This is a genomic window from Devosia ureilytica (genome assembly GCF_024273195.1).
Taxonomy (GTDB): Bacteria; Pseudomonadota; Alphaproteobacteria; order Rhizobiales; family Devosiaceae; genus Devosia; species Devosia ureilytica.
Genome location: NZ_JAMZCU010000002.1, coordinates 165,657 through 385,595, shown reverse-complemented (window position 1 = coordinate 385,595; position 219,939 = coordinate 165,657). Strand labels below are relative to the sequence as shown.

At 62.4% G+C, this 219,939-nt stretch carries 237 protein-coding genes, 3 tRNA genes and 1 pseudogene (2 of these 241 running past the window's edge); 105 read left to right on the top strand and 136 right to left on the bottom strand.

What is annotated here, in order from left to right; translation table 11 throughout:
- From NIM87_RS05905 to NIM87_RS05890, 4 genes and pseudogenes are all read left to right on the top strand, one after another.
- Nucleotides 1-966, top strand: the 3' portion of a protein-coding gene (locus tag NIM87_RS05905; RefSeq protein WP_254673710.1) for a putative bifunctional diguanylate cyclase/phosphodiesterase. The gene continues 882 nt to the left of window position 1, outside the view; only the last 966 of its 1,848 coding nucleotides appear in the window; its start codon lies off the left edge, out of view; the stop codon is at nt 964-966.
- A gap of 125 nt (nt 967-1,091) precedes the next feature.
- Nucleotides 1,092-1,361 (top strand): hypothetical protein, encoded by a 270-nt coding sequence (locus NIM87_RS05900; protein WP_254673709.1) that lies wholly within the window; start codon nt 1,092-1,094, stop codon nt 1,359-1,361.
- A gap of 103 nt (nt 1,362-1,464) precedes the next feature.
- Complete coding sequence (locus NIM87_RS05895; protein ID WP_254673708.1) at nt 1,465-1,932, top strand: hypothetical protein; 468 nt, start codon at nt 1,465-1,467, stop codon at nt 1,930-1,932.
- Between the two features lie 99 nt (nt 1,933-2,031).
- Nucleotides 2,032-2,196, top strand: a pseudogene (locus NIM87_RS05890) (sunset domain-containing protein); the annotation flags it as partial.
- A 250-nt stretch (nt 2,197-2,446) separates the two neighbouring features.
- On the opposite strand, the gene NIM87_RS05885 reads toward NIM87_RS05890, so the two are convergent.
- The 11 genes from NIM87_RS05885 to NIM87_RS05835 all read right to left on the bottom strand — a co-directional run bounded on the left by NIM87_RS05885 (nt 2,447) and on the right by NIM87_RS05835 (nt 11,111).
- On the bottom strand, nt 2,447-3,013 hold the full coding sequence (locus NIM87_RS05885; protein WP_254673707.1) for a hypothetical protein: 567 nt from the start codon (nt 3,011-3,013) through the stop codon (nt 2,447-2,449).
- Nucleotide 3,014: 1 nt separating this feature from the next.
- Nucleotides 3,015-3,509: a hypothetical protein gene (locus NIM87_RS05880; protein ID WP_254673706.1), complete on the bottom strand. Its 495-nt coding sequence runs from the start codon at nt 3,507-3,509 to the stop codon at nt 3,015-3,017.
- A gap of 80 nt (nt 3,510-3,589) precedes the next feature.
- On the bottom strand, nt 3,590-4,339 hold the full coding sequence (locus NIM87_RS05875) for a hypothetical protein (RefSeq protein WP_254673705.1): 750 nt from the start codon (nt 4,337-4,339) through the stop codon (nt 3,590-3,592).
- Between the two features lie 92 nt (nt 4,340-4,431).
- Nucleotides 4,432-6,171 (bottom strand): cell wall hydrolase, encoded by a 1,740-nt coding sequence (locus tag NIM87_RS05870; RefSeq protein ID WP_254673704.1) that lies wholly within the window; start codon nt 6,169-6,171, stop codon nt 4,432-4,434.
- A 179-nt stretch (nt 6,172-6,350) separates the two neighbouring features.
- Entirely contained in the window at nt 6,351-6,725 is a 375-nt protein-coding gene (locus tag NIM87_RS05865) for a hypothetical protein (protein WP_254673703.1), read from the bottom strand.
- 44 nt (nt 6,726-6,769) lie between these two features.
- Complete coding sequence (locus tag NIM87_RS05860; protein WP_254673702.1) at nt 6,770-7,063, bottom strand: hypothetical protein; 294 nt, start codon at nt 7,061-7,063, stop codon at nt 6,770-6,772.
- Nucleotides 7,060-7,359 (bottom strand): hypothetical protein, encoded by a 300-nt coding sequence (locus NIM87_RS05855; protein WP_254673701.1) that lies wholly within the window; start codon nt 7,357-7,359, stop codon nt 7,060-7,062. Before NIM87_RS05855 ends, NIM87_RS05860 begins: the two co-directional genes overlap by 4 nt.
- Nucleotides 7,343-7,636, bottom strand: a complete 294-nt coding sequence (locus tag NIM87_RS05850; protein WP_254673700.1) for a hypothetical protein — start codon at nt 7,634-7,636, stop codon at nt 7,343-7,345. The genes NIM87_RS05855 and NIM87_RS05850 overlap by 17 nt, the downstream gene beginning before the upstream one ends.
- Before the next feature lie 9 nt (nt 7,637-7,645).
- Nucleotides 7,646-8,215, bottom strand: coding sequence for a hypothetical protein (locus NIM87_RS05845; protein WP_254673699.1), 570 nt, complete (start codon nt 8,213-8,215; stop codon nt 7,646-7,648).
- Nucleotides 8,212-10,932, bottom strand: a complete 2,721-nt coding sequence (locus NIM87_RS05840; protein ID WP_254673698.1) for a hypothetical protein — start codon at nt 10,930-10,932, stop codon at nt 8,212-8,214. Before NIM87_RS05840 ends, NIM87_RS05845 begins: the two co-directional genes overlap by 4 nt.
- 11 nt (nt 10,933-10,943) lie before the next feature.
- Complete coding sequence (locus NIM87_RS05835; protein WP_254673697.1) at nt 10,944-11,111, bottom strand: ribbon-helix-helix domain-containing protein; 168 nt, start codon at nt 11,109-11,111, stop codon at nt 10,944-10,946.
- Between the two features lie 231 nt (nt 11,112-11,342).
- Between NIM87_RS05835 and rhuM the strand changes: the two genes are divergently transcribed.
- Complete coding sequence (gene rhuM / locus NIM87_RS05830; protein WP_254673696.1) at nt 11,343-12,386, top strand: RhuM family protein; 1,044 nt, start codon at nt 11,343-11,345, stop codon at nt 12,384-12,386.
- Between the two features lie 12 nt (nt 12,387-12,398).
- Here rhuM and NIM87_RS05825 read toward each other — a convergent pair whose 3' ends face one another.
- The 13 genes from NIM87_RS05825 to NIM87_RS05765 form a co-directional block, all read right to left on the bottom strand.
- Nucleotides 12,399-13,376 carry a toprim domain-containing protein gene (locus NIM87_RS05825; protein WP_254673695.1) on the bottom strand — a complete coding sequence of 326 codons (978 nt, stop codon included), beginning with the start codon at nt 13,374-13,376 and terminating at the stop codon, nt 12,399-12,401.
- Nucleotides 13,369-14,844, bottom strand: a complete 1,476-nt coding sequence (locus NIM87_RS05820) for a DEAD/DEAH box helicase (protein WP_254673694.1) — start codon at nt 14,842-14,844, stop codon at nt 13,369-13,371. The genes NIM87_RS05825 and NIM87_RS05820 overlap by 8 nt, the downstream gene beginning before the upstream one ends.
- Nucleotides 14,841-15,368 (bottom strand): helix-turn-helix domain-containing protein, encoded by a 528-nt coding sequence (locus tag NIM87_RS05815; RefSeq protein WP_254673693.1) that lies wholly within the window; start codon nt 15,366-15,368, stop codon nt 14,841-14,843. The genes NIM87_RS05820 and NIM87_RS05815 overlap by 4 nt, the downstream gene beginning before the upstream one ends.
- Nucleotides 15,365-15,658 (bottom strand): hypothetical protein, encoded by a 294-nt coding sequence (locus NIM87_RS05810; protein WP_254673692.1) that lies wholly within the window; start codon nt 15,656-15,658, stop codon nt 15,365-15,367. Before NIM87_RS05810 ends, NIM87_RS05815 begins: the two co-directional genes overlap by 4 nt.
- Entirely contained in the window at nt 15,642-16,028 is a 387-nt protein-coding gene (locus tag NIM87_RS05805; RefSeq protein WP_254673691.1) for a hypothetical protein, read from the bottom strand. The genes NIM87_RS05810 and NIM87_RS05805 overlap by 17 nt, the downstream gene beginning before the upstream one ends.
- Entirely contained in the window at nt 16,018-16,209 is a 192-nt protein-coding gene (locus NIM87_RS05800; RefSeq protein ID WP_254673690.1) for a hypothetical protein, read from the bottom strand. Before NIM87_RS05800 ends, NIM87_RS05805 begins: the two co-directional genes overlap by 11 nt.
- A gap of 66 nt (nt 16,210-16,275) precedes the next feature.
- Nucleotides 16,276-16,470 carry a hypothetical protein gene (locus NIM87_RS05795; RefSeq protein ID WP_254673689.1) on the bottom strand — a complete coding sequence of 65 codons (195 nt, stop codon included), beginning with the start codon at nt 16,468-16,470 and terminating at the stop codon, nt 16,276-16,278.
- Nucleotides 16,471-16,588: 118 nt separating this feature from the next.
- Nucleotides 16,589-17,407 carry a hypothetical protein gene (locus NIM87_RS05790; protein WP_254673688.1) on the bottom strand — a complete coding sequence of 273 codons (819 nt, stop codon included), beginning with the start codon at nt 17,405-17,407 and terminating at the stop codon, nt 16,589-16,591.
- A gap of 222 nt (nt 17,408-17,629) precedes the next feature.
- Entirely contained in the window at nt 17,630-18,892 is a 1,263-nt protein-coding gene (locus tag NIM87_RS05785; RefSeq protein ID WP_254673687.1) for a tyrosine-type recombinase/integrase, read from the bottom strand.
- Nucleotides 18,893-19,098: 206 nt separating this feature from the next.
- On the bottom strand, nt 19,099-19,560 hold the full coding sequence (locus tag NIM87_RS05780; protein WP_254673686.1) for an SRPBCC family protein: 462 nt from the start codon (nt 19,558-19,560) through the stop codon (nt 19,099-19,101).
- 121 nt (nt 19,561-19,681) lie between these two features.
- Entirely contained in the window at nt 19,682-20,122 is a 441-nt protein-coding gene (locus NIM87_RS05775; protein WP_254673685.1) for a GFA family protein, read from the bottom strand.
- 17 nt (nt 20,123-20,139) lie between these two features.
- A complete protein-coding gene (locus NIM87_RS05770; RefSeq protein WP_254673684.1) occupies nt 20,140-20,604 on the bottom strand; it encodes an SRPBCC family protein in 465 nt (154 codons plus the stop codon).
- A 1-nt stretch (nt 20,605) separates the two neighbouring features.
- Nucleotides 20,606-20,920, bottom strand: coding sequence for an ArsR/SmtB family transcription factor (locus tag NIM87_RS05765; RefSeq protein WP_254673683.1), 315 nt, complete (start codon nt 20,918-20,920; stop codon nt 20,606-20,608).
- 211 nt (nt 20,921-21,131) lie between these two features.
- On the opposite strand from NIM87_RS05765, the gene NIM87_RS05760 reads away from it, so the two are divergent.
- The 3 genes from NIM87_RS05760 to NIM87_RS05750 all read left to right on the top strand — a co-directional run bounded on the left by NIM87_RS05760 (nt 21,132) and on the right by NIM87_RS05750 (nt 24,562).
- Nucleotides 21,132-22,226 carry a winged helix-turn-helix domain-containing protein gene (locus NIM87_RS05760; protein WP_254674079.1) on the top strand — a complete coding sequence of 365 codons (1,095 nt, stop codon included), beginning with the start codon at nt 21,132-21,134 and terminating at the stop codon, nt 22,224-22,226.
- Nucleotides 22,227-22,837: 611 nt separating this feature from the next.
- Complete coding sequence (pncB, locus tag NIM87_RS05755; protein WP_254673682.1) at nt 22,838-24,145, top strand: nicotinate phosphoribosyltransferase; 1,308 nt, start codon at nt 22,838-22,840, stop codon at nt 24,143-24,145.
- Nucleotides 24,146-24,304: 159 nt separating this feature from the next.
- Nucleotides 24,305-24,562, top strand: a complete 258-nt coding sequence (locus NIM87_RS05750; RefSeq protein WP_254673681.1) for a hypothetical protein — start codon at nt 24,305-24,307, stop codon at nt 24,560-24,562.
- Here the strand turns inward: NIM87_RS05750 and NIM87_RS05745 are convergent.
- The 4 genes from NIM87_RS05745 to tsaB all read right to left on the bottom strand — a co-directional run bounded on the left by NIM87_RS05745 (nt 24,559) and on the right by tsaB (nt 26,523).
- Nucleotides 24,559-24,798, bottom strand: coding sequence for a hypothetical protein (locus NIM87_RS05745; protein WP_254673680.1), 240 nt, complete (start codon nt 24,796-24,798; stop codon nt 24,559-24,561). The two genes, NIM87_RS05750 and NIM87_RS05745, sit on opposite strands and share 4 nt — an antisense overlap.
- A 145-nt stretch (nt 24,799-24,943) precedes the next feature.
- Nucleotides 24,944-25,342, bottom strand: a complete 399-nt coding sequence (locus NIM87_RS05740; RefSeq protein ID WP_254674078.1) for a Fur family transcriptional regulator — start codon at nt 25,340-25,342, stop codon at nt 24,944-24,946.
- A 90-nt stretch (nt 25,343-25,432) separates the two neighbouring features.
- On the bottom strand, nt 25,433-25,912 hold the full coding sequence (gene rimI / locus NIM87_RS05735; protein ID WP_254673679.1) for a ribosomal protein S18-alanine N-acetyltransferase: 480 nt from the start codon (nt 25,910-25,912) through the stop codon (nt 25,433-25,435).
- Nucleotides 25,909-26,523 carry a tRNA (adenosine(37)-N6)-threonylcarbamoyltransferase complex dimerization subunit type 1 TsaB gene (gene tsaB / locus NIM87_RS05730; protein WP_254673678.1) on the bottom strand — a complete coding sequence of 205 codons (615 nt, stop codon included), beginning with the start codon at nt 26,521-26,523 and terminating at the stop codon, nt 25,909-25,911. The genes rimI and tsaB overlap by 4 nt, the downstream gene beginning before the upstream one ends.
- 157 nt (nt 26,524-26,680) lie before the next feature.
- On the opposite strand from tsaB, the gene lnt reads away from it, so the two are divergent.
- Nucleotides 26,681-28,300: an apolipoprotein N-acyltransferase gene (lnt, locus tag NIM87_RS05725; protein ID WP_254673677.1), complete on the top strand. Its 1,620-nt coding sequence runs from the start codon at nt 26,681-26,683 to the stop codon at nt 28,298-28,300.
- Nucleotides 28,301-28,339: 39 nt separating this feature from the next.
- On the opposite strand, the gene NIM87_RS05720 is transcribed toward lnt, so the two are convergent.
- Nucleotides 28,340-28,424: transfer RNA gene (locus NIM87_RS05720), tRNA-Leu, on the bottom strand.
- Between the two features lie 58 nt (nt 28,425-28,482).
- Nucleotides 28,483-28,836 (bottom strand): GFA family protein, encoded by a 354-nt coding sequence (locus NIM87_RS05715; protein ID WP_462804858.1) that lies wholly within the window; start codon nt 28,834-28,836, stop codon nt 28,483-28,485.
- 169 nt (nt 28,837-29,005) lie between these two features.
- Between NIM87_RS05715 and NIM87_RS05710 the strand changes: the two genes are divergently transcribed.
- Both NIM87_RS05710 and NIM87_RS05705 read left to right on the top strand, forming a co-directional pair.
- The gene (locus tag NIM87_RS05710; RefSeq protein ID WP_254673675.1) at nt 29,006-29,995 is read left to right on the top strand and encodes a complex I NDUFA9 subunit family protein; all 990 of its coding nucleotides are present in this window, start codon (nt 29,006-29,008) and stop codon (nt 29,993-29,995) included.
- 172 nt (nt 29,996-30,167) lie between these two features.
- Nucleotides 30,168-30,884 (top strand): PadR family transcriptional regulator, encoded by a 717-nt coding sequence (locus tag NIM87_RS05705; protein WP_254673674.1) that lies wholly within the window; start codon nt 30,168-30,170, stop codon nt 30,882-30,884.
- Between the two features lie 60 nt (nt 30,885-30,944).
- On the opposite strand, the gene NIM87_RS05700 is transcribed toward NIM87_RS05705, so the two are convergent.
- The 4 genes from NIM87_RS05700 to NIM87_RS05685 all read right to left on the bottom strand — a co-directional run bounded on the left by NIM87_RS05700 (nt 30,945) and on the right by NIM87_RS05685 (nt 34,913).
- Nucleotides 30,945-31,634, bottom strand: coding sequence for a TetR/AcrR family transcriptional regulator (locus tag NIM87_RS05700; protein WP_254673673.1), 690 nt, complete (start codon nt 31,632-31,634; stop codon nt 30,945-30,947).
- On the bottom strand, nt 31,582-33,108 hold the full coding sequence (locus NIM87_RS05695; RefSeq protein ID WP_254673672.1) for a tripartite tricarboxylate transporter permease: 1,527 nt from the start codon (nt 33,106-33,108) through the stop codon (nt 31,582-31,584). Before NIM87_RS05695 ends, NIM87_RS05700 begins: the two co-directional genes overlap by 53 nt.
- Nucleotides 33,109-33,120: 12 nt before the next feature.
- Nucleotides 33,121-33,660, bottom strand: coding sequence for a tripartite tricarboxylate transporter TctB family protein (locus NIM87_RS05690; protein ID WP_254673671.1), 540 nt, complete (start codon nt 33,658-33,660; stop codon nt 33,121-33,123).
- 215 nt (nt 33,661-33,875) lie between these two features.
- Nucleotides 33,876-34,913, bottom strand: coding sequence for a Bug family tripartite tricarboxylate transporter substrate binding protein (locus NIM87_RS05685; protein WP_254673670.1), 1,038 nt, complete (start codon nt 34,911-34,913; stop codon nt 33,876-33,878).
- 221 nt (nt 34,914-35,134) lie between these two features.
- Between NIM87_RS05685 and NIM87_RS05680 the strand changes: the two genes are divergently transcribed.
- The 4 genes from NIM87_RS05680 to NIM87_RS05665 all read left to right on the top strand — a co-directional run bounded on the left by NIM87_RS05680 (nt 35,135) and on the right by NIM87_RS05665 (nt 39,319).
- Nucleotides 35,135-35,881: a sulfite exporter TauE/SafE family protein gene (locus tag NIM87_RS05680; protein ID WP_254673669.1), complete on the top strand. Its 747-nt coding sequence runs from the start codon at nt 35,135-35,137 to the stop codon at nt 35,879-35,881.
- 125 nt (nt 35,882-36,006) lie between these two features.
- Nucleotides 36,007-37,158 (top strand): Gfo/Idh/MocA family protein, encoded by a 1,152-nt coding sequence (locus NIM87_RS05675; protein WP_254673668.1) that lies wholly within the window; start codon nt 36,007-36,009, stop codon nt 37,156-37,158.
- 167 nt (nt 37,159-37,325) lie between these two features.
- A complete protein-coding gene (locus tag NIM87_RS05670) occupies nt 37,326-38,495 on the top strand; it encodes a dihydrodipicolinate synthase family protein (RefSeq protein ID WP_254673667.1) in 1,170 nt (389 codons plus the stop codon).
- A complete protein-coding gene (locus NIM87_RS05665; protein ID WP_254673666.1) occupies nt 38,492-39,319 on the top strand; it encodes a sugar phosphate isomerase/epimerase family protein in 828 nt (275 codons plus the stop codon). The genes NIM87_RS05670 and NIM87_RS05665 overlap by 4 nt, the downstream gene beginning before the upstream one ends.
- A gap of 54 nt (nt 39,320-39,373) precedes the next feature.
- On the opposite strand, the gene NIM87_RS05660 is transcribed toward NIM87_RS05665, so the two are convergent.
- The 10 genes from NIM87_RS05660 to NIM87_RS05615 all read right to left on the bottom strand — a co-directional run bounded on the left by NIM87_RS05660 (nt 39,374) and on the right by NIM87_RS05615 (nt 53,496).
- Nucleotides 39,374-39,763 carry a hypothetical protein gene (locus tag NIM87_RS05660; protein WP_254673665.1) on the bottom strand — a complete coding sequence of 130 codons (390 nt, stop codon included), beginning with the start codon at nt 39,761-39,763 and terminating at the stop codon, nt 39,374-39,376.
- A gap of 135 nt (nt 39,764-39,898) precedes the next feature.
- Entirely contained in the window at nt 39,899-41,092 is a 1,194-nt protein-coding gene (locus NIM87_RS05655) for a class I SAM-dependent RNA methyltransferase (RefSeq protein ID WP_254673664.1), read from the bottom strand.
- An 86-nt stretch (nt 41,093-41,178) separates the two neighbouring features.
- Entirely contained in the window at nt 41,179-41,745 is a 567-nt protein-coding gene (locus tag NIM87_RS05650; RefSeq protein ID WP_254673663.1) for a NifU family protein, read from the bottom strand.
- 221 nt (nt 41,746-41,966) lie between these two features.
- On the bottom strand, nt 41,967-42,440 hold the full coding sequence (locus NIM87_RS05645; protein ID WP_254673662.1) for a universal stress protein: 474 nt from the start codon (nt 42,438-42,440) through the stop codon (nt 41,967-41,969).
- 17 nt (nt 42,441-42,457) lie between these two features.
- Nucleotides 42,458-43,489, bottom strand: a complete 1,032-nt coding sequence (gene trpS / locus NIM87_RS05640) for a tryptophan--tRNA ligase (RefSeq protein WP_254673661.1) — start codon at nt 43,487-43,489, stop codon at nt 42,458-42,460.
- Nucleotides 43,490-43,560: 71 nt separating this feature from the next.
- Entirely contained in the window at nt 43,561-45,120 is a 1,560-nt protein-coding gene (gene murJ / locus NIM87_RS05635) for a murein biosynthesis integral membrane protein MurJ (RefSeq protein WP_254673660.1), read from the bottom strand.
- A gap of 174 nt (nt 45,121-45,294) precedes the next feature.
- Nucleotides 45,295-48,093, bottom strand: coding sequence for a [protein-PII] uridylyltransferase (locus NIM87_RS05630; protein WP_254673659.1), 2,799 nt, complete (start codon nt 48,091-48,093; stop codon nt 45,295-45,297).
- Entirely contained in the window at nt 48,074-50,788 is a 2,715-nt protein-coding gene (gene mutS, locus NIM87_RS05625; RefSeq protein ID WP_254673658.1) for a DNA mismatch repair protein MutS, read from the bottom strand. Before mutS ends, NIM87_RS05630 begins: the two co-directional genes overlap by 20 nt.
- Nucleotides 50,789-50,896: 108 nt before the next feature.
- Nucleotides 50,897-51,712, bottom strand: coding sequence for a DUF2189 domain-containing protein (locus NIM87_RS05620; RefSeq protein WP_254673657.1), 816 nt, complete (start codon nt 51,710-51,712; stop codon nt 50,897-50,899).
- A gap of 143 nt (nt 51,713-51,855) precedes the next feature.
- A complete protein-coding gene (locus NIM87_RS05615; RefSeq protein ID WP_254673656.1) occupies nt 51,856-53,496 on the bottom strand; it encodes a glycoside hydrolase family 43 protein in 1,641 nt (546 codons plus the stop codon).
- Nucleotides 53,497-53,660: 164 nt separating this feature from the next.
- Between NIM87_RS05615 and NIM87_RS05610 the strand changes: the two genes are divergently transcribed.
- The gene (locus NIM87_RS05610) at nt 53,661-54,737 is read left to right on the top strand and encodes a PAS domain-containing protein (RefSeq protein ID WP_254673655.1); all 1,077 of its coding nucleotides are present in this window, start codon (nt 53,661-53,663) and stop codon (nt 54,735-54,737) included.
- A gap of 41 nt (nt 54,738-54,778) precedes the next feature.
- Here NIM87_RS05610 and xylA read toward each other — a convergent pair whose 3' ends face one another.
- The 3 genes from xylA to NIM87_RS05595 all read right to left on the bottom strand — a co-directional run bounded on the left by xylA (nt 54,779) and on the right by NIM87_RS05595 (nt 58,679).
- Complete coding sequence (gene xylA, locus NIM87_RS05605) at nt 54,779-56,086, bottom strand: xylose isomerase (protein ID WP_254673654.1); 1,308 nt, start codon at nt 56,084-56,086, stop codon at nt 54,779-54,781.
- The gene (gene xylB, locus NIM87_RS05600; RefSeq protein WP_254673653.1) at nt 56,083-57,546 is read right to left on the bottom strand and encodes a xylulokinase; all 1,464 of its coding nucleotides are present in this window, start codon (nt 57,544-57,546) and stop codon (nt 56,083-56,085) included. Before xylB ends, xylA begins: the two co-directional genes overlap by 4 nt.
- A gap of 89 nt (nt 57,547-57,635) precedes the next feature.
- Entirely contained in the window at nt 57,636-58,679 is a 1,044-nt protein-coding gene (locus tag NIM87_RS05595; RefSeq protein WP_254673652.1) for a LacI family DNA-binding transcriptional regulator, read from the bottom strand.
- 135 nt (nt 58,680-58,814) lie between these two features.
- Between NIM87_RS05595 and NIM87_RS05590 the strand changes: the two genes are divergently transcribed.
- The 3 genes from NIM87_RS05590 to NIM87_RS05580 all read left to right on the top strand — a co-directional run bounded on the left by NIM87_RS05590 (nt 58,815) and on the right by NIM87_RS05580 (nt 61,872).
- Nucleotides 58,815-59,825 carry an aldose epimerase family protein gene (locus NIM87_RS05590; RefSeq protein ID WP_254673651.1) on the top strand — a complete coding sequence of 337 codons (1,011 nt, stop codon included), beginning with the start codon at nt 58,815-58,817 and terminating at the stop codon, nt 59,823-59,825.
- Between the two features lie 151 nt (nt 59,826-59,976).
- On the top strand, nt 59,977-61,092 hold the full coding sequence (locus NIM87_RS05585) for an epoxide hydrolase family protein (RefSeq protein ID WP_254673650.1): 1,116 nt from the start codon (nt 59,977-59,979) through the stop codon (nt 61,090-61,092).
- Between the two features lie 72 nt (nt 61,093-61,164).
- A complete protein-coding gene (locus NIM87_RS05580; protein WP_254673649.1) occupies nt 61,165-61,872 on the top strand; it encodes a helix-turn-helix transcriptional regulator in 708 nt (235 codons plus the stop codon).
- Between the two features lie 93 nt (nt 61,873-61,965).
- Here the strand turns inward: NIM87_RS05580 and NIM87_RS05575 are convergent, their stop codons facing one another.
- Nucleotides 61,966-63,375, bottom strand: coding sequence for a helix-turn-helix domain-containing protein (locus tag NIM87_RS05575; RefSeq protein ID WP_254673648.1), 1,410 nt, complete (start codon nt 63,373-63,375; stop codon nt 61,966-61,968).
- Nucleotides 63,376-63,524: 149 nt separating this feature from the next.
- On the opposite strand from NIM87_RS05575, the gene NIM87_RS05570 reads away from it, so the two are divergent.
- The 3 genes from NIM87_RS05570 to cfa all read left to right on the top strand — a co-directional run bounded on the left by NIM87_RS05570 (nt 63,525) and on the right by cfa (nt 66,386).
- Nucleotides 63,525-63,755, top strand: a complete 231-nt coding sequence (locus tag NIM87_RS05570; protein WP_254673647.1) for a hypothetical protein — start codon at nt 63,525-63,527, stop codon at nt 63,753-63,755.
- Between the two features lie 123 nt (nt 63,756-63,878).
- Nucleotides 63,879-65,165, top strand: a complete 1,287-nt coding sequence (gene aceA, locus NIM87_RS05565) for an isocitrate lyase (RefSeq protein ID WP_254673646.1) — start codon at nt 63,879-63,881, stop codon at nt 65,163-65,165.
- Between the two features lie 105 nt (nt 65,166-65,270).
- Nucleotides 65,271-66,386 carry a cyclopropane fatty acyl phospholipid synthase gene (cfa, locus tag NIM87_RS05560; protein ID WP_254673645.1) on the top strand — a complete coding sequence of 372 codons (1,116 nt, stop codon included), beginning with the start codon at nt 65,271-65,273 and terminating at the stop codon, nt 66,384-66,386.
- Between the two features lie 43 nt (nt 66,387-66,429).
- Here cfa and NIM87_RS05555 read toward each other — a convergent pair whose 3' ends face one another.
- The 4 genes from NIM87_RS05555 to NIM87_RS05540 all read right to left on the bottom strand — a co-directional run bounded on the left by NIM87_RS05555 (nt 66,430) and on the right by NIM87_RS05540 (nt 69,541).
- Nucleotides 66,430-67,086, bottom strand: coding sequence for a DUF1294 domain-containing protein (locus NIM87_RS05555; RefSeq protein ID WP_254673644.1), 657 nt, complete (start codon nt 67,084-67,086; stop codon nt 66,430-66,432).
- A 52-nt stretch (nt 67,087-67,138) separates the two neighbouring features.
- Entirely contained in the window at nt 67,139-67,591 is a 453-nt protein-coding gene (locus NIM87_RS05550) for an NUDIX domain-containing protein (RefSeq protein WP_254673643.1), read from the bottom strand.
- A 12-nt stretch (nt 67,592-67,603) separates the two neighbouring features.
- Nucleotides 67,604-69,130, bottom strand: coding sequence for a YifB family Mg chelatase-like AAA ATPase (locus NIM87_RS05545; RefSeq protein WP_254673642.1), 1,527 nt, complete (start codon nt 69,128-69,130; stop codon nt 67,604-67,606).
- A gap of 75 nt (nt 69,131-69,205) precedes the next feature.
- Nucleotides 69,206-69,541 carry a winged helix-turn-helix transcriptional regulator gene (locus NIM87_RS05540; protein WP_254673641.1) on the bottom strand — a complete coding sequence of 112 codons (336 nt, stop codon included), beginning with the start codon at nt 69,539-69,541 and terminating at the stop codon, nt 69,206-69,208.
- Nucleotides 69,542-69,637: 96 nt separating this feature from the next.
- Here NIM87_RS05540 and NIM87_RS05535 point away from each other — a divergent pair, with 96 nt between their 5' ends.
- The 5 genes from NIM87_RS05535 (at nt 69,638) to NIM87_RS05515 (ending at nt 74,219) form a co-directional block, all read left to right on the top strand.
- Entirely contained in the window at nt 69,638-70,354 is a 717-nt protein-coding gene (locus tag NIM87_RS05535; RefSeq protein WP_269467933.1) for an MBL fold metallo-hydrolase, read from the top strand.
- 178 nt (nt 70,355-70,532) lie between these two features.
- Nucleotides 70,533-71,318, top strand: coding sequence for a glycoside hydrolase family 25 protein (locus tag NIM87_RS05530; RefSeq protein WP_254673640.1), 786 nt, complete (start codon nt 70,533-70,535; stop codon nt 71,316-71,318).
- A gap of 78 nt (nt 71,319-71,396) precedes the next feature.
- Complete coding sequence (locus NIM87_RS05525; protein WP_254673639.1) at nt 71,397-72,386, top strand: SPFH domain-containing protein; 990 nt, start codon at nt 71,397-71,399, stop codon at nt 72,384-72,386.
- 12 nt (nt 72,387-72,398) lie between these two features.
- Nucleotides 72,399-72,848 (top strand): NfeD family protein, encoded by a 450-nt coding sequence (locus NIM87_RS05520; RefSeq protein ID WP_254673638.1) that lies wholly within the window; start codon nt 72,399-72,401, stop codon nt 72,846-72,848.
- A gap of 105 nt (nt 72,849-72,953) precedes the next feature.
- Nucleotides 72,954-74,219, top strand: coding sequence for an outer membrane beta-barrel protein (locus tag NIM87_RS05515; protein WP_254673637.1), 1,266 nt, complete (start codon nt 72,954-72,956; stop codon nt 74,217-74,219).
- Here the strand turns inward: NIM87_RS05515 and galU are convergent.
- Nucleotides 74,216-75,100, bottom strand: coding sequence for a UTP--glucose-1-phosphate uridylyltransferase GalU (gene galU / locus NIM87_RS05510; RefSeq protein ID WP_254673636.1), 885 nt, complete (start codon nt 75,098-75,100; stop codon nt 74,216-74,218). The two genes, NIM87_RS05515 and galU, sit on opposite strands and share 4 nt — an antisense overlap.
- 103 nt (nt 75,101-75,203) lie before the next feature.
- Here galU and galE point away from each other — a divergent pair, with 103 nt between their 5' ends.
- The 3 genes from galE to NIM87_RS05495 all read left to right on the top strand — a co-directional run bounded on the left by galE (nt 75,204) and on the right by NIM87_RS05495 (nt 78,649).
- Complete coding sequence (galE, locus tag NIM87_RS05505; protein WP_254673635.1) at nt 75,204-76,190, top strand: UDP-glucose 4-epimerase GalE; 987 nt, start codon at nt 75,204-75,206, stop codon at nt 76,188-76,190.
- A 17-nt stretch (nt 76,191-76,207) separates the two neighbouring features.
- Complete coding sequence (locus tag NIM87_RS05500; protein WP_254673634.1) at nt 76,208-77,404, top strand: lytic murein transglycosylase; 1,197 nt, start codon at nt 76,208-76,210, stop codon at nt 77,402-77,404.
- 72 nt (nt 77,405-77,476) lie between these two features.
- Nucleotides 77,477-78,649 carry an SGNH/GDSL hydrolase family protein gene (locus NIM87_RS05495; protein ID WP_254673633.1) on the top strand — a complete coding sequence of 391 codons (1,173 nt, stop codon included), beginning with the start codon at nt 77,477-77,479 and terminating at the stop codon, nt 78,647-78,649.
- On the opposite strand, the gene NIM87_RS18570 is transcribed toward NIM87_RS05495, so the two are convergent.
- The 5 genes from NIM87_RS18570 to rsmI all read right to left on the bottom strand — a co-directional run bounded on the left by NIM87_RS18570 (nt 78,643) and on the right by rsmI (nt 81,783).
- On the bottom strand, nt 78,643-78,765 hold the full coding sequence (locus NIM87_RS18570) for a hypothetical protein (RefSeq protein ID WP_269467935.1): 123 nt from the start codon (nt 78,763-78,765) through the stop codon (nt 78,643-78,645). The two genes, NIM87_RS05495 and NIM87_RS18570, sit on opposite strands and share 7 nt — an antisense overlap.
- A gap of 121 nt (nt 78,766-78,886) precedes the next feature.
- Complete coding sequence (locus tag NIM87_RS05490; protein ID WP_254673632.1) at nt 78,887-79,513, bottom strand: MarC family protein; 627 nt, start codon at nt 79,511-79,513, stop codon at nt 78,887-78,889.
- Nucleotides 79,514-79,587: 74 nt separating this feature from the next.
- On the bottom strand, nt 79,588-80,532 hold the full coding sequence (gene gshB, locus NIM87_RS05485; RefSeq protein ID WP_254673631.1) for a glutathione synthase: 945 nt from the start codon (nt 80,530-80,532) through the stop codon (nt 79,588-79,590).
- An 8-nt stretch (nt 80,533-80,540) separates the two neighbouring features.
- The gene (locus NIM87_RS05480) at nt 80,541-80,852 is read right to left on the bottom strand and encodes a YraN family protein (RefSeq protein ID WP_254677753.1); all 312 of its coding nucleotides are present in this window, start codon (nt 80,850-80,852) and stop codon (nt 80,541-80,543) included.
- A 43-nt stretch (nt 80,853-80,895) separates the two neighbouring features.
- Nucleotides 80,896-81,783 (bottom strand): 16S rRNA (cytidine(1402)-2'-O)-methyltransferase, encoded by an 888-nt coding sequence (gene rsmI, locus NIM87_RS05475; RefSeq protein WP_254673629.1) that lies wholly within the window; start codon nt 81,781-81,783, stop codon nt 80,896-80,898.
- Nucleotides 81,784-81,868: 85 nt separating this feature from the next.
- Between rsmI and NIM87_RS05470 the strand changes: the two genes are divergently transcribed.
- Nucleotides 81,869-83,095, top strand: a complete 1,227-nt coding sequence (locus NIM87_RS05470) for a penicillin-binding protein activator (protein WP_254673628.1) — start codon at nt 81,869-81,871, stop codon at nt 83,093-83,095.
- Here NIM87_RS05470 and hemW read toward each other — a convergent pair.
- From hemW to rph, 3 genes are all read right to left on the bottom strand, one after another.
- Nucleotides 83,092-84,252 carry a radical SAM family heme chaperone HemW gene (hemW, locus tag NIM87_RS05465; protein WP_254673627.1) on the bottom strand — a complete coding sequence of 387 codons (1,161 nt, stop codon included), beginning with the start codon at nt 84,250-84,252 and terminating at the stop codon, nt 83,092-83,094. The genes NIM87_RS05470 and hemW overlap by 4 nt on opposite strands.
- Complete coding sequence (locus NIM87_RS05460) at nt 84,239-84,883, bottom strand: non-canonical purine NTP pyrophosphatase (protein WP_254673626.1); 645 nt, start codon at nt 84,881-84,883, stop codon at nt 84,239-84,241. The genes hemW and NIM87_RS05460 overlap by 14 nt, the downstream gene beginning before the upstream one ends.
- 229 nt (nt 84,884-85,112) lie before the next feature.
- Entirely contained in the window at nt 85,113-85,829 is a 717-nt protein-coding gene (gene rph, locus NIM87_RS05455; protein WP_254674076.1) for a ribonuclease PH, read from the bottom strand.
- 140 nt (nt 85,830-85,969) lie between these two features.
- On the opposite strand from rph, the gene hrcA reads away from it, so the two are divergent.
- Together hrcA and grpE are read left to right on the top strand one after the other, a co-directional pair.
- Entirely contained in the window at nt 85,970-87,052 is a 1,083-nt protein-coding gene (hrcA, locus tag NIM87_RS05450; protein WP_254673625.1) for a heat-inducible transcriptional repressor HrcA, read from the top strand.
- A 78-nt stretch (nt 87,053-87,130) separates the two neighbouring features.
- The gene (gene grpE / locus NIM87_RS05445; RefSeq protein ID WP_254673624.1) at nt 87,131-87,724 is read left to right on the top strand and encodes a nucleotide exchange factor GrpE; all 594 of its coding nucleotides are present in this window, start codon (nt 87,131-87,133) and stop codon (nt 87,722-87,724) included.
- Between the two features lie 143 nt (nt 87,725-87,867).
- On the opposite strand, the gene pncA is transcribed toward grpE, so the two are convergent.
- Both pncA and pabB read right to left on the bottom strand, forming a co-directional pair.
- A complete protein-coding gene (gene pncA / locus NIM87_RS05440; RefSeq protein WP_408640050.1) occupies nt 87,868-88,530 on the bottom strand; it encodes a bifunctional nicotinamidase/pyrazinamidase in 663 nt (220 codons plus the stop codon).
- On the bottom strand, nt 88,500-90,284 hold the full coding sequence (gene pabB, locus NIM87_RS05435) for an aminodeoxychorismate synthase component I (RefSeq protein ID WP_254673622.1): 1,785 nt from the start codon (nt 90,282-90,284) through the stop codon (nt 88,500-88,502). Before pabB ends, pncA begins: the two co-directional genes overlap by 31 nt.
- A 117-nt stretch (nt 90,285-90,401) precedes the next feature.
- Here pabB and NIM87_RS05430 point away from each other — a divergent pair, with 117 nt between their 5' ends.
- The 3 genes from NIM87_RS05430 (at nt 90,402) to dnaJ (ending at nt 94,500) form a co-directional block, all read left to right on the top strand.
- A complete protein-coding gene (locus NIM87_RS05430; RefSeq protein ID WP_254673621.1) occupies nt 90,402-90,734 on the top strand; it encodes a hypothetical protein in 333 nt (110 codons plus the stop codon).
- A 221-nt stretch (nt 90,735-90,955) separates the two neighbouring features.
- Nucleotides 90,956-92,872, top strand: coding sequence for a molecular chaperone DnaK (gene dnaK, locus NIM87_RS05425; RefSeq protein WP_254673620.1), 1,917 nt, complete (start codon nt 90,956-90,958; stop codon nt 92,870-92,872).
- A gap of 488 nt (nt 92,873-93,360) precedes the next feature.
- On the top strand, nt 93,361-94,500 hold the full coding sequence (gene dnaJ / locus NIM87_RS05420; RefSeq protein WP_254673619.1) for a molecular chaperone DnaJ: 1,140 nt from the start codon (nt 93,361-93,363) through the stop codon (nt 94,498-94,500).
- 154 nt (nt 94,501-94,654) lie between these two features.
- Here the strand turns inward: dnaJ and NIM87_RS05415 are convergent, their stop codons facing one another.
- Together NIM87_RS05415 and NIM87_RS05410 are read right to left on the bottom strand one after the other, a co-directional pair.
- Nucleotides 94,655-94,870 (bottom strand): hypothetical protein, encoded by a 216-nt coding sequence (locus NIM87_RS05415; protein ID WP_254673618.1) that lies wholly within the window; start codon nt 94,868-94,870, stop codon nt 94,655-94,657.
- A gap of 34 nt (nt 94,871-94,904) precedes the next feature.
- Nucleotides 94,905-95,312 (bottom strand): VOC family protein, encoded by a 408-nt coding sequence (locus NIM87_RS05410; RefSeq protein WP_254673617.1) that lies wholly within the window; start codon nt 95,310-95,312, stop codon nt 94,905-94,907.
- A 115-nt stretch (nt 95,313-95,427) separates the two neighbouring features.
- On the opposite strand from NIM87_RS05410, the gene NIM87_RS05405 reads away from it, so the two are divergent.
- Together NIM87_RS05405 and NIM87_RS05400 are read left to right on the top strand one after the other, a co-directional pair.
- The gene (locus NIM87_RS05405) at nt 95,428-95,973 is read left to right on the top strand and encodes an NADPH-dependent FMN reductase (protein ID WP_254673616.1); all 546 of its coding nucleotides are present in this window, start codon (nt 95,428-95,430) and stop codon (nt 95,971-95,973) included.
- Between the two features lie 2 nt (nt 95,974-95,975).
- Complete coding sequence (locus NIM87_RS05400; protein ID WP_254673615.1) at nt 95,976-96,581, top strand: histidine phosphatase family protein; 606 nt, start codon at nt 95,976-95,978, stop codon at nt 96,579-96,581.
- A gap of 21 nt (nt 96,582-96,602) precedes the next feature.
- Here the strand turns inward: NIM87_RS05400 and NIM87_RS05395 are convergent, their stop codons facing one another.
- The gene (locus NIM87_RS05395) at nt 96,603-97,049 is read right to left on the bottom strand and encodes a MarR family transcriptional regulator (protein ID WP_254673614.1); all 447 of its coding nucleotides are present in this window, start codon (nt 97,047-97,049) and stop codon (nt 96,603-96,605) included.
- 152 nt (nt 97,050-97,201) lie between these two features.
- On the opposite strand from NIM87_RS05395, the gene pyrF reads away from it, so the two are divergent.
- Nucleotides 97,202-97,903, top strand: a complete 702-nt coding sequence (pyrF, locus tag NIM87_RS05390; protein ID WP_254673613.1) for an orotidine-5'-phosphate decarboxylase — start codon at nt 97,202-97,204, stop codon at nt 97,901-97,903.
- Nucleotides 97,904-97,914: 11 nt separating this feature from the next.
- On the opposite strand, the gene NIM87_RS05385 is transcribed toward pyrF, so the two are convergent.
- Both NIM87_RS05385 and NIM87_RS05380 read right to left on the bottom strand, forming a co-directional pair.
- Complete coding sequence (locus NIM87_RS05385) at nt 97,915-98,919, bottom strand: adenosine kinase (RefSeq protein ID WP_254673612.1); 1,005 nt, start codon at nt 98,917-98,919, stop codon at nt 97,915-97,917.
- Nucleotides 98,920-99,006: 87 nt separating this feature from the next.
- Nucleotides 99,007-99,567, bottom strand: a complete 561-nt coding sequence (locus NIM87_RS05380) for a TetR/AcrR family transcriptional regulator (RefSeq protein WP_254673611.1) — start codon at nt 99,565-99,567, stop codon at nt 99,007-99,009.
- 60 nt (nt 99,568-99,627) lie between these two features.
- On the opposite strand from NIM87_RS05380, the gene NIM87_RS05375 reads away from it, so the two are divergent.
- Nucleotides 99,628-100,077, top strand: coding sequence for a DUF2214 family protein (locus NIM87_RS05375; RefSeq protein ID WP_254673610.1), 450 nt, complete (start codon nt 99,628-99,630; stop codon nt 100,075-100,077).
- A 127-nt stretch (nt 100,078-100,204) separates the two neighbouring features.
- Here NIM87_RS05375 and nth read toward each other — a convergent pair whose 3' ends face one another.
- Nucleotides 100,205-100,879 carry an endonuclease III gene (gene nth / locus NIM87_RS05370; RefSeq protein WP_254673609.1) on the bottom strand — a complete coding sequence of 225 codons (675 nt, stop codon included), beginning with the start codon at nt 100,877-100,879 and terminating at the stop codon, nt 100,205-100,207.
- Between the two features lie 50 nt (nt 100,880-100,929).
- Between nth and NIM87_RS05365 the strand changes: the two genes are divergently transcribed.
- Nucleotides 100,930-101,409, top strand: a complete 480-nt coding sequence (locus tag NIM87_RS05365) for a DUF2244 domain-containing protein (protein ID WP_254673608.1) — start codon at nt 100,930-100,932, stop codon at nt 101,407-101,409.
- A gap of 77 nt (nt 101,410-101,486) precedes the next feature.
- The gene (locus NIM87_RS05360) at nt 101,487-102,356 is read left to right on the top strand and encodes a methylated-DNA--[protein]-cysteine S-methyltransferase (protein WP_254673607.1); all 870 of its coding nucleotides are present in this window, start codon (nt 101,487-101,489) and stop codon (nt 102,354-102,356) included.
- 161 nt (nt 102,357-102,517) lie between these two features.
- Here NIM87_RS05360 and NIM87_RS05355 read toward each other — a convergent pair whose 3' ends face one another.
- On the bottom strand, nt 102,518-103,132 hold the full coding sequence (locus NIM87_RS05355) for a 2,3-bisphosphoglycerate-dependent phosphoglycerate mutase (RefSeq protein ID WP_254673606.1): 615 nt from the start codon (nt 103,130-103,132) through the stop codon (nt 102,518-102,520).
- A gap of 56 nt (nt 103,133-103,188) precedes the next feature.
- On the bottom strand, nt 103,189-104,001 hold the full coding sequence (gene dapB, locus NIM87_RS05350) for a 4-hydroxy-tetrahydrodipicolinate reductase (protein WP_254673605.1): 813 nt from the start codon (nt 103,999-104,001) through the stop codon (nt 103,189-103,191).
- A 125-nt stretch (nt 104,002-104,126) separates the two neighbouring features.
- Here dapB and NIM87_RS05345 point away from each other — a divergent pair, with 125 nt between their 5' ends.
- Nucleotides 104,127-104,477 carry a VOC family protein gene (locus NIM87_RS05345; RefSeq protein WP_254673604.1) on the top strand — a complete coding sequence of 117 codons (351 nt, stop codon included), beginning with the start codon at nt 104,127-104,129 and terminating at the stop codon, nt 104,475-104,477.
- Nucleotides 104,478-104,607: 130 nt separating this feature from the next.
- On the opposite strand, the gene coaA is transcribed toward NIM87_RS05345, so the two are convergent.
- The 8 genes from coaA to hisB all read right to left on the bottom strand — a co-directional run bounded on the left by coaA (nt 104,608) and on the right by hisB (nt 109,752).
- Nucleotides 104,608-105,555, bottom strand: coding sequence for a type I pantothenate kinase (gene coaA, locus NIM87_RS05340; RefSeq protein WP_254673603.1), 948 nt, complete (start codon nt 105,553-105,555; stop codon nt 104,608-104,610).
- Nucleotides 105,555-105,872 (bottom strand): phosphoribosyl-ATP diphosphatase, encoded by a 318-nt coding sequence (locus NIM87_RS05335; protein WP_254673602.1) that lies wholly within the window; start codon nt 105,870-105,872, stop codon nt 105,555-105,557. The genes coaA and NIM87_RS05335 overlap by 1 nt, the downstream gene beginning before the upstream one ends.
- 62 nt (nt 105,873-105,934) lie before the next feature.
- Nucleotides 105,935-106,732: an imidazole glycerol phosphate synthase subunit HisF gene (hisF, locus tag NIM87_RS05330; RefSeq protein ID WP_254673601.1), complete on the bottom strand. Its 798-nt coding sequence runs from the start codon at nt 106,730-106,732 to the stop codon at nt 105,935-105,937.
- Nucleotides 106,729-107,058 (bottom strand): hypothetical protein, encoded by a 330-nt coding sequence (locus NIM87_RS05325; protein ID WP_254673600.1) that lies wholly within the window; start codon nt 107,056-107,058, stop codon nt 106,729-106,731. The genes hisF and NIM87_RS05325 overlap by 4 nt, the downstream gene beginning before the upstream one ends.
- The gene (hisA, locus tag NIM87_RS05320) at nt 107,055-107,783 is read right to left on the bottom strand and encodes a 1-(5-phosphoribosyl)-5-[(5-phosphoribosylamino)methylideneamino]imidazole-4-carboxamide isomerase (protein ID WP_254673599.1); all 729 of its coding nucleotides are present in this window, start codon (nt 107,781-107,783) and stop codon (nt 107,055-107,057) included. The genes NIM87_RS05325 and hisA overlap by 4 nt, the downstream gene beginning before the upstream one ends.
- Before the next feature lie 163 nt (nt 107,784-107,946).
- Nucleotides 107,947-108,600 (bottom strand): imidazole glycerol phosphate synthase subunit HisH, encoded by a 654-nt coding sequence (gene hisH / locus NIM87_RS05315; protein ID WP_254673598.1) that lies wholly within the window; start codon nt 108,598-108,600, stop codon nt 107,947-107,949.
- On the bottom strand, nt 108,597-108,953 hold the full coding sequence (locus tag NIM87_RS05310) for a DUF2628 domain-containing protein (RefSeq protein ID WP_254673597.1): 357 nt from the start codon (nt 108,951-108,953) through the stop codon (nt 108,597-108,599). Before NIM87_RS05310 ends, hisH begins: the two co-directional genes overlap by 4 nt.
- A 211-nt stretch (nt 108,954-109,164) precedes the next feature.
- Entirely contained in the window at nt 109,165-109,752 is a 588-nt protein-coding gene (gene hisB, locus NIM87_RS05305) for an imidazoleglycerol-phosphate dehydratase HisB (protein ID WP_254673596.1), read from the bottom strand.
- 203 nt (nt 109,753-109,955) lie between these two features.
- Here hisB and hslV point away from each other — a divergent pair, with 203 nt between their 5' ends.
- Genes hslV through hslU form a run of 3 tightly spaced genes read left to right on the top strand, consistent with a single transcriptional unit; the run spans nt 109,956 to nt 112,340 of the window.
- On the top strand, nt 109,956-110,510 hold the full coding sequence (hslV, locus tag NIM87_RS05300; protein WP_254673595.1) for an ATP-dependent protease subunit HslV: 555 nt from the start codon (nt 109,956-109,958) through the stop codon (nt 110,508-110,510).
- A 2-nt stretch (nt 110,511-110,512) separates the two neighbouring features.
- Nucleotides 110,513-111,037 carry a GNAT family N-acetyltransferase gene (locus tag NIM87_RS05295; protein ID WP_254673594.1) on the top strand — a complete coding sequence of 175 codons (525 nt, stop codon included), beginning with the start codon at nt 110,513-110,515 and terminating at the stop codon, nt 111,035-111,037.
- A complete protein-coding gene (gene hslU, locus NIM87_RS05290; RefSeq protein ID WP_254673593.1) occupies nt 111,030-112,340 on the top strand; it encodes an ATP-dependent protease ATPase subunit HslU in 1,311 nt (436 codons plus the stop codon). The genes NIM87_RS05295 and hslU overlap by 8 nt, the downstream gene beginning before the upstream one ends.
- A 66-nt stretch (nt 112,341-112,406) precedes the next feature.
- On the opposite strand, the gene NIM87_RS05285 is transcribed toward hslU, so the two are convergent.
- Genes NIM87_RS05285 through NIM87_RS05275 form a run of 3 tightly spaced genes read right to left on the bottom strand, consistent with a single transcriptional unit; the run spans nt 112,407 to nt 114,097 of the window.
- The gene (locus NIM87_RS05285) at nt 112,407-112,775 is read right to left on the bottom strand and encodes a helix-turn-helix domain-containing protein (protein ID WP_254673592.1); all 369 of its coding nucleotides are present in this window, start codon (nt 112,773-112,775) and stop codon (nt 112,407-112,409) included.
- A complete protein-coding gene (locus NIM87_RS05280) occupies nt 112,772-113,353 on the bottom strand; it encodes a Smr/MutS family protein (RefSeq protein WP_254673591.1) in 582 nt (193 codons plus the stop codon). Before NIM87_RS05280 ends, NIM87_RS05285 begins: the two co-directional genes overlap by 4 nt.
- 21 nt (nt 113,354-113,374) lie before the next feature.
- A complete protein-coding gene (locus NIM87_RS05275; protein ID WP_254673590.1) occupies nt 113,375-114,097 on the bottom strand; it encodes a Tim44/TimA family putative adaptor protein in 723 nt (240 codons plus the stop codon).
- A gap of 164 nt (nt 114,098-114,261) precedes the next feature.
- On the opposite strand from NIM87_RS05275, the gene NIM87_RS05270 reads away from it, so the two are divergent.
- The gene (locus tag NIM87_RS05270) at nt 114,262-114,732 is read left to right on the top strand and encodes an FxsA family protein (protein ID WP_254673589.1); all 471 of its coding nucleotides are present in this window, start codon (nt 114,262-114,264) and stop codon (nt 114,730-114,732) included.
- An 85-nt stretch (nt 114,733-114,817) separates the two neighbouring features.
- Entirely contained in the window at nt 114,818-115,336 is a 519-nt protein-coding gene (gene secB / locus NIM87_RS05265) for a protein-export chaperone SecB (RefSeq protein ID WP_254673588.1), read from the top strand.
- A 66-nt stretch (nt 115,337-115,402) separates the two neighbouring features.
- Here the strand turns inward: secB and dnaQ are convergent, their stop codons facing one another.
- The 4 genes from dnaQ to NIM87_RS05245 are packed head-to-tail and all read right to left on the bottom strand — an operon-like array spanning nt 115,403 to nt 118,146.
- Nucleotides 115,403-116,110, bottom strand: coding sequence for a DNA polymerase III subunit epsilon (dnaQ, locus tag NIM87_RS05260; RefSeq protein ID WP_254674075.1), 708 nt, complete (start codon nt 116,108-116,110; stop codon nt 115,403-115,405).
- Nucleotides 116,110-116,706: a dephospho-CoA kinase gene (gene coaE, locus NIM87_RS05255; RefSeq protein ID WP_254673587.1), complete on the bottom strand. Its 597-nt coding sequence runs from the start codon at nt 116,704-116,706 to the stop codon at nt 116,110-116,112. Before coaE ends, dnaQ begins: the two co-directional genes overlap by 1 nt.
- Nucleotides 116,707-116,709: 3 nt before the next feature.
- Nucleotides 116,710-117,543 carry a shikimate dehydrogenase gene (locus NIM87_RS05250; protein ID WP_408640051.1) on the bottom strand — a complete coding sequence of 278 codons (834 nt, stop codon included), beginning with the start codon at nt 117,541-117,543 and terminating at the stop codon, nt 116,710-116,712.
- A complete protein-coding gene (locus tag NIM87_RS05245) occupies nt 117,544-118,146 on the bottom strand; it encodes a Maf family protein (RefSeq protein WP_254673585.1) in 603 nt (200 codons plus the stop codon). It lies immediately after the preceding gene.
- A gap of 440 nt (nt 118,147-118,586) precedes the next feature.
- Here NIM87_RS05245 and hemE point away from each other — a divergent pair, with 440 nt between their 5' ends.
- The 8 genes from hemE to NIM87_RS05205 all read left to right on the top strand — a co-directional run bounded on the left by hemE (nt 118,587) and on the right by NIM87_RS05205 (nt 127,341).
- A complete protein-coding gene (gene hemE / locus NIM87_RS05240; RefSeq protein WP_254673584.1) occupies nt 118,587-119,621 on the top strand; it encodes a uroporphyrinogen decarboxylase in 1,035 nt (344 codons plus the stop codon).
- A 47-nt stretch (nt 119,622-119,668) separates the two neighbouring features.
- Nucleotides 119,669-120,097, top strand: coding sequence for a protoporphyrinogen oxidase HemJ (gene hemJ / locus NIM87_RS05235; RefSeq protein ID WP_254673583.1), 429 nt, complete (start codon nt 119,669-119,671; stop codon nt 120,095-120,097).
- A 254-nt stretch (nt 120,098-120,351) separates the two neighbouring features.
- Nucleotides 120,352-121,617, top strand: coding sequence for a transcription termination factor Rho (gene rho, locus NIM87_RS05230; RefSeq protein WP_254673582.1), 1,266 nt, complete (start codon nt 120,352-120,354; stop codon nt 121,615-121,617).
- A 123-nt stretch (nt 121,618-121,740) separates the two neighbouring features.
- Nucleotides 121,741-123,033, top strand: a complete 1,293-nt coding sequence (mnmE, locus tag NIM87_RS05225; RefSeq protein WP_254673581.1) for a tRNA uridine-5-carboxymethylaminomethyl(34) synthesis GTPase MnmE — start codon at nt 121,741-121,743, stop codon at nt 123,031-123,033.
- Nucleotides 123,034-123,126: 93 nt separating this feature from the next.
- Complete coding sequence (mnmG, locus tag NIM87_RS05220; protein WP_254673580.1) at nt 123,127-124,989, top strand: tRNA uridine-5-carboxymethylaminomethyl(34) synthesis enzyme MnmG; 1,863 nt, start codon at nt 123,127-123,129, stop codon at nt 124,987-124,989.
- On the top strand, nt 124,990-125,637 hold the full coding sequence (rsmG, locus tag NIM87_RS05215; RefSeq protein WP_254673579.1) for a 16S rRNA (guanine(527)-N(7))-methyltransferase RsmG: 648 nt from the start codon (nt 124,990-124,992) through the stop codon (nt 125,635-125,637).
- Nucleotides 125,638-125,655: 18 nt separating this feature from the next.
- Nucleotides 125,656-126,456, top strand: a complete 801-nt coding sequence (locus NIM87_RS05210; RefSeq protein WP_254673578.1) for a ParA family protein — start codon at nt 125,656-125,658, stop codon at nt 126,454-126,456.
- 9 nt (nt 126,457-126,465) lie between these two features.
- Entirely contained in the window at nt 126,466-127,341 is an 876-nt protein-coding gene (locus NIM87_RS05205) for a ParB/RepB/Spo0J family partition protein (RefSeq protein ID WP_254673577.1), read from the top strand.
- 69 nt (nt 127,342-127,410) lie between these two features.
- Here NIM87_RS05205 and holA read toward each other — a convergent pair whose 3' ends face one another.
- On the bottom strand, nt 127,411-128,433 hold the full coding sequence (holA, locus tag NIM87_RS05200; protein ID WP_254673576.1) for a DNA polymerase III subunit delta: 1,023 nt from the start codon (nt 128,431-128,433) through the stop codon (nt 127,411-127,413).
- Between the two features lie 3 nt (nt 128,434-128,436).
- Nucleotides 128,437-131,046, bottom strand: a complete 2,610-nt coding sequence (gene leuS, locus NIM87_RS05195) for a leucine--tRNA ligase (protein ID WP_254673575.1) — start codon at nt 131,044-131,046, stop codon at nt 128,437-128,439.
- A gap of 134 nt (nt 131,047-131,180) precedes the next feature.
- Between leuS and NIM87_RS05190 the strand changes: the two genes are divergently transcribed.
- The 3 genes from NIM87_RS05190 to NIM87_RS05180 all read left to right on the top strand — a co-directional run bounded on the left by NIM87_RS05190 (nt 131,181) and on the right by NIM87_RS05180 (nt 133,389).
- Nucleotides 131,181-131,855, top strand: coding sequence for a YggS family pyridoxal phosphate-dependent enzyme (locus NIM87_RS05190; protein WP_254673574.1), 675 nt, complete (start codon nt 131,181-131,183; stop codon nt 131,853-131,855).
- Nucleotides 131,856-132,088: 233 nt separating this feature from the next.
- The gene (locus NIM87_RS05185) at nt 132,089-132,772 is read left to right on the top strand and encodes a response regulator transcription factor (RefSeq protein ID WP_254673573.1); all 684 of its coding nucleotides are present in this window, start codon (nt 132,089-132,091) and stop codon (nt 132,770-132,772) included.
- 164 nt (nt 132,773-132,936) lie between these two features.
- Complete coding sequence (locus NIM87_RS05180; RefSeq protein ID WP_254673572.1) at nt 132,937-133,389, top strand: Crp/Fnr family transcriptional regulator; 453 nt, start codon at nt 132,937-132,939, stop codon at nt 133,387-133,389.
- 179 nt (nt 133,390-133,568) lie between these two features.
- On the opposite strand, the gene NIM87_RS05175 is transcribed toward NIM87_RS05180, so the two are convergent.
- The 5 genes from NIM87_RS05175 to NIM87_RS05155 all read right to left on the bottom strand — a co-directional run bounded on the left by NIM87_RS05175 (nt 133,569) and on the right by NIM87_RS05155 (nt 137,379).
- Nucleotides 133,569-134,381 carry an exodeoxyribonuclease III gene (locus tag NIM87_RS05175; protein ID WP_254673571.1) on the bottom strand — a complete coding sequence of 271 codons (813 nt, stop codon included), beginning with the start codon at nt 134,379-134,381 and terminating at the stop codon, nt 133,569-133,571.
- A 274-nt stretch (nt 134,382-134,655) separates the two neighbouring features.
- Nucleotides 134,656-135,219: a 50S ribosomal protein L19 gene (gene rplS, locus NIM87_RS05170; protein WP_254673570.1), complete on the bottom strand. Its 564-nt coding sequence runs from the start codon at nt 135,217-135,219 to the stop codon at nt 134,656-134,658.
- Nucleotides 135,220-135,459: 240 nt separating this feature from the next.
- A complete protein-coding gene (gene trmD, locus NIM87_RS05165; protein ID WP_408640052.1) occupies nt 135,460-136,185 on the bottom strand; it encodes a tRNA (guanosine(37)-N1)-methyltransferase TrmD in 726 nt (241 codons plus the stop codon).
- Nucleotides 136,185-136,721 (bottom strand): ribosome maturation factor RimM, encoded by a 537-nt coding sequence (gene rimM / locus NIM87_RS05160; protein ID WP_254673569.1) that lies wholly within the window; start codon nt 136,719-136,721, stop codon nt 136,185-136,187. The genes trmD and rimM overlap by 1 nt, the downstream gene beginning before the upstream one ends.
- A 58-nt stretch (nt 136,722-136,779) precedes the next feature.
- The gene (locus NIM87_RS05155; protein ID WP_254673568.1) at nt 136,780-137,379 is read right to left on the bottom strand and encodes a DUF4893 domain-containing protein; all 600 of its coding nucleotides are present in this window, start codon (nt 137,377-137,379) and stop codon (nt 136,780-136,782) included.
- Nucleotides 137,380-137,458: 79 nt separating this feature from the next.
- On the opposite strand from NIM87_RS05155, the gene NIM87_RS05150 reads away from it, so the two are divergent.
- Entirely contained in the window at nt 137,459-137,758 is a 300-nt protein-coding gene (locus NIM87_RS05150) for a hypothetical protein (RefSeq protein ID WP_254673567.1), read from the top strand.
- Here NIM87_RS05150 and NIM87_RS05145 read toward each other — a convergent pair.
- The 6 genes from NIM87_RS05145 to htpX all read right to left on the bottom strand — a co-directional run bounded on the left by NIM87_RS05145 (nt 137,755) and on the right by htpX (nt 145,485).
- Nucleotides 137,755-138,207 (bottom strand): metallopeptidase family protein, encoded by a 453-nt coding sequence (locus NIM87_RS05145; RefSeq protein WP_254673566.1) that lies wholly within the window; start codon nt 138,205-138,207, stop codon nt 137,755-137,757. The genes NIM87_RS05150 and NIM87_RS05145 overlap by 4 nt on opposite strands.
- Entirely contained in the window at nt 138,198-139,604 is a 1,407-nt protein-coding gene (gene leuC, locus NIM87_RS05140; RefSeq protein ID WP_254673565.1) for a 3-isopropylmalate dehydratase large subunit, read from the bottom strand. Before leuC ends, NIM87_RS05145 begins: the two co-directional genes overlap by 10 nt.
- A 151-nt stretch (nt 139,605-139,755) precedes the next feature.
- On the bottom strand, nt 139,756-141,339 hold the full coding sequence (gene purH, locus NIM87_RS05135; protein WP_254673564.1) for a bifunctional phosphoribosylaminoimidazolecarboxamide formyltransferase/IMP cyclohydrolase: 1,584 nt from the start codon (nt 141,337-141,339) through the stop codon (nt 139,756-139,758).
- A gap of 97 nt (nt 141,340-141,436) precedes the next feature.
- The gene (locus tag NIM87_RS05130) at nt 141,437-143,050 is read right to left on the bottom strand and encodes a heparinase II/III family protein (protein ID WP_254673563.1); all 1,614 of its coding nucleotides are present in this window, start codon (nt 143,048-143,050) and stop codon (nt 141,437-141,439) included.
- A gap of 108 nt (nt 143,051-143,158) precedes the next feature.
- The gene (locus tag NIM87_RS05125; protein ID WP_254673562.1) at nt 143,159-144,430 is read right to left on the bottom strand and encodes an RsmB/NOP family class I SAM-dependent RNA methyltransferase; all 1,272 of its coding nucleotides are present in this window, start codon (nt 144,428-144,430) and stop codon (nt 143,159-143,161) included.
- A gap of 71 nt (nt 144,431-144,501) precedes the next feature.
- On the bottom strand, nt 144,502-145,485 hold the full coding sequence (gene htpX / locus NIM87_RS05120) for a zinc metalloprotease HtpX (protein ID WP_254673561.1): 984 nt from the start codon (nt 145,483-145,485) through the stop codon (nt 144,502-144,504).
- A 94-nt stretch (nt 145,486-145,579) separates the two neighbouring features.
- Here htpX and NIM87_RS05115 point away from each other — a divergent pair, with 94 nt between their 5' ends.
- Entirely contained in the window at nt 145,580-145,795 is a 216-nt protein-coding gene (locus tag NIM87_RS05115; protein WP_254673560.1) for a DUF1674 domain-containing protein, read from the top strand.
- Here NIM87_RS05115 and NIM87_RS05110 read toward each other — a convergent pair.
- The 6 genes from NIM87_RS05110 to ccmA all read right to left on the bottom strand — a co-directional run bounded on the left by NIM87_RS05110 (nt 145,792) and on the right by ccmA (nt 148,753).
- Nucleotides 145,792-145,938, bottom strand: coding sequence for a Flp family type IVb pilin (locus NIM87_RS05110; protein ID WP_254673559.1), 147 nt, complete (start codon nt 145,936-145,938; stop codon nt 145,792-145,794). The two genes, NIM87_RS05115 and NIM87_RS05110, sit on opposite strands and share 4 nt — an antisense overlap.
- Nucleotides 145,939-146,008: 70 nt before the next feature.
- Nucleotides 146,009-146,542, bottom strand: coding sequence for a DsbE family thiol:disulfide interchange protein (locus NIM87_RS05105; protein WP_254673558.1), 534 nt, complete (start codon nt 146,540-146,542; stop codon nt 146,009-146,011).
- Nucleotides 146,542-146,688 carry a heme exporter protein CcmD gene (gene ccmD / locus NIM87_RS05100; RefSeq protein ID WP_254673557.1) on the bottom strand — a complete coding sequence of 49 codons (147 nt, stop codon included), beginning with the start codon at nt 146,686-146,688 and terminating at the stop codon, nt 146,542-146,544. Before ccmD ends, NIM87_RS05105 begins: the two co-directional genes overlap by 1 nt.
- The gene (locus tag NIM87_RS05095; protein WP_254673556.1) at nt 146,685-147,455 is read right to left on the bottom strand and encodes a heme ABC transporter permease; all 771 of its coding nucleotides are present in this window, start codon (nt 147,453-147,455) and stop codon (nt 146,685-146,687) included. The genes ccmD and NIM87_RS05095 overlap by 4 nt, the downstream gene beginning before the upstream one ends.
- A gap of 9 nt (nt 147,456-147,464) precedes the next feature.
- The gene (gene ccmB, locus NIM87_RS05090; protein ID WP_254673555.1) at nt 147,465-148,130 is read right to left on the bottom strand and encodes a heme exporter protein CcmB; all 666 of its coding nucleotides are present in this window, start codon (nt 148,128-148,130) and stop codon (nt 147,465-147,467) included.
- The gene (gene ccmA / locus NIM87_RS05085) at nt 148,127-148,753 is read right to left on the bottom strand and encodes a heme ABC exporter ATP-binding protein CcmA (RefSeq protein WP_254673554.1); all 627 of its coding nucleotides are present in this window, start codon (nt 148,751-148,753) and stop codon (nt 148,127-148,129) included. The genes ccmB and ccmA overlap by 4 nt, the downstream gene beginning before the upstream one ends.
- Before the next feature lie 158 nt (nt 148,754-148,911).
- Here ccmA and acnA point away from each other — a divergent pair, with 158 nt between their 5' ends.
- Complete coding sequence (acnA, locus tag NIM87_RS05080; protein ID WP_254673553.1) at nt 148,912-151,596, top strand: aconitate hydratase AcnA; 2,685 nt, start codon at nt 148,912-148,914, stop codon at nt 151,594-151,596.
- A gap of 62 nt (nt 151,597-151,658) precedes the next feature.
- Here the strand turns inward: acnA and NIM87_RS05075 are convergent, their stop codons facing one another.
- Nucleotides 151,659-152,282 carry an NAD(P)H-dependent oxidoreductase gene (locus NIM87_RS05075; protein WP_254673552.1) on the bottom strand — a complete coding sequence of 208 codons (624 nt, stop codon included), beginning with the start codon at nt 152,280-152,282 and terminating at the stop codon, nt 151,659-151,661.
- A gap of 83 nt (nt 152,283-152,365) precedes the next feature.
- On the opposite strand from NIM87_RS05075, the gene NIM87_RS05070 reads away from it, so the two are divergent.
- The 4 genes from NIM87_RS05070 to NIM87_RS05055 all read left to right on the top strand — a co-directional run bounded on the left by NIM87_RS05070 (nt 152,366) and on the right by NIM87_RS05055 (nt 154,843).
- Complete coding sequence (locus NIM87_RS05070) at nt 152,366-152,929, top strand: TetR/AcrR family transcriptional regulator (RefSeq protein WP_254673551.1); 564 nt, start codon at nt 152,366-152,368, stop codon at nt 152,927-152,929.
- Nucleotides 152,930-152,994: 65 nt separating this feature from the next.
- The gene (locus NIM87_RS05065) at nt 152,995-153,735 is read left to right on the top strand and encodes a DUF1223 domain-containing protein (protein ID WP_254673550.1); all 741 of its coding nucleotides are present in this window, start codon (nt 152,995-152,997) and stop codon (nt 153,733-153,735) included.
- Between the two features lie 260 nt (nt 153,736-153,995).
- A complete protein-coding gene (locus NIM87_RS05060) occupies nt 153,996-154,379 on the top strand; it encodes a DUF2794 domain-containing protein (RefSeq protein WP_254673549.1) in 384 nt (127 codons plus the stop codon).
- The gene (locus tag NIM87_RS05055) at nt 154,376-154,843 is read left to right on the top strand and encodes a GNAT family N-acetyltransferase (protein ID WP_254673548.1); all 468 of its coding nucleotides are present in this window, start codon (nt 154,376-154,378) and stop codon (nt 154,841-154,843) included. Before NIM87_RS05060 ends, NIM87_RS05055 begins: the two co-directional genes overlap by 4 nt.
- On the opposite strand, the gene NIM87_RS05050 is transcribed toward NIM87_RS05055, so the two are convergent.
- Both NIM87_RS05050 and NIM87_RS05045 read right to left on the bottom strand, forming a co-directional pair.
- The gene (locus NIM87_RS05050; RefSeq protein ID WP_254673547.1) at nt 154,840-155,337 is read right to left on the bottom strand and encodes a GNAT family N-acetyltransferase; all 498 of its coding nucleotides are present in this window, start codon (nt 155,335-155,337) and stop codon (nt 154,840-154,842) included. The two genes, NIM87_RS05055 and NIM87_RS05050, sit on opposite strands and share 4 nt — an antisense overlap.
- 100 nt (nt 155,338-155,437) lie before the next feature.
- A complete protein-coding gene (locus tag NIM87_RS05045; protein WP_254673546.1) occupies nt 155,438-156,163 on the bottom strand; it encodes a Bax inhibitor-1/YccA family protein in 726 nt (241 codons plus the stop codon).
- Between the two features lie 258 nt (nt 156,164-156,421).
- On the opposite strand from NIM87_RS05045, the gene thpR reads away from it, so the two are divergent.
- From thpR to NIM87_RS18565, 5 genes are all read left to right on the top strand, one after another.
- Nucleotides 156,422-156,961, top strand: coding sequence for an RNA 2',3'-cyclic phosphodiesterase (gene thpR, locus NIM87_RS05040; RefSeq protein ID WP_254673545.1), 540 nt, complete (start codon nt 156,422-156,424; stop codon nt 156,959-156,961).
- A gap of 227 nt (nt 156,962-157,188) precedes the next feature.
- Nucleotides 157,189-157,710: an invasion associated locus B family protein gene (locus NIM87_RS05035; protein ID WP_254673544.1), complete on the top strand. Its 522-nt coding sequence runs from the start codon at nt 157,189-157,191 to the stop codon at nt 157,708-157,710.
- 85 nt (nt 157,711-157,795) lie between these two features.
- Nucleotides 157,796-158,302, top strand: a complete 507-nt coding sequence (locus NIM87_RS05030) for an invasion associated locus B family protein (protein WP_254673543.1) — start codon at nt 157,796-157,798, stop codon at nt 158,300-158,302.
- A gap of 275 nt (nt 158,303-158,577) precedes the next feature.
- Nucleotides 158,578-159,786, top strand: a complete 1,209-nt coding sequence (gene rlmN, locus NIM87_RS05025; protein WP_254673542.1) for a dual-specificity RNA methyltransferase RlmN — start codon at nt 158,578-158,580, stop codon at nt 159,784-159,786.
- Nucleotides 159,787-159,864: 78 nt separating this feature from the next.
- On the top strand, nt 159,865-159,996 hold the full coding sequence (locus tag NIM87_RS18565) for a hypothetical protein (protein ID WP_269467938.1): 132 nt from the start codon (nt 159,865-159,867) through the stop codon (nt 159,994-159,996).
- 117 nt (nt 159,997-160,113) lie between these two features.
- Here the strand turns inward: NIM87_RS18565 and NIM87_RS05020 are convergent, their stop codons facing one another.
- From NIM87_RS05020 to NIM87_RS05010, 3 genes are all read right to left on the bottom strand, one after another.
- Complete coding sequence (locus NIM87_RS05020) at nt 160,114-160,962, bottom strand: 23S rRNA (adenine(2030)-N(6))-methyltransferase RlmJ (protein ID WP_254673541.1); 849 nt, start codon at nt 160,960-160,962, stop codon at nt 160,114-160,116.
- A 10-nt stretch (nt 160,963-160,972) separates the two neighbouring features.
- The gene (locus NIM87_RS05015; RefSeq protein ID WP_254673540.1) at nt 160,973-161,620 is read right to left on the bottom strand and encodes a LysE family translocator; all 648 of its coding nucleotides are present in this window, start codon (nt 161,618-161,620) and stop codon (nt 160,973-160,975) included.
- 101 nt (nt 161,621-161,721) lie between these two features.
- On the bottom strand, nt 161,722-162,186 hold the full coding sequence (locus tag NIM87_RS05010; RefSeq protein WP_254673539.1) for an Lrp/AsnC family transcriptional regulator: 465 nt from the start codon (nt 162,184-162,186) through the stop codon (nt 161,722-161,724).
- 126 nt (nt 162,187-162,312) lie between these two features.
- Between NIM87_RS05010 and NIM87_RS05005 the strand changes: the two genes are divergently transcribed.
- The 9 genes from NIM87_RS05005 (at nt 162,313) to NIM87_RS04965 (ending at nt 173,105) form a co-directional block, all read left to right on the top strand.
- Nucleotides 162,313-163,536 (top strand): argininosuccinate synthase, encoded by a 1,224-nt coding sequence (locus tag NIM87_RS05005; protein WP_254673538.1) that lies wholly within the window; start codon nt 162,313-162,315, stop codon nt 163,534-163,536.
- Between the two features lie 136 nt (nt 163,537-163,672).
- Nucleotides 163,673-165,799: a putative bifunctional diguanylate cyclase/phosphodiesterase gene (locus NIM87_RS05000; RefSeq protein WP_254673537.1), complete on the top strand. Its 2,127-nt coding sequence runs from the start codon at nt 163,673-163,675 to the stop codon at nt 165,797-165,799.
- Between the two features lie 290 nt (nt 165,800-166,089).
- Nucleotides 166,090-167,904 carry a translational GTPase TypA gene (typA, locus tag NIM87_RS04995; RefSeq protein ID WP_254673536.1) on the top strand — a complete coding sequence of 605 codons (1,815 nt, stop codon included), beginning with the start codon at nt 166,090-166,092 and terminating at the stop codon, nt 167,902-167,904.
- A 145-nt stretch (nt 167,905-168,049) separates the two neighbouring features.
- Nucleotides 168,050-168,658 (top strand): DedA family protein, encoded by a 609-nt coding sequence (locus tag NIM87_RS04990; RefSeq protein ID WP_254673535.1) that lies wholly within the window; start codon nt 168,050-168,052, stop codon nt 168,656-168,658.
- A 353-nt stretch (nt 168,659-169,011) separates the two neighbouring features.
- A complete protein-coding gene (locus NIM87_RS04985; RefSeq protein ID WP_254673534.1) occupies nt 169,012-169,314 on the top strand; it encodes a YggT family protein in 303 nt (100 codons plus the stop codon).
- Nucleotides 169,295-169,618, top strand: a complete 324-nt coding sequence (locus tag NIM87_RS04980; protein WP_254673533.1) for a DUF167 family protein — start codon at nt 169,295-169,297, stop codon at nt 169,616-169,618. The genes NIM87_RS04985 and NIM87_RS04980 overlap by 20 nt, the downstream gene beginning before the upstream one ends.
- Nucleotides 169,619-169,776: 158 nt before the next feature.
- Nucleotides 169,777-171,891 (top strand): sodium-translocating pyrophosphatase, encoded by a 2,115-nt coding sequence (locus NIM87_RS04975; protein ID WP_254673532.1) that lies wholly within the window; start codon nt 169,777-169,779, stop codon nt 171,889-171,891.
- Nucleotides 171,892-172,023: 132 nt separating this feature from the next.
- Nucleotides 172,024-172,398: an endonuclease domain-containing protein gene (locus NIM87_RS04970; protein WP_254673531.1), complete on the top strand. Its 375-nt coding sequence runs from the start codon at nt 172,024-172,026 to the stop codon at nt 172,396-172,398.
- Between the two features lie 149 nt (nt 172,399-172,547).
- The gene (locus tag NIM87_RS04965; protein ID WP_254673530.1) at nt 172,548-173,105 is read left to right on the top strand and encodes a dihydrofolate reductase family protein; all 558 of its coding nucleotides are present in this window, start codon (nt 172,548-172,550) and stop codon (nt 173,103-173,105) included.
- A 346-nt stretch (nt 173,106-173,451) separates the two neighbouring features.
- On the opposite strand, the gene NIM87_RS04960 is transcribed toward NIM87_RS04965, so the two are convergent.
- Nucleotides 173,452-173,895, bottom strand: a complete 444-nt coding sequence (locus tag NIM87_RS04960; protein WP_254673529.1) for a MarR family winged helix-turn-helix transcriptional regulator — start codon at nt 173,893-173,895, stop codon at nt 173,452-173,454.
- A 74-nt stretch (nt 173,896-173,969) separates the two neighbouring features.
- Here NIM87_RS04960 and NIM87_RS04955 point away from each other — a divergent pair, with 74 nt between their 5' ends.
- Nucleotides 173,970-174,491 (top strand): cytochrome b, encoded by a 522-nt coding sequence (locus NIM87_RS04955; RefSeq protein WP_254673528.1) that lies wholly within the window; start codon nt 173,970-173,972, stop codon nt 174,489-174,491.
- 36 nt (nt 174,492-174,527) lie between these two features.
- On the opposite strand, the gene ppa is transcribed toward NIM87_RS04955, so the two are convergent.
- Both ppa and NIM87_RS04945 read right to left on the bottom strand, forming a co-directional pair.
- Nucleotides 174,528-175,058: an inorganic diphosphatase gene (gene ppa / locus NIM87_RS04950; RefSeq protein WP_254673527.1), complete on the bottom strand. Its 531-nt coding sequence runs from the start codon at nt 175,056-175,058 to the stop codon at nt 174,528-174,530.
- Nucleotides 175,059-175,161: 103 nt separating this feature from the next.
- Complete coding sequence (locus tag NIM87_RS04945; RefSeq protein WP_254673526.1) at nt 175,162-175,611, bottom strand: universal stress protein; 450 nt, start codon at nt 175,609-175,611, stop codon at nt 175,162-175,164.
- A 95-nt stretch (nt 175,612-175,706) separates the two neighbouring features.
- Here NIM87_RS04945 and NIM87_RS04940 point away from each other — a divergent pair, with 95 nt between their 5' ends.
- The gene (locus NIM87_RS04940; protein WP_254673525.1) at nt 175,707-176,273 is read left to right on the top strand and encodes a hypothetical protein; all 567 of its coding nucleotides are present in this window, start codon (nt 175,707-175,709) and stop codon (nt 176,271-176,273) included.
- On the opposite strand, the gene NIM87_RS04935 is transcribed toward NIM87_RS04940, so the two are convergent.
- Entirely contained in the window at nt 176,270-176,725 is a 456-nt protein-coding gene (locus NIM87_RS04935) for a tellurite resistance TerB family protein (RefSeq protein WP_254673524.1), read from the bottom strand. The genes NIM87_RS04940 and NIM87_RS04935 overlap by 4 nt on opposite strands.
- Before the next feature lie 232 nt (nt 176,726-176,957).
- Here NIM87_RS04935 and NIM87_RS04930 point away from each other — a divergent pair, with 232 nt between their 5' ends.
- The 3 genes from NIM87_RS04930 to NIM87_RS04920 are packed head-to-tail and all read left to right on the top strand — an operon-like array spanning nt 176,958 to nt 182,726.
- The gene (locus tag NIM87_RS04930; RefSeq protein ID WP_254673523.1) at nt 176,958-177,758 is read left to right on the top strand and encodes a hypothetical protein; all 801 of its coding nucleotides are present in this window, start codon (nt 176,958-176,960) and stop codon (nt 177,756-177,758) included.
- Nucleotides 177,655-179,307, top strand: coding sequence for a Y-family DNA polymerase (locus NIM87_RS04925; RefSeq protein ID WP_254673522.1), 1,653 nt, complete (start codon nt 177,655-177,657; stop codon nt 179,305-179,307). The genes NIM87_RS04930 and NIM87_RS04925 overlap by 104 nt, the downstream gene beginning before the upstream one ends.
- The gene (locus tag NIM87_RS04920) at nt 179,304-182,726 is read left to right on the top strand and encodes an error-prone DNA polymerase (protein WP_254673521.1); all 3,423 of its coding nucleotides are present in this window, start codon (nt 179,304-179,306) and stop codon (nt 182,724-182,726) included. Before NIM87_RS04925 ends, NIM87_RS04920 begins: the two co-directional genes overlap by 4 nt.
- 205 nt (nt 182,727-182,931) lie before the next feature.
- On the opposite strand, the gene NIM87_RS04915 is transcribed toward NIM87_RS04920, so the two are convergent.
- Nucleotides 182,932-183,219, bottom strand: coding sequence for a 4a-hydroxytetrahydrobiopterin dehydratase (locus tag NIM87_RS04915; protein WP_254673520.1), 288 nt, complete (start codon nt 183,217-183,219; stop codon nt 182,932-182,934).
- Between the two features lie 255 nt (nt 183,220-183,474).
- Between NIM87_RS04915 and NIM87_RS04910 the strand changes: the two genes are divergently transcribed.
- Both NIM87_RS04910 and NIM87_RS04905 read left to right on the top strand, forming a co-directional pair.
- Nucleotides 183,475-185,778 carry a putative bifunctional diguanylate cyclase/phosphodiesterase gene (locus NIM87_RS04910; RefSeq protein WP_254673519.1) on the top strand — a complete coding sequence of 768 codons (2,304 nt, stop codon included), beginning with the start codon at nt 183,475-183,477 and terminating at the stop codon, nt 185,776-185,778.
- 117 nt (nt 185,779-185,895) lie between these two features.
- Nucleotides 185,896-186,681: an N-acyl amino acid synthase FeeM domain-containing protein gene (locus NIM87_RS04905; RefSeq protein WP_254673518.1), complete on the top strand. Its 786-nt coding sequence runs from the start codon at nt 185,896-185,898 to the stop codon at nt 186,679-186,681.
- Nucleotides 186,682-186,730: 49 nt separating this feature from the next.
- Here NIM87_RS04905 and NIM87_RS04900 read toward each other — a convergent pair.
- From NIM87_RS04900 to hemC, 5 genes are all read right to left on the bottom strand, one after another.
- Nucleotides 186,731-186,806: transfer RNA gene (locus NIM87_RS04900), tRNA-Thr, on the bottom strand.
- Between the two features lie 37 nt (nt 186,807-186,843).
- Nucleotides 186,844-188,229 carry a heme biosynthesis protein HemY gene (locus tag NIM87_RS04895; protein WP_254673517.1) on the bottom strand — a complete coding sequence of 462 codons (1,386 nt, stop codon included), beginning with the start codon at nt 188,227-188,229 and terminating at the stop codon, nt 186,844-186,846.
- Complete coding sequence (locus tag NIM87_RS04890; protein WP_254673516.1) at nt 188,226-189,467, bottom strand: COG4223 family protein; 1,242 nt, start codon at nt 189,465-189,467, stop codon at nt 188,226-188,228. The genes NIM87_RS04895 and NIM87_RS04890 overlap by 4 nt, the downstream gene beginning before the upstream one ends.
- Before the next feature lie 24 nt (nt 189,468-189,491).
- Nucleotides 189,492-190,223 carry a uroporphyrinogen-III synthase gene (locus NIM87_RS04885; RefSeq protein WP_254673515.1) on the bottom strand — a complete coding sequence of 244 codons (732 nt, stop codon included), beginning with the start codon at nt 190,221-190,223 and terminating at the stop codon, nt 189,492-189,494.
- Nucleotides 190,223-191,161: a hydroxymethylbilane synthase gene (gene hemC / locus NIM87_RS04880; protein WP_254673514.1), complete on the bottom strand. Its 939-nt coding sequence runs from the start codon at nt 191,159-191,161 to the stop codon at nt 190,223-190,225. Before hemC ends, NIM87_RS04885 begins: the two co-directional genes overlap by 1 nt.
- Before the next feature lie 151 nt (nt 191,162-191,312).
- Between hemC and tsaD the strand changes: the two genes are divergently transcribed.
- The 5 genes from tsaD (at nt 191,313) to NIM87_RS04855 (ending at nt 194,548) form a co-directional block, all read left to right on the top strand.
- Nucleotides 191,313-192,371 (top strand): tRNA (adenosine(37)-N6)-threonylcarbamoyltransferase complex transferase subunit TsaD, encoded by a 1,059-nt coding sequence (gene tsaD, locus NIM87_RS04875; RefSeq protein WP_254674073.1) that lies wholly within the window; start codon nt 191,313-191,315, stop codon nt 192,369-192,371.
- Complete coding sequence (locus tag NIM87_RS04870) at nt 192,358-193,347, top strand: NAD(P)H-dependent glycerol-3-phosphate dehydrogenase (protein WP_332017506.1); 990 nt, start codon at nt 192,358-192,360, stop codon at nt 193,345-193,347. Before tsaD ends, NIM87_RS04870 begins: the two co-directional genes overlap by 14 nt.
- 1 nt (nt 193,348) lies before the next feature.
- Nucleotides 193,349-193,645 carry a YciI family protein gene (locus tag NIM87_RS04865; RefSeq protein WP_254673513.1) on the top strand — a complete coding sequence of 99 codons (297 nt, stop codon included), beginning with the start codon at nt 193,349-193,351 and terminating at the stop codon, nt 193,643-193,645.
- Nucleotides 193,646-193,647: 2 nt separating this feature from the next.
- Nucleotides 193,648-194,082: an EVE domain-containing protein gene (locus NIM87_RS04860; protein WP_254673512.1), complete on the top strand. Its 435-nt coding sequence runs from the start codon at nt 193,648-193,650 to the stop codon at nt 194,080-194,082.
- 64 nt (nt 194,083-194,146) lie between these two features.
- Nucleotides 194,147-194,548 (top strand): DUF1761 domain-containing protein, encoded by a 402-nt coding sequence (locus NIM87_RS04855; RefSeq protein WP_254673511.1) that lies wholly within the window; start codon nt 194,147-194,149, stop codon nt 194,546-194,548.
- On the opposite strand, the gene NIM87_RS04850 is transcribed toward NIM87_RS04855, so the two are convergent.
- Nucleotides 194,545-195,159: a septation protein A gene (locus NIM87_RS04850; RefSeq protein WP_254673510.1), complete on the bottom strand. Its 615-nt coding sequence runs from the start codon at nt 195,157-195,159 to the stop codon at nt 194,545-194,547. The two genes, NIM87_RS04855 and NIM87_RS04850, sit on opposite strands and share 4 nt — an antisense overlap.
- 609 nt (nt 195,160-195,768) lie before the next feature.
- Between NIM87_RS04850 and NIM87_RS04845 the strand changes: the two genes are divergently transcribed.
- Both NIM87_RS04845 and NIM87_RS04840 read left to right on the top strand, forming a co-directional pair.
- Nucleotides 195,769-196,092 (top strand): helix-turn-helix domain-containing protein, encoded by a 324-nt coding sequence (locus NIM87_RS04845; protein ID WP_254673509.1) that lies wholly within the window; start codon nt 195,769-195,771, stop codon nt 196,090-196,092.
- Between the two features lie 112 nt (nt 196,093-196,204).
- Nucleotides 196,205-197,119, top strand: coding sequence for a reverse transcriptase family protein (locus NIM87_RS04840; protein WP_254673508.1), 915 nt, complete (start codon nt 196,205-196,207; stop codon nt 197,117-197,119).
- Nucleotides 197,120-197,186: 67 nt separating this feature from the next.
- Here the strand turns inward: NIM87_RS04840 and ftsY are convergent, their stop codons facing one another.
- From ftsY to dapF, 3 genes are all read right to left on the bottom strand, one after another.
- A complete protein-coding gene (gene ftsY, locus NIM87_RS04835) occupies nt 197,187-198,371 on the bottom strand; it encodes a signal recognition particle-docking protein FtsY (protein WP_254673507.1) in 1,185 nt (394 codons plus the stop codon).
- Nucleotides 198,372-198,524: 153 nt separating this feature from the next.
- Complete coding sequence (gene mtaB / locus NIM87_RS04830) at nt 198,525-199,787, bottom strand: tRNA (N(6)-L-threonylcarbamoyladenosine(37)-C(2))-methylthiotransferase MtaB (RefSeq protein ID WP_254673506.1); 1,263 nt, start codon at nt 199,785-199,787, stop codon at nt 198,525-198,527.
- Nucleotides 199,787-200,635 carry a diaminopimelate epimerase gene (gene dapF / locus NIM87_RS04825; protein WP_254674071.1) on the bottom strand — a complete coding sequence of 283 codons (849 nt, stop codon included), beginning with the start codon at nt 200,633-200,635 and terminating at the stop codon, nt 199,787-199,789. The genes mtaB and dapF overlap by 1 nt, the downstream gene beginning before the upstream one ends.
- A gap of 245 nt (nt 200,636-200,880) precedes the next feature.
- Here dapF and NIM87_RS04820 point away from each other — a divergent pair, with 245 nt between their 5' ends.
- Entirely contained in the window at nt 200,881-202,104 is a 1,224-nt protein-coding gene (locus NIM87_RS04820; protein ID WP_254673505.1) for a GNAT family N-acetyltransferase, read from the top strand.
- An 8-nt stretch (nt 202,105-202,112) separates the two neighbouring features.
- Here the strand turns inward: NIM87_RS04820 and NIM87_RS04815 are convergent, their stop codons facing one another.
- Complete coding sequence (locus tag NIM87_RS04815) at nt 202,113-203,303, bottom strand: GNAT family N-acetyltransferase (protein ID WP_254673504.1); 1,191 nt, start codon at nt 203,301-203,303, stop codon at nt 202,113-202,115.
- A 624-nt stretch (nt 203,304-203,927) separates the two neighbouring features.
- On the opposite strand from NIM87_RS04815, the gene ffh reads away from it, so the two are divergent.
- The 3 genes from ffh to NIM87_RS04800 all read left to right on the top strand — a co-directional run bounded on the left by ffh (nt 203,928) and on the right by NIM87_RS04800 (nt 206,507).
- Nucleotides 203,928-205,511 (top strand): signal recognition particle protein, encoded by a 1,584-nt coding sequence (gene ffh, locus NIM87_RS04810; RefSeq protein WP_254673503.1) that lies wholly within the window; start codon nt 203,928-203,930, stop codon nt 205,509-205,511.
- Nucleotides 205,512-205,551: 40 nt separating this feature from the next.
- Nucleotides 205,552-205,941: a 30S ribosomal protein S16 gene (rpsP, locus tag NIM87_RS04805; protein WP_254673502.1), complete on the top strand. Its 390-nt coding sequence runs from the start codon at nt 205,552-205,554 to the stop codon at nt 205,939-205,941.
- 77 nt (nt 205,942-206,018) lie between these two features.
- Nucleotides 206,019-206,507, top strand: a complete 489-nt coding sequence (locus NIM87_RS04800; RefSeq protein ID WP_254673501.1) for a hypothetical protein — start codon at nt 206,019-206,021, stop codon at nt 206,505-206,507.
- Nucleotides 206,508-206,710: 203 nt separating this feature from the next.
- On the opposite strand, the gene leuB is transcribed toward NIM87_RS04800, so the two are convergent.
- Together leuB and NIM87_RS04790 are read right to left on the bottom strand one after the other, a co-directional pair.
- On the bottom strand, nt 206,711-207,811 hold the full coding sequence (gene leuB, locus NIM87_RS04795) for a 3-isopropylmalate dehydrogenase (RefSeq protein WP_254673500.1): 1,101 nt from the start codon (nt 207,809-207,811) through the stop codon (nt 206,711-206,713).
- A 107-nt stretch (nt 207,812-207,918) separates the two neighbouring features.
- Nucleotides 207,919-208,539: a TetR/AcrR family transcriptional regulator gene (locus tag NIM87_RS04790; protein ID WP_254673499.1), complete on the bottom strand. Its 621-nt coding sequence runs from the start codon at nt 208,537-208,539 to the stop codon at nt 207,919-207,921.
- A 244-nt stretch (nt 208,540-208,783) separates the two neighbouring features.
- Between NIM87_RS04790 and NIM87_RS04785 the strand changes: the two genes are divergently transcribed.
- Together NIM87_RS04785 and NIM87_RS04780 are read left to right on the top strand one after the other, a co-directional pair.
- Nucleotides 208,784-209,788 (top strand): homocysteine S-methyltransferase family protein, encoded by a 1,005-nt coding sequence (locus NIM87_RS04785; protein ID WP_254673498.1) that lies wholly within the window; start codon nt 208,784-208,786, stop codon nt 209,786-209,788.
- Complete coding sequence (locus tag NIM87_RS04780) at nt 209,785-210,057, top strand: hypothetical protein (RefSeq protein WP_254673497.1); 273 nt, start codon at nt 209,785-209,787, stop codon at nt 210,055-210,057. Before NIM87_RS04785 ends, NIM87_RS04780 begins: the two co-directional genes overlap by 4 nt.
- A gap of 20 nt (nt 210,058-210,077) precedes the next feature.
- Here the strand turns inward: NIM87_RS04780 and NIM87_RS04775 are convergent, their stop codons facing one another.
- From NIM87_RS04775 to argC, 4 genes are all read right to left on the bottom strand, one after another.
- Complete coding sequence (locus NIM87_RS04775; RefSeq protein ID WP_254673496.1) at nt 210,078-210,722, bottom strand: CPBP family intramembrane glutamic endopeptidase; 645 nt, start codon at nt 210,720-210,722, stop codon at nt 210,078-210,080.
- Nucleotides 210,723-210,736: 14 nt separating this feature from the next.
- A complete protein-coding gene (locus tag NIM87_RS04770; protein ID WP_254673495.1) occupies nt 210,737-211,132 on the bottom strand; it encodes a RidA family protein in 396 nt (131 codons plus the stop codon).
- 15 nt (nt 211,133-211,147) lie between these two features.
- Nucleotides 211,148-211,753, bottom strand: a complete 606-nt coding sequence (gene leuD / locus NIM87_RS04765; RefSeq protein ID WP_254673494.1) for a 3-isopropylmalate dehydratase small subunit — start codon at nt 211,751-211,753, stop codon at nt 211,148-211,150.
- A gap of 267 nt (nt 211,754-212,020) precedes the next feature.
- A complete protein-coding gene (gene argC, locus NIM87_RS04760) occupies nt 212,021-212,974 on the bottom strand; it encodes an N-acetyl-gamma-glutamyl-phosphate reductase (RefSeq protein ID WP_254673493.1) in 954 nt (317 codons plus the stop codon).
- Nucleotides 212,975-213,198: 224 nt separating this feature from the next.
- Between argC and deoD the strand changes: the two genes are divergently transcribed.
- The 3 genes from deoD to NIM87_RS04745 are packed head-to-tail and all read left to right on the top strand — an operon-like array spanning nt 213,199 to nt 214,919.
- On the top strand, nt 213,199-213,912 hold the full coding sequence (gene deoD, locus NIM87_RS04755) for a purine-nucleoside phosphorylase (protein WP_254673492.1): 714 nt from the start codon (nt 213,199-213,201) through the stop codon (nt 213,910-213,912).
- Nucleotides 213,912-214,547 carry a hypothetical protein gene (locus NIM87_RS04750; protein ID WP_254673491.1) on the top strand — a complete coding sequence of 212 codons (636 nt, stop codon included), beginning with the start codon at nt 213,912-213,914 and terminating at the stop codon, nt 214,545-214,547. The genes deoD and NIM87_RS04750 overlap by 1 nt, the downstream gene beginning before the upstream one ends.
- 24 nt (nt 214,548-214,571) lie before the next feature.
- Nucleotides 214,572-214,919: a DUF1304 domain-containing protein gene (locus NIM87_RS04745; protein WP_254674070.1), complete on the top strand. Its 348-nt coding sequence runs from the start codon at nt 214,572-214,574 to the stop codon at nt 214,917-214,919.
- Nucleotides 214,920-215,077: 158 nt separating this feature from the next.
- Here the strand turns inward: NIM87_RS04745 and NIM87_RS04740 are convergent, their stop codons facing one another.
- Nucleotides 215,078-216,466, bottom strand: coding sequence for a M20/M25/M40 family metallo-hydrolase (locus NIM87_RS04740; RefSeq protein ID WP_254673490.1), 1,389 nt, complete (start codon nt 216,464-216,466; stop codon nt 215,078-215,080).
- A gap of 151 nt (nt 216,467-216,617) precedes the next feature.
- On the opposite strand from NIM87_RS04740, the gene NIM87_RS04735 reads away from it, so the two are divergent.
- Nucleotides 216,618-217,388, top strand: coding sequence for a FadR/GntR family transcriptional regulator (locus NIM87_RS04735; RefSeq protein ID WP_254673489.1), 771 nt, complete (start codon nt 216,618-216,620; stop codon nt 217,386-217,388).
- Nucleotides 217,389-217,392: 4 nt separating this feature from the next.
- Here NIM87_RS04735 and NIM87_RS04730 read toward each other — a convergent pair.
- Together NIM87_RS04730 and NIM87_RS04725 are read right to left on the bottom strand one after the other, a co-directional pair.
- Nucleotides 217,393-217,468: transfer RNA gene (locus NIM87_RS04730), tRNA-Ala, on the bottom strand.
- Between the two features lie 86 nt (nt 217,469-217,554).
- The gene (locus tag NIM87_RS04725) at nt 217,555-218,583 is read right to left on the bottom strand and encodes an SDR family oxidoreductase (protein WP_254673488.1); all 1,029 of its coding nucleotides are present in this window, start codon (nt 218,581-218,583) and stop codon (nt 217,555-217,557) included.
- 74 nt (nt 218,584-218,657) lie between these two features.
- Between NIM87_RS04725 and NIM87_RS04720 the strand changes: the two genes are divergently transcribed.
- Entirely contained in the window at nt 218,658-219,239 is a 582-nt protein-coding gene (locus tag NIM87_RS04720; protein ID WP_254673487.1) for a TetR/AcrR family transcriptional regulator, read from the top strand.
- A 93-nt stretch (nt 219,240-219,332) separates the two neighbouring features.
- On the opposite strand, the gene NIM87_RS04715 is transcribed toward NIM87_RS04720, so the two are convergent.
- Nucleotides 219,333-219,939 carry the 3' portion of a Gfo/Idh/MocA family protein gene (locus NIM87_RS04715; RefSeq protein ID WP_254673486.1) on the bottom strand. The gene runs 398 nt beyond the window's last position, so 607 of the gene's 1,005 nt are visible here — the last part of the coding sequence; the start codon falls outside the window, past its right edge; its stop codon occupies nt 219,333-219,335.

Genomic DNA, 219,939 nt, shown 5'->3' with positions numbered 1-219,939 from the left:
GAAGGGCAAGTTATGTGGGTCGGGGCAAGTCTTGGAATAGCCTTTGCACCGCAACACGGCGGTGATGCAGCGACCTTGATGGGAAGCTCAGACCTCGCCCTCTATAAGGCCAAGGCTGAGGGAGGCGACCAGATATGCTGGTTTGTACCGACACTGAAGGCCGCAGCAAGCGCTCGTCGCAGTCAAGAAGCCGAGCTTCGCGTTGCGTGGGAGCAGCGGCAGTTTGAGTTGTACTTTCAGCCTCAGGTGGCCTTGAAGGACCGCAAAGTCGTCGGCGCAGAAGCTTTGCTGAGGTGGAATCATCCTGATAGAGGCGTGTTGCAGCCTGGTGCCTTCCTCGAAACGCTCGAAAAAAGCAGTTTGGCCGCCCCCATGGGTAGATGGGTGCTGGAAGAAGCGTGCCGACAGGGAGCAAAGTGGACTGCTTTTTCACCGAACTTCATGATGGGCGTGAACCTGTTCAGCTCGCAATTCAAGGCGGATCCACTTCCTGCAATTGTCCAATCGGTTTTGGACCTCACCGGTTTTCCGGCGCATCAGCTTGAGCTGGAAATAACCGAGAACATTATGCTCAATGATGGCGGGGCATCCAAAGGTCAATTGCATGCGCTGAATGACATGGGTGTAGGCCTCGCGTTTGACGACTATGGCACGGGCTATGCATCTTTGGCATTTCTCAAGCAGTATCCGATTACCCGCCTAAAGATTGATCGGGGTTTTGTCAGCAATTTGCGGGCGGAGGGCGAAGACGCTGCCATTGTCATGGCCGTCATCATGTTGGCGAGACGCTTTGGTTTAGCTGTCATTGCCGAAGGTGTGGAGACCAAAGAGCAGGAAGAGCTCCTCAGGAAGTGGCGATGCCCGCAAGCCCAAGGCTACCACTACAGTAAGCCCATACCTGCTGGCGACTTTGAAGAGCAGTTTTTCTTGACGCCTGATAAACAGCTGACATCACAAGGGCGTTGAACCGTTACCGCTTTTGGTCTCACCCGGCAGGTATATCTGAGGAGCAGGCGGATGTGCGAGTGCTACCAGGAGTCGGCCTCAGGTAGTTCGAGAGGGCTATGGTTCAATGTGATGGGAGGGCAGCGATGCTCAAAGTGGCGAAGCCGGATATCAAACCGACAAACCTAATCGTGCTGCTGGCTTTCGTTCGAGATGAGCAAGGCGACCTCCAGAACGCTTTCGAGCCGCGCGAAATGCCATCAGAGGACAAGGCCAAAATGGACGCAAAGCGAATGGCGGCACTGGGCACCTATGCGGGCGTAATTGCCTGGTCGCGGACTGCCGACCTGGTGAACGGCGAATTTGGGGAGCCCGTGGTGATTTACCAGCATGGCGATGTGCCAGAGATGGAATAAAAGTGCCTGGGAGAAATCCCAATGCTTAACGATTGGTGAATAATAATCTTGTCCGCCAATCCCTTGAGGTGCTTATCTGCCCGCATTGCTTTGGGGGTAGTTCATGTTGAAGAAGTTTATGGTCGCGCTCGGCGCGTTGTCGCTGCTGGCCGCTTGTGCAACGCCGCCTAAAGACTTCTACGCAGACCCAACCAAGCCAAAAGACACTGCGCTTTGCCGTGCTCACCTTGAAAGCCAAGACCCACAATTTAAGGCCGACACCGCCATCGAGCTAACCCGGCGCGGACTCACGCTTGAGGAGTGTCAGAATCGCGTGGCGATGGAGACGGCTGCGGTTGTGGGCATTGCCGCGGTCGCAACTGGCGTTGCCGTCGCTGCGGCTTGTTCGAATGGATGTTCTGGCCCGGCTTATTACGGGTCCGCACCGGACCAAGACTGCCGGGGAGGGTCCGGCAATGGCCCCGTCTATGTCCAAGGTCCGGTTTGGGTGGGATCATATGACCCGCACAACCTCGATGCTGACAATGACGGTTGGGGCTGTGAGGCCAGCGACTTGGCGATTGGCGCCTAACACCAAAAGAGGGTGAACATGACCTGGAAGGCTTTTTCAGCAGTAGTATTTGTCGCGGTTGCTTTCGGCAGCTTTCATGCACTTGGCCAAGAAAATCGCGCCTGCAACATCAAGGGCAATGTCAGCACCCAAGGTGAGCGCATCTACCACGTGCCTGGGCAGAAGTATTACAACGACACCCGCATCAGCCCATCACATGGCGAACGGTGGTTTTGCTCCGAAGAAGAAGCTCGCGCAGCAGGATGGCGCAGGTCCAAGGTCTGATCGGACCGGGTCTCCTGAACGGCAAAGGGCCATATTTCAGGCTCCATCAACCCGCCGTAAGTGGGAATGGAAATGGGGATGGCTTAAGAGCGCGATAGAAAGCCTTGATATTTCAGTGCTTTAACCGAGCCAAGTGGTGGAGCGGTGGTCCACCATCGAGAGGGGCGTAGGATTTCACACGAATTCGTTGCCGTCTAACCGCCACGCCTCATGGTCTTGCTGATCTCAGCGAGCACGCCGACTGCCGTGACTATACCGCCTCATCCGGGGCGGCAAATTGCTCTGGTAGTGGCAAACCGTTTAGGCGATTGCAGAGATCGACGTCCTCGCCCTCGATAAGGTATCGCTTAGGCCCGACGAGACGGCTGGCGAGTACTAGCTCGACAATGCTCTTATCCTGTTTGCGTTGGTTCTTCGTGATGCCTGCCCGTTCTCGCAACTCTATTTCGAAGTGCGCCGTACTACCGTGCTCTGGTCGGTATGTAATCTCCAAGCCAAAGCTGTCGCTCTGAACCGATGTCACATCGCCGTAGGATATGTCGTAAAATCCTAAATAGTGCACGACTTGATCTGCAGGCAACTCATCGAGTCCGGACCGGCGTAGGACGCCTTGGTTGGCAACTTGCGCAGATGCAACACCGTAGGCATGAGCACCAGCTTCGTCCCTTAATACGTGTCGCGACCCTACGGACAGAACAAAAATGTCTGTTCCTTTTCGCCGATCAGCACGCATGAAGGTCGCCAACTCAAATACATTGAGTTGTGCGAAGCCACGTGGATAAAGTACCGAGCGGCACACGAGGTCGTTCGGTAACATATCACCCTGCGGTAGAAACTTTCGGTAGGACACCGAGCGCTGGAAGCAAGTTCGCCGCGCTGTGATCGGCCGGCAGTTCGTGGAGGCAACGGTGCTGTGACTTCTTATCAAGGTCAACCAATGAAAGGTCGTCCTCATCGATTGACAGCATGCGAATAAACCTTCCCTGCGTCCAGGTGAGAGCAAGCGTCTCTTCATCCTGCGGGAAGAGCCGAGGAGGATCGACGTCGGTTTGGGCGCTTAGAAGGCCGAGAAGGTCGGTCGCTCGCACGCACACCTCGGGATCAACATACAGAGAATGATAAGAGGGGAGCTCTGACAGCTTCTTCACAGCGCTGGTGAGCGCCGCGAACTGCTGCCCCCTAGCCGAATTCGGCGACAACGTAGAAGAATTCGAGGCGCAGTAATAGTTTGAAACAAATACGTTCTGCTCGCCGCTTGACGTCGCAACAGACGCATCTGCATCCAACAAATCTGGGTGCGAGTGAAATGTCACACTGCAGTCGTCCAGAGAATAGGTGTAGCTCGACTGCGGAAACCTGGTAGCCCGCCTTACGCTGCGCACGCGATAATCCTTTATCGTAGAGCCTCAAGCCTGCCGTCTTCGGCAACTCGAAGCACTTCCGAGCCTAAGAGCTTAAAGATAGTGCGTTGTTGGGCTTCGTCAATCCACGAACCAACGGGCACAGTGTTAAAATCCAACATCGTCGTGGTTGCATATCTTACGGCGGTTGTTGGCGCCGCGACTGGCGCGCCTTGGCCAACTTCGACGTTGAAAACTAGATTCTGGACAGACTGTACACCAAAACGAACGAGCCTATTGATCAGCGTTCCGTCAAGCTGAATCCGGCTATTCAACTGAACCATGAACTCGGAGTCAGGCCGAACCGGCGGGTGAAATCCGGAAACATCCATCGCTACATCAATCCCGGCGGACAGGCTTGCGGCCGGTTTGGCCAGGTTCACTACCAGCGCTAACCGATTGACCGGCTGCTCAATTAAATCCCCTGCGGCAATCCTGTCTAGGAAGCGGGATATGTATGGCCGCGTTTCAAACGTGGCGATCTCATCTACCGACGCCTGCTGTAGTTCTTCATTGGGCTGGATAAGCAAATCTACCCGCCCAGGCTGCAACTGAACTTGAACAGCAACCTCGTCAACGTCACCGGAGGCGACACCGAAAAAAGGGTTCGCGGGGCTCGGCAGCTTGTTGCGCTGGACGCTTATCGGCTCGGCACCAACCAGCTTCTCGTAGATTTTATCAGCAGCCAGCTTGTCTGCCGATTGTACGAACCATGCAAATTGTATCGTGTTTGAGCGCCACAAAACTCTCTACTCCATCAGCCGCAGCCGCTGCGCGCCTTCTTATAGGGTATCAGCGTGAAGGGCCAGTTAAACGAATTGCGTTGCGAACAGGGCTATCCGCGCGATGACCCAACCAATGTCCGCCCCGTTCTTTCATTGGTAAAGCTGCCGTTGGCGTTGGCCACGTAGACATCACCACCCATCGAATACCGTTGCCCAGGACTGTAGCTGCGGCCCGTATGCGTGCCGGCAAAACTGATCGGTGCCCCCGACGACCCGCCCGATGAGCCGGCGCTGTAGCTCCCAGCCCCGTCGACTTGGATCCGCAGTGCATTGGGGTTTGGTCGCTGCGAAACCGGCGTGGGCATTGCGAAAAGCGAACCTAGGCCGCCGCTCTTTGGCATGGGAAAAGTTGGGCGTTGACCCATTGGGGTTGGCATCTGAACATTGACGCCGGAACGCAGGGGGCGATTGCGCGGCAGGGGCGGGAAGCCCGGAACCACCGACATTGCAGAGGCCACACCAACGTCAGGCACGGCAGGCGGGACCACCCCAGTTGCAGCCAACGTTGTTTGTGGGATTTCCCAGGTGCCGGCGGGCAGCCGATCGGCAACTTGGGGGACGCGGGCCGGACCGGGAATGACATTGGGGATCGCGGGCAACCTAGGCATCGGCAACGATGGCTTGGCAAACGCGGTAGAGCCGAGACGTTGCACCGTCTCATTGCCCAATCGAGACTGCGCAACACTATCTCGGGAGAGTGCCGGACCGGTTGGGCGTGGCGTGGATACAGGCATAGGGACGGACGCGACCGACCGAGTGCTAGGAGGCAACCCGACACCGGGCGCATTGCGGGCCTCTAGCGCTCGCTGCAGTGCGGGATCTGCTGCACTCGCCACGTGCTGCATAGAGGTATCGACCATGGACGCCTGCTGAGCGCGCTGCTCCAAGGCCTGTTGCAAACGAGGGTCCACAGCATTTACCGCCCGTTGCATCGAGGTCGAAACCATTCGCGGTGAGGCAATCTGCGATGGCGGCAACTCGGGAAGTCGCTGAGGCTGAGCCGTCGCCCTCAATCTTGGGGCCGTTGCTGGGCCGCGCTCCTGACCAGCATATGTAATAGACGCCGTGGACATAGCAGGCTTCTGCCCTGCCTCGGCAATGCGCCGCTCTAGGATGGCAGCAAGGTTCTGGTCCTGCCCGGCCAAGGAGCGCTCAATGGTATCGGCTATGCCACGGTCAAAAATCAGGTCTTTGTCCGTGACCGGTGCCCTTGGCGGTGCTGGCGGATAAATCCCGGCATAGAGCGAGGCCGTGTCCTGCGTGACGGGCGCCAAGTGTCGCTGCGCTGCCAACATGGGCGGCAAGGGAGTAGGGGTGACAGGATCGACGCGACGCGGCGGAACGACATCAAGGGCCGTCGCCACGGTGTTCGGGATCTGGCCCGGCGGCAGGGGGACACCAATGGCATTCTCGGGCACCTGACCCGAAGCATAGAACCGGTGCCCGTTGATCGTCGCAACATGATCCATTTGCCTTGCCCAAGAGGGCATGACGTCACCGGAGAGGAAATGGTCTGCACGGGGCACTGGGTTCGGGATTGTCCCGCCCCGCACGCCCTGAATGATGTTCTCAACCTTGCGGCGCAATGCGGGGTCTTGCTGTGACTTCACCGCGCCGGAACCGGGATTGGTGAAGCCGTCAAACCCGGATCGAATGACCTGGTCCATCGTCTGACCGCGCGCAGCCGCCCGCTGCGCTATTGCCCAGGTCGCCGCGATAATGCCTTCGTCGCCTTCCCCGCCTGCTTCGGCGATGATGGTGTTGATGAGGTCTCGGGAAATCTCCGCCATCTACCTCGCCCCTTCTACCAGGTCGCAATATGTTTGCACCCACTCGTCAGCCGACATCTCCGGACCAATGGCGTATGACCCGACTGCCGGTGCATCACCTTCGGGTTCGTCGCTGATGAAATAGGCCGTCTCCGGATCCTCGTGGGCCTCAAGGCGGGCAAGACGCTGGCGAAGACTGGTCATCGCTTGGTTGCCTCCAACGCCTCGATGCGGGCTAACAGATCACCGGTCTCGATAGCCTTCCGCCGTGTTTCGACGGCCGAGATGAAGCCCTGCCCCTCTTGGGGTGAGAGCTCGCCCTTACCCATCGCGGCAATGATTGCATCCAAGGCCTTGTCGATGCCCTCGACCGTCGAAGTGTCCGGGAGGTCCAGTGAGACAGTGCGCTCCATTGGTGCTGGGCGCGGGTGCATGAATGGCGCTGCCTTTTCTGCGGCCCATGCCCGGTCCTTGTGGTCGAGTTCCTCGTCCCGCATGGTTTCGAGCAGAAACTCCAGCGGTGTCTTGCCTGCTCCTATGGCCTCGGCAATGACTTCGGCGGTGCGTCGGTTCACACTTCCGACTGGACGGCCTGCACCTGGCCTTGCCCCACCCCGGCTCATTGGTCGTCCTCATCAAGCGGCATGATGGATTTGGCGTACTTGAAGGCGTAATCGATCATCACGCCTTCGTCGCTGCAATGCGCCAAGGTCAGCTCACCGACATGCTCGGTGCCGGCGGAAACGGTGTGGTGGATCACCTTGTCCTTATCGGTCAATGTCACTCCAAAGGTTCGACCAAAGGCTTCCAGGTCAGCGTCGGGCGCACCACCGGAGAAGGTGAACTGTCGCCCTTCGGCTTGTGGGTTGATTTCGGCTTCAAGCTTGGCGAGACGGGTTGCGATGCTGTTCATGCCGCCTCCAATCGCCATGCTGGGTTCTTGGGCTCCTGGGTGAACCGAATGCGGCTCAACTCAGGGTCGCTGCATGGTTTGGCCCCGAGCAACACCCCGTCCCGATAATCTGGCTCCATCGGCACATGATGGATAACCATGTCGGTGTCCGGGTCGAACGCCCACCCCTGCGACCGGATGAATTCGGCCAATGCCGCGTCATCACCTTCACCGACAAGGCCATAGACGCGCTTTGGCATGGAGGAGGGAGCAACACGGCTTTCGAGCGAACGCAGGCGGTTACGCAGCGCGGTCATGTTGATTTCCTTTGATTGAATTCAGTGCCTCGTCTTGGGCCAGAAGCTCCACCCAGAATTCAGGGGACATGGTGGCCTCGACCATCCCCACGTCGGGAGGAGTTGAGCCGGGCTCATGGGAGACGATGTCGTGCCGACCGACATCAACCCCTCGGTCGCGCAGTACCGACATCGCGTCGGCATAGGTTTCGACGCCCCGAACGGTGATGAAGCGACCAATGGGACCGCTGGCGGTTAGCTCAAGCCGGGAAAGGCGATTGCGGAGGTGGGTTGCCATGTCGACCCCTCAATGTACCGTCACGTCGGCGTCGCCGACTGCACTGTGAAACTCCGGCAAAGACATGAGATGGGTCGCAATACTCTGGACTTGGCGAAGCGCATTCATTGGGTCGTCAACCGGCGCAATCCAACCAACCAACGAAACCGGAATTCCGAAACGGGATGCGGACTGCAAGAGGTCGTGCAGGACAAGCTGCAAAGCGTGGATGTCGGTAAGCGGGTCCGTTTCGCAGAGCCCGGCCATGTCTCCCACATCGAAGGCCCATTGCATGGCAAAGGCCGCTCTGGCTCCAAGAGACAGGGATAGGCAAGCTCGCAGGAGTAACGTTTCGTCGACGCGCTCTGCAAAGCTGTCACTGACGTAGGACTGGAGGCTAAACGCACCCCATCCGTTGTCGTTGGCGGGATTTCGATCTACATATTGGACATGCAACCCGAACCCAAAGACCGGAAACCCGACTTCTACGATTGGATCGGGTACGTCTTGGCTGCTGCAATCCTTCTGCCCTTGGCATGGTGGCTCAAGGCTGCTGACCCGCTGGGGCTCACCAAGTTCTTTGCGCAGTTTTTCGGTCATTGACCCACCGCCGTTGGTAGGCTGGCCCTTGGGCCGATCATGAGAGCCTGTTCCAGTGCATTGATGGCGCGCATCCACATCGGCGACATGGCGGCATTAGCAATAGCCTTCTGGAGGTCAGAAGGGTCTCGGCTGGTCAGAAGCTTGGCGACGTGCTTCATGACCTCTGCATCCACACGCTGGCCCATCATTTGAGCTGCCTTGCGGCCGCCACCGATTGCTGCGCCAGCCAATGCGCCCTGCATGTTGCCGCCGCTGAACAGGAACCCTGCCCCGCCTCCAATTCCCGTGCCAATGCCAAGCTCGAAAAGCTGGCGGGCCGTTGTGGAATTGCCAAGCGCGCCGCGGATCATGTCGGCGAGGTTCTCGACCCGGATATATGCCTCAAGTTCCTGGGCGCGGTATTTGCCGAACACCAGCTCGACCATTTCCCGACTGGACTGATTGCCGAAGACTTGGTTGATCACATTCACGCGGTCACGGGTGGAGCGGATGCGGTCGATCAGTTCAGAGGCGTAGCCTGTGCGGAATGCCTGCTGCTCACTCTCGTTGAAAGCCGAGAACGCCCGCTTGGCCTCAGGGACGCTGCGGGGCTGGTTGGCGAACTTGCGTCCGGCATCAAGGGCATCTTCTGCGTCGAAGAAGGAGGCGGCACCCTGACGTGCTGACCGGTATTGAGGGACGGCCGCGTCTAGGTCGGTCACCAGCATGTTTTTCATTTGGGTGAGGTCTGCGGCGAGGCTGCGATCCGGCTTGGCGCCACGTGTCGCCCGTTCGATCATCCCATCCAGATTGACTTTCACCTGGTTCCAGAACGCCAACGAAGGTAATGCGCGCGAACCGTCCGGATTGGTCCGCAGTGTAATCGAGCCGTCCCTGTTGAACTGGAAGGGGTTTTTGACCGCCTTGAAGCCAGTGATGGCAGCTTTGTCGGCTCCCCGAGACTCCGCCATGTTCACGGCCGACCGGAACATGGGAGATTCCATCAACTGCCGAATTTTCGGGCTCCAGACCGCCCCTGCCTGAGGGGCTTCAAAAGCCGCTTTGTAGCGGGGAGCATTGGTGAACTTTGCCGTGTCGCGGATTGACTGCTGATAGGCTAGGTCATCGACCGCGCCACCGCCAATGCGTTTGATGAGGTCGATGGCACGCAAACCCTGCGACTCGAACCTGTCGTCGGCTGCCTTCCGGATAATCTCGCGCGCTTCAGGGTTCTGGTTTGCCACCGAGCGGGCAAGGGCGCGGGTAGTTTCGCCACCGCGATCCACGTTCATGAGTGGTACGCCAGCACGACGGGCCACTTCCTCGTCAGTGGAATTGAGAACGCTGGAGGGGTTAGCCTGCCGGTCACGGATTACTGCAAGGCCCGTTCGACGCGCAGCCTCGTCGCCGGGTCGTGTGGCCGCCGCCCAGGTTGGGGCAATCTTGTTGCCTACGGCCCTTGCAGCCGCACCAATACCCGCGGCAAGTGGCGGGGTGACGGCACCGATTGCGCTACCGTACACGGCGGATGACAGTACCTCTTCGGGAGAGCCGCCTTTGAAATGGGTATCCGCTGCAGTGAGGGCGGCGCCAGAAGCGGCTGAATTGCCAACTCGCGCACCTATCCCCATTCCCGGTCCAAGACCTAGCGCATGAGCGCCAGTGGCCGTTTTTGCCAAAGCTCCATAGGCGCCGACACCCCCAACAAGGTTGCCAGCGACGTTCGCAACAGGGTTGGCGTCTGCAAGCGCCTGGCGACGGTCACGCAGGTTCTGAACGGTTTGGCCGTAGTCTCCACCAGTCAGGGCCGCCCCCGCCCCCATCATGGCGTCGGAAGCGTTCTGAGCCATTGGACCGATGACAGGGATGCCGTTGACCAACCCACCAAGCGTTGCTGCCGTGGCTCCCATAAGGTCGGGTCTACTCGCCTGATCGGGTCCGCCGCCCAAATGGGTGCGGAGGGCGGCTAGCGCCGTCTGCTCATCCGGCGCACCTGCTATTTCATAGGTCCGACCATCGGGAGCCTTAATTTCGAATGTGCGTTCGCCACCGCCCGGCATTGTAAATTTGCGGCTAGCCTCAGACGCCGCCGCCAATGCGCTGTCATAAGCTGGAGAAGGTGGGGCGTTGCCAGGTCGATTGCCGTGCATTTCACGGTACGCCTGTCCCAATATGCGGACGTTTTCTGTGTCGCCAGCCGCGTGCGCGCGGCGGATACCCTCTTCAAGCCTAGCCAGTTCAGGGTCGGCCGCGCCCGAGGGGGGGTAGGCCTGCTGCAAGGCCCGTTCCATCGTTTCCACCGTTGTACCTGCAGGGAATTCTGCTGTGCCATCTGGCGTACGAATGACAATGGGCTGACCAGGCACTGCGCCAATCTGGTGGGCGATTTCTTCCACCGACCGATTTTGTTCGTCAGGGGAGAGCGCCAGAAATTCTCGGCCGACCTTCACCGACTGATCGCCAATGTTCAGCGTCAGTTTTCCGTCAGCATTCATACCAACGCCGGGGTTCTGTTCGGCCCATTCTTGAGCGCCGCGCAATGCTGTGGCCTCGTCATCGGCACGAACGGTGATCTTCCGGCCGTCAGGCGCCTGAATGGTATAGGTGCGTTGCTGCGGACCCGATTGGTGGGCCAGCTCCGAGAACTTGCTCGCAATCATGTCGCGGACCTGATCACGTGGCATCGTGTCGGGAAACCGGACCACCACTCCGTCTGGCATGCGAACATCGACCATGGGGTGCTCCCTTAAGCCGCGTGTTCAATTGTGTAGTGGTGGATGGCTTCGCGAACCACATGGGATGCCGGAAGGCGCTTGCGCGACGCAATCTCAAAAAGCCGAGCCTTGAGATCCAGGGGCAGCACAAGGCTGATGCGCTCATCGAGGGCGGGGGCGGTGTCGAGCTTCGATTTCATTTGGCGAACCTCAATTCTGGTGTTCGCTCAATCTAGGCCAAATCGTCCCAAAATGCAAATTTATCCTTATATTACAATAACTTAGTATTCGTCTTCGTTCGTGCGCGTTCGCTGATGTTCAGCAGATGTCATCTGATGGAGTAACGGGGGTGTTCTCAGGGAAAGGGTGCAGATGTCATCACGCAGCACGCTGCCGATACTCGCAGCTAAGAATCAGGGTAAGCTCACTTTATGAGCGATACCGAGAAGAACGACGGAGAGCCCGTTCACCTAGTTGAGGATGCTGACACCGGAGACCGCTTCCTCGTGTACGGCACTGACAAGGGCATGCGGCTCGACATCCGTTACGAGGGTGAGACCCTTTGGATGACCCAAGCACAGATTGGGCAGCTTTTTGGTCGCGACCAGTCCGTGATCTCGCGCCATATCAGCAATGTCGTGGAGGAGGGAGAACTGCCCGAGGAAGGTAATATGCAAAAAGTGCATATTGCTAGTTCTGCAAGGCCGGTGACGCTTCACAGCTTGGATATGGTTATTTCGGTAGGCTACCGAGTCTCATCTGCTCAGGCCACGGTGTTTCGTCGCTGGGCAACAGGCATATTGGTCCAATTTGCCAAGAAGGGCTTTGTAGTTGATTCCGCACGCCTGAAGCAGCCCGAGAATAGCGACAGGATTGCCGAGCTTAGAGAAATCATCCGCGACATCAGGTCCGATGAAGCGAACCTCTATGCAGAACTGAAGCGCATATGCGCACTGTGCCAGGACTACGACGGAAGCACTGAAGCGGCCCGCGAGTTTTATCAGCATACCCAAGCCAAGTTGGTATACGCCGTCACTTCACATACACCTGCGGAAATTGTCGCCCAACGAGCAAACCATCGTGTCGAGAACATGGGACTTCAGACTTGGCCCAAAGACAACATTCAAAAACGCGATGTGGGGGTCTCCAAAAATTACCTGGCTGAGGGCGAGATCAAGGAACTGAATCGCCTCACCACTATCTTGCTCGACATTTTCGAGGACCAACTGGACATCGGTCGCCTCGTGGTGATGCAGGATGCCCGCGACCTGCTCGACCAACAGTTAGCGCAGCTCGGGCGGGCAGTTCTTAAGTCAGGGGGCTCTATTCGTGGCGATTCGGCACGGCAAAAGGCCGAGGCCGAGTACGTGGCTTTCGACAAGCAACGCAGGTTAGAGCGAAAACGCGACGCAGAGGCAGCCATCTCAGCGCTGGCGGCCGAGGCTAAAAAGCTACCGAAGACGCGCCGCCACTGACCCAAATCAACATCAGGCTGCAAGCCTGTCGCGCTTAAGCACATCATTCCAGTCGATGCCAAGCTCATCGGGTATGGCCACCTGCACCACCCGTTCAGGTCTCCCCTGCACCTTGCGTGAAAGCCGATGTGCCAGGTTGAAGGCCGCCTGTTGTCCCCGGTAGTTCAGGTCCGCGTCACCGAACACCACGATGTTGCGAACGCCCTCGGGTGGCTCCCATGCCTCCAGCCGCCCGGCGTTTAATGCAGCCCAGCAAGGAACACCGTAGAGGGCGGTTGCAGCCAAGGCCGTCTCCACGCCCTCCGCGATCCCGAGGGTGTTGTCATGCGACGCCAATCGGATGGCTCCGCCCTCGGGCAATGTTCCGGTGTTCCACCGGGGCGCCTCAATGCCCTTAGCCTTCTGCCCGTCTGCGGTCAGGAAGGTTCGCTGTACCCCGCACAATTCGCCATGGACATCGACATAGGCCGAGAGCAGCGCAGGCATGGACCTGCCAGCAAAAACGGTCTCAGGAATGAGCCGCAGCGCCCGTGTTGCCCGATATGGGCCAACGCGAGACCGAAGATAGAGGTCTGCGGGATCGCCTGAGCGGATGGCGATGCCAGAACGCCAGAGCGCAATGGTTTGCTGGTAGCGTTCTCGGGCGGCCTGCTCTTCGTCCACGACCGGCATAGTTGGAGGCCGGTCATTGTCGGCTTTTCCGATAATGCCTTCGATCAGACGCGCTGCCTCGGGGAAGCTGCACTGCTTGAAGTCCATGACAAGGGAGACGCCATTTCCGGCACTACCCGCTGCCTTGTCGTGTTCGCCACCATGGCCCTGGTTGCAAAACCAGCTTCCTGACCCATTCTTGTCATCGAAGCGAAAGCGATCCTTTCCACCGCAGACAGGGCATGGCCCATGCTTGTTGACCAATGCCTTGGCGTCGATGCCGAGAGCAGGAAGAATTTCACGCCACCGTCCATGTGCGCGTTCTGCGAGATTACCCATTGGTCGCCTCCCGCAATTGCTTCTGTTTGGCCTTGGCAAACCGGATCATCCCGGCTCGAACAAAATTTGCGCATTCCGCATCGGGGGCACGCGGAGTGTCGAGCATCCCACGCGGCCACACTCCGAACTTTTCCCGATACTTGTGCGATGCCCAGCCCTGATTGTAACCGCGCTGCTGGCAATACCATTGCAGCCCGCTCCAGAACCTTTGCTTGGTGGAATGGTCGGCCCTGGCCTTGCCCCCGGCCACCTGAACAAGCTTGCCTGCCGCCGTTTCCACGTCCTCCCTACGTGCGGGCGCAAAACCGCATTGGGGGCAAACGTGGACGCCGGCCGGTTTCACGTAGTGACAGCTGGCGCATTCCTTGGGCAGCTTGGGCGTGTCAGCTTTGGCATTCCGGGCACGGGTTTCGTCGCGCCGCCCATCGTCCAGCGTGTCGTGGTGGATTTGGTCGGCAAAACCCAGCCGCAGTGTGGTGTCACTGTGATCGAGGATCAGGCAATCAGCCTTGCCCTGTGCCGTGCGAAGGCCACGACCGATAATCTGGACATAGAGGGTTTCCGATTTCGTAGGCCGGGCCAGGATGATGCACCGGCAATCAACGTCCACACCCGTCGTCATGGTCCCGATATTGACGATGACCTTGACCAGCCCATCGTTGAAGGCCTCGCAGAGCCGCTTGCGTTCCTCACGGTCAGTGTAAGCATCGACACAGGCGCAACTGACGTTGGCGGCGATGAACTCGTCCAGCAGCTTTCTCGCGTGTGCTCGATTGACCGCGAAGCAAAGGGTGGGACGGTTCTCGCCCATCTCCAACCAGGTCGAAACTATGTCCGCTGTGAGCTTGGGCTCGCTCATGGCATCTTCGAGGTCGCCCTCGTGATAGTCGCCAGCAACAGTTCGAACCTTGCCAAGGTCAGGATGCGACGGGGCAAAGACCCGGAATGGGGCCAGGAAGCCTCGGGAGATCAAATCACCCGTCGTCGCCGCCACAATGAGGTGGTCGTAGTATTTGCCAAGGCCCTTGGTCCAAGGCGTTGCCGACAACCCGACAAATGGGAGGTCTGGACACTGGCCCATCCATTGGAACACCGCCTTGTGCATCTGATGAGCCTCATCAACGATAACGAGGTCCGTGCCAGGGAACATGCGGCGGGCGAGGGTTTGGACACTGGCGATCTGGACTTGCGCCGTTGGATCCGTGGCCGGATGATCCGACTGAATAACTCCTAGGTTATCGATCCCTTCTTGCCGGAAACGCTCGACGGTCTGGTCAATCAATGAGATCGCCGGAACGGTGAAGCAAACGCGCTTTCCCTTATCCAAGGCCGATTGCGTAATGTGGGCACCGATAACCGTTTTGCCTGACCCGGTCGCCGCCTGGAGCATGGGCCTTTTGTGACCCCTTGCCAGAGATTGGCGCAGAACGGCGATGGCATTGGCCTGGTAGTCGTGGAGCTGCCTCATTTGGCGCCCCCGCCGATTGCCCGCAGTGGCACCACCACCCCGGCCTCGCGCGTATACCCTACACTACTATCTACCCCCTTGAGGGCTCCCTCTTGGTAGGTACTCTTATCCTGTTCCTCTCCTATTCCCCGGAACGCGCTTCCGGTAGCGAAGGAACCACGTTCCGGTAGAGAATTTTCTCCAACCGGAATTTGCTTCCGGTAGCGAAGTGCATTTCGGGTGTCCCGGATTTGCCGCCGGGTGAACATGAATTCCTGTTTCAGACGCAGGGTGTAGCTGTCGGAAATTCGACCCTTTGCACCAGCACTGCGATGGCGACGGTCAACGACACCCATCGCATCGAGAAGGGCCAGCGCGGTGCGCACCGACCGGTCGGTCAATCCAGTCTCACGGGCAAGGTAAGCCTGTGAGGGGAAAATCAACTTCCCCTCACAGTGCAGGTATGCCAGGACGCCCAGGACGGACTTCATTGGTCCATTGGGGATGACCTGACGGCTATGCCACTTACAGGCTTCCTTGCTCATGGGCGCGATTCCACGACCATGTCACGAGCCGGACTGGAGAGCTGCCAGTCATGTCGCGCCTGTTCCGCCTTAAGGATCGCGTGCTCATAGGTCTCGCAACTTTCCAGCCCGAGACGACCACCATCGTATTCGACCACGTCGATGAAGAAGCGAAACTGGCCAACCTCACATGGCAGAGCACGCTTGCCATGCTCGTCCAGCACATAGGCGTCAGCTACCGTCCCCGCCGACAGCTCGATATGGCTCCAGTTCGCCTCGGGACTTTGTGCATTGTCATTGGCCGGAGACATTGGCGCCTCCCGACAACAGCGCTTCAATCCACAGGGCGACGCTGCCATTTTCGATTTTCTGCTCGGCCGCGTGCCACAACTTATGGTGGCGACGGCACAGCCATGTCACCGACAGTGGCGCCGTATAGTCCTCATGGTGGGCTTCGACGCGGAGGCTACCACAGACTTCGCAACGACCGCGCTTGAGGTCGCCGGTGCGCAGAGCTTTCCGGACTTCGGCATGGGCGCGAAGTTTGTGGCGATTGTTCCTGTTCCACCTGGCCTGAGGCGACTGGGGAGCGTCAGGATCTCGGCGCGTCCATGTCTTCGCCTTTTTGAAGATGCAACGCTTCGGGTCGGTAGCCGACGTGCGGCGAGGATTAGCCGGCATGGCGCACCTCCTGACCAATACCGGCCAATGCTGCCTTGAGGTTGCAAACGCTGGCCGACCACTGAGGGCGGCAGCGCTTGATCACGAGACCACCGCGCGTCAATTCAGGTTCGTGGTTGATGCAGAGATTGGCGGCTTCGCGCCTGTTGCGCGCAATGGCGCACTTGGTGTATTTATGCACTCGGAAACACTTTCCGGGGAGCACATTGGCCTGCCAGCCAGCTCCCCTTTTTCATGGGTTGCTGGATCAGGCGGCCTTCTTCGGCTCAACAATCGGAAGACTGTTGAGAAAGGCCTGGGCATCTTCGCCCGTGACGATGGTCTTGTTGCCATTCTTGCGGACGCGGATCGCGCCCTGGCCGACCAACTCGTAGAAGCGGGTTCGGCCCATGGCAAATTCGGACAGAAACTGGCTGACCGAGTAGGCGGGTTTCAATGTCATCAGGTCCTCGTTCGTTCGGGTTGATGTGAACGAGGACGAACATAAATTGTTGTTTCTATTGATGCATTTCCGCAGTCAGCCGCAGGCTACCGCAAACATCAGCAAGTTGCCGCAGTGATCAGCGGCCATCCTTTTTTAGGTGCTCTTTGACCGCCTTCTCTGCGCGCTCGAACGAGTCGAACGATGGCATATTTCGGTCCCGAAGTGCCGGTTGACGGCCCTTTGCTGCGTCCCAGATCGCTTTGAAGCGATCCTCCCGGCGCGGAAAGCCATCAGGCACCTTTTGCCATGTGTACCAGATGGCGTCGGCCAGCACTTGCACCGTTTGCCCCAGTCCTTGGGGACCGGTACCCACTTCATGATCCCTAGAAGCATCGGATAATGGAGACACAGGCTCCGGCGCGGGGAACACCCTGAGCAGGTTCTCACGCCCGACCGTCATGGTGTGGTAGTATTCTCCACCGACCCGCCAGACTTCATCATAGCGACTATCAAACGACAGCTTTCCATAGGTCCAATCGAGGGGGCGCAGCGTCACTGGCTCGTTTCGCCCCAAGGCCATGGCATAGACTTCAATTTCGTCGCCTTCTCCAGCCGCCTTTAGCTTGTCAAAAGCATCCAGGGCACGAAACACCGTGGGGTCGTCTTCATCTTCATCGTCCCCATCCTCAAGGCCCTCCATAGCGCCAATAGACACGGCCAGAATACTACCCTCGGGTAAGCCGTTCGCGCGGCGCCACTCATCACGTTGCCAAGTGACCCTTTCGGCGTCTCGGGTCGCAATCCAGGCGAGCGCCATTAGTAGGGTCCATACCGGCATTCGCATTGGATCGTAGTCGGTGATGTTTGGAGGTGGGGCCGATGATGGCAAAGCGGCGTCCGGCTCGGTCGATTCATGAAGCGGCAAAACGCCCGACTGCCGCAAACTCTGGGTCATCATATTGTCCAAAGCAGCAAGCGACCTCTCACCATCAGACGCCCGTTGAGAGCCACGCGCCTTTTGATGGATAGGACCTAAGTTTTTTTACCATCTTGAGGGGTTCGATGGGCGCCTTTGATGACTTGGACATTCGCTACCTCTGCGGACACCTTGGGACCGTGGGGAGGGCGGGAGGTGTTCCCCGCTTTTCGACTGGCCGGTCTATCCCCACGGGTTCTGTTAGCTGTTTGCACCGCCCTTGATGGGCACGACGTTGGAAGGCCTCGTCGAGCAGCAGTAGTCAGCCCACGCTTGCATGAGCACCCGGCGCTTCTTGAGTGCGGTAAGGCGCCGATACGCATTCTCGGAGTCATCGCCGACCTTATGGGCGAGGGCATGCTCGACAATCTCGCGGGCGAACGGCGTCTCATCACCAGCCCAGTCTCGAGCTGACGATCTAAAGCCATGCATGGTGACGTCGTAGCCCATCCGGCGGATCAACATCAGCATTGCCATGTTCGAGAGCGGACGCTCTTCCCCATCGGATTTCCGTGGCTGACCCGGCAATACGAAGCGATGGTTTGTGCCCGCGTTCTTGAGTTCCTGGATTATCTCCACGGCGCGGTCAGACAGAGGAACCGTGTGCTCCTTGCCCATCTTCATGCGCTCTTTCGGTATCGTCCAGAACTTGCCGTCCAGGTCGAATTCTGGCCATTCAGCGCCAAGCGCCTCGTTCGACCTAGTCATGTTCAAGATGGAGAATTCTGCGGCACGCGCCGACAGGCCTTCCTGGGCACGCAACTCCGCCATGAAGGCCGGAACGTCCTCATAGGACATGGCCGGTTGATGGCCCCGGATCAGGGCTGCTGGCTTGGGCAGCAGGTGCGCCAAATGGCCCTTCCAGCGCGCTGGGTTCTCACCAGTCCGCCAACCCTTCGTCCGGCAATGATCGAGAACGCGCTCAATGCGGTTGCGAACCCGACCGGCCGTCTCTGGCATGATGAGCCAAAACTCGCCGCTCTTCACCTCGCCTTTGTATTTCGAGGTCACCGGTTGGCGGAGAACCTTCAGAATATGATCTGTGCCAACGGCCGACACCCTCAAGTTCCGAATTGCAGCGCACCGGACTTTGAACGTGTGCGACCATTGCTCCGCGTGCTTGGCGTTGCTCCATTCGGATTTGATGGTCTCGATATACTGGTCGGCCGCGTCGCCGAATAAGGGTTCGGGCGTCTGGTCACGTTCCGCTATCGGATCCCGGCCCTCTGCAACGTCGACGCGATAGTTGGCAGCCATTGCCCTGGCCTTGGCCAAAGTCACAGTGGGATATGGACCGAGACCCATCTCGCGACGCTTGCCACCGGGCGGCGTCCACATGAAGACCCACGACTTCCCGCCGCTCGCAGAGACGTTGAGATAGAGGCCGCCGCCATCGCTATGGCGGCCGGCCTTCTTCGCGGACCGAACCCCGACCTCGGAAAGCTTGTTCAGTGAACGCGCCATGGCTGCCCCCACTTTCATCCCCACTTGAGTGCGTGGATGATAGCGAACATCGGCGAACGTCACAAGAACATGTGTTCACGGTGCTGGAGCTAAACCCCTATGAAATATGGACACCGATGAACACGCACGAATGCTTGTTAGATGGAGCTAGGCTCCACCAATTCCTCCAATCTGTCAGCCCACTTTTCTTGGCCGCGCCCAGCGGCCTATGGCGTTTGCGCGTCCAGCTCCCGCATCTTTGTTTTGCCCGTCTCGATCAGCTCCCTGAGGCTGCCCTGGATCAGGCCTGACCAGGCATCGGTACAGACCTCGAAGCATTCCACCTGTGGTTGCAGGCCCAGATGGGTGAAAGTCACCTCAGTCTGGCCGCCGCGGCTGGCGATGTCGAAGGCGATGGTCGTCCCGGTCCATTCGCTCCGGTCAGTGACAAAGGCGAGATCGGCGTCCAGCACCTGCCAGGCGACGCGCCTGTCGGGCACCAGCTCGGATACCTGCTGGCGGGAAAAATGCAGGTTCTTGTAGCGATAGGTGAAGATATCGCCCAGCCGGTGGCTGGAACCGCTGATCTCCCCGCTCCACCAGCCGCGGGGATTGCAGATGGCTTCGAAAGCCGCCTGCGGGCTCTTGGTGACATGAAATCGTGTCGTGAAACTGGCCTGGTCGTTCATTTTTTGCTCCTTGTGGTGACTTTGGGCGTGAGCGGGCGCGCCCCGGACAGTGGTCCGTGGTCTGGTTGGGTGTGATGGTTCGGAAAAGGCGTTAGGACCAACCGCGATTGGCAGGCCAGCATCAGCTGGATGGCGATGGGTCCTGGGCTGCCGGCATTCCGGCGAAGGTCGGCAAAACCGGATCGACAAGATCCCAGCCATGGCCACGGCTGGCATAGGTCAGCGCCTGCGGCGTGAACGCGCCGGGATCATCCAGGCTCGCCACCGGCACTGCAATCAGGTCCGGCATGGCCGCAAATGTCAGATAGGCGGGGGACCCGCAAGTCGGGCAGAAGGCATAGTGCTTGATGTTGCCGCTTTCGGCGACGACGCTCCACTTGGTGGCGCTGCCTGACACGGCCTGATCCTCGCGCTGTGCGAAGGTGAGGTAGGAGCCATGCCCGGCCCCGCTTTGCCTCTGGCAGTCCCGGCATTGGCAATGGTTCTGGAAGATGGGTTCGGTGTGCATCTGGTAGCGGACGGCGCCGCAGGCGCAGCCACCGGTAAACTTTGAGGTCGACATGGTCTTGTTCCCCAGGTTCAGGCCGATGCGGGCTTGGCGAAAACGTCCAGCCCGCGGCCGGTTTCGAGATAGGACTTGAGACTGGAGAGCACGATGGGCCATCCCTTGCTGATGCCCTTGGCCATGCCGCTGCCGGCGATGAGATCATCATGGCTGACGGTCAGGCGCGCCATATCCTGGTAGCGTTCGATCTCGAAAGTCACGCGGCTGTGGCTCTCGGGTTGATGCGCCTCGGATGCATTGGCCCAGCTGATCACCAGCCGCTTGGGCGGGTCGTGCTCGATGACCTCGCCCACCAGTTCAACCGTGCGAGCATCGTCGGCTTTGACATGTTCCCAGCGGGCGCCCCTTTGCCAGCTCGAAACATTTTCGTGGCCCCAGTAGCGGCGGGCGATTTCCGGGGTGGTGATGGCCGCAAACACCTTTTCCGGCGTTGAGGCGATATAGGTCACATAGACAAAACTGGTGGTTTCCCTCGTCAATTCACTCTCCTTCGAGCTGGGTTTTCAGCTCATGCAACAGGCTGAGGCGCTCGCGCTCGAACTTGCGGACCCAGCGTTCGTAGACTTCGTGGATGGGCACGGGATTGATGTAGTGCAGCCGCACCCGGCCCTGCTTGATCGAGCTGACCAGATTGGCCGCTTCCAGGATTTCAAGGTGCTGCGTGGCCGACTGCCGGGCCATGTCGAGATGCTCGCACAATTGGCCCAGCGATTGCCCATTCTGCTCGAACAGCAGGTCGAGCAGCCTTCGGCGGCTTGGATCGGCCAGCGCCTTGAATACCTTGTCTTCGTCCATTCCAGTCTCTCGGTTCGCCATCTATTGTGCAGGTATATGCCTGCATGTCAAGCGCAGGTTTTTACCTGCATGATGAACTGTCGCGCGGGGCGATTGCTCCTGACCCCGTTTGACACACGCCCCTGATCTGACATCGTCTGTCAGTCCTCAGGAATCACCCGTGCCGCGCCAGCCCATCACCCTCTCCCCCACCCAGGCCCGCGCCATCTGGATGCGCGCCCAGCGCCTCGACGCGGTCGAGCCCTTCGGCGCCGGCCCCGAGGCCGCGCAGGCGGCAATCGCGCAATTGGGCTATGTGCAGATCGACACGATCAATGTCATCGAGCGTTGCCACCATCATATCCTTTACGCGCGCATTCCGGCCTACAAACGCAGCGATCTTGCCGCGCTGCAGTCGGCGCAAAAATCGATCTTTGAATATTGGACCCATGCGCTGAGCTATGTGCCCACTGGGGACTTGCCCTATTTCCTGCCCGCCATGAAGGCCTATCGGGAGAACCCCAGCGCCTGGTTCGGCTCGGTGACCAGGGCCGAGGTCAGCGCCATGACCAGGCGCCTCAAGACCGAGGGGCCGCTGTCCATTCGCGACATCGACGACGACGAACTGGTGGACAAGACCCATCCCTGGGCCAGCCGCAAGCCGAGCAAGCGCGTGCTGCAATTGATGTTTTATCAAGGCCTGGTTGCCATTGCGGCGCGTGAGGGCATGGTGAAAACCTATGATCTCATCGGCCGCCATTTCGGCTGGGAACAGAACCCCCGCCCGGCCACCGAACGGCAGGTGACCACCTATCTCCTCGACCGGGCGCTGCGCAGCCAGGGCGTGGTGAGTCTGGATTCCATCTGCCACCTCAATGCACCGGCCAAAAAGGCGGTGCGCGAATTGATCGAGGCGCGCGTCAAGCGCCGCCAGCTTGTGCCCGTCAGTATCGAGGGCGCCGAAAAGGTGCCGCACTGGGCGACACCGGAGGCACTGGCGATTGTGGCCCCTGTCCCGGCAAACCGCGTGCACATTCTCTCGCCCTTCGACCCACTGATCATCCAGCGCAAGCGGCTCAAGCTACTGTTCGGCTACGACCACATCTTTGAAGCCTATGTGCCCGCCGCCAAGCGCCAATATGGCTATTTCGCCCTGCCGGTACTGCTCGATGATCGTGTCGTTGCGGCCGTGGACTTGAAAACTGACCGGCAGGCCGGAAAGCTGCTCATCCAGAAATGGACATGGCTGGAGGAGGTTGGCGCCGAGGCCAAGGCGGCCATCGATGTCGAATTGGGGCGCTTTGAACGCTTTCAGCGGGCGCTTTAGGCTAACGCCCACCCGGCCTCCCCCTGATAGGGGAAGGGGCAGGCGGCGCCATATCAGAATGGCGCAGCAAGACGCGATTGGTCCCCCCCTGTCGGGGGGAGGTTAGGTGGGGGTATCGCCTTGAAAGGCGCGTGCCCAAAAACTTTATCCCCGCCCCCTCAACCTTCCTCCATACTCCGCTCATCCCCACCGACAACACGCGATGCCGACGAAGCATCGGGTGGGGAGACGGGCTGGTTGGGGTCGCCTAGCCGGATGCGTGTATGCTGACTACCGGCCGCTCAACCGAAGCGACTGGCGACAGGCGGCGACGGATGTTTTGCATCCGGGCCAAAGGTCTGCGCCGACTGCCAAGGGGATGGGCAACCGCAAAACGGGGCCGCTCGATGCATGCGCAAGAAATCCCGGTCGTGGGAAGCGGCTTTCGCCTCTTCTTACTAAAACCTTCGAGGCGAAAGCCGCTTCTCACCGTGTCACCGCGACGCCCAGGGGCCGGGCGGCGCTTTGTCACGCCCGCTACCCGACGCCGCCACCCGAACCCATTGTTCCCTTCCCGGCTTCCCAATCGCGCCCGCTCCGCGTTACAAACCTGCCGCGCAGTGAGGATTGTCATGGCCACCTATACCGATATCGCCCGGCGGGTTTACAACCACACCTTCCGCATCGATCCGATCGTGCGCAGTCTGCTCGACACCGACTTCTACAAGCTCTTGATGCTGCAGATGATCTGGGGGCTTTATCCCAAGGTCGAGGCGACCTTCAGCCTGATCAATCGCACCGCGTCGGTGCGGCTGGCCGATGACATCGACATCGAGGAGCTGCGGGCCCAGCTCGACCATTGCCGCACCCTGCGCTTTTCCAAAAAGGAAATGATCTGGCTGGCGGGTAACACTTTTTATGGGTCCAAGCACATCTTCCAGCCGGGGTTCCTGCGCTGGCTGGAGAATTTCCAGCTGCCTGACTACCGGCTCGAGAAGCGCGACGGCCAGTTCGTGCTCGAATTTCCCGGCCTCTGGGTCGAGACCACCATGTGGGAGATCCCGGCGCTGGCCATCATCAATGAATTGCGCTCGCGCGCCGCGATGAAGCATTACGGCCCGTTCAATCTGGACGTGCTCTATGCCCGCGCCAAGGCCAAGATGTGGGAAAAGGTCGAGCGGCTGCAAAAGCTGCCGGATTTGAAGATCTCCGATTTCGGCACCCGCCGCCGTCATTCCTTCCTCTGGCAGCGCTGGTGCGTCGAGGCGCTCAAGGAAGGTATCGGCGCCAATATGACCGGCACCTCCAACGTCAAACTGGCCATGGACAATGACCTTGAGGCGCTGGGGACCAATGCCCATGAACTGCCCATGGTGCTGGCGGCGCTGGCGCGCTCGGACGAGGAATTGCGCGAGGCGCCCTTCCGGGTGCTGCAGGATTGGAAGAGCTATTATGGCGGCAACCTGCTGATCGTCCTCCCCGATGCCTTTGGCACCGACGCATTCCTGCGTGACGCGCCGGACTGGGTCGCCGACTGGACCGGCTTCCGGCCCGACAGTGCCCCGGCTATCGAAGGCGGGGAAAAAATCATCGACTTCTGGCGCTCGCGCGGCCGCGACCCGCAGGAAAAGCTGCTGATCTTTTCCGATGGGCTCGATGTCGACATGATCGAGGAGGCGTATCTGCATTTCGATGGCAAGGTGCGCATGAGCTTTGGCTGGGGCACCAACCTGACCAATGATTTCGAAGGCTGCGCGCCTGAGCGCAATCCGGGCCTGAAACCCATTTCCATTGTCGCCAAGGTCTCCGAGGCCAATGGCCGCCCCGCGGTCAAACTTTCGGACAATCCGGCCAAGGCAACCGGTGACAGCGCCGAGATCGCGCGCTATCTACGCATCTTCGGTGATACGGGCCGCGTCGAACATGCGGTGCGTGTCTAGCGCTTGGTGTAAAGCGCGCTTGCCCCGGGCGCTGATGCCCGGCCGCAACAATCACAAATTTCGCTGCCCTTGTGGAGAACCCTATCGGGGGCAGCGCCGTTAACGCTCGGTGAACCACCAGCGGCCAGTCTGGTCCGTGGGGGCTCTGCGGAGCCGATTATGAGTCTTGAATTGATCGATATTGCCCTGGCGGAACGCCAGCTTCACCCCACCCTCGCTGAACGCATGACCGGAAAGGTGCGCGCCACCCTGGTTGAAACCATCGGCGGGCGCGAAGTCCGGCATGAAATCATGGTGCCCGTCTGGATGGATGTGCACGAGGGTATGAGCGAAGACGACATCGAGCTGGGGCTGATGGTGAAAGCCGCCGATATTGTGGGGCGGCTCAAGCAGCATATGGGACCGGTCGCCGGCTAGCGGCCCTTGCGCCGCAGCACTTCGGCGAACCGGCGCTGGACTTCGGTCATGGTGCGCTGCGGGCGCTCTACCACCGGCAGGGGCACAATTGCCTCGCGGTGGGCCCAGACCGAGGCCGTGGCATAGGTCCGGGCCTGATCGGACAGCTGGAGGAGCCGCTGGCGGCCTTCGTCGCGCACGAACCAGACAATGGTGGCCGCAACGATCAGCCAGATAGCAGCAAGTTCCCAGGCCATGTCCGCCTCCGTGGTGTAACGGGGCTGTCATAGCTAACGCGGGGTTAACGGGGAAAGCCGGATCGCGCGTTAGGCTTAATGGCTAAACTTGTCCCCGCCGGCGCAAACGGCGCGACAATGGCCGGAAGCTTGCGGGGTGCCGGAATTACTCGCCCGATCCGTCCTTGGCCTTCTTGTCGGCCAGGGGCACCGCATAGAGTTCGAGGCGATGGTCGACCAGCTTGTAGCCCAGCCGCTTGGCAATGACGTCCTGGATGGCTTCGATTTCCTCGTTGCGGAATTCGATCACCGTGCCGGTGCGAATGTCGATCAGGTGATCGTGGTGTTCGTCGGGGATCAGCTCGAAACGGGCGCGGCCATCCTTGAAGTCATGCTTGGTGACCAGCCCCGCTTCCTCGAACAGGTTGACAGTGCGATAGACGGTCGAGAGCGAAATGCGCGGGTCGAGCGCCGAGGCACGGCGGTAGAGCTCTTCGACATCGGGATGGTCGGAGCTGTCCTCGATGACCCGGGCAATGGTGCGGCGCTGCTCGGTCATGCGCATGCCGCGCGCCACGCAGGCCTCTTCAAGGGTGGGATCGGTAGGGTTTCTGTTCAAGCCATGGCTCCCTGCCCGCATGCGTTTGCAAAGGGGTTAGCCAAGATCGCGGGCCATGACAAGCGCCGTGGCCGCGCTGCCGTCGGGTCGGGCATAATAGCCCTGGCGCGACGAGATCCTGGAAAAGCCCAGTTTTTCGTAGAGTCGAATGGCGGCCAGGTTCTGCTCATCGACCTCGAGAAACATGCGGCGGGCCGGCGACAGCATCAGGTCGGCAAAGACCGCGTCCATCAGCGCCCGTCCCACGCCCTTGCCGCGCCAGCGCGGCTCCACAGCAATGGTCAACAGCTCGGCCTCGTCGGCCACCGTGCGGATCAGGGCAAAACCGGCAATGCGGCGCCGGGCATCGCTGGCGATATAGGCGGGCGTCGCCCGGTCTTCGATGAAGCTGATGAAATCGCTGGTCGGCCAGCCGCGGTAAAAGCTCTGGCCGTGGATGCGCGCCATGTCCTTGGCGTCGCGCGTCTCGGCCGGCTCGATATGCAGGCCGCCCGGGGCCATCCAGAATTTCATCATGGCGCGCGCCTCGGAATGCGAGCCGCATCCTGGGGCTTGGCGTCGGCATCGCGCACATAGGAGGCATGGGGTGGAAATTGAGCCGGATCGGCACTGGCCGCGAAACGAGCCATGGCGCCAATATCGACAAAGGGGTGTTCGATCACCGGCACATCGGCTGGCAGGGCGGCGCGCGCCGCCTCCATGGGCAGCAGTTCTGGTCCCGTGGTCGGCATGCCCGGGCCTGCAAACAGCTCGAAATAGGCCTCTCCCCGCCGGGCATCGAGCAGCACCGCAACCGGTCCCGGTCCGGCACCGAGCGATATGGCCAGAAGACTGGGGATCCCCAGCACCGGCACTTTGCGCGCCACGCCAAGACCGCGTGCCGCCGATAGCCCGATCCGCAACCCGGTGAAGGACCCCGGCCCGGTGGTGACGGCTATGCGCTCAAGCGCCTGGTAGCCCAGTCCATTGCGGGCCAGCAGGGCGTTCAACCGATCAAAGAGAATTTCGGCATGGCCCTTGGCGATATCTTCCACCATGGCATCGGTCTGCCCATCGGCGTGCAGCAGCGCCAATTGCAGGCGAGGCGCCGCGGTATCGATGGCAAGAGTGACGGGCAGGTCGGTCATTGCATCTCCGGCTCCAGCGCGGAGCTCCTGGTGCCAAGTAACGCCAGCGGACCGGTGAGTCCACCGCCAAAACCATCACCGGCAAGCCTCGCCTTGACGCCCCGGCGGGGCGCGACCACCTTGCCCGCATGTCCATTGATTCGAAAGCGCATCACCCATGACCTGGCTGGCTGAAACGGCCATGCTCAGCCATGGCTGGCGGCGCTTCGTGCTATTGCTTTTGGCCGGGGCCGTTGCCGGGCTGTCGGTGCCGCCGCTGTTCATCCTGCCGGCGCTGTTTGTGGCCATGCCCATTTGGGTCTGGGCACTGGATGGCGCCGAGCGCCGGCCCGGGTGGCGGCGGCTGTTCGGCCCGGCCTTCACCATCGGCTTTGCCTTTGGCCTGGGCTATTTCCTCGTCGCCTTTCACTGGCTGGGCGCGGCCTTTCTGATCGACGGCGGCTGGGTCCTGGGGGCCATGCCTTTCGCCATTGCCGGCCTCTCGGCCCTGATCGCGCTGTTCTGGGGACTGGCCAGCGCGCTGGCGCATCTGAGCTGGAGCCATGGCTGGGTGCGCATTCTCACCCTCTCGTCATGGCTGGCGGCGGCCGAGTTTGCCCGTGGGCACCTCTTCACCGGCTTTCCCTTCGATCTTTTGGGCTATAGCCTCACCGGCAGCGACGAGATGATGCAGCTCGCCTCGGTGATCGGGGTCTATGGGCTGACCTTTATGGCGCCGCTTCTGGCCATGACCCCGGCGCTCGTCTGGCCGGCCGACAATCGGGCATTGACCCAGCGACTGGCGCCGCTGTTCCTCGCACTGTTCGTCATCGCCGCGCAGCTTGGCTATGGCTGGAACCGTCTGGGCGGCACGGTTTCGACCGAACGGCAGGACATGGCGCTGCGCCTCGTACAACCCCTGGTGCTTGAGCATGCCGATTTCGGCAATGTCGATCCGGTCGCGCTGATCGATCGCTTGCTCATGCTTTCGGACATGCGCATGAGCCCCGATGATCAGGGGCTTGGCGATATCACCCATCTGGTCTGGCCCGAATCGAGCCTGCCGTTCTTCCTTGAAAGTTATCCCGAAGCGCTGGCCCGCATTGCCCGCCTGCTGCCCGAACAGGCGACGCTCCTGGCCGGGGTGCCACGTCGCCCCTATGAGCTGGGTGATGTTGCGGCGGGAACGCCGCCCTATAATTCGGTGGTTGCCATCAATAGCGATGGCGAGATTGTCGCCAGCTACGACAAATCGCATCTGGTGCCCTTCGGAGAATTTCTGCCCTTTGCCGAATTCTTTGCCCGGCTCGGCATCACCCAGTTCGTGCCCGGCGCAGACGGCTGGTCGGCGGGCGATGCCAAGCGGCGGCTGATGAACCTGCCGGCTGCGCCGGCGCCCTTGGTGCTGGTCTGCTACGAGATCATCTTCTCAGGCGATCTGGGCGATGTGGCGGGGGCGCAGTTCCTGCTCAATGTCACCAATGACGCCTGGTTCGACCGCTCCATCGGCCCGGCCCAGCATGCCCATCACGCGCGGCTTCGGGCGGTCGAGGAGGGCATGAGCCTGATACGGGCTGCCAATACCGGCCTTACCTTTGCCACCGACCCCCTCGGTCGCATCACCGCTGAATTGGCACCGGGAGAGATGGCCGCGCTCGATGTGCGTCCGCACCAACGGCTCGAGGGCACTGTATTCCAGTCGGTGCGGAACTGGCCCTTCCTGATCGCGGTGCTGGCCGGGATTTTGGCGGGCTGGATATCATCGCGCCAGAGCCGCGGGCGGCGCATGCCGCAATAAAAAACCCCGACTGCATTGCTGCAATCGGGGTTTTGAAACTGGTGCCCAGAAAAGGACTCGAACCTTCACACCTTGCGGTACACGGACCTGAACCGTGCGCGTCTACCAATTCCGCCATCTGGGCGACGGGCGTGTAACTAGGGTGCAGGCCGGGTATTGTCAATGCGGTTTCACGCACATTGTCAGAAGTTTGCACCGTCCCAATGCGAGATGGTGCTGCGATCGACGGGCGGGGCGCCTTCCAGGCAATTGACGTTGAGCATGACCATTTCATTGCCCTTGCCGTCGCTGCCCCGCGCAAAGGGCTCGATGCCGCAGTTCCTGCAGAACAGATGGTCGATCTTTTCGGTGTTGAAATGATAAAGCGCCAACTGCTCTTCGCCCGAGTGCAGGGAGAAATCAGCGGCGGGAACCGATTGCATCACCCAGCCCAGGCGCCGGCAGCGCGAGCAATTGCAGTCGCCCATGGAGACCAGATTCGTTCTCGCGGTGAAGCGGACAGCTCCGCAATGGCATTGGCCATGATAATCGTGCATCTCGCCCATAAGTTATCCCCTTCGCAAAATTGGAACATATAGTGAACACATGGCACGGCGAGTCAATCCCGTTCCAATCGCTTCCTCAGCGCTGCAAGGCTCGACAGGGGTGAGGTCCCTGCGCTAGAAGCGGGATCAATATTGTTTGGCCGGACCTCGGAGCCCCACCATGGATCGCAACACACCCAAGCTCGTCACCATTTTCGGCGGGTCGGGATTTGTCGGCAATCATCTGGTGCAATTGCTGGCCCGCCAGGGCTATCGCATCCGCGTCGCCGTGCGCCGTCCCGATCTTGCCGGAGAAGTGCGCATGTTCGGCGGCGTGGGCCAGGTCGTCCCGGTGCAGGCCAATCTGCGCAATGAGGCCTCTGTGCAGCGCGCTGTCGTTGGCTCGGATATCGTCATCAATCTGGTTGGCATCGGCCATCAGCGCGGCAAGCAGCGTTTTGGCGCCGTACACGCCGAAGGTGCCGCGTCGGTTGCCCGTGCCGCCAAGGCCGTTGGTGCCAGTGCGCTGGTGCATGTCTCGGCACTTGGCGTCGACAAGGCCGCCGAGGTCAGCGCCTATGCCGCTTCCAAGCTGGCAGGCGAAGAGGCCGTGCTCGCCGCGTTCCCCGATGCCGTCGTCATCCGTCCCTCGATCATGTTCGGGCAGGGCGATGGTTTCTTCAACCTGATGGGCTCCCTGGCGCGGGTCCTGCCGGTCATGCCGCTGATTTCGGGCGGGACACTGTTCCAGCCAGTGTTTGTGGGCGATGTGGCCGAGGCCATTGCCAAGGCCGCAGCGGGCGAGGTCAAGACCGGGCGCATTTATGAGCTGGGCGGGCCGGATGTGGAGACCCACAAGGCGCTGATGCAGCGTATCCTGCGCGAGGCCGGCCGCAATCCCATGCTGTTGCCTGTGCCCTCGGGCCTGATGAAGCTGATGGCTTCGCTGCTGGGCATCCTGCCGTTCAAGCCGCTGATCACGCCGGATCAGGTCGAGCTTCTGGGCGTCGACAATGTGGTTTCCGAGGCTGCCGGCAAGGAAAAGCGCACGCTGGCTGCCTTTGGCATCACCCCCACCAGCATGGTCGATGTACTGCCCACCTATATGTGGCGCTTCCGCCGTCATGGGCAGTTCGATCGTGAAGGCGGGGCGCCGGCCTATCCGGTGTGAACCACAGACCTCCAACGAAATTCACCGACCCAACCCCCGGACCCAGGTTCGGGGGTTTGCTTTTTCGCCAGATGCTGCTGATCGCAGAATCTTCCAAGATATATCTTGAACAGGCGACATCGCACCCCAATCTCCTGGGACAAGGGCGTTTTGATATATCTGGAGATAGATCATGAGTTACTGGAAAAACGGCGAACCGGACTGGCGGCAGTTCGAGCGCATGGCGCGGCGCGGTTGGGGCCGCATGGCCCGAATGGCCGATGAAGAACTGGGCGGCGTGGGCGGCAGTTTCCGCGTCGGACGCATGCTGGCCTCGGGCGACCTGCGGCTGGTTGCGCTCTATTTCATCGAGCAGCAGCCCCGGCACGGCTATGACCTGATCAAGGCGGTGGAGGAGCGCTCCAATGGCGTCTATTCGCCTAGCCCCGGCATTGTCTATCCGGCGCTGACCTACCTTGAAGAGGCAGGCTATGTGACCTCAGCCAGCGAGGGCAACAAGAAGCTCTATACAATCACCGACGAGGGCCGCGCTCATCTCAACGACAATCGTGAGGCGGTCGCCTCGACGTTGGATTTCCTCGGCCGCACCGGCGAGCAGATGAGCCGCTTCCGCGAGTTCGTGAAGGCAGATTGGCCATTCGGCGGTGAAGCACGACCCGAGGACGGCAATGTGCCGCCCCGTTGGGCCGAGCGCGGCGCGCCAGGGGGCGACCAGGATCGCCCCATGCACGACGCCACGCCTGAGCTCGAAGCCTCGCGCAAGGCGCTCAAGGACGCCATCAAGAAGGTCCGCCGCGGCTCCGAGGACCAGCAGCACCGAGCCGCCGCCATATTGCAGCAGGCCGCCAAGGCACTGAACGAATTGGGCGATGACGAGGTCGATATCTGAGGCGATAGCGGACGCCCCCTTCTCCCATTGTGGGAGAAGGGGGAAGAATAGCACCCCAGCTCAAGCCCCCGGCTTGGTCCGCAGGAAATCGAGCACCATCTGCACCGCATGAGCTTCGCGTTCCTGCACCATGTTGACGCTGGACAGGTCCCGCTCGAAGATCACCGAGAGTGTGGCCGTATTGGAGACGTAGAAAAAGCCCAGCGCCGCCACGGAAATATAGAGCTGCACCGGGTCGACATCGCGACGGAACACGCCTGAGGCCGCGCCGCGCTCAATAATGGCGGCGATCTGTCCCACCAGTGGAGAATGCAGCGCCTTGATGTCGGGCAAGGTTTTGAGGAACCTTGCATTCTCGATGTTTTCGGTGCCAAGCAGGCGCGGAAACCATGGATTGGCCAGGAAATGACGGAAGGTGAAACGCACCAGCCGGTCCATGGCCTGGACCGGGTCATATTGGTCCAGCGACAGCGCCTTTTCGCCCCTTCGGATTTCCTGATAGGCGTCGAGCAGTACCGCCCGGTAAAGTTCCTCCTTATTGCCGAAATAGTGGTAGAGCAGTCGCTTGTTGGCGCCGGCCCTATCGGCAATCGCGTCTACCCTTGCCCCCTCAAAGCCCCGATCAGCAAACTCCACCCGCGCGGCGGCGAGGATGGAGGCCTTGGTCTTGGCCGAATTGCGCGGACGCTTGCTCGCTTCAGCTTTTGGCAGAGGCGCCTGTGCGACCGCGGTTGAGGATGGATCGGACACGTGTGGACACCGCCGGAATGGACATGAGGATGGTCAGGACAATGATGATGCAGATAACAGCGCTGATGGGCCGGGTAAAGAACGGGCTGGGATCGCCATTGGTCAGCAGCAAGCCGCGCCGCAGGTTGAGATCGAGCAGATCCCCCAGGATGATGCCCAGCACCAGCGGCGCCATGGGGTATTTCATTTCGCGCAGGATGAAGCCGGCAATGCCGAAGCCGAGCATGACATAGACGTCGAACATGCGTTGGGTAATGGCGAAGGACCCGACGACGCAGAGCACATAGACCACAGCCATCAACCGCTCGCGCGGCACCGAAAGCACCGTGAGCAGGGGCCGCGTCAGGGTCAGCCCGAAGACCAGCATGGCGATGGTAGAGAACAACAGGATGGCGACGATCTGATAGAGAAACTCGGGGTTCTCGGTCATCAGCAGCGGGCCGGGACGGATACCATGAATGAACATGGCCGCGATCAGCACCGCCGCCGCCGCCGAGCCGGGCAGGGCGAGGGTCAGCGTCGGGATCATGGCGCCGGGAATGACGGCGGAATTGCCGGTCTCTGCGGCAATCAGGCCCTCCTGGCTGCCCTTGCCAAACAGGTGCTTTTCCTTGCTGACGCGCTTGGCTGCCGCATAGGAGGCCCAGGCGCCCACATCCTCGCCGACGCCGGGCACGATACCGACAAACGTACCGATGATGCCCGAGCGTATGGTGGTCCACTTGTATTGGAAGACATCCGAAAGGCGGGGGATGACCCGGTCGTCCGAGGAGACGATGCGGGCCTGGGCGGTGCGCTTCATCACCCCCAGGATTTCGGCTAGGCCGAATGCGCCGACCATGGCTGGAATCAGATCAAAGCCACCGCCCAGCGCCGGAATGCCGAAGGTGAAACGCTGGTGCGCGTGGAGGGTTTCCATGCCCACCATGGCGATCAGGAGGCCGATGATGCCGGCGATATAGCCCTTGAGCGGATCATCTATCGCAGTGAGCTGACCCGAGATGATGACGCCGAACAGCGCCAGCCAGAAGAATTCATAGGTGCCGAATTTCAGAGCCGCTTCGGCCAGCAGCGGCGCGATCAAGGCCAGCGCCACAATGCCGATAATGGTGCCAAGGGCCGATGAGGTGGTGGCAAGGCCCATGGCTGTCCCGGCCTTGCCCTGCAACGCCAGGGGATGCCCGTCGAGCGTGGTCGCGGCGCTCGCCGGGGTGCCGGGAATGGCCAGGAGGATGGCCGTGCGGCTGCCGCCATAAATGGCCCCGCAGTATAGGCACATGAGGCAGAGGATCGCCTGGTCCGGCGCCATCTTGTAGGTCAAGGTCACCAGCAGTGCCACGCCCATGGTGGCGGTGAGGCCGGGCAGGGCGCCGATGACAATACCCAGCAGCGTCGCCCAGGCGATGTTGAACAGCGACAATGGAGTGAAGAAATGGGCGAGCCCGCCGCCCAGCATGATCAGACCGTCAAACATGAATTGCGCCCCCTATGGCAGTCGCACGAGGAAGGCGCGTTCAAACACCCAGGTCACCACCGCGGCGGTGCACACGGCCAATGCCAGCGCCCAGGGCAGGGAAGTGAGCCAGGGGCGGCGCGGTTCGGCCAGCCAGCATTCAAACAGCATGATGAAGGCAAAAACAAAAAGCCCCGTCGCCGCCCAGAACGGCAGCGTGCCCACCAGGCCCAGCGTATAGATCAGCGCCAGCACCATGACCGCCACAGCCCGACCGGCGGCGCCCGAGAACACGGCGCCACCCAATTGCTGCCAACCACCTGTCGCCGGCGTGCGGATCGAGCGGAACGCCAGGATCGAGCCGCAGATGACGAGCGCAAGGCTCAACATGCCGGGCACGAGACCGGGGACAGTGAGGGGGTGGATACGTCGCATTTCGAGCCGATCCATGGTCCAAGCGCCGTAAAACACGGCCAGCCCCACAATGATGAAGAACAGGCCCGCAAGCAGGTCGGCCCGCACCATGGCGGGCTGAGTGGCGTCATCATCGGGGATTGAGGATTCGGTGGTCATGGTCGTGCCTGTGGAATGAGGAAACCGAGGCAGGGCACCCCACCCGGCTTCGCTAAGGCCTGCGGCCCAGCTCCGCTACCCTCCCCTCAAGGGGAGGGAGTGCTGAACAGCAGCTTGAATTGTCGCGGAGCCTGAACTCCTGCGCCTCCCTCCCCTTGAGGGGGAGGGGAATGAGGGTGGGGTGAGGCCAGGTCACTGGCCCCACCGATCACTCGTTACTGCGCCACTTCGGTGCGGGTTTCGCAGTCGATGCCGATGGTCGAAGGATCGTTGACGGCTTCGCCGCGCTCGACCGAGGAACAGGCCTCGAGGATAACCACAGGCATGGCGAGGGCCCGGGCCTCGGCGCCGTAGGACGGAGCAAAGACCGCACCGAAGGTTTCGGCATAAGTCTTGATGGCTTCCGAGTTCATCACCTTGTCAGCCCAGATCTTGTCCATGGTGGCGACGACTTCGTCGGGCACTCCGGCCGGAATGAAGATGCCGAAATAGTCCGGTGCCAAAGGCATGTCGGGCAGCCAATTGGTGATCGGCGGGATCGGATCGACACCGTCGAGAGCCAGCGGCTTGTCGGACAGCACCGCCAGAGGCCTCAGCCGGCCGCCGCGGATCAGCTCGGTCTGTTCCACCGCCAGCTGGGTGGTGACCATGGCTTCGCCCGATGCGGTGGCAATCGCTGCCGGTCCGCCGCCATCATAGGTGATCATATTGTAGTCAAAGCCGTCGGCGGCGTCGGACAGGGCGGCAATGGCGGTACCACCCGAGGAAGTGACGCCAGCCGTCGCAACCGTGATTTCACCGCCGCGGGTCTGCAGTGCCTCGAGCAGCTGACCGAAATCGGTGAACTCGCTGTCGGTGGGCACCGAAACGACCGGCACGTTGGCAACCGAGAGATAGATGTTCCAGTCGTCGATATTGGTGTCTTGGAGCAGGCCGGTCACCGAATAGGTGGCATTGTTGGCGATGGCATTGGCCGTCCAGGTATAGCCGTCGCGCGGGGCGTTCAGCACTTCCTGGGTGCCGATGGCGCCCGATGCGCCCGGCTGATTGACCACCACGACCTCGACGCCCAGCGCCTCGGCCAGGATCGGCGCGGTCACACGCGTGACCTGATCGGTCGAGCCGCCGGCACCCCAGGGCACGATCAGATTGATCGGCCGGTCCGGCTTCCATTCCTGTGCCATTGAAGTGGCAGTTCCCAGCGCCAACAGGGCACAGCCCGACGCCAGAACGATCCGCAGTGACTGCTTCATCGTCTTCTCCTCCCTCATGTGACGGAACCGCTTTTTCTGGTTCTCGTAGGCCAAGCTTGCGACCGATGATGGGCTGAGTCAATACAGATGTAACCAATTGGTGAGCTATAATGTTCCCGCATCCTCGCCAGAAATGGCATTGCAACAAGGGTTTCAGGTGATAACAAAAAGCGCGCGGCGCCAGTGCGAACCAGTGCGTTCAGCCAACGAGGAAGCGGATCATGGAGTTTGAGTTCGGGCGGCTGGCCGTCATGGTTCTGGCCTTGGGGGCAGGCGCCATCGTCAAGGGTGCGACCGGCATGGGCCTGCCACTGGTGGCACTGCCGGTGCTTACGACGTTCTTCGGCCTGCAGCATGCCGTGGGCCTGATGTGCGTGCCGCTGATCTTTACCAACGCCTGGCAGGTCTGGCGTTTTCGCGCCGCCGCCAATGACGACCGCATGGCCTTTCTGCCGCTGTTCCTGGTGGGCGGCGCCGTGGGCATCGGCCTTGGCACCTGGGCGCTGACCAGCCTGCCCGAGCGGGCGCTGGTGCTGACGCTGGGGATCATTCTGCTGTGCTATGTCGCGCTGCGGCTGGCCGCCCCACATTTCGTCGTCGGTCCCGTCCTGGCCCGGCGCGCCGGGCCGCTGGCCGGCATGGGCGGAGGCGTTCTACAGGGCGCGACGGGCATTTCGGCACCCATCGGCGTTACCTTCATCCACGCCATGTCATTGGACCGCGACACCCATGTGTTTGCCGTCTCGACCATGTTCCTGCTCTATGCCCTGGTGCAGTTGCCGGCGCTCAGCATCGCCGGGGTGATGCAGCCGCAATGGCTGCTTGAGGGCTTTATGGCGCTTCTTCCGATCCTTCTGTTCATGCCGTTGGGGCAGGCCATTGCCGGCCGACTTAGCCGCAAGGCCTTCGACCGGATGATCCTGATTTTTCTCGGGTTGATCGGGGTCAAGATGGTGCTCGGGCTCTAGCGCTCTCGGTCAGCTTCAAAAATCTCCCTCGGATGGGCTTCGGGGCGCTTGACGGCGGCCCTTCGCCTCATATAGGTAAGTAACTAATCAGTTACACTGAAATCAGCGTCTTGGGAGGAATTCAAATGGCAGAGCAACGGCTTGGCATCATCATGCATGGCGTCACCGGGCGTATGGGCTACAACCAGCATCTGGTGCGCTCGATCCTGGCGATCCGCGATCAGGGCGGCATTATGCTGAGCAATGGCGACCGGCTGGTGGTCGACCCGATCATCGTCGGGCGCAATGCCGACAAGATGGAAGCCCTGGCCAGAAAGCATAACATTGCCCGCTGGAGCGATGATCTCGACAAGGCGCTGGCCAATCCCGACGACACCATTTTCTTTGATGCCGGCACCACGCTGATGCGCGCCAGCCTCATCGAAAAGGCATTGGCCGCCGGCAAGCATGTGTATTGCGAAAAGCCGACCTCTGACTCGCTCGACATTGCCGTCAACCTGGCCAAGACCGCGCGTGCCTCGGGCCTCAAGCACGGCGTGGTGCAGGACAAGCTGTTCCTGCCGGGCCTGATGAAAATCAAGATGCTGCGCGATAGTGGCTTTTTCGGCGACATCCTCTCGGTGCGCGGCGAGTTCGGCTATTGGGTGTTCGAGGGCGACTGGCAGAAGGCCCAGCGCCCAAGCTGGAATTATCGCAAGAACGACGGCGGCGGCATCATCCTCGATATGCTGTGCCACTGGCGCTATGTGCTCGACAACTTGTTCGGCGAAGTGCAGGCCGTCTCGTGCCTGGGCGCCACCCACATTCCCCAGCGCGTGGATGAGCAGGGCAAGACCTACAAATGCGACACCGATGACGCGGCCTATGCGACCTTCGAGCTTGAAGGCGGGGTGATCGCCCAGATCAATTCGAGCTGGACCACCCGCGTGCGCCGCGACGACCTCGTCACCTTCCACGTCGATGGCACCAAGGGCTCGGCCGTTGCCGGTCTGCACAAATGCTGGACCCAGCATCGCGTCAATACGCCCAAGCCGGTCTGGAACCCCGACCAGCCGCAGACGATGAATTTCTTTAATGACTGGGAAGAAGTGCCGGACAACTGGCCGGCCGACAATGGCTTCAAGGCCCAATGGGAAATGTTCCTGCGCCACGTCGCCGAAGACGCGCCATGGCCCTATGGGCTCGAAGCTGGGGCCAAGGGCGTGCAGTTGGCCGAGCTTGGCTTGAAGAGCTGGGCAGAACGCCGCTGGCTGGATGTACCCAAGCTGGAATTCTGATGCCTCGCTGACGGGAAGCCCCCTCACCCGTCCCGGCCTGACGGCCGATCCACCCTCTCCCCGAGTGGGAGAGGAATGGGGGCACCGAGTTGCAACAGGCGCCGGGCCATTCTTCTCCCTCTCGGGGAGAAGGTGGCGCGAAGCGCCGGATGAGGGGGACGCCCGCCATGACCACCATCAATCTGCCCAATGCCGACCGCTCCATCAGCCCCTATGTGCTGACTGGCGATCCCATCCCATTCGTCAAGTTCAAAGCGAGTGAGTTTCCGCGCATCGCCTATTCGGCTGCCCATGTGGTCGCCGATCCACTGGCCAGCAATGACCCGTGGCTGACCCCCGCCATCGACTGGGATACGACGCTCAAGTTCCGCCACCGCATGTGGGACCTCGGGCTCGGTGTTGCCGAAGCCATGGACACCGCCCAACGCGGCATGGGGCTGACCTGGACCGAGGCCAAGGAGCTGATCAAGCGCGCCCAGGCCGAAGCCCGCACCCGCGACGACGCTCTGATCGCCTATGGCGCCGGCACCGATCACCTCATGCCCGGCCCCGATGTGAGCATTGACGATATCATCAAGGCCTATGACGAGCAGGTCGGCTTTGTCGAAGGCGAGGGCGGTCGCGTCATTCTCATGGCCAGCCGCGCGTTGGCCGCCGCAGCAAAGTCACCGGATGATTATGCCCGTGTCTATGGCCATGTGCTTTCCAACGTCAAACAGCCAGTGATCATGCACTGGCTCGGGGAAATGTTCGATCCGGCGCTGCAGGGCTATTGGGGCGACATCGACCACGACAAGGCCATGGATGTCTGCCTCGACGTCATCGCCGCCAACGCCGACAAGGTCGATGGCATCAAGATTTCCCTGCTCTCGGCGGAAAAAGAAATCGCCATGCGCCGCCGCCTGCCGACATCGGTGAAAATGTATACGGGAGACGACTTCAACTATGCCGAACTGATCGCCGGCGACGATCAGGGCTATTCCCATGCGCTGCTCGGCATCTTCGACGCCATTGCCCCGGCGGCCTCGGCGGGGCTGGCGGCGCTCGGGCGCGGCAATACCAATGAGTTCTTCGATATCCTCGAACCGACCGTGCCTTTGAGCCGGCATATCTTTGCCGCGCCGACCCGCTTTTATAAGACCGGCGTGGTGTTCCTGGCCTATCTCAATGGCTTGCAGGACCATTTCACCATGATCGGCGGGCAGCAATCGACCCGCTCGCTGCAGCATCTGAGTGAGCTGTTCCGCCTCGCTGACAAGGCCCGGGTTCTGGCGGACCCCGACGCGGCCATCGCCCGCATGCAGGCCGTCCTTGCTGTCCATGGAGTCAACGCATGAGCGCCGATACCGTCATTTCGTTGAACCTGGCGACCACCCGCCCGCAATGGGGCTTTGCCGAGGCCGTCGATGGGTGCCTCAAGGCTGGTATCACCGCCATCTCGCCCTGGCGCGACCAGATCGAGGCCATCGGGCTCGATGAAGCCGCCCGCATCGTCAGGGAGAACAAGATCCGCGTCACCGGCGTCTGCCGGGGCGGCATGTTCCCCGGCGTTGACGCTGCCGACCGGCAAGCCCGGATCGACGACAATCTGCGCGCCATTGATCAGGCCGCGGCCCTAAACGCCGATTGCCTGGTGCTGGTGGTGGGTGGCCTTCCCGGCTCGTCCAAGGACCTGCCTGGCGCCCGCCAGCAGGTGACCGACGGGATTGCCGCCATGCTGCCCCATGCCAAGGCGTCTGGTGTCAAGATCGCCATCGAGCCTCTGCATCCCATGTATGCGGCTGACCGGGCCTGCGTGAACACAGTCGATCAAGCGCTCGATATCTGCGAGAAGCTGGGCGAAACCGTCGGCGTGGCGCTCGATGTCTATCATATCTGGTGGGACCCGAACCTCAGCCATGCCATTGCCCGCGCGGGCCGCATGAAGCGCATCTTTGCCCATCACATCTGCGATTGGCTGGTGCCCACCCGTGACATGCTCAACGACCGCGGCATGATGGGCGACGGGGTGATCGATTTGAAATCCATCCGCAAGATGATCGAGGACGCCGGGTTCAATGGTCCGCAGGAAGTGGAAATCTTCTCCACCGAGAACTGGTGGAAGCGGCCAGGCGAGGAAGTGCTGCAAGTCATCAAGGAGCGGGTCGCAACGGTCTGCTAAAACTAAAAAACCCCGGGCGCATGGCCCGGGGTTTTTTGTTTCTACGCGGTCAGATCAGCTGTCTTTGTAAAAAGTGATGGTCTGGCACAGGATGCCAAGCTGGCAGCCGGTGATGTTGATGGCGTTTTCAGCCACCAGCGTCACCTTGGCACCGGCACTGGTGCCACCATAGTTGATCGTGCCTTCCCACTTTCCTGGGGCAGTCTGCTCGGCGACAACAACCTGCTGGTTCACGAATTCCAGGTTCTCAGGCGTGCGCGAGGCCCCCTGGATATCGTTGAGCGTGCCACACAGGTCTGTACCATCGCCGCAAAGCTTGAAGGAAAAGCTGGTGCCTTCCGCATCCACCCAGGTCCCGTTGATATCGGCGGCATTGGCCATGGCGGGCATTGCCAAAGTGCCCAAAAGGGCGGCGGCGGCAAAAATTGTTCTGGTCTTGGTCATAGTCAATCTCCGTCACGTGATCGCGCCCCCTCAGCTCGCGACCACTTCAAGTGTCAAAATTTGTTGATGCCGTCTTTAACGCGTAAAATGCGGCAGAGTTGCGGGACAACGTCCCTTTTTAAAATGTTCGCGGCGTCAGCGCCGGAACGTCGCCGCCAGCTCGACATGAGTCGAGAAAGCGAACTGATCCACCGCTATTAGATCACTCAAGATGAACCCGGCCTGAACGAGCAGAGCCGCATCGCGGGCAAAGCTTTTTGGATCGCATGCCACCATGACCACATGGCGCACCTTGGAGAGTGCGATTTCCTTGATCTGGGCTTCGGCACCGGCCCGGGGCGGGTCCAGCACCACAGTTTCAAAGGTCAATTCAAAGCGGGTGAGCGGGTCGCGGAAGAGGTCTCGCGCCTTGCCGGTGACGGCCTTCAACCCCTTGGTGTGGCGCACCGCCTTGTCCAGCGCCAAGATACCGGCCTTGTCGCTGTCGGCGGCATAGACCGGTGCATTTTCAGCCAACCGCAGCGAAAAAGGCCCGATGCCGCAAAAGAGGTCCGCGACAGATTTCGCCTTGCCCACTGCGCCCACCACATAGTCGGCGAGCACGGCTTCGGCCTCGCCGGTGGCCTGCAGGAAGCTGCCGATGGGCAGGTCGACTTCGGAACGTCCCATGGTCACGCTGGGCTGCTGGCGAAGCAGGATCATCTCGCGCTCAAGTGCCAGCCGGGCCAGGCCCAGACTATTGGCCAGCGGCACCAGCTTTTCGGCACGCGTGCCCTTGGGCGCCTTGCGGATGCCCACGTCCAGCCCGGCATTGGTGGCAGTAAAGCTGATGTCGCATTCCCCGATTGCGGCGCCCAGCGCCCGGGCAACATCGGGGGCACGTTGCAGCGCCGGTACGAGGATCGGGCAGGCATCAAGGTCAAGCAGGTCATGGCTCTTGAGCCGCATATAGCCGGCCGCATCCTTGCGGGCGTGAAGGGTCGCCCGACGCCGGCCGGCGCCATGGGCGGTGACAAAGCGCTCGACCTTGGCATCAATCCCGACGAGGCGGAGCGGCGTTTCCACAAGGCCGGTCTTGAAGGCCGCATAGCCCGGCGCATCCAGGTGCTGCAATTGGCACCCGCCACAGGTGCCAAAATGCGGGCAAAAGGGTTTTGCGCGGTTGGGTGCCGCGTTCAGCACCTGGTGAACCGTGCCGCGTTCCCCGTCCACCTCCATCACCACCGTTTCACCGGGCAGGGCAAAGGGCACGAAGACCTTGCGGCCATCGATCAGGGCGACACCCTCGCCCTTGTGGCCGAGGCTTTCAATGGTGGCGGTGACGGTCATTCCGAGGGTCCTGATAGACGAAAGCCCGATGAACTGTTCATCGGGCTTCCGGCTTGCTGCTGAACTGTTGTGGCTTCAGGCTGGATTTAGACCTGCTGAACCGCTTCCACGCCCGGCACGAAGTGGCGAAGCAGGTTCTCGATGCCGTTCTTGAGGGTCGCGGTCGAGGACGGGCAGCCCGAGCAGGCGCCCTGCATGTGCAGGAACACGGTGCCTTCCTTGAAACCCTTGAAGATGATGTCGCCGCCATCCATGGCCACGGCCGGACGCACGCGGGTGGCCAGCAGTTCCTTGATGACTTCGACCATTTCCTTGTCGTCCTCGTCGAAGAATTCTTCGCCGCCATCATCCTCGGCAACCGGGGTGCCGCCTTCGGCGATGACCGGCTTGCCGGAGAGGAAATGATCCATGATCACGCCCAGAATGGCCGGCTTGATATGGGCCCAATTGGTGTCGTCCTTGGTGACCGAGATAAAGTCTGAACCCAGGAACACGCCGGAAACACCGGAAATGGCGAATAGGCCCATGGCCAGCGGCGAGGCCGCAGCCGCGTCGGGAGAGCGGAAATCGCGCGGTTCACCGACCAGCACTTCGCGGCCCGGCAGGAACTTCAGGGTTGCCGGATTGGGCGTGGCTTCAGTCTGGATGAACATGGGATGTCCCTGCGCGTCAGTGCAATTAGAATGTTTCTAAAATAGACTTTTGTGGTCAGGATGCAATAGGTGATTGCGCATCGGGCTCATGCGCGGCCGCTCTCGGCATTCGCGCACCACCAATGGCCTGTTTCGACGCTCAGACGCGTCACCACAGGTCCATGGCCTGCTTCACTCAAATCATCCCACCGGCATGATTTGCCCGTGCTGCGCACGGTCGTTCAGCAGATCGCGATCACTTCGTCGTCGCTCATGCGGCCGGGGACGATGGTCAGGGGGATCGGGAGCACATTGGCCCGAGCGGCAAAATGGGTCACCAGCGGACCGGGGCCATCCGGGGACTTGGAGGCCGCTAGCACCAGAATGGCAATGTCGTGGTCCTTGTCGATGACGCGCTCGATCTGTTCGGGACCATTGCCCTCGCGGATCACCGATTCGGCGCGCACATCGCCAATTTCCCTGATCCGGGCCATGCGCCGGTCAAGATTGCGCTCCGCTTCCTCGACAGCCTCGGCCCGCAACACGTCCTCAACCCCCAGGCCGATGAATTCGGGCTGCGGGATGACCGTCATCATGACCACGGTGCCGCCTGTGCGCTTGACGCGCCAGGCCGCAAAGGTCAGGGCCCTTTCACATTCCTCGGTCTCGTCGATGACCACGAGGAACTTGCGCTTGTATTCGACCTGCGAAACCAAAGGCGCCTCCGTAACTGCTAGCGGACAAAGCCGACGATATTGCGTACATCGGCCATGATGGGCTGGGCAATGGCCCGCGCGCGCGCGGCGCCGTCCCGCAGAATGCGGTCCATCTCGCCCCGATCAGCCACCAGGCGGGCCATTTCATCGGCGATGGGCGCAAGGACAGACACCGCCAGATCGGCCAGCGCCGGCTTGAAGACGCCCCAACCCTGGCCGCCGAATTCGCCAAGCACCGCTTCGGCCGTGCGGTTGGAGAGTGCTGCATATATGCCCACGAGGTTTTCGGCCTCAGGGCGGTCAGCCAGTCCCGCAACTTCGCTGGGCAGAGCGGCGGGGTCGGTGGTGGCCCGCTTGATCTTTTTGGCGATGAGATCGGCGCCGTCCATCATATAGATGGTGGCGAGGTCCGAGGCTTCGGACTTGCTCATCTTCTTGGTGCCGTCCTTGAGCGATTTGACACGCATGGCCGGCCCGGTCGCCAGGGTTTCGGTGATGGGGAAGAACTCGTCCTTGAAGCCGGCCGATTTGATCTGCTTTTTGAAGTCGTGATTGAACTTTTTGGCGATGTCGCGGGTCAGCTCGAGATGCTGGCGCTGGTCCTCGCCCACCGGCACCGCTGTCGCCTTGTAGAGCAGGATGTCGGCCGCCATCAGCGAGGGATAGGCAAACAAGCCCAGCGAGACGTTCTCGCTGTTCTCGCCGGCCTTGTCCTTGAACTGGGTCATGCGCGCCATCCAGCCCATCCGGGCGACGCAGTTGAACACCCAGCTGAGCTCGGCGTGTTCCATCACCTGGCTCTGATTGAAGATGATCGAGCGGGTCGGATCGACACCGGCAGCGATATAGGCGGCGGCAATTTCATAGGTCCAGCGCCGCAGGTCTTCGGGGTCCTGCCAGACGGTAATGGCGTGCATGTCGACCACGCAATAGATGGTCTCATGCGTCTCCTGCAGGGGGACGAAGCGGCGGATGGCGCCGAGGTAATTGCCCAGATGCAGATCGCCGGAAGGCTTGATGCCCGAAAAAACGCGGGGGGTGAATGCCATGAGTCAGATTGCCAGTGGATGCTCGAGAAGGAAGGCCCGTTCTATACGGGAGCGGACGCATTGGGAACCGCTTACCGGCGGCGCAAGCGGCGCAGCAGCTGCCCCAGGCGCTGGGTGCCGGTGATATGGGCCAGGGTGAAATAGGAAACGAACCCAAAGAGCACCAGAGCCGCCAGAACCCCGGCCTGCCGCCAGAGCGGCACGCCGCTGGCCAGATGGGCCGCGCCCTGGTCGGCCAGCAGCCAGAGCGCGACACCCATGCTCGCGCTGATCAGGACGATGGCAAGCTGCCCGCGCCATTGCTGCGCGGTGAGCGCAAAATGCCGGCGCAGGGCAAGGGTGCCGGCCAGCAGCACCACATTGAGCCAGGATGATGCTGCCGTAGCAATCGCAATGCCGACATGGACAAGGCTCGGGAACAGCCAGAGCGAAATGGCGATATTGGCGGCGACGCTGATGCCGGCGAAAATTGTCGGCGTCAGCGTGTCCTCGCGGGCGAAGAACCCCGGCTGCAGCACGCGGATGAGCACATAGGCCGGCAGGCCGGCGGAAAAGGCAATCAGCGCCTCGGCGGTCTGCTGTGTCGCCAGCGCATCGAAGGCGCCGCGCTCGAACAATACCCGCACAATGGGTTCGGCCAGCGCCATCAGCGCGACTGCCGCCGGCATGGTGAGCAGCATGGCGACGAACAGCGCCTGGTCCTGGCTTTGCCGGGCCTCGGCCGCACGTCCCCCCTTAAGATGCCGGGACAATTCGGGCAGCAGCACCGTGCCAATGGCAATGCCGATGATCCCGAGCGGCAGCTGATAGAGCCTGTCGGCATAGGAGAGCACCGCAATGGCATTGGCTGCGCCCGAGGCGATGATGGTGCCCACGAAGATATTGATCTGGGTGATGCCTCCGGCGAGGATGGCCGGCACCGCCAGCACCCAGAAACGGCGCACTTCCGCATCCAGCCGCGGCAGGCGAAAAGCCGGGCGGAAGCCGCTGCGCTCAATCGCCGCCCAGACCAGCACCAATTGCGCCACGCCGCCCCCCATGGTCGCCAGCGCCACCCAGATGGTCGCCTCCTCTGGCGACTTGAGCCAGAACGTCGCCAGGGGAATCAGCATGGCGATATTGACGAGATTGAGCAGCACCGGCGCAAAGGCCGCTGCAAAGAACCGTCCCAGCGTATTCAGAATGGCGCCATAGGCGGCCATCAGTGACATGCAGGCGAGATAGGGGAACATGATCCGCGTCAGCAGCACGGTCAGCTCAAACTTTTCCGCGTCACCGACGAAGCCGGGCACAAAAGCCAGCATGATCTGGGGCATGAAGATTTCGGCCAGGATCGTGGTGATCACCAGCATGACCACGAGCCAGCTCATGATGCGGGCCGCAAGCAGTTTCGCCCCCTCTTCGCCCTCCCGTTCCAGCGCGCCGGAGAACATGGGCACGAATGCAGTATTGAAGGCGCCTTCGGCAAAGAGGCGCCGGAAGAGGTTGGGAAAGCGGAAGGCAGCGAAGAAGGCGTCCGCCGCCGGTCCCGTGCCCAGCACCGCCGCCATCAAGGCATCGCGCACGAACCCGGCAATGCGGCTCAAGAGGGTCAGCGAGCCGACAGAGACAAAATTGCGGAAGAGGCTCATGAACGGCCACGGCCACGATCAAAGCCCCTCCCCCTTGAGGGGAGGGGTTGGGGTGGGGGTGTCGTGATCGCCTCATGCTCGGTAAGCGCGGAGGCGCCGACACGCCCACCCTCGTTCCCTCCCCTCAGGGGGGAGGGAGGCAAAGGAACCGGACCACCGGGGCCGGCGCAGCCCTCACCCATTGACCACCTTCTTATCCTCGACCGGCCGCTTGAACACGTTCATCAGCGCGTCGTGGATTTTCTTCTGTCGCGCTTTGACATGGATTTTCTGGGCCGTCAGGTCGGTGACATAGAAAACGTCGACGGCCTTTTCGCCATAGGTGCCAATGTGGGCCGAACCGATGGTGAGGCTGAGATCGGAAATCTCGCGGGTCAGCGCATAAAGAAGCCCGATCCGGTCGAGGCCGGACACTTCGATGACCGTGAATTTTTCCGAAATGGCGTTGCTGACCGAAACCTGCGCGGGGAGGGTAAAGGGCCGGAGGCGCTTGTTGTGGCGCGATTCCTTGCCCAGGTCGATCATCACCTGGCGCTTGCCCTGCAGCAATTGCTTGACCGTATCGATGATGCGCGTGGCGCGGACCTTTTCGTCCTCATCCGAGGTAAACGAGCGCTTCAAACGGAACGTATCGATGGCGCGGCCATCGCGGGTCGAAAAAATCTGCGCCCCGATGATCGAGGCGTCCTGCATGGTGCAGGCGCCGGCGATCAGCGAGAGCAGGCGCGGGTGGTCGGGCGTGTAAAAGCTCACCTCGGTAATGCCCTCGAACGCCTTGACCCGGATCGAGCCGGCAAAAGGCTGATCGGCAATGTCAGCAGTGCGGATCATCCGGGCGTGTTCGAGCTGCAATTCCGGCTCGGCGCGCAGCCAATAGTGGTCATAGTGGCGAGCCGTATAGGCTTCGACATCGGCCGGCGGCCAACCCGATAGCGCTTCGGTCAGCGCCTTGCGTGCCGAATTGACCCGGTCGGACTGGCTGACCTGACTGTGTCCGCCCGACAGCAATGGCTCGGTAGCAAAATAGAGCGCGCGCAACAGCGAGCCCTTCCAGCCGGTCCAGGTGCCCGGTCCCACGGCGCGGATATCGCAGGCGGTGAGGATCATCAAGAGGGCCAGGCGTTGCGGCGATTGCACCACATCGGCAAAGGCCTTGGCGGTCTCGGGGTCCTGGATATCGCGGGCCTGGGCGATCTCGCTCATCAACAGGTGGTATTCGATCAGCCAGGAGACAGTGTCGGTCTCGGCCTCGTTGAGCCCGAAGCGCGGACAGAGTTTTTTGGCGATGCGGGCGCCGGCAATGGAATGATCCTCGGGGCGGCCCTTGGCAATGTCATGAAGGAACAGCGCCACATAGAGCAGTCTTGTGTCGTTGAGCTGGGGCAGCAGCTCGTGAGTCAGCGGCAATTCATTGCGCAGCCCGCCATTGGCGATCTCGGCCATGACGCCGACCGAGCGGATCAGGTGCTCGTCCACGGTATAGTGGTGATACATGTTGAACTGCATCAGGGCGACGATCTTGCCGAAGTCGGGCACGAACTTGCCCAGCACGCCGCTTTCGTTCATCTGCCGCAGGATGCGCTCGACATAATTGGCATTGGTCAGGATGGTCAGGAAATGCGCATTGGCCCTGGGATCGTTGCGCAGTTTGTTGTCGATCAGCCTGAGGCTGTCGCGAATATGCTTGATGGCATCGGGGTGGAACAGCAGTTCCTCGCGGCCCGCCACCATGAAGGCACGGATGATATTGACCGGGTCTTTTTCAAAGACGTCCGGCGTAGCGATATTGAGCCGGCCGGTATCGACCACGAAAGCGGTTTCGCCCTTGATCTTTGACTTGCCCGAGCGGAACGGGGCGAGCACCCGCCCCACCAGGTCCATGTCCTTGGCGTGGTGGAATTCGAGCGATGCGCAGATAATGCGGGTAAGGTCGCCAACGTCCTTGGCGACGAGGAAATAGCGCTTCATGAAGCGCTCGACCCCGAGCATGCCAAGCCGCTCGGCATAGCCCATGCGGCGGGCCAGTTCGGGCTGCATGTCGAACGTCAGTTTTTCATCAGCGCGGCCGGTGACGAAGTGCAAATGGCAGCGCACTGACCACAGGAAGTCCTCGGCGCGGGAGAACAGGCGGTATTCGGCCCCGGTCAACACCTGCTTGCCGACCAGTTCATGGCTGGTCTTGACCTGATAGAAATATTTCCCGATCCAGAACAGCGTGTTGAGGTCGCGCAGCCCGCCCTTGCCGTCCTTGATATTGGGCTCGACCACATAGCGGGTATTGCCCATCTGCTTGTGGCGCTCGTCGCGTTCGGCCATCTTGGCGGCAATGAATTCGGGCCCGGTGCGCGGCATGATCTCGTCTTCGAAGCGCTGTACCAATTGCTGGTAGAGCGCCTTGTCGCCGGTGAGAAAGCGCGCTTCGAGCGTTGCCGTGCGCACCGTCATGTCGGCGCGGGCCATGCGGATACATTCATCCACCGAGCGCACTGCGTGGCCGACCTTCTGCCCCAGGTCCCAGAGCATATAGAGAATGTATTCGGTGACCTGCTCGCCCCAGGGGGTCTGCTTGTAGGGCAGGATGAACAGCAGATCGATGTCCGACCCCGGCGCCAGCGTGCCGCGTCCATAGCCGCCAACGGCGGAGAGCGCGATGGCCTCGGCGCCCGATGGATTATCAACCGGATAGACCCGCGTGGTCGCGAAGCGATGCACGGCGGTGATGATTTCGTCTTGGGCGGCGCTCAGGTTCTGGGCGCAGCGGGTGCCTTTGTTATTGGCCAGAAGTTCAGCTTCGGCGCTGGCCCGGGCCTCGCTCAGCGTCTGCCGGCAATGGGCCAGGATCGCTGCACGGGCCGTGGGGGCGCGGGCGGGTTCATCGCCGAGCAGGGCGTCGAACTCAGCCACCAGAACATCGGCCGTCTTCAGCGCGAACTGTGCCTTTTTGGGCTTGGCCTCAGCTTCGGCGAGCGTCATCGCGGAGTTTCTTCAAGTTGTACAGCGCCTCAATGGCTTGCCGCGGGGTCATTTCGTCGGGGCGAACGGCATCAATCGCTTCGTGAATGGGGTCCTTGCCCTTGGGGGCCGGCGCTGGCTGATGGGCAAAGAGCGGCAGATCGTCTAGCACGCTGGCTTTCTGGCTGGAAGAGGCGGAGCCGGAGGAGCGCTGTTCGAGCACGTCCAGAACCTGTTTGGCGCGGGCGATGACCGGCGCGGGCAGGCCCGCAAGGCGCGCCACCTGGATGCCATAGGAGCGATCGGCAGCGCCTGGCCCCACCTCATGAAGGAAAACGACCTCGCCCTCCCATTCGCGCACCTTCATGGTGACATTGGCCACGCGCGACAGCGTCTTGGCAAGGCTGGTCAGCTCATGGAAATGAGTGGCGAACAGCGCCCGGCAGCCCGTGGTTTCATGCAGCGCCTCAACCGCCGCCCAGGCGATGGACAGGCCATCGAAGGTCGCCGTGCCCCGGCCGATCTCGTCCAGAACAACGAGGCTCCGCCGCGTTGCGCGATTGAGGATGGCCGCCGTTTCCACCATTTCGACCATGAAGGTCGAGCGGCCATGGGCAATGTCGTCGCTGGCGCCAACGCGGGAAAACAGCCGGTCAACGACGCCGATATGGGCACGGTCGGCGGGCACGTAGCAGCCCATCTGGGCAAGGATGGCAATCAGCGCATTCTGCCGCAGGAAGGTGGATTTACCACCCATATTGGGGCCGGTGACCAGCCAGAGTGAACCGCCACCGACCTGTTCGCTGCCCGAAAGATCGGCGTCATTGGCGACAAAGCTCTGGCCTTCGGCCTTGACCATCAATTCCACCACCGGATGACGCCCGCCCGAAATGGCGAAAGCAAGGCTGTCATCGACGATGGGACGGCAATAGCCGCGCAGGGCTGACACTTCGGCGAGAGCGGCGGTCACATCGAGCTCGGCCAAGGCATCGGCGAGGCCCTGCAACTGCAGCGTCTCTGCCAACACCATCTGGCGCAGCCGCGCAAAAATCCTGAGTTCAATGTCGAGCGCCGCATCCTGCGCCCGGGCGATGCGGCCTTCGAGTTCAGCCAGTTCGGTCGTGGTGAACCGCATGGCATTGGCCATGGTCTGGCGATGGATGAACGTCTCGCGATGCGGGGCTTCGAGCAGTTTCTGGCCGTGATTGGCCGGCACTTCGACGAAGAAGCCGAGCACGCCATTGTGCTTGATCTTGAGGGAGCGCACATCGGTCTCGTCCATCAGCCGGGCCTGCAAAGCAGCGACCACAGCGCGGGTTTCGCGCCCCAGCGCCCGTTCCTCGTCGAGCACCCCGTCATAGGCGGGCCGCACGAAGCCGCCATCGCGCGCCAGAAGTGGCAATTCGTCGTCGAGCGCCAGGCCCATTTCGCTGGCGAGGGTCCGCGGTGCAGCGCCCAGTGTCTTGGCCAGGTCTGCCAGAACCGGCGGCAGCTCGGGCTGGTTGCCCAGATGCGTCGCCAGTGCAAGTGCCGCGCCCACGGCCTTGCCAATCGCGGCCAGGTCGCGTGGGCCGCCGCGTTCCAGCGCCAGCCGCGACAGGGCCCGGGCGAGGTCAGGCACGGATTTGAGGTCCTGCCGAAGCCTGCCGCGCAACAGCGTGTCATCGACCAGCCGCGCCACCGCATCGAGCCGTTCATTGATCGCATCGGCCCGGCGCAGCGGCGCCGCCAACCGGCTGGCCAGGAGGCGCGCGCCGGAAGCGGTGACCGTCAGGTCAATGGAGTGGCGCAGCGATCCCTTGGTCTGACCGCGCTGGGTCTGGAGGATTTCAAGGCTTGAGCGCGTCGCCGCATCAATGGCCATGGTGGTTTCGGCGGGATTGGCCTGGGGCGGCCGCAGCGGCGCGGTCCGGCCCTTCTGGCTGTCCCCGATATAGGCCACCAGCGCACCCAGCGCCGCGCGACCGGCGCGACTGAGCGCGCTTGGGTCGAAAAGATCGGCCGGGAAGGCTGAGCGCAATACCGGCATAGCTGCTTCGCTATCGGCCAGCGCCGGGGCGATGTTAGTGGCAATGCCGGCCCAGGCGGGGGCAAAGAGGTGCCGTTCGACGAGCGCCGCACGGGTGGCGTCGGCCAGCAGCAATTCGGCGGGCGCAACGCGGGCCATTTCATCGGCCAGGGTCTCTGCCGTAAGGTCGGCGACAAAAGTCTCGCCGGTCGAAATATCGGCCCAGGCCAGCGCGAAATCCACGTCGCCGTGCCGAACCATGGCCAGCGCCGCCAGATAATTGGAGGCGCGCGCGTCAAGGTGATCATCCTCGGTCAGCGTGCCCGGGGTGACGAGACGCACCACGTCGCGCTTCACGACCGATTTGGAACCACGCTTCTTGGCCTCGGCGGGGTCTTCCATCTGTTCGCAGATGGCCACCCGATGGCCCAGCCGGATCAGCTTGTTGAGATAGTCATTGGCCGCGTGGATGGGCACGCCGCACATGCCGATATCTTCACCCAAATGCTTGCCGCGCTTGGTCAGCACAATGCCCAGCGCGGCGCTGGCGATCTCGGCGTCCTCAAAGAACAGCTCGTAGAAATCGCCCATGCGATAGAACAGCAGATAGCCGGGATTGACCGCCTTGATCTCGAAATACTGCGCCATCATGGGCGTCAGCGCCGCAGATGCGGCACCGGCGGGGGCCTCGAAGGTGGATTGGTCCATGGGGCGCTAAGCGGTCAGGGCTCGAAGGTGAACCCGGACCTTAGGCGGTTCGCGCGTAAAATCCAACCGCCCGGGCGCAATCTTTGCCCCGCTTCTTGCGCTTCACCTTCAGGCGTTGCGAATGAGCGAGGCCGGCTCCACCAGCTTGCGATAAAGGTGCCAGGTGGCGTGGCCGAATATGGGCAGCACCACCGCCAGGCCGACGAAGAGCGGCAGCGAAGCGAGGAAGATGCCGGCGCCGACAATGACGCCCCAGACGAACAGCGGCACCCGGTTATAGAGCACCGCCCGGACCGATGTTTCGACGGCCACATAGGCGCCCACGTCACGGTCGAGCAGCAGCGGGAAGGCGATGACGCTGGTGCAAAGCACGACGAGCGCGAAGATAGCGCCGAGGCCGGTGCCGACCGCAAGCAGTGTCATGCCGCCCGGATCGTTGGTCACCTGGGTAAAAAGCGCCATCAGCGTGCGCGGTGGCGAAGGGCCGAAAAGGCTCTCGTAGAGCGCCTGCGCACTGGTCAGCCACAATGTGAACAGCACGAACAGCATGGTGCCGACCGCAAGGATACTGCCCATGGCCGGGGAGCGCAGCACGTTCACGGCATCGCGCCAACCCGGATCTTCTCCCATTTCCCGCCGCCGCGAGATCTCATAGAGCGGCAGCGCCGCAACCGGCCCGATGAGCGCGAAGCCGCCGACCAGCGGATAGAGCAGGGTCCAGGAATGCCAGCCGTTCATCCACACGGTCAGGACAATGCCGATCACAGGATAGATCAGCATCAGCAGCACGTAGTGGCTTGGCTTGGCCCAGAAATCGGCGGCGCCCTGCCGCAAGACCGTGCCAAGATCAGCCAGGGTGATCTGCCGGATTACGGGCATATCCAGCTTGTCGCCGGGGCCGGACATGATGTGCATTTGGGTCATGCTCAACTCTCCTCCGTTGGCTCGGAGGCCGCAGCGGGGTGCGAGAGCGCTGACCGGCGCGAGACGCATGGGCTGCGACCGCTGATGGATTGGAGAGTACGCCCGGCACCGGGGGTTGTCGCCCCCGATGCCGGAAAATGTGATCAGCCCTGCTTGGGGCCGGTGACGAGACCTTCGATCTCATAGCGATCCGAAGCATCGTGCTGCGGGCGATAGGTGAAATAGTCGAAAGTGGCCGGGCTCGCCGTGCCGTTGAGGTCATGGGCGGCCACGCCGACAAAGGCGCCGGTGAAGCTGCCATGAGCCTGGTGCCCGCCACATTCATCCGAAAGGATCGAGGCATCCAGAACCGGTCCGATGGGCTGCAGATCCTGACCTTCGAGCGCATAGAAGAATTGCAGCGCCTTGCCGCGAATGGTCAGGGCAAGCTTCACCTTGCCCTCATTGGGGATCTGCACCGGATCGGCCGGGAAGCGCAGATTGCCATCGGGCCAGGAGATTTCCGAGCTCATCAGCAACAGTTCGCGCTGCCCGTCGGCATGGGCCGTCACCGCCAGATAGAAGAAATTGTAGCGGCTGTAATAGGCCGTCAGCCCAGCCATGGTGCGCTCGTCGGTGGCCTTGAAGTCCACCACGGTCTCGGCATCATAGGAGAAATGCTGCTGACGGCGCGCCACCAGCGCCTGCTCGAACCAGGAGCCGATACTTTCGCGCCCGAACAGGGTCAGCTTGCCCCCTTCAGTCGAGAAAATGCGTTCGGTTTCAGGCGTGCGCAGCCATTGGAAATCGATGGGCATCCCGTTTTCGAACGTATAGCGCTGCTCGGCCCAGTACTTGGCTTCATCGCGCGTGCCGGGCACGTCGACATGCAGCGATGGCACCGGCCCGTCCTTGACATGGAGCCAGTCGTCCTCGCCCCAATAGGCTTCCTGGATCGCGGTTTCGCGACCCAGCACGCAGCGGCGCTCCTGGGTGGTCGGGCGACCGGTCAGATGCACCAGATAGGTCTTGCCATCAGGGGTTTCGACAATGTCGCCATGGCCCGAACGCTGCAGGGCCGCCAGCGGCGCATCCTTGCTGGTGAGGATATGCTGGTCGGGGTGGGTTTCGTAGGGTCCATCGATATTGCGCGACCGGGCGAAGGTACAGGCGTGGTCATAAGCGGTGCCACCTTCTGCCGTGAGCAGATAGTACCAGCCGTTCCGCTTGTAGAGATGCGGCCCCTCGACCAGCTTGAGGTCGGTGCCCTTGTAGATATTCTTGATCGGCCCGACCAGTTTTTCGGCAACCGGGTCGAATTCCTGCAGCACGATGCCGGCAAATAGCAGCGGCCGCCGACGGTGGTCCCAGGTCATGTTGACGAACCACTTCTTGCCGTCGTCGTCGTGGAAAAGGCTCGGATCAAAGCCCGATGAATTGGTGTAGATCGGATCGGACCAGGGGCCTTCGATCTTGTCGGCCCAGACGATGTAATTGTGCGCGTCCTTGAACGAGCCGTCCTTGCGCTTGACGTCGGTATAGACCAGCCAGAATTTTTCCCCGTCATGGGTGAGGCAGGGCGCCCAGACGCCGCAGCTGTCGGGGTCGCCGCGCATGTCGAGCTGGGTCTTGCGATTGAGCGGACGTGTGATCAGCTCCCAATTGGCCAGATCCTTGGAGTGATGAATCTGCACGCCGGGAAACCACTCGAAGGTCGAGGTGGCGATGTAATAGTCATCGCCGACGCGCAAAATCGAAGGGTCCGGGTTGAAGCCGGGGAGGATGGGATTGGTCAATTGGGGCATGAAAATCTCCTGCCATGGCACAAAAACGTGGCCAGTTGCGTTGTGAAGGGTTGAAAGGGGCAGAACCCCGGTAGGAGCTGGGCGGGCCAGACGGACCGGACGCCCATAAAAGCGTTAGCAACCGCCGGCCGGTGGGCCATGCGGTCAAAGATGGAACCGTTGCCGTGGACCTTCACATTCGAGAACTGAGCTACTGGAAGAACGTCAAATCCAAGATGCGGCTGCAGCCCTTCGTGCATGCGGTCGAATCGAGCGCCGTGCCCATCGCCATTGCTGATCCGTTCGAGCCGGACTGCCCGCTGGTGTTCGTCAACGACGCGTTCCTGCAGCTGACCGGATATGGCGAGGACGAAGTGCTGGGCCGCAATTGCCGGTTCCTGCAAGGCCCCGATACGCGCCCGGAAGACCGCCAGATTCTCAAGCAGGCGATCAAGAACCGCGAGACCATCAGCCATGAGATTTTGAACTACAAGAAGGACGGGACCGCCTTCTGGAACGAGCTTCACATGGCCCCGATGCTCGATGATTCGGGGGAATTGCTCTATTTCATCGCCACCCAGGTCGATATCACCGAGCGGGTGAACCGGCAGACGGGGTTGCAACAGGCGCTCGACGAGCGCACCGAGGCGCTGCGCGATCAGGCCGAGCGGACCCATCTCATGGCCAAGGAGATGACGCATAGGGTGCGCAATTCCCTGGCGCTGATCCAGGCCATGCTGCGCATGCAGCTTTCCAGCCTTTCCGACGACACGGCGCGCAATGCCCTGGTCGGGGCGCTCAGCCGCATCCAGGCCATTGTCGAGATTCAGCGCATCATCGAACATGCAGATCTCAATGCCCGGATCGATATCGGCCAGATCGTGGGCTCGATCTGCGAAAAACTCGATCACATCAACCGGGCCCATGTGGTGGCGTCCACCGACAAGATCGAAATCAGCGAGGATCTCGTCACGCCCGTGGCGCTGATCATCTCCGAGCTTGTCACCAATGCGCAAAAACATGCCTATGGACCTGAAGATGGCGGGATCATCGCCGTCACCGCGCGGCGGCGGCAGGGTGGAATCGAATTGTGCGTCCGGGATGACGGGCGCGGCGTTCCCGAGGGCTTTGACCCCATGACCGTCAAGGGCTTCGGCATGCGCATGCTGGTGCAGGAAATTGCGCATCTGGGCGCCACGCTCACGGTTGAGCGGCTCGAACAAGGCACTTGTTTTACCGTCGTCATTCCGCATGCGGAATAGAGCCGCTGGCCCCTCGCGGGAGGGGCCAGGGCAAGTTGCGGTCAAACGAACCGGTTGACCAGGTTTTCCAGATATTCCTGCCGGCCGGAGCGCGGCTGGGGGTTGATGCCTTCGGCATGCACCCAGTCGGAAATCTCGGCCAGGGTGCGCTGGCCCTTGAGCATGGCGGCCGCGCCCGGCTGCTCCCAACCGGCGTAGCGCTCGTCCAGCATTTTGTCGAATTCGCCGTCCTCGATCAGCGCCACGGCGCCCTTGAGGCCACGGGCCAGGGTATCGAGACCCAGGATGTGGCCGTGCAGCAGGTCGGCCGGGTCAAGCGACTGGCGACGCACCTTGGCGTCGAAGTTGAAACCGCCCTGGCCAAGGCCACCCTGCTTGAGGATGTAGTAGAAGGCCAGCGCCATTTCCCCGGCATTGTTGGGGAAGTGATCGGTGTCCCAGCCCGACTGCAGGTCGTTGCGGTTGGCGTCGACGGAGCCGAGCATGCCCAGCGAGGAGGCGACGGCCAATTCGTGCTCGAAGGAGTGACCAGCAAGGAAGGCGTGGCCAACCTCGATATTGCACTTCACCTTCTTTTCGAGGCCGTATTTCTGCAAGAAGCCGTACACGGTGGCGACGTCGAAGTCGTACTGGTGCTTGCTCGGCTCCTGCGGCTTGGGTTCGATCAGGATCTGGCCCTTGAAGCCGATCTTTTCGGCGTGCTCGATCACGAGGTGCAGGAAGCGGGCCATCTGGTCCTGCTCCTGGCCGATCTTGGTATTCAAGAGAGTTTCATAGCCTTCGCGGCCGCCCCAGAGCACATAATTCTCGCCGCCCAGTTCATTGGTCAGCTCGAGCACGGCCTTCACCTGGCCGGCGGCATAGGCAAAGACTTCCGGATCGGGATTGGTGGCCGCGCCAGCCATGTAGCGGCGATTGGAGAACAGATTGGCCGTGCCCCAGAGCAGTTTCTTGCCGCTCTTTTGCATGTTCTGGGCGATCAGATCGCCGATCACGCGCAGGTTCTTGTTGCTCTCGGCCAGCGTCGCGCCTTCGGGGGCAACGTCGACATCATGGAAGGCAAAGAAGGGCACGTCGATCAGATTGAAGAATTCAAACGCCACTTCGGTCTTGAGCTTGGCGCCCTCAAGTCCCTTGTCGAACCAGGGGCGATCAAAGGTACGGCCGCCAAACGGGTCGCCGCCTTCCTGGGCGAAGGTGTGCCAATAGGCAATCGCAGGGCGGATATGGTCTTCCATCCGCTTACCGGCGACGATCTCGTCCTTGTTATAGTGGCGATAGGCCAGCGGATTTTTGGATTCCGGGCCTTCATACTTGACCTGGTTCAGGCCCTTGAAAAAATCGGTCACGAACGTGCCTCCTCGATGGCAGGGTAGAGCGCGCGATAACGCGCATATTGATCGGTATAGGCGGCCGACAATTTGCTGTCGGGCGCGATGGTGGTCAGTATGGGCGGCATGGACATGACATCCATGGGATTGGCCCCGGTGGCGGCACACAGGCCGAGCCGGGCTGCGCCCAGGGCGCCGCCGAAATCGCCGTCCTCGGGCAGGGCGATTTCCATGTCGAGATTGGTCGCCAGCATTTTGAGCCAGAGGGCTGACTTGCTGCCTCCGCCCACGGCCAGGAGCCGGCTGATGCCGGTGCCGGCGTCGGCCAATACACGCTGGCAATCGCGCATGGCGAAGGTCACGCCTTCCATCACCGCCTGGGCCAGCTGGGCCGTGTCGGTGGATTGGGAGAGGCCGATGAAAGCGCCGCGGGCATTGGCATTATTGTGTGGCGTGCGCTCACCCGAGAGATAGGGCAGGAAGATGGCCTCGCCCGGCCCCTTGAATTGGGCTTCGGCCTCACCGGACAGTTCGGCCTGCTTTTTGCCCGAAATGCGCGAGAGCCAGTTGAGGCTGTCGGTGGCCGAGAGGATGACGCCCATCTGGTGCCAGGTATCGGGAATGGCGTGGCAAAAGGCGTGGACGGCGCCCTCGGTATTGGGGCTGAATTTCTCGTTGGAAACGAACAGCACGCCCGAGGTGCCCAGCGACACGAAACCCTCGCCTGGACGGATAGCACCAATGCCACAGGCGGCGGCGGCATTGTCACCAGCGCCGCCGGCAACCACGACTGTGCCGGACATTCCCCAGCGGGCTGCCAGGTCGGGCTTCAATTGCGCCGAAACCGCCGAGCCCTCGACAAGGCGCGGCATGTGATCGCGCGTCAGCCCGGTGACGCCCAGCAATTGATCAGACCAGTCGCGCTTGGCGACGTCGAGCCAGAGCGTGCCGGCGGCATCGGACATGTCCTCGACATGTTCGCCGGTCAGCAGCAGCCGCACATAGGCCTTGGGCAGCAGCACCTTGCGGATGCGGGCGTAGATGTCCGGCTCATGCTTGCGCACCCAGGCGATCTTGGGCGCGGTGAAGCCGGGCATGGCAATATTGCCGGCCAGCGCGCGCAGCTGGGGGAGCTGCGCTTCCATCTCCGCGCATTCTGCCGCCGAGCGCCCGTCGTTCCACAGGATGCAGGGGCGCAGCACGTCGTCATTCTCGCCCAGGAGCGTCGCGCCATGCATATGGCCCGAAAGCCCGATGCCGCTGACTGCCGCCAGGGCCTTGGGATGGCTCTGCTTGAGCTTGTCGATGGCTCCCAGCGTGGCCGTCCACCAGTCGGTGGGGTTCTGCTCGGACCAGCCGGGATGCGGACGCACCGGCTCGACCGCCGGGGCCGAGGCTTCGCCCAGCGCCTTGCCGGCCTCGTCGATCAGCAGCGCCTTGACGCCGGACGTGCCAATATCAATGCCGAGAAAAGTCATGAGGCACGTACCTCATGCGCGACAAGCCTAAACATACAAACGTCCTCCCGCCCGTTTTGGGCCACCCCGATTTGATGATCGGCGTCTCTTTAGCGCAGATTGTCGCGCAGGAAAATCCCAATTTCAATGGGGTCAGTGGCCGCAGTCCGGGAGGCGTCGAGCGCCAATGCCCTGGCGGCGGCAATGGCCTCGCGAATTTCACCGTCGGGGTTCTGATCCAGCACCACGTCGATGGCGCCCGAGCGCAGTCCGGCCCGCGTGGTCGGTGTCAGCTCATGGGCGATGACGCGCAAATCGCCGCTGCGGCCCGAGGCCTCGAGCGCCGCCACCAGCCCGGCATTACCGGCACCCAGATTGTAGAGGCCGCCCAGGTCGGCATGATCGGCCAGCAGCCGGGCGATGATCGCGGCCGTCTCGGTGCGCTCGTCATGCCCTTCGAGCGGGCCGATGATCTCGATGGCGCCAAATTCGGCCCCCAGCGCCGCGCGGAACCCCTCCAGCCGCTCGGCATGGTCGCGCAGGTGCAGCGAACCGGCCACCACCGCCACCTTGCCGCCCTGCGGCAGGAAGCGGCCCATCAGCGAGGCCGCCGTGCGCCCGGCGGCCCCATTGTCGATCCCGATGAAATTGCGGCGCGCCGAGCCGGGCAGGTCGGACACCAGGGTCATGACGGCCACTCCACGCCGATGCGCCGCATCGATGGCGGCCAGCACTTCGGGTTCATCACTGGAGACGATGACGGCACAATCGCAGCTGTGCGCGTCGAGCTGGTTGAGGCCGCTGACCAGCCCCGCGGCATCCAGCGCCTTGACCCGGCGCATGCTCAGATGGATGCGGTCGGCCAGCGCCAAAGGCGAGCGTCTTTGCACCGCCTCGGCCAGGCTATCCATGAATTCATTGGTGCCATCGGGGATGAAGAACACCACATTGAGGTCGCGGGCGCGGGCCATCAGCGAGGCGTTGAGATCGCGCGAGAAGCCCAGCTGGGCAATGGCTTGCTCAACCTTTTCTGCCGTGACGGCGCGCACGCCGGGGCGCCCGTTGAGCACGCGGTCGACCGTTGCCAGTGACACGCCCGCAGCGCGGGCCACGTCGTGCACGGTCGCCCTTCGCTTGACTATCTCTTCGTTCAAACCCATCCCCTCGTCGCACGCATCCCGTGCTCTGCCACGATTGGCGGCGCCAGCGCAAAGGTCAAGTGCAGCGTTGCAGGGCAGGGTCAATTAGCGATACAGCTCCGCGCGCAACCAGGGACGGGGGAATCGAAATTGGCAATCACGGTCTCAACATTCGGCGAACACAGCGGCCAGCGCGTCGACCAGTTCCGCCTCACCAGCGATACCGGCGTCAGCGTCGATATCATCGGCTATGGCGTGGTGGTGCGCGACTGGAAGGTCCCTGTTGGTGGCGGCGAACGCAGCGTCGTCCTCGGCTTTGATCAATTCGACGCCTATCCTGCCCACAGCCCGCATTTCGGGTCGCTGGCCGGGCGCGTTGCCAATCGCATCAAGTCTGCCAGCTTTGAACTGGATGGTGTCACCTACAAGCTGCCCGCAAATGCGGGCGACCTGCAATTGCATGGCGGCGCAGAAGGGCTTGGGCGTCAGGTCTGGGCCGGCCAGGCGGACAGCGCCAATAATGCGGTGCGGTTCACCCATTTCTCGCCCGACGGCGCCATGGGCTATCCGGGCAATGTCAATTTCGCCGCGACCTATACGCTCAACGGCAATCGCCTGCGCCTGGAATTGGCCGCCACCACCGACCGCGCCACCCCGATCAGTCTGGTGCAGCACCAGTATTTCAACCTTGGCACCAGCAACACGGTGCTCGACCACATGGTGCAGGTCAATTCCAGCGCCTATACCGAACTGGGCGCTGACCTGGCGCCCACCGGTGCCATCCTGCCCTCAGCCGGCACGATCTACGATCTGCGCCAGCCCCGCACCATGCGCGACGCCAACGGTGCGCCGGTCGACTATGACATTGGCATGGTCCTCGACACCGGCCGCAAACTCGCCGACCCCATTGCATCGGTCGTTTCGCCCGACAGGGATCTGACGCTGAAACTCTGGAGTGATCGCCCCGGCGTACAGGTCTATAATGGCGTCTGGACCGATGTGCCGGTCCCCGGGCTTGGCGGCAGGACCTATGGCAAGCATTCCGGCTTCTGCCTCGAAGACCAGAGCCTGGCAGATGCGGTGCATAATCCGCATTTCCCAAATGTCATCCACTCGCCCGACCGGCCCTACAGCCATTGGTGCGAGATCGAGATCGGCTAAGCGCCGACGGCGACTGGCGGCGGTTCTCGGCCGCATTCAGCCTCTTGGATGGGCGGCACACCGTCCTGCCAGTTCCTGTCAGCAGCGGTGCTGACGCCAGGTGTCAGCGCGCCCCAGCATGGTCTCTCCAGCACAAACTGGAGAGACAGACATGCCGGTGCCGTTCACCATTGCCGTTCCCGATACTGACCTTGCCGATCTCAAGGCCCGCCTCCTGGCCACGCGCTTCGCGCCCACGCTGGACGAGGCTGGCTGGGACTATGGGGTGGAAGACGACTTCCTGCGCCGCTTCATCGACTTTTGGGCCAATCAGTACGACTGGCGTGCCAGCGAGGCGGCTCTCAACGGCTTTGCGCAATTCATCGAGACCATCGAAGGTGAGGCGGTGCATTTTGTCCATGTCCGTGGGCAGGGGCAAACCAATATCCCGCTGCTGCTGACCAATGGATGGCCCTCCAACTTTGTCGAATTGCTGCCGCTGATACCCCTGCTGACCACGCCACGGAACGGCATTGCCTTTGACATCATCATCCCCTCAATGCCGGGCTACGGCTTTTCCGGCCAACCGCGCCAACGGGGCATGAACATGACCCGGATCGCGCCCCTTTGGGCCGAGTTGATGACCCGGCTGGGCTATGACCGGTTCATGGTTTCCGGGTCGGACCTGGGTTCCGGCGTCGAGATGGCGCTGGTGCGGAATTTTCCGCAGCGCCTGATTGGCGCGCATTACATCAATGTCTTTTCCGGTTACCCCCGCACCGATGACGCCAGCCCGGCCGAGAAAGCCTATTTCGGCGCCACCGATCTCAGGGCGCATCTGGAGGGGGCCTATGTGATGGTTCAGGGTACCAAGCCGGCGACGCTGGCCGTGGGGCTCAATGATTCACCGGCCGGCCTCGCTGCCTGGATCCTCGAAAAATACCACTTCGCCGCGGGCCATGACGGTGTCCTTGAGGACACGATCCCCTTCCAGACACTGGCCACCATCATCTCGGTCTATTGGTTCACCCAGACCATTGGCTCGTCCATGCGGCTCTACAAGGAAGCCTTTGCCGACCCCGAACTGCTCCAGGCCAGCGCCCATGATGTGCCCCATGGCGTTCTGGTGCCGCCGCGCGACAATCCGGCACCACGCGCCTGGGGGGACCGGCATGTGCGCAATATCGTGCGCTGGACCGAACTGGATGCCGGCGGGCACTTTCCGGCCCTTGAGGGTCCAGAGGCCATGGCCGATGACATCCATGCCTTTTACAACCAGATTGCCTGAGCGCACCGGGAGCGGCATGGACCGCTCCCGGCGAATCTGGCACCCCAATGCCCTCGGGCAGGAGACGATGGCATGGACAAGACCGAACGCCTGTTTGCGATCATGGACGCGCTCAGGCGGCATCGCCGGCCGATCACTGCGGCTGCCCTGGCCGAAGAGCAGAATGTCTCGGTGCGCACGCTCTACCGCGACATCCAGACCCTTATCGGCCTGGGCGCGCCCATCGATGGCGAGGCCGGGGTGGGCTATATGCTAAAGCCCGGATTTTTCCTGCCGCCACTGATGTTTACGCCCGAGGAGCTGGAGGCACTGGTGTTGGGCGCGCGCTGGGTGGAAACCCAGCCTGACGACGGCTTGAGTGCCGCTGCCCGCAATGCCCTGGCCAAGATCGCCACGGCCTCACCCGAGGACCTGCGCGACCGCATCAGCGATACCGCGCTCTGGCCGGTGGCGCTCTGGGGCCAGCGCAAGCCGATCCCGGTGCTGGGCGACATTCGCCTCGCCATGCGCCAGGAGAAGGCCGTCAATATTGACTATGAAGACGAGCAGGGACGGGCCACCAGCCGCACCATCTGGCCGGTGGGCCTGGCGTTTTACGAGGGCAAGCAGACCATTTCAGCCTGGTGCCTGCTGCGTCAGGATTTCCGCAATTTCCGCACCGACCGCATCGTTCGGCTGACCATTACAGAGGAACGCTATGGCAAGCGCCGCGCCACGCTCGAGCGGGAATGGCGCGCCAGCTGGGAACGCGACCATCGCACCCTTGAGAGCGAAGGTTAGGGCATTTCACCGGCTCGTCGACACGCCGAATGACTCTTACTCTTTGTTTGTCGCACTCCAAAACCGCAAACACTTTTGCTGGCAATGCTTTAACTAACTCATTCGCGCGTAGAGGCTTTCGGGCCGCATGCTGTCGTCGATGCGGAACCGGTGATCGGCCGGTGGATGTGCCCTTTGCCCGCATTCCAGGCGCGGACAAATGCGGCACCCGACCCCGATGGGCACCACCTGCTGCTCGCTCGAAAGGTCGATGCCGTCCGAATAGATCAGTTCCCTGGCGTGGTGGATGGCGCAGCCCAGCCCCACCGAGAGATAGCGCCTTGGCGCATTGTAGCGATAATCGCCCTTGGTGATGGTGCGTGCGATGCAGAAGAATTTCTGCCCGTCGGGCATCTGGCTGACCTGCACATTGATGCGCTCGGGGGCGAGAAAGGCCGCATAGATATTCCAGCGCGGGCAGGCGCCGGAGTGGCGCGGAATATGGATGCCCGAAAGCGAAAAGCGCTTGGAGATATTGCCCGCAATGTCTGTCCGAACCAGGTGCAGCGGAATGCCCGAAGCACCCTTGCGCTGCAGCGTCGTCATGCGGTGGCAAACCTGCTCGAAGCTGGCGCCGAAACGCCGCCCCAGCCGCTCGATATCGTAGCGATAGTCGCGGCACGCCTTGAGAAACGGCGCATAGGGCATGATTAGCGCTGCGGCGAAATAGGCCGAGAGCACATTGCGCGCCAGGGCCGGCGCGTCGCCCTCAGGCAGATCAGAATTGTCGATGATCTGGGCCATTTCCGTATCTGCCGCCAACTGCCCGATCTGCTGGGCCAAGAGAAAACTGGCGCTTTCGGCGGGCAGGAGATCGGAAATCAGCAGATGGCGTCGCGCCGGATCGAGCTGGCGGGCAATGCCATGGGGCAGGGAGGCCAGGCGCACTTCGAGCCCGAAGACATTGAAGAGATAGGTGCGGATGGCCGCCTCGAACCCGTCGCCGGAATTGTCGATATCTGCCCGCACCCGCTCGGCGGCGTCTTCGAGAGCCGGAAAATGGTTGGAACTGGCCTGGAGGAAATCGGAAATGGCGTCGGTCGCGAGGTGAAACGGTTCGGCTTCGCCCTCGCTTCTGGGTGCGGGAGCCCCTGCGGCGGCCAGCCGATATCGATCGTAGAGCTTGAGCACCGCCCGCGCCGCAGCCGGGTTGGCCGTGGCCAGATCGCGGATTTCGAGATTGGTCAGGTCGCTATCGGCAAAGATGTCGTCGCCAAAGGCTTCCATCAGGTCGCCCACGAGCCGTCCCTCGTCGCCATCGACCAGTTCCCCCGGCTCGACCCCGAAATAGCCGGCAATCGAAAACAATAGCGGCACCGTCACCTTGCGCCGATTGTGCTCGATCAAGTTGAGATAGCTGGCCGAAATGCCCAGCGACTGGGCGAGATCGGCCTGGTTGAGATGGCGTTGACGCCGCAGCCGCTTGATGCGCCCGCCGATCTGGCTTTCGGCTGCCTCGACCATGGTTTCCTCCTCTTCAGCTTTACAGACTTTACAACTCTGCTGCTGAAACTTGACCAGCGACTTACAGGTTTACTGGCGGTTATGTCGTTATTTCTTGCATATTGGACGCCTTTGTCAAATCTTTACATCACCAGCGAGGAGTAATTTCAATGTCCCCCATCACCGAGCAGCAGCGCGACGAATACATCACCATCATTGCCCCCACCGCCACTGAGGCCATGGCCCAGTTCAAGGCCCGCGGTCTTGCCGCCCAGGGCTTTGCCATCGCCGGCCGCATCGGCCGTCATCAGTTCACCCTGGTGGGTGGCGAGGACGCGCAGGAGCTGTTCTCGGGGGCGGGCATGATCGCCGCCACCTTCAGCCGCCGCGTCGCCTGCTGATCGCAGCGCAGGCGGCCCACCGATCAAGCCCCGCCCTCGGGGCCGTTTCAAAGTTCCACGTGAATCATTGCCATCCGCCCGCATGGCGGACCGGCGCAGCCATGTCCAAATGAGGAGACCGACATGCTCGACAAACCCGAAAGCTTTCCGGCGCCAGACTATGCGCCAGACCGCTGGAAGCTGATTTCGCGCAGCTATAGCCCGGCCGATGTGCGCCGCCTGGCCGGCTCACTGCCGATCCGTCATTCGCTGGCCGAAAGCGGGGCGAAAAAGCTCTGGCAATTGCTTAAGAGCGAAGCCTTCGTCCCGACCCTGGGGACCTTTACCGGCAATCAGGCGGTGCAGCAGGTCAAGGCTGGCCTCAAGGCCATCTATCTGTCTGGCTGGCAGGTTGCCGCCGACGCCAATAGCTCGGGCAATATGTATCCCGATCAATCGCTCTACCCGGTGGACAGCGTCCCCTCGGTGGTCAAGCGCATCAACAAGGCCCTGCAGCGCGCCGACCAGATCCAGACCATGGAACAGGCCGACGGCACGCCAACCACCGATCTCGATTTCTTCGTGCCCATCATTGCCGATGCGGAAGCCGGCTTTGGCGGCGCGCTCAATGTGTTCGAGCTGATGAAGGCAATGATCGAGGCTGGCGCCGCTGCGGTACATTTCGAAGACCAGCTCGCCAGCGAAAAGAAATGCGGGCATCTGGGCGGCAAGGTGCTGGTACCCACCAGCCAGTTCGTGCGGACCCTCAATTCTGCCCGCCTTGCCGCCGATGTCATGGGCGTACCCACCCTGATCATGGCCCGCACCGATGCAGAAGCAGCCCGCCTGATCACTTCGGACATCGACGACTATGACAAGCCCTTCGTCACCGGCGAGCGTACTGCCGAAGGCTTTTATCGGCTCAAGGGCGGCATTGACTGCGCCATTGCGCGGGGCCTGGCCTATGCGCCCTATGCGGATCTGATCTGGTGCGAGACCTCCAAGCCCGATCTCGATGAGGCGCGCAGGTTCGCCGAGGCGATCCGCAAGGAATATCCCGAGCAGATGCTGGCCTATAATTGTTCACCCAGCTTCAATTGGGCCAAGCATATGGACGAGGCCGCCATGGCCCGGTTCCAGAGCGAAATCGCGGCGATGGGCTATAAATACCAGTTCATTACCCTGGCCGGCTTCCACAACCTGAGCCTGACCACCTTCGAGTTGGCGCGCAGCTACAAGGAACACGGCATGGCGGGTTATTCAAAACTGCAGCAGGCCGAATTCGCCGCCGAGGCGCATGGCTTTTCCGCCGTCCGCCACCAGCGCGAAGTGGGCACCAGCTATTTCGATGCCGTGTCGATGACGGTCAGCGAAGGCAAAAGCGCCACCACCGCCATGGCGGAATCAACCGAAACGGCGCAGTTCCACTAGCCATCAGCCGGGCGGAACGGGCGGCCCCGCCGCCCGCTACGGCCTTGAACGGCAGGCCCCGATGGGGATAGGATTGTCCTGTGCTCATCGGGCCTTGCCGCTCTCATGACCTCAACCGCGAAACGCTTCGTTCTGGATCAGCTTGCCCGGGCGGGTGTCACCATCGCGCCGGCGCCCGATGCCGACCTCACCATTCATGACGAACGGCTCTACGCCCGCCTGCTGCGCGACGGCACGCTGGGACTGGGTGAAAGCTATATGGACGGCTGGTGGGATGCCGAGCCCCTCGATGGCACACTGTTCAAACTGGCCGCCGCGCAGGTGCACGATGCCTTTCCCCGGGACCTGCCCCTGATCGCCAGCACGCTGCGGGCGCGCCTGCTCAACCTGCAGCGATTGCGGGCGCACGAAGTGGGCGAGAAACACTATGATATCGGCAATGATCTCTACGCGGCCATGCTGGACAGCCGCATGGTCTATTCCTGCGGCTACTGGGCTGCGGCGACCAGCCTGGACGCGGCACAGGAGGCCAAGCTCGACCTCATCTGTCGCAAGATCGGCCTCGAAAAGGGCATGCGCGTGCTCGATATCGGTTCGGGCTGGGGCGGTTTTCTGCAGTTCGCGGCCGAACGCTATGGCATTTCCGGGCTGGGCGTGACGGTGAGCAAGCAGCAGGCCGCCTTCGCCAATGCGCGCGCCCAGGGCCTGCCGATCGAAACCCGGCTGATGGACTATATGGACCTCGATGGTCAATTTGACCGGGTCGTTTCGGTCGGCATGTTCGAGCATGTGGGCTACAAGAACTATCGCGCCTATTTCGAGAAGGTGCGCTCGCTGCTTGAGCCGGGAGGCTTGTTTCTCCTCCATAGTATCGGGGGCAACCACTCCACCACCCATGGTGATCCATGGGCGGAAAAATATATCTTTCCCAATGGCATGCTGCCCTCCATCGCCCAGATCGGGCAGGACACGGAGGGGGTTTTCGTCATGGAGGACTGGCACAATTTCGGGGCCGACTATGATCGCACCCTGATGGCCTGGCGCGATAATTTTGACGCGGCCTGGCCCGAGCTATCCAGCCGCTACGACGAGCGCTTTGCCCGCATGTGGCGCTACTACCTCTCGGTTTTTGCCGCCCTGTTCCGCGCCCGCCAGATCAATCTCTGGCAGATCGTCCTGTCGCCCAAGGGTGTGCCCGGAGGCTATCGGCGGGTCAGCTAAGGCCTTGGGGGGCGTGATTCACGTGAAACGTTTGTCCACAGACTTATCCACCGGGCGCCAGCCACGAAAGCATTGACGTTACAAGGCTATCGGGTTCGAGAAAGCCACCGGCAAATGCTGCGAGTCCGGCCAGATGTGCCGCCAGGATCAGCACAGTGGCGGCGACATAACTCGGCTTGCGCGTCTTGTGCCGGAACAGGGCCTGCCCCAACAAGCCACCCATAACGCCCAGGCAGAGATCAAGGCCCAGCAGGGTCGCCTCGCTGATGCGCCACTGGCCGGTGGTGGCGAAATGCTTGTCCATGCGATAGGCGATCAGGGACACCAGGCCCATGCCGAAATAGCCGAGGATCAACGCCAGGGGAACGCGTCCCAAAGCAAAACCCGCCGCCAGAATTGCCAACAAACCCAGGACGAACGGCAGACGCCAGTCGAGAGCTGTCGCTTTTGCCGGTTCACCGCGCGCTCGCGTCGCGAATGACGGCGCGGGGTTGGCACCAAGAATGCGAACGGATCGAGCTTGAAGCCGCCCATCCGAACCCCTGTGCGGCTCGAATGTGACGCTGTCGCCCATGCGGGGCCGCGTCGCGATGCGCCCTATGGACGAGACATGGACGAAATAGCGCTGCCCATTCCCGGCTTCGATGAAGCCGAAGCCCCGCTCATCATTCCACTGCACCAGCTGACCGTGCTCTGCCATCTATTCCCCCCGCCTTGCGCACTGAACTCGCTGCACTCCGATGGCTCTGATCTCAAAAAATCGACTGCCGCAGCGGCAGTTTGATCGGGGCGGGAAAGCCTGTTTGGAGGTCCTGCCAGAACCGGTCGCGCAGCACTTCGGGGAACACATGGCCGTGCGGCAGCGCATCGCGGGCAAACCAGCCGGCTTCGCTGATGGCTTCGCCCTCGGCCGGATTGGCGCTGACGTCGATCTCGCCGGAAAGAAAGTCCGCGAGAAACCAGAATTTGACGAGCCGGCCGCTATCGTCGATCAGTTCGTCGATATAGGCCATCGCGCCGGCCCGGACACACAGGCCGGTTTCTTCGAACGCCTCGCGCTCGGCCGCTGAGGCGAGGTCTTCATTGCCCTCCACCCCGCCACCGGGACCCGCCCAGAAATCGTGCACCCCGGGGCGAAAATGCCGGACCAGCAGGATGGATGTGCCACGCAGGGCCAGGACGCCGGCGGAGATGCGATGCTTCATGGTCCAACCTGATCAGGCCGCGCCGAAATTGAGCCTATAGCTCAGGGCCTCGGCAATATGGGGTCTTGTGACCTTATCGGAGGCCGCGAGATCGGCAAGTGTGCGGGCAACCTTGAGGACGCGGTGATAGGCGCGCGCCGAAAGGTTGAAGCGTTCCGCCGCCTGCAGCAGCAGCGCCTGGCTCTCGCGATCGGGCGCCACCAACCGCTCGATCACCGCCGATGGCGCGGCGGCATTGGTCAACACGGCGGGGTGCCCGGCATCGGCATAGCGCTGCCGTTGCCGCTCGCGCGCCGCCGCCACCCGCCGCGCCACATCCACCGAGGGTTCGGCGGGCGCGCCCTGAGCAATCATATCGACGGCCGAGACGGCAGGCACGTCGATACGGATGTCGATGCGATCAAGGAAGGGGCCGGAAACGCGGGATTGATAGTCCCCGGCGCAGGCGGCGCCACGCTTGCAACTATGGCCCGGCGTGCCGGCCATGCCGCATTTGCAGGGGTTCATCGCCGCCACCAGTTGAAAGCGGCTCGGATAGGCGACGCGGGCATTGGCGCGGGCAATAACCGTCTCGCCGCTTTCGAGCGGCTGGCGCAGGCTGTCGAGCACATTGGGCGCAAATTCGGGCAGTTCATCGAGAAACAGCACGCCATTATGCGCCAGGCTCGCTTCGCCCGGCCGCACCTTGAGCCCGCCACCCACCAGTGCCGCCATCGAGGCCGAATGATGCGGCGCCCGGAACGGCCGGCGATCCGAGAGCATGCCGCCCGCCAATTCCCCGGCAATCGACTGGATCATCGAAACGTCGAGCAGTTCACGCGCTGACAGCGGCGGCAGGATGGACGGCAGGCGGGCCGCCAGCATGGATTTTCCGGCCCCCGGCGGCCCGATCATGAGAAGGTTGTGCCCCCCGGCGGCCGCCACTTCCAGCGCCCGGCGCGCGACCGCCTGGCCGCGCACATCCATGAGGTCCGGCAGCGCGCCCGGCGCCGCGAGGTGCCGTCCCGGCTGCGGGCGGGCCTGCAATTGATGCCCGGTCAGGTGGTTGGCCAGCGCCACAAGGCTTTCGGCGGCGATGATCTCGATGTCCTCGCTCGCCCAGGCGGCTTCGGGCCCGGAGGGGGCAGGGCAGACGATGCCGAGGCCCTTGGCACCCGCTGCCATGGCCGCCGGCAAGACGCCGCCGACATGGGCCAGCCGCCCGTCGAGCCCCAATTCGCCCAGGGCCATGAAGCCGTCGAGCGCGTCCTGTGGAATGGCGCCCAGCGCCGCCATCAAGGCCAGCGCAATGGGCAGGTCATAATGGCTGCCCTCCTTGGGCAGATCGGCGGGGGCAAGGTTGATGGTGATGCGCTTGGGCGGCAGGCCCAGGCCGGAGGCGGTCAGCGCCGCGCGCACCCGCTCGCCGCTTTCGCGCACGGCCTTGTCGGGCAGGCCGACGAGAACCAGGGCGGGGAAACCGGGCGCGATATGGGCCTGCACATCGACCGGCACGGCCTCGATGCCCTGAAACGCCACAGTGGTAACGCGCGCAACCATGAGTTCCGCCCCCAAGCTTTCCGGGAAAACTAGCAGAGGAACAAATCATTAACAAGAACGAAGAGCGAACGCCAATCAGTCCTGTAGTTGAGACCAGGCAAAAATACCGGCCAATACGACGACGAGATCGCGTCCTGTCGGCGAAAGACAGTAACGGACGCGGCGGCGCGCATCATTCTGGGGCAGGCGCAGAACAAGACCGTCGGCTGTCAACTCCTGGAGTTGCGCGGCAATAACCTTGCGGCTGGCGCCCGGCATGGTTCGCACCAGCTCCAGAAAATGAAGTTGGCTGAGGCTAAGGGCATGAAGCAGTCGCGGCTTGTACTTGCCAGCCAGTCTGGCCAGCGTATCGGCGACCGGGCAATCGTCGCTCTCAGGAGCTGTCCAGGCCAAGGGCGTAATGGCGTTCATTGTCTCGTCCACAGGTTGCCGTTACCAAAAAGTGCCCAATTGCTGGCCTTCTGGCAATTGTCTAGGTGCCACGCGATTGAAATCGGCGAGGCCCTGATGCTCCGAATTATAACCGTTTCCACGCTGCCCGGCGGCATGCTCAATGCTTTTATCCTCATCCATGGCCGCGAGGCGGTGCTGGTGGATACTGGCCTGCCGGGGCACACAAGAAAGATTGGAAAGGCCCTGGCGACCGCCGGCCTTGACTGGGGCGCCCTGCGCGCCGTCATCCTGACACATGGCCATATCGACCATGCCGGATCGGCGGCTGAAATTGCGCGCCTCTCCCATGCACCGATCCATGCGCATGAAGGGGACGTGCCCTATCTCATTGGACAGAAGCCGCTGACGCGACCCACCGGCTGGTTCGGACGGATCTTTCGACTGACCGGAATGATCGAGAGGCCCTATCCCAAGGTTGCTATCGATGCTCCCCTGCAGGGTGCGGCCGACGCGACGCTCTCCTTCTGGCCAGACCAGAGGCTGACTCTCATCCCCACGCCAGGACACACACCCGGATCGCTGTCGGTTCTGACACAGGATGGTCAGGTGCTGGCCGGAGACCTCCTTTCGTCGGGCATACTGCTGGGCGGTATTGCGTGGCGTTCGCGCACGCAACAGCCACCTTTTGAGGAGGATACCCGCCACGTGGTCCAATCGCTCCAAACCTTGCTCGACCGCGGCGCCAGGCGCTTTTACCTCGGGCATGGCGGACCGGTCTCGGCCGGGCAGGTGCAAAGACATGTCGACTGGCTGATCCGCCACAGGCTTTGAACGAAGCGCGAACGAATTGTGGCTTGTTAACCATGCCCGCTGCCACAATGGTTACCCTAAAACTCCATTAACCGCGCCATGTTGATTCAATGCTCAGCTTTACTCCTGCGCATTGAGTGTCTTGTTCATGGTCCCCTCTGTTTCCCGCTCCCTTTCTGCCCTCTGCCGGGGCGCCGTTGTGAGCCTTGTCGTTGTGGCGCTGGCCGCCTGCGGCAGCATGGGCGGGCTTTACAATGCCATTCCCGGCGACAACCGCCCGCATGCCAAGGTGGATCGGGCGCGGGCCATGCCGATCCAGGGGATCGACGTGGCCCGTTACCAGGAAAACGTGGATTTCGACCGTGCGCGCGCCGGCGGCACGCATTTCGTCTTCATGAAGGCGACCGAGGGCAAGGACTATATTGACCCCAATTTCCGCGCCAATTGGGCGCGGGCGCGCGATGCCGGCATGCCGCGCGGTGCCTATCATTTCATGACCTGGTGCTCGCTGGCTTCCGAGCAGGCCGCCTGGTTCACCCAGAACGTGCCCTATGATCCGAGCGCCCTGCCGCCGGTGCTCGATCTCGAATGGAACAATCATTCAAGCTGCAAGACCAAGCCCAACAAGGCCGATGCACTGGAAAAGATCCGCTTGATGCTGGACGCCATGGAGCGCCACACCGGCAAGCTGCCGATCATCTATACCGACATGAATTTCCACAACGACGTCCTGGCGGGCGAGTATTTCCCCAATGCCTTCTGGCTGCGCTCGACCGCCGCCGAGCCGCATGAACGCTATGGCAACCGTCCCTGGACCTTCTGGCAATATACCCAGACCGGGATCGTGCCGGGCGTGCGGGGCGAGGTGGACCGCAATGTGTTCTATGGCACCACCGAGGACTGGCTGATGTTCCTCTATACAGGTTGCGACCCGCGAGCCATTGCCGCCCTGCAGGCCAGCGGCCGCTGCCTGCCCGCCAAATAGCGATCCACTTTGGGCCTACCCAATGCTTCGGGCGCCGCATAATGTTGCGGCGCGACATGGGATTGGACGGAGTGGGTCATGGAAATCTTGGGTGGACTGGACGGGTTCAGCGCCGTGCTGATCGGGCTGGGCATTCTTTTTGTGCTGGTGCTGTTTGCAGGCGCCAAGACGGTGCCGCAGGGCTATAATTTCACCATCGAGCGCTTCGGCAAATATACCCGCACGCTCAAGCCCGGCCTCAATCTGATCGTGCCGTTCATCGATAGCGTCGGCAAGAAGATCAACGTCATGGAGCAGGTCCTCGACGTGCCGCACCAGGAGGTGATCACCCGCGACAATGCCTCGATCACCGCCAATGGCGTCACCTTCTACCAGATCCTTGATGCGGCGGCGGCGGCCTATGAGGTGTCCAACCTCGAAAACGCCATCCTTAACCTGACCATGACCAACATTCGGACGGTCATGGGCTCGATGGACCTGGATGAACTGCTGTCCAATCGCGACGAGATCAACCATCGGCTGCTCAAGGTGGTCGATACGGCGGTGGCGCCCTGGGGCGTCAAGATCACCCGTATCGAGATCAAGGACATCGACCCACCCAAGGACCTGGTGGATTCCATGGGCCGCCAGATGAAGGCCGAGCGCGAGAAGCGCGCCGCCATTCTCGAGGCTGAAGGCCGGCGGCAGTCGGCGATCCTCCAGGCCGAAGGCGCCAAGCAGGCGCAGGTGCTCGAAGCCGAGGGCCGCAAGGAAGCCGCCTTCCGCGACGCCGAAGCGCGTGAACGCTCCGCCGAGGCCGAAGCCAAGGCCACGCAGATGGTGAGCGACGCCATTGCCTCGGGCAATGTGCAGGCGATCAATTACTTCGTCGCCAACAATTACATCAAGGCGCTGGAGGGGATTGCCACGTCGCCCAACCAGAAAATCCTGATGCTGCCGGTCGAGGCCGCCAGCGTTATCGGGGCCATCGGCGGCATTGCCGAGATTGCGCGCGAAACGTTTGGCGGCGAAAAGCCGGCGCCGGCGCGCGCTTCGAGCCGGCCGCCCAATTCCAATCCGCCGGCGTAACCGGAGGGTTCCATGCAGATCATCCAATACCTGGGCGCCAACGGACCCTGGAGCTGGATTGTCGCCGGGCTGGTGCTCTTGGCGCTCGAACTGGTGGTGCCCGGCGGGTTCCTGCTGTGGATGGGCATTGCCGGCATTCTGACTGGCATCCTCGTCCTCTTCCAGCCGCTCGACTGGCCGGTGCAATGGCTGGTGTTCGGGGTGTTGTCGCTGGCCAGCATCCTTGTCTGGGTGCGTCTCACCCGAAACCGCGCCGCCCAGACCGACCGGCCGCTGCTCAACCAGCGCGCCGAGCACTTCATCGGCCAGGAAGCGGTGCTCGACCAGCCCATCACCGGGGGCTTTGGCCGCCTGGCGCTGGACGACACCGTCTGGCGCATCGCCGGCCCGGACCTGCCCGCCGGCCAGCGGGTGCGCATTACCGGGGCCGATGGCGCAGTGCTGCGCGTCGAGCCCGTCTAGGGATTGGCCGCAAGCATTCTTTAACCATAAGCTGAAAGGATGGCGGCACGCCCTATTGGGGCAGGCCGACGCGCGCACCTGTCGGCGCACAAGACGGGGCAGGACGTGATCCGGCAAAACCTGACATTGCTGAGTGTCCTCCTGGCCAGTGTCGCCCCAACCAGCTTGGCGCTGGCCCAGCCGCTGATCATCGATGAGACCGCCTATGATGACGAACGGCTGACCCCCGGCATCTATCCGGCCGCGCCGGTTCCCGAAGATTTTGCAGTGCCCAGCGAGCCGGGCCATCTTCCGGTTGAGCTTGACTGGTCCATTGGCCTTAAGGGCAGCTACACCAGTTCCAGTGACGGCAATGGCTTCGTCACGACGCTCAATCCCGGCTTTACCGCCACCCATCAGGGTGTGCGCACCGATCTGGTGCTGGATGGCAGCGCCACGCTGGCGCGGGGCAATGATGGCAATCTGGGTGCCACCGACCTGGCGCTCGAGCTTAAGGCCAGCACCATGCTGGACGCCAATACGACACTGAGCGGCAATGCCCGGCTGGGTCTGTCGCAGGATCTGCCCGCGACGCCCGGCCTCAGCCCGCTGATCACGACACCGCCGCAGGTGCTCACCGGCGCGCTGGGCGGCGGCATGGACCGGCGCTTCGGTCAGTTCAACCTGGGCCTCAAGGGCGCGCTCGAGCGCACGATCTATGGCCCCACCACCCGCACCGACACCGGCGTCACCGACAATTCGGACCAGAATGTCTGGCAGGGCGACGCGACGCTGCGTCTTGGTCTTCAGGCCACCCCGATTTTTGAAGTGTTTGGAGAAGCCTCGCTCGGTCGCGACTGGTTCGATCACGCCGGGGCAGGTGGCAGTAAACCCGATGCCACCAGCCGCGCCCTGCGTGCCGGGATTTCCGGCAATTGGAATGGCATCTTTTCGGCCAGCGCCTCGATGGGGGTGGGCCAGAATGATTTCGACGCGGCCGGGCTGAGCGACATCACCACGCGCCTCTACGACGCCAGCATTACCTATTCACCCGATTCCACGCTCAACCTGACGGCCTCGCTCTCGACTACGGTCACCCCCACCGGCAGCGACAGCAGCGGCACGGCGCGGGTGGCCCATACCGCCCTTGCCAATGTCGATTATACCGTCAATTCCTGGCTGCGCCTGCGGGCCTCGGCCGATTGGGGCCGCTCGCTGCTTGAGGGGAGCGGCGAAACCGAGCGCAGCCATGGGCTGGGCGCCGGTGCCGACTACAAGGTCAATGCGCGCACCGCCGTGTCAGCCGATTACGGCTATGCCCATCGCGACAACAGCGCGACAGGCCCCTTTGACAGCCACACGGTCAGCCTGGGCGTAACGCTGAAGCGCTAGAGCTGGTCGCCGAGATCGAGCTTGCGCAATTCCTCGACAAAGCCGGGACGAATGTCGGGGCGATCGAGCGCGAAGACCACATTGGCGGTCAGGAACCCCAGCTTCGAGCCGCAGTCATAGACCTTGCCCTCATACTTGACGCCGGTAAAACGCTGCCGGCCCATCAGGGTCTGCATGGCGTCGGTCAGCTGGATTTCACCGCCTGCGCCGCGCGTCTGTTCGGCGAGGAGAGCAAAAATCTCGGGCTGCAGGATATAGCGGCCGGAGATGAAGAGGTTTGATGGCGCGTCTTCGCGCTTGGGCTTTTCCACCATGCCGCTGATGGCAAAGCCCTGGTCCGGGCCATCGCCGCGCACCACCAGCCCATAGGAGGACACATCCTCCCAGGCGCATTCTTCGACACCGATGATATTGCCCCCCCGCTCCTCATAGGCGTCCATCATCTGCTTGAGCACACCGGGATTGGCCTGAAAGATCATGTCGGGCAGCAACAGAGCGAAGGGTTGATCGCCCACGATATCGCGGGCGCACCACACCGCATGGCCGAGCCCCAGCGGCTCCTGCTGGCGGGTGAAGCTGGTGCGGCCAGCCGAAGGAAGGTCCTGCTGCAACTGCTCGAGCGCTTCGAGCTTGCCGCGCGCCTCCAGCGTCGCCTCCAGCTCGAACTGTCGGTCGAAATGGTCCTCGATGACCCCCTTGTTGCGGCCGGTGACAAAGACGAAGTGTTCGATGCCGGCTTCGCGGGCCTCGTCCACCGCGTATTGGATCAGCGGACGATCCACTACCGTGAGCATTTCCTTGGGCATGGACTTGGTGGCGGGCAGGAAACGGGTGCCAAGGCCGGCGACAGGAAATACGGCGGTACGGACACGTTTGGACACGAATAACTTCTCCCTGGTGGACGCTGGTCAGACATAGAGCTAAATCAACATCTGGCATATATCGTTGCCTGCAAATAGCATTTCCGACGCGGAGAGACAAAGCATGACGGTCCTCGTAACCGGCGGCGCCGGCTATATCGGCAGCCATATGGTGCTCAACCTTGCCGACGCTGGCGAAGATGTTGTCGTGCTCGACAACCTGGTGACGGGTTTTGACTGGGCCATCGACGGGCGCGCGCGCTTCGAGAGCGGCAATGCCGGCGATATTGACCTGGTGCTGCGGCTCATCGAAAAACACGGCATCACCGAGATCGTGCATTTTGCCGGCTCCATCGTCGTGCCGGAATCTGTCACCAACCCGCTCAAATACTACGCCAATAACACGGCCACCTCGCGCAATCTGATCGAGGCGGCCGTCAAGGGCGGGGTCAAGCACTTCATCTTTTCCTCCACCGCCGCCGTCTATGGCATGACCGGGCTGGCGCCCGTGGTTGAAACCACACCGCTCAACCCGATGTCGCCCTATGGCCGGTCCAAGCTGATGACCGAATGGATGCTGGCCGATGTGGCCGCAGCCCATCCCATCACCTTTGGCGTGCTGCGCTATTTCAATGTCGCGGGCGCTGATCCGGGCAAGCGGTCCGGTCAGTCGACGCCCGAGGCGACGCATCTGATCAAGGTCGCCTGCCAGGTGGCGCTGGGCTCGCGCGAAAAAATGGACATTTTCGGCACCGATTATGAAACCCCAGACGGCACCTGTGTGCGCGACTATATCCACGTCACCGACCTGATCGCGGCCCATGCACTGCTGCTCAGGCACCTGCGCGGCGGCGGCGACAGCACCACGCTCAATTGCGCCTATGGCCAGGGCTATTCAGTGCGTGAAGTGGTCGAGACGGTGCGCAAGGTGTCGGGCGTCAACCTGCGCGCCGACGAGGCGCCGCGCCGCGCCGGCGATCCGGCGTCGATCACCGCCACGGGTGAAAAGGTCCGGCAATTGCTCGGCTGGGTGCCCCAGCACGACGATCTCAACGAGATCGTGGAAACGGCCTATGCCTGGGAGCGGCACCTGCTGACCCGCAACAGATAGAACAGGGAGGATTGTCCATGCGCTGGGTAGCACTCTTCTGGCTGGCGCTCATGGCTCCAGCCCTGGCTCAGCCGCTGGACAGTTTTTCCGGCTTTCTCGCCCAGTTTCGCGCCGAAGCAGTCGCGTCCGGCGTCGATGGCCGGTTCTATGATGCCATAACATCCGCGCTGACGCCCGACCCAAGGGTGCCGAACCTGGTTGAAACCCAGCCCGAGTTCACCACCCCGATCTGGGATTATCTCGATGCGCGCATCTCGTCGGGACGGATTGCCCGCGGCAAGGCAGCCCTGGCGCAGCAGACCAATCTCTTTGCCAGCATCGGCAAGGCCTATGGCGTTGATCCCTATGTCCTGGGGGCCATCTGGGGCATGGAAACCGATTATGGCGCGGTGCTGGGCAACGACAGCCTCATCCGCCCCATCGTGCGCTCGCTGGCCACCATCGCTTGGCAACGCCGCAGCCGCTTTGCCGAGGACAAGGCCGATTTCGTCGCGGCGCTCAAGCTGGCCCAGGCCAATGGGGGCGTTTCGCCCGTCGGCTCCTGGGCCGGGGCCATCGGGCATTTGCAGGTCAATCCAAGCAATGTGCTCGCCCATGGCACCGACGGGGATGGGGATGGCCGCGTGGACCTGCACAATTCCCTCGCTGATGCGCTGGCGACCAGCGCCGCATATCTGCGCCGCCTCGGCTATCAGCCTGGCCTGGATTGGGGCTTTGAAGTCGATGTTCCGGCAGGGTTCGATTATCTGCTGGCCACCCGCGAGCAATTGCGGCCCGTTTCATTCTTTGCCGAACGCGGCGTCACCCGGGTTGCCGGGCGGCAGTTTTCTGCGCTCGATACGCCGGTCTTTCTCTATGTTCCGGCCGGTGGCACCGGACCCAAATTCCTGATGACGGGCAATTACCTGGCCTTCAAGGGCTATAATTTTTCCGACAGCTATGCGCTGGCCGTGGCCCATCTGACTGATCGCCTCAAGGGTGGCGGTGCCTTTGCAACGCCCTGGCCGCGGCATACGCAATTTCCAGATCTGGCCCAGCGCATGGCGATCCAGGGGGCGCTCACGACCCTTGGCCTTTACAATGGCGCCGTCGACGGGCGCATTGGCCCCATCACCCAGGCCGCCTACGCCAGGTTCCAGGCCGCCAATGGCATGGTGGCTGATGGCTTTGTCACGCGCGCCGCCCATGACGCGCTGGTCGCCGCGACCCGGTAACGGCATGGGGAGCGCCGTGGCCTTGGGCAGAAGCCGGTGCTACAAGGCAAAAATTGTGATGCGGATTTGGGCATGAAGCGGCTTCTTCTTCTGGTTGTGGTGGGTCTTTTGGTGCTGGCCGATATCGGCCCGGCGCTGGCGCAACCGGCCATGGGCGAACGCATGCTTCTGGCCCAGAACGAGCAACCGCGGCGGCGGACCCTGTTCGATCTCCTGTTTGGCGAGGAGCCCGCCCCGGCGCCGCAGGTGCAGCAGACCCAGCCGCGCCCGCAGGCCGCTCCTGTGGCCCTGCCGCCTCCGGCGCCGGTCATCGACAAGGCGCCCGATGCCACCCGCCTGGCCGTCTTTGGGGATTCGCTGGCCATTGACCTGACCAAGGCGCTGGAACGCTTTTATGCCGAGGATCCCAACCTCGTGGTGATCGGGCAGGGGGTCAGTTCCTCGGGCTTTGTGCGCGACGATTATTTCGACTGGAACGCCGCCATTGCCGAGCAGATCGCGGCGGACAGCTTTGACATTGCCGTCGTCATCATCGGCATCAATGACCGCCAGGAAATCCAGGCCAATGGGCAGACCTTTGAAGCCTTCACCCAAGGCTGGACCAATGAATATCAGACCCGGATCAGCAATTTCCTCGGCCAGCTCCGCGCCGCGCGCAAGCCGGTGATCTGGATGGGCCTGCCGCCCATGTCGCGCAGTCAATATTCGGCGGCCATGGGCCAGATCAGCGCGCTCCACCGCCTCGCGGCCTTTTCCGGCGGCGCCGAATTTGTCGATATCTATGATCGCTTTGCTGATGTGGAAGGCAAATATGCCGCCTATGGGCCCGATGTGAATGGCCAGAACGCCCTGATGCGCAAGGATGATGGCATCCATTATTCATCCGCAGGCTCGGACAAGCTGGCCTTTTACGTCAGCCAGTCCATGCGCAATTTTTATCGCGGTGGCCGGATCAGCGTGGCGGTGGTCGATCCGCTGCAAGGTACGGACGCCGGGACCATGCTGCGCCCGCCCTATCAGGGCCTGGGACAGACCCGGCTGCTCGAAGTTGCGGGTGCCGTGGTGCCCTTGAGCCGCGCCCCGGATCGGGCCAGCGATCTGCTGCTGGCCACTGGCCTGCCGGAAACGCCGGCCGCTTTCCCGCTCGACCAATTGGTGGAGGCCCCGGTCGGCCGGGTCGATGCCTTTGGCGTCGGGGTGGTGGCGGGCAGCGACAGTGCCGAAGACGCCCAGGCGGCTCAGTGATCCGCAGTCACAGCGGTCAATGGCGTCAGCATTTCCGAACGGGCGGCGCCCGTCCCGGCCACGCTGGTGGCCATGATGGCGAAAATCAACAGAACAGTCGCAGCAGCGAGACGCATGGGGACGACTCCCAATAGAGTTGCTGCCTCATCTCTGCGCTTCGGCCGGGCCGGGCGCAACAACAGCATTAACACTTGCTTAACGCTGATAATTTTCTGAAATTTGTGCCCGTGGCGGGGGTCAGCCGGCCAGCAAGCCGCTCGACTGGATGCCATCGAAAACGAACTGCACGGCCAGCGCCGCCAGCAGGATACCGACAACGCGCGACACCACCGAAAGTCCCGTCAGCCCCAGGAGGCGCTGGATCGGAATGGCGATCAAAAGGGTCAGCCAGCACAGCGCCAGAATGACGACAATGGCTGCCAGCACCAGCCAGAATTCGAAATCCGTCCTGGCGCCGGTGGTGAGCAGGATCACCGCCGAAATGGCGCCGGGACCGGCCATCAGCGGCATGGCCAGCGGGAAGACCGAAATGTCATGGCTCTGGCGGGCTTCCACCTCTTCCTCGTCGGTCGTGCCGGTGCCACCCGAATGGCGGGCGAATACCATGTCGATGGCGATGAGCAGCAAGAGGATGCCGCCAGCCGTGCGCAGGGCAGGGATGGTGATGCCGAAGACATCGAGGATGGCATTGCCCAGGACCGCGAAGAACAGAAGGATCGCCAGTGCCACCAGCACGCCGCGCGTGGCAAAGGTACGGCGCTGAGCGGCCGTATTGTCCTTGGTCAGGGCCGCAAAGATGAAGGCGATGTCCGCCACGCCCACCGTTGCAAACAACGTGGCAAATGCGACCAGAAAAGTGTTCATCCGTGCCCTCCTGGCCCCGCTCCAGGCCACAGCCCAGCACTAGGGCATTTGGCCGGCCCCGCCAACCCCGGTCCCTATCCCCGCCGCTTCTCGATGGCGTCCCAGATCATCACCGCAATATCGGGGCCGCCGAAACGCTTGATCTCGCGGATCCCGGTCGGGGAAGTGACATTGATTTCAGTGAGATAGCCACCGATGACGTCGATGCCGACAAAGATCATGTCGCGCTCTTTCAGCGCCGGGCCGATGGCCGCGCAGATTTCCATCTCGCGCTCGGTCAGCGGCGAGAGTTCGGGGCGGCCACCCACATGCATATTGCTGCGCGCCTCGCCATCGGCCGGAATGCGGTTCAATCCCATGACCGGCTCACCGTCGATGATGATGATGCGCTTATCACCTTTGCGCACATCGGGCAGGTAGCGTTGGACCATGAAGGGTTCGCGATAATTGGTCTCGAACAGTTCGAGCAGGCTCGCCAGGTTATGGTCGCCTTCCTGGATGAAGAACACACCAGCCCCGCCATTGCCGTAGAGCGGCTTGACGATGATATTGCCATGCTGCTTGCGGAAGGCATGGATTTCGGCGCGGTCGCGGGTCACGAGCGTCGGCGGCATCAGCTCGGGGAACTCGGTGACGAGGATTTTTTCGGGCGCATTGCGCACCGCTGCAGGCGGGTTGACCACCAACGTCCTGGGGTGGATGCGCTCGAGCAGATGCGTGAGCGTGATGTAGTTCATGTCGAAGGGCGGATCCTGGCGCATCAGCACCACGTCCTGGGTGGATAGGTCCACGCGATTGGCCTCGCCCAGGGTGAAGTGCTGGCCCTTTTCCGCATCAGTCACGGTGATCGGCTGGGCCAGGGCGCTGACGGTATTGCCGTTCAGCGACAGCGTATCAGGCGTATAGTGCAGCAATTGATGCCCGCGCGCCTGCGCCTCGAGCATCATGGCGAAGGTCGAATCGCCGCGCGGATTGATGGTTGCAACATGGTCCATCTGGACCGCGACTTTGAGTGTCATGACATCTCTCAGCTGGCGGGAAAGGCATTGATCAGATGGCGCGGCCAGCGGCCGGGTGCAAGTAGAATTACGTCGAAACGAAAATCCCGGCCCAGGGCATCGGGGTTTTGTGCCAGCCAGAGTTGCGCCGCCCTGGCAATCCGGCTTCGATTGATTGCTGCAAAAGTCAGCGCTTCATCGGCATTTAGGGCGCGCTGCTTGACCTCGACAAAGACCACGGTGCTGCCCTTTTCGGCCACGAGGTCGATTTCGCCCATGGGGGTTTTGAAGCGGCGCTCGAGGATGCGGTAGAATTTCAATTGCAGCCACAGCGCCGCCATGGCCTCGCCCCTATGCCCTTGCCGATAAGCGGCGACGCGGCGGCTACTCGGCGTTTTTGAGGGTGAGCGCGGCATCATAGACTTCCTTGCGCTTGAGGCCGAAGCGATCGGCAACCTCGTCTACCGCAGCCCGCAGCTTCTGGTCGGCCATGGCAATTTTGAGTGCCGCCATCCAGTCTTCTAGGGCAGGGGCGCTCGGTTCGGCGGCACCGGCCACCACAATGACGGCCTCGCCTTTGGTCTCCTGATCCGCGAATTGACTTGCCAGTTCCGCCAGCGAACCACGAAAACTGCGCTCGAAACGCTTGGTCAGCTCCAGCGCCACCACGGCCTGACGCTCGCCCAGCACCTCGGCCATGGCAGCAAGGCTGCCCTCGAGGCGCCGGGGTGATTCGTAGAACACCAGCGTTTCACGTGAATCCTTCAGCCTTGCGAGCGCATTGATTCGCGCCCCGGCCTTGGGCGGCAGGAAACCGTGGAAGGCAAAGGCGTCGGTGGGGAGGCCCGCAATTACCAGCGCCGAGAGCAGGGCCGATGCGCCGGGGATAGGAAAAACCGGCAGGTTCTGTTCGGCCAGGGCCCGGATCAGCGGAAAGCCGGGATCGGAAAGCAGCGGCGTTCCGGCGTCGGAAATCAGCGCGATTGCGGCACCGGCCGCAATGCGAGCGGCTATCTGGTCGGCCTTGTCACGCTCATTGTGCTCGTGCAGCGCCTGGCGCCGGCCCTTTATGCCATAATGGTCGAGCAGCTTGGCCGAGGTTCTCGTGTCCTCGCAGAGCACGATTTCGGCAGCCGCAAGGGTCTCGAGGGCTCGAATGGTAATGTCGCGCAGATTGCCGATGGGCGTCGCGACCACATAGAGCCCGGGCGCCAGGGTTGGCGCTTCAAAGCGCGTACCGGCCAGAAAATAGTCTCGTGTGTCATCGGCCATCGGGTGCCCGGCATCCTTTTCAAGCATTGGTTAACCATATGGCGCGACCTTGTTAACACATTGTGAGCTTTTGAGGCGGCATCGCGTGGGAAATCAAAACAATGGGCCGGTCTGGACCCGCCGCTCGGCGATTGCCGGTTTGGCCTCGCTGCTGGCCGCCTGTTCTCCGGGGTCCATGCAATGGGGATCACGCAGCTTTTCGCTGCCCTGGGGGCAGGACAGTGGAAGCGGCGGGCTGAGCCCCATCGCCACCACGCCGGCGGAACGCTTCGGGCGCGGACCTGTCAATGTGGCCCTGTTGCTGCCGCTCTCGGGCGATCCGGCGCTGGCGCAACTGGGACTTGCCCTCGCCAATGCCAGTAAGCTGGCCATAGGCTTCATCGAGGCCAATCCCAATATTGGGGAAAATATCACCATCGCGCTGCGCGACACGGGCGACAGTGCCGCAGGCGCAACCAGTGCAGCCAGCGCAGCAATTGCCGAGGGCGCCAAGCTGATTCTCGGGCCGCTCAAGGCCGATCAGGTTAGCGCGGCTGGCGCGGTGGCGCGGGCCAGTGGCGTGCCGCTGATCGGCTTTGCCAATAATGGCAGCGTCGCCGGGCCAGGCGTCCATGTGCTCAATGTGTTGCCCGAAACCGAAATGAAGCGCGCCGTCACCTATCTGCGCGAGCAGGGGCGGCGTGGGCCTGCCGGCATCTTTCCGGCAACCCCCTATGGCGAGGCCCTGGCCACTGCCTTTCGCACCCAGGCGATCAGCGCCGGGTTCAATCCCAGCGCCGTCTATACCTTTTCCGATGTCAGCGAAGCGCAATCGATCATTGCCCAGGCCAAGCCGCTTGTGGATCGCGGCATGCTCGATGCGCTGATCATTCCCGACCGCGCCAGCGCCCCGACCTTTGCCCGCCTGCTCGCCGAGGCAGGCGTCGGGTCTGACTTGGTGCAACTGGTCGGCTCGGCTGATTGGGCCAGCGATCCGGCTTTGCTCGCCAATCCGGCCCTGGTCGGCGCGATCTTTCCCGCCATCAATGACGCCGGCCTCAACGCCATTCGTGCCGACTACCAGGCGCGCTTCGGCAGCGCCCCGCCGCAAATGGCCACCATTGCCTATACGGCGACCATCCTTGCCAATGTGAACACGCTGTCCCTCGCCACTCCGCCCTATGATGCCATGCTGCTGACCAACCCCGCCGGCTTTGCGGGGCGCGATGGCCTCTTCCGGCTCAACGCCAATGGCAGAAGCGATTATGCGCTGGTGATCCGCCAGATCGGGGCTGGGGGCGTGATGACCACGGTGGACGGGGCGAAGCTTTAGGCCGCCAGATCCGCCACGACCGCGTCGAGCACCGGAAAACCCTTGTCAGTCACGCGGATATTGCCATTGGGCAGGGTCTCGACAAAGCCGTAGCCTTTTAGCGCAGCGATCTGGCCTTCGGATATGCCGCGGCCGGAGAGCGACATGAAGCGGGAGGGCGAAATGCCTTCCTTCAAGCGCAAACCCATGACCAGGAACTCGTCGCCCTGCTCTTCCCAGGTGAGCACGTCGTCGACCACCATGCCATGGCCGAATTCATTGACTTGCTTGAGCCAGTCAAACGGCATTTTCTCGGTGGCGGTGGCGTGGCGCTGATGGTTGACCATCAGCCGGCCATGGGCGCCCGGACCAATGCCGGCATATTCGCCATAGCGCCAATAGAGCATGTTGTGGCGGCTTTCCTGGCCGGGCACAGCATGGTTGGAAATCTCATAGGCCGGCATGCCGGCGGCAGCTGTCAGTTCCTGCGTCAATTCATAGAAATCGGCGGCCAGGTCTTCGTTGGGCATTTTCAGCTTGCCCGCCTGATGCAGGTCGAAATAGCGCGTCCCCTGCTCGATGGTCAGCTGGTAAAGGCTGATATGGCCACGGGCAAGCCAGAGCGCTTCCTTGAGCTCGTCTTCCCAATCCTCAAGCGTCTGCTTGGGGCGGGCGTAGATCAGGTCGAAACTCGAACGCTCGAATACCGATTGCGCGATGCGCACGGCGGCCACAGCCTCTTCGACCGTGTGGCGGCGGCCCAGTTCGGCCAGCGGACCGGGGCGGAGCGATTGCACGCCCAGCGACACGCGATTGATCCCGGCGCCCCGAAACCCGCGGAAGCGCTCGACCTCGACGCTGGTGGGATTGGCCTCCAGCGTAATTTCGGCCTTGCTGTCGATCTGCCAGGCGCCGGCGATGGCGTCGAGAATGGTCTCGACCGCCTTGGGGCTCATCAGAGAAGGCGTGCCGCCGCCAAAAAAGATCGATTGCACCAGCCGGCCCGAGGACAGGCTCGCCATATGGGCAATCTCGCGCTTGTAGCCCTCGACAAAGGCGTCTTCGTCGAGCACGCCGCGATGAACGTGGGAATTGAAATCGCAATAGGGGCATTTGGCCGCGCAGAAAGGCCAATGCACATAGACGCCGAACAGATCGTTGGCACTAGCCTTGCTCAATCTGGTTCTCCACGAATTGCGCAACGGCGCGGGCGCGGTGGCTGAGGCCCGTTTGTCCGGGCGCCCAACTGTGCTTTGCCTCGGCGGCCATTTCGCCAAAGGTGATGTCGTGTCCGTCGGGCATGAACATGGGGTCATAGCCGTGGCCCATATCGCCGCGCGGCGGCCAGACCAGCGTGCCATCGCAACGTCCCACAAAGAGCATGTCGCGCCCGTCGGGATGGGCCAGGCATAGCGTGGCGTTGAATGAGGCGCGGCGTTGGCCTGGCGAGCTGGCGCCCGCCGCCTGCAAGGCATCTTCAACGCGCTTCATCGCCCGGTTGAAATCGCGCGGCACCCCGGCCCAGTCGGCGGTATAGACGCCCGGGTCGCCATTGAGGGCATCCACGCACAGTCCCGAATCATCGCTCAGCGCCAGCATATTGGCGCCCCGGGCCGCGGCATGGGCCTTGGTGCGGGCATTTTGGGCAAAGGTGGTGCCGGTTTCCTCCGGCTCAGGCAGACCCAGTTCCCCCGCCGACACCAGTTCGAGCCCAAAGGGCCCGAACAGCTCGCGAAATTCCTTGAGCTTGCCCGCGTTATGCGTGGCAATCACCAGGCGGTCGCCAGCATGGAGGCGGGGAATGCTCAATTCTTCTTCCCTTCAAGCGCGCGGGAGATGTCGTTCCAGATGGCGCAGTTGGTTGCCGAGAAGGATGGATCGGTCTGGGCAAAGGCCCCCTCACCCGCCGCTGCGCGGCGACCTCTCCCCCCAGGGAGAGGTGAAGAGGTATCCCCCATGTCGCGTCGCGACACCTCTCCCTTTGGGGGAGAGGTCGGCCGAAGGCCGGGTGAGGGGGCCTTGCTTCCAAACGAGAACATCATGCGTCCAAAGCCGCCTTTTGCATCACACTCAATTCGCCAATGCCTTGTTCGGCCAGGCCCATAAGGGCGTCCAGTTCGGCGCGATCAAAGGGGGCGCCTTCGGCGGTGCCCTGGATTTCGACGAATTTTCCGGTGCCGGTCATGACGAAATTAGCGTCCGTTTCGGCCTCGACGTCCTCGAGATAATCGAGGTCGAGCACCGCGGTGCCGCGATAGATGCCGCAGGAAATGGCGGCGACGCTGTCGACCAAGGCCTTGCCCTTGGTCATCTGGCGCGCTTCCATCCACCTTATGGCATCAGCCAGCGCCACATAGGCGCCGGTGATCGAGGCCGTGCGGGTGCCGCCATCGGCTTCGAGCACATCACAATCGAGCGTGATCTGCACTTCGCCCAGCGCTTCAAGATCGACCACGGCGCGCAAGCTCCGCCCGATCAAGCGCTGGATTTCCTGGGTGCGGCCCGATTGCTTGCCGGCCGTGGCTTCACGGCGGGTGCGCGAGCCGGTGGCGCGGGGCAGCATGCCGTATTCGGCGGTGACCCAGCCCTTGCCCTTGCCGCGCAGCCAGCCCGGCACGCTGGTTTCCACCGATGCCGTGCACAAGACCTTCGTATTGCCGAAGGCGACCAGGCAGGAGCCCTCGGCCTTCATGGCGACGTTGCGCTCGAGAGTTACCGCCCGCATATCGCTTGGCTGCCGTCCGGATGGCCGCATCATAATTCCAGTCTTTGTTGCCGTTAACCGCCTCTTAACCCTCATCGCCCCGGCTCACAAGCACCGGGCGCTTGGCGGATGGGGATGAAGGCCTTAAATGAAGAGGCAGGGTTAAAGGCGACGAGTTTAATCAAACCATCATGACCAGGCCGGCCGAAGACTTTCTCTCGGTACTCAATGCCCGCAGCCAGGATATTTTCCGGCGGCTGGTGGAACGCTATCTCGATACCGGCGTGCCCGTGGGCTCGCGCGATCTGAGCCGCCTCTTGCAGGTCGAACTCTCGCCCGCCTCGGTGCGCAATGTCATGGCCGATCTTGAGGACCTGGGGCTGATCGCGGCGCCGCACACCTCCGCCGGGCGGGCGCCGACCCAGCAGGGCTTGCGCTTTTTCGTCGATTCCATGCTCGAGATCGGCACGGTCAATGAAAGCGAGCGCAACCAGATTGCCCGCCATATCGAGGGCACCGCCGGGCATGCCCAGGTCGAGGATGTCCTGACCGAGGCCTCCTCTCTGCTTTCGGGCCTCAGCCAGGGCGCCGGCGTGGTGATCGCCACCAAGGCCGACATGGTCTTGAAGCATATCGAATTCGTGCGCCTCGACACCGCGCGGGCCATGGCCATCATGGTGGGCGAGGATGGGCAGGTGGAAAACCGCATACTCGACCTGCCGCCCGGCTACACTGCCAGCGCCTTGCAGCAGGCCGGCAATTACCTGGCGCAATATGTCGTGGGTCGCACGCTTTCCGAGGCGCGGCGGGTGCTCAATGAGCGCCGGGCCGAGCAGCGGGCAGAACTCGATGAATTGACCCAGAAGCTGGTCGAGGCGGGGATTGCGACCCTTGCCGAACCCTCGGGCAACAATGCCCCGACCGTGATCGTGCGAGGGCGCGCCAATCTCATCAACGACACCATGGCCAGCGACGAGTTGTTGCGCATGCGGCAGCTGTTCGATGAGTTGGAAAGCAAGGATGGCTTGCTCGATTTGCTGGGCGATGCCGAGCGCGGGCAGGGCGTGCGCATCTTCATCGGTTCGGAAAACAAGCTGTTTTCGCTCTCGGGGTCGTCGGTCATTCTCTCGCCCTACAAAGACGCCAATGACCGCATTGTGGGGGTGCTCGGGGTCATCGGGCCGACGCGGCTCAACTATGCGCGTATCGTGCCGGTGGTGGACTATACCGCCAATGTCATTTCCGCGATGATGGCCCGCAAGCGCGGCAATTGACCGCTCGGCGCTTGAATTTGCGGTCCGCTTGGCCGATATGGCGGGCAACAGATTTTATCCATTATGGAAGAAGACCAGATGAGCGACGAAAACGCCGCCCAGGGCGAAACGCCGGAAACCGAGATCCCCGAGACCGAAACGCCGGAGGTTGATCCTGTCGAAACCCTGATGGCTGAAAACGCCGAACTCAAGGATCGCGTCCTGCGCACGCATGCTGAGATGGAAAACCTCAGGAAGCGCACCGAGCGCGATGTGGCCGACACCCGCTCCTATGCCATTGCCGGCTTTGCCCGCGACATGCTGACGGCCACCGACGCGCTGAGCCGCGCGCTGATGGTCATCCCCGAAGATGTCCGCGAAACCGCTGACGGTTCGCTCAAGAGCCTGATCGACGGCATCGAACTGGCCGACCGCGAAATGCAGCGCCTGCTGGCCAAGCATGGCGTCAAGCCGATCGAAGCGGCCGGCCAGAAGTTCGATCCACACAAGCATCAGGCCATGTTCGAAGTGCCCAATCCCAATGTGCCCGAGGGCACGGTGGTGCAGGTGGTCCAGACCGGTTTTGCCATTGGCGAGCGCGTTCTGCGCCCCGCAATGGTCGGCATCGCCAAGGGCGGCGCGGCGGCAGCGGCCGAAGGCGATGACGCAGAGGGCGTGGACAAGAACGCCTGAGATTTGAGGGTTTCTTGAGTTTTGAAAAAGGGCGCCGCAGGGCGCCCTTTTGTTATCGAGCGCGCAAGGCATGGCACCTGTCGCAGCCACACCTCTCCCTTGGGGGAGCGTCTGACCATAGGGCCGGGTGCGGGGGTCTTTTACTACTCCAAGATCTCGCGGCTCATCACCCGCGCAACCCCGGCCTCGTCCATATCCGCCCAGGCCTTTGCCAGCGATCCATCGGCATCAATCGCGCGCGTCGCATCCTCGATGACGGTGACGTCAAAGCCCCCCGCGATCCCGTCCAGCGCTGTCCAGGCGACGCAGAAATCGGTGGCAAGGCCGACAACGAACAGCCGCCCGACGTCGCGTTCATTGAGATAACCTGCGAGCCCTGTCTGGGTTTCGCGGTCGGCTTCCTGGAAGCCCGAATAGCTGTCGATGGCCCGGTTGTAGCCCTTGCGAATGATCAGCTGGGCATGGGGAAGCTCGAGGTCGCGGCTCAGCTCAGCGCCATGGGTCTGCCAGACGCAATGGTCGGGCCAGAGCACCTGCGTCCCGTAGTCGAGGGCGATGGTTTGAAACGGCGCCTTGCCGGCGTGCTGGCTGGCAAAGGAGATGTGATCCTTCGGATGCCAGTCCTGGGTCAGGACCACATTGTTGAACCTGGTCGCCAGCTGGTTGATCAGCGGCACGATCTCGTCACCACCCGCCACCGCCAGGCTGCCGCCGGGCAGGAAGTCATATTGCACATCGACGACGATGAGGACGTCCTCGGGCTGAATGGCGATGGTCATGATATGTGATCCTCCCGGTCGATCCATTGCGCGCGAACAAGACCGCGCACCGAATTGCCCAGCCAGATTGCCTCGGCACCGGCGAGGTCGGCAAGGGTCAGAACCTGCTCGTCTGCCTTGCCCGTGGCAATGAGCTCGGCGCGCAGGGTTCCGGGCAAAAGGCCTGAGGAAAGGGGCGGGGTCAGCAGGCGGCCATTGCGTTCGATAAAAAGATTGGTGAACGAGCCCTCGGTCAGCTCGCCGCGCGTATTGCGGAACACCAGCTCATCCAGTCCCCGCTCGTCATGCGCAACCTGCCGCGGGTTATCATAAAAGGCGCGATTGGTGGTCTTGTGCGCCAGCCACACCGACCCTGCATCCAGCTTTTCCTCGGCAATGCCGAAACGGAAGCTTTCCGGGCTCGGCGGCAGCGGCACGGCGGTCAAGACGAAGCCGGCGTCCGACAGCGTCAGCCGCACCCGCATGGGGCCGGTCCAGTCCCGGCTTGCCGCGGCCAGCACCTCTGCGGCCCCAGCCCGGGTCATCTCCAACATGAAGTAGCGGGCCGATGCCTCCAGCCGGTCGAGATGGCGCGCCTCAAAATCAAAACCGCCATCAGGGGTCCATTTGAAGGTCTCGATCAGGGTCACCGGCGGGGCGGGGTCGGACAGGAAATTCAACTTGAGCAAGGCCTCCTCATATTCGTCCTCAAGGACCGAATCGGCAACGATCCCGCCGCCAATGCCGATTTCGCCCTGGCCCGCGGCGTCGATCACCGCCGTGCGGATGGCGACGTTGAAGGCGAAATCGCCATTGGGGGCGAGGTAACCGATGGCGCCGGTATAGAGCCCGCGCGGCCCCTGTTCGAGGGCATGGATAATTTCCATCGACCGCAGTTTGGGCGCCCCGGTGATCGAGCCGCAGGGAAAGAGATTTTCCAGCACCATGCCAAAATCCACGCCCGGCTGTTTTCGCGCCAGGATGCCCGAAGTCATGGTGTGGAGGCTGCGGTAGGTTTCAACGGTAAAAAGGTCGGTGACCTTGACCGAGCCGGTCTCGGCAATGCGCCCCAGGTCATTGCGCAGGAGATCGACGATCATCAGGTTTTCGGCGCGGTTCTTTTCGTCGGCCGCCAGCAGCGCCCGGCCTTGCGCGTCTTCTGCCAGGGTCCGGCCGCGCTTTTGCGTCCCCTTCATCGGCCGGGCCCTGAGCACGTCGCCGGTGCCGGAGACGAAGAGTTCAGGCGAGCGCGAGAGCACGACATGGTCGCTGGCCTCGATATAGGCGCCATAGGCGGTCCTCTGGCTATGGGCCAGCGTTCGATAGAGCCCGAGCGGATCCCCCTCAAGCCGGAAGCCGGCCTTCATGGTCAGATTGACCTGATAGGTGTCGCCCGCCGCAATGAAGTCTTTTACCTGCGCAAAGGCCTCTCCATAGGCGGCACGATCGAGCTTAGGGGCAATCCCGACCGCCCGGCCTTCGCCAGCCGCGTCCAGCATGGCGGCGACCTCAGCGCAAGACAAAGGCTGCGGCGCCTCATAGAGGCCAAGCCAGAGCAGCGGGGTGGCGGAGCGCTGGGCCAGCAGCGGGGCCAGCCTGTCCTCGAACAGAAATCCCAGTTCATAGGCAAAATAGCCCGCCACCCAAAGGCCCTGGGCATGCGCCACGGCCAAGCGTGCCAGCGCATGGCGTGCCGTCGTCGCATCATGGGCCACCAGCACTTCACGGGGCTGGGTGAACAGCAGGTTCTGGCCTTGGGGCGTGAGATTGTCGTGCAGCAGCACGGTGCCGGGGGTGAACATGATGCGCTTCTAGCGATTTTTGCGCCGCCGTGAAACGGGACGGCTTGGCGGGACTTGCGACAAGTGGCAGAGAATAGCCGTCCGGAAGCGACTCGCCTCCGGCGTGAGGGATCCATCATGAAGACGCATCTGCTGGGCGGCCTTGCCGCCCTTGCGCTCGTGGCCGGCATTGCGCCCGCCGCGGCACAGACCGTGGAGTTCACGGTCATCAACAATAGCTCGTTTGATCTGCACTACTTCTACACGACGCCGAGCGAGGAAAATACCTGGGGCGATGACCTCCTGGGCGATAGCGGCGTCCTCGAAGCCGGCTATCAGGCCACCGCCACCATTGGCGATGGTTCGGACCAATGCCTTTATGACTTCAAGTTCGTCATGGATAATGGCGCCGAGCTGATCGCGCCGGCGATCGATATCTGCACTCTCGACAGCTACACCATCAACGATTGATGGTGCGGGCCGCCTGGCCAGCCGGGCGGCCCGTTCTCCGGCCTCATGTAAAATCTGCCGATACGCGCGCTTGAAGCGTTGGTGACACCCCCCTATATACGCCCCGAGGCCCCCACGGGGGCGATTTTAATATCGAGTAGGGACCCCGACCCTTTTCGGGTCAGGAAGTTGCTTTCGTTGAGAGGGCTTCATGGCGGGTTCGCTGAGAGAGAGGCAGAGTAATGGCTAAAGTTATCGGTATCGATCTGGGTACGACCAATAGCTGCGTGGCCGTCATGGACGGCAGCAATCCCAAAGTAATCGAGAATGCGGAAGGCGCGCGCACGACGCCCTCCATGGTCGCCTTTTCCAAGGACGGCGAGCGCCTCGTCGGCCAGCCGGCCAAGCGTCAGGCGGTGACCAATCCCGAAAATACCCTGTTCGCCGTCAAGCGGCTGATCGGTCGCCGGTTCGACGACAAGGTCGTGGCCAAGGACAAGGACCTGGTGCCCTTCAAGATCACCAAGGCCGACAATGGCGACGCCTGGGTTGAAGCCAATGGCGACAAGTATTCGCCGTCGCAGGTTTCGGCCATGGTGCTGCAGAAGATGAAGGAAACCGCCGAGAGCTATCTGGGCGAGACTGTCACCCAGGCCGTGATCACGGTTCCGGCCTATTTCAACGACAGCCAGCGCCAGGCCACCAAGGACGCAGGCAAGATTGCCGGCCTTGAGGTGCTCCGCATCATCAACGAGCCGACGGCCGCTGCGCTGGCCTATGGCCTGGACAAGAAAAACTCGGGCACTATCGCGGTCTATGACCTTGGCGGCGGTACCTTCGACGTGTCGATCCTCGAAATCGGCGATGGCGTGTTCGAGGTGAAGTCCACCAATGGCGATACCTTCCTTGGCGGTGAAGACTTCGACATGCGTCTGGTCGACTACCTCGCCGACGAGTTCAAGAAGGAACAGGGCATCGACCTGCGCGGCGACAAGCTCGCCCTGCAGCGTTTGAAGGAAGCGGCTGAAAAGGCCAAGATCGAGCTGTCGAGCTCGACCCAGACCGAAATCAACCTGCCCTTCATCACCGCCGATGCGTCCGGTCCCAAGCACCTGACCCTCAAGCTCTCGCGCTCCAAGCTCGAATCGCTGGTGGACGACCTGATCCAGCGCACCATCGAGCCGTGCAAGCAGGCCATGAAGGACGCTGGTCTTTCGGCCAGCCAGATCGACGAAGTCGTTCTGGTCGGTGGCATGAGCCGCATGCCCAAGGTGCAGGAAGCGGTCAAGCAGATGTTCGGCAAGGAGCCCCATAAGGGCGTCAACCCGGACGAAGTCGTGGCTTTGGGCGCTGCCATTCAGGGCGGCGTGCTGCAGGGCGACGTCAAGGACGTGCTGCTGCTCGACGTGACCCCGCTCAGCCTTGGTATCGAAACCCTGGGCGGCGTGTTCACTCGCCTCATCGATCGCAACACCACCATCCCGACCAAGAAGAGCCAGACCTTCTCGACCGCCGAAGACAACCAGAATGCCGTGACCATCCGGGTGTTCCAGGGCGAGCGCGAAATGGCGGCGGACAACAAGCTCCTGGGCAATTTCGACCTGGCCGGCATTCCCCCCGCGCCGCGCGGCGTGCCGCAGATCGAAGTGACCTTCGACATCGACGCCAATGGCCTGGTCAATGTTTCGGCCAAGGACAAGGGCACCGGCAAGGAGCAGCAGATCCGCATCCAGGCTTCTGGTGGTCTTTCGGACGCCGACATCGAAAAGATGGTCAAGGACGCCGAGGCCAATGCCGATGCCGACAAGCGCAAGCGCGAAGCGGTGGAAGCGCGCAACCAGGGCGAATCACTGGTCCACTCGACCGAAAAGTCGCTGTCTGATTACGGCGACAAGGTTTCGGCCGAGGACAAGGGCGCCATCGAAACCGCCATTGCGGACCTCAAGAGCGTGCTCGATGGCGACGATGCAGAAGCCATCAAGGAAAAGACCGCCACTCTGGCCGAAGCCTCGATGAAGCTGGGCGAGGCCATGTACAAGGCCAGCCAGGCAGAAGCGGAAGCCAAGGCCAATGGCACCGATGATGAAGACGACGACGACGTGGTCGACGCCGACTTCGAAGAGGTCAAGGACGGCGACGACGACAAGAAGTCGGCTTAAGTTCTGATCCGATACATGCAAGGCCTCGGTGGAAACACCGGGGCCTTTTGTTTTGGATGGCCAGACCGGCAAGAATCGCCGTCGGCGCTCTCGTTTTTCGGAGGGGCGGTCATCTCCGACGGGGCACAGGACCGACTGGTGGCGATGGGTGCGTTTGAAGGGCGCATTGTCATCACCGCAGTCTTCAAGCCGAGGCCATCAAGAAGGCGACGGGTTAGATTGGCGGCGATGTGCGGGTCAGTGGTCCTGCCATTCGAACGTAGCTCTCATGGCCTTCGCCCCTGATATCACCCCGCCGGTGTGATTTTGTCGCGCAGCAGCCGGGGCGAAGTGTTCCACGTGAATCCGTGCTGGTTGATCCTCGCTTCTCCCCTTGCTAAGACGCGGCGGCCTGCCCATATGCGCAGGAACACGCTGGCCTGGCCGGCTTTTGCCCATTTCAAACCTGCGCGACGACCTGACCGGCGCGACGATAAAGAGAGTTCATCTTGGCCAAACGCGATTTCTACGAGGTGCTTGGCTGCCAGAAGGGCGCCGATGATGCGGCCCTCAAGAGCGCCTATCGCAAGCTCGCGATGCAGTTTCACCCCGACCGCAATCCGGGCAATGACGAGGCCGAGCACAAGTTCAAGGAAATCAACGAGGCGTACGACACGCTCAAGGACGGCCAGAAGCGCGCGGCCTATGACCGGTTCGGCCATGCCGCCTTTGAAAATGGCGGCGGTGCGCGCGGTGGTGCGGGCTTCGGACCCGAATTTTCCTCGTCCATGTCCGACATTTTCGAGGACATCTTTGGCGACTTCATGGGCGGCGCCGGCGGACGCCGGGGCGGCGGTGGCGCGGCCAAGATGCGCGGCTCGGACCTGCGCTACAATCTGGAAGTCTCGCTCGAGGAGAGCTTTGACGGCCGCACCGTCGAGATCGATGTGCCGACGCTGGCCGGTTGCGACACCTGCGAGGGAACCGGCGCCAAGCCCGGCACCGGTACCCACACCTGCCGGCAGTGCAATGGTCATGGCAAGGTGCGTGCTGCCCAGGGCTTTTTCACCATTGAGCGCACCTGCCCGGTCTGCCAGGGCCGCGGCCAGATGATGGACCAGCCCTGCACCGATTGTGGTGGCCAGGGCCGGCGCCAGCAGAACCGCAAGCTTTCCGTCGATGTGCCAAAGGGTATTGAGGACGGCACGCGCATTCGCCTTGCCAATGAGGGCGAGGCCGGTCTGCGCGGTGGCCCGCCGGGCGATCTTTATATTTTCGTATCGATCCGTCCGCATGACCTGTTCCAGCGCGACGGCGCCGATCTTTATGCGCGCGTGCCCATCTCCATGACCACGGCGGCGCTGGGCGGCGAATTTGAAGTGCCCACGCTCGACCAGTCCCGGGCCAAGGTGAAGGTGCCCACTGGTACCCAGCCGGGCCAGCGCGTGCGCCTCAAGGGCAAGGGCATGCCGGTGCTGCGCAGCAAGGACGTGGGCGATCTTTATGTGCAGCTCGACATCGAGACGCCACAGAACCTGAGCCGCAGGCAGCGCGAACTGCTCGAGGAATTCGCCCGGCTCGAAACCGCCGAAACCAGCCCAACCTCTGGCGGCTTCTTCGATAAACTCAAGAAAATGTTCGAGGCTTGAGCCCGGCCGCTTTGCGGCCAAATCGCGCCAGTGGCGCGATTTAAGGGCTCAAGGCCTGGAGACCTATGGTCGACAGGCGGGCGTCCGTAAGCGCGCCTCAAGGCCACGAGGGCCGTGCCTGAGTGGCACTAAAGCGCCGCGCACTCCGGCCCTTTCAATTCCCCGGCAGCACCCGCCTGGCTTCCTGCAACTCTGCCACCAGTTCGCCCACCGCCGCCTCGGCGGCCGCGGCGATATCGTCCAGCGCCGTGCCATAAGGGACTTCAAGGCCTAGGCGTTTGGACGGATCATCGGCCCAGACAAAACTCACGAAGCTCTTTTTGGCCACGAGGTCATGGGTGAGATGGGTGATTGTCATCGTCGATGCCATCGCGGCGTGTCCCGGGCGTGTGAAACCAGCGCCATTATTCGGTCGGCATCTGGCTCATGTCCATCCAGACATATTCCCACACATGGCCATCAAGATCGGCGATGGCGCGCGAATACATGAAGCCGTAATCCTCGGTGGGGCGCTGGATGCTGCCGCCGGCCTTGAGTCCGGCCTCGGCAATGGCGTCCACGGCGGCGCGGCTGTCGCGCGACAAGGCATAGAGCGCACCAGTTTCGGCCTTGGCATCAGGAATCGGCTTTTTTGAAAAGCCCTCGAATTTTTCATGGGTCAGCAGCATCACGTAGATGGTGTCGTCGATCACGATGCAGGCCGCCGTTTCATCGGTGAACTGCGGATTGTGATCAAATCCGAGCGCCTTGTAATAGGCCATGGATGCGGCGAGATCCCGGACGGGAATATTGACGAAGATCGACGAGGCCATTGGTAGTCTCCCTTGATGTGGCGCAGGCTCACGTTTGAAACCGCGCCTGCCAATTCACTTGCACCGACGATGCAGCCGCGCCAGTTTCGACACAGTGCACAAGCCTGGAGGCATTATGAAGACGGCGCTTACCCTTTCGGGGTCGATCCGCAAGGGGTCCTACAATCGCATGCTGCAGCAGCATATGGGCCGCAAGCTCACCGAGGCGGGCGTTGCGGTTACCGCAGTGGACCTTTCCGATTTCGAAATGCCGATCTTCAACGAGGATCTTGAGCCCGACAATGTGCCCGAGGCCGCCGGGCGCCTCGCCGAAATGTGGCGCAGCCACGACATCGTCTTCATCGCCACGCCTGAATATAATGGCGGGGTGCCGCCGCTCCTGGTCAATACGATCACCTGGCTCTCGCGCCAGAAGCCGAGCCCCTTTCGCCATGCCGTCTTCGGCATTGGCGGGGTCAGTTCGGGAAAGTATGGCACCATATGGTCCTTGAGCCACCTGCGCGACAGCCTCACCAAGGTGGGCACGCTGATTGTGCCGACGCTGCTCGGCATCGGTCCGGCCGAAGCCGCGTTTGACGAGACAGGCGCCCCGGTGGAACCGGCCATCATCCGCAAGGTTGAGACCATGGTGCATGAATTGACTCATTTCAGCCGGGGATAGAATTGCGCGCGCTTTACCTCTCCCACCCCCAGGTCAGGATGGACCCCGCTGTCCCGGTGCCACTCTGGGGGCTATCGGCCGAGGGGAGGGGGCGGGCGGAGGCCTTCGTGGGGCGCGGCGTGGTGCCGGTTGGCGCCATGGTGTTTTCGAGCCGCGAGACCAAGGCGCTGGAACTGGCAGAACTGGTGGCGGCGGCGGCGGGCACGCCGGTGTTCTCCGATCACCTGATGGGCGAAAATGACCGCAGCGCCACCGGCTTCCTGCCGCCGGCGCTGTTCGAGGAGCATGCTGATCGCTTTTTCGCCCAGCCGCAGCAAAGCGTGGAAGGCTGGGAGCGCGCCATCGATGCCCAGGCGCGCGTGGTGTCGACCGTGCGCACCGCCCTTGCCTCGGTGCCGCCGGGTGTGCCCGTCATTTTTTGCGGCCACGGCGCCGTGGGGACGCTGCTCAAATGCCGGATCGGCAGCCGCCGCATTTCGCGCGACGAGGACCAGAGCCGCATCGGCGTCCAGGGTGGCGGCAATGGTTTCGTCTTCGATCTCGCCGCCCGGCAGCTCCTCACCGACTGGACCCCCATGGAAGACATCCCGCACGACTGGTTCGCCTGAGACCATCGATCCGTCGCCGGGCTATCGCCCCTGTTTTCCCACCCATTGCGCGAGCCCAAACAGTTCCACCGCGTCACCAAGCGCCGGCGCCAGTCGCACCAGCCGCTCCGCCTCCCCCTCCACATCGCGCAGCCGCATTGGTCCGGTCAGAGGCACCGCCGCGACCAGTTCCGAGCCGGACTCGGTAATGGCGACATTGCGGGCGCGCCGATCCTCGGGGTTGGAGCGCACCTGACATAGTCCCTTGCGCCGCAGGTCATCAATCGCCTGGCCCAGCGTGGCCGGATGCGCGATGAGCGCCTTGCGCAGGGCGGCCAGCGGTATATGCGGCCGCTCGGAGACGATATGCAGCACCGCCAATTGCAGCGCCGTGATCTTGTGATCGCGCTTCAAGCTGGCCTCGAAGGCCTTGAGCGCGGTGTCGAGCCGCATCCAGGCCACCATGGCCGTCAATGCCTGTTGCTGCATGTGAAATGTCCCAAGCCGCTATAAGAAGCGGCGTGATATGACGCCATAACATCGCCTCGCAAGCCTATTATGTTGCCATAACACCAACAGAACGCTTGCTCCGACATCCAAGTTATGCGACCGGAAGACAAATCATCATCGGGAGAAAGACCATGGCTGGCCAGTTGATCGTGGGCCTCGACGTTTCCTCGCGCGCGCGCGCTGAAGAGATCGTCTCGCTCCTGGGTGATAGCGTCGATTTCTACAAGATCGGCTATCAATGCTTTTATGGCGCCGATGGAATGGCGCTGGGCAAGGCCCTGCTCGCAGCGGGCAAGAAAGTCTTCTTCGATCTCAAGCTGCTCGACATCGACAACACGGTCGAAAAGGGCGTCGCCGCCATTGCCGAAACCGGCGCCACCATGCTCACCGTCCACGCCTATCCCAAGGCCATGCGCGCCGCCCAGAAGGCCGCCCAGGGCTCCGGCCTTTGCGTGCTTGGGGTCACCGTTCTCACCTCGATGGACGATGCCGACGTCAAGGACGCCGGCTATGCCCGTGACGCGGCGGGCCTTGTGGCCCTGCGCGCCCAGCAGGCGCGCGAAGCCGGCATTGGCGGCGTGGTCGCCTCGGCCCACGAGGCCGAAATGGTCCGCACCATCATCGGCAGCAAGATGGCTATCGTCACCCCCGGCATCCGCCCGGCGGGCGCCGATCTCGGCGACCAGAAGCGCGCCATGACCCCGGCCGATGCGCTCGCCGCCGGTGCGTCACACCTGGTGGTCGCCCGTCCGATCATTGCGGCGGCAGACCCGGCGGCGGCGGCCAAGGCAATTTTGGCGGAAATGGCAGGGAAACGGTTGAGCGTGGCCTAGGGGTTCTTCCCTTATCCAGCCAGCCCATGTTTCTGCGTCAGTGCTTCCAGATCGAGCTGCGGCCGGGCGCCGATGTGGCTGATGACTTCGGAGGCCGCCAGGCACCCGGTCTTTAGTGCCGCGTCAATGGTCTGGCCACGCGCCAGGCCCAGAAGAAACCCCGAGGCGAAGAGATCGCCGGCACCGGTCGCATCGACGACCTTGTCGACCGGGAAGGCCGGCACAGACACCACTTCGCCATTGAACACGGCCATGGCGCCCTCGGCGCCCATGGTGATGGCGGCCACTTCGGCGTCCTTGGCGATCTGGCGCACCGCTTCCCCGAGATCATCGGTCTCGTAGAGCGATTTCAGCTCATGCACATTGGCAAAAACATAGTCCACGGTCTTTGAGCGGATCAGGTCGAGGAATTCAGCGCGGTAGCGGTCGACGCAGAACGGGTCAGAGAGCGTAAAGGCGGCGGCGCGCTCGTTCTTGTGGGCATAGTGGGCCGCCAGCACGAAGGCCTTCTTGGCCTCTACCGGGTCCCACAAAAACCCTTCCATATAGGTGATGGCCGAGCCGCCGATTTCATCGGGGTTGATGTCGCGCTCGGTCAGCTCGTGACAGGCGCCCAGATAAGTGTTCATCGTCCGCTCGCCATCGTCGGACACGAAGATCATCGAGCGGGCGGTCAAAGCGCCGTTTTTCAGGCGCGAGGTATTGTAGTGGACGCCGATTTCGGTGAGGTCGGCGTCGAAGACATCGCCCAGCGGATCGTCGGCGACCTTGCCCACGAAGGCGGCACGGCCGCCAAGCGAAGCAACGCCTGCGGCAGTATTGGCGGCCGAGCCACCCGAAATCTGCTGCCGGCCCAGCGGCATCTTGCCATAAAGGTCTTCGGCCCGATCGGTGTCGATCAGGTGCATGATGCCCTCGGTCATGCCTTCGCGCTCGATAAAGCCGGGTTCCACCGGGGCAATGATGTCAACAATCGCATTGCCAATGGTCAGCACGTCGAAGCGGGTCTGGGTCATGTCGGGGACGGTCCGGGTTTGTCGCAAGGGGGCCGTGAGCCGGTTTATCCCAATGCAATCCCTGGGGCAACGCCGCAATGCCTCGGTCTAGAGCGAGGAAATAATCTCACCCACCAGCGCTTCGGTATCCTCGCCGGCGCGGATGGCGATCTGGCCGTCGAGCAGCAGCACCGCCAGCCCATGCACCTTGGCCCAGGCAGCCAGCGCCTTGATACGGCCGGTTTTGGCATCGCCGCCCACCACGTGGCGCAGTGTATCGAAGGCCGCATCCGCCGCCATGCTGAGCCCCGGCCGCGCTTCGCGCTTGAGGAGGGGCGAGAACATCAGCCGGAAGAGATTGGCGTTCTGCAGGGCAAAGACCACATAGGTCTTGCCCATGGCTGCCATGGGATCGTCGGGTTCGCTTTTCGCCACCGCCTCCATGCGCGCCGCAAAACGCTGGAACCCGGTTACCGCCAGCGCTTCGAGCAGCGCCGCGCGGCTATCAAAATGCCGATAGGGCGCCGCCGGCGAAACACCGACCGCCCGGGCCAGATCACGCAGGCCCAGGCCCGCCTCGCCCTCTTTTTCCAAAATGAGCAGCGCTGCCTCGAGCAGGGCCTGGCGCAGATTGCCGTGATGATAGGGGCTATTGGAGTATGTTGACATTGCTTACATGATGATCCAGATATGTATGCACCGTTTACATCAACGAGGCACCTGACGCAAATGCTTGACCTTGTTCTGGCCTCGGCCCACCACCTTGCCGTGTTTACTCTCGTGGCCGTTTTTGCCGCTGAATTTGTGCTCTTGCGACCCGGCCTGTCCGGCGCCCGCATCAGCCAGTTGGCACGGGTCGACGCGGCATATGGCGCGGTGGCGGGCGCGGTCGTTGTGGTTGGCGTTATCCGCGTGATCTTTGGCGCAGTAGGCTGGGAATACTATGTTTCCAATCAACTTTTCTGGGCCAAGATGGCAGCCTTTCTGGTCGTGGGCCTGCTCACCATTCCGCCGACCATGACTTTCCGGCGTTGGGCCAAGGCGGTCGCGACCCAGCCCGATTATGCGCCGCCCGAACGCGAAATCGTCGCGAACCGTCGCTTCATCCACCTGCAGGCGGGTGCACTGCTGCTCATCCCCATCTTCGCCGCCGCCATGGCGCGCGGTTTTGAGGGCTAATGCCAAAGTGTCGTTCCCCACTCCCTTGATCCCTCCACACAGGGGGAGGGGAGACAATGAACATTGCCGCTGCGGTCTTGCGCTTCCCTGGGAATGAGCGTGGGATGGACCGTCCCAGGGCAGTGCCCTACCGACCGACCGGCAGAGGCGATTTCGGCTCGAAAAGGCACCATTGGGCAATCGGGCAGCGCCAGCATTCTGGCGTGCGCGCCTTGCAGATATAGCGTCCATGCAGGATCAGCCAGTGATGGGCATGGAGCATGAAGCGCTCCGGGACCTGTTTGGTCAGGGCCAGTTCCACCGCCAGTGGCGTCTTGCCCGGCGCCAGGCCGGTGCGATTGCCGACGCGGAACAGATGCGTATCGACAGCGATGGTGGGCTGCTTGAAAAAAATGTTCAGCACCACATTGGCGGTCTTGCGCCCGACCCCGGGCAGCGCTTCGAGCGCCGCGCGATCATCGGGCACCTCGCCGCCGTGACGCTCGATCAGCAATTGCGAGAGCGCAAAAACATTTTTGGCCTTGCCGCGATAAAGCCCGATGGTCTTGATCAGCTCGGTGATCTGTTCAACGCCCAGCGCCACCATGGCGGCCGGGGAAGGAGCCAGTTCAAACAGGCGCTTGGTGGCCTTGTTCACCCCGACATCGGTCGCCTGGGCCGACAGCACCACCGCCACCAGCAGGGTAAAGGCGTTTGAATAATCCAGCTCCCCCTTGGGTTCGGGTTCGATCTCGTGAAACCGCGAAAATATGGCTTCGGCATCGGCCTTGCTCAGCTGCTTCACTTTTTTGGCACGCGCCATTCTCTCGGCCCCAATTGTCTGCCACACTTTCAAGCTCAGAGGCATGAGCGATGCAAGTCACCACCACAAGTCCGCTGTTCGCCGCAACCCTGCGGCCTGATCGCAACCTGCGCCTGGCAGGCGGCTGGATTGCGCTGGCACTAGCCACCATTGTCGGCACGCCCTTTCTTATCGCCATTCCAGAATTTGTCCTGCCAGGCCTCGTCGCCCTGGCGCTGGCCATAGCCGGGCTCCTTGCCCTGGGCATGCGGCAGGCGCGCCAGCGCCGCACCAGCCAGCAGGTGACGCTGTGGGCCGACCAGCTGGAAATTGCGACAGTGACACCCGGCACCGAAAAACACCTGCAGCGCTTTGATCCCAAAACGGTGCGGCTGCGCCTGACGCGCGACGCGTTCGAGCGAACCACCGGCGTATTCCTGCGCCATGCGGACGCCGAGATTGAACTGGGCGGGTTCCTGTCCAATGCCGACAAGTCGAGCTTTGCCAAGGCCTTTGGCGTCGCGCTGCGCAAGGCCCGCCGCGCAGCCTGATCCCGGTCAAATCCGGGTCGCTCCTTTCCGGCGTCGGCGCTAGAACCATGCCTGAACGTGCCAGAAGAGACCCGGACATGAACCAGCATATCCCGCTTGCGCCGGACAGCGACTATGACACCATCCGCGCCGCGATCCGCTATTTGAGCGAAAACGGCCCCGACGCCACCGATCTTGGCCGCTTCGCCCGCGCGCTTGGTCTCACCGAGCGGCAATTGACCGATCTGTTCCGTCGCTGGTGCGGCCTCAGCCCCAAAAGCTTTGCCCAGGCCGTGGCCCTCGACCATGCCAAGAGCCTCTTGCGTGAAAAGGCCAGCGTCCTCGACACCACCTATGAAGTGGGGCTTTCGTCCACCTCGCGGCTGCATGATCTGTTCGTCACTTATGAGGCCATGCCGCCCGGTGTGTTCCGGGCAGGCGGCGCCGGCATGGATATGATCTGGGGCGTCGCGCCATCGCCTTTCGGTCTGGCCGTTGTCACCGCCACCGACTATGGCATATCCGGGCTCGGCTTTGCCGATGGCGAAACGCGCATCGAGGATGCCTTTGCCGACCTGGCCAATCGCTGGCCCAATGCCCGTTTCAGCCGCGACGACGCCCGCATCGCGCCGCTCGTCCGCAATGTTTTCGAGCCGGGACGCTGGTCGGCCGACCAGCCAGTGCGGGTGGTGCTGATCGGCACCGATTTCGAGGTCAAGGTCTGGGAGACGCTTCTCAAGATCCCCTGCGGCCGGGCCACCACTTATTCCAGTGTCGCCCAGGCCATTGGCCGCCCCAGCGCCAGCCGCGCCGTCGGCGCCGCCGTGGGCAAGAACCCGATCAGTTTCGTCGTACCCTGCCACCGCGTCGTGGGCACGTCAGGCGCGCTCACCGGCTACCACTGGGGCGTGCCCCGCAAGCGCGCGATTCTGGGCTGGGAAGCCGGGGTGATCTCGGCGGCGCATTGAGCGCTTTGCTTCACGTGAATCCAATGCGGAAGAATACCCCCACCCGGCCTCCCCCTCAAAAGGGGGAGGGGCGATAGAGGCGCCTCCAAGACCAGTCGCAAGCGCCGGCCGGATTCCTCCCCCTATCAGGGGGAGGCGAGGTGGGGGTATCCCGCAAAAACCTAAAGCGTCACCCGCTCCACCAGCTTCCCATCCGTACCAATTTTGTACGTCGTCGGCTCACCCGTGCCGATTTCACGTGCCAGAATCTCATCGGGCGTCAGGCCTTCGATGGCCATCACCAATGCGCGCAGTGAATTGCCATGGGCAGCGACCAGCACGGTCTTGCCGGCCTTGAGCTGGGGCAGGATTTCGGCTTCGTAATAGGGCAGGGTGCGGGCTGCAGTATCCTTCAGCGACTCGCCGCCGGGCGGGGGCACGTCGAACGAGCGGCGCCAGATATGCACCTGCTCCTCGCCCCACTTTTCACGTGCATCGTCCTTGTTGAGACCGGCCAAATCACCATAGTCGCGCTCGTTGAGCGCCACATTGCGGGTGATGGTGACATTGTCGATGCCCATCTCTTCGAGCATCAGGTCCAGCGTGTGCTGGGCGCGGCGGAGCGCCGAGGTATAATAAAGATCCGGCACGATCCCGGCGGCCTTGAGGGCCTTGCCGGTGGCCCGGGCTTCCTCCACGCCCTTTTCGGTCAGGTTGGGATTGCGCCAGCCGGTGAACAGGTTCTTGAGGTTCCATTCGCTCTGGCCATGACGCACCAGGATCAGCGTTCCGCTCATATTTTTGGTCCTTGGATCAGTTGGTTGGAAGTGCGCCGCGCAATGGGCGCAAGAATTCAGTCATTGAGGCCGAGCACGTCGGCCATGGAGTAAAGTCCCGGCGCCTGCCCGACGGCCCAGCGCACCGCCTTTATGGCGCCATTGGCATAAATGGTGCGGTCCTGCGCCCGGTGATTAAGCTCGATCCGCTCGGATGGCCCGGCCAGGATCACCATATGATCACCGATGACATTGCCACCCCGCAGGGTCGCAAAGCCGATGGTCCCGGCTTCACGCGGGCCGGTGTGGCCATCGCGCACCCGAACCGAATTGTCCTTGAGATCGATATTGCGGCCCCGCGCCGCGGCTTCCCCCAGCATCAGTGCGGTGCCTGATGGTGCATCGACTTTCTGGTTGTGGTGCATTTCGAGCACTTCGACATCATAGTCGCCCAGCGCCCGCGCCGCCCGTTCCACCAGCACCGTCAAGGCCACCATGCCAGGCGAGAAATTGCCCGACTTGACGATCCGCGCGCCTGCGGCACCCGCAGCGGCAATCGCCGCCTCGTCGTCTGCAGAACAGCCGGTGGTGCCGATGATGTGGACCAGGCCCTTTTTTGCGGCCAGCTGCGCCAGCGCCACGCTGGCGGCCGGGGCGGTGAAATCAATGATGGCGTCGGCGCCATCGAGCAGGGCACCCGCGTCGTCGCTGACCAAAATGCCCAGCGGCTCGATGCCGGCCAGCACACCCGCATCCTTGCCCAGGGCGGCAGAACCGGCGCGGTCCAGCGCCCCCACCAGCTCGACCGCGTCATGCGCCGCGACCGCTGCGATATTGGCCAGACCCATGCGTCCGCCTGCTCCGGCCACAATGATCCGCAATCTGCTCATGCCGCACTCTCCTCGAACTCCACTCGGCTATAGCAGCGCCAATCGACCTCGCCAACCGGGATGCCGCAGGCGCCGGCTCTGTGCTAGGATTCGGTCAAACCCAAGAAGTGAAAGTGGACCTGTCCATGACGCTCACCAATGTGCTGGCCGGCATTACCGTCGAGGACCTCGGCCATTCCCTTGTCTGGTACGAATATCTGTTCGGCCGCCCTGCCGATGCGCGCACCATGGTCGATGTGGCCGAATGGAAACTGCCGGGCGGCGGTTGGGTGCATGTGATGAGTGACGCTGACCGGGCCGGCGCCAGTGTCTGCATGCTGATCGTTGATGATCTGGCCGAGGAACTGGCGCGGCTCGAATTGCACGGCCTCAAACCCGTCGCCAAGGCCATGGGCGATTTTTTCAAGACCGCCAAACTGCGCGATCCGGACGGGAACCTGATCATCCTCAGCCAACCCCAGCAGGGGACGTATTAGAGCGTTTGTCCCAAAAAACGCCGTGCCGCCCTCGGACTTGATCCGAGGGCCAATTGCGGCATCCACCGGGCCGGGCGTGGTCCTCGGGTCAAGCCCGAGGACAGATTGGCGTTTTAAACGACCCTGCGGCTCAAAGCCGCTTCAGCTTCACCTCTTCGACCCGATGATCCTTGCCCTTCTTGAGGATCAGGTCGGCGCGGCCCCGCGTGGGCAGCACATTGTCGACGAGATTGGGCAGGTTGATGGTCTCCCACACATTGCGGCCGAACACCCCTGCCTCCTCCTCGCTCATTTCCGAGAACTTGCGGAAAAACGAGGTGGGGTCGCGGAAGGCGGTGTCGCGCAGGCGGAAGAAGCGGGTGAGATACCAGTCGCGCAGGTCCTCGACATCGGCGTCGATATAGATCGAAAAGTCGATGAAGTCGGAGGCAAAGAGGATGGGCTTGCCGTCGCGTGGCAGTTCCCCCGGCTGCAGGATATTGAGGCCCTCCACGATCAGGATGTCGGGGCGATCAATGATCACCTCCTCGCCTGCGACCACGTCATAGACCAGGTGCGAATAGACCGGCACGGCAACCTTGGCCTTGCCCGATTTGATGTCGCCCAGGAAATTGACGAAGCGGGTCCGGTCGTAGCTTTCGGGGAAACCCTTGCGCTGCATCAGTCCGCGCGCTTCGAGCACCTTGTTGGGATAGAGAAAGCCATCGGTCGTCACGAGATCGACCTTGGGGCTCGAGGGCCAGCGGCTCAGCAGCGCCCGCAGGATGCGTGACGTGGTCGACTTGCCCACCGCCACCGATCCGGCCACGCCGATGATGAAGGGCATCTTGTCGCCCGGCGTATTGAGGAAGCGCGAGGAGACGTGGTGCAGCTCCTGGATGGCCTCGACATAATAGGAGAGCAGGCGCGAGAGCGGCAGATAAACCTCCTCGGCCTCGGCCAGCGAGATCGGGTCGGTCAGGGCGCGCAGCCGGTCGATATCCTCGGCGTTGAGCGTCATGGGCTGGCCGTTGCGCAGATCGCTCCACTGCTGCTTGGTGAAGGTCTGGTAGGGGTCGCGGGTCGAACGCTTGGCCATCAGGACTGGGTCCCCCGCGCCGCCTTTTCGCTCAGCCCAGATTGGGCCGTGCGCGTATCGAGCTCGGCCATGACCTCGGCCAGCGGCACATTGGCGGCCTTGAGCACCACCAGCAGGTGATAGAGCACATCCGCGCTTTCCTTGACCAGTTCGGCCCGGTCATGGGTCACCGCCGCAATCACCGCTTCCGTGGCTTCCTCACCCAGCTTTTGGGCTGCCTTGTTGATGCCGCGCGCAATCAGCTTTGCGGTATAGCTTTCCTCGGGCGAGGCAGTGGCGCGCTGGGCAATACGCGCGTCGAGTTCTTCAAGGGTCATTGTACGACGGCTCCTCATCCTCGATGGCTTAGAGCAAAAATCGGCGGCGGCGTCACTACGACCTAAGCCGCCCCGTCCATCCGCATGGCAATGCCGTGCTCGGCCATGTAGCGCTTGGCCTGGGGAATGGTGAACGTGCCGAAGTGGAAGATGGAGGCGGCCAGGACGGCGCTTGCGTGGCCCTCGGTCACCCCGTCGACCAGATGCTGCAATGTGCCGACGCCGCCCGAGGCGATCACCGGCACTTCGACGCTATCGGCAATGGTGCGGGTCAATTCGAGGTCGAAGCCGGACTTGGTGCCATCGCGGTCCATCGAGGTCACCAGCAATTCACCGGCGCCCAGCGTCACCATGCGGGCGGCAAATTCCACCGCGTCGATGCCGGTCGGCTTGCGCCCGCCATGGGTATGGATTTCCCACTCGCTGCGATTGTCGCCACCCACGCGCTGGCCCAGCCGCTGCTTGGCGTCGACTGAAACCACGATGCACTGATTGCCGAACTTGTCGGCGGCGCGGGCGATGAAATCGGGGTCGTTCACCGCGGCGGAATTGATCGCCACCTTATCGGCGCCCGCCAGGAGGAGCTTGCGGATATCCTCGATGGAGCGCACGCCACCGCCGACGGTCACCGGCATGAAGCAATGTTCAGCGGTGCGGGCCACCACGTCAAAAATTGTGTCGCGGCCCTCGTGGCTGGCGGTGATGTCGAGAAAGGTCAGTTCATCGGCCCCAGCCGCGTCATAGGCCATAGCCGCCTCGACCGGATCACCGGCATCGATCAGATCGACAAAATTGACGCCCTTGACGACGCGGCCGCCCGCGACATCAAGACAAGGAATGATACGGGTCTTGAGGCTCATTGCGGTGAAACCTTCTGCATCCGCCCCCAGGCGATGCGATGGATGATGAGAATAACCAGCCAGACGATCAGCGCGCCGCCGCCGAGCGGCAGCGTGGCCAGCGCAAACCAGCCCAGCACGAACAGCATATAGAGCGTCCCGCCCCAATCGGCTCCGCCGATCAAGCAGGGATTGATATTGCCTTCGTGGAGCACGCAGCCATTGGCTTCGGCCAGCCAACCGGCCACGATCACCGAGATGACCGGGGCCAGCGCGAAGAGCAGAATCAGCACCAGCTGCAGCCAATAGATCCACCAGGGGAAGCGTGCTGGCCGGGCCTCGTTCATGCCGCCCTCAGCCGAGCCAGTGCTTCACGTGAATCAATGCGCCCGTCATAAAGCGCCCGGCCGGAGATGGCCCCCTCGAGCACCTGGTATTCGGGCCGCGTCATGCGCTCGATATCGTCCATCGAAGCCAGCCCGCCCGAGGCGATCACCGGTATGGAGGTGGACCGGGCCAGCTCCAGCGTCGAGTCCCAGTTGATGCCAGCCAGCACACCATCGCGGTCAATATCGGTATAGATGATCGCCGCGACGCCAGCGCCTTCAAAGCGCTTGGCCAGTTCGATCACGGAAAGCTCCGAGGTTTCCGCCCAGCCTTCGACGGCCACCATGCCCTGCTTGGCGTCGGTGCCAACGGCCACCTGGCCGGGCCACTTTTTTGCGGCCTCTTTGACCAGCTCCGGATTGCGCACAGCAACGGTGCCCAGAATGACGCGGGCGAGACCCCTGTCGAGCCAGCTTTCGATATGGGCCAGCGTGCGGATGCCGCCGCCCAGCTGCACGGGAAAGCTCACGGTCTTGAGAATGGCTTCGACCGCCGCCCCATTGACGCTCTCGCCGGCAAAGGCGCCGTTGAGATCGACGACATGGAGATATTCAAAGCCCTGGTCCTCGAAGCTCTTGGCCTGCGCTGCCGGATCGTCGTTGAAGACAGTGGCCTGCTCCATGTCGCCAAGCTTCAACCGCACGCATTGGCCGTCCTTGAGATCGATGGCGGGGAAAAGGATCATGGTTTGCTCCGACTATTCTTCTCCCCGACGGGGAGAAGGTGGCGCGCAGCGCCGGATGAGGAGGGTGCCGCAACCGCACCAGAGACCGCGCGGAAATAACCCGTCACCGACCCGGCTTCGCCGAGCCACCTTTCCCCGATGGGGGGAGGAACAAGTAAGGTCGTCACGGCGCCCACCCCAGAAAATTCTCGATCAGCTTCAATCCCAGCGCCTGGCTCTTTTCCGGGTGGAACTGGGTGCCGAAAATATTGTCGTGACCAACGCAGGCCGTGAGTGCTCCACCATAATTGGTGGTGGCTAGCAGCATGGCCGGATCGTCGGTCTTGAGGTGATAGGAGTGGACGAAATAGGCGTGCAATCCATCCGGCCCGGTCTCGATCCCCTCGAACAGGACATGTGGCTTCAACACCGAAATCGTGTTCCAGCCCATATGCGGGATTTTCAAACCCGGGTCTGAGGGCGTGATCTTTTCGACGGCGCCGGGTATCCACCCCAGGCCCTCGGTCACGACCTTTTCGCGTCCCTCGGTGGCCAGCAGCTGCATGCCGACACAGACGCCAAGGAACGGCACGCCGCCCCGGATAACGCGCTCGTCGAGCACCTCGCCCATGCCCACCAGGGCATCGAGCCCCGCCTTGCAATCGGCGAAGGCGCCAACGCCGGGCAGCATGATGCGGTCTGCACGGCGTACCAGTTCGGGGTCTGCGGTGACGATGATTTCGGGGCCCTTATCAAGCCCTGCGGCCACGCGCTCGAAGGCCTTGGCGGCGGAGCGCAGATTGCCCGCGCCATAGTCGATGATGGCAACAGAACTCACGCGCTTGTCTCCAATGCGGCCAGCCTGGCCATGTCAGTGTCACTGGCAAAGCGATGCCCGGCGGGCGAAAAGCCGCGCCGCCTGAGCGCCCGGCGCTGCGCGCCCGGTGCGGCAAAACCACAGGCAAGGGCAAGCAGGATATAAAGCCAGACGGCAGCATCAGCGCCGATGAAGGGTTGCGCGACGACAATTGCGGCCAAGCCGAGAATGAACAGAACCAGCTGATCCCAGAGCCGATGGGCCAGCGCGTGCAGCGGCGGCAACAGCGCCGCGAACCAGGAGAATTTCTCGGGCACGGCCTGGGGCAGCGTGCCGCTGCCGGGCTTGGGCATAAGGATGGCATAGAGGGTCACGGGACACTCCCAGGGCTGGACGAGGTCCACTTAGTGCAAAACCGGCCCAGGGGGAAGGGCGACGGTTCCTGCGTCCCCTCGCCCCTCAGGGGAGAGGGTCAGGGTGAGGGGTGAAATCGCCTGACTATGGCACGAAGGTGCACCCCTCATCCGGCCCTGTCGGGCCACCTTCTCCCCTCAGGGGAGAAGGGAAGCGGCCAGCAGGCGCCTGCTAGAGCGTGCCCTTGGTGCTCGGGACCCGGTCAGCGGCGCGCGGGTCGATCTCGACCGCGTCCCGCAGGGCCCGCGCCACCGCCTTGAACATCGACTCGGCCAGATGGTGGTTGTTGTCGAAATAGAAGTTTTCGATATGGAGCGTGATCCCGGCATTGACGGCGAAGGCCTGGAAGAATTCGCGGAACAGCTCGGTGTCGATCTCGCCGATCTTGTTCTGGCTGAACCCGGCCTTGAAGACGAGGAAGGCGCGGCCGGACACATCCAGGGCGGCGCGCGTCAGCGTGCCGTCCATGGGCAGGTCGCAACTGGCATAGCGGCGGATACCCTTCTTGTCCCCGAGCGCTTCGCGGATCGCCTGGCCGAGCGCAATGCCCACATCTTCCACCGCGTGGTGGAAATCGATGTGGAGGTCGCCTTTGCAGGTCACATCCATGTCGATCAGCGAATGGCGCGCGAGCTGGTCGAGCATATGGTCGAAAAAGCCGACGCCGGTCTGCATGGCATGTGCGCCGGTGCCATCGAGATTGATCGAGACGGCAATCTCGGTCTCATTGGTCTTGCGGGCAATCTTGGCGGTGCGCATGGCAGGCTCTCCGAAACTCGGCGGTTCCCTAGCAGATAGGCACGCCCAGGTGAAGATTGGGTTGAAGGGCGTGCTCTTTCGCCTCCCTCCTCTCAAGGGGAAGGGAAACGACTGAAGGCGCCCGGGTCCGACCAGACGTTCCAACATTGCAATCCTTGGCCGTGCTCCTAAATATCAGCCAACAGTTCGGAGTATTCCCCCCAATGAGTGACAACGCATTTCCCGGCTGGCACGGGACGACCATCGTTTCGGTCCGCAAGGGCAATAAGGTCGTGGTGGCTGGCGATGGCCAGGTTTCCATGGGCCAGACCGTGATGAAGCATGGTGCCAAAAAGGTCCGGCGCCTCGCCAATGGCAAGGTGATTGGCGGTTTTGCCGGCTCGACCGCCGATGCCTTTACGCTTTTCGAGCGGCTCGAAACCAAGCTTGAGCAATATCCCGACCAGCTGATGCGCGCCGCCGTCGAGCTGGCCAAGGATTGGCGCACCGACCGCTATCTGCGGAAACTGGAAGCCATGATGATCGTGGCCGACAAGACCGATACGCTGGTGCTGACCGGCACGGGCGACGTGTTGACACCTGACCACGGCGTCATCGCCATTGGCTCGGGTGGCAATTATGCGCATTCGGCGGCGCTGGCCCTGCATCAGGCAACCGAGCTCGATGCCGAGGATATTGCTCGCCGTGCCATGAAGATCGCGGAAGAAATCTGCGTCTATACCAATGGCAATGTGACGCTCGAAACCATCGAGCTTTGAGCGTGACCCATAGCATTCGACGCCTGGGACCGGACGACGCGGCGGCCTATCGTGCCATCCGGCATGAGGGCCTCGCCAATCATCCCGAGGCCTTTGTCTCGACAGCCGAGAGCTTTGCGCAAAGGACAGACGCCGAGATCATCCAGACGCTGGAAGCGCTAACGGTCTTTGGCGCCTTCCTGCCCGATGGACGTCTTGGCGGTATCAATGCGTTTTTGCGCAATGACGGCGCCAAGGAGCGGCATCGCGGCTGGATGATCCAGGTCTATGTGCGGCCCGAGCAACGCGGGACCGGCATGGCCGCGGCGCTGGTCGAGCATCTGATCGAGCATGCCAGCCACCATGTGTTGCAGGTCCACTTGGGCGTCTGGTCGGAAAATGTCCCGGCCATCAAGCTCTACCAGAGGCTCGGGTTCCAAACCTATGGCACCGAGCCCCGCTATCTCTTCGTGAACGGTCGATATATCGACGAACACCTGATGGTGCGCTTTTTGGATAAGGCACCAGGAAAGTCAGAACATGAGTGAAACCAATTTCTCCCCGCGCGAGATCGTCTCCGAGCTCGACCGCCACATTGTCGGACAGGCCGATGCCAAGCGCGCCGTTGCCGTGGCGCTGCGCAATCGCTGGCGCCGGCAGCAGCTGCCACCCGAATTGCGCCGCGAGGTGACACCCAAGAATATCCTGATGATCGGACCCACCGGCGTTGGCAAGACCGAGATCTCGCGGCGTCTTGCCCGCCTGGCGCAGGCGCCCTTCGTCAAGGTCGAAGCCACCAAGTTCACCGAGGTCGGCTATGTCGGCCGCGATGTCGAGCAGATTGTCCGCGACCTGGTCGAGGCCGGCATCACGGTCCTCAGGGACAAGCGTCGTCGCGACGTGGAGGCCCAGGCCCATCACAATGCCGAGGAACGCGTGCTCGACGCCCTGGTCGGCACCTCGGCCACGCCCTCGACGCGCGACAGCTTCCGCACCAAGCTCAGGAACAACGAGCTTGATGACAAGGACATCGAGATCGAGATGCAGCCATCGGCCGGCACCGGCGGGTTTGAAATCCCCGGCATGCCCAATGGCGGCATCGGCATGATCAATCTCTCTGACATGTTCAAGCAGGCCATGGGCGGGCGCGGGGTCAAGCGCAAGATCAAGGTCAAGGACGCCTATGAACCGTTGATCGCCGAGGAAGCCGACAAGCTGCTCGACCAGGATCAATTGAAGGCCGAAGCCATTGAGCTGGTGGAGAACCACGGCATCGTCTTTATCGACGAGATCGACAAGGTCGCCCATCGCGAAGGCGGTGCCCAGGGCGGACCCTCCCGCGAGGGTGTGCAGCGCGACTTGTTGCCGCTGATCGAAGGCACGACCGTTGCGACAAAATATGGCCCGGTGCAGACCGACCATATCCTGTTTATCGCTTCGGGCGCCTTTCATGTCAGCAAGCCTTCGGACCTCTTGCCCGAACTCCAGGGCCGCCTGCCGATCCGGGTCGAATTGAAGGCGCTGACCCGCGAGGATTTCATCGGCATTCTCTCGGATACCGAGGCAAGCCTGATCAAGCAATATGTGGCGCTGATGGGCACCGAAGGGGTCACGCTCAGCGTCACGCCGGACGCTATCGAGGCGATTGCCGACGCCGCCGTGCTGGTCAATTCCACTGTCGAAAACATCGGCGCACGCCGCTTGCAGACGGTGATGGAACGGCTGGTCGAGGAAATCTCCTTTGACGCGCCAGACCGGAATGGCCAGACCATCACCATCGACGCTGCCTTCGTGAGGGACAAGGTGGGCGTGCTGGCTGGCGATACCGACCTCAGCAAGTTCGTTCTTTGAACGCTCGTCGCCCTCCCCCTTGCGGGGAGGGCAGCAAAGCTGGGCCAATTGGCCTTGGCGGAAAGCCTAACGCTTCCGCCCCGCGCGCCTCACCACTTCATCGCGCAGAAACTTCAGGTCCTCCGGCTCGAGCCTGTCGATAGCGGCTGCCAGGCGATTGGCCAGTTCGGTCGCCTCGGGCACGAGGCCGCCGGTGTCGATGCTGACCTTGGGGTCGGAGATTTCGGCCAGGCGCTGCAGCTCTTCGGCCTCATCCCAGATGACGTTGAAATAGGCGATGATGCGATGCAGCAGGAAACTCGTCGGCTGGCCGCGACGACCATGTTCAAGGGCCGAGAGATAGGCGCTCGACACATTGAGCGCGGCGGCCATCTCCTTGAGCGAAATGCCGCGGGCCTCGCGCATGCTGCGCAATTTGGCGCCAAGCGGGGTCATTGGCGCCTCAGGCGCACATACCACGCCCCGTCGCCGCCATGGCCGCGGGCGGCCAGGCTCCACCCCGAAATCAGATGCGCCAGGCCCGGCTCGGAGAGCCAGATGGGCAGCATGGTGCGCAAAATGCCGCGTTCGGTCATGGCCGCCACATAGTCATTGTCGGTTCTGGCGCCCTTGCCGGTGATGACGAGGATCGTTCTGTCGCCGCGCGCTGCGCAATTGGCAATGTATTGGCGCAGGGCCTCGCGGGCCACGGTCTGGGTCATGCCATGCAGGTCAATCCGCCCATCGATATCGATGCGACCACGCCGGACCTTCTTGTGAATGGCCGGGTCCACCGCCTTTTCGGCAATGCTGCGCCCGGGCGCTGGCGCCTGATAGGCAGGCAGGAACGGCTTTCCGGGTTTGAGCGGCTTTGGCGGCGCCTTGACCAGCGGCGCCGGTTCAAGCTCGGGCTGGGGCAGGGTGCCGGCGCCGAGCTTGAGGAGACCCTTGCGCCGCAGCGGCTCAACCGTTGCCGCAACGCTGGTCCACAAGTGGAAGTCGTGCGGCAGGCGCTTGCTGGCGCGCTTGGACATGGTCGGGCCTGCCGGGAAAAATCAATCGAGCTGGCTGGTGGCCACGACTTTCCAGTTCGGATCGCGCGATTTGGGATTGCGCGAGAACGTCCATTCGTCGGCAATGGTCTGGACCTGGTCGGCATTGCCTTCCACCAGATTGCCCTCCTTGTCGCGCGTCGCCGAGACGACTTCGGCGTGGAAGTCGATGGTCACATTGACGTCCTTCTTGTCGAATTCAGCGTCGACAATAGCGATCTTGGGCAGGCCCACAAAGGTGAAGTCCACGGTCTTGCCCTCGGCCTCGCGCTCGCTGATGGCGCGCTGGAAGCTCTCGAAGATAGGCTTGTCGAGCAGGTCCTTGAGGGTCTGGCGGTCGCCGGCGGCAAATGCGGTGACGATCATCTCATAGGCCTGCTTGGCACCCTCGAGGAAGCTCTTGGGCGAGAAGGTGGGGTCGACCTCGGCCACGGCCCGAAGGCCAGCGGCCAGGTCGGCATTGCCGGCGGCGGCCTGTTCGATTTCAGCCTCGAGCTTGCGGGCACGGCGATCATCGTCAAGGTCGGGCTGGGCGGCGCGCGGACGCAGCGGCACCACGGTTTCGTCCTTGGCGGCGGCGTTCTTTTCGGTGGGCGTGGAGCGGCTGCGGTCCACGGGCGGCCGTTCAGTACCGGTGCGGGTGCCCAGCACCGAGCGCAGCCGGAACAGTACAAAGACCGCAACGGCAATGGCGATGAGCGTCGGCAGATCGAGGAAGTCGTCCATGAAACAGGCACCTTGCGCGGGAGGCGTCGACAAAAAACTGAAGTGGGGCGCTCGTCCTGCGCCTTAGCTTGCCTATATATAGGCAAAGCTTTAGCCCGAAACCAGTTCACGTTAGGGCGAGTTGCATATTTGCCGCGCCGCGCCCTGCTTCTAGACACAAGGACATGACCTTGGCCCGCCTGATCGCCCTCAGTTTTCTGCTCCTGCCGCTGGTTGAAATCGCGCTGTTCATCGTGGTCGGCCGTGCCATCGGCCTTTTTCCGACCTTGGCGCTGATTATCCTTGCCGCGCTTGCCGGCGGCCTGCTGCTGCGCCAGCAGGGCCTGGGAGTGATTGCCCGGCTGCGCGCCAATGTGGGCGCGGGCACCATTCCGGGCCGCACCATGTTTGATGCCATGCTGATCGGCGTGGCCGCTGTATTGCTGGTGCTACCCGGGTTTCTGAGCGACATCGTGGCGCTGGCGCTGCTCGTGCCGCCGCTGCGGCACTGGCTGTTCAATGCCTTGGCCGGGCGGGTGCGGGTGGTTGAAACCACCACCAGCTATCGTCGCCATGATGATGCGCCTCATCCCCATGACGCCGGCATCCGCTCCATCGAGCTTAAGGATGATGACTGGCGGGACCAGCGCAAATAGGCCGGCTCGGCTTGTTCGCCCCAGTCAAAAGTGCTAGCCACTCCGCCACAATTGCCTGAATTTGAACATCGAGAAGGACCAGACAATGGCCGATGATACCCAGGGCGCGGCAGCACCGCAGGCCGGCAGCGCGCCCAGCATGAACCTTGTGGGTCAGTATATCCGCGACCTTTCCTTCGAAAATCCCGGCGCGCCCGGCACCCTGCTCAGTGGTGGCGCCAACCCGGCGTTCAATGTGTCCATTTCGGTGGGCGTCAAAAAGCAGAATGACGAGATCTATGCGGTCGAGTTGACGCTCAATGCCAAGGCCAATCGCGACGAGACCGTGCTGTTCAATGTCGAACTGGTCTATGGCGGCATCTTCCGCCTGAAGAATGTTCCCGAAAACCAGCTCTCGCCGCTCCTGATGATCGAGTGCCCGCGCCTGATCTTCCCGTTTGCCCGCCAGGTGCTGGCCAATGTCACCCAGCAGGGCGGTTTCCCGCCGCTGATGATGGAGCCGGTGGATTTCTCCTCGATCTATCGTCAGAACCTGGCCAAGCTTGCGGCCCAGCAGGGCGGCTCGCCGCTGCCCGATACTGGCGAAGCGCCCAAGCCGAACTGATCGGCGCGCAGAACAACAAAGCCCCGGTTTGCGCCGGGGCTTTTTTGTTGGGCCGGGGCCGCTGTTTTATTGGGCGGCGTCCATATCCGCATATTGGCCCCAAATGGCGCTCTCGCCCATCTTGCCGACAAATTCGGCATGGGCCTCAGCCTCGCTGGCGCTGACCCGGCCGGGAAGCGGCGCGGGCCGCTGCGCCGCCGCAATTCGAATGGTGCCCAGGCCAATGGCCGTGTTTTCCACCTCGGCGACCAGCGCCAGGCTGACCTGCTTGCCGCCGATCAGCTCGAGATAGACTTCGGCCAGGATTTCGCTGTCGAGCAGTGCGCCATGGAGCGTGCGGCGGGAATTGTCGATGCCATAATGCTTGCAGAGCGCGTCAAGGCTCACCCTGGCGCCGGGATGCTTCTGCCGGGCGACCATGACGGTGTCGATCACCTCATTGCCCAGCCGCGGCAGCTTGGCGCGTTCCAGCTCGGCATTGAGAAAGCCCATGTCGAAGGGCGCATTATGAATGACCAGCGTCGCGTCGCCGATAAAGGCGCGAAAATCCTCGGCGATCTCATGGAACAGGGGCTTGTCTGCGAGGAATTCCTCGCTCAGTCCATGCACGCGGAACGCCTCTTCGGGCATCGAGCGCTGCGGATTGATATAGACGTGAAACGTCTTGCCGGTGGGGATGTGGTTGATCAGCTCGACACAGCCGATTTCCACCAGGCGATCCCCGCCTGCGGGCGAAAGCCCTGTGGTTTCGGTATCGAGCACGATTTCCCTGATCATCGGTCCTGCCGTTTGCTCCTGATATCGGCCACAAGCGCGGCCACGTCGGCGCCGATCACCTCGCGCGGCTGCGCGGTGTCGAAAAGCCATGTGGCCCGCTTCTTCTTTTCGGCCTGTGGCATCTGCCGGGCAATAAGGCTCTCCATCTTATCCACGGTCATGCCCGGCCGGGCCAGGATGCGCTGGCGCTGAACCGCCTCATCCACATGGGTGACCGCGATGGCGTCAAAGCCATAGTCATGGCCGCTTTCAAACAAGAGCGGCACTTCGACCGCAGCCAGGGCATGCCCGGCGCTTTCGGCCCTTTGGAGGAATTGCGCAATTCTGTCGCGCACCAGCGGATGCACAAGGGCTTCAAGCTTTTTGAACCCTGCCGGATCGGCGGAAAGCTTTTGCGACAGCACCTGCCGGTCGACGACACCATCCTTGGTGACGCCGGGAAACAGCGCTTCAACAGCGGCGGCAGCCTCACCGGCATAGAGTTCGGCCACCGCCGCGTCAGCCGAGAAAACCGGCACACCGGCCGCCGCAAACGCTGCCAGCAGGGTGGATTTGCCCGTGGCGATGGAGCCGGTAATGCCGATCCTTTGCATGGCCTAGTGATCCAGTGTCGCTTCGATGCGGGCCCGCAATTGCGGCGTCACCACGGGCGTGACCCCGAACCAGGCCGCAAAGCCGGGAACAGCCTGGTGCAAGAGCATGCCCAGGCCATCGACCGTGCGCAGGCCATGCGCCTTGGCTTCGGCCAGCAGCGGGGTTTCGAGCGGGGTATAGACAATGTCGGTGACCAGAGCCGTCTTGGGCAGGAGGCTCATATCCAGCCAGTCGAACCGGGTGCCATTCATCCCGATGGAACTGGTATTGACCACCAGCCCGATGTGAGGCGCCAGTTTGGCAAAATCCTCAAAGCCATGCGCGGAAAACGGGCCGTCGATTTCATCGACCAGCGCCTGGGCATTGCCCAGCGTCCGGTTGAGCACATGCACCTTGCCGCCATTGCGCCGACGCAGTGCCACCAGCACGGCGCGGGCCGCACCGCCGGCTCCGATGATCATGGCGTCGTTCGGGCCGTCCGACCAGGTCGGCGCATTCGCGTCCAGATTGCCCAGAAACCCCAGATAATCGGTATTGGTGCCATGCACCTTGCCGTTCTTGACCACCAGCGTATTGACCGCGCCGATCATGCGGGCCAACTCATCAACGCTGTCACAAAGCGCGAACACCGCCTCCTTATGGGGAATGGTGACATTACCGCCGGCAAATTCGCCCGCCCGCAGGCGCTCGAAAAAGCCCGGCAGGTCAGCTGGCGCAACATCAATGGCCTCATAGCTACCATCGAGACCGTTTTCGGCCAGCCAGGTTCCATGGATCAGCGGCGAACGCGAATGGGCAATGGGATGCCCGATGACAAAGGCCTTGGTGGTCAACACTCAATCCTGGGACTGTAAGAGCTCGGGAGCGATATCGCGCAAAGCAGCGAGCAGGGGAAGGAGCGGCAGCCCCAGTATGGTGAAATAGTCGCCCGTGACGGTCTCAAACAGCCGAATGCTCGGCCCTTCGAGCCGATAGCTGCCCACCGAGCCCAGAATGTCGGCGCCCTCAAGCTCCAGCACCTGGTCGCGCTCGGATGCTGAAAACTCTCGCATGGTCAGTTCGGCAGTCTCAATATCGGACCATAGCGTGACCCCATCCCGGGCCAGCGTCACCGCGGCATGAAGGCGATGGGTCTTGCCGCGCAGATGATCGAGCTGGGCCCTGGCGTCTTCGCGTGAGCCGGGCTTGTGCAAAAGCTCAAGGCCGAGCGCCAGGGTTTGATCGGCACCGATCACAATGTCGCCCGGGCGCTGGCGCGAAACGGCTTCGGCCTTGTGTCGGGCCAGCAGCAGCGCCACGTCCCGGCCATCGCCGCCTGCAGCAATTGCACTGGTTTCCAGGGCCCGTTCGTCGAGCGTTGCGGGCTGGGCCTCAAACCGCAGACCGGCCTTGTCCAGCAAGGCTTTGCGGGTGGCACTGGCGGAGGCGAGAATGAGCATGGAGGAAGTTTTTCCACACTGTCATCCCCAGCTCAAGCCGGAACTGTGACTTGGTCGCGCAAGTTTTGGCGTCGGGCAAACTTATCCGACTTGGCTAATAAAACATTAACAGTCTATTTCGCGCGGTCTTTGAAGCGGCCCGTGGAAAGGTCTGGGGAAAGCCGCTTCCGCGCATGGAAAGATATCCGCAGGCTCGTCCACAGGCAGAATCGAATCATTGACTCGGCAAGCGCCGGATTAACCTTTCGTTAATCAATTGGGCGCGGCCATTGTGGCTACGATGCTGAAACTGGATTCACACCTCGTTAACCATAGCCCTGCGCGCAAGTGTCACCACGCCGCCGATTGTGGAGAGCGCGGAATTGCGGATAAACACCGCAATAATAATAAAGAAGCGAAGCTAGAAAGACTCTTTAGGGGGTTTTGGAAGGGATGAACCGATGCGCCCGGTGACGCATAAACCGCTCCTCGACACGGTGCTCGGCCGGAGGCAGGAGCGCCCACCTATCTGGATCATGCGCCAGGCGGGTCGCTATCTGCCCGAGTATCGGCAGACCCGGACTGGCGCCAAGGACTTCCTTGAGCTGTGCTATACGCCTGACCTTGCAGTCGAGGTGACCCTGCAACCGCTGCGCCGTTTCGATCTCGATGCGGCCATCCTCTTTTCCGATATTCTGGTCATCCCCGATGCCCTGGGGCAGAAAGTGCGCTTTGCCACCGGGGAAGGGCCGCTGCTTGAAGCGCTCGACGTCAAAGGCATAGACGCTTTGGAAAGGGGAGGGGCGCTTGATCACCTGGCGCCGGTGCTCGAGACCGTGCGGCGGCTTCGGGCAGTCCTGCCCGCCGAAAAGACCCTGATCGGCTTCTGCGGCGCGCCCTGGACCGTTGCGACCTATATGCTGGGTGGTCGCGGCTCGCCGGATCAATGGGTGGCACGCAAATTCGCGCTCGAACATCCCGAGGCTTTCGACAAGCTGATCGACATCCTGGTGGCCACCTCTATCGATTATCTCGTTGCGCAGTTCGAAGCCGGCGCCGATGTGGTGCAGATTTTTGAAAGCTGGGCGCTTAATCTGGATGACACGTCCTTTGCTCGACAGGTGATGGAGCCCAATCGCCGGATTGTCGAAGGCGTGCGCCAGCGCGTGCCCAATGCACCGATCATCGGTTTTCCTCGCGGTGCCGCCGGGAACCTTGAACGCTATGCCGCGGCGACAGGCGTAAACGCCCTGGGCATTGATTTTGCCACGCCGCTCGATTTCGTCCGCACGCAGCTGCCGCCGGATCTGCCGGTGCAGGGCAATCTCGATCCGCTGCGGCTGGTGGTGGGTGGCGAGGCGATGGAAAGCCAGGTGCGGGCCATTCTCTCGGCCTTTGACAATCGCCCGCATATTTTCAACCTGGGCCATGGCATCGTGCCGGAAACCCCGATTGCCCATGTCGAGCGGCTGGTCGAGCTGGTCAAGCGCGGCTGAGTGTTGCGCGGGATGCGATTGCGCATCGAACTGTTGAGGAATTTGCCATGTATGAATGGGTCAAGGCGCTGCACGTCATTTCGGTCATCGCCTGGATGGCGGGAATGATGTATCTGCCGCGCCTCTTCGTCTATCACGCCGAAAGCGCGGTTGGTTCGGACAAGTCCGAGACCTTCAAGGTCATGGAGCGCAAGCTTTATCGCGGCATCATCACCCCGGCCATGGTTGCCACCTGGATCTTTGGCCTGTGGCTGGCCTTCGGCTTCGGTATCGTCGATTTTTCCCAGGGCTGGATGTGGCTCAAGGCGGCCATGGTGTTGGCGCTGAGCGGCGTGCATGGCTGGTACGGGTCCTTGCTAAGGGCCTTTCAGCAGGACCGCAATGCGCGGCCGCACAGCTTTTACCGCGCCATCAACGAGATTCCCTTTGTCATCGCCATGGTCATCGTCGTCGCGGTGATCGTAAAGCCGTTCTAGGGGCGGCGAGGTTTCACGTGAATCTTGCCGGCCGGCGGCCGGGCGACTGGAACGCCTCGCCCGCTACAAATCGCCCCAGCGGCGGTTTTTGCCCGGCCCGGCCCGCTCCAAGCTTGAAACCGATCACGGATCGCGCTACATGGAGGCAAGGCATCCCCTGATTGCGCGACCGCCCGGTTGCTGCGCGATGCCGAACTTCCCCTTCCTTTCGACTTCCAAGTCTCTTCGCTATCCCTTCAGGGTCATTTCGCTACATGCAAAATATCAAGCTCAGTGAGCTCAAGGCCAAATCGCCGGCTGAACTTTTGGCCTTCGCCGAGGAGGTCGAGGTCGAGAACGCATCGACCATGCGCAAGCAGGAATTGATGTTCGCCATCCTCAAGGAACTGGCGGCCCAGGACATCAATATCGTAGGCCAGGGCGTGGTCGAGGTGCTCCCGGACGGGTTCGGCTTTCTGCGCTCGCCTGATGCAAACTACCTTCCGGGTCCCGACGATATCTATGTCAGCCCCAGCCAGATCCGCCGCTTCGGTCTGCGGACCGGCGACACGGTCGAGGGCGAAATCCGCTCTCCCAAGGAGGGCGAGCGCTATTTTGCGCTGCTCAAGGTTTCGACCATTAATTTCGAAGATCCCGAGGCGGTTCGCCACAAGGTCAATTTCGACAATCTGACCCCGCTCTATCCCGAAGAGCGGCTGCGCATGGAACTGCCCGATCCGACCGTCAAGGATCGCTCGGCGCGCCTCCTCGATCTCGTTGCCCCTCTCGGCAAGGGCCAGCGCGCTTTGATTGTTGCGCCACCGCGGACTGGTAAGACTGTATTGTTGCAAAATATTGCACAATCCATCGCCGCCAATCACCCCGAATGCTATCTCATCGTCTTGCTGATCGACGAGCGTCCCGAGGAAGTGACCGACATGCAGCGCTCGGTGCGCGGCGAGGTCATCTCCTCGACCTTTGACGAGCCCGCCTCGCGCCACGTCCAGGTCGCTGAAATGGTGATCGAAAAGGCCAAGCGTCTGGTCGAGCACAAGCATGACGTGGTCATCCTCCTCGATTCCATCACCCGCCTGGGCCGCGCCTATAACACCGTGGTGCCAAGCTCGGGCAAGGTGCTGACCGGCGGTGTGGATGCCAATGCCCTGCAACGCCCCAAGCGCTTCTTTGGTGCGGCGCGCAATATCGAGGATGGCGGTTCGCTGACCATTATCTCCACCGCGCTGATCGACACCGGCTCGCGCATGGACGAAGTGATCTTTGAAGAATTCAAGGGCACCGGCAACTCGGAAATCATCCTTGACCGCAAGGTAGCGGACAAGCGCATCTTCCCGGCGCTGGACATCACCAAGTCCGGGACCCGTAAGGAAGAACTGCTGATCGAGCCGGACATCCTCAAGAAGATGTATGTGCTGCGTCGCATTCTCAATCCGATGGGCACCATCGACGCCATGGAATTCCTGATGGACAAGGTCCGCCAGACCAAGACCAATTCGGACTTCTTCGACTCGATGAACACCTAGAGCGCTTCGGGCAAAACCGGTAACGGTTTGCGGTTGGGAAGTGCGCCAAAACAAGGACTTAGAGCAGTTTAGCGTTTCAATGAAACGGTGAAGTGCTCCAAGCCTTTCGATCGGGAGCTGGCAATGCGGGCGGGCGACACCATCATGGCGCTCTCCTCCGGCGCCCTGCCGGCCGGAGTTGCGGTCATCCGGTTGTCCGGGCCATTGGTTCGGACGGCCTTGACATTTGTTGCCGGCAGCCTTCCAAAACCGCGTCACCTGGCCCTGCGCGCCATTGGCGCCAGCCGCCAGCTCGACCAGGGTCTGGTGGCCTTTTTTCCGGCTCCCCATAGCTTTACCGGCGAGGATTGCGCCGAGCTGCAGGTGCATGGTTCTCCTGCCGGCGTCAAAGCCATTCTGGCTGAGTTGCGCACGCAGGGTCTGCGCCTGGCAGAAGCCGGCGAGTTCACCCGGCGCGCCTTTGAAAACGGCAAGCTTGATCTGGTGGAAATCGAAGGCCTGGGCGATCTCCTTGGCGCCGATACAGAAAAACAGCGCCAGCAGGCGCTGGCCCGTTATGACGGTCGCCTCACGGCCGAAATCGACATTTGGCGCGACACTTTGCTCGATCTGCGCGCTGAAATCGAAGCCCGGCTCGATTTTTCAGACGAGGGCGATGTGTCCGAAGACCTGCCTGAGCACTGGCAGGTGCAATTGGCGGATCTGGAACTGGCCATTGCCTCTGCGATGGCCTCGGTGGAATCGGGCCGCATCGTCCGAGAAGGCATTCGCGTTGCCCTGGCCGGTGCGCCAAATGTCGGAAAATCCAGCCTGATCAATGCCTTGGCAAAATCCGACATTGCCATTGTTTCCGACGAAGCGGGCACTACAAGGGATGTCCGCGAAGTTCCGCTCGATATTGGCGGGCAATTGTTCCTGCTCCTCGACCTTGCCGGCCTCCGCGCCACCGAAAGCCGCGCCGAAGCTGAAGGCATCCGGCGTGCCGAACAGGCCATTGCCAGCGCCGATGTGGTTCTGTGGCTGCGGGCGCCCGACGTCCCCGACGTGCCCCGCCCCACCACCAACGGGCGCTTGCTGGTCGTTGGCACCAAGGCCGATCTCGGGCCGGTCGATGGCCAGGACCTTTCGGTGTCCACCCAGGCCAGCCAGGGCCTCGACACGCTGGTCAAGACATTGGGCACTCTGGGTGAAAGTCTGGCGGGTGCGGAGCCGGCGCTGGTCAGCCACGAACGCGACCGGGCGGCGCTGGCCAATGCACTCGATGCCCTGGCCGAGACCCGCAACGCGCTAGGCGATTGGGAGCTGGCGGCCGAATCCCTGCGCTTGGCTTCGGCGGCGCTTGAGCGATTGATTGGCCGGCTCGACGCCGAGCGGGTTCTCGATCGGCTCTTCGCCAGTTTCTGTATCGGCAAATGATTCACGTGAAACACGTCCGTTTGTCCGCGACCAAGCTCGACAATTGATTCACGTGAAACATTGGCCTATGTCAGGCGCCTTGGAGAAATTGCCATGACTGACTATGCCGTCATCATCGTCGGCGGCGGACATGCCGGTTCAGAAGCTGCGGCGGCATCCGCGCGGCTCGGCGTGCCCACGGCCCTGATCACCCATCGCTTCGCCACCATTGGCGAGATGAGCTGCAATCCCGCTATTGGCGGATTGGGCAAGGGGCACCTTGTCCGCGAGATTGACGCGCTCGATGGCCTGATGGGCCGGGTTGCTGATCAAGCCGGCATTCAATTCCGCGTGCTCAACCGCCGCAAGGGTCCCGCCGTGCGCGGCCCCCGGGCCCAGGCCGACCGCAAGCTCTATCGCCAAGCCATGCAGGCCGCGATCATTGCCCAGCCCAACCTCGATATCATCGAGGGCGAGGTCGATGATATTGAGGTCACCAATGGCGTGGTTAGCGGCGTCATGCTGCTCGATGGTCGTCGTTTTGGCACCAGAGCCGTTGTCCTCACCACCGGCACCTTCCTGCGCGGCTTGATCCATCGCGGCGAAGAAACCGTTCCGGCCGGGCGACTGGGCGAGAAGCCGGTTTTTGGCCTGTCGACGCGGCTTGAGAGTCTGGGCCTGCAGTTGGGTCGCCTCAAGACCGGCACGCCGGCGCGCCTTGAAGGCAAGAGCATTGATTATTCGGTGCTGGAAGAGCAACCGGGCGACACACCGCCCGAGCCCTTCTCAGCCTTGACCGCTGCCATCACCACGCCGCAGATTTCCTGCCATATCACCCGGACGACGGCCGAGACGCACCGCATCATCAGCGAAAACCTGCATCGTTCCGCGATGTATTCGGGCCGCATTCAGTCGCGTGGCCCGCGCTACTGCCCCTCCATCGAGGACAAGGTGGTACGCTTCGCGGACCGCGACAGCCATCAGATTTTCCTCGAACCGGAAGGGCTGGATGATAGCACTGTCTATCCCAACGGCCTGTCCACCTCGCTGCCCGCCGATGTGCAGGAGGCGTTCCTGCGCTCCATGCCGGGCCTCGAACAGGTGGAAATTATCCGGCCGGGCTATGCCATCGAATATGACTATGTCGATCCGCGTGAACTGCGGCCGACACTGGAAGTGAAGAAGCAGCCCGGTCTCTATCTCGCCGGTCAGATCAATGGCACCACAGGCTATGAAGAGGCAGGGGCCCAGGGATTGCTCGCAGGCGCCAATGCCGCGCTCAGCGCCAAGGGCGCGGATCCGTTGATCCTGTCGCGCACCGAAAGCTATCTTGGGGTCATGGTGGACGATCTGGTGACGCGCGGGGTTAGCGAGCCCTACCGCATGTTCACCTCGCGTGCCGAATTCCGGCTGCATCTGCGTGCCGACAATGCCGATCAGCGGCTTACCCCGCTGGGCCTTGAAAAAGGCCTGGTTGGCGACGCCCGCACTGAAGCCTTCGGACACAAGGCACAGGCATTGAAAGCCGCTCGGCAGCAGCTGGACAGCCTCACTGTGTCGCCCAATGTCGCCCGTAAGGCCGGACTCGCGGTCAATGAAGATGGGAAGCGGCGCTCCGCCTTCGATCTGCTGTCCTATCCTGATATCGACCTTGCTGATCTGACACGCGTCTGGCCCGAACTGGCCACAACGCCGCCAGCGGTGCTCGAACAGGTGTCCATCGACGCCCAGTATGCGGTGTATCTGGACCGCCAGAAGGCGGACATTGAGAGCGTGCGGCGCGACGAAAGCCGAGCCATACCGGACGATCTGGATTATGCCGGCATCCCTGGCCTGTCGATGGAACTGCGACAGAAGCTGAGCCAGCATCGTCCACAAACCATTGCTCAGGCACAGGCCATGGATGGCATGACTCCTGCGGCGATCACCTTGCTGCTGGCGGTCATTCGGCGCGGCGATCTGCGCAAGGCCAGCTAGATGCCGGACATCTCCGCCATCGCACCCTATGCCAAACATTTCGCGCGTCCATTGGATGACGTTGCCGCCGACCTGGAATCCTATGCCAAACTGCTGGGGAAATGGCAGGCGGTGCAGAATCTGGTTTCACGTGAAACATTGGCGCAGGTCTGGACCCGGCATTTTGCCGACAGTCTGCAAGTTCTCTCCCTGGTGAAGGCCGACGATCAGCGCTTTCTCGATCTCGGAAGCGGCGGTGGTTTTCCCGCCCTGCCATTGGCGATTGCCTCCAAGGGGACCGGCCGCAGCTTTGTCCTCATCGAACCGACAGCCCGAAAAGTCAGTTTTCTGCGTACCGTGGCGCGGGATCTTGACCTCAATGTCACCGTTATCGGCCGTCGCAGCGAAGAGATTGATTCACGTGAAACAGGGGTGCCCGATGTCATTACCTCACGTGCCCTGGCCGCAATGCCGCAATTGTGCAGCTGGATGGCGCCGTTTTTTGGCCCGAAAACCCGCGCTCTTCTGCATAAAGGGCGGGAACATGTTGAAGAGCTGACGGAATCGGGTGCGCAGTGGCATCACGACGTGGTAGTAACGAGAAGTGACACGGATCCGGGCGGCGTAATCGTCGAAGTTACGAATCTGCGCGGAAAATCAGTGATTTAGCGGCACACGGAGGCCAATTTGGCACCCCGGATATTGACTTTGGCCAATCAGAAGGGCGGCGTGGGTAAAACCACGACGGCCATCAACCTGGCAACGGCACTTGCGGCCATCGGCGAACGCGTCCTGATTGTTGACCTCGACCCGCAGGGCAACGCCTCCACGGGTCTTGGGATTTCGCGCACCGACCGTGAAGTCTCGGCCTATGACGTTTTGGTGGGTGAAGCCAGCGTGCCGCAGGCTGCCATCATGACCAGCGTGCCCAATGTTGCGATTGTGCCCTCGACCATGGACCTTCTCGGCGTCGAGTTGACGATAGCCGGCCATGCCGACCGTGCCTTCAAATTGCGCAACGCTTTCAAGCAGTTGGATGAGTTGCGCATCAATGATCAGCCGGTGAGCTATATCCTGATTGATTGCCCGCCGTCGCTCAATCTGTTGACGGTCAATTCCCTGGTCGCGGCTGACGCTGTCCTTGTGCCTCTGCAGTGCGAATTCTTCGCGCTCGAAGGCCTCAGCCAGTTGCTGCAGACCATCGAGCAGATCCGCTCGACCCTTAATCCGCGCCTGTCGATCCAGGGCGTGGTGATGACCATGTTCGACAAGCGCAATAATTTGAGCGAACAGGTGCTGCACGACGTGCGCAGCGAGATGGGCGATCTCGTCTATGACACCGTTATTCCCCGCAATGTCCGTTTGTCCGAGGCTCCGTCCTATGGCAAGCCGGCATTGCTCTATGATTTGAAATGTGCGGGAAGCCAGGCCTATCTTCGCCTCGCCACCGAAGTCATCCGCCGTGAGCGGCGGCTGAACGCTGCTTAGGAGCCAGTAATGACCGACAAACCGACACGTCTTGGGCGGGGCCTCGCGGCATTGATTGGCGATATGGCAGCCATGGAAGGCGCCCGCGTCACCGAATCAGGCTCGGGCAGCAAGAAGCTGCCGGTCGATTTCATCATCGCCAACCGGGCCAATCCGCGACGCAGCTTTGATGCCGAGCAGCTTGAAGAGCTGACCAATTCCATTCGTGAGAAGGGCGTCATGTCGCCGCTCCTGGTGCGGCCGACCGATGATCCCAATATCTTCGAACTGATCGCCGGTGAACGCCGCTGGCGCGCCGCGCAGAAGGCGGGCCTGCATGACGTGCCGGTCATCGTCCGCGAGGTCGACGACAAGGAGGCGCTCGAGCTTGCCATTATCGAGAACGTCCAGCGAGCTGACCTCAATCCGCTTGAAGAGGCCATGGGTTATGGCCAGTTGATTGAGCAGTTCGACTATACACAGCAGGATCTGGCCCAGGTGATCGGCAAGTCCCGCTCGCATGTCGCCAATACGCTGCGCCTGTTGCGCCTGCCCGAGGATGTGCGCGGCATGGTGGCCAGCGGCACGCTGACCGCCGGCCACGCCCGTACCCTGATCACCGTCGAAGACCCTGCGGCCTTGGCCCGCCAGATCGTCGACAAGGGCCTTTCGGTGCGCGAAGCCGAAGCGCTTAGCCAGCAGCGCGATCTGCCCAGGCGCAAGCCGGTGGTGGATGTCGAGCAGCGCGATGCCGATACCCTGGCCCTTGAGCGTCGTCTGGCCGATGCGCTTGGCCTCAGCGTGGCGCTTAATCACTCCGAGCGCGGCGGCAAGCTCGAAATTCGCTACAAGACGCTCGAACAACTCGACGACATCTGCCTGCGACTGACCGGCAGAATGAATTAAGTCATTGATATAACTGATGTTCCACGTGAAACCGCCCATTTTCGGGCGGTTTTTCTTTGGCCGTCGGGCTTAGTGCGTGGCGGCCATCATGCAGAGCGCCAGCGTGGTCCGGCGCAAAACGGCATCGGCGAGAGCCGGGCGGCGCCGCGTATCTGAAACTGCGTTCAGAAGTCGTTCATTCGCGATAGCCAGGCTGGTATCCGGCCAGAGCCGCAATTGCTGCTCGAGCGCCCCGATACGCGAAAAATGCGGCTTGGGCTTAACCCCATCCAGCACCGCGCGGGGCGCTTTTCCAGCATCCACCTCCACCCGCCAACGCCGCAAATTGGCAAAATGGGTGTTCAGCATGGCCAGCAATTGCTGCGGATTGACATTGGCCGCCAGTGCCCGGTTGAGCGCCAGCTCGAGCTTTTCGGCATGCCCGCCGCCGGTCGAATCAAGAATGGAATCAATGGCTAAGGCGCCATTGTCAGCGCAGAGCAGCAGGACGTCTTCGCGGGTCAGGACCTTGCTGGTGGCCGCATAGAGCGTCAGTTTTTCCAACTCGCGCCGGGTGATTTCGCGGTCATTGCCCAAAATGTCGCGCAGGGTCGGCGCCACATCGGCATCGGCACGAATGCCGGCCTGGTTGAACGTCTCACGCATCAGCGCCATCAGCGTCTCGTCGCTATCGGCATAACACGGCAGCGCCCGCCCGAATTTCGCCTGTTCTATCAACGCTCTAAGGGCGTCGCGCGGCGGCAGATTGTCGGCTTCGAGCACGATTGCGGCGCCGCCTGGATCGTCGCGCAACTCGGTCAGCGGCATCACCAGGGCCTTGGTGGCATTGCGCACACGGATGATGCGCTTGCCGCCAAAAAGCGAGGTGGAGCGGGCCTCCAGCACCAGCAATGACGGGTCGGCCTGCAATTCCGGCCCGTCAAAAATGGTGATATTGGCCGACGCCGGATCGTCGCCACTCAAGTGACGGATCAGTTTTTGCGCCGTTTCCCGCACCAGTCCGCCATCCGGCCCATAGGCGAGGAAGATCCCCTCGCTCAGGTCAGGGCACGCCAGAAAGCGCGCCACCTCATGGGCCTTGAGCGCCGTCATCGGCTAGACGACCAGGTTGACGATGCGGTCCTGCACCACAACGACCTTCTTGGGTGTCTTGCCCTCCAACGCCTTCTGGACCGCCTCGAGAGCCAGCACCAGGGCCTCCACATCGGCTGCGGGCAAGCCCTTGGGCACGGTGATTTCCGCACGGCGCTTGCCATTGATCTGGATCGGAAGCGTCACTTCGTCATCGACCAGCAAGGCCGGATCGACTTCGGGCCACAGCGCGTCGGCCACAAGGCCTTGTTTTCCAAGCACTTCCCAGCACGATTCGGCCAGGTGCGGCATCATCGGGTTGAGCAGCTGCACCAGTTTGGCAACGCCTTCGCTCAGCGCTGCGGCCAGCGCCGCACTCGGCCGGGCTTCGCGCGCCTTGATCAGGGCATTGGTTAGCTCATAAATACGCGCCACGGCACGGTTGAAGCCGAGACCCTCGATATCCTGCGCCACGCCAGCGACGGCGCGGTGGATGATCTTGCGCAGGGCCACTGCATCAGCGTCGTTTTCGGAAACAGTGCCGGTTGACTGTTCAGCAATCGCGGCAGTTTCGTTGACCAGCCGCCAAACGCGCTGCTGGAAACGGCTGGCGCCTTCGACGCCGGATTCGGTCCATTGCACGTCGCGCTCCGGGGGCGAATCCGAGAGCATGAACCAGCGGGCCGTATCGGCGCCATAACCGCTGACGATCTCATCGGGATCGACGACATTCTTCTTGGATTTGCTCATCTTTTCGACCGAACCGATGGCAATCGGCGCGCCGGTAACGGCATGGCGGGCGCTGCGTTGATCGCCACTGGCGTCCAGCACCACGTCGGTCGGGGGCACCCATTCGCCCTTCTCGGAACGATAGGTTTCGTGGGTCACCATGCCCTGGGTGAAGAGGCCCTGGAAGGGTTCATCGAGCCCCACATGGCCGGTGGCCTTCATTGCCCGGGTGAAGAAGCGCGAATAGAGCAGGTGCAGGATCGCGTGTTCGACGCCGCCGATATACTGGTTCACCGGCAACCAGCGATTGGCGACTTCGGGCACGGTGGGGGTCGGTGCATCAGGTGCCGTGAAACGGGCGAAATACCAGGAACTGTCGACAAAAGTGTCCATGGTGTCGGTTTCGCGGCGGGCCGCAGCACCACATTGCGGACAATGTGTATGTTTCCAGGTGGGGTGGTGGTCCAGCGCATTGCCGGGCTTGTCGAAACTGACGTCGTCGGGCAGCACCACCGGCAGGTCTTTTTTGGGCACGGGTATGGTGCCGCAGACCTCGCAATGGATCACGGGAATGGGGCAACCCCAATAGCGCTGACGCGAAATGCCCCAGTCGCGCAGGCGATAGTTCACCTCAACTTTGCCCTGCGGCTTGCCGTCCACTGTCAGCGCCTCGAAATGGGCGGCGATCCTGGCCTTGGCGTCGTCGATGGAGAGACCATCCAAAAAGCCCGAGTTGAAGATGTTGCCAGCGTCAACATAGGCTTCATTGCCGATTTCAAAGCTGGCGGGATCGGCATCAGGTGGCAGCACCACCGGCTTGACTGAAAGCCCGTATTTGCGGGCCAGGTCGAGGTCGCGCTGGTCATGGGCCGGGCAGCCGAAAATGGCGCCGGTGCCGTAATCCATCAGGATGAAATTGGCGACATAGACGGGCAGGGTTTCGCCTTCGATCACCGGGTGCTTGACCCGCAAACCGGTATCAAAACCCTGCTTTTCGGCCTTCTCCAGCGTCTCGGTGGCCGTGCCATGGCGATGGCATTCGGCGACGAAGGCGGCGAGGTCCGCATTGCTGGCGGCCAGCGCCGTGGTCAGCGGATGGTCCGGTGACAGACCGACGAAGGAGGCGCCAAAAATCGTGTCGGGGCGGGTGGTGAAAACCTCGATGCTGGTGACGTCGGTCTTCTCGCTCGGCTCCAGCGCGAACAGCAGCCTCAGGCCCTCGGACTTGCCGATCCAGTTGCGCTGCATGATGCGCACCTTCTCCGGCCATTGGGTGAGACCATCCAGCCCGGTCAGCAGATCCTCGGCAAAATCGGAGATCTTGAAGAACCATTGGGTCAGTTCGCGCTGCTCGACCGGGGCGCCGGAGCGCCAGCCCTTGCCGTCGATCACCTGTTCATTGGCCAGAACGGTCATGTCGACGGGGTCCCAATTGACCTTGGAGCTCTTGCGCGTGACCAGGCCTGCGGCCAGCATGTCGATGAACATGGACTGCTGGTGCTGGTAGTAGCTGGGCTCGCAGGTGGCGATTTCGCGCGTCCAGTCGATGGAGAGACCCATGGATTTGAGCTGGGCCTTCATCGCTTCAATGTTCTGTCGGGTCCAGGAGCCCGGATGGCTCTTGCGCTCGATGGCGGCGTTCTCGGCCGGCAGGCCGAAAGCATCCCAGCCCATGGGGTGCAGCACATTCTTGCCGCGGGCGCGATGGTAGCGGGCCACCACGTCGCCCATGGCATAGTTGCGCACATGGCCCATATGGATGCGCCCGGAGGGATAGGGGAACATCTCAAGGACGTAATAGGGTTCACGCGGGTCATCATTGGTCGTGACAAAGCTCTTGGCTTCGTCCCAGACTTTCTGCCATTTCGGTTCGCTTTCGCGCGGATTGTAGCGTTCGCCGCTCACTGGTTATACGTCCTTGCAAGATTGACGCTGATGGCCTGCCGAAAAGGCGGCGCAGCTTGCGTTTTCGAGGGATTTTGGCTACCCGGACCATCACCAGAAATCCCCACCAAGGTCAACAGAAACGGGGCCATGATATGGTCGAGACGCTTCAAGGCGCATCCGCTGCGCTCGATTACATCCGCACCCGCATGGAAAAAGCCCGGCGTCGCTTCGGTGCGCCACCGGAGGCTGTCGAACTGGTCGCAGTCTCCAAGACCTTTGCCGCCGAGGCCGTGGAGCCATTTCTGGTGGCCGGGCAGCGCGTCTTTGGCGAAAACCGGGTGCAGGAAGCCAAGGACAAGTGGCCGGCGCTGCGCGAGCGCTACCCGGACATTGCGCTGCATCTGATCGGTCCGCTCCAGACCAACAAGGCGCGCGAGGCGGTGGCGCTGTTCGATGTCATCGAAACCTTGGATCGCGATAAGCTGGCGGGCGTCCTCGCCGCCGAAATGGCACGCCTGGACAAACGCCTGCCCTGTTTCGTGCAGGTCAATATTGGCGGCGAGGCGCAAAAGGCCGGTATCGCCATTGGCGAGGCGGTGGATTTTGTGCGCCGATGCCGGGAGGAGCATGGCCTCGAGATCGTCGGCCTGATGTGCATCCCGCCTGACGGGCAGCCAGCTGGCCCCTATTTTGCGCTGCTGGCCGAATTGGCCGAGGCCGCCGGGGTGGAAAAGCTCTCGATGGGCATGAGTGGCGATTTCGAAACCGCCATCGCCATGGGCGCCACCCATGTGCGTGTGGGATCGGCCCTGTTTGGGCGCCGCTAGGCGTGACCGAGCAACGGTCTATCCGGGACAGTCGAGGGGGCGTCAGGGCCATATTATTCCCGTTGGCCAGTTCCCAAGGATGATTTCGGCGGTCTGCGGGCTGCAAAGTGCAACTAAATCGCGTTCAGGCGCGTTGCTTGCGGTTGAATAACGACGTTGTGATTGGCTGGCCAAAAACGGGTCGCAATAATGTGACCTAGGTCGATCCAGACGGAAAAAGACCGGAGAATACAATGAACAAGCGACGCATTCTGGTCGTGGACGACGACGCGGACCTGCGCCAAACCCTGGTGGAACAACTCCAGGGGGAGCCTGATTTCGACATTCTCCAGGCCGGCTCGGCCAATGACGCGCTCAAGGCGGTGCGTGAAAGCAATATCGAGCTGACCATTCTCGATGTCGGCCTGCCGGACATGGATGGTCGCGAGGCGGTCAAGCTGATGCGGAGCGAGGGCTATATGAGCCCGGTTCTGATGCTGACCGGGCACGATACCGACGCCGACGAGATCAAGGGTCTTGAAGCGGGTGCCAATGATTATCTGACCAAACCCTTCCGCTACCCGGTGCTGCTGGCCCGCATCAATGCGGCGTTGCGCCAGCGCGACCAGAGCGAGGATGCGGTCTTCACTATCGGCCAATATAGTTTCCAGCCCGCCGCCAAGGTGCTCGAGACCAATGATGGCATCAAGGTGCGCCTGACCGACAAGGAAACCTCGATCCTCAAGTACCTCTATCGGCAGGGTCCCAAGACCATCACCCGCGATGTGCTGCTCAAGGAGGTCTGGGGCTATAACAACCGGGTCACCACGCACACGCTTGAAACCCACATCTACCGCTTGCGCCAGAAGATCGAGCGGGACCCGTCCAATGCCCGCCTCCTGGTCACCGAGGATGGTGGCTATCGTCTTGTCCCCTGATATTGGGACAAAACCGTTCAATTCCCGTACGAACTAACTTATAGCTTGATCAAATGCCGCCCGCGCCCTGCGGGCGGCAATAAGTTGTGGTCGCGTGATCAAACCGCAAAAGTGAGCAAGTTTTGCTGATCACGCACCGGCGATCGGGTCTGGGGCATATGAGAATGGACGATGCGGCCGGGGTTCTGGCCCGGGCCGACTTCTTCGATATCTGTGACGATGAGCAATTGCGCATGCTCGGCTTTGCCGGTGATCGCAAGCATTTTGCCGCCGATGCGGTGATCTACAAGGCCGGTGACGCGCCGGCCGGCGCCTTTGTGCTGATTGAAGGCACGGTCAAGGCGCGCCATGAAGGCGCCGAGGCGGGCAAGCCCTATGCGCTGTCCGAACCGGGCAGCGTTATCTCGCCGACCGCCCTGATCCTCGAAAAGCCGCGTCCCGTCACCTTTACCGCCGTCACCGATTGCGAATTGCTGTTTGTGCCGCGAACCGCTTTCCTCAAGCTGGCCCGCCAATATCCAGAGCTGGCGCAGCGCGCCGCTCAGCGGATCGAGGCCGACCTCGGGCGCTATATGCACGCGCTCGAGCCGCTCAAGGGCCGGATGAAGGGCGCGTGAGCCCGGACCGGTGGTCCAGTCTACCTCGCAATTGTCTTTGAAAATTCCACAACAATGCGTCGTCCTCGGGCGTGACCTGAGGATTTCTATCCACGCCCGCATTGTTGAGAGCGGCCCTCGGATCAAGTCCGAGGGCGGATTGGTGGGTGAGGAACCTGTGTTTCCGATAGATGCCCGCCTTAAGGCTTGGCGAAGCGGGCGATCACGGGCACATGGTCGCTGGGCTTGTCGGTCCAGCCGCGAGCGGGCTTGATGATTTCGGCACCCACCGACCGCTCCGCCACATCGGCCGTCGACCAGATATGGTCGAGCCGCCGGCCTTTGTTGGCCAGCTCCCAATTGGCGCTGCGATAGCTCCACCACGAATAGAGTTTCTGGTCATAAGGCACATGCTTGCGCACCAGGTCCGTCCAGCCATGGCCGCCGGTCAAGAGCGCATCGAGGGCCTCGGTTTCGACCGGGGTGTGGCTGACGACCTTGAGCAATTGCTTGTGGCCCCACACGTCGTTCTCGTGCGGTGCAATATTGAAATCGCCGGCAATCAAATGGCCGCGTTGGAATATTGGTTCGCTGAACCAGGTCTTGAGTTCGTCGAGAAAGCCCAGCTTGTGCTTGAATTTGGGGTTGAGCTCGGGGTCCGGCTCGTCGCCACCGGCCGGAATGTAGAAATTGTGCAGCGTGAAGGGGCCATGCCCCAGGTCAACCAGCGCCGAAACATGGCGCGATTCCGGGATTTCGCAGAACATCCGGCTCGACACATCGGTCATCGGAAATTTTGAGACGATGGCGACGCCGTGATAGCCCTTCTGCCCATGCACGGCCATATGCGGATAGCCGGCCTCGATGAAGGCATTGCGCGGAAACTGGTCATCGGTGCATTTGATTTCCTGCAGCATCAGCACGTCGGGCTGATACTGGGCCAGGAAATCGAGCACCATCGGCAGGCGCAGCCGAACCGAATTGATGTTCCAGGTGACAACGGAAAGGGTCATGGGGCGTCCGGGGAATTGGGTGCTGCGGGCAGGCCTCTTATCGCCAAGCCCGGTCCATGGGTAAAGCCGGAAATCGCCTAATGGGCACGGTTGCTGACGGCGGGCGGCAGGAGAGCGTTTCGTTACCTCACCCTCAGTTCATCGTCTCCCTCCCCCTTGCGGGGAGGGATCAAGGGTGGGGGTTCTGCGGAATGTTCCACGTGAATCGCCGGCGGCCACAACAAAAAGCCCGACCTTGCGGCCGGGCTTTTCGAAATCTGCAATGCAGAAGAGCTTATTCGCTCTTGGCTTCGCCTTCAGCGGCGCTTGCGGCGGCAGCTTCCTGCTCGGCAGCGGCAGCGGCAGCAGCGGCTGCTTCAGCGTCCTTGGCGGCCTGCTCGGCGGCAAAGGCCTCGGCGGCGGCAATCTTTTCGGCTTCGCGGGCTTCCTTGGCTGCCAGGGCAGCGGAGCGTTCGGTAGCTTCGATCTTCTTGGTGCGCGAATTGGTCGATTCGAAAATACGGGCCGACTTACCGCGACGATCACGCAGGTAGTAGAGCTTGGCGCGACGGACCTTACCGCGCTTGATCACTTCGACCGAAGCGATATTGGGCGAGTGCAGCGGGAACACGCGTTCCACGCCTTCGCCGTAGGAAATCTTGCGGACGGTGAAGCTGGAGGTGATGCCGCCGCCATTGAGGGCGATCACAACGCCTTCATAGGCCTGCAGACGCTCTTTTTCGCCTTCGCGGATCTTGACCCACACCTTGACGGTATCGCCATGGGTGAAATCGGGAAGTTCGCGCTGGGCGGAAAGCGCCGCCACATGCTCAGCATTGAGCTGTTCGATAATGTTCATTTTCGATCCGTTCTGATCTTTTCATAGGGACGACTCTTGATGGGCCTTGGTGGCCCCGTCATCCGGTCTTGGTTGGTAACGGAAGGCAGTCTTCTTGGTCTTGGCGCACACCGGTCCGATACGCCGGGCATGCGAATGGGCGGCTCATAGGGGAAATCGGGGCATGAGTCTAGCATTTATGCGCTGTTTGCTGCCCCGATCACCTTTCCGCCCTCGGACATGTGGCGACAGGTCCTCGGATCAAGTCCGCGGGCAGCCTCTTGGAACAGGATGGTCTGGAGCTTCGTCCAGACCCAGCAAATCCGGCCGCCGTGCCTTGGTCAGCTCCAGCGACTGTGCATGCCGCCATTTGGCAATCTTGCCGTGATCGCCAGAGACCAGCACCGGCGGAATATCGCGGCCTTCAAAGCTTTGTGGCCGCGTATATTGCGGATATTCGAGGAGTCCATTTTCAAAGCTTTCCTCGTCGCGGCTGTCGAGCGCGCCCAGTACGCCGGGAATGAGCCGTACAACAGCCTCCAGCAGTACCATGGCGGCCACTTCGCCCCCGGCAAGGACATAGTCGCCGATGGAGATTTCCTCGAGCTGGCGGGCCTCTATGACGCGCTGGTCGACGCCTTCGAAGCGCCCGCAGACGATGACGGCGCCGGGCCCGACGGCCAGTTCATGGGCGCGGGCCTGGGTCAGGGGGCGCCCGCGTGGCGACATCAGGATGCGGGGGCGCGGGTCCGTCGGGGGAGCGACGCTGTCGATGGCCTTGGCCAGAATGTCCGATCTGAGCACCATGCCAGCGCCGCCGCCTGATGGCGTGTCGTCAACCGTGCGGTGCCGGTCACTGGCAAAATCGCGCAATTGGGTGGCTCTGAGTTGCCACAACCCGTCACTGAGCCCGCGCCCCAGCACCGAAGCGCCCAGGGTCCCCGGAAACAGCTCGGGAAACAGCGTGATGATGTCGGCAGAAAACATCAGTCCGGCTCTTCCTCGCCGGGCTCGGCGTCGAGCGGCGGAGCGATGACGAGATAGCCCTCGGCAATGCGAATAATAGGCACCACGACCTTGGTGAAGGGATAAAGGAACGTGTCGCCCGAACGGGGGTCGCGCACTTCGAGAATATCGCCCGCGCCATGGTCGAACAGGCCGCTCACCGCGCCGATGGACACGCCGCTTTCGAGCCGCGCGTCCAGCCCGATCAGATCGGCATGGTAGAAATCATCCTCGTCTTCGATTTCGGGCAATTGGCTGCGGTCCACGAACAACGATACGCCATTGAGCTGTTCGGCGGCCGTGCGGTCGTTGATGCCCTTCAGCCGGGCCACCAGCACGGTCTTTTGCAGGCGCGCCTTTTCAATGGTGATGATGAGGCCCGGCCGGTCGGTTTCCAGCGGACCGTAGCCGGCAATGGCTTCGGGGTCCTGGGTGTGCGAGGCGATGCGCACCTCGCCCTTGATGCCGTGTGCCGCCCCGATTGTGCCCATCAGGATGCGAGAGGATTTGTCTGCCATCGCCTGCTCATCTTGTTTGCCCGGTTCCTAGCAGCACCTGCGCGGCGCGCAAGCCCGTTCACGGTGCCGGGACCAGTTCTATGACGTCATGGGTCGATTCAAAGCGCGGAAACGGCAGCTCCAGCCGATAGCGGACCGGCTTGCCGCTGACCTTGTAGAGGCAGCCGACCTGGCTGCGCTCGTCCAGTCCATCATAGGCCATGGGCTCTTCGTCGCCATAGTGCAGGGCGCCCCAGTAAAAAAGGCCGCCATCGGCGGGCAGCAGCTGGCCCTTGAACCGCTGCGAACCGGTGCGCTTTTCAATGACCGCGCCGTGGTCCGAAATGGCGCAGTCGAACCAGGGATAGGTGACCAGCGGCAAGAGCCCACCCAGCTTGATGGTCCGGCACTTGTAGCGGCCATCGGGGATGGCCGAGATGGGGCTATCACCGGTGGCAAAGAGCGCCGATACAATTGCCCGTTCCTCGGCACTGCCGGCGAGCAGCGCCTCGCCAAGGCCGCGGGTTCGCGCCGCGTCAAAGCCGGTCATGCGGTCGCCGTCGAACGGACTGATCGGGGCCGCCCCGGGTACCGTGCAGGCCTGGGCTGCAACCATGGGCAGCAAGGCCAGCGCAGCGAGCACTGCCGCCACCTGGCGCAGTCGAAAAATCGACATCATGGAACGCCTTCCTTGTTTCAGATCAAGGAACCTTGCACGCTGCCGGTGCTTTCTCAAGGAACACACAATGGAGCGTCCCATGTCCCAAATTCTCACAGATCGCGATGCTATCCGCCAATGGGTGGCCGCCCGCGGCGGCAATCCCGTCCTGATGGATGTCCCCGACGGCTCGCGAACCCGCACCGTCCTGCAGCTGGCCTTTGGTCAGGAAGCGCTGAACTCCGACAATAACCAGGGCCCGGATCGGGTTGGCGGCTTTCAGCTGGTGAGCTGGGAAGAATGGTTTACGGCGCTGGAGAACGGCAAGCTGGCGTTGATGGTGTCCGACGATCCGTCGGGCGGCAATGAAGCCGAGTTCCAATTCGTCGAGCGCGACTAGGTCCTGGGGAAGGCCTCGATCCCTGCCGCATCCGCCGCCGCTTCGAGCGCCTCCATGTCCTCGTCAGAAAAGCCGAAATGGTGGCCCAGTTCGTGGATGAGGACGTGGGTGACGATTTCGCCCAGCGTATTGTCGTCGTTTTCGGCCCAGTAGTCGAGAATGGCGCGGCGGTAGAGATAGACGGTGTTGGGCAGTTGCCCGGTCTGGGGCACGGCGCCGTCTTCGGTCAGGCCAATCCCCGAGAACAGCCCCATCAGCTCGAACGGGCTTTCCATGCCAAAGCCCTTGAGCACGTCGTCCTCGGCAAATTCAGCCACCGAGCACGTGACATCGGCCGCCAGGGAGGCAAAAGGCTCCGGCAGGGCGGCGAGTGCCGCGCTGGCCAGAGCCTCGAAGTCATCCAGTGTCGGGGAATAGCGCCCCGACCAATCGGTCGTCTTTACTGCCACGCGCGAATGTCGACGAAGTGGCCGGCAATGGCCGCTGCCGTGGCCATGGCGGGCGACACGAGATGGGTGCGGCCCTTGAAGCCCTGGCGGCCCTCGAAATTGCGGTTCGAGGTCGAGGCGCAGCGCTCGCCCGGCGCCAGCTTGTCGGGGTTCATGGCCAGGCACATCGAGCAGCCCGGCTCGCGCCATTCAAAGCCGGCATTCTTGAAGATCACGTCAAGACCCTCGGCTTCCGCCTGGGCTTTGACGAGGCCCGAGCCGGGCACGACCATGGCCGAGACGTGGCTGGCCACCTTGCGGTCGCCGATGACGGCTGCGGCAGCGCGCAGGTCCTCGATACGGCCATTGGTGCAGGAGCCGACAAAGACGCGGTCGAGCTTGATGTCGGTGATCTTGGTGCCGGGCTTGAGGCCCATATAGTCCAGCGCCCGCCACTTGGAGGCGCGCTTGTTCTCATCGACAATGTCATCGGGATTGGGCACGACGCCCTCAACCGAAATCACGTCTTCGGGCGAGGAACCCCAGGAGACGATGGGCGGCAGCTTGGCGGCGTCGAGGATGACGACCTTGTCGTAATGGGCGCCTTCATCGGTGTGGAGCGTCTTCCAATAGTCGAGGGCCATGTCCCATGCGGCACCCTTGGGCGCGCGGGGACGATCCTTGACATAGGCGAAGGTGGTGTCGTCGGGGGCGATCAGGCCAGCACGGGCGCCGCCTTCGATGGTCATGTTGCAGACCGTCATGCGGCCTTCCATGGAGAGCGCGCGAATGGCTTCGCCGGCAAACTCGATCACATGGCCATTGCCACCGGCGGTGCCGATCTCGCCGATGATGGCGAGGATGATGTCCTTGGCGGTGACGCCTTCGGGCAGCTGCCCGTCAACGCGCACCAGCATGTTCTTGGCCTTCTGCTGGATCAGCGTCTGGGTGGCCAGAACGTGCTCGACTTCCGAGGTGCCAATGCCGTGGGCCAGGGCGCCAAAGGCACCATGGGTCGAGGTATGGCTGTCGCCGCACACAATGGTCATGCCGGGCAGGGTGAAGCCCTGTTCGGGACCAACGATGTGCACGATCCCCTGGCGATGATCGAAGGGGTCGTAATATTCGATGCCGAAATGCTTGGTGTTTTCAGCCAGCGCCGCAATCTGGATGGCGCTTTCCGGGTCGGGATTGGGCAGCGAGCGGTCGGTGGTGGGCACATTGTGGTCGACCACGGCCAGCGTCCGCTCGGGATGGCGCACCGTCCGGTTGTTCATGCGCAGGCCTTCAAAGGCCTGCGGGCTGGTCACTTCGTGCACCAGGTGCCGGTCGATATAAAGAAGGCTCGTGCCGTCCTCATTGTTCTGGACCAGATGGTCGTCCCAGATCTTGTCGTAGAGCGTGCGAGCCTTGGTCATATCCGTGTTCCAGGGGCAGGAATGAAAGATTGGAGTGGTTCTAAGCCCTGCGGGGTCGAAGGGTCAAGCATTACCGTACTCACGGGTACGGCAAAATGAAGGGCCGGCTACCTTGCGGCAACCGGCCCGATCCTCGGCGCGGAATGAACCATCAGTGCCGGAAGTGGCGCATGCCGGTCATCACCATGGCAATGCCGGCGGCATCGGCAGCGGCGATCACCTCGTCGTCGCGCATCGAGCCGCCTGGCTGGATGACTGCGGTGGCGCCGGCGGCGACCAGCGCTTCCAAGCCATCGGCAAACGGGAAGAAGGCGTCCGAGGCGACGACCGAGCCCTGCGTCAGCGCGCCCTCAAGCCCAGCGGCCGCGGCGGCGTCAATCGACTTGCGGTGGGCGACCCGGGCCGAATCCACGCGGGACATCTGGCCCGCGCCAATGCCGGCGGTGGCGCCGTCCTTGACATAGATGATGGCGTTGGACTTGACGTGCTTTGCCACTTTCGCGGCCAGCTTGAGATCGACCAGTTCCTGGCTCGTCGGCTGGCGCTTGGTGACGACCTTCAGGTCGCAGTCATCGACATTCTTGTTGTCGCGCCCCTGCACCAGCAGGCCCCCGGCGACTGATTTCACCATCAGGCCATCCGCCTTGGGATCGGCCAGACCGCCGGTCAGCAGCAGCCTGAGGTTCTTCTTGGCGGCAATGATCTCCTGCGCTTCGGGCGTGGCGGAGGGCGCGACGATCACCTCGGTAAAGACCTTGACGATTTCGGTCGCGGTCTCGGCGTCGATTTCCCGGTTGGTGGCTACAATGCCGCCAAAGGCCGAAACCGGATCCGTGCGCAGGGCTTTCAAATACGCCGACTTGAGGTCACCGGCCACGGCCACGCCGCAGGGATTGGCGTGCTTGATAATGGCGACAGCGGCGGTTTCAGCCGGATCAAATTCGCTCACCAGCTCAAAGGCGGCGTCGGTATCGTTGATATTGTTGTACGAGAGCGTCTTGCCCTGCACCTGGGTGGCGGTCGCCACGCCCGGGCGGTTTTCGCCGGTCTTGTAGAAGGCCGCCCATTGGTGCGGGTTCTCGCCATAGCGCATGACTTCGCTCAGCGTGCCGGCAAAGCTGCGGTAGCTCACATCGGCAAAGTCGATTTCCCTGGCAAACCAGCTGGAAATGGCGCTGTCATAGGCGGCGGTGCGGGCATAGGCCTTGGCGGCGAGGCGCTGGCGCATGTCGAAAGGAATGCCGCCAGCCTTGATGGCGTCAATGATTGCCGGATAATCGGCCGGATCGACAACGACTGTGACAAAGGCATGGTTCTTGGCCGCCGAGCGCACCATGGCCGGACCACCAATATCGATGTTTTCGATGATCTCGTCGTAGCTGGCGCCCGATGCAACGGTCTTTTCGAAGGGGTAGAGGTTGACCGCGACCAGATCGATGGGGCCGATCTCATGTTCGGTCATCGAGGCCTGGTGCTCGGCATTGTCACGCACCGCGAGCAGGCCACCATGCACCTTGGGATGGAGCGTCTTGACCCGGCCGTCCATCATTTCGGGAAAACCGGTGAGGTCGGAAATATCGCGCACCTTGAGACCAGCCTCGCTGATCAGGCGATGGGTGCCGCCGGTCGACACCAGCTCGACCCCGGCTTCCGAGAGCCCCCGGGCAAAATCGGTCATGCCCGATTTGTCAAAGACCGAAAGCAGGGCCCGCCCGACTGTCACCGTCTTGCTCATGAGATATGTCTCGCGCTCGTCATGGAATTTGCGCGCTCGCTAGCACGATGCGGCGCAAAGGCCAATCGCTTTGCGCCAGATAGCGCCCATTCGGGCGCTATTGCTGCTCGAGCGTAAAGATCCAGGCCACTTCGGTGTCCTTGGAGAGATTGGTTTCGAGCACCAATTGCCGGGTTCGGTGAAAGCCGAGATAGGCCGATTGGCGCACGCTGTCCTCTTCGTGGAATTGTGCGCCTTCCCAGAGGAAGCTCCAGATCACCCCATTGGGCAGCACCAGCCGGGCTATGCCTTCGCCGGTGGTACGGCGCACCTTGACCCCTGGCGCAAGGTGAAAGCGCAGTGCGAGCAGGCCATGTGGCTCGCCCTTGGGCACGATGCGGTCCTGTCCGACCAGCGTCGTGCCTTCGGACAAGAGGGTCAGGCGACGCTCGATTTCAGCACCAAAGCGCTGACTATAGCCGACGCTGGTCATGGTCAGCATGTGCTCGCCGGTGTCGAGCGCCATGGGTCGGCTCTGGGGTCCACGCCCAGAGCGCTCGGCGGCGCCTTCGGCGTCGATGGTGGGTGCTGTATGGGCGACGCCTTGACGGAACAGGGCCTGGCTCTCGGGCAGGTCGGAGGGCGCCGGTCCGCAGGACCCGACAATCAATTCGCTGCCATGGGCAAATTCAAAGGCGAGCGCCCCGTCATGCGCCTCGGCGTCAAATCCGGGCGGCGGACGCAGGCCGCCATCGCCGATGATCACCGTTTCGCCGGCCCTGACGATGCCATAGCCGCCCAAAAGGCGCGAGCGGCGCGAGGCCGAAGGGCCATTGGCCTGTACGGCCACCAGAACGTCATGCGGCACCTGTCCGCAGCCGTTGAAATACACCGGCTCGCCGCTTGAGAGGGTCAGGGCATCCAGCGCCTCATGCATGCGGTCGATGCGATTGGTCAATTCGGCCATGGCGGGGCTGCCGTGCCGCCCGACGGCGCGCCTGAGGCTGGCCAGTTCGACCAGCAGCGCCAGCTGCAATTTGGGATTGCGCGACAGATGCAGGCCGTCGCCGTCGAGTTGCTGGCCCAAAAGGGCATCGAGCCGGGCGACATGGGTGTCGATGTCGGGCACATCGCCCACATTGCACAATTCGGCGCCCAACAGGCCAATGGCGGCAAACAGCGCTTCGACGGAATCGGCGGCGAGGGCGCCGCGCACGCGCAGGCTCTGCACCTGGGTGCCAAGGCTGCGCTGGATGGTGCGCGCCTGGTCATGGGTGGCCCCATCAAGCAGCAGGGTCAGGTGGCGCAGCCAGTTGAGCACACGCTGGGCGGTGAGGGTCAGGGTCCAGCTGTCGGCCTCGAACTGGCCTTCGCGGCCGATCCAGTCGAGCACCAGCGTGCGGGCAAAGAGCTTTTCGCCCGGATCGCGCACATCGCGGAAGTGTCGCAGCCAGGAAAAGCTCTGGAGGTTGTTCCACCAGTCAGGGTGGTCGACATCGATTGAAAAGGGCGAGGCGCCGCCGGTCTCGAACAGTTTTGACGCGAGGAGATAACGCCCCGACATCATTTCGCGCACCGCCTCGCGGTCGGCGGGGCGGAAGTCGGGCAGGTCACCGGAAAAGGCGTGATCGGTCTGGCCGCGCCAGGTCCAGCGCAGCAGCGGCAGGGTCACCACGGAATCGGCAAGGCCAAGCGCGAACTTGCGTCCGATACTTGTCAGACGCCCGCTCAATTCCGGCCCCCGGCCCCGTTCGGGGCGATGGCGGCATCAATGTGGTGCCAAGCTTCCACCAGTTCTTTCCTCGTGCTGCCGCTTTTTGCGGCAACTGTTTCTCCCGGCTTAGCCTGTTCGGCGGAATCGCGCCACGAAGAACCCGTCCATCCCCGCATTTCCATTGCCCGGCGTCATGGCCGGATGGGTGCGAACAAGCCCGCGCTCGGTCACCGCCTGGCTGAGACCCTCGAGTTCGCCCGGTGCCACCGGCCAGAGTTCAAGGCCGGGCAGGGCACTCAATGCCCAGTCCACCTGGTCCTCGCCCTCGGGGGGTTCGAGCGAACACACGCAATAGATCAGCGTGCCACCCGGCGCCAGGCACCGGAAGGCATTGGCCAAGAGGGCCTGCTGCAGGCGCACGCGCCCGGCGATGTCGCTGGCGCTGCGGCTCCAGAGCACTTCGGGGTGTCGCCTGAAGGTGCCGGTGGCCGAGCAGGGTGCGTCGAGCAGCACGCCATCAAAAGGCGTTGCCGGATCGTAATTGGCGGCATCGGCCTCGATGACCTTGGGGGCATAGCCGAGCCGGGTCATATTGGCCTTGAGACGCTGGAGCCGGGTGCCGTCGCTGTCGAGCGCGGTGACACGGTAGCCGGCCTTCATCAGCTGCGCCGTCTTGCCACCGGGCGCGGCGCACAGATCAAGCACATTGCTCTGCGCCGGCAGGGCCAGCAAGCGCGCGGGAATAGCCGCGGCCACGTCCTGCACCCACCAGCGACCCTCGTCATAGCCGGGCAGCGCCTCGACCGGCCGGTCGCGGATTTCCACCCGGACGCTGTCGGCCAGCAGGCGCTCGGCGCCCAGCGCCTCAATCAGGTCGGGGTCATCATCACGCAAGGTCAGGTCAAGCGGCGCACCATCCACCAGCGCATCGGCGAAACGGGCGACCGCTTCAGCGCCATAGGCCTCGATCCAGCGCTGGGCAAATGCGTCGGGCAGCAGATGCTCTTCCATCAGCCCATAGCGGGCCGAATTGGCCTGTGCCCGGCGCAGCACGGCGTTCATCAGGCCCGACAGGTGCCGCGCCTTGGCGTCGCGCTTGATCGCTTCGACCGCCAGAAACAGTGCGCTATGGGCGCCCAGGTCCGGCAGGAACACCAATTGCGCCAGCGAGAGGCGCAGCACGGCCTCGAAGCTGCCGGCCTTGGCCGGCAGGCCCTTGTCGAGCAGGTCGCCCAGCATGGCATTGATCTGCCCCTGGCGCCTGAGCGCCGTGGTGATCAGGCGGTTGGCGAGGGCGCGGTCGCGCCCATCGGCCAGCTCGCCCGCGCCCAGCGGGGCAAAATGTTCGCCAGCCAAAACGGCCTTCAGCCGTTGGGCGGCGACGAGGCGAAGCTTCAAGCCCGCCGGTTCGGTCCGATGCGCCAATTCGTCAACTCAGTTCCGGCATGCGCCCGGCTTGGGTCGCGCGCCTATCCCCAGGGTCCGCGCACGTTACCGTCATTTTCGGTTCGTCCAGCGGTCGGCACTCGCCAGCCACCACCGGTGTCGCGTCCGCTCGAAGCGGGGCGCGGGCGGGGCTGGGGCCTGCGCCCCTTATCGTCCACGCTCATCTCTGCGGCAAGCCTTTGCAGCGCCACGATGCGGTTGCCGGTGTCGGGATGGGTGGAAAACAGGTTGTCCATCCGCGAGCCGTTGAGCGGATTGATGATATACATATGGGCCATGGCCGGGTTGCGCTCGGCGGCCACATTGACCTGGCGACCGGCCAGCGCGGCAATCTTGTTGAGCGCTGAGGCCAGGGCCAGCGGATCGCCGGAGATTTCGGCGCCCAGCTTGTCGGCTTCATATTCGCGGGTGCGGCTCACCGCCATCTGCACCATCATGGCTGCCACAGGCGCGAGAAAAACCATCAGCAGGGCACCCATGCCGCCCAGCGGGTTGTCGCGATTATTGCCGCCGCCAAAGAACAGGCCGAACTGCGCCAGGGCCGAAATGGCACCGGCAAGCGTTGCCGTAATGGTCATGGTCAGGGTATCGCGGCTCCTGATGTGGGCCAGCTCATGGGCCACCACGCCCGCCACTTCGCGAGTTTCGAGCTGGCGCAGCAGGCCGGTTGAGACGGCGACGGCGGCATTATTGGGATCGCGGCCGGTGGCAAAGGCGTTGGGCTGGTCGGTCTCGATCACATAGACGGCGGGCGTCGGCAGCCCGGCGCGCTGGGATAGAACCTCAACCATCTCATAGAGCTCGGGGGCGCGGCTGCGCTGAACCGGCACGGCGTTCTGCATGCGCAGCACCATCTTGTCCGAGTTCCAATAGGCGAAGAGATTGGTGACGGCGGCAAACAGCAGGGCGATCATCATGCCGCCCGTGCCACCGATAAAGTAGCCCACCACCATGAAGAGCGCGGTCATCCCGGCCAGCAGGACGAAGGTGCGGAAGGCATTGAACATTGTCGAACCCCTTGGGTTACCCGTTTCAGGCAACTATGTTGTGTGCCTCAAGGTTCCGCGCAAGCGGGTGGCAGCATTGAAAATGGAAACCAGAATGGACGATGAACCGCAGCTCCCGACCGGGAACGAAGCGCCGGCGCCAAAGGTTCTGACCCCGGCAGCGCAGCGGGCGCTGGCCGAGGCCGAGGCGCGGCGGCACGAGATTGATGCGAGGGGGGCCATGGCGCCCAAGGAAAAAGGTGGCCGTGGTGGGTTGGAGCCGGCGCGCTATGGCGACTGGGAGATCAAGGGTCTCACCAGTGATTTTTAGCCGGGGAAGAAGTCGGTGATATTATAGCCAGCGGCCGAGACTGCGAAGGTCGTCGCGACAGTGATGATCGCGGCGATCAGGCCATATTCGACCAGGGTGATCAGCTTTTGCTGGCGAATGTGGGTCAGAACGCGACGAACCATGGGCAATTTCTTCCGATATGCGAAGACGGCCTCAACATGGCGCACCTGAGATGAACGCCAGCTGAATGACTTAGCCTTTTATCCGTTCTAGCGCCGGAAGCAGCTCGGTTTCAATGGCTTGGGGGCTCAAAGGGCCAACGTGCTTATAGACTATGACCCCTTTGGCATCGACCAGGAAGGTCTCGGGCACGCCATAAACGCCCCAATCGATGGAGACCCGACGGTCCCGGTCAGCACCGACCGCATCATAGGGATTACCCAGTTCGGCGAGGAAGGCGCGGGCATTTTCCGGCGCGTCGGAATGGTTGATGCCAAACAGGCGCACCCCGGTCTCGGCCTTGATGGCTTCGAGCAGGGGATGCTCATCGCGGCAGGGGATGCACCAGCTGGCAAAGACGTTGACCAGGGTCGGTTCGCCCGTCAGCGACGCCGTTTCAAATCCGGGCACGTCCAGCCCCTCGACCGGCGGCAGGGCGAATTGGGGCACCGGCTTATCGATCAGCACCGAGCGCACCAGGCTTGAATCGCGGTCAATGGAAAAGGCGAACACCGAGACCAGCGCCACGAGCAGGATCAGCGGCAGGGCGAACAGCACATAGCGCATCAGCCGCGCTTGTCCCCGAGTTCGGCCAGCCGCGCCTTGACGCGCCGGCTCTCCACCACGATCCAGCCGATGAGGGCAAACAGCCCGAGAAAGACCCCGGCATAGGCCGCGGTGATGAACTGGGCGTGCTGACCAAGGTCGATCATGCCGCGTCTCCCCGCGCCAGCTTGCGTTCCAGCGTCATGACCCGGCGGCGGCGCACTTCGGTGTGCATGGACACCAATTGCAGGGTGATGAAGAGAAAGGTGAAGGCAAAGAACATGACAAACAGCGGCGTCAGCAGGGACCCCGGCATTTTCGGCCCCTCGGCGGTAAAGACGCTGGCCGGCTGGTGCAGCGTCGACCACCAGTCCACCGAAAATTTGATGATCGGCACATTGACGGCGCCCACCAGGGTGAAGATGGCAATGACGCGGGCGGCGCGCAGCTGGTCGTCAAAGGCGCGCCACAGCGCCACCAGGCCCAGATAGAGGAACAACAGGATGAGCGTGGAAGTCATGCGGCCGTCCCATTCCCAGAACGTGCCCCAGGTTGGGCGGCCCCACATCGAGCCGGTAAACAGCGCCAAGGCGGTAAAGACGGCGCCCAGCGGCGCTGCCGCTTTCATCGACACATCGGCCATGGGATGGCGCCACACCAGCGTGCCAAGCGCCGAAACGGCCATGGTGCCGTAGACGAACTGGCTGAGCCAGGCCGTGGGCACATGCACATACATGATGCGCACCGTGTCGCCCATCTGGTAGTCGGCCGGCGAATTGAAGAAGGCAAACCAGAGGCCAATCGCGAACAGCGCAGCGGTCAGCGCCACCAGCGGCCAGACCAGCGGGCGCGTCCAGATCAGGAACTGGCCGGGATGGGCCAGCCGGTTCCACCAGCTCATTTTGGGGGCGTCGTTGATGCCGTCACTATTCATGGGCGCGCTCTACTCTTCTCCCCAGTCTATCGCAAGCGCGGCGGCAAAGGGAGAGAGCGCCGTGGCCATGAGACTGAGTGCCGCAAGCAAGAGCAGCGCGGCGCTGGCCTGATCGGGTCCGCCCAGGGGCGCGATGGCACCCACGCCAAAGATCAGCACTGGGACGCAGAGCGGTGCGATGAGGATGGGCGCCAGCAGCCCGCCGCGCCGGACGGCCACGGTTATGGCTGCGCCAAAGGTGCCAAAGGCGGCCAGTGCCGGCGTGCCCAGCAGCAATGACAACAGGGTGCGCCAGAACGCCTCCATGTCCATGCCCAGGATCAGCGCCAGGAAGGGCGCGGCCAGGATCAGCGGCAGGGCGCTGGTCAGCCAATGGGCGATCACTTTTGCGAACAGAACGGCCGCCAGCGGCGCGTCGGCACGGCGATAGAGCGCCAGCGTGCCATCGTCGCGGTCGGGACGCAGCAGCCGGTCGAGCCCGAGCAGCATGGCAAGAAAGGCCGCAATCCAGATCACCCCGGGGGCAATCCGCGCCAGCAGCGCCCGGTCGGGGCCCACGGCAAAGGGCGTGATCGCCCCGACAATGATGAAAAACAGCACCAGGGTGAGCATTTCGCCGCCCCCCGAAAGGGCCAGGCGCAGGTCACGCCGCAGCACCGCGAGAAATCCGCTCATGCCGCCCGGTCCAGGGTCAGGGTCGACAGGTTCTCAAAGCCGGTCTGGTCGTGGGTGGCGATGATGGCCAGCCCACCTGCGGCCAGGTGCTCGTCCACCAGCGCTGCGAGCAGAGCATGACCCTGTGCATCAAGCGCCGCGCTGGGCTCGTCGAGCAGCCAGACCGGGCGGCGCGAAACCAGCAGCCGCGCCAGCACCAGCCGCCTTTGCTGCCCGGCCGACAGATAGCCCGCATCGAGCCGCGCCATGCGCCCGAGCCCGACCCGCTCGAGCGCGGCTTGGGGCACGAGACCGGTCGTGCCATTCAGCGCTGCCCAGAAGGCCAGCGTTTCGATGACGCTCAGGCGCGGCCGCACCGCGTTCTTGTGGCCGCAATGATGCAGCGCGGGGCCGTCCTCGGCATCGCTGCCCTCCAAGGCCACCCGACCAGCGAGCGCTGGCAGCAGGCCCGCCAGGGTTAGCAGCAGGGTGGATTTGCCGGCGCCATTGGGTCCACGCAGCAAAAGTCCGCTGCCGCCGCCGACGGACAGCGACAAATTCCGGGCCAGCACAGTCTCGCCATGGCCGATGGCAAGGCCCTCTGCCTTAACAAGAATTTGCGGATAGACTTGCCTTTGCGTCATGGCCCCATCTCGTATTGAACCCATGGTCGTACTGGCAAGGGCTTTGACGATTGACTATAAGCCCAGTGAGTTTGGAGTCATTCCAGAAAAGCGCGACATTTTCTTCGGTCCCAAGCCAGCGAAGATGGGCGCCATAAGCAGCAAAAGGGCGGAGCATCATGACCTCGATAGACAGCTTCAAATCCAAGTCGACGCTGACGGTCGGCGGCAAGACCTACACCTATTATTCCATCGCCGAAGCGGAAAAGAACGGCCTCAAGGGCGTTTCCAAGCTTCCCGGCTCGATGAAGGTGGTGCTGGAAAACCTGCTGCGCTTTGAAGACAATCGCACTGTCACCAAGGCTGATATCGAGGCCGTGGCCACCTGGCTGGTCACCCGCCAGTCCGATCACGAGATTTCCTATCGTCCGGCCCGCGTGCTGATGCAGGATTTCACTGGCGTGCCTGCCGTGGTCGATCTGGCCGCCATGCGCGACGCCACCGCCAAGCTCGGCGCCGATCCGCAGAAGATCAATCCGCTGGTGCCCGTCGATCTGGTCATCGATCACTCGGTGATGGTCGACAATTTCGGCACGCCGCTGGCCTTCAACCAGAATGTCGAGCTCGAATATGAGCGCAATGGCGAGCGCTATGAATTCCTGCGCTGGGGCCAGTCGGCCTTCGACAATTTCCGCGTCGTGCCCCCCGGCACCGGCATCTGCCACCAGGTGAACCTGGAATATCTGGCCCAGACCGTCTGGACCAAGGAAGAGAACGGCGAAACCGTCGCCTATCCCGATACGCTGGTGGGTACCGACTCGCACACCACCATGGTCAATGGCATGGCGGTTCTGGGCTGGGGCGTGGGCGGCATCGAGGCCGAAGCGGCCATGCTGGGCCAGCCGATCACCATGCTGATCCCCGAAGTCGTCGGCTTCAAGCTGACCGGCAAGATCAATGAAGGCATCACCGCCACTGACCTGGTGCTGACCGTCACCGAAATGCTGCGCAAGAAGGGCGTGGTCGGCAAGTTTGTGGAATTCTATGGCCCTGGCCTCGATTACCTCAGCCTCGAAGATCAGGCGACAATTGCCAATATGGCGCCGGAATATGGCGCCACCTGCGGCTATTTCCCCGTCGATGCCGATACGCTCAAGTTCCTGACCACCACCGGTCGCGACGCCGACCGCGTCGCTCTGGTCGAGGCCTATTCCAAGGCCCAGGGCATGTTCCGTACTGCCGAGACGCCTGATCCGGTCTTTACCTCGACCCTCGAACTGGACCTCTCCTCGGTGGTGCCGTCCCTGTCCGGTCCCAAGCGCCCGCAGGACCGCGTGGCCCTCAAGGACGTTACCTCGGCTTTTGCCAAGGCGCTCCCCGATCTGGCCGCCGGTCGTGGCGAGGTTGCCCCCGGGACGCAGTTCCCGGTCAAGGGCGAGGACTTCCAGGTTGGCGATGGTTCGGTGGTGATTGCTGCCATCACCTCGTGCACCAATACCTCCAACCCTTCCGTGCTGGTTGCCGCCGGTCTCGTCGCTCGCAAGGCGCGGGCGCTCGGGCTCGATGCCAAGCCATGGGTCAAGACCTCGCTGGCGCCCGGATCGCAGGTGGTCACCGACTATCTGACCGCTGCGGGCCTGCAGGACGATCTCGATGCCATCGGCTTTAACCTCGTGGGGTATGGCTGCACCACCTGCATCGGCAATTCCGGCCCGCTGCCGCCGGCCATTTCCGAGACCATCAACGACAAGAAGCTGGTCGCTGCATCGGTGCTCTCGGGCAATCGCAATTTCGAGGGCCGCGTGAACCCGGACGTGCGGGCGAACTATCTCGCCTCCCCGCCGCTGGTTGTGGCCTATGCCCTGCTCGGCACGCTCAATGTCGATATCACCACCGAGCCGCTGGGCACGGGCAAGGATGGCAAGCCGGTCTATCTCAAGGATGTCTGGCCCACCAATCACGAGGTCGCCGAGATCGTGCGCCAGCACGTGACTGCCGACATGTTCCGCTCGCGCTATTCCGATGTGTTCAAGGGCGACAAGCATTGGCAGTCCATCGCCGTTGAAGGCGGGGAAACCTACGGCTGGAATTCATCCTCCACCTATGTGCAGAACCCGCCCTATTTCGAGGGCATGTCGATGGACCCCAAGCCGGTCACCAATGTCGAAAAGGCAAAGGTTCTGGCGCTGTTCCTTGACTCCATCACCACCGACCACATTTCGCCCGCCGGCTCTTTCAAGGCCGCCACCCCGGCCGGCAAGTATCTCGAAGAGCGCCAGGTTGCGCCAAAGGATTTCAACTCCTACGGCGCCCGTCGCGGCAATCATGAAGTGATGATGCGCGGCACATTTGCCAATATCCGCATCAAGAACATGATGCTCGATGGTGTCGAGGGTGGCTATACCCGCGGGCCGGATGGGTCGCAGATGGCCATCTATGATGCGGCCATGGCCTATCAGCAAAAGGGCACTCCGCTGGTGATCTTTGCCGGCAAGGAATATGGCACCGGCTCCTCGCGTGACTGGGCAGCCAAGGGCACCAATCTGCTGGGCGTGCGCGCTGTCATCGCCCAGAGCTTTGAGCGTATTCACCGCTCCAATCTCGTCGGCATGGGCGTCATCCCGCTGCAGTTCAAGGATGGCGAGAGCTGGCAGAGCCTGGGTCTTGATGGCACCGAAACCGTCGATATCGAAGGCGTCACCGAAATCGTGCCGCGCGCCATGGTCAATGTGAAGATCACCCGCGCCGATGGCTCGGTGGTCACCATCGAGACCCGCTGCCGCATCGATACGGCCAATGAGCTCGATTACTACAAGAACGGCGGCATCCTGCATTACGTGCTGCGGAGCCTGGTGGCCGCGTAAGCGCCGCTTACATTGCCAAACCTGCAAGCGGCGGTCCCTCGGGGCCGCCGTTTCTGTTTGGGCTACAGGCTTTGGGCAAGCGCCGCGGGGCGCCGGGTTCTGGCCAGCAGCTGCAGGTCGGCGCGGGCGTCCCGGTCGATCCGCGCCATCAGGCGGGCGCGCTGTTGCGGGGTTGAATGCCGGATCACTGAGAGATGGGTCGCGCGCACCGGCGAGAGCCCTATGAACTTCAGCACCTGGCGGCGCATGGCGCGGAAATGGGCATTGCCATAGCCCAGGGCCATGAACCAGCTGGGCGTGTCCGAGGTGACGATCAGCCGGACAGACCGGCCTGCGAGCAGCCCCAGGGGCAGGGGATTGTTGGGCCGGTAGCGATAAGCCTTGCCCGATTGCAGGCCGATGTCGAACAGCGCCTTGAGCTTGGCCGGCATGCCGCCCCACCACAGAGGGTGCACGATCACCACATGATCGGCCCAGGTCATGGCGTCCCAGAACCGCGCGACGTCGCCGGTCATTTCGGCCTCGGCAGGTTTTCGCGTCGCCAGTTCGGGGATGGTCAATGCAGAGAGATCGAGACGCTGAATGTCCATGCCGGACCGGCTTAATATGGCACCATAGCGATCTGCGATGCTGCCACTGAAACTGGGATGGAGAGGGTGGCCGTTCAGAACAAGGCACTTGGGCACGCTGGGCTCCTTATTTGACCGTGGTCAATAAATAACGCACGAAGCCACTTCTTGACCGTGGTCAACTTTGATATGAAGCCGTCATGATCCAACGCATCAAGGGCACGCAGACCCGCTCGGCCGAAACGCGCAGCGCCATTCTGGCGGCCGTGGAACGACTCTGGCGCGAGCGCCCCTATGACGCCATCACCATTGCCCAGATTGCCGCGGAGGCCGGCATCGCCAAGGGCTCGGTTCTGGCCCATTTTTCCGAGAAACTGGCCATTCTGGCTGGGTTTCTGGCGCAGGAACTTGATCGGACCAGCGCTGCTCTCGCCACGGACCCGGACTTCGCCATCACCCCGCAGCGCCTGGCAGCCAAATTTGCCCCGCTGCTGCATTTTCTTGCGGCCGACAAGGCGCTGCTGCGTCTGTTGACGCTGGATGGAGATGGGGAGCAATGCAGCATTGTGCTCGATCCCGCGACCGCGCGCTTGCGAGCGGGTCTGGTGGCGGGTTTTGCCCGGCAGCAGCAGGATAATCCCGAGCTTTGCGCCGATGTCTTTTTGGCGATAGCAATTCAGGTTGCCGTCTCGGGCCACGCACAGGATAGCGCCGCCGCTGTCGCTGCCCTGGCGCGCCTGGCCGGAATTGTCTATCGCGCGTGAGAAATGCGCCGGCTCACCCGCTTTTGACTAGGCAGGACAGCGCGCTGCGGCATACAAGTTTGCCCATGTCTGTCCGCCTCTCTCCCGGCCTCATTGCTGGCGCTGTTCTGTCTCTCGTGCTGTCTGGCGCGTCGCAGGCCGATTCACTCAGGCTCGAGCCCAAGGCGGTGGTCGAATTGTTCACCAGCCAGGGCTGTTCTTCCTGCCCCCCGGCCGATGCGCTGCTGACCAGTCTGGCCGAGCGCGACGACGTGGTGGCGCTGGCCTATCACGTTGACTATTGGGACTATATCGGTTGGGAGGACACTTTTGGCGACAAGGGCTTTTCCGACCGCCAGCGGGCCTATGCCAAGAGCTGGGGTTCGTCGCGCATCTTCACGCCGCAAATGGTCATCAATGGCGCCGAAGGCGTCGTCGGTTCCAAGCGTGACGAGGTCCAGGACGCCGTGGCCTCGGCGCAGCTGCCGCTTGCCGTGTCGCTGAGCGTGCATGGCGACATGCTCAAGCTCGTCGTGCCGGCCGATGCGGCGCTTGAGGACGCAACCATCTGGCTGATCCGCTATCTCGACCGCGCCGATGTGGCCATCGACAAGGGCGAGAATGCCGGCAAGTCCATGGTCTATACCCAGGTCGTTGTCGACCGGCAGATCGTAGGCATGTGGGAGGCCGGGGCCGGGGCCGAGGTCAAGCTGCCGCTCGACCAGTTCGCCGATAATCACAATGGCGGCGTTGCCGTTCTGGTGCAGCAGGAACGCAATGGCCTGCCCGGTCCAATTCTGGGTGCCGCAGCCTATAGCTTCAATTGAGCCAAAAAAAGCGCCCGCTCCGGGGGCGGGAGCGGGCGACTGACTTTGGTCAACTCAAATAGGGAGGCTGGCAACCGGGCCTTCTGGTTTGGGGGCTCGTCGGCCCGATTGCCAGCCACTGGAGGCAATGGTTGGACTTTGATTTGCCAATGGGGCACGCAAATGGACAAATCGTGGCCGAATTGGGGTTTTTGCGGCCTCTTGCCAAGGTTGCCAAATGCGCCGATCATGACGGTGTGACGACAGGGCATTGAGGCGGCGTGCAGGGTCCTCCAGACGATAGTCGAACCAATCTGGCGCTGGTGCATGTGGGTGAGCCCAATGCCCAGCCGAACCGGCCCGTGCAGCCCATCATTGCCTTTGACCGCAAGGAGCTGATGCAGATCCTGGCGGTCTATGGCCGCAAGGTGGGCACCGGCGAATGGCGTGATTACGCCATGGATTTCCTCAAGGACCGGGCGCTGTTTTCCATCTATGCCCGCGTTTCCGAACGCCCGCTGTTCGTGGTCGAGAAGAACCCCAAGCTGCGCAACAAGCAGGGCCAGTACATGGTCACCAACCAGCAAGGCCGCGTGCTCAAGCGCGGCCACGATCTGGCGCAGGTTTTGCGGGTGCTTGACCCGGATTTGATGGTGGTGGGGTGAGTTTTCTCATCCGTGAGGCGCAGCGCGAAGACGCGTCCGCCATGAGTGCGGTGCTGATCGCCTCCATTACCGAACTTTGCCATGCCGACCACGGAGACGATCGGGAAAAGATCGCAGACTGGACGGCCAACAAGACGCCGGCCGGCATTCTCGACATGTTGGCGCGGGAGGGCTTTTTCATGGCCGTGGCGGAACTGGACGGACAGATCGTCGCGGTCGGCGCAACCACGGCGGCGGGGGAAATCGCCCTCAACTACGTTGCCCCGTCAGCGCGCTTTCGCGGCGTCAGCAAGGCGCTGCTGGCCCATATGGAAGCGGATCTGGCAAGCCGGGGCTTTGCCGAAGGAAAGCTTAGGGCCACGACCACCGCGAAGACGTTCTATTTCGCCCAGGGCTGGTCTGCCGATACTCTGCCCGATGGCGCCGCCGCATGTTTTGCCATGCACAAGCGGCTGGGTCGCTAAAGCGCCTTTTGCAGATGCACGATGTCGTGCCAGCGGTCGAACTTGAAGCCGACCCCGGTGTAATAGCCCACCCGCTGGAAGCCGAACTTTTCGTGGATGGCTATTGAGTTTGCCGTGTCGGCGGTGATCACGGCCAGCATCTGCTTGAAGCCGAACGCCTTGGATTGCGCCAGAAGCTCGGTCAGCATGATCCTGCCCAGGCCCCGGCCGGTCTCGTTGGGGTCGAGATAGATCGAATCCTCGCAGGTGAAGCGATAGGCGGCGCGGGGGCGATAAAAGCTGGCATAGGCGTAGCCGACGACCGTGCCGGCGCGTTCGGCGATGATCAGCGGGTGCCCGAGTTTCTTGAGGCCCGCATATTTTTCGGCAATCGCTTCTTCGCCCGGCGCTTCGGTGTCGAAGGTGATCGCGGTGTTGTCCACATAATGACGATAGATCGTCGTGATGGCGGGGACATCGGACCAGGCGAAGGGGCGCAGGGAATAGTCGGACACGGCAGACGCTCAATAAGAAAGGACCGCAGCCTTCTTAAGCTGCGGTCCCCTTTGACGTCCAACCAAATTCCTTGATCGCGCGATCAAGGAAATCGTCATGTTATTCGCGGTTGCCGAACAGGCGCAGCAGCATCATGAACAGGTTGATGAAGTCGAGGTAGAGCGAGAGCGCGCCCATGATGGCATTCTTGGCCAGCACGTCGGCACCATAGCTCTGCGAATAGCTTTCCTTGATCTTCTGGGTGTCATAGGCGGTCAGACCCGTGAAGATCAGAACGCCCAGCACCGAGATCGCGAAGTCGAGCATGGACGAGGCCATGAAGATGTTCACGATCGAAGCGATGATGATGCCGATCAGGCCCATCATCAGGAAGTTGCCCATGCCGGTCAGGTCACGCTTGGTGGTGTAGCCGTAAAGGCTCATCGCGCCGAAGGTTGCGGCGGTGATGAAGAACACCTTGGCGATGGAGGTGCCGGTATAGACCAGGAAGATCGACGACAGCGACAGGCCCATCACGGCCGCGAAGGCCCAGAAGATGGCCTGCGAAGCGCCGACGGAAAGCTTGTTGATGCCAAAGCTCAGCACCAGCACGAAGGCCAGCGGCGAGAGCATGATCACCCAGGCCAGCGGGCTGCCGTAAAGCAGTTCGGCATTGGCCTGGCTCGACATGGCCCACTGGCTGGTGAAATAGGCGACGACGCCTGTTACCACCAGGCCAAGGCCCATATAGTTGTAGACACGCAGCATATAGCTGCGAAGGCCCTCGTCGATGGCCAAGGCCGAGCCGGCCCGCGCACCGAGGGTCTGACGGTCATATTCAGCCATTCTCAGGTTCCCTTTCCCAAATAGCTCGCGGTTCTGTCACCGCAGGGGGCAATTTGCATTGCCACTTGAGGTGAGAATATGGGGAGGGTGTCATTGATTGACAAGGACAATCGCAACGGAACGACGCCGGGCCTCGACCGATGAAGCGATTGTGTTAGGCTGGCGAGGCGAATCGAGCGGAGCACCGCATCGCGCGGAAAAGTGGACACCGGTTTTCTGCGCGGCGCGCTGCGGCAACACATGCCAGGGAGGCTCACCATGCCCCGGCTCTTTACCGGTCTTGAAATCCCACCCGATGTGGGATTTGCCCTCTCGCTCAAGCGGGGTGGCCTCACCGGCGCCCGCTGGATCGATCCCGAGAATTACCACATCACCCTGCGCTTCATCGGCGATGTCGATGGCAATACCGCCGATGAGGTCGTGGACAGTCTCGAGCGGCTGTCCAATTCGCTGCAGTTTTCGCTGCGGCTGACGCATCTGGGCACATTCGGCGGCGACAAGCCGCGGGCGCTTTATGCCGGGGTGGAGCCTTCCGAGGCGCTCAACCGGTTGCAGGCGGCGCAGGAGCGCATGCTGCAGCGCGTCGGCCTGCCGCCCGAAGGCCGGAAATTCGTGCCCCATGTCTCGTTGGCGCGCTTGCGTGGCACTTCGGCCGAGGACGTCGCCCGTTTCATGGCCGAGGCGGCCCGGTTCGAGCCGCTGAGCTTTGTGCCGGTGCGTTTCGTGCTCTTTTCGAGCCGCGATTCGGTGGGTGGCGGGCCCTATCTCGTCGAACAGAGCTATCCGCTGGCCGCCTGAGTGCGGATCACGCCCTTGTTAGGCACTCGTTAACCCTTTGCCTCCACACGAGGCTGTCCCGGACACAGGGCGCCGCAATCCCGCCGCCTTTGGCTTTCATTTGAAGCAAAAGCTCACAAGGTACGGCGGGGGCCGACGGGTTTTTGACACCTTGGTAACCATGTTCGGGGCACACTGGACGGGCAGAACGCCCCCGAACTGCAGCAAGACAAGAGGATGAATTGGCGATGACGAACAAAACCGATGGCCTTGTACGCGGGCTTGCGGTCGCGGCAGTCATGGCCCTCGCGCCGGCGACGCAGGCGCAGGAGGCCACGGAGCTCGGGACTTTCAATGCCTGGTCCGCCTATACGGCCAGCGACCAGAGCGGCCAGCTTTGCTTCATCATTGGTGAACCCCAGAGCAGCGAACCGGCTGGAGTCAATCGCGACCCGATCAAGTTCCTGATCGTTCACCGCAAGGGCATGGGCTCGAAGAACGAAGTCCAGACCCAGATCGGCTATCCCTACAACACCAGCGACGCCAAGGCGTCTGCCGCGATCGATGGCCAGAGCTATGTGATGGCGGCCCGCGGCTCCACGGCCTGGCTGGCCTCAAGCAGCGACGAGCCCGGTTTCGTCACCGCCTTCAAGGCCGGCAGCCAGATGGTGGTGCGAGGCACCAGCCAGCGTGGAACCAATACGGTCGACACCTATTCCCTCTCGGGTGCCACCGCGGCGATGAACGCCATTGACGCGGCCTGCCAGTAAGGGGCTTGCTCCTTTCCCGCGAACATTTGTAACTGGGCGTCGGGACCCGTACCGCTGCCCAGTTCTGCCAAGAGCCCGAGACTTCATGATCCGAATTTCCGCCCTGCCGCTTGCATCCCTTCTGATCCTCGCCGCACTGGTGCCGGCACAGGCGCAGTCAGCGCGGGTGCTGGGGGACTTTCGCGACTGGTCGAGCTTTGCCGCTGACGATGGTGGCGGCACCATCTGCTTTGCCATGACCAAGCCGAAAACCACCGAGCCGACACCCGAGGGCTATGGCGACGCCTATCTCTACATCACCAATCGTCCCAGCGAGGACGTGGCGGCCGAGTTCAATGTGGTGGCGGGCTACACCTTCCAGACTGGCTCGGTGGCAACGGCCAGCGTCGGCGGGCAGGACTTCGCGCTCTTTACGCAAAATGATGCGGCCTGGCTCGATGACAGCGCCCAGGCGGCCAATCTGGCGGCAGCCATCCGCGCCGGGTCGACCGTCACCATTACCGGCACATCGGCGACGGGCACCAAGATCACCCAGTCCTATTCGCTCTCCGGCGCCACGGCCGCCCAGCAGGCCATCGGCGCTGAGTGCTAGGTCTTTTGCGCGGGGGACGCTTCCCTTTCTTCTCCCCTGAGGGGAGAAGGTGGCGCGCAAGCGCCGGATGAGGGGTTCAACTTCAAGGTTCTTTCGATGGGTCTTCACCCCTCACCCTGGCCCTCTCCCCTGAGGGGCGAGGGGACCAGTCAGTTGTGCGTCATGGGATCGTGCACCCATCGCAACCCACCCTCCCGGCAGCGTGACTTTGATATTTTGCCGCCTTCATGCTATTGGCGCGCACTTCCCGCATTTTCGGACCCTGTGTGCCTGCCATGAGCATAGCGCTGAACCTTGACCATTCCAGTGCCGTTCGCCCCGCCGCGACCGGCCGCCCGGCGTTGATCGGCCTCTCCAAGGCCGCGCTGGCGGAAGCCCTGGTGGCGCATGATGTGGTGGGCGAAAAGGAAGGGCGCATGCGCGCCAGCCAGTTGTGGAACTGGCTCTATGTCAATGGTGTCACCGATTTCGACCGCATGACCAATGTGGCCAAGCCGGTGCGCCAGAAATTGGCCGATACCTTCAATCTTGACCGCCCGGAAATCGTCTCCGAGCAGGTCTCGGTCGATGGCACCCGCAAGTGGCTGTTCCGCTTCCGCGATCCGGCCAATCCCAACATGCCGCCGGTCGAGGTGGAAACCGTCTATATCCCGGAAAGCGATCGCGGGACACTTTGTGTCTCTTCACAAGTTGGCTGCACCCTCACCTGCTCGTTCTGCCATACCGGCACGCAGAAGCTCGTCCGCAATCTCACCGCTGGTGAAGTGCTTGGACAGATCCTGATGGCGCGCGAGCGCCTTGGCGATTTTCCCGGCGGGTCGCGCCCGGATGATGGGGGTCTCGTGCCCGGTGGGGAAAGCCGCGCCATCACCAATATCGTGATGATGGGCATGGGTGAACCGCTCTATAATTTCGACAACGTCAAGCAGGCGCTGCTGATTGCCTCGGCTGGCGACGGCATGTCGATTTCCAAGCGTCGCATCACGCTCTCGACTTCGGGCGTTGTGCCCTATATCGAGCCGACCGGTCGCGAGATCGATGTCATGCTGGCCATTTCGCTGCATGCCGTGCGCGATGATCTGCGCGATGTGCTGGTGCCGATCAACAAGAAGTGGCCGCTCAAGGAACTGCTTGAAGCGTGCAAGAATTATCCCGGCCTTTCCAATGCCCGCCGCATCACCTTTGAATATGTGATGCTCGACGGCATCAATGACAGCGATGCCGAGGCCCGCGAACTGGTGCGGCTCCTGGCGGGCATTCCCGCCAAGATCAACCTTATTCCGTTCAACCCCTGGCCGGGGTCGAACTATGGCACTTCGCCCTCCTCGCGCATCGAGCGTTTTGCCGACATCGTCAACAAGGCCGGCTACGCCTCCCCCGTCCGCACCCCCCGCGGCCGCGACATTTTCGCCGCCTGCGGCCAGCTCAAGAGCGAAAGCGAACGCCTGAGCAAGAAAGACCGAGACGCGCTGCTGGTGCTGTGAGCGAGCCCGCAAGGCAGCGGGACGAGGCAATCCGGCGGATGCTGGTACTCTGCGCTATGTTGAGTGCGTGGAGGCAACATGAAAGTTTCCGTACAGAACGCCCGGGACGCGCTTTCCGATCTCATCGACGCAGCCTTGTCTGGTGAGGAAGTCATCATTGACAAGGATGACGGTACAGCCGTGCAATGGTCCCTGTTCCCCAACCTTTAAAGCGCGAGTTCAAGTTCGGTCTGCTTGAGCACCTGGGTCCGGGCCCGGATTTCTTCGAACCCATGAGCCTTCGAGGCATTTGAAGGCAACGACATCTGGCCTGGACGGATTTGGTAGCTATTCCCCCGCCACCCATTGCAGCGCCCAGCGGCCCTGGCCGCTTTCACCCAGCACGTTGGCAAGCACTGGCAGAAGCACCCGCATCTCCTGTTCCAGCACATAGGGCGGATTGACCACCATCATGCCGGTGCCAAAAAGGCGCGGCGGCTGGGACGCGGGGCGGATGGTCAGTTCGATCCGCAGGATTTTGGGAATGCCTGTGGCCTTGAGGGCTTTCACAAAACCCTCGACCTCTTCCATTTCCTTGATCGGATACCAATAGGCATAGGTGCCACCGGGCCAGCGTTTGTGGCCTTTTTCGAGGCTTTGCACCATGCGGCTGAACTCGCCCTTTTCTTCAAAGGGCGGATCGACCAGCACCAGGCCCCGCTTTTCCTTGGGCGGCAGGTGGGTGCCGAAAATGTCCCAGGCGTCGAGCTGGGTAATCCGGGTCTGGAAATCGCCCGCAAAATTCTCCTTCAGCCGATCCGCGTCGAGCGGATGCAGCTCGAAGGCCATCAGCCGATCCTGGTCGCGCAACATATGCCGGGTGATGAAGGGCGAGCCGGGATAGTAGCGCAGCGCGCCGTCCGTGTTCCGGGCCTTTACCGCATCGAGATAGGGTGCCAGCAAATCCGCAACAGCTGCTGGAAGTTTCACGTGAATCAGCCGGCCGATGCCGTCCTGCCATTCGCCGGTCTTTTCCGCCTGGTCGCCGAAGAGATCATAGATGCCGAGGCCGGCATGGGTGTCGATCACCCGGAAGGCGGCGTCCTTGTTCATGAGATAGGTGAGGATGCGCGTGAGGATGGTGTGTTTTACAACGTCGGCAAAATTGCCGGCGTGAAAGGCGTGGCGGTAATTCATCGGTCCTGCCCTAGTGCCGAGCCTGCGCCGTCAGAATGGTGGCGGCAAAGGCGGTAAAAATGGCGGCAAAGCTCCAGTTCAGCGCCCGTTCCACCCATTTGGAGGAGCGGAACAGCGCCGCCAGCCTTTCGGCGGCCAGCACGGTGACGACGCCCAGAGGAATGGATAGGGCCACGAATTCGAGGCCGAGGAAGATCAGCTTGCCGGTGGCGCCTGGATCATGGGCGTCGACGAATTGGGGCAGGAAGGTCACGAAGAACAGCACCACCTTGGGGTTGAGCAAGTTGATGCCAATGCCAGTCATGAAGCTCTGCCGCACCGTGGGGGGCTTGCGCGCGGCCTCGGCAAGGCGCAGTCCGCCGCCGTGGAACACGGCCTGATAGGCAAGATAAAGCAGGTAGATGGCCCCGGCGATCTTGAGCGCCAGGAACAATGGCGGCGCGGCGATAATGAGGACGGAGATTCCGAAGGCCACCAGCATGGTGTGGACCAGAATGCCGGCCATGGCGCCGAACATGGCGGCCAGTCCATGAGACCGGCCATAATTGATGGCGCGGCTCATCTGTAGCGCCATGTCCGGTCCCGGCGTAATGGCGAGGACGATTGTCGCCAGCGCAAAGGCGAGGATGACGGGCAGGTCCGGGATGAAAACTGGCATGGCGGTCTCGGAGTGACAGGCGCGGACAATCGCATTTTTCGCCGCTTCGGGGTAGGGCGTTCAGAATTGGTCAAATTCTGTTCATCAACACAGTCATGGCCTCACACCGGGAGTTCCCGGCTGGCCTTGATGGTCTCCATGGGTACGTCGGTTTTGACACTCTGCACGCTGGGAATACGCATCAGGTGGTCGGACTGGAAGCGCCAATAGGCGTGCAGGTCCGTCGTCACGATCCGCATGATCGCGTCGCATTCCCCCGTTGTCAGGTAACACTCTGCCACTTCAGGATATTTTCTGACCGTTTCGGCGAATTGATTGGTCGTCTCGGCGTCCTGGGTCTTGAACCAGATGCGGGCGAACACCGTCAGTCCGAGGCCGAGCTTGGGGCCGTTGAGAATCGCAACATACTGATCAATAACGCCTTTTTCCTCAAGCAGGCGCACCCGCCGGAGGCAGGGCGAGGGAGATAGGCCAACAGCATTGGCCAGCTCGACATTGGACATCCGGCCATTGCGCTGCAATGCTCGCAAAATCCGGCGGTCGATGGCATCTATGGTTTCTGGCATTTTCCGCTCTGTTGAATTCACCAGTTGGCACAATCTGCCACAAACTGCGCTAGGCTTACGATAATCGCAAGTTCATTGCGCAATTTCGGGCTTATCCTGTCATCATCCTTTACTGGGGCACACACCATGGCGAATGAAATAAGAAAAGTCGTGCTGGCCTATTCGGGCGGGCTCGACACCTCCATCATCCTGAAATGGCTGCAGGAAACCTATAATTGCGAGGTGGTGACCTTCACCGCCGATCTGGGGCAGGGCGAAGAACTGGAGCCGGCGCGCAAGAAGGCCGAGATGTTCGGCATCAAGGACATCCGCATTGAGGATCTGCGCGAAGAATTCGTGGCCGACTTCGTGTTCCCGATGTTCCGCGCCAATGCCATGTATGAAGGTCTTTATCTGCTCGGCACCTCCATTGCCCGGCCGCTGATCGCCAAGCGGCTGGTCGAAATCGCCCAGGAAACCGGCGCCGATGCCATTTCCCATGGCGCTACCGGCAAGGGTAATGACCAGGTGCGGTTCGAATTGACCGCCAATGCGCTCGACCCGTCGATCAAGGTCATCGCCCCCTGGCGCGAATGGGACCTGCGCAGCCGCACCAAGCTGCTCGAATATGCCGAGGCCAACCAGATCCCGATTGCCAAGGACAAGCGCGGCGATGCGCCGTTCTCGGTCGATGCCAATCTGCTGCATACATCCTCCGAAGGCCGGGTGCTGGAAGATCCGGGTGTGGAAGCGCCCGACTATGTGTTCCAGCGCACCGTTGCGCCCGAACAGGCGCCTGACACCCCCGAATATGTGAAGATCGGTTTTGAGAAGGGCGACGCTGTTTCGGTCAATGGCCAGAAGCTCTCGCCGGCCAGCCTGCTTGAAAAGCTCAACGCGCTGGGCGGCAAGCATGGCGTCGGGCGGCTCGATCTCGTCGAAAATCGCTTCGTGGGCATGAAGTCGCGCGGCGTCTATGAGACGCCGGGCGGCACGATCCTCTGGCATGCTCATCGCGGCATTGAATCGATCACGCTTGATCGCGGCGCGGCTCATTTGAAGGATGAGATCATGCCCAAATATGCCGAGCTGATCTACAATGGCTTCTGGTTCTCGCCCGAGCGCGAAATGCTGCAGGCGCTGATCGACAAGAGCCAGGAATTCGTGGCCGGCGAAGTCACCATCAAGCTCTACAAGGGCTCGGCCAATGTGGTGGCGCGTACATCGCCCTACAGCCTTTATTCGGAAGATCTCGTGACCTTCGAAGAGGGCGCGGTGGCCTATGACCACAAGGATGCCGAGGGCTTCATTCGCCTCAATGGCCTGCGTCTGAAGACCTGGGCAGCGCGCAACGCCAAGGCGCGCGGCTAAAAATTGTCGAATGGGGCGGGTTTATGGCCCGTCCCCTTCACGAAATCGATTGAAACCGTCACATTTAATCCCCCGTTAAGCCGACCTCATTAGCGTTTCGCCTGCGTCGCGACTTGGCTTTGGGACTGGGGGTTCAATGCGCGCGGATGAGACCGGCAAAATTGTGGATGTTGCTGAAACGCTGCTGCTCGATGCAGCACTGGAAAGCATCCCCTATGGGTTCTGCGTCTGGTCGCCCCAATTCCGCCTGTTGATGTGGAACAAGCATTACCGCGATTTCTATGGATTTTCCGAGGATGCGATCCATCGGGGCATGACGCTGGAAGATGTGGTGCATCTTTCCGCCCGGCTCGGCAATCATCCGGGGCAGAGCCCCGACCAATTCTATGAACACTATACCAGCGAGTTGCTCGCCAACCGCCACGGGGCCCGCCAAAAGGCGCAGGAAATGGTCAATGGCGGCCGCACCATCGAGACGGCGCATATCTATTCGGAAAAGCTCGGCTGGGTGGTGACCCATGAAGACATCACCGACGAGATCGCTCGCTCAGAAAGCCAGCAAAAGCGCAAGCTCGAGCTGGAGCGGCAGAACATAAGGCTCGATGCGGCGGTCAATAATATATCGATTGGCCTTTGCATGATGGATGCGCGCGGGCGGCTGGTCATCTGCAACGAGCCCTATGCGCGCATCTACAATTTGCCGATCCAATTGCTCAAGCCCGGCAGCCAGCTCGAAGACATTCTGGCGCATCTGTTCGACATGGGCATGTCGACCGGCGGCACCAAGGAAGAATATATTACCTGGCGGCGTGAGGTGATTGCGCGCCGCGAATACGGCAAGAACATCCACGAGCTGAACAATCGCACCATTCTGATGCAGCATCATCCGATGAAGGATGGCGGCTGGGTCTCGACCCATGAGGACATTACCGAGCAGCGTCAGGCGGAAGCGCGCATCCAGCATCTGGCGCGCCACGACGCGCTGACCGACCTGCCCAATCGCATCGAATTTCTCGAGCAGATGGCGCGGGCCGAAACCGGCCTCGGGCGGGGCGAGCGTGCGGCCGTGCTCTATATCGACCTCGATCACTTCAAGGCTGTCAATGACACGTTGGGCCATGCCGTGGGCGACGAGGTGATCAAGCAGGCGGCGGTCCGGCTCTGGGGCACAACGCGTGAAACCGATCTACTGGCCCGGCTGGGCGGCGACGAATTTGCGTTGCTGCTGCGGCCCATCGACGGCGTGGACATGGCGGCGCGTGTTGCCGATCGCATCGTCAAGGCAATGCGCGCGCCGATGAATATCGGAGGCCAGCAGATCGAGATTGGCGCTTCGGTCGGCATTGCGGTGGGGCCGGGCGATGGCACCACCACCGACCAGCTGGTCAAGAACGCCGATTTGGCGCTCTACAAGGCCAAGTCCGAAGGCCGCTCCACCTATCATTTCTTTGAAGCGGGCATGGATGCCGAGCTACAGCAGCGCCGCTCCATCGAGGCCGGCCTGCGCCTCGCCATGCAGCGCAACGAGCTGCGGTTGATGTTCCAGCCCCTGTTGGGCCTGGCGGAAAACCGGGTTGCCTGCGTCGAGGCGCTGCTGCGCTGGGATCATGACGACCGCACTATCTCGCCGGTGGAATTCATTCCGGTGGCCGAGGAGACAGGGCTGATCGTGCCGATTGGCGAATGGGTGCTGCACGAAGCCTGCAAGACTGCTGCGAGCTGGCCGGGCGATGTGCGCGTGGCTGTCAATCTGTCCCCGGTGCAGTTCCGCCACAAGGATCTGGTGGGCCAGGTCAAGGCGGCGCTCAACGAGGCCAAGCTGGAGCCGACGCGGCTGGAGCTGGAAATCACCGAGAGCCTGCTGCTGACCGAAAGCGAAAGCATCATTGCGGCCCTGCACGAATTGCGCGGCATGGGCGTGCGCATTTCCATGGACGACTTCGGCACCGGCTATTCCTCGCTAAGCTATCTGCGCAGCTTTCCTTTCGACAAAATCAAGATCGACCGCTCGTTCATGCGCGACCTGACCACGCGCACCGATAGCCAGGCGATTATCAAGGCGGTTATCGGGTTGGGTCAGTCCCTGGGCATGCTGACGACCGCCGAGGGCATCGAGACCGAGGAGCAATTGGCCATGGTGCGGGCGCATGGCGTGTCGGAGGTTCAGGGTTTCCTGTTCTCCCCGCCATTGCAGCCCGCGGCGCTGGCCAACCTGCTGCATTCCGAAGTGGCCAAGACACAGCTGCGCAAAAAGGCGTCCTAAGGCTCTGGCTTGCCGCAATGGCATGTTGCAACCCGGCGTGATCAAGCGCAGTGCCGCCCTGAGATTGCGGCCCTGATGCGATCTGCGGGCGTCCGCTCGGCGCCCGCAACCGTGCCTTGCGTGCCCTGCGCTTGTGGAAAACCGCGTTCTCCTGTAAGGCAGCGCCAAATGTGCCCCTACCAGGTTTCCGCCTGGGTCGGGCGCCCTGTTTATTCCTGCATGGTTCAGCCGTTTGAAGCCGCCCCCGCGGCCCAAGGTTCTGGGATCATGCCAAAGAGGCTGATCCATCCATGTCCCTGCGCAATATCGCCATCATCGCCCACGTTGACCACGGCAAGACCACGCTGATCGACGTGCTGCTCAAGCAGTCCGGTTCGTTCCGTGAAAACGAACGCGTCGAAGAACGCGCCATGGACAGCAATGATATCGAGCGCGAGCGCGGCATTACCATTCTGGCCAAGGTCACCTCGCTGATGTGGAACGAAACCCGCATCAACATCGTCGACACCCCCGGCCACGCCGACTTCGGTGGCGAAGTGGAACGAATTCTCTCCATGGTCGATGGCGTGGTGATCCTGGTCGATGCGGCCGAGGGCCCGATGCCCCAGACCAAGTTCGTGCTGGGCAAGGCGCTGGCCCAGGGCCTGCGCCCGATCGTTGCCATCAACAAGATCGACAAGTCCGACGAACGGCATCTGGAAGTGCTCGAAGAGATCTTCGACCTCTTTATCGCGCTCGATGCTTCGCCCGAACAGCTTGATTTCCCGGTGCTCTATGGTTCGGCCAAGCAGGGCTGGATGGCGCTGGAGCCCGAAGGCCCCAAGGAAACCCTGGCGCCCCTGCTCGACAAGGTCATCGAGCATGTGCCCGAGCCGAGCGTCGAGGAAGGTGCCTTCCGCATGCTCGTCACCACTATCGAGCGCAACCCGTTCCTGGGCCGTATCCTGACCGGTCGCATCACCTCGGGCTCGGTCAAGGCAAACGATCCGATCCACACGCTCAACCGTGAAGGCAAGGAAGTCGAAAAGGGCCGCGTTTCCAAGGTTCTGGCTTTCCGTGGCCTTGAGCGCACCCCGGTGGATATCGGCGAAGCTGGCGACATTGTCGCCATTGCCGGTCTTGTGACCTCGACCGTGGCCGACACGCTGTGCGCCACCTCGGTCACCAAGCCAATCGAATCCAAGCCGATCGATCCCCCGACCCTGTCGGTCACTTTCCGCATCAACGATGGCCCGCTGGCCGGTCGCGAAGGCGACAAGGTGCAGTCGCGCGTCATTCGCGAGCGCCTGATGCGCGAAGCCGAAGGCAATGTGGCCATCAAGGTCACGCCCGGCGAAGACAATGACAGCTATGACGTTGCCGGCCGTGGCGAATTGCAGCTCGCCGTGCTGATCGAGAACATGCGCCGCGAAGGCTTCGAGCTGACCATCGGCCGCCCGAAAGTGCTCTTCAAGGAAGAGAATGGCCAGCGTCTTGAGCCGGTCGAAGAAGTCATCATCGACGTCGATGACGAGCACACCGGCACCGTGGTGCAGAAGCTGACCGAGCGGAAGGGTGAATTGACCGACATGCGCCCCTCCGGCGTTGGTCGCACCCGCATCCAGCTGCTGGTCCCGACCCGTTCGCTGATCGGCTACCAGCCCGAACTGCTCTCGGACACCCGCGGCACCGCCATCTTCAACCGCCTGTTCCATTCCTTCGTGCCGTTCAAGGGCGACCTGCCGGGCCGTCGTACGGGCGTCCTGATCTCCAATGGCACCGGCCAGTCCGTGGCCTTTGCTCTGTGGAACCTGGAAGATCGCGGCCAGATCATGATCGACGCCGGCGTCGACATATATGAAGGCATGATCATCGGCGAGCACTCGCGCGAGAACGACCTTGAGGTCAATGCGCTCAAGGGCAAGCAGCTCACCAATATCCGCACGACGTCCAAGGACGAAGCGGTGCGCCTGACCACGCCCAAGAAACTGACGCTGGAACAGTCGCTCGGCTACATTGCCGAAGACGAATATGTGGAAGTGACCCCCAAGTCGATCCGCCTGCGCAAGATGTGGCTCGACCCCAATGACCGCAAGCGCATGAGCCGCGCCGCCAAGTCGGCTTGATTGCTTCCCAAGATGCGGTGTCATCCCGGCGAAGGCCGGGATCCATCCTGAGGTAACTTGGCGTTCACGGAGCGCTTGTAGACCTCAAGATGGACCCCGGCCTCGCCGGGGTGACATCGAGAGCTCTGAGGGACAGGAAAACCGCATGACCGACTGGATCATCCAGACCATTTCCGAACTCGGATATGTCGGCATTTTCCTCGTCATGCTGGCGGAATCGATCTTTCCGCCCATTCCGTCCGAACTCATCATCCCCTTTGCCGGCTTTGCCGCTGCCAATGGCGATCTCAATCTGTTTGGCGTGCTGGCCACCGCGACCTTTGGTGCGGTGGTGGGGATGCTGCCCTGGTATTTCGCCGGGCGCATCTTTGGTCTCCCCCGGGTGAAGTGGCTGGCCGACCGCTATGGGCGGTTGTTGACCATGAATGCCGAAGAAATCGACGTGGCGGTCGGCTTTTTCCGTCGTTTCGGGCCAATCATCGTCCTCTTCGGACGGCTGTTGCCGATCATTCGTACGCTGATTTCCATTCCGGCGGGCCTCGCCGCCATGCCCCTGCCGCTGTTCCTCCTTGCTTCCACCACCGGCGCGCTGGTCTGGAACACCTTCCTCACCCTCTCGGGCTATATCCTGCACGAGCACTACGAGGTGATCGAGGTCGTGCTTGATCCCCTGAGCTATCTGGTGCTGGCGACCGTCGTGGCCGTTTATCTCTTCCGGGTGGTCACCTGGAAGCCGGCGCGGGCGGCGGATTGAGCTGTCGCATTTTGCGTCGGTCTTGCATTTTGCATCGCCGCCCCTGCTGCAAAATGCGAATGTTTACAAGTGCTTCATATCCTATCCCGGTTTTTCGGGACCTTCATTCTGGCACGCTTCGTGCATTGGGGCGGTGGCCTGGATGAAGTGTTCTGCGTACCGGGCGTAAAGTCATTCGGGGTCCTGCATCGCGTATTCTGATGCAGGACCCCAATGCTTTTTACCCTTCTCCGGCCCCGGCCTTGCCCCAAGGGCGTGTAACCACTAGATAAATCCTGACATGCTGTCCTGCCGCGTTCGCTTAACGCAAAACCGGCACCACTTTTGCTGCGAACGCTTCACCGGAGACGCCCATGCGCGCCGTGCTCGATATCATCCTGATCCTGCTTCAGCTCTATTGGTGGGTGCTGCTCATCATGATCATCATGAGCTGGCTGATTTCGTTCAATGTCATCAATACCCGCAATCAATTCGTGGCCACGGTCTGGCAGGTGCTGAACCAGCTGACCGAGCCGGTGCTCAAGCCGATCCGTCGCTTCATGCCCAATTTCTCCGGCCTGGATCTCTCGCCGCTGATCGCCTTCCTGCTGATCTTCTTCATCCAGTCGATCATCGGCTATTACATCTATCCCGCCGTTGCCCGCGCCGGCATCTAGCTTTTTTCGCAGCACCGACACCGGCGTCCTCATCCATCTGCGCATCACGCCCAATGCCGGGCGCGACGCCATAGAGGGCGCCGAAAGTCGTGATGACGGCTCCAGCGTGCTGCGCATTCGCGTCCGCGCCGTGCCCGACAAGGGCAAGGCCAATGCCGCGGCCATTGCGCTGCTGGCCAAGGCGCTCGGCCTGCCCAAATCGGCACTTTCCCTCACCAGCGGCGAGACCAGCCGCTTCAAGACGATCGCCGTAGCCGCTTCCACCGGCGACGTGCTTGAGCGCCTTGCCGCCCTTGTTGTCTAGCGCCGCGACAAAACATCGCAATATCCATTGCTTAACAGATTATTCCCGTTAATCTCCCGTCTCGGAGGGGGCCTTAAGGAGGGCGGGGTTGGACTGGGCATAAGACCCGGCCAGGACCAGCGTGGGCCCCCGGAGGAGAATTTTTCGAGGGACTTCTTATGGATCTGGCACTTTGGCTGATCGTTGCTTGCGGCGGCCTGTCTATCGTCTATGGCGTTGTCACCACCCAGGGCCTGCTCAAGGCTGATGCGGGTTCGGCGCGCATGCAGGAAATCTCGGCGGCGGTGCGCGAGGGCGCGTCGGCCTATCTCAAACGCCAATATACCACCATCGCCATCGTCGGCGTGGTCATCCTGATCGCGGCCTGGCTGCTGCTGGGTGTCTATGCGGCCATTGGCTTCCTGATCGGCGCCGTGCTCTCGGGCGCCGCCGGCTTCATCGGCATGAATGTGTCGGTCAGGGCCAATGTGCGCGTCGCCCAGGCCGCCGTCGGCTCGCTCGCCAAGGGGCTGGACCTGGCCTTCAAATCGGGCGCGGTCACCGGCATGCTGGTGGCGGGCCTGGGGCTCCTCGGCGTCACGCTCTATTTCATCATCCTGACCGGCATGGGCTTTGCCCCAACGGATCGCACAGTCATCGATGCTCTGGTGGCCCTGAGCTTTGGCGCTTCGCTGATTTCGATCTTCGCCCGTCTGGGCGGCGGTATCTTCACCAAGGGCGCCGACGTCGGCGGCGATATGGTGGGCAAGGTGGAAGCCGGCATTCCCGAGGATGATCCGCGCAATCCGGCCACCATCGCCGACAATGTCGGCGACAATGTCGGCGACTGTGCCGGCATGGCGGCGGATCTGTTCGAGACCTATGTGGTGACCATTGTTGCCACCATGGTGCTGGCCGCCATCATCCTGCCCGAGCAGTTCAAGCTCATTGGCATGGTTCTGCCGCTGGCCATTGGCGGCGCCTGCGTCGTCACCTCGATCATCGGCACCTATTTCGTCAAGCTCGGCGCCGATAACAACATCATGGGCGCACTCTATAAGGGCGTCATCGCCACGGGCGTGCTCTCGCTCATCGCGCTCTTGCCGGTGCTCTGGCTGATGTTCGGTGACATGAACGTCGCCATCGAAACCGAATCCAAGGTCTTCACCCCTTGGAGCCTCTTCTGGTGCGGCGTGGTGGGCCTCGTCATCACCGGGCTGATCATCGTCATCACCGAATATTACACCGGCACCGGCCGCCGCCCGGTCAATTCCATTGCCGAAGCCTCGGTCACCGGCCATGGCACCAATGTCATCCAGGGCCTTGCCGTGTCGCTGGAATCGACCGCCCTGCCGGCCCTGACCATCATTGCCGGCATTATCGTCACCTATTCGCTCGCGGGCCTCTTCGGCATTGCGGTGGCGGTGGCAACCATGCTGGCGCTGGCCGGCATCATCGTGGCGCTCGACGCCTTCGGCCCGGTCACGGACAATGCCGGCGGCATTGCCGAAATGGCCGGTCTCGACAAGGAAGTGCGCCACAATACCGACGCGCTGGACGCTGTCGGCAATACCACCAAGGCCGTCACCAAGGGCTATGCCATCGGTTCGGCGGGCCTGGGTGCTCTCGTGCTGTTCGCGGCCTATACCGAGGACCTCAAGCACTATTTCACCGACCTGACGGTGAGTTTTGACCTTGCCAATCCCTATGTCGTGGTGGGTCTGCTGTTCGGTGGGCTGCTGCCGTTCCTCTTCAGCGGCATGTCCATGACTGCCGTCGGGCGCGCTGCCCAGTCGGTGGTGGTGGAAGTGCGCCGCCAGTTCAAGGAAAAGCCGGGCATCATGGCCGGCACCGACAAGCCCGATTATGGCCGGGCGGTCGACATGCTGACCAAGGCCGCGATCAAGGAAATGATCGTGCCCTCGCTCCTGCCGGTGCTCTCACCCATCGTGGTCTATTTCGCCATCCTCTGGATCGCGGGCCAGGCCAATGCCTTCTCGGCGCTGGGCGCCATGCTCATGGGCGTCATCGTCACCGGCCTCTTCGTCGCCATCTCGATGACGGCCGGCGGCGGCGCCTGGGACAATGCCAAGAAGAGCTTTGAAGATGGCTTTACCGACAGCCACGGCGTCACCCATCACAAGGGGAGCGACGCGCACAAGGCCTCGGTCACCGGCGACACCGTCGGCGACCCCTACAAGGACACGGCGGGCCCCGCCGTCAACCCGATGATCAAGATCACCAATATCGTGGCCTTGCTGCTGCTGGCGGTGCTGGCGAATTTCGGGATGTGAGGCATTCGCCGCAACTGAACTGGAGAAGGCCCGGGGCGTGAGCTCCGGGCCCATTTTTTGTCATTGAGCCAGTAACGGCCGCGATGCCACACCTCCCCCTTGATGGGGGAGGCCGGGAGGGGGTGATTTCGAATGGTCTCATTGCCCCGAAAACTTCGCCAGAATCCCACCACGGCCGAAGTCCGTTTCTGGCGCTTGGCCTACCCCATCCGCCAGCTGGGCTGGCACTTTCGCAAGCAGGCGCCAATGGGGCGTTATGTAGTTGATTTCGTCTGCCACCCGGCTCGTCTGATCATTGAAATCGATGGCGAGACACACTTTACAGAGCCGGGGCTGAGCCGCGATGTCGTGCGGACCGCCTTTCTTGAGGGCGAGGGCTATCGTTTGCTCCGCTTCAACAATCGCGAAGTTCTGGACGGCGGAGAGGCAGTTTATCTCCTGGTGCTCGAGGCGCTTCGTGAAAGCGGCGCCACCCCCTCCCAGCCTCCCCCATCAAGGGGGAGGTGAAGGCCGGCGCGTGTTGAAGCCTTACACTCAGACCGAAAATTGCTGACGCAGAAATAGGGCCAAGTAAAATGTCGAACTCATCTGCCCTCCCTCGTCGCCCTCACGAAACGGGCGGTAAAGCATCGCCCCGAACCAAAGGGAAATAAGCAATGCGTAAAGTGACAGCCGGGCTATTTCATTCCGTTGATGGCGTGGTGCAGGACCCGTTCAAATTCCAGTTCGACAGCTTTGACGATCAGCTCGGGGAGATGCTGACCGGCGTGCAGGAGCGTGTCGACACCGTGCTCATGGGCCGGGTCGGCTGGTCGGAATGGGCGGGCTATTGGCCCAATGCCACGCAGGACAATGACTTTGCCGATTTCATCAATGCCGTGCCCAAGCATGTGGCCTCCAATACGCTCGGGGCGGCCGACATGGGCAAATGGTCCAATTCATCGCTTATTGATGGCGATGTGGTCGATTTCGTGCGCAACCTGAAATCCCAGCCCGGCGGCGAGATCGCGGCCATGGGCGGCATTTCGCTGGTGCGGCAGCTGCTCTTTGCCGGGCTGATGGACGAGCTTTCGCTGATCACCCATCCGGTTGTTGCGGGCGAAGGCCGGCATCTGTTCGAGCCGGGCGATCCGACCACGCGGCTGGAGCTGGTGCGCTGTGACGTGACCTCGAAAGGCAATGTGGTGCAGGTTTATCGCAAGCGGGCGGAGTAGAACCCACCCCCACGCCCCCTCCCCCTGAAGAAGGGGGAAGGGGCAGGTCGTGTTCTTCGCAGTCTTTGGAGCAAACTGGATCGATCCCTCCCCCTATCAGGGGGAGGTGCGGTGGGGGTGTTTCTGCCAATCTCTTCACCAGCCGCGCCTTCTCCCACGCCGGCCCCTTGTCGTTGCGCTGTTCGGTGGCCAGCGTTTCAATCTGTGCGACGAGAGATGATGCAATCTCGGCACCGGCCGCATGGTCTTCCGACCGCTCCAGCGGTCCACCGCAATGCGGATGAAAAAGGCGATGGCCTCCGTCTCGGGCAATTTGCGCTGCGTCTGTCCGTCATGGAGGGGGCGCTCAGCGCTTTGGCTCCTCAAGCGCCAGGAGCGCCGCGATCACCTTATGCGTAAGGGCGATGAACTGCTCGCCCTCTTGTGGCGTCAATTGCTCCAGCACGCTGGTATTGACGGCCCTGGCGGCCGCTTCCACCTGGGGCAATTTTTCCCGCGCCCCGGTCGTCAGCGCCACCAATTGCGAGCGCCCGTCATCGGGGTTGGGCCGGCGGGTGATCAACCCGGCGCGCTCCATGCGGTTGAGCGTGGCAGCCATGGTCGCCTGTTCGACACTGGCGCGTTCGGCAATCACCTTCTGGCTCGCTTCGCCTGCTTCGAGGGCAAACAGCACCGGCATGCAGGCTGGCGTCAGGCCGATGAGCGCCAGATGCCGTTCCAGTTCGCGCGCCAACAGCCGCCCAGCCCAATTGGTCAAATAGCCCAGGGATGTCTCGCGATTCAAGGTCATTTACATAGCATACTCAGTAAGTATATAGTATGCTAAGTATATAGCCGGTCAGGCGCCAGGCCAAGGAGGTTTTCATGTCCCTGCACAGTTCCCCCGAGCGGTACGGCGCCATTGCGGCCAGTATCCACTGGTTGTCGGCCCTTGCGGTCATCCTCATGCTGGTCAGTGGCAGGGTGATGGAGAATGCGCGCGACCTGGTGGCGAGCGTGCTGCCGGTGCATGTGACGCTGGGCCTGCTGGTCGGTCTGTTGACGCTGTTTCGCGTGATCTGGTGGCTGTTCTTGGACAAGCATCCGGCGCCGGTGGCCGGCATGAGCCAGGCACAGAACTGGGCGTCGCGCCTTGTCCATATGGGACTTTATGGCGCCATACTGGTCATGGTCGCGTCGGGCGTGGGCATGGTGGCGCTGACGGGTGCATTGCCGGCGTTGTTTTCGGGTGGGCCATTGCCGCAGTTCAACACCGTGGGGCCCTATGGCGTGCATGGTCTGGTGAGCTGGCTGCTGGTCGCGCTGTTTATCGGCCATGTCGCGGCCGCGCTCTGGCATCAGTTCGTCACCCGCGATGGGCTGATCGGGCGCATGCGGCTGGGCTGAACGAAAAGGGCGGCCCGAAGGACCGCCCCTGTTACATCAGCCCTTTTTGGCCAATTCCATGGAATCGAGGATCACCTTGCGGGCCTCGTCAAGGCCGCCGATGCGGTCGATGCGGGCCCATTTGCCCGGCTCGAGATCCTTGTAGTGGGTGAAGAAGTGCTTGACGCGCTCGAGCTGGATCTCGGGCATGTCGCCGATATCCTGGATATTGTCATACATCCGGGTGAGCTTGGAAATCGGCACGGCGATGATCTTTTCGTCCTGGCCGCCATCATCTTCCATGAACAGCACGCCGACGGGGCGGCTGCGCACCACGGCGCCGGGCACCAGCGGACGCGAATTCATCACGATGACGTCGAGCGGGTCGCCGTCGCCGCACAGCGTGTGGGGCACGAAGCCATAATTGCCGGGGTAGCGCATCGGCGTATAGAGGAAGCGGTCGACGAACAGCGCGCCCGATTCCTTGTCGATTTCATATTTGATCGGCTCGCCACCAAGCGGCACTTCGATGATCACATTGAGCTCGTCGGGCGGGTTCTTGCCGGTGGGGATCGCGTCGATATTCATTTCTCGTTCATCTTCGCAGTTCGGGAGGGGGTCCAGGAGTTGGCGCGGTTCTGCCCCCAATGGCTCCCAAAGGCAAGGTCCAAAACCGCCACAGCAGTCCTGCCTATTTGACGATCAGCACCGGGACGCTGGCGCGCGCCAGCACTTCGGCGGCCTGGCTGCCCAGCATCAACCGGCTCAGCCCGCGTCGGCCATGGGACCCCATGACGATGAGATCACAGGCTCTTTCGGCCACGGTTTCCAGTATTCCGTCAGCGGGGTGATGGCGTGGCAGGTGTAGAGTTTGTGCTGTAATTCCAGCATCTTGCGATTGTTTCCGGGCCTTCTCTAGCAGCTCTTTGGCCTCAATGGCATAGGCTTCCTCGAGGCGCGCGACGAGGGTGCCGGCATCGATTGTCCCAAATCCGCCCGAGCCAATGCCTGTGCTGACCGGGTCCGTGGCGGTAATAATGGTCACCTCGGCCTGGTTGAGCCGGGCCAGCGCCAGCCCGGTGGCGAGCGCCTTATTGCCCAGTTCGGACCCATCCGTAGCGATCAGCAGATGCTTGAACATGGCTTGCTCTCCTTGCCGGACAAGTATGCGCCAGTCATCATGGCGGCACATTGATCTGGATCATGCCAGATCGTGGCGGCGAGGAGAAATGCCAGATGCGTGCAAAGGTCGTGAAAACGCTTGGTTTTGTGGCCATGGGTGGATTGCTCATCGCGCCGGTGCAGGCCCAGTCGGGCTTTACCAGCGCCTATACCGATCTTGATCTCGCGCAATGCCTGGTGCTTGAGGCCGACGACTTTGGCGCCTCCTGGTCCTGTCCGGGCTACAAGGGATTTCCCTTGATGGTCGAAGAGGGGGACCTGCGTTTTTCTCTGAGCTATGGCTTTGACCCCGATGAGAATAGCGCCGGTTTCCAGACCTTGCCGCCGTTCAATAGGCTCGGTGAAAAACTCGAATGGCGGCTTTCCAATGCGCTGGGGCGCTGGTTCCCCATTGCCACCATCGTGCGTTATCACACCGCCCATCCCGAGACGGGCGAGGATTTCGGCCAGGTGCTGGTGGTGACCCAGATCCAGGAGGGCAATAGTTGCCACATCGCCTATGTCGATGCGCGCGCCAATGCAAATGCCAATGAACTGGCGCGCCAGGCTGCTGATAAAGCAGGTGATTTTGACTGCGCGACGGACGAGGTCGAGATCATCGGCGCCTTTGAAGCCTATTAGTTCTCTTCGGCTTCCTCGGCCGTGCGACCGCGGATCTGGTTGCGCAATATGGTGCGGTCGCGGCTCGATACGCCGATCAGCTCGGCAATGCGCCAGACCATATTGTCCTCCAGCTCGTGGTTCTGTCGGTCGGCAAAGACCACGGTCCACATCATGCGGATGATCTCGATGCGGTCGCCCATGTCGAGCTGGGTGAGGCCGCTGGTGAATTTGTAGAAGTCCACCGCCTGGGCATCGCGCCTGGCCGCTTCGCGGATCAGCTTGTCGACGGCATCCTCGCCCAGGTCGTAATGGTCCATCAGCGCGCCGCGAATGGCCCTGCGCTCTGCGTCCTGCATGGAGCCATCGACGGCTGCCAGATGCACCAGCAGGGCTGCCACGGCGAGCTGGGGATCGTGCAGGTCAGGGGGTGCCTCGGATTTTCCGAACAAACGGGTCAGGGCCTCGAACATGGCGGTCAGCCTCCGTCGGGGTCGATGGGATAAAGGGTTGCTGCACGCCGGGAGGCAGGCCACTTGAGACTTAGCCATATGTGGCGGCGGCTCAATGGGCTTGTTGGGGCTCTCACGCGGTCTTGAGCGGGGCTGATGCAGCCGGGTCACACCGCAGGGACACAAAGGGACTCGACTCGCACGAGATTCGGAGTCTAAATGTTCTCTCTTTGTTCACCTATATGGTCGCCCCATGCAGACCCCGAACCAGCAACAGCGCCTTGCCGCGCTGCGGGATGTCATTGCCGATATCGAGCGTAAGCCGGCGCTGGCCGAAACCCGCCAGCGCGTCGCGGCGGATGCGGATGGCTTTCCGCTGTTGCCCGGTGGGCTGTTGCAGGAAATCTATACCGATGAGCCGCGCAATGCCGGGGCCAGCCTGGGATTTGCGCTGGCCCAAGCAAAGGGCCTCATGACCAAGCAGCGTGTGGCGGTGCTCTATCTGCAGCTGGCCCGGGACACAAAGGGTACGGGCATGCCCTATGGCCCGGGGCTGGTGAGTTTCGGCTTTGATCCATCTGCCATGGTGTTCATTCGCCCGGCCAATATGGGCGATCTGCTCTGGGCAGCCGAAGAGGCCATTGCCTGCCGGGCGGTGGCGGCAGTGGTGGCCGACATCGTGCGACCGCACAAAAATCTCGATTTCACCGCCAGCCGCCGGCTTGGTCTTCGGGCAGCGCAGTCTGGTGGCTCGATGTTTTTCCTGCGCTATGGGGCGCAGCGGCCGGCCAGTGCAGCGCAGTTGCGCTGGCACCTCATGCCCAGCGCCAGCGCCGCAAAACCCTATGACGACCATGCCCCCGGTGCACCCCGCTGGCAGGTCCGCCTCGAGCGCGGTTCGATCCGGAAAGAGCAGGCCCAATGGGTGCTGGAATGGACAAAACATGGTCTTGCAGACATTGCTTCCCAATCCCCAGAACAGTCCCTTTTCGGAGCGGCGCTTTCTCGTGCTGTTCCTGCCCAGCTGGCCGACCGACTATCTCAGACGGCGTGATCCGGGCCTTAAGGCGCCGCTGGCGCTCTATGAACGGATCAAGGGCGGGTTGCGTATCGGCGCGGTGGATGCGGAGGCGACCCGGCGTGGCATCCGACAAGGTCAGAACCTGGCCGATGCGCGAGCGCTGGTGCCGGAGCTGACGACGCTCGAAATGGACCGGCCGCTGCTTGAGGCCGGGTTTGCCGACTTTGCCGACTGGCACTCCAATGCCAGTCCCATGGTGGCAGTCCTGCAGGATGCCTGCGCCTTTGGCGATCTGGTGCTCGATATTACCGGGGTCGAGCATCTCTTTGGTGGCGAAGCGGCCATGCTGCGCACCCTGCTCACCCGTCTGCGCGCGCTGGATTATACGGTTGCCGGGGCGGTTGCGCCGACCATTGGCGCGGCTTGGGCCTTCAGTCATTTCGCCCGCAGCCAGGTGGTGGAGAGCGCGGCGCTGGCCGAGCGGCTGGAAGACCTGCCGGTCGCGGCTCTTCGGCTCGCGGAAAGCCAGGTCGCCACGCTCGCGCAGATGGGCCTGACCACCATTGGCGCGGTGCGGCAGCGGTCACGCAAGGCGCTGCAGGCGCGGCTTGGACAATCGCTGCTGGTCCGGCTCGACCAGGCCTATGGCCAGGTAGTGGAGCGGATGACGCCGCGCCTGCCGCAGGTTGACTATCATGCCGAGCGCCGCTTTGCTGATCCGATCGGCTTGCTCGACGATGTCCTTGCCGCCGCCCAGGACCTGGCTATCCAGCTCTGCCTGCGCCTCGAGGGGGCCGGCCTCGGCGCGCAGAGCTTTCACCTGTTTCTCTATCGGGTCGATCACAAGGTCATGACCTTTTCGGTCAATTCGGCCCGGGTCACGCGCGATCCCAGCCATGTCGCCGCGTTGTTCAGCCATCGCGCCGAACGCCTTGCGGGCGAATATGATGCGGGCTTTGGCATCGACATGGTGCGGCTGGCCGCCAGCTCGCTGGATGCGGCACCGGCCAGCCAGGTTGGGGCCTTTGCCGAGGATGACGGCAGAATTGATATCGACCAGCTCAATGATCGCATGTCGAGCCGCCTCGGCCCGCTGGCCGTGCTGCGGATGCAGATGATCGAGAGCCACCTGCCCGAGCGGGCGGCACGACTGGTGCCGGCCCAGGCCATGGCGCAGGAAGCCGGCACACATGGGCCCGCGCTCAACCGGCCGCTGCGGCTGCTGCCCGAGCCCGAGCCGGTCAGGATCAGCGCCGAAGTGCCCGATGGCCTGCCGGCGCTGATGATCTGGCGCGGCAGTCGCTACCGGCTGGTGCGGGCGGCTGGTCCCGAGCGGCTGGGGGCGGAATGGTGGCGGAGCGGCGCCCGGCTCGAACTGGTGCAACCGCGGCCACCCGAGCCCGGCGAAAGGCCAGTGCCTCCCCCTTATCAGCCGAACCTGCCGCTGCATGACCAGGCCATGCTGACGCGCGATTATTACCGGGTGGAGGACGAGACGGGCCGGCGCTTCTGGGTGTTTCGCCACGGGCTCTATGGCGGACCGGACCTGCCGGTCTGGTACCTTCATGGCCTGTTTCAATGAGCGCGGTCATTGCCTTGCCGCGCCGGGAGGGGCCGGCCAGATCCCGGCCCCTGCAGACGGTCGACTATGTCGAGCTGGTGGCGGCAAGCAATTTTTCCTTTCTGCGCGGCGCCTCCCACCCCGAGGAACTGGTTTCGAGCGCCCTTTATATGGGCATGAATGCGTTCGGGCTGTGTGATCGCAACAGCTTTGCCGGCGTGGTGCGCGGCTATGTAGCGGCGCGCGACCATGATGGTCGTCCGCCGGGGTTTCGGTATCTGGTAGGGGTGCGGCTCTGCTTTGCCGATGGCACGCCCGACATCGTCGCCTATCCCAGCGACCGGGCGGCCTATGGGCGGCTGTGCCAGTTGCTGACCCTGGGCAATCAGCGCGGCGAGAAAGGCAAGCCCAAACTGGTCCTTGCCGACCTGTTCGACGACGCGGAGCACGGGGACTTTTCATCCGGCCAGCTCTTCATTCTCATGCCTTATGAGGATGACTGGGGGCTGAGCGAAACAGTGCTGGCGCAATTGAGCGCCCGGGCGCCCGGCCGAGTCTGGGTGGCGGGCGTGCCGCGTTTCGATGGCGAGGATCGCGCCCGCCTCAACCGGGTGGACCAGATGGCACGGCGCCATGGCGCACGCATGCTGGCCAGCAATGATGTGCTCTATCATGAACCGGGCCGGCGCATCCTCGCTGATGTCGTCACTTGCATCCGCGAGCACAAGACGCTGGAGGAAGCCGGTTTCCTGCTTTCGGCCAATGCCGAGCGGCATCTCAAATATCCGGCAGAAATGGCGCGGCTGTTTGCCGAACATCCCGAAGCGCTGGCCGAAACCGTCCTGCTGGCCGGGCGGATCAGCTTTGCCCTCGACCAGCTCGAATATAATTATCCCGAGGAGACCATCGGCAATGGCGAAACGGCGCAGGAGACGCTGACGCGCCTCACCTGGATCGGGGCCGAAAAGCGCTTCCCCGAGGGTCTGCCAGACGGCACGCGCGCTCAGATCGAGACCGAACTCCGGCTGATCGACGAAAAGCGCTATGCCGCCTATTTCCTGACGGTGCAGGATATTGTCCGGCATGCGCGCCATGACCTCGGCATTCTGTGCCAGGGGCGCGGTTCGGCGGCCAATTCCACGGTCTGCTATTGCCTTGAGATCACCGAGGTGGATCCGCGCAAGGCCAATCTGGTGTTCGGGCGCTTCATCTCCACCGAGCGCGACGAGCCGCCCGATATCGACGTCGATTTTGAGCACGAGCGGCGCGAGGAGGTGATGCAATATGTCTACAACAAGTATGGCGGCAAGCGCACCGGGCTCACGGCCAATGTCATCACCTATCGCAGCAAGAGCGCCATCCGCGAGGCGGCCAAGGTGTTCGGTGTGTCGGAAGATACGGTCAGTGCTTTCAACCAGCTGCATTGGGGCTGGGGATCAGGCGTCGACCTGGCCAAGGTGCGCGGCATCGGGCTCAACCCCGACGATCCGGTGCTGGCGCAGATGTTCGAAGTGGTCAAGGTTTTAAAGGGTTTTCCGCGCCATCTCAGCCAGCATGTGGGCGGTTTCGTCATTACCCGCGATAGTCTGGAGAGCCTTGTGCCCATCGGCAAGACTGCCATGGACAGCCGCACCATCATCGAATGGAACAAGGACGATATCGATGCGCTGAAAATCCTCAAGGTTGATATTCTGGCACTGGGGATGCTGACCTGCTTGCAGCGGGCCTTTGGCCTGATGGAAAAGCATTATGACCGCAAGGTGGAACTGGCGGAGCTGCAGACCGAGGAATTCCGTGATCCTGAAGCGGCCAGGCCGGTCTATGAAATGACTCACAGGGCCGACACGATTGGAGTGTTCCAGATCGAGAGCCGGGCTCAGATGTCGATGCTGCCGCGCCTCAAGCCCGAGGTGTTCTATGACCTCGTCATCGAGGTGGCCATTGTCCGGCCCGGGCCGATCCAGGGGAACATGGTCCACCCCTATCTGCGGCGCCGTCAGGGCATCGAAAAGGTCGAATATCCGAGCGAGGCGCTCCGGGCGGTGCTGCATCGCACGCTGGGCGTGCCGCTGTTTCAGGAACAGGCGATGCAGATCGCCATTGTCGGGGCCGGGTTTTCACCCGGCAAGGCCGATCAGTTGCGGCGCGCCATGGCGGCCTGGCAGCGCACCGGCAAGCTGGCCCAGTTCAGCGACGATTTCATCGGCGGCATGATCGGCAATGGCTATACGCCCGAATTTGCGCATCAGAGTTTTGCCCAGATTCAAGGCTTTGCCGAATATGGCTTTCCCGAGAGCCACGCGGCCAGCTTTGCGCTCCTGGTCTATGCCTCGTGCTGGCTCAAGTGCCACTATCCCGATGTCTTTGTCTGTGCACTGCTCAATTCCCAGCCCATGGGTTTTTACGCGCCCAGCCAGCTGGTGCGGGATGCGGCCGAGCATGGCGTGGAAATGCGTGCAGTCGACATCAACATGTCCGAGGTGGACAGTACGCTCGAGGACAATGGCTGGGATATGCGGACCCATATCTGGCCGCGCCACGCTCCGATGGCCGATCACATCTATACGAAAAAGGCCGTGCGGCTGGGGCTTTCCATGGTCGAAGGCCTGGCCAAGAAGGACAGCGAACGGATCATTGCGGCACGCGGCGCCGGTTATGGCTCGGTGCGCGATCTCTGGCTGCGGAGCGGGGTGCCTGTTGCCAGCCTCGAGAAGCTGGCGCGGGCCGATGCCTTTGCCAGCCTCGGGCTCAACCGGCGCGAGGCGCTCTGGGCGGTCAAGGGGCTAGTGGGCACGCATGGTGCCGAAACCCTGCCGCTTTTTGCAGCCCGGCCGCAGTTGCAGACGCTGCAAGAAGAACCCGCCGGCCTGCCGCTGATGGCGCCGGGCGAAGAGGTGATCCATGATTACGCGACGCTCTCGCTCTCGCTCAAGGGTCATCCGGTGCAGTTTCTGCGGCCTATGCTGCAGGTGCGCGGCACAACGCGGGCGCAAAGTCTCGCTCATGTTGCCAATGACATTGTGGTGGAGGTCGCGGGTCTGGTGCTGGTGCGCCAGCGTCCCGGTACGGCCAGCGGGGTGATCTTCGTGACGCTCGAGGACGAGACGGGAGTATCCAATATCGTGGTCTGGCCAAAGCTGTTCGAGGATGATCGCTTGCGCAAGACCTTGCTCTCAAGCCGGATGCTGGCAGTGCGCGGCAAGGTGCAGTCCGAACAGGGGGTTATCCATGTCATCGCCCAGGATATGGAGGACCTGACCCCCTATCTGCTCGACCTGTCGCATGGCAAGGATATCGGGGATGCGGTGGTGGCGCGCGCCGACGAGGGCAAGTCCGGCCCGCCAGGCAGCCAGAGCCGGGATCGCAACGCAATTCGAGAGATAGAATTGGCCCGCCGCCGCGCCTATTCGGCGCTGCCGGGTGGCCGCAATTTTCACTAGATCATTTCACAGCTTCGTTGAAACGGCGAAATGATCCAAGTCTTTGTTTTGTCGCGCTTCTGAACCACAAAACCGTAGTTATTTTGCTAGAAGCGCTCGAGGCCAGCCCGCGCCTGCTTGGCGCAAGGAAAGGCATCCAGGTCCTCGACTTGCTGGGATATTTACTCCCAACAGCGAAAACCACCGCGGTGAGCGTTCACCTGGGTCATGTCCCCAAAGCATCAATGCGCCGGGCGAGATCGATATCCTTGTCGCTCAACCCGCCCGCGTCATGGGTGGTGAGCCGGATCGATACCTTATTGTAGACATTGGACCATTCGGGATGATGCCCGGCCTTTTCCGCCAGCAAAGCCACCCGGGTCATGAAGGCAAAGGCCGCGGAAAAGTCCTTGAAACCGAACCCGCGTTCGATAGCATCCTCCTCAGGATCGTAGGACCAATCGCCGAGGGAGGTTAGAGCCGCCTCGCGCTGGGCAGTCGTAAGTTTATCCATCGAAGCCCTCTCCTTATAATGTTGCGATTAAGCGTGCATTCACCCTTTGAACAGGAAAACGTACGCCAAATGGATCAAGGAGGCACGCCGAAACACCATCTTAACCGGGTAAAGCGCCTGCTGGGGCCAAACGCCTGATGCAACAGATCAACGCACGAATGCCGCACAAGCTCCATGACCGTACGCGCATGTTCCGCCCGACCCTCAGGCCGGCGCGCACTTCTGCGCGTGCCGGCGTCGAGCGGGAGGCCTGAGATGTTCGAGGCCGCCAGCAAAGTCCTGCCACCGGTCGATTATGTCTCGATGATCCGCTCACTCTATGCGGATCGCCGGTCGATGCTGCTGGGCGCCTTCGGCTCCGCCGTGGCGGCCGTGGTCGCTGCGCTGGAATCGGAATCGCCGATCCTGGCGGTCGTTGCCGCGGTATTCGTGCTGGTGGGCAGCATTCGCTACCTCGACATGCGGGCCTTCGACAAGATCACCCTGGCCGACGAAGACGTGGAGACCGCCCAGTACTGGGAAATGCGCGCCACCATCGGCGCCGCTGCCATTGCCCTGCTCTATGGCACTTGGTGCATGATCAGCTTCTGGATTGTGGACGACGCTTTCGCCGAACTGACCGCCGCCTGCGTATCGGTGTCTGTCCTGGTTGGCCCGGCGCAGCGCAACTTCGCCATAGACCGGCTTATGACCACCCAGGTATTGCTGATTGCCGGACCCTTGGTGGCTGGCCTTCTGCTGGTGGGCAATATCTATTACGCGTTGTTGACGCTATTGTTGCTCCCGTTCTTCATCAGCCTGAGAACCATTGCAGGCAATTCGCGCAAAATCCTGCTGCGCGCCGTGCATGGCCGCATCGAAGCCGCGGCTCTCGCCAATCAGCTTGATGCAGCACTTGATACGCTGGAACACGGGCTGCTCATGCTGGACCGTTTCGGCGTGATCGAGGTCGTCAATTCTCGGGCCTTGGATGCCTTCGGACGCAGCAATCCCGACGCCTGGCTCGGTCAGCCTTTTGCCAAGCTCTGTGGGGAACTGGTTCAGTCCGGCCATATGTCCAGTGAGGCCCTCGATCAGCTCAACGCTCTGATCGATGCAGGCTCAACCGGCAAGATGCTGCTGATTTCGGCATCGAACAACTATTACGAAGTGACCGTCTCGTCGCGTGACAACAAGGTGGTGTTGTTGCTCGAGAACATTTCGGATCGCGTCGCGGCTGAAGAGCGCATCAATTACATGGCGCGGTACGACGCACTGACCGAGCTGCCCAACCGCGGTTATTTCGCCGAACAGGTCGCCGAGGCGCTCGTGGAACGAGCCAGCGACCCGCAGGGGCATGCAGCGCTGTTTGTCATCGACGTGGATGACTTCAAGCATATCAACGACACCATGGGGCACATGACCGGCGACCGGCTGCTGGTGGCCATGGGCAAGCGCTTGCGTGAAACGCTAGGCCAGCACGCCATTTGCGCCCGTCTGGGCGGCGACGAATTCGTGGCATTCTATCCCTATCTGACGGGTCCCGATGAAGCGCGGGACAATGCCAACCGGCTGCTCGGCGCCATGGCCAGCGGGTTCGACATCCCGGGCCGGCATATTACTGTCAGCATCAGTGTTGGCGCAGTGGCCGCCAATGAGCATCCGAGTGATCTTGAAGAGCTGATGATCAAGGCTGATCTGGCGCTTTATGAGGCCAAGTCGGCTGGCAAAGGGCAGGTTGTCTTCTTCCATGACCGCATGGACACCGAATATCAGCAGCGCCAGCAGCTCAAGGCCGACCTGCGCAAGGCCATCGACGAGGGCGAACTGAGCCTGGTCTATCAGCCGCTGATCAATCCGCGCGAAAACCGGATCGTGGGCTGCGAGGCCCTGGCCCGATGGACCCATCCCACTCTGGGACCCATTTCGCCGGCTGACTTCATACCGATCGCCGAAGAGACCGGCATGATCTCCGACCTGACGCGATATGTGCTGAACCTGGCGACGCACGATTGCATGACCTGGCCGAAGAATATCATGGTAGCCGTCAATATTTCTGCCCGTGACTTCCGTTCCCGGCAGGTCGAGACCATGGTCATGGACGCGCTGAGCAAGAGCGGCCTGCCGCCCAGCAGGCTGGAAATCGAAGTTACCGAGACGACCGTCATCGACGAGCAGGAAGCTGCCGAAGCAACGCTGCACACGCTGCAAGCGATGGGCATTGGCATCGCGCTGGACGATTTTGGAACAGGCTATTCCTCTTTGAGCTATCTGCGCTCGATGCCCTTTACCAAGCTCAAGATCGACCGCAGTTTCGTCGCTGATATTGAAACCGACTCGCACGCCTTGCGCCTGCTTGCCAACGTCGCCCAGCTTGGCCAGGACCTTGCCCTTAAGATTACGGTCGAAGGTGTCGAGACTGAAGGACAATTGGCCCTGATTACCGAGAAGACCAATGTCGATCTGGTCCAGGGCTTCCTTTACGGTCGGCCTCTGAGCAATGAGGCTCTAACGATCCTGTTGAGTGCTCATAACCCAGCGCCCCCCTTGGCGCAGCCCCTCCGCATCGCTGCCAAGTAATGGTTGGTGACTGCCGCCGCCACTACGGCGGTTAACCATTTTGCACGCTTGCGCTTTGGTCAGGGTTAATGAACTGTTAACTTCGCTACCAAGATTTTCTTAAGGCGGCGGAAGAAGATGCTCGATCCCGACAGCGCAGCGGCGGTGCGTGCTGGCACGCCTTCCCGCTTTTCAGATACCTTGATGGATGTGCTTGACGACGTCAGCTACGCTCGGGTGAACCCCGGGGTGATCGACGATCCGATTTATAAATTGCGCTATCGTGCCTATACGCGCGAAGGCTTCATGGACCATAATCCCGAAGAGATCTGCATTGATGATCTTGATGACGCGCCAAATGGCGCGAGTTTTGGCATCTATATCGACGACGATCTGGTCAGCTCGATCCGCCTGCATCACTTGACCGCTGAACATCGCCAGTCGCCCAGCATGAAGGTATTCCCCGACATCCTGGGGCCGATGCTGGACCAGGGCATGACCTTTATCGATCCAAGCCGGTTTACAGCGGACCATGAAGCATCTCTCGCCTATCCGGCACTGCCGTTCCTGACTTTGCGCATGGCCGCGATGGCGTCGGTCTATTATGGCGTTGACCAATGCCTGGCCATCGTGCGCCCGGAGCATGGCGCCTTCTATCGCCGGGTGTTCGGTTCCGAACAGCTCGCCGAGACGCGCTCCTATCCCGGTCTCTATTTTCCGGTGGCGCTCTATGGGGCGACCGTGGACTCCATTCGCTCCAGGGTGGCGCAGCGGTTCAGGTTCTTTCTGTCCACCGCTGAGGAGCGCCAGCACCTGTTCGCCGGCGACCGGCGGCCCGAGGCCTATCTGCGGGTGCGTGCCTCTGCCCGCGATGCTTATGAGACCGCGCGCCAGGCGATGCAGATGTCAGCCGCCCACGAATAGGGGTAGGCCGGTGGGTAAGCTCGCCGTCTCGACAGATTTAAGGAAGAAGTGGTGCCGCTTAGGTGACTCGAACACCTGACCCCATCATTACGAATGATGTGCTCTACCAACTGAGCTAAAGCGGCGCCGGAAGGGGTGTTGTCCCTTCGGATGGCGGGTCTTTTACTGGGCGTTTTCGGTCGATGCAAGAGGCAAGGCAGGTTCTGCCGGCGGGAGGGCCGCGACGGGCTCCGTATTGACCGCCGGCAGAGGCACCGGACGGGCATTGCTGGAGACCGGAACTTTCCATTCAAAGGCATCGAGCCGACCGGTGACCGGGGAAACCGGTTCCCATTCGTCGCTGACGATGCCGTCGGCGGTCCAGGCGGGGTCGCGTGGCGCCCGCACGGCACGGGCCAGCCATTCCCGGGCCTTGCCTTGATCCCCGGATTGGCCTTCCTCGATTTCGGCCATCAGGCTGGCGACGGTTTGGGTCGCCTCGGAACCCGCAAAGGGTTGCAGTGCCGCCCGGGCGCGCGGCCAGTCATAGGCGTCGATCGCAGCGCGGGCCATGGCCATGGCGGCGGCGCGGTGGGGCGCTGGCAGTTCGATGATTTCGCCCAGGCGTTTCAGCCGGTCCACTGCGGAGGCGCCGGGTTGGGAATGGGCATAGAGCGCGGCCACATCAGGATGCCCGGTGGCTCGCCAGATGCGCCGCAACAGGCTCTGGGCCCGGCGCGCCTCGCCACGATTGGAATAGATGCGCGCGGCAATCAGGGCCGCCGGTACGAAGTCGGGCAGCAGCTTGAGGGCCGTCAGAGCGTGTTCGAGGGCGCTATTGGGCTGGCTGGTTTCGCCCTCGCGGGCGCGCGCGGTTTCGATCACGGCCTGGCGGCGGCGTTTTCGTGCTTTTTGTTCACGGGTGGTCGCCGTTTCGGCGTTGACCATGGCCACGGCATCGGCCCATTGCCCGCGTCTGGCGAGATCGTCGAAAACGGCTTGTCCGGCCCAGGAAATGTCGGGCGACAGTGCCAGGGTCTTGCGGGCAAAGGTCAGTGCGGCCTCGGGCCGGTTCTGGGCGCGGGCCTGGTCATAGAGCCCGGTGAGGGCGGCGACGGCGGTTTTTTCGCTGGCGATCAGGGCGCGATAATGCTCACGGGCAGCCGGCATGTCGCCCAGCGCCAGGTCGGCCCGCGCTTCGAGCAGTTTTGCCGCGCCATTGTCAGGCAGGCGCGCCTGAGCTTCGCGGGCCATGATGCGGGCGCGGGCGGGGTCGCCCGATTGCAGCGCAATGACGGCATCGGATAACGCCTCGACACCCTGCTCGCGGCGGCGGGCGGCGCGGCGGCGGGCCATGGCCCGGGGTGCGCCGATAACGCGGCGGGTGATGGCCCAGAGCGCGATGATCACGGCGGCCGCCACCAGAAGAATGACGACGGCCGTGCCGAGGCGCGGCTGCATGCGATAGCCAGCCAGTTCCAGGGTCAGGGTGCCGGGCAGGGCAATGATCCAGGCGGCCAAGCCGGCAACGACCAGGCTGCCGATGATCCAGGAGGCGAGACGGATCATGCGCCATTCTCCCCGGTGAGCGCGCGGGCGCGCAATTGGGTGAGGAAGGTCTCGGCGGCTGCAAGGCTTGCAATGTCATCGGCGAGGGCGCCGGCGGCGTCGCGCATGGGCGCCGGCAGGGCCGTCAGCTCAGCCTCGGCTGTTTCAAAGTCGCGCTGTGCCACCGCGGCTTCGAGCCGGGCGATGATGGCGTCGGCGCCGTCGCCTTCAATCGCCCCCGCCGGGCGCATGGCGATCAGCCCCCGGAACCAGTCGGTGGTTGCATCCTGCCAATTTGCACCGGCATTGACCGGACGCCCGGCCAGCATGTCGGGGAGAACCGCGACAAGCTGGCGTTCGACATCGTCGGGTCGTGGCAGGCCGCTGGCAGCGCGGCCGGCAATGGCTTCGGGCACCATGGTTTCGGGCAAGGCCTGGCGCAGGGCGGCCAGTTCAGTCTCATAGCCGCGTCCGGCAGAAAAAGCGCTTTCGAGCGAGGAGAAGATCAGCGGCAGGCGCATGGTCGCGGCTTCGGCGCCGGTGCTTTCATCAGCGTTCCGGGACAGCGTTTCAATCTGTTGCCGGGCCGCGTTCAGCTGGGTGGCGGTGGCGCTCATTTCGCTTTGCACGGCTTCCAACGCCGATTGCATGCCGGCCAGCGTGTCGGCATCCACCGTGTTGCCCGGGGCGGCGTCCAATGCGTCGAGGCGGGCCGATAAAGCAGCCAATTGCTCGGCAAGGGCGGGGTCGGTGCCCGGGGCCGTGGCAACTGGCGCCTCGGCCAAGCTGGCTTCGAGTGTCCCGACCCGGGCCGTCAGGGTGGACAATTCGTCCTGCACGGTTCCGGTGACGGTTTCCAGCTCGGGAATGGCCGTCGCGAACTGGGCAAGGCGCGGATCGGCAGGCGCCGGGGCCTGTTGGACCTGCGGCCAGAGGCCGAACCAGGCCAGGCCATAAGCGGCGCCAAGGCCGATCACGCCTCCCAGAATGCCGGCCAGCCATGCGCCGCCGCTGTTCTCCTCGTGATCATCAACCCGCGATCGGGCAGCGGTCGACGGGGTTGTTGGCTTGCTCGTGGTGCTGGCTGCGGACTTTTCAGCAGGTTTTTCAGTCGTGGACGCATCGCCGGGTTTACCGGTGCCGGCGGGACGCGCCGTGCCTTCGAGCACCGGCGGCTTGACCGGGCCAGTCTTGGCAGCGGCCGGGGCAGCGGTTTTGGGATCGGTTGCTGGCGTTTCCTTGCCGGTGGTCTCAGCCATAGCCATTCCTTTTCGTTCGTCCGATCATGACCCAGTTTGCTCGCGGGCAAAAGCCAGGGACAGCGCCAACATTGCCTCTTCGCTCGGATGGTCGGCCAGCAGCACGCGGCTGAAATGGTGATTGAGCAGGGGCGCGGCAACATTTTCAGACAGGCAGATAACCGGCAGATTGCGCCGATCCGCTGGCGCGATGACATCGGCAACAAGGGTGCAAAAGATTTCCGCGGTGCGCCGGGAGTAAAACAGCACGGCACCAAAGGCGCTGGCGGCAAGGCCGGCGATGGCGTCGGCGGCCAGTGCCGTCTCGGCCACCATTTCGTAAACCGGAACCGTCACCACCATAAGGCCATGGGGTGCCAGTGCATGGGCGAGGTCGCCACTCAAATGCTTGCCAGCGGGATAAAAGACCGGTCCGCCGACCCGCGCCAGGGCGATCGTCGTGGCGAGGGACTCAAGGGTGCCATCGGCGGCGGTGACGCGGGCAAAGCCGAGCTGGCGTGCTTCATGGGCGGTGCGGTCGCCCACCGCAAAGACCGGCTTGTCGAACAGGGGTTCGAGCGAGGCGGTTTCGGACAGGGCACGCAGGGCATTGGTGCTGGTCAGCGCCACGGCGGCAAAGCCATCGGGCGGTGGCAGGTGGCCGGGCAGGTTCTGTCGCGTCATCAGCGGCGCAATGTCGGCGGCAATGTCCAGAGCGGCGAGGCGGTCCCTGGTGGCCTGTGCGTCCGGTTCGGGGCGCGTGATCAACATGCGCATCAGCGGCTCCAACCTGCCAGAAAATCGGGGCCGGCCTGGGCCAGCAGGTCGCGCCCCACCGTTTCGCCAAGCGCGACCGGATCGGCGCCCTCGGCCTGGGCGGAGAAACTTTTCTGGCCATCGAGGCTGAGGATTTCGCCCCGGAGCGTCAACAGGTCGCCCGCCGTGCCAGTCAACGCGCCCACTGGGGTGCGGCAGGAGCCATCAAGCACGCGCAGCATGGTGCGTTCGGCAGTGATGGCAGCATGGGTCGGGGCATGGTCCAGCGGCGCGACGATTTCAGCGAAACGCGTGTCGCCTTGGCGGATGGCAATGCCGATGGCGCCTTGGGCCGGGGCCGGCATGAACTTTTCGGTGTCGACAATAGCCGTGGCGCGGTGCGCTTCACCCAGGCGGTTCAGGCCGGCCAGCGCCAGAAGCGTGGCATCGGCGACGCCATCGAGCAGCTTTTGCAGCCGCGTTTGTACATTACCCCTGAACGGCACGATCCTCAGGTCAGGCCGCAGCCGCAGCGCCTGGGCGGCGCGGCGAATGGATGAGGTGCCAAAGCTGGCGCCATCGGGCAGATTATCGATGCCCTTGACCGAAACCGAAATGAAGGCGTCGCGCACATCCTCGCGCTCAAGAAAGGCGGCCAGTACCATGCCCGGTGGCAGGCCGGTGGCCACGTCCTTGCTTGAATGTACCCCGATATCGATGTGGCCGGCCAACAGCGCCTCGTCGATTTCCTTGGTGAAAACGCCTTTGCCACCAATATCGGAGAGCGTGGTGTTTTCCTTCTGGCTGCGGTCGCCGCCGGTAGAAAACACGTCAATGGCGATCTGGTCCTTGGACACGCCATGGGCCAGGGACAGGCGTTCGCGCACCAGTTTGGCCTGGGCCAGCGCCAGCGGGCTGCCGCGTGTTCCGATCCGGGCGAATGGGGTGGGCGATTGCATGTGCATGTGGTCCTAGTGTAGGCGATTAAGCGGTTTTCAGGAAAAGTGCTTCAGGCCTTTCCGCTTTGAAAACGCGACCAGAAGGGCGGCGCATCGCGCTGCCCCCTATTTGGGAGTAGACCAGTTCGTCGTGACCGGGCAAGCGCAAGCCATCATACTGGGTATTGAAACCAGCTGCGACGAAACCGCCGCCGCCATAGTCATACGCGATCAATCGGGCCAGGGGATAATTCGTTCCAACGTGGTGCGCTCCCAACTTGATGAACATGCCGCCTTTGGTGGCGTGGTGCCCGAGCTGGCGGCGCGGGCGCATGTGGAATGGCTCGATCATATCATTGCCCAGGCCGCGGACGAGGCGGGCATTGCGCTTGGCGATGTCGATGCCATCGCCGCCACTGCCGGTCCGGGGCTGATCGGGGGTGTGCTGGTGGGGCTGACGACGGCCAAGGCGCTGGCGGCTTCGCTGGGCAAGACGCTGATCGCGGTCAACCATCTCGAAGGCCATGCGCTGACAGCGCGGCTGACGAATAATGTGCAGTTTCCATATCTGATGCTTCTTGTTTCGGGCGGGCACAGCCAGTTTGTTCTGGTGCGGGGCGTCGGCGACTATGAGCGCTGGGGCGGCACGATTGATGATGCACTGGGCGAAGCCTTCGACAAGGTCGCCAAACTGCTCTCGCTGGGCCATCCCGGGGGGCCTGCGGTGGAGCAGATCGCCAAGTCGGGGGATGCAAAACGCTTCAAGTTTCCGCGACCCCTGCTGCGCGAGGCGCGGCTGGATTTTTCCTTTTCGGGACTTAAGACTGCCGTCCGCTTGCAGGCCGAAGCGCTGGCGCCGCTGACCGACCAGGATGTTGCCGATATTGCAGCCAGCTTTCAGGCGGCGGTGACCGAGGTTGTCGCAACCCGGTCGCGCCAGGCGCTGGAACGGTTCCGGGTCGAAATGCCGGACGCACCGCCGCAATTGGTGGTTGCGGGTGGTGTCGCGGCCAATCGGGCGATAGCGGCGGCGCTGACGGGTGTGACCGAGGAGATGGGCGCGGTGCTGGTGGTGCCGCCGGTGGCGCTGTGCACCGACAATGGGGCCATGGTGGCCTGGGCGGGCGCTGAACGTCTGGCGCTGGGTGCCGATGACCGGCTCGACGTGGCGGCGCGCCCCCGCTGGCCGCTCGATACGCCGGATATGAGGATTGGCCATGATGCGGCTTGAAACAGTTGCGGTGATCGGGGGCGGGGCCTGGGGTACGGCGCTGGCCCAGGCTGCGGCCATGGCGGGCCGGTCGGTGGCGCTGGTTGTGCGGACCAATAGGCAGGCTGAGGCGATCAACGCGACGCATATGAACGAGGCTGCGCTGCCGGGGCAGGTTCTGTCCGGCCGCATCGTGGCAATGTCGCAACTGGCGCAAGCCGATATCATTGTTCTGGCGGTGCCGGCGCAATCGACGCGTACGCTACTCAATGACCTTGATCCGGCGCTGCTGGCCGGCAAGCCGGTGGTGCTTTCGGCCAAGGGGCTCGAGACCGGGACATTGGCCCGGCAGAGCGAAATTCTCCGCGACATGGCGCCCGAGGCGCTTGGTTTTGTGCTGTCGGGTCCCAGCTTTGCCGTCGATGTGGCGGCGGGGCGGCCGACGGCGGTGACGCTGGCCGGGGATGATGCCAGTGAGACCTCGGCCCTGGCGTTGGCACTCGCTGGCCCCAGCTTCCGGCCCTATGCGGCCGATGACCGGATCGGGGTCGAGATCGCCGGGGCGCTCAAGAATGTCTATGCGCTGGCCTGTGGCGCCGTCGAAGGGGCCAATCTGGGTGCCTCGGCCCGGGCGGCGCTGATTGCGCGCGGCTATGCCGAAATGGCGCGCATGGTGACGGCCATGGGCGGCTCGGCCCATACGCTGACGGGGCTGGCCGGGCTGGGGGATCTGGCGTTGACCTGCACCTCGGTGCAATCGCGCAATTACCAGTTCGGCATGGCGCTCGGTGCCGGTCGGCAGACTGCCGAAGTGCTTGCGTCAGGCGCCAAGCTCGCCGAAGGCGTGGCGACGGCGCCGGTCGCCGCAGCGCTGGCGAAAAGCCTCAATGTCGATGCGCCGCTGATCGATGCGGTCGATGCGGTGGTCGCCGGCACATCCGATATTGCCAGTATTGTTGCGGGGCTGATGTCCCGCCCGCTCAAGAGGGAAATCTGAAATGCTTTTTGCCATGATTGCCAAGGACGCGCCGGGTGCGCTGCAACTGCGGCTCGATACGCGTCCGGTGCATCTGGAACACCTCAATTCGCTGGGCAAGAAGCTGGTTTTCGCCGGCGCCCTGCTCGATGCCGATGAAAAGCCCGAAGGCTCCATCGTGGTGTTCGAGGCCGAGACGCTGGAGGAAGCCCAGGCCATGGCCGCGGCCGACCCGTTCGTGCCGGCGGGGGTCTTTGCCAGCTATGAGGTCAAGCGCTGGCGCATTGCCATCAATAATTCCGGCGCGGAGTTCGCATAATCATGGCCTATTGGCTGATGAAGTCGGAGCCTGATGTCTTCTCCTTCGATGACCTGGTTGCCAAGACGGCCAGAGGCGAGGCTGAGGAATGGCATGGCGTGCGCAATTATGCGGCGCGCAACAATATGCGGGCCATGGCGGTCGGCGACGAGGCGTTTTTCTACCATTCCAATATCGGCAAGGAGATCGTGGGCATCATGAAGATCGTGGCGCCCGCCCATCCCGACAGCACCGGCGAGCTTAATGCCAAGGGCGAAGTGGTGTGGGATTGCGTGGATGTGCAATCGGTCAGGCCGGTCAAGCGCCCCGTGACCCTGGCTGAAATCAAGGCGACGCCGGAACTGGCCGAGATCGAGCTGATCAAGCTCTCGCGGCTCTCGGTGTCCAAGGTCCGCGACGATGAATGGGCGCTGCTGTGCAAGATGGCGGGGCTGTAGGCTTCCCGAAGGTGTCAAGCAGGACTAGACTCCCCGGGCTCAATAGCAGCGAGGGGGATTTGAGATGAACTATTTGGGTGTCAACTGGCTGGCCGTGATCCTGGCCACCGTGGCCAGCTTCGCCTTCGGGGCGGTCTGGTACATGGGTCTGTCCAAGCAGTGGATGAACGCCCTGGGCAAGACCAAGGATCAGCTTCAGGTCGGCAATACGCCGTTCATCTGGTCGGCGCTGGTCGAGCTGGTCATGGCCTTTTTCGTGGCGCTGTTCACCATTGCGATCATGGGCGAGGTCACTATCGCCAATGCCGTATTGGTCGGCGTGCATCTGTGGCTGGGTTTTGTGATCACCACATTGATCATGAACCACCGCTACGAAGGCATGAAATGGTCCCTGACCATTATCGATGGCCTGCACATCCTGGGTGTGCTGGTGATCCAGGGCGTGGTGATCGGGCTGTTCGGTTAACTTTCGACCACGACCGGCGGGGCCTTTGCCGGTTCCGCCGGCGCGTATTTATTGAGCAGCGGCAGCTGGGTCATGGAGAAAATCACGGTCAGCGGCATGATCGCCCAGACCTTGAAAGCCACCCAGAAATCGGTGGTCGTGGTGCGCCAGACCACTTCGTTGAGCACCGCCAGCACCACAAAGAACAGGCCCCAGTTCAGCGTCAGCTTCCACCAGCCTTCGGGGCGAAGCTTGTATACGTCGCCAAACACATATTTCAGCAGCGATTGGCCAAAGAGCAGGCCGCCCAGCAGCACCGAGGCAAAAAGCGTATTGGTGATGGTGGGCTTGATCTTGATGAAGGTGTCGTCCTGCAGCCAGAGCGTCAGCCCACCAAAGACCAGCACCACGACGCCGGTGACCAGCGGCATGACGGCGATTTTTTTCAGGATGAGCCAGCTTAGCGCCAGCGAAATGGCCATGGCCGCCATGAACCAGGCCGTGGCGACAAAGATGTCGGCGCGACCATTCATGATGAAGAAAATCACCAGCGGGCCCAGTTCGAGCACCAGTTTGATGATCTGGGGTCTCAACTCATCCCAATTGAGTTCGGGTTCGGCTTTGTCGGTCATGCTTGGTTCCGTAGCGTTGCGGCCAATGTGATGGCAGCTTAGCCCCGATGCAAGCGCTTAGCGGACAAGAGTGGTCAGAATTTGGCTGGGGGTGGGGTGTGGGACGCCTCGGTCGTCGGGGCCATTCCTAGGCGCAAAGTTTCCGACGCGATCAAATATCGCCTGAGGCGATAATTTATTTGACTTATCCATCCGGCGACTCTATGTATCCAATTGTGGTGATTGCTCATTCGCTGAACCCGTCGAAGTGTGGGGCCTGGAGCCCTGTGGAAGCGCGTATTTGCTTCCGTCTCAATCCCGTGTCTGGCAGGGGCCGTGGCGTACGCGCCGCACCCGTCGGGCCCGGGTGCGGCATGTTCGAGGTCAAACGTCGCTGAACAGCACCTCTGGATCTACGGGCGCCGGTAATTCTGTCGGCGGAACCAGAGGACTTTCGAAATGAGCTCTAAAGATCATCATCAGCGGCGGCGTCGCTGGCTTCATCACGTTCGGCTCTGGAAGCTGATCGTGGGGATCGGCCAGGTAGCCTACTACATTGTTCGTTTCTGGATCTGGGTTTCAGATCGGGAGTGAGCGGCGACCTCGAAAATAGCCGGAAGGAGTAAGATGATGGAAGTACCTAAGCGACCAATGATCAACGATGCCCTCCGCCTGCTACGGTTGTATCTAGGATTGTCGCAAAATCATTTGGCGTCCGCACTTGAACTATCTCAGTCGACTATTTCGGAGATAGAGAGCGGCACAAAGTCAGTAACCATGGAAGTGTTGGAGCGTTACAGCTCGAAATTTGATGTACGGATGTCTCAGCTCTTGTTTTTTGCAGAAGAGCTTCAAGACCAACCCGTTAAGACCAAGGGAAAGCTTATCGTCGCGCCGCGCGTTCTGTCGCTGCTCGAATTATTGGCCCCTAAGGAAATTGCGGATGCTTCCTAAGCGGTCCTCAATTGAGCGCTATGACCTCGCGCGATCACCCATTTCTCACCGGCCAACCCAGCGCGACCTTGCATCTTTAGTTGGAGAATCTCGAGACGACCTGCGCAGGCTCGTGAACTACAAGGAAAATTTTATTGTACGACGCGAGGTCAAGACTGGGAAAAAGGGAAAAATTCGCCAACTTGCATACCCAGAGAGCCGGCTACGTGGAGTTCACGAGCGGCTAAAATTCCACCTCAATAAGATTAAGCAACCAAGTTACCTTTTTAGCCCCCGCAAGAATCGCAGCCAGCGCGATAACGCCGCGCATCATCTCGGGCAAAGACAGTTTCTAACCCTCGATCTTAAGCAGTTCTACCCCTCCACTACGGACCGAATGGTCAAACGGTGGTTCGTGGAGGAGTTGAACATGTACGAAGATGTGGCCGGACTATTGACGCATCTCGTCACCGTCGATGGAAAGGTTTCCTTCGGTTCACCGTTGACTCCGGTGCTTTGCAGTTTAGTCCATCGAGGCATGTTCGATGAGATCGCGTCGCTCTGTGATACGCAGGGACTAATGTACTCGGTCTGGGTTGATGACCTCACGATTTCTGGTCAGTTTGTGCCAGGTTCCTTGCTTACTTCGGTCCGTGAGATTGTCCGCAGACATGGCCTGAAAAGCCACGATGTCAAATACCGGTTAGGAAATCGACCTGTCTTCATCACGGGCGTGGGCGTTGTTGGGAGCAATTTGGTAGCGCCGAACTCACTGCATCTCCGGATTCGAGAGCATTGGGAGCAATACCATCGCGCGGTGTCGAGAGACGAAAAAGACGCGATGAGTTTGCGGCTACTTTCGCTCCTTGGGACCCTACGCTACGTAGCAGGACCATCTTCTACTTCGGGTAAGAAAGCTGCCGACCAGATGAATTCTTTGAGGCAAGAACGAAATCTGCGGCAGAGGGCAGCCGAGATCAGGTACTTCGAGCTTACGCTGAAGAGAAGCTTACGCAGCGAAACTGAAAATGTGGACGCCCCATTCTGACTAGCGCGCCGACGAATTGTAGCGGTGCAAATACCTTCAGTTTCGTCGTCGCTAGCACACACTAGGACTACTCACCTCCGGCGATAGCCCTAGCAAAATCCTGTGCCTCAAAGGGCTCGAGATCGCCGACGCCTTCGCCAACGCCGATGAAATGCACCGGCAGGCCAAACTTCCTGGCGATGGCGACGAGGATGCCGCCGCGGGCGGTGCCGTCGAGCTTGGTCATGACCAAGCCGGTGACGCCGGCGCGAGCCCCAAAAATTTCGACCTGTTTCAGGGCGTTTTGGCCGGTGGTGGCGTCGAGGGTGAGAAGGGTGGCGTGGGGCGCCTCGGGGTCGAGCTTCTTGATGACGCGGATGACCTTTTCGAGCTCGTTCATCAACTCGTCGCGGTTCTGCAGGCGCCCGGCGGTGTCGATGATGAGCACGTCGCGGCCTTCGGCTTTTGCCTGGGTCACGGCATCGAAGGCGAGGCCCGAGGCATCGGAGCCGGCCGGCCTGGCGATGACCGGCGCGCCGGTGCGCTGGCCCCATATCTGCAATTGCTCGATGGCTGCGGCGCGGAAGGTGTCGCCGGCGGCCAGCATGACCGAGCGGCCTTCGGCGGCGAATTTCTGCGCCAGCTTGCCGATGGTGGTGGTCTTGCCCGAGCCATTGACCCCGATCATCAGGATGATGAAGGGCTTTTTGTTGGTGTCGATGACAAGGGGAGCAGCGACGGGCGCGAGCACCCTTTCGACCTCGGCGGCAAGTACGGCGCGCACGTCTTCGCCCGACACGTCCTTGTCGAAACGGTCGCGACGGAGGGTGTCGGTGATGGCCATGGCGGTATCGACGCCCAAGTCGGCCTGGATCAGCACATCTTCCAGCTCATCAAGCATGGCCGCATCAAGCTTGCGCTTGGTGAAGACCGAGGTGATCGAGGTAGAGAGATTGTCGGACGAGCGCCGAAGGCCGGAGGCGAGACGGGCAAACCAGCCCTGACGTGGCTGCTCGGGCGCAGAGACTGGTTGCGGCGGGGCGGCAAGCGCGTCTTCAACGTCTTCGATATAGTCGGGCGTGGTTTCAGGCGGGCCGGGCGGGGGCGGGTGATCGGGCTCGGCCGGAGCCGGGGTGGGCTCTGGCTCGGGTTCGGGCACCGGTGGCACGGCGTCGGGCGTGATCGGGGTTTCCGGCAGGGTTTCGGGCGGCGCGGCGGGCGCAGGCTGGTTGCCGAAGAGGCGCTTGAAAAAGCCCGGTTTCTTCTCGGTCATACTGGTTCAGTACCCTTCATGTGGCGCCCTCGGCCACGCGTTTGATTGCCCCTAGAGCATTTCACCGTTTCGTCGAACCGTTGAACCGCTCCAAGTCCTTGTTTTATAGCGCTTCCGAACCGCAAAACCGTTGCCACTTTTGCCCGAAGCGCTTTAGGCCGCGACGCGCAGCGCTTCGCCGATAAGGCCCTCCGCGCCCAGCCCGGTAATGCGGACCCGGAGCAGGTCGCCGGGTTTTGAATGGGCAACGCGCACCGGCGCATAGTGTTCGGTGCGGCCGAGGCCGGTGTTTTCAAAGAGTGCCGTTTCGATCTTGCCCAGGCGCGAGGCATAGAAGTCCGAGGCCTGTTTTTCGCCCGCCGCCCGCAGCCGGCTGGCACGCTGGCGCGCCACGGATTTGTCCACCTGCGGCATGAGCGCGGCAGGCGTGCCGGGGCGCGGGGAAAAGGGGAAAGCGTGGATATAGGTCAGGTTCGCCTCGGTGATAAAGCTGAGCGAATTTTCAAACATGCTGTCTGTTTCCGTGGGGAAACCGGCAATGATGTCGGCGCCAAAGACCATATCGGGGCGCAACCTGCGCAGCTTTGCGATGATGGCGAGGGCGTCGTCGCGCAGGTGGCGGCGCTTCATGCGCTTTAAAATCATATCGTCGCCCGATTGGAGCGACAGATGCAGATGCGGCATCAGGCGCTGGTCGGCGACAGCCTCGTAGAGCGCCGGATCGGTCTCGATGCTGTCGATGGAGGAGATGCGCAGCCGGGGCAGGTCGGGGACATGTTTGAGGATGGCTTGGGTGAGCATGCCCAGGGTCGGGGCGCCGGGCAGGTCGGGGCCATAGGAGGTAATGTCGACGCCGGTGAGCACCACTTCCCCATAGCCATTGGCGACGAGCTTTTTGATCTGCTCGACAACCAGGCCCATGGGCACGGAGCGCGAGGGGCCGCGGCCAAAGGGGATGATGCAGAAGGTGCAGCGGTGGTCGCAGCCGTTTTGCACCTGCACGAAAGCGCGGGTGCGGCCGTCCATGCCCTCGATGAGGTGCCCGGCGGTTTCGCGCACGCTCATGATGTCGTTGACCTGCACCTTGTCGTTGAGGGGCTTGCCAAAGACCATTGGCGCATAGCTTTCGGCCTTGAGCTTGTCGGCATTGCCGATGACCAGGTCGACCTCGTCCATGTCGCCAAAGCTGCGGGCCTCGGTCTGGGCGGCGCAGCCGGTGACGATGATGCGGGCGGAAGGATTGTCGCGGCGGGCGCGGCGTACGGCTTGCCTGGCCTGCTTGACTGCCTCGGCGGTGACCGCGCAGGTATTGATGATCACGGCATTGTCGAGCCCGGCCTTTTCGGCCTCGGCCTTCATCACCGCGCCCTCATAGGCATTGAGGCGGCAGCCGAAGGTCAGCGTTTGGATGGCCATCAGGCGGCCTCGCTGCGCGTCCAGGCGCCGGTCGTCGGGTCCACGCTGCCGCGCCATTCGAATTGGGCGGGGCCGGTGAGGGTCACATGATCATTGTCGAGCCATTCAACGATGAGGTCACCACCGGGCACGGTGATGGTGGCCTTGCGCGCGGTGCGGCGGGTGCGGGCGCCATTGACCAGCGCGGCACAGGCAGCGGTGCCGCAGGCCTCGGTGAGACCGGCGCCGCGCTCCCAGGTGCGCAGGATCATGTGGGTCGGGGTCAGCACCTGGGCAATCGAGATATTGGCGCGCTCGGGAAAGAGCGGGTGGTTTTCGAGCAGCGGGCCGAAACGGTCGAGCGCGTAGCTCCAGACGTCATCCTTGACCCAGAAGGTGGCGTGCGGATTGCCCATGGAAGCGACCGAGGGGGAATGGAGCACCGGGGCGTCGATAGGCCCGATCTGGAGTTCGACGGCGCGGGTATCGGCAAATTCCTCGTTGAGCGGAATCTCGTACCAGGCGAACTTTGGCGTGCCCATATCGACGGTGATGAGGCCATCGGCGGCTTCTTCGCCAAACAGGATCCCGGCGACGGTCTCGAAGGTGAAGCGCTGGCGGCCCTGCTCGGCCGAAAGGGTCTGGACGACGCAGCGCATGCCATTGCCACAGGCCTGGGCGCGCGAACCGTCGGAATTGAGGATTTCGATGTAATTGGCGGTGCCGGGAGTGCGCGAATCATGAATGGCCATGATCTGGTCAAAGCGCGTCTCGGGCCGCGCATTGATGGCAATGGCGGCTTCGGGGGTGACCCGCGCGCTGGTGCCGCGCAGATCGATCACGATGATCTGGTTGCCCAGCCCGTTCATCTTGAAAAAAGGGACGTCGCTCACAGCTCTGTTCCGGTTCCGGCCGGGCCGAAACGGGTCGGCCAGCATATGGTTTGCGCTTGTTGCCCCCTATATGGCGGATGCGCCCACAAATTGCCAGCACCCGCGCCTTCAAGCCGTTTTAACCAGCGCGACCGAGTTAATCCGGGCATGGGAATTTTTACGATATCCTGACGCCGATATCGCATAATCAGCGTGCCGAACGCCGCGGAGATACCATTTTCATGACCATTGCGCCCAGCCTTGCCAAAGAGCATCAGGTTGCCGAACAGCCATTGAGCCAGCAGCCGGCCCTCAGGGTCGAGCGGCTCGACGCCAAGACACTGGCGGCGCTTCCGGCACCGCAATGGGATCGGCTGTCGCAGCATTGCCTGACGGAGAACCCGTTCCTGGACCGGCGGCACGTGCTGGCGGCGCTCGAAACCATCGACAAGGGCAAGGCCGTTGACGCGCTGGCATTCTGGTCGGGCGATGTGCTGGTCGGGCTTTTTGTTTTTCAGGCGCGCTCCAAGATTCCGGCGCCCTTTCCGGTCGCCAATGGGTTGGCCAATGATTATCTCCTCAACGGCACGCCGCTGATCGACAAGGATCAGGCAGACGCCGTGATCAGTCATTTCCTCGAGCTGGTCAGCGATGGCAAGGCGCCTGCGCTGTGGGCCTTTGACGATGTCGACCTTGATTGCGCGGTGTTCCAGCGCCTGCGCATGCAAGTGTCAGGGCGCGGTCTCCATTGGGCCGTCGCCAATCCTTATGAGCGGGCCTATCTCACGCGTCTTGAAGGCGGCCTGGAAGCGCATCTGTCACAGGTGCTTTCCAAGAACCGGCTCAAGGATGTGCGGCGCACCATGCGGCGCCTGGGCGAGGCGGGGCGGATCGAACTCGAGCATGTCGAGGATGAGGCCCGCTTGCCCGGCCGGCTGGAAGATTTTCTGAGGCTCGAAAATGCCGGCTGGAAAGGCGAGATGGGCACCTCGTTCCTCTCCAGGGCTGCCGATGCTGCCTTTGCCCGGCAGGCCTATGTCGCAGGATTGGCCGCCATGGACAGCCTGTTGCTCGATGGGGCGCCCATCGCCATGAAACTTTCGATACGCACGGGCGGCACCGCCTTCACGCCAAAAATCGCCTATGACGAAGCCTATAAGAAGCTCGGGCCGGGCATGGCGCTCGAATACATGCTGATTGAGGCGTTTTATGCCAGCGACCGGCTCGACGCGGTCGATGCCGCCGCGACGGCCGAAGGCCACTCGGCGCTCAATTTCTTCAACAATCACAAGTCCATGGCGACCGTTATTGTGGGGCGCCGGCGCTGGCAGGTGGACTTGCTGGTGTGGTTGCACCAGATGCGGGAGCGTTTGAAGCTGGCCGTGCTGAAGGCGAAGGCGCGCCTGGCGGCCCTCAGGGCCCCAAAAGCTGCCAGCCCATCGACAGCTGCGGCGACCGACGCATAAATTTGGTCCTAGTGGCCGCCGCGCAGGCGGAAGAGTTGCCGGCGCAGGTATTGGGCGGCTTTCCACAATATTGGGGTCTGCTTGATGGTGCGCTTGAGCCGGGTTCTGGCCATGATGACCGCCCTGGCCGCCGCGCCGCGTCGGGTCAGCGGCACGAGGGCGTCAAACACGGTCTGTGGCTCGGTCCAGTCCGCCTTGTAGTCGAAATCGCCCAGTCCGAGGTCGAAGCTGGTGATGCCTGAGGTGATGAGCTCATCCATCAGGTCGGCGATCATGATGCTCATCAGGCTGTACTTGCTGGCCGGGCCGGAGCTGGTCGAATTGATGTAGAGCGAATAATGGGTCGCGCTTGTCGTTCCCCAGGTCGTCGCGACGATCTCTTCGCCCGCCATGAGGGCATGGGCAACCATGACAGGGCGAGGCGATCGGAAGGCCGATATGGCCGCCTCGCGGAAAAACGCGCGAAACATCGGTGAGCCGAAGACGTTTTCGACGCCCATCTCGGAGAACCGGGCGCGGCGTTGCTCGAGAAACGCCGCATGGACCCGATCAAGCAGATCGAGGTCATCGACGCGCACGAGCCGAACGGCGCCCATGCTCTCTTCCATCCGTCGCCGGCCGCGCCGCAGGTTGCCGCGTTTCTTGGCCGGAACGCGGCTCTCGATATAGGGCACCTGCGCGCCAGCCAGGTCGGTGACATATAAGCGTGACGGAGCAGGGCCGACCGGCAGGTGCAGCAGCGGATTGGCGATGCCGTTCCAGCTTTGCGGCAGGTTATCCAATTCGAGCAGGTCCACCCGGCTCAGCCGTTCGCCGATCTGGGTGATGAGCGCAGCCATGGCCGATGCGTCTGGAGAAAAGCCCGAAGCCAGTACCATCCAACCGGCATTGGCCTGACGCGCGCCGAGCAGGCGCGCAATGCCAAGGCCAAGCTTTCGCTCGATTAGCAGCGGCAGCAGGGCGCGGACCAGGCCATCTTGCCGGACCACGCAGATGGCCAATTGCCCTTGGCCGTCGGCCCCGGCGGCGAGAAGGTGGCTCAGCCAGTCAAAGCGCTGGTAGGGGGACAGCGTCCCTTCGCGCTCGAGCGCGCGCCAGATGGTCTCGGCGGCGGAGAGATTGTCCAAGACCTCGATGTCAAAGGACGTCGCAGGGCTAAAGGCGAGCTGGTTCTGCTCTGTGACGTCGGCGGTTGGCATGGGGGCTGTTGCGGTTGAGGTCGGCATGTGGACACCATGCCAATCAAACTCAATGATTGCGTTAATCGGCAATCACGTGCCCGTGTTGCTGCCCTGCCTCCGAGCGGCTGGACGCAGATCAATGCGTTGAGGGTTAATCTTTTCTTACGCCCTTGGTCTGTCCCCGGGGCTGGGTGCGGGCGGGGCCAGAGCGCTTCGGGCAGGACGAAGTCGTCCAGATAGAGACAGATTGCTTCCAGATCAGCTTCGCGTTGGTCGGCCAGCCTCGATTTGCCGGAAACCGGAAGTCCATCAATGCCAATGGTTCGTTTGCCGCGGTCAATGACGGCGATAAGGGATGGATCGATCATGGCGGCACTCGTAAGCGTGTAGGGTGATGCAACGGATTCTACCGTGCTGGCTTGGCAATGCCGTTGCCATTCCTTGACTCACCGGCCGCTTTCCCCTAAAGCCAGCGCGTTCATCAGGCCATTGCTCCTGACCAGCCGACCGGGACCCCTTGTGGTATAAACCGATCCCGGAGGCCAACATCCGCCAGCGCGTTGCGCCCGCGGGTGGGTTTTGCATTTGGGCTTTTGACACTTATCTCTCCGGGACTGGTCCCGTGAGCGAAAAGGAAAAAACATGTTCGAGAGCCTTTCAGACCGGCTTGGCAAGATTTTCGATGGACTTCGCGGACGCGGCGCGCTCAACGCTGCCGATGTCGATGCGGCCATGCGTGAAATCCGCCGGGCACTGATCGAGGCTGACGTTTCGCTCGAAGTTGTGCGGGCCTTTGTCGAGCAGGTGCGTGAGCGCGCCGTTGGCGCCGAGGTGACCCGCTCGGTGACGCCGGGCCAGCAGGTGGTCAAGATCGTCAATGACGAGCTGGTCGCGGTGCTGGGCTCCGACGCCGTCACCATCGACCTCAATGCCCCCGCTCCAGTGACCCTTTTGATGGTGGGTCTGCAGGGTTCGGGCAAGACCACGACCACCGCCAAGATTGCCAAGCGGCTCAAGGACAAGCAGCGCAAGAAGGTGCTGCTGGCTTCGCTCGATACGCGCCGCCCGGCCGCCATGGAGCAGCTGCGGGTGCTGGGCGAACAGGTGGGCGTCGATACGCTGCCGATCGTTACCGCCGAAACCCCGGTCGAGATTGCCCGCCGCGCCGAGCGCGAAGCGCGCCTGGGCGGCTATGACGTGCTCATTCTCGATACGGCTGGCCGCACCCATATCGATGATGAATTGATGGCCGAGACGGTCTCCATCAAGGAGATCGCCAAGCCCCACGAAATTCTTCTGGTGGTTGACGCGCTGACCGGCCAGGACGCGATCAATGTGGCGCGCTCGTTTGACGGGCGGCTCGACGTCACCGGTATTGTCCTCACCCGCGTCGATGGCGACGGGCGCGGCGGCGCGGCGCTTTCGATGCGCGCAGCCACCGGCAAGCCGATCAAGCTGATCGGCGTTGGCGAAAAGATGGATGCGCTTGAGGATTTCCATCCCTCGCGCATCGCCGACCGGATCCTGGGGATGGGCGACATCGTCTCGCTGGTCGAAAAGGCCGCCGAGCATGTCAGTGCCGAAGACGCCGCCAAGATGGCGAAAAAGCTCAAGAAGGGCTCTTTCGACCTCGAGGATTTGAAGGCCCAACTCATCCAGATGAAAAAGATGGGCGGCATGGGCGGGCTGATGGGCATGCTGCCCGGCGCGGGCCAGCTCAAGAAGGCCATGGCCGGCGCCAATGTCGACGAGAAGGTCTTTGACCGGCAGATCGCCATCATCAATTCCATGACGGCCAAGGAACGGGCCAACCCGGACCTGCTCAATGCCAGCCGCCGCAAGCGTATTGCCGCAGGCGCAGGCGTTGAGGTGAGCGAGATCAACAAGCTCTCCAAACAGCACCGTCAGATGGCGGATATGATGAAAAAAGTCTCCAAGGGCGGCATGGGTGCCCTGGGTGGCATGTTCGGCGGCAAGATGGGTTCGATGATGGGCGGCATGCCCGATCTCTCCAACATGGACCCCAAGCAGCTCGAACAGATGGCGCGCCAGGCCGGGATCAATCCCGATCAATTGAAGGGCTTGCCGTCGGCTGACCTGCCTGCACCCAAGGCGCTGCCCAGCGACGTCAATGCGCTTTTGAAATCCTCCGGCGGACCGGCGTTGCCCGGTCTGGGCGGAGCTCCCCGTTTCCCAGGCCTGCCGGGCCTGGGCAAGAAGAAATAACCCCTTAAACTCAACCGACTGACTGACAGGACTTAAGACAATGGCACTCAAGATTCGCCTTGCCCGTGGCGGCACCAAGAAGCGTCCCTTCTACCACATCGTGATCGCCGACGCCCGTTCGCCGCGCGATGGCCGCTTCATCGAGAAGCTGGGCACGTTCAACCCGCTCCTGGCCAAGGACGCCGAAAACCGCGTCGTGCTCGATGCCGAGCGCGCCAAGCACTGGCTGTCGCACGGCGCCGTGCCGACCGACCGCGTGCTGCGCTTCCTCGACGCTGCCGGCCTCGTCAAGCGCGAAGCCCGCAACAACCCGAACAAGGGTGTGCCCGGCGAAAAGGCAACCGCCCGCGCCGAAGAAAAGGCCGCCAAGGAAGCCGCTGCCAATGCACCGGCCGAGGCTCCTGCTGAAGAAGCTGCGTCTGCCGAATAAGATTTCTGGTCTTTGCCAATATGAGAAAGCCCCGGTGCATCGCGCCGGGGCTTTTTGATTATTCAAGAACCTTTGGCTTGTCAGATGACGTGGTCGGTGAGCATAAGTCTAAAAACACCGAGGTGAAATTGCCGCTCGCAATTGATGCGCCAGATCGCATTAGAGCTAACTTAATAGAAGTTAGCCATGGCAATCGGGTCTCGCTAATCACTATTGGTACGTTCTCACTGTCGCAATTTTCCGAAATAAACAAAGCCCGCGCAAACTTAGAACTGCATCCGTTAGAACTCAATGAGATACTCTTTATGGGACGGCATCTCTTCAAAAGCCGGTGGGCAGACGGCTACTCGGTGGATGATATGGTCACTCAAATAGAGAGCGCACTGTGCGATGCCGCAGAGGTCTCAATGAGCAAGTTTATGTCGAGTCTTCAAAACCCTGAAGGGCGCGAAGACGGCTACGGCAATGTGGTTTTCGATAGGGCGATATTTGAGATGACCGCGCGCAAACCGCGAGCAGAGCTCTTCTCGGTCATACCTAAAGGGGACGCTAACAAGCCAAAATAGTAAGGCCCGCCGAAGCGGGCCTTTGGCCGAGATGATCCTGGGTAACAAGGTCTCCAGCGCCCTCATCTCGATGGTCAATATGCGCATGCATGACCGGTGAGTCAACTCTTGGTTGAATATTCGGTTCCCATGTTAGTGGTACTCTGCGGCGCCTGCGCCCGCAGACTCCTCTGATTCTTAGGTGCCGTTGATAAGTCTGATGCTCAAGCCTTGAGCTTGGCCAGGATTGCCGCGCCCATTTCTTCGGTGCCGACGGTCTTGCAGTTGGGCTGGGCGATGTCGCCGGTGCGCAGGCCGTCGTCGAGGACGGCGGCGATGGCGCCTTCGACCTGGTTGGCGAGTTCGATCATGTTGAACGAGTAGCGCAGGGCCATGGCGTAGCTGGCGATCATGGCGATGGGGTTGGCAATGCCCTTGCCGGCGATGTCGGGGGCCGAGCCGTGGACGGGCTCATAAAAGGCCTTGCGCTTGCCGGTGACCGGATCGGGCGCCCCCAGCGAGGCTGAGGGCAGCATGCCGAGCGAGCCGGTCAGCATGGCGGCAACGTCGGAGAGAATGTCGCCGAAGAGGTTGTCGGTGACCATGACATCGAACTGTTTTGGCGTGCGCACGAGCTGCATGGCGGCATTGTCGGCCAGGATGTGGTGCAGCTCGACATCGGCATAGTCCTTGGCGACGGTCTTGACCACTTCGTCCCAGAGCACGCCGGACTTCATGACGTTCTTCTTGTCGGCCGAATGGACCTTGCCGCCGCGGGTGCGGGCGAGATCGAAGGCAACGCGGGCGATGCGGTCGATTTCGTAGGTTTCGTAAACCTGGGTGTCCACGGCGCGCTTCTGGCCATTGCCCAGATCGGTGATGGTCTTGGGCTCGCCGAAATAAACGCCGCCGGTCAGCTCGCGTACGATGAGGATATCGAGGCCTTCGACCAGCTCTTTCTTGAGCGAGGAGGCTTCGGCGAGCGCCGGGTAGCAGATGGCGGGGCGCAGATTGGCAAACACGGCCAGTTCCTTGCGCAGACGCAGGAGGGCGGCTTCCGGGCGGTGCTCATAGGGGACATTGTCCCACTTGGGGCCGCCCACGGCGCCGAAAATCACCGCATCGGCGGCCTTGGCCTTGGCGACGTCTTCATCGGTGATGGCAACGCCATGCGCGTCAAAAGCAGCGCCGCCGGCAAGGCCGGTGTCGGTCGAGAAATCGGTCAGACCCTCGGCATTGGTCCAGGCGATGAGCTTTTCGACCTCGACCATGATCTCGGTGCCGATGCCGTCGCCGGGCAGAAGGAAAAGGGAATGGGTGGCCATGATGAAACTCCTCGCCGTACTGGTGGGTACACTTGGGCGCGCACATAGCGGGAAAACGCCCTCAAGCGCAAGGACGGCAAAGGCGGAATCGTCCAGTGACCCAAGGGTCAGCGCGCGAAGAGCAGCTTGATATAGGAGCGGAACAGCAGGATCTGCTGGGGCAGGATCGTGGTGTCGCCCAAGGTCTTGCCCATGATGATGCCGCCATCGACAATGCAGCTCATCATCGCCGAGAGTTGGTCGAGGTCAACCGGCTCCGACGGTGGATAGACCGCGGCGATGGCCGCGATGTGCTCGTGGAAATAGGCATTCCACTTTCGCACCGAGTCGGCGGTGAGCTGGAGCACGGTGCGGTCGAACAGGCGTTCCTGGTAGCAGACGCTGGCGATCAGGCATCCGGGGTGGCCATTGGGCAGATCGGCCATGGTCTCGGCCAGAAGTTTGAGGCCGATGAGAAAGCGCTGGAGCGGATCGTCGGAGAGTTCGGCGGCGCGCCCAAATGTCTGCTCGAACACCTGGTCATTGGCGACGACATAGCGCTGCAGCATTTCGTGGGCCAGCGCATTCTTGTCGGCGAAATGGTAGAAAAACCCCGATTTGGTGATGCCCGCTTCCGCGATCACCTCTTCGATGGAGGTGGCGGCAAAGCCCTTGGCCAGCACCGCAGTCTCGGCAATCGAGAGCAGCCGCTCACGCGTTTCCTGGCCCTTGGTGGCCTTTCTGAACATGCTTGCCCCCCACATTTGCCTGTACCGCTGGTACAGTTTTGGCCCGCCAGATCCGTACAGGACGAGGCCCGCCGAGCAGCGCGAGACCCCTAAGGTGTTGATCTAAAAGGAAGAGTTCAGCGTCGGCTGACTGAACCACGAGTCCGCTAGATGAGCACTGCCAATCCGGGGCATCACTTTGGCCAGCAGCGGGAAAATGTAAACCCGCCCCAACTTCCAAAGCAAGCGTTCAGGGACAAGCAAAATGACCGAGCAAACCAAGACCCTTCCGCAGATCAAGGGACAAATGTTCATCACCGATGGCGGTATTGAGACCCACATGATCTTTAACGAAGGACATGATCTCCCCCATTTCAGCGTCTTCCAGCTGAATGGCAGCGCGGCGGGCCGGCAGGCCATGCGGGACTATTATCATCCCTATATCGAGATTGCGCATCGTGCCGGGCAGGGCTTCCTGTTCGACACCAATACCTGGCGCGCCAATCCCGATTGGGGCGCATTGGTGGGCTATGACGCCGCCAAGCTGCGGGCGGTCAATATCGAGGCCATCCGGTTCTCCCGGGAGGTGGCCAAGGACTTCCACGCGGCAGGCGTACCCACGGTGGTCAGCGGCGCCATCGGACCGCGTCGCGATGCCTGGCAATATGATGGCGCCATGAGCGTTGACGAGGCCATGCACTACCACGAGGCGCAGATTGCCGCCTTTGCCGAGGCCGGGGCTGATCTGGTGACGGCCTATACGCTGACCAATACGCCCGAAGCCATTGGCATCGCAAGATTGGCCGAGGCCGCGGGCCTGCCCTGCGTGCTTTCGTTCACGCTCGAGACCGATGGGCGCCTGCCTGGGGGCAAGGCGTTGGGCGATGCCATTGGCGAGGTCGAGGCGGCAACGGGCGGGTCGCCGGCCTATTACATGATCAATTGCGTGCACCCGATCCATTTTGCCAGCACGGTTCGCCACGCCGGCGCCTGGGTGGACCGGATCGGGGGATTGCGCGTCAATGCTTCCATGAAGAGCCATGCCGAGCTGGACGAAAGCGAAACCCTCGATATCGGGGACTGGCAGGATCTGGCGCAGCGCTATCAGCGTATCCTGCCGCTCCTGCCCAATATCAGGGTGATCGGCGGCTGCTGTGGCACCGACCACCGCCATATCGGGGCGATCGCGCACCAGTGCCTGCCGGGTTATCATGACCATGCCGCCCCAACCCGTTCGTTCGACCACTTTCTTCACGAGGCGGTACGGTGAGCGATATTCTGGCAAATGCGCATGCGGCGCCGGTGCCTGCGGCCCGCTGGTCCCGGAGGTGGCGGCTGCCATTGCCGATGCGGCGCAATCTGGCGGTGTTGCGCCGGATATTGCGCAATTACTGGTTGCAACGCGCCACCACGATTTTCCTGACCCGGGCGGACGAACGGCTGCTCTACGATGTCGGGATCGAACCACTCGACCTGATCGAGGCGGTGCGCAAGGCGCGCGGGGTTCACCCTGCCATCGACCCGATCCGCAAGGGCTAATATGGCTTTGCGGGCGCCCTTCAGGCGCCTGCAAAGCCGTTGCGGTCGAACAGCACCCAGAAGGCAAACAGATTTGTGAGGCCATGGGCCAGGCTCACATAGAACACCGAGGCGGTCCGCCAGGCGATCCAGCTCCAGAACAGCCCCAGCGCCGCGGCGCCGCCGATGAGGGTGATCGCGCCGCCATCGAAGGTGATCCCCACACTCATGGCCAGCGGCACATGCCAGGCGGTGAACAGGGCCCAGCCCAGCCAGAAGCCGAGGCGCGGCTTGTCGCGAAAGGTCCCAAGGAACCCGCCGCGCCAGGCGATCTCTTCAAGCGGGGCGTTGATCGTGGCGATCAGGAGGGCCAGCCACATGCCGCCACTCGACAGGATCGAGGTGTTTGGCACGAAGTTGACGAGGGCAACGAGCCCCGCCTGGGCGAGCAGCAGGGGGATGATCCACCAGTCGCGCCAGGGTAGTTTTTCCGAGAACAGGTGGCCGTCATTGCCGGATAACGCATGCCAGCCGATCACCGGCAGGCAGAAGAACAGCCAGTACAAGGTCATTGAAAACAGATAGCCGGCGCGGCTGTCCCAGCCCGTCAGCGCCGGCACAAGGAAAAACAGCGCCCCGATGAGGAGCGCTGCGTGAAGGGTGAGGACGACCTGCCTGGTGTTCATCGTCCGCTCCGCGATCAGCCGTGGCTGGTGGCGGCGCCAATGCGGGCGGTGACTTCGATTTCGATCTTCATGCCCTCCTCGATCATCTGGACGATCAGCATGGAGGCGGCCGGGCGAATGTCCTTGAACACCGGGCCGACGGCGGCGACGACAGCGTCAACCATCGAACGGTCGCCAACATAATAGACGACGCGCACAGTGTCCTGAATGGAAGAACCGGCTTCCTTGAGGGCCTTGTCGATGGTGGCGAGGGCGTTTTTTGCCTGCTCGCCGACGCTTTCCGGCATGGTCATCGAGGCATAGTCATAGCCGGTGGTGCCGGACACATAGATAGTGTCTTCGTGGCGCACGGCGCGGGAATAGCCGAAGGTGGCTTCAAAGGGAGAACCGGTGGAAACGCGCTGAACCAATTTTTTCTCTTGGAGTTAGAGCCAGGGGCGATCAGTGGCCATCTTGCCTTCAAAGGCGGAGATGGAGGGATCGGATTTCAGCGTGCCCGCGATGTCGTCAAGGCCTTCGAGCAGGATCTGCTTGCGGCTGGGGTCGATGTCGAAATGCAGCGTGCCGCCATCGGGGCCCTTGATGGTCTGGGCCTCGAGGTCGACGCTCAGCGTGGCATTGGCGCCACGCTCGGCATCATCGAGCAGGAGCTTCAATTGCTCTGGGGTGACGACCAGCGGCAGAATGCCGTTCTTGAAGCAATTGTTGTAGAAAATGTCGGCAAAGCTGGTGGAGATCACGCAGCGGATGCCGAAATCGAGCAGCGCCCAGGGGGCGTGTTCGCGCGATGAGCCGCAGCCGAAATTATCGCCGGCAATGATGATCTGCGCCTTGCGGTAGGCGGGCTTGTTGAGCACGAAATCGGGGTTTTCCGAGCCATCCTCATTATAGCGCATTTCGCTGAAGAGCGCGGTGCCCAGACCAGTCCGCTTGATGGTCTTGAGGTATTGCTTGGGGATGATCATGTCGGTGTCGATATTGATGATCGGCAGGGGCGCCGCGACACCGGTCAGGGATGTGAACTTGTCCATGGGGCTAAGGAACCTCGCTATTGGGCACGGTCATCGCGCGAAAGCGGGGTTTCGGTCAAGGCCAAACCGTACCGAAGCGTACGGTTCGGGCGGTAACTTTCCCGATCCCCCTCGCCGACCTCCGCTTCGCTTCGGCCGCCTGTCCCCAAGAGGGAGAGGACTAGAGGCGTCGAGCGCGTCCAGAACACAGGCCCCTTTCTTCTCCCTCTCGGGGAGAAGGTGGCGCAGTGCCGGATGAGGGGGCGCTCAGGGAAGCGGCAAAGTGAACTAAGCCGCGAGGCTCTCCCGCGCATTGACCCCCAGCATGATGTTGAGGTTCTGCACGGCCGCGCCCGAGGCGCCCTTGCCCAGGTTGTCATAGACCGCTGCGATGACCGCCTGGTTGAGGTCGTCATTGGCAAAGACATGCAGGGTCAATGTATTGGTGCCATTGTGCGCCTGCGGGTCGAGCGCCGCAGTTTTGGCAAGCGATGGGTCATAGGGCGCGACGCGCACGAAGCTGTCGGGGATGGCGGCGTAGAAATCGCTCAAGGCGGCATGGAGGTCCTTGCCGGTCGGGATATCGGCGACCATGTCGGTGTGGATTGGCAGCGCCGTCGACATGCCCTGCGCGAAATTGCCCACCACCGGCTCGAACAGCGGGGCGCGGTTGAGCTTGGCGTAGAGTGCCATTTCGGGCAGGTGCTTGTGCTGGAACGTCAGCGCATAGGGCATGAACTGGCTGGGCGTGGCACCTTGGGCCTCATAATCCTCGATCATCTGGCGGCCGCCGCCGGAATAGCCGGAAATGCCGTGATAGGTCAGCGGATAGTCGCCGGGCAGAAGCCGCGCTTCGACCAGCGGACGGGCGGCTGCGATCAGGCCCTGCGGCCAGCAGCCGGGATTGGCGACATAGCGCGACTTGGCGATTTCCCCGGTCTGGCCGATATCCATTTCGGCAAAGCCATAGGCCCAGCCCTCGGCGGTGCGATGGGCGGTGGAGGCGTCGATGACACGGGTGGTGTCGTTTTCGATCAGCCGCACGCTTTCCCTGGCCGCATCGTCGGGCAGGCAGAGGATGGCGACGTCGGCCGCATTGAGCAGCCGCTTGCGTTCGTCCTGATCCTTGCGCTTGTCATGGGCAATGGAGAGCACTTCGAGGTCGCGCCGGCCGGCCAGGCGCTCGCGGATCTGCAGACCCGTGGTTCCCGCTTCACCATCGATGAAAATCTTTGCGACCATTGGCTTTTTCTCCAGTGCGGCTGCGTAAATGGACCTGACATGTGTCGAGGTCAAGACGCTGATCTGTCTTGCCTCACCCTTTGGGGGAGAGGTCGGCGCGTAGCAACGGGTGAGTGGCCTATGCTCGGTCCCGTGAAAGGCCCCCTCACCCGACCCAAAGACGGGTCGACCTCTCCCCCCAGGGAGAGGTAAGAAGGCTGTCGTCAATCGCAGAAAGGATCGCCATGACCACGCCGCACAACCACGCCAAGCCGGGTGACTATGCCGAAGCGGTGCTGCTGCCGGGCGACCCGCTGCGGGCGAAATGGATTGCCGAGACGTTTTTCGAGGCGCCGAAACTGGTCAATTCGGTGCGCAATTGCCTGGGCTATACCGGCACCTGGAAGGGCAAGCCGGTTTCGGTGCAGGCCTCGGGCATGGGGCAGCCGTCGCTGTCGATCTATGTGCATGAGCTGATCAATGTCTATGGGGCCAAATCGCTCATTCGCGTTGGCACCTGCGGCGGGCTCAATGCATCGGTCAAGGTGCGTGACGTGATCTTGGCGCAGGGCGCTTCGACCGACAGTTCCATCGTCAAGGGCCGGTTCGGGCCCTATAGTTTTGCGCCGATTGCCGATTTCGGGCTGCTGCGCTCGGCGGCGGACAAGGCCGATGCGCGGGGGTTGCGCTATCATGCGGGCAATATGCTCTCGTCCGACATTTTCTATCACGCCGATGGCTTTGCCGGGTACGACAAGCTGCCCGAACATGGGGTGATCGGGGTCGAGATGGAGGCGGCGGCGCTCTATACGCTGGCGGCGCGCTTTGGCGTCAAGGCTCTGACCATCTGCACCATGACCGATTGCCTGATCACCCATGAGGAGATCGACGCCGAAGCGCGCCAGACCTCGCTCAAGGACATGGTCGAGCTGGCGCTTGATGTGGCGGTGGAGGCCTGATGACGGGATCGGGCAGCATTGCCGGGCAGTTGGCGGGCGCCATGGACCGGCGCGACGAGCGCCCCAATGTGGCCTTGGCCGAAGCGATTGCGGCTGCGGGGAACCGAGAGGCCGTCAGGGAACTGGTGCAATTGGTACGCTCCGGCACGACCCGGCAACGCAATGATGCAATGAAAGTGCTCTACGAAATCGGGGCGCGCGATCCCGACCTGATCGGCGGGCACTGCCCGGTGTTCCTCGAAGCGCTCGGCAGCGGGACCAATCGGCAAGTCTGGGGCGCCATGCAGGCGCTTGATAGCGTCGCCGAATTGCGGGCGGAGGAAATCGCGGCCGAACTGCCCCGCATCATCGAGGCGGCGGATCGCGGCTCAGTGATTGCCAAGGATCGGTGCACCTCGCTGCTGACCAAGCTGGCCCGCGCTGGCTATGCCGAAAAGGCGGTGCCCATTCTGGTTGAACGGCTCAAGAGTGCCGCGCCCAACCAGTTTCCCACTTATGCCGAGGAGACCGCGAGCGTGGTGACGCCGGAGGCAAAACCGGGCTTGATCGCCACCATCCGCCAGCGGCTCGAGGGCATAACGCAAAAAGCCAAGCGCGAGCGGATGCAAAAGCTGCTGCGGAAACTGAACGGATAGGAGGCCGAATTGGCTCTTGTTGCAATGGTGCTGGTCGGGCTGGTGGCCCTTCTGCATGTCTATATCATGCTGCTCGAAATGGTCTGGTGGACCAGTCCGCCCGGCCAGAAGGCTTTTGGGCTAACGCCCGATTTCGCCCGCGAAACCAAGACCCTGGCGGCCAATCAGGGGCTCTATAACGGCTTTCTGGCTGCCGGGCTGATCTGGGGACTGGTGCATCCGGTGCCCGAGATTGCCTGGCAGATTCAGTTGTTCTTCCTCGCCTGTGTGGCGGTGGCCGGCATTTTCGGCGCGGCCACGGCCAGCCGGAAGATCTTGTTCATCCAGACCTTGCCGGCGGTGCTGGCGATTGTGGCGCTGGTGCTGGCCTGAGGGCCCAGGTATCCCCACCCTGGCTCTGCTGTGGCCCCTCCGCGCCGAGCGCCACTACCCTCCCCACAAGGGGGAGGGTTGGGATGAACACAGGCTTCGGTCCTGCGCCTCCCTCCCCTTGATGGGGGGATTGAGGGTGGGGTGGCCTTGGCGGGAGGTTAATCCGCCAGCGCACCCAGCACCCGCACCCAGGACCGAATCCCGCGGTGGAAGCTTTCGAGGTCGTATTTCTCGTTGGGCGAGTGGATCTGGTCGTCCACATGGGCAAAGCCGATCAGCAGGGTGTCGAGCCCGAGGATGGACTTGAAATCGCCCGCCACCGGAATGGAACCGCCCGAGCCGGTGATCACGGCCGGCTTGTTCCATTCATCTGAAAGGCCCTGGAGTGCGCGCCGCAGATGCTCGCCATCGGCGGGCACGGTGATGGCTGGCGAGCCGCCATGGGGGGTGAATTTCACCGAGCAATCGGGCGGCACCATCTTTTCGACATGGGCGCGGAAGGCGGCGCGGATCTTGTCGGGCTGCATGCCCGAAACCAGGCGGAAGGAAATCTTTGCCGATGCCTTGGCGGGGATGACGGTTTTGAAGCCGTCGCCGGTATAGCCGCCGATCATGCCGTTGATCTCGCAGGTGGGGCGGGCCCAGAGCATTTCGAGCACGCTCCGGCTCTGCTCGCCTGCCGGGACAGACAGACCGGCTTCGCCCAAAAAGGCCTTGTCGTCAAAGCCGAGGCCGGCCCATTGGGCTTTGAGTTCAGGCGAGATTTCGGCCACGTCGTCGTAAAAGCCGGGCAGAGTCACCGAACCATCTGGCGCGCGCAGGCTGGCAATGATCTCGGCCAATACCTGATTGGGATTGCGGGCGGCATTGCCGAACATGCCCGAATGCAGGTCCTTGTTGGCTGCCGTGATCTCGATCTCGTCAGCGACGAGACCACGCAGCATGGTGGTGATCGAAGGGGTCTGGCGGTCCCACATGTCGGTGTCGCAGACCAGCGCAATATCGGCCTTCAGCTCGTCGGCATTGTCGCGCATGAAGGGCGGCAGGTTCTTGCCGCCGCTTTCTTCCTCGCCCTCGAGCATCAGCGAAACGCGAATGGGCAGGGCGCCGGTGGCGGCCTTCCAGGCGCGGCAGGCTTCGATGAAGGTCAGCATCTGGCCCTTGTCGTCCGAAGCGCCGCGCGCCACGATGATTTTCCGCCCGTCCTTCTCGACGATCTGGGGATCGAAAGGATCGGTGTGCCAGAGGTTGAGCGGGTCGACCGGCTGGACGTCGTAATGGGCGTAGAACAGCGCATGGGTGCCGGGCTGCTCGGGGCCATGGGCCACCACCACCGGATGGCCGGGCGTGGGGCGCGCCGAAGCATCAAAGCCCAGGCCATTGAGTTCGCCGGCAATCCAGTCGGCGGCGCGGCGGCACTCGGCGGCATAGGCGGGGTCGGTCGAGATAGACTTGATGCGCAGAAGGTGAAACAGACGTTCAAGGCTTTGATCCAACCCCGAATCGACTTTGGCGAGTACGGCGTCGATGGTTGCGGGATTGGTCATGATGGGCGGTCCTTGCGTGGCGAATCCAGATTGGGTGGCGCACCATGGCGCGCCGGGGCAGAGACTGTCCAGCCCGCAGGCGTTGGTGTTATTGTCATACTATTGCGCCTGTGATTAGGTCTGGCGAACGAGCAGGTGAAGTGGAGTGGCAATGGACAGGTCCGGTGGACGCGCGCGGCATTCGGGCGATCTCATTGCCTCGCTCTCGGGCCGCAGTCCGGCGCGCAACCTGCATTCCGATGTGCTGTGGGAGCTGGGCCTCGCCATTGTCTCAGGCACCTATGAGCAGGGCGCGATCCTGCCCTCGGACAGCGAATTGCTGGAGCGGTTCGGGGTGTCGCGCACGGTGCTGCGCGAGGCGCTCAAAACCCTGGCGGCCAAGGGGCTGATCGAGGCGCGGGCGCGCATCGGCACGCGGGTGCTGCCGCGCAATCGCTGGAACCTGTTCGATGCCGATGTGCTGGCCTGGTTCTTCGAGCTTGGACCCGATGTGTCGTTCCTGAGAAGCCTTGCCGAGGTGCGCATCGGCATCGAAATCGAAGCGGCGGCGCTGGCAGCCGAGCGGTGCGGCGCCGAACAGGCAGCCGAGCTGATCGGCTGGGTTGACCGCATGGCCGAGGCGGAGACCCCGGCTGACTTTGCCCGGCATGACCTCGAATTTCACAGGGCGGTGGCCGAGGCTTCCGGCAATCCCTTCATGGCCTCGATCAGTGCGCTCGTGGAAATGGCGCTCACAGCGGCCTTCACGATTTCCTCGCCGGTCAGCGACCCTGAAGCGCTGGCCGTCACGGTGGGCGTCCACCGCCGCATCGCCGAAGCCATCCGCGACGGCGATCCTGCCGAGGCTCGCCTGGCCATGCGCGACGCCATTTCGCAGGGCTTCGACCGCGCCGCAGGGCGGATGGAAGCCAAAGACTTGTAGAGTTTGGTGGAGCTGAGCGGGATCGAACCGCTGACCTCGTCATTGCGAACGACGCGCTCTCCCAACTGAGCTACAGCCCCTCACCACGGCGGTATATGGACAATATCGGGCGCAAGGGCAAGTGGGGCGGGGGTGGATATGATGATGTCCGCGCCGCCCCCCGATGTCAGACGAGCTTGTGTTCGACCAGGCTTTGTGCGGTGGCAAGCAGGGCGTCGCGGGTCGGGATCAGCGGGCGGCCGAGCAGGGCGATGGACGGGCTGGCGTCGAGGCGCTTGGCGTAGCCCAGTTCGCCCAGATTGTCGCGCACGTCGCGGTCGAACAGCGCATAGAGGCGCACGGCCCAATCCGGCATTTCGAGCCGCGGAATCTTCTTTGCGGGAAAGTGCGCGCGCAGCAGCCGGGCCACATCGATGAAGTAGAGCGGCGCATCGGCCATGGGAAAGCGCTGGCCTCCCGCCTCGGGTGTGATCATGGCCGCGACATGGGCGGCAGCGACATCGCGCACATCAATCACTGTGATCGGAATGCGTGGAGCAGCCGGCACCGACCCATCGAGCAGGCGCTTGACCATGATGGCCGAGGTGCCCGGGTCCTCGTCGAGCAGGGGGCCAAAAATGCCGCTGGGATTGATGGTGGCCAGGTCGTTGCGCCGTCCGGCCGCCTCCATCATCTCCCAGGCGCGGCGTTCGGCCCGGGTCTTGGATTCCACATAGGCATTGATGGGGCGGCCATCGAGCTTGGTCCAGTCGCCGGCGGTAAATTGTGGGGCGTCGGTCTTGTCATGGCCATAGGCGATGGCGGCCATGGAGGAGGTGAGGACGATGCGCTCGACATTGGCGGCAAGGGCGGCGCGGATGGCGCGCTCGGTGCCTTGCACGGCCGGGCCGAGCAGCTCGTTCCGGTCCTCGGGCATGTTGAGCACGAAAGGCGAGGCGGTGTGCTGGAGATAGCGCACGCCCTGCATTGCCTCGTCCCAGCCCGCATCCGCTGTCAGATCCAGTTGGACAAAGTCGAGCCGCGAGATGTCGGCCCCGGTACGGGCCAGGGTCTCGCGCACCTTGCCGGCCTTGCTCAAATTGCGGACACTGCCGCGCACATTGTAACCTGCCTTGAGCAGGGCCAGGGCGACATGGCCGCCGAGGAAACCGGAAATGCCGGTGAGCAGAACAGTGTCGGATTTAGGCTGGGACATGGGTCTCGCTCCTTGAACTGAACGAAACATACGTATATCGTTCAGTTAGTTCAATATCTGCAACGGAGAAAAATGTGGCGGACGGTGCCGGGCGCATGGCGGAGAAGCGGGAGCGCATCCTTGCCGCGGCGCGAAAGTTGTTTTTGCGCAATGGCTTGCGCGCCACGACCATGGAAGCGATGGCGCGTGAAGCGCAGATCGCCAAGCCGACGCTTTATGCCCATTTTGCCGACAAGCATGCCGTCTTCGGCGCACTTTTGGAGCAAATGGTCGCCGACAAGCATGCCGCCTTCGATGCGGCGCTGGCGGCCGAAGGCCCGGTTGTCGAGCGGATCGGGCGGGCCCTGGCGGCCATGTTCGGGGTGATTTCGGCGGCGGTGGCCGGCTCGGCGCATGTGGATGAGTTGTTCGCGGCCCACCATGCGGGGGCTGAACTTTTTGCAGCGTCCAATCGAAAAATCGCGGAAAAGCTGGCTGCCGTTCTCGCAGGGGCCGGCGTCGGCGAGCCCGAACGCCTTGCCGCGCTGCTGCTGGCGTCGGCCAAGGGTGTTGCCGAGGCGGGGATTGCCGCCTCGGGCCTGAGCGATGATCTCATGCTGCTGGCCGAGCGGCTGGTGGGGCCGGAAGTGAACACACACCCACCCCAGCTTGGCTAGGGCCTGTCGGCCCGGCGTCGCTATCCTCCCCACAAGGGGGAGGGAAAGGGCGCGCGTTTAGCGCGATGGCCAGAGAGCAACCAGCCGTTCGGCCTAAACACTGGCCCAGGCGCCAGTCTTTTCGCTTTCAAAGATCGCGTCGATCACCCGCATGGAGGCGATGGCATCTTCGACGCCATAGGGCAGGGCGGCCTTGCCGAGCACGGCCTGGGCGAAGGCCTCTGCCTGTTCGGTATATTGATCGCAGGCGGGCAGGATTTCGCGCCGGGCCAGCGAACCATCGATGGCGGCGCCAATGTCCACGGTGATGGCCGTGCGCTCATCGGCTGGGGCATTGAAGGGAATGATGATCTCGGCCTTGGCCTTGGTGCCGAAGATCTGCACGCGCTGGTGCGGCGTTGTCTGGGTCGAGCAGGTGAAGCTCAACTGCCGTCCGGCCCCGAAATCTGCCATCACGCTGGCGAGGCGATCCGTACCGAAATTGGGGTCGCGCTCAACCAGAGAGACGACGCGGCTCGGCTCGCTCTCGAAGAAATAGCGGGCTGCCGTGATCGGGTAGCAACCGATGTCCATGATGCCCCCGCCGCCGATATCGGCCTGGTTGCGCACATTGTTGGGGTCGAGGTTGGTATAGGTGAAAACCGCATTGATGGAGCGGATATCGCCCAGCTCGCCCGAGCGGATGATCTCGCGCATGCGG

Bases quoted from the DNA above. Each gene is read 5' to 3' on its own strand.
- NIM87_RS05900 (WP_254673709.1), top strand. From the start codon at position 1,092: ATGCTCAAAGTGGCGAAGCCGGATATCAAACCGACAAACCTAATCGTG.
- NIM87_RS05895 (WP_254673708.1), top strand. From the start codon at position 1,465: ATGTTGAAGAAGTTTATGGTCGCGCTCGGCGCGTTGTCGCTGCTGGCC.
- NIM87_RS05885 (WP_254673707.1), bottom strand. From the start codon at position 3,013: ATGTTACCGAACGACCTCGTGTGCCGCTCGGTACTTTATCCACGTGGC.
- NIM87_RS05870 (WP_254673704.1), bottom strand. From the start codon at position 6,171: ATGGCGGAGATTTCCCGAGACCTCATCAACACCATCATCGCCGAAGCA.
- NIM87_RS05860 (WP_254673702.1), bottom strand. From the start codon at position 7,063: ATGAACAGCATCGCAACCCGTCTCGCCAAGCTTGAAGCCGAAATCAAC.
- NIM87_RS05855 (WP_254673701.1), bottom strand. From the start codon at position 7,359: ATGACCGCGCTGCGTAACCGCCTGCGTTCGCTCGAAAGCCGTGTTGCT.
- NIM87_RS05850 (WP_254673700.1), bottom strand. From the start codon at position 7,636: ATGGCAACCCACCTCCGCAATCGCCTTTCCCGGCTTGAGCTAACCGCC.
- NIM87_RS05845 (WP_254673699.1), bottom strand. From the start codon at position 8,215: ATGACCGAAAAACTGCGCAAAGAACTTGGTGAGCCCCAGCGGGTCAGC.
- NIM87_RS05840 (WP_254673698.1), bottom strand. From the start codon at position 10,932: ATGGTCGATGTTCGCATGCCAGACGGAGTGGTGGTCCGGTTTCCCGAC.
- NIM87_RS05835 (WP_254673697.1), bottom strand. From the start codon at position 11,111: ATGAAATCGAAGCTCGACACCGCCCCCGCCCTCGATGAGCGCATCAGC.
- rhuM (WP_254673696.1), top strand. From the start codon at position 11,343: ATGAGCGATACCGAGAAGAACGACGGAGAGCCCGTTCACCTAGTTGAG.
- NIM87_RS05825 (WP_254673695.1), bottom strand. From the start codon at position 13,376: ATGGGTAATCTCGCAGAACGCGCACATGGACGGTGGCGTGAAATTCTT.
- NIM87_RS05820 (WP_254673694.1), bottom strand. From the start codon at position 14,844: ATGAGGCAGCTCCACGACTACCAGGCCAATGCCATCGCCGTTCTGCGC.
- NIM87_RS05815 (WP_254673693.1), bottom strand. From the start codon at position 15,368: ATGAGCAAGGAAGCCTGTAAGTGGCATAGCCGTCAGGTCATCCCCAAT.
- NIM87_RS05810 (WP_254673692.1), bottom strand. From the start codon at position 15,658: ATGTCTCCGGCCAATGACAATGCACAAAGTCCCGAGGCGAACTGGAGC.
- NIM87_RS05805 (WP_254673691.1), bottom strand. From the start codon at position 16,028: ATGCCGGCTAATCCTCGCCGCACGTCGGCTACCGACCCGAAGCGTTGC.
- NIM87_RS05795 (WP_254673689.1), bottom strand. From the start codon at position 16,470: ATGACATTGAAACCCGCCTACTCGGTCAGCCAGTTTCTGTCCGAATTT.
- NIM87_RS05790 (WP_254673688.1), bottom strand. From the start codon at position 17,407: ATGACCCAGAGTTTGCGGCAGTCGGGCGTTTTGCCGCTTCATGAATCG.
- NIM87_RS05785 (WP_254673687.1), bottom strand. From the start codon at position 18,892: ATGGCGCGTTCACTGAACAAGCTTTCCGAGGTCGGGGTTCGGTCCGCG.
- NIM87_RS05780 (WP_254673686.1), bottom strand. From the start codon at position 19,560: ATGAACGACCAGGCCAGTTTCACGACACGATTTCATGTCACCAAGAGC.
- NIM87_RS05775 (WP_254673685.1), bottom strand. From the start codon at position 20,122: ATGTCGACCTCAAAGTTTACCGGTGGCTGCGCCTGCGGCGCCGTCCGC.
- NIM87_RS05765 (WP_254673683.1), bottom strand. From the start codon at position 20,920: ATGGACGAAGACAAGGTATTCAAGGCGCTGGCCGATCCAAGCCGCCGA.
- NIM87_RS05760 (WP_254674079.1), top strand. From the start codon at position 21,132: ATGCGCGCCCAGCGCCTCGACGCGGTCGAGCCCTTCGGCGCCGGCCCC.
- pncB (WP_254673682.1), top strand. From the start codon at position 22,838: ATGGCCACCTATACCGATATCGCCCGGCGGGTTTACAACCACACCTTC.
- NIM87_RS05750 (WP_254673681.1), top strand. From the start codon at position 24,305: ATGAGTCTTGAATTGATCGATATTGCCCTGGCGGAACGCCAGCTTCAC.
- NIM87_RS05745 (WP_254673680.1), bottom strand. From the start codon at position 24,798: ATGGCCTGGGAACTTGCTGCTATCTGGCTGATCGTTGCGGCCACCATT.
- NIM87_RS05740 (WP_254674078.1), bottom strand. From the start codon at position 25,342: ATGCGCATGACCGAGCAGCGCCGCACCATTGCCCGGGTCATCGAGGAC.
- rimI (WP_254673679.1), bottom strand. From the start codon at position 25,912: ATGATGAAATTCTGGATGGCCCCGGGCGGCCTGCATATCGAGCCGGCC.
- tsaB (WP_254673678.1), bottom strand. From the start codon at position 26,523: ATGACCGACCTGCCCGTCACTCTTGCCATCGATACCGCGGCGCCTCGC.
- lnt (WP_254673677.1), top strand. From the start codon at position 26,681: ATGACCTGGCTGGCTGAAACGGCCATGCTCAGCCATGGCTGGCGGCGC.
- NIM87_RS05715 (WP_462804858.1), bottom strand. From the start codon at position 28,836: ATGCACGATTATCATGGCCAATGCCATTGCGGAGCTGTCCGCTTCACC.
- NIM87_RS05710 (WP_254673675.1), top strand. From the start codon at position 29,006: ATGGATCGCAACACACCCAAGCTCGTCACCATTTTCGGCGGGTCGGGA.
- NIM87_RS05705 (WP_254673674.1), top strand. From the start codon at position 30,168: ATGAGTTACTGGAAAAACGGCGAACCGGACTGGCGGCAGTTCGAGCGC.
- NIM87_RS05695 (WP_254673672.1), bottom strand. From the start codon at position 33,108: ATGTTTGACGGTCTGATCATGCTGGGCGGCGGGCTCGCCCATTTCTTC.
- NIM87_RS05690 (WP_254673671.1), bottom strand. From the start codon at position 33,660: ATGACCACCGAATCCTCAATCCCCGATGATGACGCCACTCAGCCCGCC.
- NIM87_RS05685 (WP_254673670.1), bottom strand. From the start codon at position 34,913: ATGAAGCAGTCACTGCGGATCGTTCTGGCGTCGGGCTGTGCCCTGTTG.
- NIM87_RS05680 (WP_254673669.1), top strand. From the start codon at position 35,135: ATGGAGTTTGAGTTCGGGCGGCTGGCCGTCATGGTTCTGGCCTTGGGG.
- NIM87_RS05675 (WP_254673668.1), top strand. From the start codon at position 36,007: ATGGCAGAGCAACGGCTTGGCATCATCATGCATGGCGTCACCGGGCGT.
- NIM87_RS05670 (WP_254673667.1), top strand. From the start codon at position 37,326: ATGACCACCATCAATCTGCCCAATGCCGACCGCTCCATCAGCCCCTAT.
- NIM87_RS05665 (WP_254673666.1), top strand. From the start codon at position 38,492: ATGAGCGCCGATACCGTCATTTCGTTGAACCTGGCGACCACCCGCCCG.
- NIM87_RS05660 (WP_254673665.1), bottom strand. From the start codon at position 39,763: ATGACCAAGACCAGAACAATTTTTGCCGCCGCCGCCCTTTTGGGCACT.
- NIM87_RS05655 (WP_254673664.1), bottom strand. From the start codon at position 41,092: ATGACCGTCACCGCCACCATTGAAAGCCTCGGCCACAAGGGCGAGGGT.
- NIM87_RS05650 (WP_254673663.1), bottom strand. From the start codon at position 41,745: ATGTTCATCCAGACTGAAGCCACGCCCAATCCGGCAACCCTGAAGTTC.
- trpS (WP_254673661.1), bottom strand. From the start codon at position 43,489: ATGGCATTCACCCCCCGCGTTTTTTCGGGCATCAAGCCTTCCGGCGAT.
- murJ (WP_254673660.1), bottom strand. From the start codon at position 45,120: ATGAGCCTCTTCCGCAATTTTGTCTCTGTCGGCTCGCTGACCCTCTTG.
- NIM87_RS05630 (WP_254673659.1), bottom strand. From the start codon at position 48,093: ATGACGCTCGCCGAAGCTGAGGCCAAGCCCAAAAAGGCACAGTTCGCG.
- mutS (WP_254673658.1), bottom strand. From the start codon at position 50,788: ATGGACCAATCCACCTTCGAGGCCCCCGCCGGTGCCGCATCTGCGGCG.
- NIM87_RS05620 (WP_254673657.1), bottom strand. From the start codon at position 51,712: ATGACCCAAATGCACATCATGTCCGGCCCCGGCGACAAGCTGGATATG.
- NIM87_RS05615 (WP_254673656.1), bottom strand. From the start codon at position 53,496: ATGCCCCAATTGACCAATCCCATCCTCCCCGGCTTCAACCCGGACCCT.
- xylB (WP_254673653.1), bottom strand. From the start codon at position 57,546: ATGACTTTTCTCGGCATTGATATTGGCACGTCCGGCGTCAAGGCGCTG.
- NIM87_RS05585 (WP_254673650.1), top strand. From the start codon at position 59,977: ATGCCGGTGCCGTTCACCATTGCCGTTCCCGATACTGACCTTGCCGAT.
- NIM87_RS05580 (WP_254673649.1), top strand. From the start codon at position 61,165: ATGGACAAGACCGAACGCCTGTTTGCGATCATGGACGCGCTCAGGCGG.
- NIM87_RS05575 (WP_254673648.1), bottom strand. From the start codon at position 63,375: ATGGTCGAGGCAGCCGAAAGCCAGATCGGCGGGCGCATCAAGCGGCTG.
- NIM87_RS05570 (WP_254673647.1), top strand. From the start codon at position 63,525: ATGTCCCCCATCACCGAGCAGCAGCGCGACGAATACATCACCATCATT.
- aceA (WP_254673646.1), top strand. From the start codon at position 63,879: ATGCTCGACAAACCCGAAAGCTTTCCGGCGCCAGACTATGCGCCAGAC.
- cfa (WP_254673645.1), top strand. From the start codon at position 65,271: ATGACCTCAACCGCGAAACGCTTCGTTCTGGATCAGCTTGCCCGGGCG.
- NIM87_RS05555 (WP_254673644.1), bottom strand. From the start codon at position 67,086: ATGGCAGAGCACGGTCAGCTGGTGCAGTGGAATGATGAGCGGGGCTTC.
- NIM87_RS05550 (WP_254673643.1), bottom strand. From the start codon at position 67,591: ATGAAGCATCGCATCTCCGCCGGCGTCCTGGCCCTGCGTGGCACATCC.
- NIM87_RS05545 (WP_254673642.1), bottom strand. From the start codon at position 69,130: ATGGTTGCGCGCGTTACCACTGTGGCGTTTCAGGGCATCGAGGCCGTG.
- NIM87_RS05540 (WP_254673641.1), bottom strand. From the start codon at position 69,541: ATGAACGCCATTACGCCCTTGGCCTGGACAGCTCCTGAGAGCGACGAT.
- NIM87_RS05535 (WP_269467933.1), top strand. From the start codon at position 69,638: ATGCTCCGAATTATAACCGTTTCCACGCTGCCCGGCGGCATGCTCAAT.
- NIM87_RS05525 (WP_254673639.1), top strand. From the start codon at position 71,397: ATGGAAATCTTGGGTGGACTGGACGGGTTCAGCGCCGTGCTGATCGGG.
- NIM87_RS05520 (WP_254673638.1), top strand. From the start codon at position 72,399: ATGCAGATCATCCAATACCTGGGCGCCAACGGACCCTGGAGCTGGATT.
- galE (WP_254673635.1), top strand. From the start codon at position 75,204: ATGACGGTCCTCGTAACCGGCGGCGCCGGCTATATCGGCAGCCATATG.
- NIM87_RS05500 (WP_254673634.1), top strand. From the start codon at position 76,208: ATGCGCTGGGTAGCACTCTTCTGGCTGGCGCTCATGGCTCCAGCCCTG.
- NIM87_RS05495 (WP_254673633.1), top strand. From the start codon at position 77,477: ATGAAGCGGCTTCTTCTTCTGGTTGTGGTGGGTCTTTTGGTGCTGGCC.
- NIM87_RS18570 (WP_269467935.1), bottom strand. From the start codon at position 78,765: ATGCGTCTCGCTGCTGCGACTGTTCTGTTGATTTTCGCCATCATGGCC.
- NIM87_RS05490 (WP_254673632.1), bottom strand. From the start codon at position 79,513: ATGAACACTTTTCTGGTCGCATTTGCCACGTTGTTTGCAACGGTGGGC.
- gshB (WP_254673631.1), bottom strand. From the start codon at position 80,532: ATGACACTCAAAGTCGCGGTCCAGATGGACCATGTTGCAACCATCAAT.
- NIM87_RS05480 (WP_254677753.1), bottom strand. From the start codon at position 80,852: ATGGCGGCGCTGTGGCTGCAATTGAAATTCTACCGCATCCTCGAGCGC.
- rsmI (WP_254673629.1), bottom strand. From the start codon at position 81,783: ATGGCCGATGACACACGAGACTATTTTCTGGCCGGTACGCGCTTTGAA.
- rph (WP_254674076.1), bottom strand. From the start codon at position 85,829: ATGCGGCCATCCGGACGGCAGCCAAGCGATATGCGGGCGGTAACTCTC.
- hrcA (WP_254673625.1), top strand. From the start codon at position 85,970: ATGACCAGGCCGGCCGAAGACTTTCTCTCGGTACTCAATGCCCGCAGC.
- grpE (WP_254673624.1), top strand. From the start codon at position 87,131: ATGAGCGACGAAAACGCCGCCCAGGGCGAAACGCCGGAAACCGAGATC.
- pncA (WP_408640050.1), bottom strand. From the start codon at position 88,530: ATGGATCGACCGGGAGGATCACATATCATGACCATCGCCATTCAGCCC.
- pabB (WP_254673622.1), bottom strand. From the start codon at position 90,284: ATGTTCACCCCCGGCACCGTGCTGCTGCACGACAATCTCACGCCCCAA.
- NIM87_RS05430 (WP_254673621.1), top strand. From the start codon at position 90,402: ATGAAGACGCATCTGCTGGGCGGCCTTGCCGCCCTTGCGCTCGTGGCC.
- dnaK (WP_254673620.1), top strand. From the start codon at position 90,956: ATGGCTAAAGTTATCGGTATCGATCTGGGTACGACCAATAGCTGCGTG.
- NIM87_RS05415 (WP_254673618.1), bottom strand. From the start codon at position 94,870: ATGGCATCGACGATGACAATCACCCATCTCACCCATGACCTCGTGGCC.
- NIM87_RS05410 (WP_254673617.1), bottom strand. From the start codon at position 95,312: ATGGCCTCGTCGATCTTCGTCAATATTCCCGTCCGGGATCTCGCCGCA.
- NIM87_RS05405 (WP_254673616.1), top strand. From the start codon at position 95,428: ATGAAGACGGCGCTTACCCTTTCGGGGTCGATCCGCAAGGGGTCCTAC.
- NIM87_RS05395 (WP_254673614.1), bottom strand. From the start codon at position 97,049: ATGCAGCAACAGGCATTGACGGCCATGGTGGCCTGGATGCGGCTCGAC.
- pyrF (WP_254673613.1), top strand. From the start codon at position 97,202: ATGGCTGGCCAGTTGATCGTGGGCCTCGACGTTTCCTCGCGCGCGCGC.
- NIM87_RS05385 (WP_254673612.1), bottom strand. From the start codon at position 98,919: ATGACCCAGACCCGCTTCGACGTGCTGACCATTGGCAATGCGATTGTT.
- NIM87_RS05380 (WP_254673611.1), bottom strand. From the start codon at position 99,567: ATGTCAACATACTCCAATAGCCCCTATCATCACGGCAATCTGCGCCAG.
- NIM87_RS05375 (WP_254673610.1), top strand. From the start codon at position 99,628: ATGCTTGACCTTGTTCTGGCCTCGGCCCACCACCTTGCCGTGTTTACT.
- nth (WP_254673609.1), bottom strand. From the start codon at position 100,879: ATGGCGCGTGCCAAAAAAGTGAAGCAGCTGAGCAAGGCCGATGCCGAA.
- NIM87_RS05365 (WP_254673608.1), top strand. From the start codon at position 100,930: ATGCAAGTCACCACCACAAGTCCGCTGTTCGCCGCAACCCTGCGGCCT.
- NIM87_RS05360 (WP_254673607.1), top strand. From the start codon at position 101,487: ATGAACCAGCATATCCCGCTTGCGCCGGACAGCGACTATGACACCATC.
- NIM87_RS05355 (WP_254673606.1), bottom strand. From the start codon at position 103,132: ATGAGCGGAACGCTGATCCTGGTGCGTCATGGCCAGAGCGAATGGAAC.
- dapB (WP_254673605.1), bottom strand. From the start codon at position 104,001: ATGAGCAGATTGCGGATCATTGTGGCCGGAGCAGGCGGACGCATGGGT.
- NIM87_RS05345 (WP_254673604.1), top strand. From the start codon at position 104,127: ATGACGCTCACCAATGTGCTGGCCGGCATTACCGTCGAGGACCTCGGC.
- coaA (WP_254673603.1), bottom strand. From the start codon at position 105,555: ATGGCCAAGCGTTCGACCCGCGACCCCTACCAGACCTTCACCAAGCAG.
- NIM87_RS05335 (WP_254673602.1), bottom strand. From the start codon at position 105,872: ATGACCCTTGAAGAACTCGACGCGCGTATTGCCCAGCGCGCCACTGCC.
- hisF (WP_254673601.1), bottom strand. From the start codon at position 106,732: ATGAGCCTCAAGACCCGTATCATTCCTTGTCTTGATGTCGCGGGCGGC.
- NIM87_RS05325 (WP_254673600.1), bottom strand. From the start codon at position 107,058: ATGAACGAGGCCCGGCCAGCACGCTTCCCCTGGTGGATCTATTGGCTG.
- hisA (WP_254673599.1), bottom strand. From the start codon at position 107,783: ATGATCCTTTTCCCCGCCATCGATCTCAAGGACGGCCAATGCGTGCGG.
- hisB (WP_254673596.1), bottom strand. From the start codon at position 109,752: ATGCGCACCGCCAAGATTGCCCGCAAGACCAATGAGACCGAGATTGCC.
- hslV (WP_254673595.1), top strand. From the start codon at position 109,956: ATGAGTGACAACGCATTTCCCGGCTGGCACGGGACGACCATCGTTTCG.
- hslU (WP_254673593.1), top strand. From the start codon at position 111,030: ATGAGTGAAACCAATTTCTCCCCGCGCGAGATCGTCTCCGAGCTCGAC.
- NIM87_RS05285 (WP_254673592.1), bottom strand. From the start codon at position 112,775: ATGACCCCGCTTGGCGCCAAATTGCGCAGCATGCGCGAGGCCCGCGGC.
- NIM87_RS05280 (WP_254673591.1), bottom strand. From the start codon at position 113,353: ATGTCCAAGCGCGCCAGCAAGCGCCTGCCGCACGACTTCCACTTGTGG.
- NIM87_RS05275 (WP_254673590.1), bottom strand. From the start codon at position 114,097: ATGGACGACTTCCTCGATCTGCCGACGCTCATCGCCATTGCCGTTGCG.
- NIM87_RS05270 (WP_254673589.1), top strand. From the start codon at position 114,262: ATGACCTTGGCCCGCCTGATCGCCCTCAGTTTTCTGCTCCTGCCGCTG.
- secB (WP_254673588.1), top strand. From the start codon at position 114,818: ATGGCCGATGATACCCAGGGCGCGGCAGCACCGCAGGCCGGCAGCGCG.
- coaE (WP_254673587.1), bottom strand. From the start codon at position 116,706: ATGCAAAGGATCGGCATTACCGGCTCCATCGCCACGGGCAAATCCACC.
- NIM87_RS05245 (WP_254673585.1), bottom strand. From the start codon at position 118,146: ATGCTCATTCTCGCCTCCGCCAGTGCCACCCGCAAAGCCTTGCTGGAC.
- hemE (WP_254673584.1), top strand. From the start codon at position 118,587: ATGCGCCCGGTGACGCATAAACCGCTCCTCGACACGGTGCTCGGCCGG.
- hemJ (WP_254673583.1), top strand. From the start codon at position 119,669: ATGTATGAATGGGTCAAGGCGCTGCACGTCATTTCGGTCATCGCCTGG.
- rho (WP_254673582.1), top strand. From the start codon at position 120,352: ATGCAAAATATCAAGCTCAGTGAGCTCAAGGCCAAATCGCCGGCTGAA.
- mnmE (WP_254673581.1), top strand. From the start codon at position 121,741: ATGCGGGCGGGCGACACCATCATGGCGCTCTCCTCCGGCGCCCTGCCG.
- mnmG (WP_254673580.1), top strand. From the start codon at position 123,127: ATGACTGACTATGCCGTCATCATCGTCGGCGGCGGACATGCCGGTTCA.
- rsmG (WP_254673579.1), top strand. From the start codon at position 124,990: ATGCCGGACATCTCCGCCATCGCACCCTATGCCAAACATTTCGCGCGT.
- NIM87_RS05205 (WP_254673577.1), top strand. From the start codon at position 126,466: ATGACCGACAAACCGACACGTCTTGGGCGGGGCCTCGCGGCATTGATT.
- holA (WP_254673576.1), bottom strand. From the start codon at position 128,433: ATGACGGCGCTCAAGGCCCATGAGGTGGCGCGCTTTCTGGCGTGCCCT.
- NIM87_RS05190 (WP_254673574.1), top strand. From the start codon at position 131,181: ATGGTCGAGACGCTTCAAGGCGCATCCGCTGCGCTCGATTACATCCGC.
- NIM87_RS05185 (WP_254673573.1), top strand. From the start codon at position 132,089: ATGAACAAGCGACGCATTCTGGTCGTGGACGACGACGCGGACCTGCGC.
- NIM87_RS05180 (WP_254673572.1), top strand. From the start codon at position 132,937: ATGGACGATGCGGCCGGGGTTCTGGCCCGGGCCGACTTCTTCGATATC.
- NIM87_RS05175 (WP_254673571.1), bottom strand. From the start codon at position 134,381: ATGACCCTTTCCGTTGTCACCTGGAACATCAATTCGGTTCGGCTGCGC.
- rplS (WP_254673570.1), bottom strand. From the start codon at position 135,219: ATGAACATTATCGAACAGCTCAATGCTGAGCATGTGGCGGCGCTTTCC.
- trmD (WP_408640052.1), bottom strand. From the start codon at position 136,185: ATGTTTTCTGCCGACATCATCACGCTGTTTCCCGAGCTGTTTCCGGGG.
- rimM (WP_254673569.1), bottom strand. From the start codon at position 136,721: ATGGCAGACAAATCCTCTCGCATCCTGATGGGCACAATCGGGGCGGCA.
- NIM87_RS05155 (WP_254673568.1), bottom strand. From the start codon at position 137,379: ATGATGTCGATTTTTCGACTGCGCCAGGTGGCGGCAGTGCTCGCTGCG.
- NIM87_RS05150 (WP_254673567.1), top strand. From the start codon at position 137,459: ATGTCCCAAATTCTCACAGATCGCGATGCTATCCGCCAATGGGTGGCC.
- leuC (WP_254673565.1), bottom strand. From the start codon at position 139,604: ATGACCAAGGCTCGCACGCTCTACGACAAGATCTGGGACGACCATCTG.
- purH (WP_254673564.1), bottom strand. From the start codon at position 141,339: ATGAGCAAGACGGTGACAGTCGGGCGGGCCCTGCTTTCGGTCTTTGAC.
- htpX (WP_254673561.1), bottom strand. From the start codon at position 145,485: ATGTTCAATGCCTTCCGCACCTTCGTCCTGCTGGCCGGGATGACCGCG.
- NIM87_RS05115 (WP_254673560.1), top strand. From the start codon at position 145,580: ATGGACGATGAACCGCAGCTCCCGACCGGGAACGAAGCGCCGGCGCCA.
- NIM87_RS05110 (WP_254673559.1), bottom strand. From the start codon at position 145,938: ATGGTTCGTCGCGTTCTGACCCACATTCGCCAGCAAAAGCTGATCACC.
- NIM87_RS05105 (WP_254673558.1), bottom strand. From the start codon at position 146,542: ATGCGCTATGTGCTGTTCGCCCTGCCGCTGATCCTGCTCGTGGCGCTG.
- ccmD (WP_254673557.1), bottom strand. From the start codon at position 146,688: ATGATCGACCTTGGTCAGCACGCCCAGTTCATCACCGCGGCCTATGCC.
- NIM87_RS05095 (WP_254673556.1), bottom strand. From the start codon at position 147,455: ATGAATAGTGACGGCATCAACGACGCCCCCAAAATGAGCTGGTGGAAC.
- ccmB (WP_254673555.1), bottom strand. From the start codon at position 148,130: ATGAGCGGATTTCTCGCGGTGCTGCGGCGTGACCTGCGCCTGGCCCTT.
- ccmA (WP_254673554.1), bottom strand. From the start codon at position 148,753: ATGACGCAAAGGCAAGTCTATCCGCAAATTCTTGTTAAGGCAGAGGGC.
- acnA (WP_254673553.1), top strand. From the start codon at position 148,912: ATGACCTCGATAGACAGCTTCAAATCCAAGTCGACGCTGACGGTCGGC.
- NIM87_RS05070 (WP_254673551.1), top strand. From the start codon at position 152,366: ATGATCCAACGCATCAAGGGCACGCAGACCCGCTCGGCCGAAACGCGC.
- NIM87_RS05065 (WP_254673550.1), top strand. From the start codon at position 152,995: ATGTCTGTCCGCCTCTCTCCCGGCCTCATTGCTGGCGCTGTTCTGTCT.
- NIM87_RS05045 (WP_254673546.1), bottom strand. From the start codon at position 156,163: ATGGCTGAATATGACCGTCAGACCCTCGGTGCGCGGGCCGGCTCGGCC.
- thpR (WP_254673545.1), top strand. From the start codon at position 156,422: ATGCCCCGGCTCTTTACCGGTCTTGAAATCCCACCCGATGTGGGATTT.
- NIM87_RS05035 (WP_254673544.1), top strand. From the start codon at position 157,189: ATGACGAACAAAACCGATGGCCTTGTACGCGGGCTTGCGGTCGCGGCA.
- NIM87_RS05030 (WP_254673543.1), top strand. From the start codon at position 157,796: ATGATCCGAATTTCCGCCCTGCCGCTTGCATCCCTTCTGATCCTCGCC.
- rlmN (WP_254673542.1), top strand. From the start codon at position 158,578: ATGAGCATAGCGCTGAACCTTGACCATTCCAGTGCCGTTCGCCCCGCC.
- NIM87_RS18565 (WP_269467938.1), top strand. From the start codon at position 159,865: ATGAAAGTTTCCGTACAGAACGCCCGGGACGCGCTTTCCGATCTCATC.
- NIM87_RS05020 (WP_254673541.1), bottom strand. From the start codon at position 160,962: ATGAATTACCGCCACGCCTTTCACGCCGGCAATTTTGCCGACGTTGTA.
- NIM87_RS05015 (WP_254673540.1), bottom strand. From the start codon at position 161,620: ATGCCAGTTTTCATCCCGGACCTGCCCGTCATCCTCGCCTTTGCGCTG.
- NIM87_RS05010 (WP_254673539.1), bottom strand. From the start codon at position 162,186: ATGCCAGAAACCATAGATGCCATCGACCGCCGGATTTTGCGAGCATTG.
- NIM87_RS05005 (WP_254673538.1), top strand. From the start codon at position 162,313: ATGGCGAATGAAATAAGAAAAGTCGTGCTGGCCTATTCGGGCGGGCTC.
- NIM87_RS05000 (WP_254673537.1), top strand. From the start codon at position 163,673: ATGCGCGCGGATGAGACCGGCAAAATTGTGGATGTTGCTGAAACGCTG.
- typA (WP_254673536.1), top strand. From the start codon at position 166,090: ATGTCCCTGCGCAATATCGCCATCATCGCCCACGTTGACCACGGCAAG.
- NIM87_RS04990 (WP_254673535.1), top strand. From the start codon at position 168,050: ATGACCGACTGGATCATCCAGACCATTTCCGAACTCGGATATGTCGGC.
- NIM87_RS04985 (WP_254673534.1), top strand. From the start codon at position 169,012: ATGCGCGCCGTGCTCGATATCATCCTGATCCTGCTTCAGCTCTATTGG.
- NIM87_RS04975 (WP_254673532.1), top strand. From the start codon at position 169,777: ATGGATCTGGCACTTTGGCTGATCGTTGCTTGCGGCGGCCTGTCTATC.
- NIM87_RS04970 (WP_254673531.1), top strand. From the start codon at position 172,024: ATGGTCTCATTGCCCCGAAAACTTCGCCAGAATCCCACCACGGCCGAA.
- NIM87_RS04965 (WP_254673530.1), top strand. From the start codon at position 172,548: ATGCGTAAAGTGACAGCCGGGCTATTTCATTCCGTTGATGGCGTGGTG.
- NIM87_RS04960 (WP_254673529.1), bottom strand. From the start codon at position 173,895: ATGACCTTGAATCGCGAGACATCCCTGGGCTATTTGACCAATTGGGCT.
- NIM87_RS04955 (WP_254673528.1), top strand. From the start codon at position 173,970: ATGTCCCTGCACAGTTCCCCCGAGCGGTACGGCGCCATTGCGGCCAGT.
- ppa (WP_254673527.1), bottom strand. From the start codon at position 175,058: ATGAATATCGACGCGATCCCCACCGGCAAGAACCCGCCCGACGAGCTC.
- NIM87_RS04945 (WP_254673526.1), bottom strand. From the start codon at position 175,611: ATGTTCAAGCATCTGCTGATCGCTACGGATGGGTCCGAACTGGGCAAT.
- NIM87_RS04940 (WP_254673525.1), top strand. From the start codon at position 175,707: ATGCGTGCAAAGGTCGTGAAAACGCTTGGTTTTGTGGCCATGGGTGGA.
- NIM87_RS04935 (WP_254673524.1), bottom strand. From the start codon at position 176,725: ATGTTCGAGGCCCTGACCCGTTTGTTCGGAAAATCCGAGGCACCCCCT.
- NIM87_RS04930 (WP_254673523.1), top strand. From the start codon at position 176,958: ATGCAGACCCCGAACCAGCAACAGCGCCTTGCCGCGCTGCGGGATGTC.
- NIM87_RS04920 (WP_254673521.1), top strand. From the start codon at position 179,304: ATGAGCGCGGTCATTGCCTTGCCGCGCCGGGAGGGGCCGGCCAGATCC.
- NIM87_RS04915 (WP_254673520.1), bottom strand. From the start codon at position 183,219: ATGGATAAACTTACGACTGCCCAGCGCGAGGCGGCTCTAACCTCCCTC.
- NIM87_RS04910 (WP_254673519.1), top strand. From the start codon at position 183,475: ATGTTCGAGGCCGCCAGCAAAGTCCTGCCACCGGTCGATTATGTCTCG.
- NIM87_RS04905 (WP_254673518.1), top strand. From the start codon at position 185,896: ATGCTCGATCCCGACAGCGCAGCGGCGGTGCGTGCTGGCACGCCTTCC.
- NIM87_RS04895 (WP_254673517.1), bottom strand. From the start codon at position 188,229: ATGATCCGTCTCGCCTCCTGGATCATCGGCAGCCTGGTCGTTGCCGGC.
- NIM87_RS04890 (WP_254673516.1), bottom strand. From the start codon at position 189,467: ATGGCTGAGACCACCGGCAAGGAAACGCCAGCAACCGATCCCAAAACC.
- NIM87_RS04885 (WP_254673515.1), bottom strand. From the start codon at position 190,223: ATGCGCATGTTGATCACGCGCCCCGAACCGGACGCACAGGCCACCAGG.
- hemC (WP_254673514.1), bottom strand. From the start codon at position 191,161: ATGCAATCGCCCACCCCATTCGCCCGGATCGGAACACGCGGCAGCCCG.
- NIM87_RS04870 (WP_332017506.1), top strand. From the start codon at position 192,358: ATGATGCGGCTTGAAACAGTTGCGGTGATCGGGGGCGGGGCCTGGGGT.
- NIM87_RS04865 (WP_254673513.1), top strand. From the start codon at position 193,349: ATGCTTTTTGCCATGATTGCCAAGGACGCGCCGGGTGCGCTGCAACTG.
- NIM87_RS04860 (WP_254673512.1), top strand. From the start codon at position 193,648: ATGGCCTATTGGCTGATGAAGTCGGAGCCTGATGTCTTCTCCTTCGAT.
- NIM87_RS04855 (WP_254673511.1), top strand. From the start codon at position 194,147: ATGAACTATTTGGGTGTCAACTGGCTGGCCGTGATCCTGGCCACCGTG.
- NIM87_RS04850 (WP_254673510.1), bottom strand. From the start codon at position 195,159: ATGACCGACAAAGCCGAACCCGAACTCAATTGGGATGAGTTGAGACCC.
- NIM87_RS04845 (WP_254673509.1), top strand. From the start codon at position 195,769: ATGGAAGTACCTAAGCGACCAATGATCAACGATGCCCTCCGCCTGCTA.
- ftsY (WP_254673507.1), bottom strand. From the start codon at position 198,371: ATGACCGAGAAGAAACCGGGCTTTTTCAAGCGCCTCTTCGGCAACCAG.
- mtaB (WP_254673506.1), bottom strand. From the start codon at position 199,787: ATGGCCATCCAAACGCTGACCTTCGGCTGCCGCCTCAATGCCTATGAG.
- dapF (WP_254674071.1), bottom strand. From the start codon at position 200,635: ATGAACGGGCTGGGCAACCAGATCATCGTGATCGATCTGCGCGGCACC.
- NIM87_RS04820 (WP_254673505.1), top strand. From the start codon at position 200,881: ATGACCATTGCGCCCAGCCTTGCCAAAGAGCATCAGGTTGCCGAACAG.
- NIM87_RS04815 (WP_254673504.1), bottom strand. From the start codon at position 203,303: ATGCCAACCGCCGACGTCACAGAGCAGAACCAGCTCGCCTTTAGCCCT.
- ffh (WP_254673503.1), top strand. From the start codon at position 203,928: ATGTTCGAGAGCCTTTCAGACCGGCTTGGCAAGATTTTCGATGGACTT.
- rpsP (WP_254673502.1), top strand. From the start codon at position 205,552: ATGGCACTCAAGATTCGCCTTGCCCGTGGCGGCACCAAGAAGCGTCCC.
- leuB (WP_254673500.1), bottom strand. From the start codon at position 207,811: ATGGCCACCCATTCCCTTTTCCTTCTGCCCGGCGACGGCATCGGCACC.
- NIM87_RS04790 (WP_254673499.1), bottom strand. From the start codon at position 208,539: ATGTTCAGAAAGGCCACCAAGGGCCAGGAAACGCGTGAGCGGCTGCTC.
- NIM87_RS04785 (WP_254673498.1), top strand. From the start codon at position 208,784: ATGACCGAGCAAACCAAGACCCTTCCGCAGATCAAGGGACAAATGTTC.
- NIM87_RS04775 (WP_254673496.1), bottom strand. From the start codon at position 210,722: ATGAACACCAGGCAGGTCGTCCTCACCCTTCACGCAGCGCTCCTCATC.
- leuD (WP_254673494.1), bottom strand. From the start codon at position 211,753: ATGGACAAGTTCACATCCCTGACCGGTGTCGCGGCGCCCCTGCCGATC.
- argC (WP_254673493.1), bottom strand. From the start codon at position 212,974: ATGGTCGCAAAGATTTTCATCGATGGTGAAGCGGGAACCACGGGTCTG.
- deoD (WP_254673492.1), top strand. From the start codon at position 213,199: ATGACCACGCCGCACAACCACGCCAAGCCGGGTGACTATGCCGAAGCG.
- NIM87_RS04750 (WP_254673491.1), top strand. From the start codon at position 213,912: ATGACGGGATCGGGCAGCATTGCCGGGCAGTTGGCGGGCGCCATGGAC.
- NIM87_RS04745 (WP_254674070.1), top strand. From the start codon at position 214,572: ATGGTGCTGGTCGGGCTGGTGGCCCTTCTGCATGTCTATATCATGCTG.
- NIM87_RS04740 (WP_254673490.1), bottom strand. From the start codon at position 216,466: ATGACCAATCCCGCAACCATCGACGCCGTACTCGCCAAAGTCGATTCG.
- NIM87_RS04735 (WP_254673489.1), top strand. From the start codon at position 216,618: ATGGACAGGTCCGGTGGACGCGCGCGGCATTCGGGCGATCTCATTGCC.
- NIM87_RS04725 (WP_254673488.1), bottom strand. From the start codon at position 218,583: ATGTCCCAGCCTAAATCCGACACTGTTCTGCTCACCGGCATTTCCGGT.